This is a genomic window from Achromobacter arsenitoxydans SY8, assembly GCF_000236785.1.
GTDB classification, from domain to species: domain Bacteria; phylum Pseudomonadota; class Gammaproteobacteria; order Burkholderiales; family Burkholderiaceae_B; genus Achromobacter; species Achromobacter arsenitoxydans.
The window spans coordinates 57,325-280,878 of the sequence record NZ_AGUF01000055.1 but is presented as its reverse complement, the minus strand read 5'-3'; the positions used below and the strand labels follow the sequence as shown (position 1 = coordinate 280,878).

Annotated in this window: 210 protein-coding genes, 8 tRNA genes and 2 pseudogenes (2 of these 220 cut by a window edge); 77 read left to right on the top strand and 143 right to left on the bottom strand. The window is 65.6% G+C overall.

All coding sequences use genetic code 11. The annotated features are described in order from the left end of the window. The 4 genes in view from KYC_RS16940 to dnaE are tightly spaced (each overlapping or abutting the next) and all read right to left on the bottom strand, a layout consistent with a single transcriptional unit that may run on beyond the window. On the bottom strand, positions 1-700 hold the 5' portion of the coding sequence (locus KYC_RS16940) for a glycosyltransferase family 2 protein (RefSeq protein WP_008164539.1). It extends 53 nt beyond the left edge of the window; the window shows 700 of its 753 coding nt (coding positions 1-700); its start codon is at positions 698-700; its stop codon lies off the left edge, out of view. Continuing rightward, positions 697-1,545 (bottom strand): polysaccharide deacetylase family protein, encoded by an 849-nt coding sequence (locus tag KYC_RS16935; RefSeq protein ID WP_008164536.1) that lies wholly within the window; start codon positions 1,543-1,545, stop codon positions 697-699. The genes KYC_RS16940 and KYC_RS16935 overlap by 4 nt, the downstream gene beginning before the upstream one ends. Continuing rightward, entirely contained in the window at positions 1,542-2,642 is a 1,101-nt protein-coding gene (locus KYC_RS16930) for a glycosyltransferase family 4 protein (protein ID WP_008164532.1), read from the bottom strand. Before KYC_RS16930 ends, KYC_RS16935 begins: the two co-directional genes overlap by 4 nt. Beyond that, positions 2,642-6,139: a DNA polymerase III subunit alpha gene (gene dnaE / locus KYC_RS16925; RefSeq protein WP_008164529.1), complete on the bottom strand. Its 3,498-nt coding sequence runs from the start codon at positions 6,137-6,139 to the stop codon at positions 2,642-2,644. Before dnaE ends, KYC_RS16930 begins: the two co-directional genes overlap by 1 nt. A 75-nt stretch (positions 6,140-6,214) precedes the next feature. Here dnaE and lpxO point away from each other — a divergent pair, with 75 nt between their 5' ends. After that, the gene (gene lpxO / locus KYC_RS16920; protein WP_008164526.1) at positions 6,215-7,114 is read left to right on the top strand and encodes a lipid A hydroxylase LpxO; all 900 of its coding nucleotides are present in this window, start codon (positions 6,215-6,217) and stop codon (positions 7,112-7,114) included. A gap of 59 nt (positions 7,115-7,173) precedes the next feature. Here the strand turns inward: lpxO and hrpA are convergent, their stop codons facing one another. Continuing rightward, entirely contained in the window at positions 7,174-11,109 is a 3,936-nt protein-coding gene (gene hrpA, locus KYC_RS16915; protein WP_008164525.1) for an ATP-dependent RNA helicase HrpA, read from the bottom strand. A 215-nt stretch (positions 11,110-11,324) separates the two neighbouring features. On the opposite strand from hrpA, the gene argA reads away from it, so the two are divergent. The 3 genes from argA to KYC_RS16900 all read left to right on the top strand — a co-directional run bounded on the left by argA (position 11,325) and on the right by KYC_RS16900 (position 15,120). Further along, positions 11,325-12,683, top strand: coding sequence for an amino-acid N-acetyltransferase (gene argA / locus KYC_RS16910; RefSeq protein ID WP_008164524.1), 1,359 nt, complete (start codon positions 11,325-11,327; stop codon positions 12,681-12,683). 103 nt (positions 12,684-12,786) lie between these two features. After that, positions 12,787-13,059 carry an oxidative damage protection protein gene (locus KYC_RS16905; protein ID WP_008164523.1) on the top strand — a complete coding sequence of 91 codons (273 nt, stop codon included), beginning with the start codon at positions 12,787-12,789 and terminating at the stop codon, positions 13,057-13,059. Positions 13,060-13,167: 108 nt separating this feature from the next. After that, positions 13,168-15,120: a phosphocholine-specific phospholipase C gene (locus KYC_RS16900; RefSeq protein ID WP_008164522.1), complete on the top strand. Its 1,953-nt coding sequence runs from the start codon at positions 13,168-13,170 to the stop codon at positions 15,118-15,120. Between the two features lie 19 nt (positions 15,121-15,139). Here the strand turns inward: KYC_RS16900 and phoU are convergent, their stop codons facing one another. From phoU to KYC_RS29675, 6 genes are all read right to left on the bottom strand, one after another. Then, positions 15,140-15,871 carry a phosphate signaling complex protein PhoU gene (gene phoU, locus KYC_RS16895; protein WP_008164521.1) on the bottom strand — a complete coding sequence of 244 codons (732 nt, stop codon included), beginning with the start codon at positions 15,869-15,871 and terminating at the stop codon, positions 15,140-15,142. 167 nt (positions 15,872-16,038) lie between these two features. Then, positions 16,039-16,719 carry a ribose-5-phosphate isomerase RpiA gene (gene rpiA / locus KYC_RS16890; RefSeq protein WP_008164520.1) on the bottom strand — a complete coding sequence of 227 codons (681 nt, stop codon included), beginning with the start codon at positions 16,717-16,719 and terminating at the stop codon, positions 16,039-16,041. Between the two features lie 39 nt (positions 16,720-16,758). Beyond that, entirely contained in the window at positions 16,759-18,420 is a 1,662-nt protein-coding gene (locus KYC_RS16885) for an isovaleryl-CoA dehydrogenase (protein ID WP_008164512.1), read from the bottom strand. Positions 18,421-18,486: 66 nt separating this feature from the next. Beyond that, positions 18,487-20,016 (bottom strand): amidase, encoded by a 1,530-nt coding sequence (locus KYC_RS16880; RefSeq protein ID WP_008164510.1) that lies wholly within the window; start codon positions 20,014-20,016, stop codon positions 18,487-18,489. 113 nt (positions 20,017-20,129) lie between these two features. Beyond that, the gene (locus tag KYC_RS16875) at positions 20,130-21,524 is read right to left on the bottom strand and encodes a DNA recombination protein RmuC (protein WP_050814905.1); all 1,395 of its coding nucleotides are present in this window, start codon (positions 21,522-21,524) and stop codon (positions 20,130-20,132) included. A 49-nt stretch (positions 21,525-21,573) separates the two neighbouring features. Beyond that, on the bottom strand, positions 21,574-21,711 hold the full coding sequence (locus tag KYC_RS29675; RefSeq protein WP_167310261.1) for a hypothetical protein: 138 nt from the start codon (positions 21,709-21,711) through the stop codon (positions 21,574-21,576). Between KYC_RS29675 and KYC_RS16870 the strand changes: the two genes are divergently transcribed. Beyond that, a complete protein-coding gene (locus KYC_RS16870) occupies positions 21,710-22,357 on the top strand; it encodes a PhoP regulatory network YrbL family protein (RefSeq protein ID WP_008164508.1) in 648 nt (215 codons plus the stop codon). The genes KYC_RS29675 and KYC_RS16870 overlap by 2 nt on opposite strands. Here KYC_RS16870 and KYC_RS16865 read toward each other — a convergent pair. From KYC_RS16865 to KYC_RS16825, 9 genes are all read right to left on the bottom strand, one after another. Beyond that, positions 22,354-23,109, bottom strand: coding sequence for a DNA-3-methyladenine glycosylase (locus KYC_RS16865; RefSeq protein WP_274428590.1), 756 nt, complete (start codon positions 23,107-23,109; stop codon positions 22,354-22,356). The genes KYC_RS16870 and KYC_RS16865 overlap by 4 nt on opposite strands. Further along, a complete protein-coding gene (locus KYC_RS16860) occupies positions 23,069-23,425 on the bottom strand; it encodes a Spx/MgsR family RNA polymerase-binding regulatory protein (protein WP_008164504.1) in 357 nt (118 codons plus the stop codon). The genes KYC_RS16865 and KYC_RS16860 overlap by 41 nt, the downstream gene beginning before the upstream one ends. Further along, complete coding sequence (locus KYC_RS16855) at positions 23,422-24,231, bottom strand: ABC transporter permease subunit (protein ID WP_008164502.1); 810 nt, start codon at positions 24,229-24,231, stop codon at positions 23,422-23,424. Before KYC_RS16855 ends, KYC_RS16860 begins: the two co-directional genes overlap by 4 nt. Continuing rightward, on the bottom strand, positions 24,228-25,148 hold the full coding sequence (locus KYC_RS16850; protein WP_008164500.1) for an ABC transporter permease subunit: 921 nt from the start codon (positions 25,146-25,148) through the stop codon (positions 24,228-24,230). The genes KYC_RS16855 and KYC_RS16850 overlap by 4 nt, the downstream gene beginning before the upstream one ends. Continuing rightward, on the bottom strand, positions 25,145-26,272 hold the full coding sequence (locus KYC_RS16845) for an ABC transporter ATP-binding protein (protein WP_008164498.1): 1,128 nt from the start codon (positions 26,270-26,272) through the stop codon (positions 25,145-25,147). The genes KYC_RS16850 and KYC_RS16845 overlap by 4 nt, the downstream gene beginning before the upstream one ends. 5 nt (positions 26,273-26,277) lie before the next feature. Next, positions 26,278-27,381: a polyamine ABC transporter substrate-binding protein gene (locus KYC_RS16840; protein WP_043518679.1), complete on the bottom strand. Its 1,104-nt coding sequence runs from the start codon at positions 27,379-27,381 to the stop codon at positions 26,278-26,280. Positions 27,382-27,524: 143 nt separating this feature from the next. Then, positions 27,525-28,193: a 3-deoxy-D-manno-octulosonic acid kinase gene (locus tag KYC_RS16835; RefSeq protein ID WP_193353351.1), complete on the bottom strand. Its 669-nt coding sequence runs from the start codon at positions 28,191-28,193 to the stop codon at positions 27,525-27,527. A 55-nt stretch (positions 28,194-28,248) separates the two neighbouring features. Continuing rightward, positions 28,249-28,671, bottom strand: coding sequence for a group II truncated hemoglobin (locus KYC_RS16830; protein ID WP_008164491.1), 423 nt, complete (start codon positions 28,669-28,671; stop codon positions 28,249-28,251). Then, positions 28,671-31,202, bottom strand: coding sequence for an ABC transporter permease (locus KYC_RS16825; RefSeq protein ID WP_043518678.1), 2,532 nt, complete (start codon positions 31,200-31,202; stop codon positions 28,671-28,673). The genes KYC_RS16830 and KYC_RS16825 overlap by 1 nt, the downstream gene beginning before the upstream one ends. Before the next feature lie 102 nt (positions 31,203-31,304). Between KYC_RS16825 and KYC_RS16820 the strand changes: the two genes are divergently transcribed. From KYC_RS16820 to KYC_RS16810, 3 genes are all read left to right on the top strand, one after another. Then, positions 31,305-32,279: a TRAP transporter substrate-binding protein gene (locus tag KYC_RS16820; protein ID WP_008164486.1), complete on the top strand. Its 975-nt coding sequence runs from the start codon at positions 31,305-31,307 to the stop codon at positions 32,277-32,279. 102 nt (positions 32,280-32,381) lie between these two features. After that, a complete protein-coding gene (locus KYC_RS16815) occupies positions 32,382-32,882 on the top strand; it encodes a TRAP transporter small permease (RefSeq protein WP_008164484.1) in 501 nt (166 codons plus the stop codon). A gap of 33 nt (positions 32,883-32,915) precedes the next feature. Continuing rightward, positions 32,916-34,193 (top strand): TRAP transporter large permease, encoded by a 1,278-nt coding sequence (locus KYC_RS16810; protein ID WP_008164482.1) that lies wholly within the window; start codon positions 32,916-32,918, stop codon positions 34,191-34,193. On the opposite strand, the gene KYC_RS16805 is transcribed toward KYC_RS16810, so the two are convergent. Continuing rightward, positions 34,142-34,909 (bottom strand): aspartate/glutamate racemase family protein, encoded by a 768-nt coding sequence (locus KYC_RS16805; RefSeq protein ID WP_008164480.1) that lies wholly within the window; start codon positions 34,907-34,909, stop codon positions 34,142-34,144. The two genes, KYC_RS16810 and KYC_RS16805, sit on opposite strands and share 52 nt — an antisense overlap. Before the next feature lie 217 nt (positions 34,910-35,126). Continuing rightward, positions 35,127-35,417, bottom strand: a complete 291-nt coding sequence (locus tag KYC_RS16800) for a DUF3579 domain-containing protein (RefSeq protein ID WP_013392635.1) — start codon at positions 35,415-35,417, stop codon at positions 35,127-35,129. 179 nt (positions 35,418-35,596) lie between these two features. On the opposite strand from KYC_RS16800, the gene KYC_RS16795 reads away from it, so the two are divergent. Together KYC_RS16795 and argF are read left to right on the top strand one after the other, a co-directional pair. Beyond that, positions 35,597-36,778 carry an aspartate aminotransferase family protein gene (locus KYC_RS16795; protein WP_008164476.1) on the top strand — a complete coding sequence of 394 codons (1,182 nt, stop codon included), beginning with the start codon at positions 35,597-35,599 and terminating at the stop codon, positions 36,776-36,778. A 56-nt stretch (positions 36,779-36,834) separates the two neighbouring features. Then, the gene (gene argF, locus KYC_RS16790) at positions 36,835-37,776 is read left to right on the top strand and encodes an ornithine carbamoyltransferase (RefSeq protein ID WP_008164474.1); all 942 of its coding nucleotides are present in this window, start codon (positions 36,835-36,837) and stop codon (positions 37,774-37,776) included. 76 nt (positions 37,777-37,852) lie between these two features. On the opposite strand, the gene KYC_RS16785 is transcribed toward argF, so the two are convergent. From KYC_RS16785 to KYC_RS16770, 4 genes are all read right to left on the bottom strand, one after another. Beyond that, positions 37,853-38,413, bottom strand: coding sequence for a DUF4286 family protein (locus tag KYC_RS16785; RefSeq protein WP_081478057.1), 561 nt, complete (start codon positions 38,411-38,413; stop codon positions 37,853-37,855). Between the two features lie 12 nt (positions 38,414-38,425). Further along, positions 38,426-38,956, bottom strand: a complete 531-nt coding sequence (locus KYC_RS16780; protein WP_008164469.1) for a carboxymuconolactone decarboxylase family protein — start codon at positions 38,954-38,956, stop codon at positions 38,426-38,428. 2 nt (positions 38,957-38,958) lie between these two features. Further along, complete coding sequence (locus KYC_RS16775; RefSeq protein ID WP_008164466.1) at positions 38,959-39,912, bottom strand: Bug family tripartite tricarboxylate transporter substrate binding protein; 954 nt, start codon at positions 39,910-39,912, stop codon at positions 38,959-38,961. Between the two features lie 73 nt (positions 39,913-39,985). After that, a complete protein-coding gene (locus KYC_RS16770) occupies positions 39,986-40,852 on the bottom strand; it encodes an amidohydrolase family protein (protein ID WP_193353352.1) in 867 nt (288 codons plus the stop codon). 96 nt (positions 40,853-40,948) lie between these two features. Between KYC_RS16770 and KYC_RS16765 the strand changes: the two genes are divergently transcribed. Together KYC_RS16765 and argG are read left to right on the top strand one after the other, a co-directional pair. After that, positions 40,949-41,881: a LysR family transcriptional regulator gene (locus KYC_RS16765; protein WP_008164462.1), complete on the top strand. Its 933-nt coding sequence runs from the start codon at positions 40,949-40,951 to the stop codon at positions 41,879-41,881. Positions 41,882-41,946: 65 nt separating this feature from the next. Continuing rightward, on the top strand, positions 41,947-43,287 hold the full coding sequence (gene argG / locus KYC_RS16760; RefSeq protein WP_008164460.1) for an argininosuccinate synthase: 1,341 nt from the start codon (positions 41,947-41,949) through the stop codon (positions 43,285-43,287). Between the two features lie 127 nt (positions 43,288-43,414). Here the strand turns inward: argG and KYC_RS16755 are convergent, their stop codons facing one another. From KYC_RS16755 to rnr, 12 genes are all read right to left on the bottom strand, one after another. After that, a complete protein-coding gene (locus KYC_RS16755) occupies positions 43,415-45,343 on the bottom strand; it encodes a potassium transporter Kup (protein WP_008164458.1) in 1,929 nt (642 codons plus the stop codon). Beyond that, a complete protein-coding gene (locus KYC_RS16750) occupies positions 45,340-46,410 on the bottom strand; it encodes a sensor histidine kinase (protein WP_420796117.1) in 1,071 nt (356 codons plus the stop codon). The genes KYC_RS16755 and KYC_RS16750 overlap by 4 nt, the downstream gene beginning before the upstream one ends. Before the next feature lie 111 nt (positions 46,411-46,521). Continuing rightward, positions 46,522-47,193, bottom strand: a complete 672-nt coding sequence (locus KYC_RS16745) for a response regulator transcription factor (RefSeq protein ID WP_008164454.1) — start codon at positions 47,191-47,193, stop codon at positions 46,522-46,524. A gap of 63 nt (positions 47,194-47,256) precedes the next feature. Then, positions 47,257-47,739 (bottom strand): ExbD/TolR family protein, encoded by a 483-nt coding sequence (locus KYC_RS16740; RefSeq protein WP_008164452.1) that lies wholly within the window; start codon positions 47,737-47,739, stop codon positions 47,257-47,259. Further along, on the bottom strand, positions 47,739-48,731 hold the full coding sequence (locus tag KYC_RS16735; RefSeq protein WP_008164449.1) for a MotA/TolQ/ExbB proton channel family protein: 993 nt from the start codon (positions 48,729-48,731) through the stop codon (positions 47,739-47,741). The genes KYC_RS16740 and KYC_RS16735 overlap by 1 nt, the downstream gene beginning before the upstream one ends. A gap of 1 nt (position 48,732) precedes the next feature. Further along, positions 48,733-49,551: an energy transducer TonB gene (locus KYC_RS16730; RefSeq protein ID WP_043518673.1), complete on the bottom strand. Its 819-nt coding sequence runs from the start codon at positions 49,549-49,551 to the stop codon at positions 48,733-48,735. 245 nt (positions 49,552-49,796) lie between these two features. Further along, positions 49,797-49,872 (bottom strand) — tRNA-Val (locus tag KYC_RS16725). Positions 49,873-50,016: 144 nt separating this feature from the next. Next, positions 50,017-50,289, bottom strand: coding sequence for an HU family DNA-binding protein (locus tag KYC_RS16720; RefSeq protein ID WP_003812968.1), 273 nt, complete (start codon positions 50,287-50,289; stop codon positions 50,017-50,019). A 355-nt stretch (positions 50,290-50,644) separates the two neighbouring features. Continuing rightward, on the bottom strand, positions 50,645-51,325 hold the full coding sequence (locus KYC_RS16715) for a Fe2+-dependent dioxygenase (RefSeq protein WP_008164427.1): 681 nt from the start codon (positions 51,323-51,325) through the stop codon (positions 50,645-50,647). Positions 51,326-51,384: 59 nt separating this feature from the next. Beyond that, entirely contained in the window at positions 51,385-52,629 is a 1,245-nt protein-coding gene (locus tag KYC_RS16710; RefSeq protein ID WP_008164424.1) for a cystathionine gamma-synthase family protein, read from the bottom strand. 44 nt (positions 52,630-52,673) lie between these two features. Further along, entirely contained in the window at positions 52,674-53,411 is a 738-nt protein-coding gene (gene rlmB / locus KYC_RS16705) for a 23S rRNA (guanosine(2251)-2'-O)-methyltransferase RlmB (RefSeq protein ID WP_008164422.1), read from the bottom strand. A gap of 141 nt (positions 53,412-53,552) precedes the next feature. Continuing rightward, entirely contained in the window at positions 53,553-56,018 is a 2,466-nt protein-coding gene (gene rnr / locus KYC_RS16700) for a ribonuclease R (RefSeq protein WP_043518670.1), read from the bottom strand. A 232-nt stretch (positions 56,019-56,250) separates the two neighbouring features. Here rnr and KYC_RS16695 point away from each other — a divergent pair. Next, positions 56,251-56,335 (top strand) — tRNA-Leu (locus tag KYC_RS16695). 284 nt (positions 56,336-56,619) lie between these two features. Here the strand turns inward: KYC_RS16695 and KYC_RS16690 are convergent. Beyond that, positions 56,620-57,231: a tRNA-uridine aminocarboxypropyltransferase gene (locus KYC_RS16690; protein WP_043518668.1), complete on the bottom strand. Its 612-nt coding sequence runs from the start codon at positions 57,229-57,231 to the stop codon at positions 56,620-56,622. Positions 57,232-57,380: 149 nt separating this feature from the next. Here KYC_RS16690 and KYC_RS16685 point away from each other — a divergent pair. Further along, positions 57,381-57,465 (top strand) — tRNA-Leu (locus KYC_RS16685). 231 nt (positions 57,466-57,696) lie between these two features. On the opposite strand, the gene KYC_RS16680 is transcribed toward KYC_RS16685, so the two are convergent. Next, on the bottom strand, positions 57,697-58,146 hold the full coding sequence (locus KYC_RS16680; protein ID WP_008164415.1) for a GNAT family N-acetyltransferase: 450 nt from the start codon (positions 58,144-58,146) through the stop codon (positions 57,697-57,699). 112 nt (positions 58,147-58,258) lie between these two features. On the opposite strand from KYC_RS16680, the gene KYC_RS16675 reads away from it, so the two are divergent. From KYC_RS16675 to KYC_RS16655, 5 genes are all read left to right on the top strand, one after another. Then, the gene (locus tag KYC_RS16675; protein WP_008164413.1) at positions 58,259-59,152 is read left to right on the top strand and encodes a DMT family transporter; all 894 of its coding nucleotides are present in this window, start codon (positions 58,259-58,261) and stop codon (positions 59,150-59,152) included. 33 nt (positions 59,153-59,185) lie between these two features. Next, a complete protein-coding gene (locus tag KYC_RS16670) occupies positions 59,186-60,130 on the top strand; it encodes an AEC family transporter (RefSeq protein ID WP_008164410.1) in 945 nt (314 codons plus the stop codon). Positions 60,131-60,139: 9 nt separating this feature from the next. Beyond that, positions 60,140-61,420, top strand: coding sequence for an arsenic transporter (locus KYC_RS16665; RefSeq protein WP_008164407.1), 1,281 nt, complete (start codon positions 60,140-60,142; stop codon positions 61,418-61,420). Between the two features lie 155 nt (positions 61,421-61,575). Next, a complete protein-coding gene (locus KYC_RS16660; RefSeq protein ID WP_008164406.1) occupies positions 61,576-62,799 on the top strand; it encodes a YeeE/YedE family protein in 1,224 nt (407 codons plus the stop codon). 201 nt (positions 62,800-63,000) lie between these two features. Next, complete coding sequence (locus KYC_RS16655; RefSeq protein ID WP_043518741.1) at positions 63,001-64,674, top strand: FMN-binding glutamate synthase family protein; 1,674 nt, start codon at positions 63,001-63,003, stop codon at positions 64,672-64,674. Positions 64,675-64,689: 15 nt separating this feature from the next. Here KYC_RS16655 and KYC_RS16650 read toward each other — a convergent pair whose 3' ends face one another. Together KYC_RS16650 and KYC_RS16645 are read right to left on the bottom strand one after the other, a co-directional pair. Then, complete coding sequence (locus tag KYC_RS16650) at positions 64,690-66,162, bottom strand: phospholipase D-like domain-containing protein (RefSeq protein WP_008164402.1); 1,473 nt, start codon at positions 66,160-66,162, stop codon at positions 64,690-64,692. A 9-nt stretch (positions 66,163-66,171) separates the two neighbouring features. Beyond that, positions 66,172-66,507, bottom strand: a complete 336-nt coding sequence (locus KYC_RS16645; RefSeq protein WP_043518666.1) for an ElaB/YgaM/YqjD family protein — start codon at positions 66,505-66,507, stop codon at positions 66,172-66,174. Positions 66,508-66,865: 358 nt separating this feature from the next. On the opposite strand from KYC_RS16645, the gene egtD reads away from it, so the two are divergent. The 3 genes from egtD (at position 66,866) to KYC_RS16630 (ending at position 69,416) form a co-directional block, all read left to right on the top strand. Next, entirely contained in the window at positions 66,866-67,843 is a 978-nt protein-coding gene (gene egtD / locus KYC_RS16640) for an L-histidine N(alpha)-methyltransferase (RefSeq protein WP_008164399.1), read from the top strand. Positions 67,844-67,878: 35 nt separating this feature from the next. Beyond that, complete coding sequence (gene egtB, locus KYC_RS16635) at positions 67,879-69,195, top strand: ergothioneine biosynthesis protein EgtB (protein ID WP_008164397.1); 1,317 nt, start codon at positions 67,879-67,881, stop codon at positions 69,193-69,195. A gap of 144 nt (positions 69,196-69,339) precedes the next feature. After that, positions 69,340-69,416: transfer RNA gene (locus KYC_RS16630), tRNA-Met, on the top strand. Between the two features lie 60 nt (positions 69,417-69,476). Here KYC_RS16630 and KYC_RS16625 read toward each other — a convergent pair. The 3 genes from KYC_RS16625 to KYC_RS16615 all read right to left on the bottom strand — a co-directional run bounded on the left by KYC_RS16625 (position 69,477) and on the right by KYC_RS16615 (position 71,098). After that, positions 69,477-70,388 carry a hypothetical protein gene (locus KYC_RS16625; protein ID WP_050814895.1) on the bottom strand — a complete coding sequence of 304 codons (912 nt, stop codon included), beginning with the start codon at positions 70,386-70,388 and terminating at the stop codon, positions 69,477-69,479. A gap of 138 nt (positions 70,389-70,526) precedes the next feature. Beyond that, a complete protein-coding gene (locus KYC_RS16620; RefSeq protein WP_008164394.1) occupies positions 70,527-70,718 on the bottom strand; it encodes a hypothetical protein in 192 nt (63 codons plus the stop codon). 131 nt (positions 70,719-70,849) lie between these two features. Next, positions 70,850-71,098 carry a hypothetical protein gene (locus KYC_RS16615; protein ID WP_008164392.1) on the bottom strand — a complete coding sequence of 83 codons (249 nt, stop codon included), beginning with the start codon at positions 71,096-71,098 and terminating at the stop codon, positions 70,850-70,852. 258 nt (positions 71,099-71,356) lie between these two features. On the opposite strand from KYC_RS16615, the gene KYC_RS16610 reads away from it, so the two are divergent. Then, positions 71,357-71,548, top strand: coding sequence for a hypothetical protein (locus KYC_RS16610; RefSeq protein WP_008164389.1), 192 nt, complete (start codon positions 71,357-71,359; stop codon positions 71,546-71,548). A 27-nt stretch (positions 71,549-71,575) separates the two neighbouring features. Here KYC_RS16610 and yddG read toward each other — a convergent pair whose 3' ends face one another. Next, complete coding sequence (gene yddG / locus KYC_RS16605; RefSeq protein ID WP_081478055.1) at positions 71,576-72,484, bottom strand: aromatic amino acid DMT transporter YddG; 909 nt, start codon at positions 72,482-72,484, stop codon at positions 71,576-71,578. 95 nt (positions 72,485-72,579) lie between these two features. On the opposite strand from yddG, the gene KYC_RS16600 reads away from it, so the two are divergent. After that, positions 72,580-72,822 (top strand): hypothetical protein, encoded by a 243-nt coding sequence (locus KYC_RS16600; RefSeq protein WP_008164385.1) that lies wholly within the window; start codon positions 72,580-72,582, stop codon positions 72,820-72,822. A gap of 17 nt (positions 72,823-72,839) precedes the next feature. On the opposite strand, the gene KYC_RS16595 is transcribed toward KYC_RS16600, so the two are convergent. The 4 genes from KYC_RS16595 to KYC_RS16580 form a co-directional block, all read right to left on the bottom strand. Then, on the bottom strand, positions 72,840-74,414 hold the full coding sequence (locus KYC_RS16595) for a sensor domain-containing diguanylate cyclase (protein ID WP_008164383.1): 1,575 nt from the start codon (positions 74,412-74,414) through the stop codon (positions 72,840-72,842). 233 nt (positions 74,415-74,647) lie between these two features. Next, positions 74,648-74,869 carry a hypothetical protein gene (locus tag KYC_RS16590; protein WP_008164381.1) on the bottom strand — a complete coding sequence of 74 codons (222 nt, stop codon included), beginning with the start codon at positions 74,867-74,869 and terminating at the stop codon, positions 74,648-74,650. A 117-nt stretch (positions 74,870-74,986) separates the two neighbouring features. Beyond that, positions 74,987-76,078, bottom strand: a complete 1,092-nt coding sequence (locus KYC_RS16585) for an AI-2E family transporter (RefSeq protein WP_008164379.1) — start codon at positions 76,076-76,078, stop codon at positions 74,987-74,989. Between the two features lie 91 nt (positions 76,079-76,169). After that, complete coding sequence (locus tag KYC_RS16580; RefSeq protein ID WP_008164377.1) at positions 76,170-76,883, bottom strand: DUF3053 family protein; 714 nt, start codon at positions 76,881-76,883, stop codon at positions 76,170-76,172. Between the two features lie 328 nt (positions 76,884-77,211). On the opposite strand from KYC_RS16580, the gene KYC_RS16575 reads away from it, so the two are divergent. From KYC_RS16575 to KYC_RS16565, 3 genes are all read left to right on the top strand, one after another. Next, positions 77,212-77,571, top strand: a complete 360-nt coding sequence (locus tag KYC_RS16575; RefSeq protein ID WP_008164375.1) for a hypothetical protein — start codon at positions 77,212-77,214, stop codon at positions 77,569-77,571. A 654-nt stretch (positions 77,572-78,225) separates the two neighbouring features. Further along, positions 78,226-78,507, top strand: coding sequence for a hypothetical protein (locus KYC_RS16570; protein ID WP_008164370.1), 282 nt, complete (start codon positions 78,226-78,228; stop codon positions 78,505-78,507). Positions 78,508-78,593: 86 nt separating this feature from the next. After that, on the top strand, positions 78,594-79,286 hold the full coding sequence (locus KYC_RS16565; protein WP_008164368.1) for a cytochrome b/b6 domain-containing protein: 693 nt from the start codon (positions 78,594-78,596) through the stop codon (positions 79,284-79,286). Between the two features lie 77 nt (positions 79,287-79,363). On the opposite strand, the gene KYC_RS16560 is transcribed toward KYC_RS16565, so the two are convergent. Both KYC_RS16560 and purB read right to left on the bottom strand, forming a co-directional pair. Next, complete coding sequence (locus tag KYC_RS16560; RefSeq protein ID WP_008164366.1) at positions 79,364-79,822, bottom strand: c-type cytochrome; 459 nt, start codon at positions 79,820-79,822, stop codon at positions 79,364-79,366. A 58-nt stretch (positions 79,823-79,880) separates the two neighbouring features. Beyond that, positions 79,881-81,257: an adenylosuccinate lyase gene (gene purB, locus KYC_RS16555; protein ID WP_008164364.1), complete on the bottom strand. Its 1,377-nt coding sequence runs from the start codon at positions 81,255-81,257 to the stop codon at positions 79,881-79,883. A gap of 161 nt (positions 81,258-81,418) precedes the next feature. On the opposite strand from purB, the gene KYC_RS16550 reads away from it, so the two are divergent. Next, positions 81,419-82,030: a glutathione S-transferase gene (locus KYC_RS16550; RefSeq protein ID WP_008164361.1), complete on the top strand. Its 612-nt coding sequence runs from the start codon at positions 81,419-81,421 to the stop codon at positions 82,028-82,030. Positions 82,031-82,111: 81 nt separating this feature from the next. Here the strand turns inward: KYC_RS16550 and KYC_RS16545 are convergent, their stop codons facing one another. The 3 genes from KYC_RS16545 to gcvA form a co-directional block, all read right to left on the bottom strand. Then, the gene (locus KYC_RS16545) at positions 82,112-82,930 is read right to left on the bottom strand and encodes a sulfite exporter TauE/SafE family protein (RefSeq protein WP_008164359.1); all 819 of its coding nucleotides are present in this window, start codon (positions 82,928-82,930) and stop codon (positions 82,112-82,114) included. Between the two features lie 83 nt (positions 82,931-83,013). Next, positions 83,014-84,132, bottom strand: a complete 1,119-nt coding sequence (gene mnmA, locus KYC_RS16540) for a tRNA 2-thiouridine(34) synthase MnmA (RefSeq protein ID WP_008164357.1) — start codon at positions 84,130-84,132, stop codon at positions 83,014-83,016. A gap of 7 nt (positions 84,133-84,139) precedes the next feature. After that, a complete protein-coding gene (gene gcvA / locus KYC_RS16535) occupies positions 84,140-85,066 on the bottom strand; it encodes a transcriptional regulator GcvA (protein ID WP_008164355.1) in 927 nt (308 codons plus the stop codon). Between the two features lie 235 nt (positions 85,067-85,301). Here gcvA and KYC_RS16530 point away from each other — a divergent pair, with 235 nt between their 5' ends. The 5 genes from KYC_RS16530 to KYC_RS16510 all read left to right on the top strand — a co-directional run bounded on the left by KYC_RS16530 (position 85,302) and on the right by KYC_RS16510 (position 90,300). Then, complete coding sequence (locus KYC_RS16530; RefSeq protein WP_008164351.1) at positions 85,302-86,291, top strand: Bug family tripartite tricarboxylate transporter substrate binding protein; 990 nt, start codon at positions 85,302-85,304, stop codon at positions 86,289-86,291. Positions 86,292-86,358: 67 nt separating this feature from the next. Then, entirely contained in the window at positions 86,359-87,234 is an 876-nt protein-coding gene (locus tag KYC_RS16525) for an N-formylglutamate amidohydrolase (RefSeq protein WP_008164350.1), read from the top strand. 191 nt (positions 87,235-87,425) lie between these two features. Next, the gene (locus tag KYC_RS16520) at positions 87,426-88,544 is read left to right on the top strand and encodes a Re/Si-specific NAD(P)(+) transhydrogenase subunit alpha (protein WP_008164348.1); all 1,119 of its coding nucleotides are present in this window, start codon (positions 87,426-87,428) and stop codon (positions 88,542-88,544) included. Between the two features lie 2 nt (positions 88,545-88,546). Further along, positions 88,547-88,864: an NAD(P) transhydrogenase subunit alpha part 2 gene (locus tag KYC_RS16515; protein WP_008164347.1), complete on the top strand. Its 318-nt coding sequence runs from the start codon at positions 88,547-88,549 to the stop codon at positions 88,862-88,864. Next, positions 88,861-90,300 carry an NAD(P)(+) transhydrogenase (Re/Si-specific) subunit beta gene (locus tag KYC_RS16510; RefSeq protein WP_008164346.1) on the top strand — a complete coding sequence of 480 codons (1,440 nt, stop codon included), beginning with the start codon at positions 88,861-88,863 and terminating at the stop codon, positions 90,298-90,300. Before KYC_RS16515 ends, KYC_RS16510 begins: the two co-directional genes overlap by 4 nt. A 102-nt stretch (positions 90,301-90,402) precedes the next feature. On the opposite strand, the gene glcF is transcribed toward KYC_RS16510, so the two are convergent. The 6 genes from glcF to tldD all read right to left on the bottom strand — a co-directional run bounded on the left by glcF (position 90,403) and on the right by tldD (position 98,706). Next, positions 90,403-91,638, bottom strand: a complete 1,236-nt coding sequence (glcF, locus tag KYC_RS16505) for a glycolate oxidase subunit GlcF (protein ID WP_008164344.1) — start codon at positions 91,636-91,638, stop codon at positions 90,403-90,405. Between the two features lie 6 nt (positions 91,639-91,644). Further along, positions 91,645-92,748 carry a glycolate oxidase subunit GlcE gene (gene glcE / locus KYC_RS16500; RefSeq protein ID WP_008164342.1) on the bottom strand — a complete coding sequence of 368 codons (1,104 nt, stop codon included), beginning with the start codon at positions 92,746-92,748 and terminating at the stop codon, positions 91,645-91,647. Between the two features lie 12 nt (positions 92,749-92,760). After that, the gene (locus tag KYC_RS16495) at positions 92,761-94,260 is read right to left on the bottom strand and encodes an FAD-linked oxidase C-terminal domain-containing protein (protein ID WP_008164340.1); all 1,500 of its coding nucleotides are present in this window, start codon (positions 94,258-94,260) and stop codon (positions 92,761-92,763) included. A 155-nt stretch (positions 94,261-94,415) separates the two neighbouring features. Next, positions 94,416-95,825: an FAD-binding oxidoreductase gene (locus KYC_RS16490; RefSeq protein ID WP_008164338.1), complete on the bottom strand. Its 1,410-nt coding sequence runs from the start codon at positions 95,823-95,825 to the stop codon at positions 94,416-94,418. A gap of 100 nt (positions 95,826-95,925) precedes the next feature. Then, positions 95,926-96,999: a 3-deoxy-7-phosphoheptulonate synthase AroG gene (gene aroG, locus KYC_RS16485; protein ID WP_008164336.1), complete on the bottom strand. Its 1,074-nt coding sequence runs from the start codon at positions 96,997-96,999 to the stop codon at positions 95,926-95,928. A gap of 246 nt (positions 97,000-97,245) precedes the next feature. Continuing rightward, entirely contained in the window at positions 97,246-98,706 is a 1,461-nt protein-coding gene (tldD, locus tag KYC_RS16480; RefSeq protein ID WP_008164335.1) for a metalloprotease TldD, read from the bottom strand. Between the two features lie 740 nt (positions 98,707-99,446). Between tldD and KYC_RS16475 the strand changes: the two genes are divergently transcribed. Further along, positions 99,447-99,830, top strand: coding sequence for an H-NS histone family protein (locus tag KYC_RS16475; protein ID WP_008164333.1), 384 nt, complete (start codon positions 99,447-99,449; stop codon positions 99,828-99,830). An 87-nt stretch (positions 99,831-99,917) separates the two neighbouring features. Here KYC_RS16475 and KYC_RS16470 read toward each other — a convergent pair whose 3' ends face one another. Then, positions 99,918-100,559, bottom strand: a complete 642-nt coding sequence (locus KYC_RS16470) for a DUF4136 domain-containing protein (protein WP_050814903.1) — start codon at positions 100,557-100,559, stop codon at positions 99,918-99,920. A gap of 148 nt (positions 100,560-100,707) precedes the next feature. Between KYC_RS16470 and pepN the strand changes: the two genes are divergently transcribed. Together pepN and KYC_RS16460 are read left to right on the top strand one after the other, a co-directional pair. Next, positions 100,708-103,413 carry an aminopeptidase N gene (pepN, locus tag KYC_RS16465; RefSeq protein ID WP_008164329.1) on the top strand — a complete coding sequence of 902 codons (2,706 nt, stop codon included), beginning with the start codon at positions 100,708-100,710 and terminating at the stop codon, positions 103,411-103,413. A gap of 10 nt (positions 103,414-103,423) precedes the next feature. Further along, positions 103,424-104,443, top strand: coding sequence for a class 1 fructose-bisphosphatase (locus KYC_RS16460; RefSeq protein WP_008164327.1), 1,020 nt, complete (start codon positions 103,424-103,426; stop codon positions 104,441-104,443). A 75-nt stretch (positions 104,444-104,518) separates the two neighbouring features. Here the strand turns inward: KYC_RS16460 and KYC_RS16455 are convergent, their stop codons facing one another. The 4 genes from KYC_RS16455 to alaC form a co-directional block, all read right to left on the bottom strand. After that, complete coding sequence (locus KYC_RS16455) at positions 104,519-104,740, bottom strand: YgdI/YgdR family lipoprotein (protein WP_008164325.1); 222 nt, start codon at positions 104,738-104,740, stop codon at positions 104,519-104,521. A 178-nt stretch (positions 104,741-104,918) separates the two neighbouring features. Beyond that, the gene (thrC, locus tag KYC_RS16450) at positions 104,919-106,328 is read right to left on the bottom strand and encodes a threonine synthase (RefSeq protein WP_008164322.1); all 1,410 of its coding nucleotides are present in this window, start codon (positions 106,326-106,328) and stop codon (positions 104,919-104,921) included. 124 nt (positions 106,329-106,452) lie between these two features. Beyond that, positions 106,453-107,757 carry a homoserine dehydrogenase gene (locus KYC_RS16445; protein WP_043518661.1) on the bottom strand — a complete coding sequence of 435 codons (1,305 nt, stop codon included), beginning with the start codon at positions 107,755-107,757 and terminating at the stop codon, positions 106,453-106,455. Between the two features lie 162 nt (positions 107,758-107,919). Beyond that, on the bottom strand, positions 107,920-109,107 hold the full coding sequence (gene alaC, locus KYC_RS16440; RefSeq protein ID WP_008164319.1) for an alanine transaminase: 1,188 nt from the start codon (positions 109,105-109,107) through the stop codon (positions 107,920-107,922). Between the two features lie 233 nt (positions 109,108-109,340). On the opposite strand from alaC, the gene KYC_RS16435 reads away from it, so the two are divergent. From KYC_RS16435 to KYC_RS16425, 3 genes are read left to right on the top strand one after another with little or no spacing between them, the layout of a single operon-like run. After that, a complete protein-coding gene (locus tag KYC_RS16435) occupies positions 109,341-109,802 on the top strand; it encodes an Mth938-like domain-containing protein (RefSeq protein WP_008164317.1) in 462 nt (153 codons plus the stop codon). Beyond that, on the top strand, positions 109,799-110,263 hold the full coding sequence (locus KYC_RS16430) for a peroxiredoxin (RefSeq protein ID WP_008164315.1): 465 nt from the start codon (positions 109,799-109,801) through the stop codon (positions 110,261-110,263). The genes KYC_RS16435 and KYC_RS16430 overlap by 4 nt, the downstream gene beginning before the upstream one ends. Positions 110,264-110,320: 57 nt before the next feature. Beyond that, a complete protein-coding gene (locus tag KYC_RS16425; protein WP_008164313.1) occupies positions 110,321-112,030 on the top strand; it encodes a PhoH family protein in 1,710 nt (569 codons plus the stop codon). Between the two features lie 67 nt (positions 112,031-112,097). Here the strand turns inward: KYC_RS16425 and KYC_RS16420 are convergent, their stop codons facing one another. From KYC_RS16420 to metE, 14 genes are all read right to left on the bottom strand, one after another. Beyond that, positions 112,098-112,229, bottom strand: coding sequence for an entericidin A/B family lipoprotein (locus tag KYC_RS16420; RefSeq protein WP_008164311.1), 132 nt, complete (start codon positions 112,227-112,229; stop codon positions 112,098-112,100). A gap of 34 nt (positions 112,230-112,263) precedes the next feature. Continuing rightward, positions 112,264-112,959 carry a fumarylacetoacetate hydrolase family protein gene (locus KYC_RS16415; protein ID WP_008164308.1) on the bottom strand — a complete coding sequence of 232 codons (696 nt, stop codon included), beginning with the start codon at positions 112,957-112,959 and terminating at the stop codon, positions 112,264-112,266. A 286-nt stretch (positions 112,960-113,245) separates the two neighbouring features. Further along, complete coding sequence (gene ppa / locus KYC_RS16410; protein ID WP_008164306.1) at positions 113,246-113,776, bottom strand: inorganic diphosphatase; 531 nt, start codon at positions 113,774-113,776, stop codon at positions 113,246-113,248. 29 nt (positions 113,777-113,805) lie between these two features. Next, on the bottom strand, positions 113,806-115,425 hold the full coding sequence (locus tag KYC_RS16405; protein WP_008164304.1) for a heme biosynthesis HemY N-terminal domain-containing protein: 1,620 nt from the start codon (positions 115,423-115,425) through the stop codon (positions 113,806-113,808). 5 nt (positions 115,426-115,430) lie between these two features. Beyond that, entirely contained in the window at positions 115,431-116,621 is a 1,191-nt protein-coding gene (locus KYC_RS16400) for a uroporphyrinogen-III C-methyltransferase (RefSeq protein WP_050814902.1), read from the bottom strand. A 37-nt stretch (positions 116,622-116,658) separates the two neighbouring features. Continuing rightward, a complete protein-coding gene (locus KYC_RS16395; protein WP_008164302.1) occupies positions 116,659-117,477 on the bottom strand; it encodes a uroporphyrinogen-III synthase in 819 nt (272 codons plus the stop codon). Beyond that, positions 117,477-118,421 carry a hydroxymethylbilane synthase gene (gene hemC, locus KYC_RS16390; protein ID WP_043518658.1) on the bottom strand — a complete coding sequence of 315 codons (945 nt, stop codon included), beginning with the start codon at positions 118,419-118,421 and terminating at the stop codon, positions 117,477-117,479. Before hemC ends, KYC_RS16395 begins: the two co-directional genes overlap by 1 nt. Before the next feature lie 9 nt (positions 118,422-118,430). After that, the gene (locus tag KYC_RS30065) at positions 118,431-118,553 is read right to left on the bottom strand and encodes a hypothetical protein (RefSeq protein WP_008164300.1); all 123 of its coding nucleotides are present in this window, start codon (positions 118,551-118,553) and stop codon (positions 118,431-118,433) included. Continuing rightward, positions 118,540-119,259 (bottom strand): TerC family protein, encoded by a 720-nt coding sequence (locus KYC_RS16380; protein WP_008164299.1) that lies wholly within the window; start codon positions 119,257-119,259, stop codon positions 118,540-118,542. Before KYC_RS16380 ends, KYC_RS30065 begins: the two co-directional genes overlap by 14 nt. Positions 119,260-119,372: 113 nt before the next feature. Further along, positions 119,373-120,071 (bottom strand): TerC family protein, encoded by a 699-nt coding sequence (locus tag KYC_RS16375; RefSeq protein WP_008164298.1) that lies wholly within the window; start codon positions 120,069-120,071, stop codon positions 119,373-119,375. 265 nt (positions 120,072-120,336) lie between these two features. After that, the gene (gene sucD, locus KYC_RS16370; protein ID WP_008164297.1) at positions 120,337-121,218 is read right to left on the bottom strand and encodes a succinate--CoA ligase subunit alpha; all 882 of its coding nucleotides are present in this window, start codon (positions 121,216-121,218) and stop codon (positions 120,337-120,339) included. A 22-nt stretch (positions 121,219-121,240) separates the two neighbouring features. Beyond that, complete coding sequence (gene sucC, locus KYC_RS16365) at positions 121,241-122,401, bottom strand: ADP-forming succinate--CoA ligase subunit beta (protein WP_008164296.1); 1,161 nt, start codon at positions 122,399-122,401, stop codon at positions 121,241-121,243. A gap of 10 nt (positions 122,402-122,411) precedes the next feature. Then, a complete protein-coding gene (locus tag KYC_RS16360; protein ID WP_043518656.1) occupies positions 122,412-123,014 on the bottom strand; it encodes a DUF2889 domain-containing protein in 603 nt (200 codons plus the stop codon). Between the two features lie 210 nt (positions 123,015-123,224). Then, positions 123,225-125,522 (bottom strand): 5-methyltetrahydropteroyltriglutamate--homocysteine S-methyltransferase, encoded by a 2,298-nt coding sequence (gene metE / locus KYC_RS16355; RefSeq protein ID WP_008164294.1) that lies wholly within the window; start codon positions 125,520-125,522, stop codon positions 123,225-123,227. Between the two features lie 194 nt (positions 125,523-125,716). Here metE and KYC_RS16350 point away from each other — a divergent pair. Further along, a pseudogene (locus KYC_RS16350) lies at positions 125,717-126,633 on the top strand (LysR substrate-binding domain-containing protein). Between the two features lie 62 nt (positions 126,634-126,695). On the opposite strand, the gene recX reads toward KYC_RS16350, so the two are convergent. Together recX and recA are read right to left on the bottom strand one after the other, a co-directional pair. After that, positions 126,696-127,379 carry a recombination regulator RecX gene (recX, locus tag KYC_RS16345; protein ID WP_008164293.1) on the bottom strand — a complete coding sequence of 228 codons (684 nt, stop codon included), beginning with the start codon at positions 127,377-127,379 and terminating at the stop codon, positions 126,696-126,698. Between the two features lie 123 nt (positions 127,380-127,502). Further along, positions 127,503-128,564 (bottom strand): recombinase RecA, encoded by a 1,062-nt coding sequence (gene recA / locus KYC_RS16340; RefSeq protein WP_008164289.1) that lies wholly within the window; start codon positions 128,562-128,564, stop codon positions 127,503-127,505. 372 nt (positions 128,565-128,936) lie between these two features. On the opposite strand from recA, the gene KYC_RS16335 reads away from it, so the two are divergent. The 3 genes from KYC_RS16335 to KYC_RS16325 all read left to right on the top strand — a co-directional run bounded on the left by KYC_RS16335 (position 128,937) and on the right by KYC_RS16325 (position 132,972). Continuing rightward, entirely contained in the window at positions 128,937-129,626 is a 690-nt protein-coding gene (locus tag KYC_RS16335; protein ID WP_008164287.1) for a response regulator transcription factor, read from the top strand. A 112-nt stretch (positions 129,627-129,738) separates the two neighbouring features. Continuing rightward, positions 129,739-131,115 carry a sensor histidine kinase gene (locus KYC_RS16330; protein WP_085945475.1) on the top strand — a complete coding sequence of 459 codons (1,377 nt, stop codon included), beginning with the start codon at positions 129,739-129,741 and terminating at the stop codon, positions 131,113-131,115. Positions 131,116-131,310: 195 nt separating this feature from the next. Next, the gene (locus KYC_RS16325; RefSeq protein ID WP_043518654.1) at positions 131,311-132,972 is read left to right on the top strand and encodes an MFS transporter; all 1,662 of its coding nucleotides are present in this window, start codon (positions 131,311-131,313) and stop codon (positions 132,970-132,972) included. A gap of 369 nt (positions 132,973-133,341) precedes the next feature. Here the strand turns inward: KYC_RS16325 and KYC_RS16320 are convergent, their stop codons facing one another. Then, complete coding sequence (locus KYC_RS16320; RefSeq protein ID WP_008164281.1) at positions 133,342-133,551, bottom strand: hypothetical protein; 210 nt, start codon at positions 133,549-133,551, stop codon at positions 133,342-133,344. Positions 133,552-133,701: 150 nt separating this feature from the next. Between KYC_RS16320 and KYC_RS16315 the strand changes: the two genes are divergently transcribed. After that, entirely contained in the window at positions 133,702-134,601 is a 900-nt protein-coding gene (locus tag KYC_RS16315; RefSeq protein ID WP_008164279.1) for a recombination-associated protein RdgC, read from the top strand. 367 nt (positions 134,602-134,968) lie between these two features. Here the strand turns inward: KYC_RS16315 and KYC_RS16310 are convergent. The 5 genes and pseudogenes from KYC_RS16310 to KYC_RS16290 form a co-directional block, all read right to left on the bottom strand. Continuing rightward, positions 134,969-136,102: pseudogene (locus KYC_RS16310) on the bottom strand (diguanylate cyclase); the annotation flags it as partial. 124 nt (positions 136,103-136,226) lie between these two features. Continuing rightward, positions 136,227-137,519 (bottom strand): aspartate carbamoyltransferase, encoded by a 1,293-nt coding sequence (locus KYC_RS16305; protein WP_008164278.1) that lies wholly within the window; start codon positions 137,517-137,519, stop codon positions 136,227-136,229. Between the two features lie 93 nt (positions 137,520-137,612). After that, entirely contained in the window at positions 137,613-138,026 is a 414-nt protein-coding gene (locus tag KYC_RS16300; protein ID WP_008164276.1) for a hypothetical protein, read from the bottom strand. Between the two features lie 3 nt (positions 138,027-138,029). Beyond that, positions 138,030-138,461 carry a BPTD_2524 family lipoprotein gene (locus tag KYC_RS16295; RefSeq protein WP_043518652.1) on the bottom strand — a complete coding sequence of 144 codons (432 nt, stop codon included), beginning with the start codon at positions 138,459-138,461 and terminating at the stop codon, positions 138,030-138,032. Positions 138,462-138,590: 129 nt separating this feature from the next. Continuing rightward, positions 138,591-138,725, bottom strand: coding sequence for an entericidin A/B family lipoprotein (locus KYC_RS16290; protein WP_008164273.1), 135 nt, complete (start codon positions 138,723-138,725; stop codon positions 138,591-138,593). Between the two features lie 260 nt (positions 138,726-138,985). Here KYC_RS16290 and KYC_RS16285 point away from each other — a divergent pair, with 260 nt between their 5' ends. Continuing rightward, on the top strand, positions 138,986-139,345 hold the full coding sequence (locus KYC_RS16285) for a hypothetical protein (protein ID WP_008164270.1): 360 nt from the start codon (positions 138,986-138,988) through the stop codon (positions 139,343-139,345). A 66-nt stretch (positions 139,346-139,411) separates the two neighbouring features. Then, the gene (locus tag KYC_RS16280; protein ID WP_008164268.1) at positions 139,412-139,816 is read left to right on the top strand and encodes a hypothetical protein; all 405 of its coding nucleotides are present in this window, start codon (positions 139,412-139,414) and stop codon (positions 139,814-139,816) included. 7 nt (positions 139,817-139,823) lie between these two features. On the opposite strand, the gene KYC_RS16275 is transcribed toward KYC_RS16280, so the two are convergent. The 4 genes from KYC_RS16275 to KYC_RS16260 all read right to left on the bottom strand — a co-directional run bounded on the left by KYC_RS16275 (position 139,824) and on the right by KYC_RS16260 (position 142,414). After that, positions 139,824-141,062 (bottom strand): TIGR03862 family flavoprotein, encoded by a 1,239-nt coding sequence (locus KYC_RS16275; RefSeq protein WP_008164264.1) that lies wholly within the window; start codon positions 141,060-141,062, stop codon positions 139,824-139,826. Between the two features lie 281 nt (positions 141,063-141,343). Then, the gene (locus tag KYC_RS16270) at positions 141,344-141,688 is read right to left on the bottom strand and encodes a hypothetical protein (protein WP_043518650.1); all 345 of its coding nucleotides are present in this window, start codon (positions 141,686-141,688) and stop codon (positions 141,344-141,346) included. Positions 141,689-141,915: 227 nt separating this feature from the next. Further along, positions 141,916-141,992, bottom strand: a tRNA-Met gene (locus KYC_RS16265). 20 nt (positions 141,993-142,012) lie between these two features. Beyond that, positions 142,013-142,414 (bottom strand): hypothetical protein, encoded by a 402-nt coding sequence (locus KYC_RS16260; protein WP_238531945.1) that lies wholly within the window; start codon positions 142,412-142,414, stop codon positions 142,013-142,015. A gap of 148 nt (positions 142,415-142,562) precedes the next feature. On the opposite strand from KYC_RS16260, the gene KYC_RS16255 reads away from it, so the two are divergent. Next, entirely contained in the window at positions 142,563-144,002 is a 1,440-nt protein-coding gene (locus KYC_RS16255) for an aminotransferase-like domain-containing protein (protein WP_008164258.1), read from the top strand. Continuing rightward, on the top strand, positions 143,999-144,562 hold the full coding sequence (locus KYC_RS16250; RefSeq protein ID WP_008164255.1) for a DedA family protein: 564 nt from the start codon (positions 143,999-144,001) through the stop codon (positions 144,560-144,562). The genes KYC_RS16255 and KYC_RS16250 overlap by 4 nt, the downstream gene beginning before the upstream one ends. Before the next feature lie 14 nt (positions 144,563-144,576). Here the strand turns inward: KYC_RS16250 and KYC_RS16245 are convergent, their stop codons facing one another. After that, positions 144,577-144,810: a hypothetical protein gene (locus tag KYC_RS16245; RefSeq protein ID WP_008164252.1), complete on the bottom strand. Its 234-nt coding sequence runs from the start codon at positions 144,808-144,810 to the stop codon at positions 144,577-144,579. Positions 144,811-145,033: 223 nt separating this feature from the next. Then, a complete protein-coding gene (locus KYC_RS16240) occupies positions 145,034-145,279 on the bottom strand; it encodes a hypothetical protein (protein WP_008164250.1) in 246 nt (81 codons plus the stop codon). Positions 145,280-145,482: 203 nt separating this feature from the next. Here KYC_RS16240 and KYC_RS16235 point away from each other — a divergent pair, with 203 nt between their 5' ends. The 5 genes from KYC_RS16235 (at position 145,483) to KYC_RS16215 (ending at position 149,174) form a co-directional block, all read left to right on the top strand. Further along, the gene (locus KYC_RS16235; RefSeq protein WP_008164249.1) at positions 145,483-146,088 is read left to right on the top strand and encodes a hypothetical protein; all 606 of its coding nucleotides are present in this window, start codon (positions 145,483-145,485) and stop codon (positions 146,086-146,088) included. A 79-nt stretch (positions 146,089-146,167) separates the two neighbouring features. Then, the gene (locus KYC_RS16230) at positions 146,168-146,626 is read left to right on the top strand and encodes an Lrp/AsnC family transcriptional regulator (RefSeq protein ID WP_008164247.1); all 459 of its coding nucleotides are present in this window, start codon (positions 146,168-146,170) and stop codon (positions 146,624-146,626) included. Between the two features lie 72 nt (positions 146,627-146,698). Continuing rightward, complete coding sequence (locus tag KYC_RS16225; protein ID WP_008164244.1) at positions 146,699-147,007, top strand: hypothetical protein; 309 nt, start codon at positions 146,699-146,701, stop codon at positions 147,005-147,007. A 68-nt stretch (positions 147,008-147,075) separates the two neighbouring features. Continuing rightward, a complete protein-coding gene (gene pdxA / locus KYC_RS16220) occupies positions 147,076-148,056 on the top strand; it encodes a 4-hydroxythreonine-4-phosphate dehydrogenase PdxA (protein WP_008164242.1) in 981 nt (326 codons plus the stop codon). Positions 148,057-148,196: 140 nt separating this feature from the next. Further along, positions 148,197-149,174, top strand: coding sequence for a bile acid:sodium symporter family protein (locus KYC_RS16215; RefSeq protein WP_008164240.1), 978 nt, complete (start codon positions 148,197-148,199; stop codon positions 149,172-149,174). 71 nt (positions 149,175-149,245) lie between these two features. Here KYC_RS16215 and KYC_RS16210 read toward each other — a convergent pair whose 3' ends face one another. The 6 genes from KYC_RS16210 to rpsF form a co-directional block, all read right to left on the bottom strand. Next, entirely contained in the window at positions 149,246-150,628 is a 1,383-nt protein-coding gene (locus tag KYC_RS16210) for a replicative DNA helicase (protein ID WP_008164238.1), read from the bottom strand. Next, positions 150,625-151,464 carry an RIO1 family regulatory kinase/ATPase domain-containing protein gene (locus tag KYC_RS16205; RefSeq protein WP_043518648.1) on the bottom strand — a complete coding sequence of 280 codons (840 nt, stop codon included), beginning with the start codon at positions 151,462-151,464 and terminating at the stop codon, positions 150,625-150,627. The genes KYC_RS16210 and KYC_RS16205 overlap by 4 nt, the downstream gene beginning before the upstream one ends. A gap of 140 nt (positions 151,465-151,604) precedes the next feature. Next, positions 151,605-152,060 (bottom strand): 50S ribosomal protein L9, encoded by a 456-nt coding sequence (gene rplI / locus KYC_RS16200; RefSeq protein WP_008164234.1) that lies wholly within the window; start codon positions 152,058-152,060, stop codon positions 151,605-151,607. Between the two features lie 14 nt (positions 152,061-152,074). After that, positions 152,075-152,347 (bottom strand): 30S ribosomal protein S18, encoded by a 273-nt coding sequence (gene rpsR, locus KYC_RS16195; protein ID WP_006218308.1) that lies wholly within the window; start codon positions 152,345-152,347, stop codon positions 152,075-152,077. Positions 152,348-152,466: 119 nt separating this feature from the next. Continuing rightward, positions 152,467-152,790: a primosomal replication protein N gene (priB, locus tag KYC_RS16190; RefSeq protein ID WP_008164228.1), complete on the bottom strand. Its 324-nt coding sequence runs from the start codon at positions 152,788-152,790 to the stop codon at positions 152,467-152,469. Between the two features lie 51 nt (positions 152,791-152,841). Next, positions 152,842-153,216, bottom strand: a complete 375-nt coding sequence (rpsF, locus tag KYC_RS16185) for a 30S ribosomal protein S6 (protein ID WP_008164226.1) — start codon at positions 153,214-153,216, stop codon at positions 152,842-152,844. Between the two features lie 23 nt (positions 153,217-153,239). On the opposite strand from rpsF, the gene KYC_RS29670 reads away from it, so the two are divergent. Further along, positions 153,240-153,410, top strand: coding sequence for a hypothetical protein (locus tag KYC_RS29670; RefSeq protein WP_167310260.1), 171 nt, complete (start codon positions 153,240-153,242; stop codon positions 153,408-153,410). Here KYC_RS29670 and KYC_RS16180 read toward each other — a convergent pair. From KYC_RS16180 to KYC_RS16155, 6 genes are all read right to left on the bottom strand, one after another. Next, entirely contained in the window at positions 153,400-154,323 is a 924-nt protein-coding gene (locus KYC_RS16180) for a DUF817 domain-containing protein (RefSeq protein ID WP_008164224.1), read from the bottom strand. The genes KYC_RS29670 and KYC_RS16180 overlap by 11 nt on opposite strands. Positions 154,324-154,330: 7 nt before the next feature. Then, a complete protein-coding gene (folE2, locus tag KYC_RS16175; protein ID WP_008164222.1) occupies positions 154,331-155,128 on the bottom strand; it encodes a GTP cyclohydrolase FolE2 in 798 nt (265 codons plus the stop codon). A gap of 187 nt (positions 155,129-155,315) precedes the next feature. Further along, positions 155,316-157,178 (bottom strand): 1-deoxy-D-xylulose-5-phosphate synthase, encoded by a 1,863-nt coding sequence (dxs, locus tag KYC_RS16170; protein ID WP_008164220.1) that lies wholly within the window; start codon positions 157,176-157,178, stop codon positions 155,316-155,318. A gap of 54 nt (positions 157,179-157,232) precedes the next feature. Further along, the gene (locus tag KYC_RS16165) at positions 157,233-158,144 is read right to left on the bottom strand and encodes a polyprenyl synthetase family protein (RefSeq protein ID WP_008164218.1); all 912 of its coding nucleotides are present in this window, start codon (positions 158,142-158,144) and stop codon (positions 157,233-157,235) included. 7 nt (positions 158,145-158,151) lie between these two features. Further along, a complete protein-coding gene (locus KYC_RS16160) occupies positions 158,152-158,418 on the bottom strand; it encodes an exodeoxyribonuclease VII small subunit (RefSeq protein WP_043518647.1) in 267 nt (88 codons plus the stop codon). Positions 158,419-158,500: 82 nt separating this feature from the next. After that, a complete protein-coding gene (locus KYC_RS16155) occupies positions 158,501-159,355 on the bottom strand; it encodes an IclR family transcriptional regulator (protein ID WP_008164215.1) in 855 nt (284 codons plus the stop codon). Between the two features lie 170 nt (positions 159,356-159,525). Between KYC_RS16155 and KYC_RS16150 the strand changes: the two genes are divergently transcribed. From KYC_RS16150 to KYC_RS16140, 3 genes are all read left to right on the top strand, one after another. Beyond that, positions 159,526-160,494, top strand: a complete 969-nt coding sequence (locus KYC_RS16150; RefSeq protein ID WP_008164212.1) for a Bug family tripartite tricarboxylate transporter substrate binding protein — start codon at positions 159,526-159,528, stop codon at positions 160,492-160,494. A gap of 240 nt (positions 160,495-160,734) precedes the next feature. Then, a complete protein-coding gene (locus KYC_RS16145; protein ID WP_008164210.1) occupies positions 160,735-161,745 on the top strand; it encodes an acyltransferase in 1,011 nt (336 codons plus the stop codon). A 302-nt stretch (positions 161,746-162,047) separates the two neighbouring features. After that, complete coding sequence (locus tag KYC_RS16140) at positions 162,048-163,193, top strand: aromatic ring-hydroxylating oxygenase subunit alpha (protein WP_008164207.1); 1,146 nt, start codon at positions 162,048-162,050, stop codon at positions 163,191-163,193. A gap of 76 nt (positions 163,194-163,269) precedes the next feature. On the opposite strand, the gene KYC_RS16135 is transcribed toward KYC_RS16140, so the two are convergent. From KYC_RS16135 to KYC_RS16115, 5 genes are all read right to left on the bottom strand, one after another. Beyond that, complete coding sequence (locus KYC_RS16135) at positions 163,270-164,400, bottom strand: TIGR03364 family FAD-dependent oxidoreductase (RefSeq protein ID WP_008164205.1); 1,131 nt, start codon at positions 164,398-164,400, stop codon at positions 163,270-163,272. A 93-nt stretch (positions 164,401-164,493) separates the two neighbouring features. Beyond that, positions 164,494-165,516 (bottom strand): putative 2-aminoethylphosphonate ABC transporter substrate-binding protein, encoded by a 1,023-nt coding sequence (locus tag KYC_RS16130; protein ID WP_008164204.1) that lies wholly within the window; start codon positions 165,514-165,516, stop codon positions 164,494-164,496. Positions 165,517-165,632: 116 nt separating this feature from the next. Further along, complete coding sequence (gene phnX, locus KYC_RS16125; RefSeq protein ID WP_420796116.1) at positions 165,633-166,463, bottom strand: phosphonoacetaldehyde hydrolase; 831 nt, start codon at positions 166,461-166,463, stop codon at positions 165,633-165,635. Positions 166,464-166,480: 17 nt separating this feature from the next. Continuing rightward, positions 166,481-168,229 carry a putative 2-aminoethylphosphonate ABC transporter permease subunit gene (locus KYC_RS16120; protein ID WP_050814893.1) on the bottom strand — a complete coding sequence of 583 codons (1,749 nt, stop codon included), beginning with the start codon at positions 168,227-168,229 and terminating at the stop codon, positions 166,481-166,483. 25 nt (positions 168,230-168,254) lie between these two features. Continuing rightward, positions 168,255-169,328, bottom strand: a complete 1,074-nt coding sequence (locus tag KYC_RS16115) for a putative 2-aminoethylphosphonate ABC transporter ATP-binding protein (protein ID WP_008164190.1) — start codon at positions 169,326-169,328, stop codon at positions 168,255-168,257. A gap of 147 nt (positions 169,329-169,475) precedes the next feature. Here KYC_RS16115 and KYC_RS16110 point away from each other — a divergent pair, with 147 nt between their 5' ends. Next, positions 169,476-170,339, top strand: coding sequence for a LysR family transcriptional regulator (locus KYC_RS16110; protein ID WP_008164188.1), 864 nt, complete (start codon positions 169,476-169,478; stop codon positions 170,337-170,339). A 52-nt stretch (positions 170,340-170,391) separates the two neighbouring features. Beyond that, the gene (locus KYC_RS16105) at positions 170,392-170,961 is read left to right on the top strand and encodes a phosphonate degradation HD-domain oxygenase (RefSeq protein WP_008164186.1); all 570 of its coding nucleotides are present in this window, start codon (positions 170,392-170,394) and stop codon (positions 170,959-170,961) included. Between the two features lie 55 nt (positions 170,962-171,016). Here the strand turns inward: KYC_RS16105 and KYC_RS16100 are convergent, their stop codons facing one another. Next, the gene (locus tag KYC_RS16100; protein WP_008164184.1) at positions 171,017-171,883 is read right to left on the bottom strand and encodes a sulfurtransferase; all 867 of its coding nucleotides are present in this window, start codon (positions 171,881-171,883) and stop codon (positions 171,017-171,019) included. 35 nt (positions 171,884-171,918) lie between these two features. Further along, positions 171,919-172,773, bottom strand: a complete 855-nt coding sequence (locus KYC_RS16095; RefSeq protein WP_043518645.1) for a DMT family transporter — start codon at positions 172,771-172,773, stop codon at positions 171,919-171,921. A gap of 132 nt (positions 172,774-172,905) precedes the next feature. Between KYC_RS16095 and htpX the strand changes: the two genes are divergently transcribed. Further along, the gene (gene htpX, locus KYC_RS16090) at positions 172,906-173,787 is read left to right on the top strand and encodes a protease HtpX (RefSeq protein WP_008164179.1); all 882 of its coding nucleotides are present in this window, start codon (positions 172,906-172,908) and stop codon (positions 173,785-173,787) included. A gap of 67 nt (positions 173,788-173,854) precedes the next feature. Here the strand turns inward: htpX and KYC_RS16085 are convergent, their stop codons facing one another. Beyond that, positions 173,855-175,246 (bottom strand): L-serine ammonia-lyase, encoded by a 1,392-nt coding sequence (locus tag KYC_RS16085; RefSeq protein WP_008164177.1) that lies wholly within the window; start codon positions 175,244-175,246, stop codon positions 173,855-173,857. A 175-nt stretch (positions 175,247-175,421) separates the two neighbouring features. Between KYC_RS16085 and KYC_RS16080 the strand changes: the two genes are divergently transcribed. Next, positions 175,422-177,083, top strand: a complete 1,662-nt coding sequence (locus tag KYC_RS16080) for a Na/Pi cotransporter family protein (RefSeq protein WP_008164175.1) — start codon at positions 175,422-175,424, stop codon at positions 177,081-177,083. A gap of 251 nt (positions 177,084-177,334) precedes the next feature. Here KYC_RS16080 and KYC_RS16075 read toward each other — a convergent pair whose 3' ends face one another. The 3 genes from KYC_RS16075 to polA form a co-directional block, all read right to left on the bottom strand. Beyond that, a complete protein-coding gene (locus tag KYC_RS16075) occupies positions 177,335-178,123 on the bottom strand; it encodes a dienelactone hydrolase family protein (protein WP_008164173.1) in 789 nt (262 codons plus the stop codon). Between the two features lie 53 nt (positions 178,124-178,176). Further along, positions 178,177-179,016 carry a ZIP family metal transporter gene (locus KYC_RS16070; protein ID WP_008164171.1) on the bottom strand — a complete coding sequence of 280 codons (840 nt, stop codon included), beginning with the start codon at positions 179,014-179,016 and terminating at the stop codon, positions 178,177-178,179. 134 nt (positions 179,017-179,150) lie between these two features. Next, a complete protein-coding gene (polA, locus tag KYC_RS16065; protein WP_008164169.1) occupies positions 179,151-181,868 on the bottom strand; it encodes a DNA polymerase I in 2,718 nt (905 codons plus the stop codon). On the opposite strand from polA, the gene KYC_RS16060 reads away from it, so the two are divergent. Continuing rightward, the gene (locus tag KYC_RS16060) at positions 181,867-182,547 is read left to right on the top strand and encodes a TIGR00730 family Rossman fold protein (RefSeq protein ID WP_476499121.1); all 681 of its coding nucleotides are present in this window, start codon (positions 181,867-181,869) and stop codon (positions 182,545-182,547) included. The genes polA and KYC_RS16060 overlap by 2 nt on opposite strands. A 45-nt stretch (positions 182,548-182,592) precedes the next feature. Here KYC_RS16060 and KYC_RS16055 read toward each other — a convergent pair whose 3' ends face one another. Continuing rightward, on the bottom strand, positions 182,593-183,456 hold the full coding sequence (locus tag KYC_RS16055) for a LysR family transcriptional regulator (RefSeq protein ID WP_008164164.1): 864 nt from the start codon (positions 183,454-183,456) through the stop codon (positions 182,593-182,595). 108 nt (positions 183,457-183,564) lie between these two features. Between KYC_RS16055 and KYC_RS16050 the strand changes: the two genes are divergently transcribed. Beyond that, complete coding sequence (locus tag KYC_RS16050) at positions 183,565-183,963, top strand: tautomerase family protein (protein WP_008164162.1); 399 nt, start codon at positions 183,565-183,567, stop codon at positions 183,961-183,963. Between the two features lie 86 nt (positions 183,964-184,049). Here the strand turns inward: KYC_RS16050 and typA are convergent, their stop codons facing one another. The 8 genes from typA to scpB form a co-directional block, all read right to left on the bottom strand. Beyond that, positions 184,050-185,873: a translational GTPase TypA gene (gene typA / locus KYC_RS16045; RefSeq protein ID WP_008164158.1), complete on the bottom strand. Its 1,824-nt coding sequence runs from the start codon at positions 185,871-185,873 to the stop codon at positions 184,050-184,052. Next, a complete protein-coding gene (gene truB / locus KYC_RS16040) occupies positions 185,870-186,622 on the bottom strand; it encodes a tRNA pseudouridine(55) synthase TruB (protein ID WP_043518644.1) in 753 nt (250 codons plus the stop codon). Before truB ends, typA begins: the two co-directional genes overlap by 4 nt. 39 nt (positions 186,623-186,661) lie before the next feature. Then, on the bottom strand, positions 186,662-187,063 hold the full coding sequence (gene rbfA, locus KYC_RS16035; protein ID WP_008164155.1) for a 30S ribosome-binding factor RbfA: 402 nt from the start codon (positions 187,061-187,063) through the stop codon (positions 186,662-186,664). A 24-nt stretch (positions 187,064-187,087) separates the two neighbouring features. Further along, a complete protein-coding gene (infB, locus tag KYC_RS16030; protein ID WP_008164153.1) occupies positions 187,088-190,144 on the bottom strand; it encodes a translation initiation factor IF-2 in 3,057 nt (1,018 codons plus the stop codon). A 96-nt stretch (positions 190,145-190,240) separates the two neighbouring features. Then, a complete protein-coding gene (gene nusA, locus KYC_RS16025; RefSeq protein ID WP_008164151.1) occupies positions 190,241-191,719 on the bottom strand; it encodes a transcription termination factor NusA in 1,479 nt (492 codons plus the stop codon). Then, positions 191,716-192,216 carry a ribosome maturation factor RimP gene (rimP, locus tag KYC_RS16020; protein WP_008164149.1) on the bottom strand — a complete coding sequence of 167 codons (501 nt, stop codon included), beginning with the start codon at positions 192,214-192,216 and terminating at the stop codon, positions 191,716-191,718. Before rimP ends, nusA begins: the two co-directional genes overlap by 4 nt. Before the next feature lie 467 nt (positions 192,217-192,683). Continuing rightward, positions 192,684-194,507 (bottom strand): 23S rRNA pseudouridine(2605) synthase RluB, encoded by a 1,824-nt coding sequence (gene rluB / locus KYC_RS16015; RefSeq protein ID WP_008164148.1) that lies wholly within the window; start codon positions 194,505-194,507, stop codon positions 192,684-192,686. Between the two features lie 35 nt (positions 194,508-194,542). Beyond that, positions 194,543-195,817: an SMC-Scp complex subunit ScpB gene (gene scpB / locus KYC_RS16010; RefSeq protein WP_238531951.1), complete on the bottom strand. Its 1,275-nt coding sequence runs from the start codon at positions 195,815-195,817 to the stop codon at positions 194,543-194,545. 69 nt (positions 195,818-195,886) lie between these two features. Here scpB and KYC_RS16005 point away from each other — a divergent pair. Then, positions 195,887-195,963: transfer RNA gene (locus KYC_RS16005), tRNA-Met, on the top strand. A 738-nt stretch (positions 195,964-196,701) separates the two neighbouring features. Here the strand turns inward: KYC_RS16005 and KYC_RS16000 are convergent. The 3 genes from KYC_RS16000 to KYC_RS15990 form a co-directional block, all read right to left on the bottom strand. Further along, complete coding sequence (locus KYC_RS16000) at positions 196,702-197,607, bottom strand: LysR family transcriptional regulator (RefSeq protein ID WP_085945470.1); 906 nt, start codon at positions 197,605-197,607, stop codon at positions 196,702-196,704. A gap of 107 nt (positions 197,608-197,714) precedes the next feature. Beyond that, the gene (locus KYC_RS15995) at positions 197,715-198,746 is read right to left on the bottom strand and encodes a CobW family GTP-binding protein (protein ID WP_238531943.1); all 1,032 of its coding nucleotides are present in this window, start codon (positions 198,744-198,746) and stop codon (positions 197,715-197,717) included. A gap of 126 nt (positions 198,747-198,872) precedes the next feature. After that, a tRNA-Asn gene (locus tag KYC_RS15990) sits at positions 198,873-198,948 on the bottom strand. A gap of 213 nt (positions 198,949-199,161) precedes the next feature. Between KYC_RS15990 and KYC_RS15985 the strand changes: the two genes are divergently transcribed. The 4 genes from KYC_RS15985 to KYC_RS15970 all read left to right on the top strand — a co-directional run bounded on the left by KYC_RS15985 (position 199,162) and on the right by KYC_RS15970 (position 202,864). Then, a tRNA-Thr gene (locus KYC_RS15985) sits at positions 199,162-199,237 on the top strand. A 135-nt stretch (positions 199,238-199,372) separates the two neighbouring features. Next, complete coding sequence (locus KYC_RS15980) at positions 199,373-200,032, top strand: response regulator (protein WP_008164139.1); 660 nt, start codon at positions 199,373-199,375, stop codon at positions 200,030-200,032. Continuing rightward, positions 200,029-201,357 (top strand): sensor histidine kinase, encoded by a 1,329-nt coding sequence (locus KYC_RS15975; RefSeq protein WP_008164137.1) that lies wholly within the window; start codon positions 200,029-200,031, stop codon positions 201,355-201,357. Before KYC_RS15980 ends, KYC_RS15975 begins: the two co-directional genes overlap by 4 nt. A 64-nt stretch (positions 201,358-201,421) precedes the next feature. Then, entirely contained in the window at positions 201,422-202,864 is a 1,443-nt protein-coding gene (locus KYC_RS15970; protein ID WP_008164134.1) for a DegQ family serine endoprotease, read from the top strand. Positions 202,865-202,877: 13 nt separating this feature from the next. Here KYC_RS15970 and maiA read toward each other — a convergent pair whose 3' ends face one another. Genes maiA through KYC_RS15955 form a run of 3 tightly spaced genes read right to left on the bottom strand, consistent with a single transcriptional unit; the run spans position 202,878 to position 205,026 of the window. Then, on the bottom strand, positions 202,878-203,522 hold the full coding sequence (maiA, locus tag KYC_RS15965; protein WP_008164133.1) for a maleylacetoacetate isomerase: 645 nt from the start codon (positions 203,520-203,522) through the stop codon (positions 202,878-202,880). A 50-nt stretch (positions 203,523-203,572) separates the two neighbouring features. Next, positions 203,573-204,550: a 4-hydroxy-3-methylbut-2-enyl diphosphate reductase gene (gene ispH, locus KYC_RS15960; RefSeq protein ID WP_008164131.1), complete on the bottom strand. Its 978-nt coding sequence runs from the start codon at positions 204,548-204,550 to the stop codon at positions 203,573-203,575. Beyond that, positions 204,550-205,026, bottom strand: coding sequence for an FKBP-type peptidyl-prolyl cis-trans isomerase (locus tag KYC_RS15955; RefSeq protein ID WP_081478052.1), 477 nt, complete (start codon positions 205,024-205,026; stop codon positions 204,550-204,552). Before KYC_RS15955 ends, ispH begins: the two co-directional genes overlap by 1 nt. Before the next feature lie 49 nt (positions 205,027-205,075). On the opposite strand from KYC_RS15955, the gene radC reads away from it, so the two are divergent. The 6 genes from radC (at position 205,076) to KYC_RS15925 (ending at position 211,242) form a co-directional block, all read left to right on the top strand. Continuing rightward, positions 205,076-205,753, top strand: a complete 678-nt coding sequence (radC, locus tag KYC_RS15950; protein WP_008164126.1) for a RadC family protein — start codon at positions 205,076-205,078, stop codon at positions 205,751-205,753. Positions 205,754-205,844: 91 nt separating this feature from the next. Next, positions 205,845-206,471 carry an arylformamidase gene (kynB, locus tag KYC_RS15945; protein ID WP_008164125.1) on the top strand — a complete coding sequence of 209 codons (627 nt, stop codon included), beginning with the start codon at positions 205,845-205,847 and terminating at the stop codon, positions 206,469-206,471. Positions 206,472-206,617: 146 nt separating this feature from the next. Further along, positions 206,618-207,466, top strand: a complete 849-nt coding sequence (gene kynA / locus KYC_RS15940) for a tryptophan 2,3-dioxygenase (protein WP_008164122.1) — start codon at positions 206,618-206,620, stop codon at positions 207,464-207,466. A 257-nt stretch (positions 207,467-207,723) separates the two neighbouring features. Next, entirely contained in the window at positions 207,724-207,990 is a 267-nt protein-coding gene (locus KYC_RS15935) for a type B 50S ribosomal protein L31 (protein WP_008164119.1), read from the top strand. Positions 207,991-208,114: 124 nt separating this feature from the next. Beyond that, positions 208,115-209,845, top strand: coding sequence for an ArnT family glycosyltransferase (locus KYC_RS15930; RefSeq protein WP_043518642.1), 1,731 nt, complete (start codon positions 208,115-208,117; stop codon positions 209,843-209,845). Next, entirely contained in the window at positions 209,842-211,242 is a 1,401-nt protein-coding gene (locus tag KYC_RS15925) for an MATE family efflux transporter (protein WP_008164116.1), read from the top strand. Before KYC_RS15930 ends, KYC_RS15925 begins: the two co-directional genes overlap by 4 nt. Positions 211,243-211,295: 53 nt before the next feature. Here the strand turns inward: KYC_RS15925 and paaK are convergent, their stop codons facing one another. The 9 genes from paaK to paaA form a co-directional block, all read right to left on the bottom strand. Next, complete coding sequence (gene paaK, locus KYC_RS15920; RefSeq protein ID WP_008164114.1) at positions 211,296-212,609, bottom strand: phenylacetate--CoA ligase PaaK; 1,314 nt, start codon at positions 212,607-212,609, stop codon at positions 211,296-211,298. A gap of 102 nt (positions 212,610-212,711) precedes the next feature. Continuing rightward, a complete protein-coding gene (gene paaI, locus KYC_RS15915; protein WP_008164112.1) occupies positions 212,712-213,182 on the bottom strand; it encodes a hydroxyphenylacetyl-CoA thioesterase PaaI in 471 nt (156 codons plus the stop codon). Beyond that, entirely contained in the window at positions 213,182-213,970 is a 789-nt protein-coding gene (paaG, locus tag KYC_RS15910) for a 2-(1,2-epoxy-1,2-dihydrophenyl)acetyl-CoA isomerase PaaG (RefSeq protein ID WP_008164109.1), read from the bottom strand. Before paaG ends, paaI begins: the two co-directional genes overlap by 1 nt. A 15-nt stretch (positions 213,971-213,985) precedes the next feature. Continuing rightward, on the bottom strand, positions 213,986-215,650 hold the full coding sequence (gene paaN, locus KYC_RS15905; protein WP_008164108.1) for a phenylacetic acid degradation protein PaaN: 1,665 nt from the start codon (positions 215,648-215,650) through the stop codon (positions 213,986-213,988). 47 nt (positions 215,651-215,697) lie between these two features. After that, the gene (paaE, locus tag KYC_RS15900) at positions 215,698-216,786 is read right to left on the bottom strand and encodes a 1,2-phenylacetyl-CoA epoxidase subunit PaaE (RefSeq protein WP_008164106.1); all 1,089 of its coding nucleotides are present in this window, start codon (positions 216,784-216,786) and stop codon (positions 215,698-215,700) included. Between the two features lie 13 nt (positions 216,787-216,799). Beyond that, positions 216,800-217,306 carry a 1,2-phenylacetyl-CoA epoxidase subunit PaaD gene (gene paaD / locus KYC_RS15895; RefSeq protein WP_008164104.1) on the bottom strand — a complete coding sequence of 169 codons (507 nt, stop codon included), beginning with the start codon at positions 217,304-217,306 and terminating at the stop codon, positions 216,800-216,802. Beyond that, positions 217,303-218,067, bottom strand: a complete 765-nt coding sequence (gene paaC, locus KYC_RS15890; RefSeq protein ID WP_008164102.1) for a 1,2-phenylacetyl-CoA epoxidase subunit PaaC — start codon at positions 218,065-218,067, stop codon at positions 217,303-217,305. The genes paaD and paaC overlap by 4 nt, the downstream gene beginning before the upstream one ends. 16 nt (positions 218,068-218,083) lie before the next feature. Further along, positions 218,084-218,368: a 1,2-phenylacetyl-CoA epoxidase subunit PaaB gene (gene paaB / locus KYC_RS15885; RefSeq protein ID WP_008164100.1), complete on the bottom strand. Its 285-nt coding sequence runs from the start codon at positions 218,366-218,368 to the stop codon at positions 218,084-218,086. A gap of 199 nt (positions 218,369-218,567) precedes the next feature. After that, positions 218,568-219,557, bottom strand: coding sequence for a 1,2-phenylacetyl-CoA epoxidase subunit PaaA (gene paaA, locus KYC_RS15880; protein ID WP_008164099.1), 990 nt, complete (start codon positions 219,555-219,557; stop codon positions 218,568-218,570). A 173-nt stretch (positions 219,558-219,730) separates the two neighbouring features. On the opposite strand from paaA, the gene paaX reads away from it, so the two are divergent. Continuing rightward, entirely contained in the window at positions 219,731-220,660 is a 930-nt protein-coding gene (gene paaX / locus KYC_RS15875; protein WP_008164097.1) for a phenylacetic acid degradation operon negative regulatory protein PaaX, read from the top strand. A gap of 63 nt (positions 220,661-220,723) precedes the next feature. Here paaX and KYC_RS15870 read toward each other — a convergent pair whose 3' ends face one another. Both KYC_RS15870 and orn read right to left on the bottom strand, forming a co-directional pair. After that, a complete protein-coding gene (locus KYC_RS15870) occupies positions 220,724-221,359 on the bottom strand; it encodes an NAD(P)H-hydrate epimerase (protein WP_008164096.1) in 636 nt (211 codons plus the stop codon). A gap of 67 nt (positions 221,360-221,426) precedes the next feature. Continuing rightward, the gene (gene orn / locus KYC_RS15865; protein WP_008164094.1) at positions 221,427-221,972 is read right to left on the bottom strand and encodes an oligoribonuclease; all 546 of its coding nucleotides are present in this window, start codon (positions 221,970-221,972) and stop codon (positions 221,427-221,429) included. Positions 221,973-222,033: 61 nt separating this feature from the next. Between orn and KYC_RS15860 the strand changes: the two genes are divergently transcribed. Then, a complete protein-coding gene (locus KYC_RS15860) occupies positions 222,034-223,284 on the top strand; it encodes a M48 family metallopeptidase (RefSeq protein ID WP_008164092.1) in 1,251 nt (416 codons plus the stop codon). Then, on the top strand, positions 223,281-223,554 hold the 5' end (the start) of the coding sequence (gene rsgA / locus KYC_RS15855) for a ribosome small subunit-dependent GTPase A (RefSeq protein WP_008164091.1). Its footprint extends 629 nt past the window's final position; 274 of the gene's 903 nt are visible here — the first part of the coding sequence; the start codon lies at positions 223,281-223,283; its stop codon lies beyond the right edge, outside the window. Before KYC_RS15860 ends, rsgA begins: the two co-directional genes overlap by 4 nt.

Sequence of the window (223,554 nt, the reverse complement as noted above, 5' to 3'; positions counted from 1 at the left end):
CGGTTGCGGCGATCACGGCCAGCACCAGGCCGTGGCGGCCGTCAAGGAAACCGCGCCGTATCAGATAGATGCGCACGAAGGTCCAGAATCCGTGGCCCAGCGCCCCGAAGACCGATGTGCGCCGGCCCTTGGCGTACATCATCGCTGCCGCGTCGGAGGAATAGCGGTTGACCTTGGTGATCAGGGCTTCCAGGTTTTCGTACGGGTAATGATTGAAGTAACCCTGCAACTGCAGCGGCCGCCCGTTGGCGGGCACCACTCGTTCATGCACGGCGGCGTCGGTGAAGCGCGCCGTGCCCCGCTTGAACAGGCGCAGCACGTAGTCGGGCCACCAGCCGCTATGGCGGATGTCGCGCCCGCAGAAATTGGACAGGCGGGCGATTTCGTAGGCGTCGGCCTGCGGCGCCTCAAGCACGTCCTGGATTTCACGGGCGAGTTCAGGCGTGACGCGCTCGTCGGCGTCGATGGACAGCACCCAATCGCCGGTGGCCAGGTCAAGCGCGCGATTTTTCTGAGGCCCGAAGCCGGGCCAGTCGGACGTCACCTCGACCCGGGCGCCCAGGGCCTGCGCCAGCTCTACAGTGCCGTCCGTGCTGCCAGAATCCACCACGATGAATTCGTCGGCGAATACAACGGACTTGAGGCAGGCGGCGATGTTCGCCGCTTCGTTCTTGGTGATGATGATGACTGATAGCTTCATCCGCGATTCCTAAGACGCTTTTTCCAGGCCTTCCAGGCGTGATAGCGCGGGCCCCAGAACGGGTCGCGCGACAGCCAGATACGGCGGTTCAGCCAGGAGCCGCCCTGATTGCGCACCGCGAACCGATAGATGTGTCCGGGGTCCGCGCCAGGCGTGTTCTGGCCGAAAGGGTCGGTAGTGTACAAGTGGCGAAAACCCGCCTGGCGGGCGGCGGCCACGTAATCCGGGTCGAAATAGCCCTGGGGCCAGCAGAGATGGTCGCTGGCCGCGCCCAGCCGCCGGATCAGGGTGTCGCGGGAATCGTGCAGTTCCTGCGCGATGTGCTCGCGCTTGGCGTTCACGTCGGCGCCGCAGACCTTGTCCCAGCGCGTATGCGTGTGCGTGTGCGAATGAAATTCGAAGGTGCCCGCCGCCTGCATGGCCTCGATTTCGCTCCAGCGCAGCATGGCCTCGTCGGCGCGGCCCGCCGCCACCAGCTGCTTGCAGGCGTCATGGTCGGGCGTCGCGGGCAGCGCCTGCCCTTGTCCGGCATGGGGACGGACGGGCCCGTCGCCGATCCAGCCCGTGATGGTGAACAGCAGCGCGCGCATGCCATGGCGCGCCAGGATCGGATGCGCGTGCACCCAATTGTTCAGGTAGCCGTCGTCGAACGTGATCAGCACGGAACGCTCGGGCACGCTTGCGCCGGCCAGATAGCCGGCGAACTGCGCGGCGGTCAGCGACTGGTAACCGGCACGCGCCAGCCGCGCGATCTGGGCTTCGAAGACATCAGGCGTGGCGGCGATCATGCCGCCGGCCGGCGTGACGTGGTGGTACATCAGCACCGGAACGTTGGGCGCGTTCATCCTCGGCGCTCCGCCAGCCATTTGGTGTAAATGGCCTCGGTATTCTCGGCCAGGCGGGCGGGCGAAAACACCCCTTCTTCCCAAACCATGCGGCGGCCCTCGTCGCCCATGCGCCGGCGCAGGACCGGGTCGTCGATCAGGCGCTCAAGCGCCTGGGTCAGCGCGGCGGAATTCTTGGGCGGAACCAGAAAGCCGGTTTCGCCGTGGCGGAACATCTCGGATACGCCGCCCACGTCGGTGCCGACTACGGGCAAGCCGCTGGCCTGCGCCTCGACATAGACGGTGCCGGACGCTTCCTGCTGCGTCGCCAGGGCGAAAAGGTCGAACCCCGCCAGCAGGTTGGGGACATCGCGCCGCGTTCCCATCAGGTGGATGCGGTCCTGCAGCTTGCGTTCGGCCACATAGGCCTGCGTCTGCTCGAAGACCGGCGAACCGGCGCCGACAAACACCAGGTGCAGCTTGGGACGGACCGCCATGAGCGGCGCGATGGCGTCGATCAGGTCCTTGTGACCTTTCGTGGCGCGCATGACGGCCACGCAACCCACGACGATGTCGTCGTCGGCCAGACCCAGTTCGTCGCGCAGGGTGGAACGCTCCACTGGCGCGGGCAGCACGATGGGCGAATACACGGTCGCCACCTTCTCGGCCGCCACACCGCGGCTGATCAGGTATTCGCGCACGTGGTCGCTGACGGTGGTGACCCGGTGCGGAAGGATGGTGTAGGACCACATCGACCCGACCTTGTTGGACAGGTGCCGGGTGCGCACGATCAGCGGTGTCCCCGCCAGCCGGCCGGCCAGGGCCGCGATTACGGTGTCGCGCCGGCTGTGCGTGTTGAGCACGTCGAAGCGCCCCTGCTTCAGGATGGCACGCACGGCCATCACGCCCTTCACGTAATTCGCGGGCCCGTCCATCCTGATGGCATGAACGGTGAATCCGGCTTCGGACAGCCGCCCCGCCAGCAAGCCCTGCGGTTGACAGATTGCCTCGAGATGATGGCCGCGCGCGCGCATCGCCGTCATTTCCTTGAAGATCCGGCCTTCCTGGCCGCCGAAATTGGTGGCGGCCTCGGAATGCACGATACGCAGGCTGGGCATCAGTAGGTAACCTCCACGCCGTCCGGCTTGGTCCAGTCGTTCAGGTTCGCCAGGAGCGTGTCGGCCATGCGGACGCGCCATTCCTCGCCGAGCCTGACCGTGCACAAGAAATTGTTCTTGGTGTAGACGATGTCCACCGGCACGCCGGGAATGCCGTTTTCGGGTTCGGCTCGGAACGGGTTGAGCATCTGGCGCAGGCGGGCCGCGTCGGCACTGCCGTTGAGCTTGACCCGCAGGGATTTGGCGCGGGCCTCGCGCGCCAGTTGCAGGTCATAGAGCTGCTCGGCCACGATGCGCATGCCGCCGGAGTAGTCGTCGTTGCTGACCTTGCCCTGGACGATGACGAGCTGGTCCTCGCGCAGCCGGTTGCGGTGCTTTTCGTAGAGTTCGTTGAAGACCGAGATCTCGACCTGCGCGGTGCCGTCGTCCAGCACCGCGAAGACCATCTTGCCGCGGCGGGTCATCATGACGCGCACGCTGGCCAGCACGCCGCACATCCATTGCAGGTCTCGCTGCGGCTCCACGCGGACGAGCTGCATCGGCACGATGCGGCGCACTTCGTCGCGCCACGCGTCGAAGAGGTGGCCGCTGTAGTAGTAGCCCAGCGCGGACTTTTCTTCCGTGAGCTTCTTGTGCAGGTCCCAGGGCGCCACCTTGGCCAGCTCGCCGGCCACCACGTCGCCGCTGTCGTCGCCGAACAGCGACGCCTGGTTGGCGCTGCGGGCGGCCTGCTCGGCCGCTTCCATGGCGGTGGGCACGGAGGCCAGCATCGCGGCGCGGTTGGGTTCGATGGTGTCGAACGCGCCCGCCTTGATCAGGGCCTCGATGGTGCGGCGGTTGACGGCCTGCTTGCTGACGCGGCGGCAGAAGTCGAACAGGTTGAGGAACGGTCCGCCTTCCTTGCGCGCGCGCAGGATGTCTTCGACGGCGCCCTGGCCAGTGCCTTTGACGGCGCCCAGGCCGTAGCGCATCGTGCGCGGCGGTTTGCCTTTTTCGGTGTGCTTGTCGGCGACCGGCTCGAAGCGGTATCCCGAGAAATTGACGTCGGGCGGCAGGACTTCGACGCCGTTGTCCTGGGCGTCGCGGCAGAAGATCTGGACCTTGTCCGTGTCGTCCATGTCCGAGGACATGGTGGCGGCCAGGAATTCGGTCGGGTGGTAGGCCTTGAGCCAGGCGGTCTGGTACGAGATCAGCGCGTACGCGGCCGAGTGCGACTTGTTGAAGCCGTATCCCGCGAACTTCTCCATCAGGTCGAAGAGCTTGACCGCCAGATCCGGATCATGGCCCTTTTCCTTGGCTCCCTTTTCGAAGAGCTCGCGGTGCTTGGCCATTTCCTCGGGCTTTTTCTTGCCCATGGCGCGGCGCAGCAGGTCGGCGCCGCCCAGCGAGTATCCCCCGATGATCTGGGAGATCAGCATCACCTGTTCCTGGTAGACGATGACGCCGTAGGTGCTCTTGAGCGTGGCCTCCAGGTCGGAGTGGAAATAGTCCACGGCAGCGCGGCCGTGTTTGCGGTTGACGAAGTCGTCCACCATGCCCGATTCAAGCGGCCCCGGACGGTACAGGGCCAGCATGGCGATGATGTCTTCGAACGTGTTGGGACGCAGCTTCTTGAGCAGTTCCTTCATGCCGCGCGATTCCAGCTGGAACACCGCGGTGGTGTTGGCGTCGCAGAGGATCTTGTAGGCCGCCGGATCGTCCAGGGCAAGCGCCATGACGTCGAAGTCGCGCTTGTCTTCGTTGAACTGGCGCACGTAGCGCACGGCCCAGTCCAGGATCGTCAGGTTGCGCAGGCCCAGGAAGTCGAACTTGACCAGGCCCGCGGCTTCGACGTCGTCTTTGTCGAACTGCGAGACCGCGCTGTTTTCCTGTCCAGGCTGGCAATACAGCGGGCAGAAGTCCGTGAGCTTGCCGGGCGCGATGAGCACGCCGCCCGCGTGCATGCCGATGTTGCGGGTCAGGCCTTCCAGGGGCTTGGCCAGGTCGACCAGCGAACGGACCTCTTCTTCCTGCTCGTAGCGGTCCTTGAAGGCCGGTTCGTCCTTCAGGGTGCGTTCCAGCGTCCAGGGATCCATCGGGTTGAACGGGATCAGCTTGGACAGCCCGTCGCAGAACATATAGGGCATGTCCAGCACGCGGCCGGCATCGCGCACCACGGCCTTGGCGCCGAGCGTGCCGAAGGTGGCGATCTGGCTCACGGCCGCGCGGCCGTACTTTTCCTTGACGTAGTCGATGACCCGTTCGCGGTTGTCCTGGCAGAAGTCGATATCGAAGTCGGGCATGGAAACCCGCTCGGGATTCAGGAAGCGCTCGAACAGCAAGTCATAGCGGATGGGATCCAGGTCGGTAATGCCCAGCGCATAGGCCACGAGCGAGCCGGCGCCCGAACCGCGCCCCGGTCCCACGGGCACGCCGTTGCTCTTGCCCCAGTTGATGAAGTCCTGCACGATCAGGAAGTAGCCGGGAAAGCCCATCTGGATGATGGTCTTGCATTCCCAGCGCAGGCGTTCGTAGTACTGCTCGCGCTTGGACTCGCGTTCGGCCGGGTCCGGAAACAGGAACTCCATGCGCTTTTCCAGCCCCTGCTCCGACAGCTGGACCAGGTAATCGTCCAGCGTCACGCCATCGGGCGTCGGGAAGTTGGGCAGGCGCGGCTTGCCCAGCACCAGGCTGAGATTGCAGCGCTTGGCGATTTCCACCGTGTTGGCCAGCGCAGAGGGCACATCGGCAAAGCGCCGCGCCATTTCTTCCGAGCTGAGCAGGTACTGCTCTTTGGAGAACCGGCGGACGCGGCGCGGATTGGCGAGAATTTCGCCTTCGGCGATGCAGACGCGGGCCTCGTGCGCCTGGAATTCGAATTCGTCCAGGAATTGCACCGGGTGCGTGGCCACCACCGGCAAGCCGGCCTCGGCCGCCAGCCGCATGGCGGCCTGGCAATAGCCTTCGTCGCCGTCCATGCCGGCCCGCTGCAGTTCAATGTAATAGCTGCCCGGGAACAGCAGCGCCCATTGGCGCGCCAGCGCAAGCGCCGACACCGCATTGCCGGCGTCCAGCGCCTGTCCCACATCGCCCGCGCGCCCGCCCGACAGGGCGATCAGGCCTTCCTGCCCTTGCAGCCATTCGCGGCGGATTTCGGCGCGGCCCTTGCCCTGGTTCGTCAGGAAGGACTTGGAAAGCAATTCGCACAGATTCAGGTAGCCCTGGTGGTTACGCACCAGCAGCAGCAAGCGGAACGGCTTGGCCGGATCCTCGTCATTGGTGATCCAGACGTCGCAACCCGCGATGGGCTTGACGCCCGCGCCGCGGGCGCCTTTGTAGAATTTGATCAGCCCGAACAGGTTGGACAGGTCGGTCAGCGCGACGGCGGGCTGGCCCAGCTTGGCGACGCGCTTGATGAGATCGGGAATGCGCACGGTGCCGTCCACGACCGAGAACTCGGAGTGAACGCGCAGGTGAACAAATGGGGTCGGATTGGAGGACGTAGCGGCTTCGGACATGGCGGAATTGTACCTAGCGCTTATGGGACAATACACCCGATACCGCACTTCCTCGTGGCAGAACGAGATTTACGTATGAAATGGCTAATTCCCGGAATCTGGCTTGCCGCCATCTTGTTCGCGCACTTTCGCGGACGCGTCAAGCTGCCCCTGGGCCGGCAACTGCTGGACCACTCCGTCCTGCTGGCTCCCATCAACGCCTTCATGGTGCTGACCTCGCGGGTGCCGTCCACCCCCTACCTGACGACGAGCGAAATCGCCGAGCTCAAGGTGCTGGACGACAACTGGGAGACCATCCGCGAGGAAGCCATGCAAATGGCCGAGCTTCGCCGGATCAAGGCAGCCGACACCCATAACGACATCGGCTTCAATTCCTTTTTCAAGTACGGCTGGAAGCGGTTCTACCTGAAGTGGTACGACGCCCGCCACCCGTCGGCGGAAGAACTCTGCCCCAAGACCGTCGCCATCCTGAAGACCCTGCCCAAGGTCAAGGCGGCGATGTTCGCCGAACTGCCCCCCGGCGGCCAGCTGAATCCGCACCGCGATCCGTTCGCGGGATCGCTGCGCTACCACCTGGGCCTGGCGACCCCTAACGACGACGGCTGCCACATCATCGTGGACGGCGAACATTACAGCTGGCGCGATGGCGAAAGCGTGGTGTTCGACGAAACCTACGTGCACGAGGCCTACAACAAAACGGGCGAAAACCGGATCATCCTGTTCTGCGACGTCGAGCGCCCGCTGAAGTGGCGCTGGGCCGAACGCTTCAACCGCTGGTTCGGGCGCGTGGTCATGTCGGCCGCCAGTTCGCCCAATGACGGCAGCGACCAGACCGGCGCCATCAACAAGCTGACCCACGCGCACTGGGTGATCGACCAGAAGCGCAAGGCCTTCAAGGCGTGGAACCGCAACGTCTACAAGGCCACCAAGTATGGCCTGATCATCCTGGTGATCGCCGGGTTCCTGGCGCTGTAGCCAAGCCGGAAAAAACAAGGGCCGCAAGTAATTGCGGCCCTTGTTTCATGCGGCGCCGGCTAGCGCTGCAAGGATTCCCAGCTCTTCATCAGGCGCTTGACCGAAACCGGCATGGGCGTGCGCAGCTCCTGCGCGAACAACGCTACCCGCAACTCTTCCAGCAGCCAGCGGAACTCGTCGAGCCGGGGATCGGGCGCGCCCTTCAGCGCCGATCGCGCACGCTGGTACTGCGTGACCAGCGGCGCCATTTCCGACACCAGCTTCGCATCCCGCGCCGGATCGGCCCGCAGCTTGTCGATGCGCGCCACCGCCGCCTTCAGGTAACGCGGGAAATGCGACAGTTGCGCGTACGGCGTATCGCGGATGAACCACTTGGGCATCAGCGCGCCCAGTTGCTGTTGCAGGTCGGCATAGGCAGCGGCATGCGGCTTGGCTTGGGGCAGCTTGCGCTGCAGCGCTGCGTATTCGGTCAGCACGCCCCCGGCCAGCCTGGCCACTTCCTGGGCCAGCAGGCCCAGCCGGCCCTTGCCTTCCGCGCGCCGGGCCTCGAACTGCTGCTCGTTCACGGGCCAGGGCTCGGCCAGGCAGGCCTGCCCGAGCGCGCAGTCGATGATCTGATCGCGCAGCTCTTCCTGCGTGCCCAGCGTCATGTACAGCATGCTGATCTTGGTGAGATCCGTCAGGTTCTTTTCCAGGAACTTGACCTGTTCGCGCAATCCCAGCCGGAACAGCTTCAGCAGGCCCGCGCGATGGTGCTTGCGCGCTTCGTCGGGATCGTCGAACACGTCCAGGTCGCAATGCGCGCCACGGTCCACCAGCGCCGGATAGCCAATGACGGACTGCCCGCGGCGCTTGATTTCCATGATCTCCGGCAGCGGCCCGAAGGACCAGGAGGTCAGGTTCTCGTGCGCCAGCGCCTGGGCGACCTGCGTGTCGCTGGCGGCCAACTGCTGGAACGTAGCCTGGGCCTGCTTGCCGAACTCGGCGCGCAACTGCGCCAGATTGCGGCCGGCGGCCAGCATGCGGCCGTGCTCGTCGACCACGCGGAAGTTCATGAAAAGGTGGGCCGGCAGGGTCTCGAGCTTAAAGTCGCCCACCGCCGGGCGCACCTGCACCTGATCCCACATGTCGGCAATGATGGCGTCCACCAGGCCCTGCTGCGGATCGGCCAGCCGGTCGAACCAGCGGTCGTAGAAGCCCGCCGCGTAGTCGGGCAGCGGCACGCAATGGCGGCGCAGCTTCTGCGGCAGCGACTTCAGCAGCAGGTGCACCTTTTCCTTCAGCATGCCGGGCACCAGCCATTCGCATCGCGCCGGATCAATCTGGTTCAAGGCGAACAGCGGCACCGCCAAGGTGACGCCGTCGCGCGGGGAACCCGGCTCGAAGTGGTAGTCCAGCGCCATGGACACGCCCTGCCATTCGACCTTCTTGGGGAAGACGTCCGTCGTGACGCCGGCCGCCTCGTGGCGCATCAGCTCGTCGCGGGTCAGCATCAGCTTGGCGGCGGACGCCTTGTCCAGGCCGTTGACCCATTTTTCCAGCGACGCCGTCTGCGAGATGTCGGCGGGCAGCTGACGGTCGTAGAAGGCGTAAATCAGTTCATCGTCCACCAGGATGTCCGGGCGGCGGGTCTGATGCTCCAGCTTTTCGATGCCTGCGATCAGCTTGCGGTTGTGCGCCACGAAAGGCAGGCGAGTATCAATTTCGCCCGGCACCAGCGCCTGGCGGATGAAGAGTTCGCGCGCATGCGTGGGATTCACGCGGCCGTAATGGATGCGCCGGCCCGTGTAGATGGCCAGGCCGTAGAGCGTGGCGCGCTCGTTGGCCACGACCTGCCCGGCCTTCTTTTCCCAGCGCGGATCCGACCAGTTCTTGCGGATGAGGTGCGCGCCCGCCTTTTCGAGCCACACGGGGTCGATGCGCGCCACGCAGCGCGCATATAGGCGCGTGGTCTCGACCAGTTCCGCGGCCATGATCCAGCGGCCGGCCTTCTTCACCAGCCGCGAGCCCGGATGAATGTGGAAGCGGATCTCGCGGGCGCCTTGATAGTTGCCGCCTTCGTCGCTCTTGAAGCCGATGTTGCCCAACAAGCCGGACAGGAGCGCCATGTGCAGCTGCTCGTATGTCGCTTCGGACTGGTTGACGCGCCAGCCCTGCTCGCCCACCAGCGCCGCCAGCTGCGTATGCACGTCGTGCCATTCGCGCAGCCGGATCGGCGACAGGAAGTTCTGCCGCAACAGGCCCACCAGCTTGCGCTGCGAGGCCTTGTGCTGCACCTGTTCACCGTACCAGCGCCACAGTTTCAGGAAGGAAATGAACTCCGACTTGTCATCGGCGAACTTGGCGTGCGCAGCCTCGGCCGCCTCGCGTTCCTGCATGGGCCGGTCGCGCGCATCCTGCACGGACAGCGCCGACGCGATGATCAGCATTTCGGCCAGGCATTGATGTTCGCGCGCGGCCAGGATCATCCGGCCGATACGCGGGTCCACCGGCAGCTTGGCCAGTTCATGACCGGTGCGCGTCAGCACGTAAGCGGCGCCGGTGCGCCCGGCGTCGTTGTCGTCATCGGACGCCGTGGCCAGCTCGATCGCCCCCAGCTCCTGCAGCAGATGGTAGCCGTCGGCCACCGCCCGTCCGGGCGGCGCCTCGACGAACGGGAATTGCTCGATGTCGTCGAGCTTCAGCGACTTCATCCGCAGGATGACCGACGCCAGCGACGAGCGCAGCACTTCCGGATCGGTGAAGGCCGCACGGTTGTTGAAGTCCAGCTCGTCGTAGAGCCGGATGCAAACGCCCGGCCCCACCCGGCCGCAACGGCCGGCGCGCTGGTTCGCCGAGGCGCGGCTGATGGGCTCGATGCGCAGCTGTTCGACCTTGTTGCGCCAGGAATAGCGCTTGATGCGCGCCAGGCCGCTGTCGACCACGAAGCGGATGCCCGGCACCGTCAGCGAAGTTTCCGCCACGTTCGTGGCCAGCACGATGCGCCGCGCATTGCCTCGCGGACGGAAAATCTGTTCCTGCTCGGCCTGCGACAGGCGGGCAAAGAGCGGAAGCACCTCGGTTCCGGCCGGATGCCGTTTGCGCAGCGCCTCGGCGGATTCGCGGATTTCCCGTTCGCCGGGCAGGAACACCAGCACGTCGCCGGGTCCATGCCGCGCACATTCGTCCACGGCGTCCACGATGGCGTCGATCAGGTCGCGTTCCTCGTCGCCCGACATGCGCTCGCGGTCGCGTCCGGCCTTGGCCGCTGGCGCCGCGCCTTCCTCGGCGGCGGCCTCCTCGCGCACCGGGCGGTAGCGGACCTCGACCGGGTAGAGGCGGCCGGACACTTCGATCACGGGCGCGGGCTTGTCCTCGGACGCCGCGAAATGCTTCGCAAAGCGTTCGGCGTCGATGGTGGCCGACGTGATGATCAGTTTCAGGTCCGGGCGCCGCGGCAGCAGCTGCTTCAGGTAGCCCAGCAGGAAATCAATGTTCAGGCTGCGTTCGTGCGCCTCGTCGATGATGATCGTGTCGTAGCGCCGCAGAAGCGGATCGCGCTGCGACTCGGCCAGCAAAATGCCGTCCGTCATCAGCTTGATGGACGCATTGGGCCCGGTGCGGTCGTTGAACCGGACCTGGTAGCCGACCACTTCGCCCATGGGCGTGTTCAGCTCTTCGGCGATGCGCTTGGCCACCGAGGTCGCGGCCAGCCGGCGCGGCTGGGTATGGCCGATCATCTTCTGCCGCCCGCGGCCCAGTTCCAGGCAGATCTTGGGCAGCTGGGTGGTCTTGCCCGACCCGGTTTCGCCGCTGACGATCACGACCTGGTGGCCGGCGATGGCGCGCGCGATCTCCTGCCGCCGCGCGCTGACGGGCAGGTCTTCGGGATAGGTGACGGCGGGAATGGGCCGTTCTGGGCGCGGGCCGCGGGGCGCGCCCTGCGCCGGCCCGGCGGTTGCGGGAGCCGCCGCGGCAGCGGCCCGGGGCGCCCGCGGGCGGGTTGATTCAGGCATGTACGATAGTCCGGTTAGCCCGGCATTATAAATTTCCCTGAGCCCCTGAATGGCTTCCAGGTCGAAAGCCGAGAAATCCGGCACCAAATATGGCCTGATTTCCCCCCTGCGCGCGCTCGCGGCGGTCATATAATTTCGCCACGCCGCCGCATGGCGGCGCAAGGCGCGGCAAGGCGCCGCGCTCCAACTCATCATCAGGAAGCCCTCCAACCATCATGCCCGACCTGGAACCAGACACCGTCTCCGCCCTTGAAGCCCCCGAATTCGCCGCTGCGCAGTTTGTGCGATGGTTCCGAGACGTCGCGCCGTACGTGCACGCGTTCCGAGGCAAGACCTTCGTGGTGGCGTTTGGCGGCGAACTGGTGCAGGCCGGCGCGCTGAACGCGCTGGTCCAGGACCTGTCCCTGCTGTCTTCGCTGGGGATCCGACTGGTGCTGGTGCACGGTTCGCGTCCTCAGGTCAATGAACAGCTGCGCCTGAAAGGTTTCACGCAGCAGTTCGACCGCGGCCTGTCCCCCACCGACGCCGCGGCCCTCGAATGCGCCAAGGAGGCCGCCGGCGAGATCCGCCTGGACATCGAGGCGGCGTTCAGCCAGGGCCTGCCCAACACGCCCATGTCGCACGCGCACATCCGCGTAATCTCGGGCAACTTCGTCACCGCGCGCCCCGCCGGCGTGCTGGACGGCGTGGACTACAAGCACACCGGCCAGGTCCGCAAGATCGACATCGAGGCGCTGAAGTTCGCCATCGAGAAAGGCTCGTCGGTCGTGCTGCTGTCGCCGCTGGGCTTCTCCCCCACGGGAGACGCCTTCAATCTGGCCATGGAAGACCTGGCGACCAGCGTTGCAGTGGGACTGCGCGCCGAAAAGCTGATCTTCCTGTCCAGCTCTCAGGGCGTGCTGAACGAAGACGGCACGCTGGACACCGAACTGGCCCGCGTCGACGCCGACGCGCTGCTCGCCGCCGGCGAACTGGACGAGGAAACGCATTCGTTCCTGCAGTACGCGTCGCTGGCCGTCAAGCGCGGCGTGGCGCGCGCGCACCTGCTGCCCTTCGAACTGGACGGCAGCGTCCTGCTGGAAATCTTCACCCACGACGGTGTGGGCACCATGGTGGTCGAGGACACGCTGGACGATCTGCGTCCCGCCACGATCGACGACGTGGGCGCCATCCTCAGCCTGATCGAACCGCTGGAGGCCGACGGCACGCTGGTGCCGCGCCCCCGCAGCGTGGTCGAGCGCGACGTCGAAAACTTCACCGTGCTGGAGCACGACGGCGTCATCTATGGCTGCGCGGCGCTGCATGCGTTCCCCGACGAGCAGATGGCCGAAATGGCCTGCCTTATCGTGCACCCCGAATGGCAGGGGTCGGGCGAAGGCGAGATCCTGTTGCGCCACATGGAGTCCCGCGCCCGCGCCTCGGGCGCCAAGCGGCTGTTCGTGCTGACCACCCGGACCTCGCACTGGTTCATGAAGCGCGGGTTCGTGCAGGGCGGCATCGCCGATCTGCCCCGCGAAAAGCAGAACAACTACAACCGTTCCCGCAACAGCCTGGTCTTCATCAAGAAGCTCTAGGAAAGGCCCGCGGACCCAATCCGCGGAACCTGAAGGGGCTTGGCGCCCCGTGGACGCCAAGCCCGCTAAAATGTGGCGTTATTCATTTTTCCGGCAGCGAACCATGGCCCGTATCGTCAACTGTGTAAAACTGAAGCGTGAAGCCGAAGGGCTGGACTACCCGCCCTACCCCGGCGAAGTCGGCACGCGAATCTGGCAAAGCATCTCCAAGGAAGCTTGGGAAGACTGGAAGGGCGTGCAGACCCGCCTCGTGAACGAAAACCGCCTGAACCTGGCCGACGCCCGCGCGCGCAAGTACCTGCAGCAACAGATGGAACGCTACTTGTTCGAAGACGGCAGCGTCGAAGCCGACGGCTACGTCCCGCCCTCGGCCTGATCCCGCCGCGTCGCCCCCCGCGGCACGCGCCCCCAAGCCCCTCGCTCGCGAGGGGCTTTGTGTTTGGTGCCTTAAGATTCAAATACCGTTGGCCGTATTAGTGCTGTCATGAAAGAAGAATCGCGCGCGTTCATTCCCGGCACCCCGTCCCCCACCATCAGGCGCGCCCTGCAGATCGAACCCGATCGCAAGACCGGCACGCTGGCAGACGTGCGCCACGTCGTCATCCTGATGCAGGAAAACAGGTCTTTCGACCATTATTTCGGCACGCTGCCCGGCGTGCGCGGTTTTGCAGATCCGCATCCCGCGCCTACCGCCACCGGCACCGTCATGACGCAGGCGGACGGCGAGACGCGCTGCAGCCCCTATTCGCTGCAGGCGGAATACGCCAGCGACATCCCGGTGGGCTACATCACCCCGCATACTTGGGACGATGCGCAACGGGCCTGGAATGATGGCTGCATGGACCAGTGGCTGTCCGCCAAGAGCCGGCTGGGCATGGGCGCCTACCGGAGCGCCGACGTGCCGTTCCAGACCGCGCTGGCGAACGCCTTCACCCTTTGCGACGCCTACCACTGCTCGATGCAGGCGGGCACCAATCCGAACCGGCTGTTCCTCTGGACCGGCACCAACGACCCGCAGGGCCTGGCCGGCGGCCCGGCCCTGGTAAACACGTTCGACCGCCTGGGCCCCGCGGACGAAGGCTATGCCTGGACCACCTACCCCGAACGCCTGCAGGCGGCGGGCGTGGACTGGCGGATCTACCAGGACATGGCGGACAACTACAACGACAATCCGCTGGCCGGCTTCAGGCAATACCGCGAGCAGCAGGCGGACACCGCCACCGGCGCATCCCTGCGCGGCCGGGCGCTGTCCACCCGCACGCTGGACGACCTGGCCCGCGACGTTGCCGACGGCGCGCTGCCCGCCGTGTCGTGGATCATCGCGCCCGCGGCGGACTCCGAGCACCCCGAAGTCTCCTCCCCCGGCCGGGGCGCCGCCTACACCGAACGGGTGCTGGACATCCTGACCCGCCACCCCGAGACCTGGAGCCGGTGCGTGTTCTTCGTCACCTACGACGAGAACGACTGCTTCTTCGACCACATGCCGCCGCCGGCGCCTCCGGCCCGGCGCTCCGACGGCCAGTCGGGCGGCCTGTCCACGGTCGACCTCGACGGCGAATACCATGACGCGCGCCACGGCCCCAGCGCGTCGACCCCGGACGACCCGCCCGGCCTGCACGGGCGCGGCTTCGGCCTGGGACCGCGCGTGCCCATGCTGGTGGTTTCACCCTGGAGCCGCGGCGGCTGGGTCAATTCGCAGGTGTTCGACCACACCTCCGTCATCCGCTTCCTGGAGGCCCGCTTCGGTGTGGCCGAGCCCAACATCAGCCCCTGGCGGCGCGCGGTGGCGGGCGACCTGACCTCGGCGTTCGACTTCGCGGGCGACCGGGGTCCCCATCACCCCGACAGCATCCGCCATGCCTGCCCCCTGCCCTATGCGTTGGAGGCCGTCGGACGGATGACCGCGGACGGCGAGCATTACCGGCTGACGTTGCGCAATTCGGGCAGCGCGGGCGCCGTGCTGCATGTCTACGACCGCCACGCGCTGACGCAGCCGCCGCGGCGCTACACCGTGGGCGCGGGCGCGCGCCTGGACGACGGCTGGCGGTTGGGAAGCGGCGGCGCCTATGACTTGTGGCTACTGGGGCCCGACGGCTTTCACCGGCAGTATCGCGGAGATGCGCAGGACGCCGGCGTGCTGGAAGCGCAGCTGGTGCCCGTGACATCGGGCCTGCGCCTGCGGCTGGTCAACCACGGCGATACGCCGCAGCCGGTCAGGGTGGAATCGAGAATGGCGGACGGCTGGCGCGCCATGGCGCACGTGTCCGCGGGCGGCGCGGTCGAGCTGAAGTACTTGGGCTGTGAAGGGTGGTACGACCTGGAGGTCGTGGCGCCCGCGCTGCCGGCCTTCGGGCGCCGGCTGGCGGGACGCATTGATGGCGGCAAGCCTGGCGTGCCGGATCCCCGGCTATGCCAGGGAGCGGCGCTGCCGCCATAACGGCGGCAGCGTTTTTCGCTTACTTCTGGTCTGCGGAGTCCTCGGACTCTTCTTCGCCGCGCGCCAGGCGTTCGGTGTTCTTCACGCCGGTATGACGCACATCGGCGCCCTTGACCATGTAAATCACGCGTTCGGACATGTTCTTGGCGTGGTCGCCGATGCGTTCCAGCGCGCGGGCGATGAAGATCATGTCGATGGCGCGCGAAATGGTGCGCGGATCTTCGATCATGTAGGTGATCAGGTGGCGCAGCGCGCCCTTCCATTCCTTGTCCACTTCCTTGTCGCTGCGCACGACGGCGGCGGCCAGGATGGGATCAAGGCGGGCAAACGCATCCAGCGCCTGGTGCAGCATGGTGCGCACGTTGGCGGCCATGTGGCGCAGTTCGATCACGGGAATATGGCGCAGTTCGCCCTCGTGGACGCGGCGCGCGACGGTGGCGACCTTTTCGGCCTCGTCGCCCGAACGCTCCATGTCGGTGAGCATCTTGGATACGGCCATCAACATGCGCAGGTCGATCGCGGTGGGCTGGTGACGGGCGAGGATGCGGCTGATGCTTTCGTCGATCTCAACTTCGTGGCGGTTGACTTCCTTTTCCCGCTCACGCACCTTTTCGACCAGCGACAGATCGCCGCTGGCCAGCGCGTCGATGGCCTCCTGGATCATGGCTTCCACCACGCCGCCCATCTGCAAGAATTGCGAACGGACGCTTTCCAGATCGGCGTCGAACTGCTTGTTTGTATGCTCCGTCATCCGGGCTCCCTGCGTGGTTGATCTCATTGCATTGCCCCGAAATTGAGAGAGGTTACGAGATGGGCCTGCACAACCCGCAAGGTTATGACCCAAGTGTGACAGGATTATGAATGGGGGCCCCGCCGCCCGCAAGACGGGCCGGCGGGCGCCGCGGGCGGACCCGGAAATCAGGAACGGCGGTCGAGCCGGCGGATGCCGCTCTGGGTGGCCAGCAGCGCAACGTCGGCGCCGGCAAGGGCGAACAGGCCGCAGGTCACGACGCCGGGCAGGTTGTTGACGCGGGCCTCGAACGCGGGCGCATCGCTGATGGACAGCCCGGACACGTCCAGGATGATGTTGCCGTTGTCGGTGACGAATCCGTCACGCAGCTTGGGCTGGCCGCCCAGCGCGACCAGCGCGCGGGCGACGGACTCGCGCGCCATGGGAATCACTTCCAGCGGCAGCGGGAACTTGCCCAGCGTCTGCACGAGCTTGGATTCGTCGGCGATGCAGATGAAGCGCTCAGCGACCGACGCCACGATCTTCTCGCGCGTCAGCGCGCCGCCGCCGCCCTTGATCATGTGCAGGTTGGCGTCGATCTCGTCGGCGCCGTCCACGTAGATGGGCATGGACGACACGTCGTTCAGGTCCAGCACCTTCAGGCCATGCCCGGCCAGGCGCGCCGCGCTGCGCTCGGAGCTGGCCACGGTTCCGCCGATCCGGCCCTTGAAACGCGCCAGGCCGTCGATGAACAGGTCGGCCGTGGATCCGGTGCCCACGCCGATGATGACGTCCGGGCCGGCGGCCTGTTCGACGAATTCCAGGGCGGCGTCTGCGGCTTGCTGCTTGAGTTCTTGCTGGGAGAGCATGGCGGTAGAAATGCGGAAAAGTTGCTTGAGCCAGGAAATTTAGCACGCGGCGGCGGGCCACGCCCTTGCCAGGATCGCCTGGGTATCGACGCCGGCGGACAGTTCGCCGAACATGTGCCCGCCCGCCTGCAGGCGGCTGCCGACGAACGCCTGCGCCACGGCGTCCGGCGCATGCTGGATCAGCAAGGCCGCCTGCCACAGCCGCGCCAGCCCGCCTGCGACACGGCGCGCGTGGAATTCCGCCTGCGCGCCGTCGGCAAGCAGCTGCTTCCAGCGATCCACTGCCTCGTCGAACGCCCGGTGCTGGCCTGCGGCGCGCGCGAACTCGGCCTCGAGCGCCGGCAGGGCCTCGGATTCGCGCTGCAGGGCGCGCAGCACGTCCAGCGCCATGACGTTGCCCGAGCCTTCCCATACGGAATTGACCGGGGTCTCGCGGTAGAGCCGGGGCATCGGCCCCTCTTCCACGTAGCCGTTGCCGCCCCAGACCTCCATGCACTCGGCCACCGCGGCGACCGCGCGCTTGCAGACCCACAGTTTGGCGGCGGGCGTGCCGACACGCACCAGGGCCCGCGCGCCCGCACCGGCGCGTTCGTCCACGGCGCGCGCCAGCCGCATGCCCAGGGCCATCGCCGCTTCGCTTTCCAGCGCCAGGTCGGCCAGCACGTTGCGCATCAGGGGCTGGTCGATCAGCGCCTTGCCGAAGGCGTGCCGGTGCAGCGCGTGATGCGCCGATTGCGCCAGCGCCTGGCGCAAGAGCGCGGCGCTGCCCAGCACACAGTCCAGGCGCGTGGCGCCGGCCATTTCCAGCAGCACCGCCAGGCCGCGCCCGGGTTCGCCGACCATGACGCCCCAGGCCTCTTCGAATTCGACTTCCGCGCTCGCGTTGCTGCGGTTGCCCAGCTTGTCTTTCAAGCGCCGCACGCGCACGGCGTTGCGCGGACCGTCGGGAATCCAGCGGGGCACGAAGAAGCAGCTGAGGCCCAGGTCCGTCTGCGCCAGCACCAGATGCGCGTCGGCCTGCGGCACCGAGAAGAACCACTTGTGGCCCACCAGCTGGTAGGCGCCGCCGCGCCCCGGCGCACCCAGCGGCGTGGCGCGGGTCGTGACAGCGCGCAGATCGGAGCCGCCCTGCTTTTCGGTCATGCCCATGCCGATCAGGGCGCTGCGCTTGGCAGACAGCGGCGCATCGCTGCCGTCGAATTCGCGGGCGTACAGCGCCGGCAGCCACTGACCGGCAAAGTCCACCGCCCCAGCCGGTTCGCGCTGCAACAGGGGCACGGCGGCGAAGGTCATGGTGGTCGGACACAGGGTCCCCGCCTCGACCTGGCCCTGCATCAGATAGGCCGCGGCGCGCGCCGCGTGGGCGCCCGGAGCCGGCTGCATCCAGGCGCGGCTGTGCAGCCCGCGCGCCATGATGCCGTCCATCAGCAGGTTCCAGGAAGGATGGAATTCGATGCGGTCGACGCGGTGGCCGGCGCGGTCGTAGGACAGCAGGCGCGGCGGGCAGCGGTTTGCCTCGGCGCCGGCCGCCAGCGTCTGCGCCCGGCCCAGCCAGGCGCCGTGCGCATTCAGGTCGCCTGCCCAGGCGTCGGCGCCTTCGCGGCGCACCGCCTCGCGCAGGGCCGGGTCGGTGTCGTACAGGGAATAGTCTTCCAGGGGCGGCACCTGGTTGAGCACGGTATGCGTCGCGAACGCTGACATGGCAACTCCCTGTTTCGATCGGCCGATGCGCCGCCGGCCCGCGCGGCGCGCATCGCTGCGTGGACCTTATCTGGCCATGGGCGCCGTCAGGGCCCAGGGCCGCAAGGCCTCGACCTGCGCCGCCAGTTCAAGCAGCAGCGCCTCGGAACCCAGCGGCCCCATGATCTGGATGCCGATGGGCAGACCGTCAGTGGACATCCCGAAGGGGATGGAAATGGCGGGCATGCCGGTCAGGTTGGCCAGGGGCGCGAAGGGCGAATAGCCGATGACGCCCTTCTTGCCCAGACGGTAGGCCAGGTAGTCGGCGTTGTCCATCGCATAGCGGCCGATGGGCGCGGGCGGCTGCGCCAGCACCGGAGACAGGAACAGGTCATGGCCCTGGGCGCCGTCGCGATGCAGGAAGCGGCCGACGCGCCGGGTGATTTCATGGCAGGTGTCGACACAGGCCACGTATTGCGCGCCGGAGATCGCGCGGGCGTACTCGCGCGCGCCCAGCGTCGTGGGCTGCAGTTCATCGGCGGCCAGGCGCTTGCCGCGCGCGGCCACGAAGCTGTCAATCGCGTTGGCCGCCGCGCTGGCGATCAGCGGCAGCATGGGGGACAGGACTTCCTCGGATCCCACGGGCGGAGCCGCCTCCACCAGTTCGTGCCCCAGCGAGGCAAAGAAGCGCGCGGCCTCGTCGAGCGTCGCGGCGACGTCGGGATGGATGGCGGCGCCCTCGTATGTGGTGTTGATGAAGGCGATGCGGCGGCGCGTGGCCGATCGGGGATCGGCCGCCACGCGCGCCACGACGTCGCGGTAGGAGTCCGCGGGCCCGGCGGGCGCCGCATAAGGCGCGCCCACGTCCGCGCCCGCGCTGATGTCGAGCGACGCCGCGCAATCGCGCACCGACAGCGTCATCATGTGTTCGGTGGCCAAACCGCCCCAGCCTTCGCCCTTGAGCGGGCCCAGCGGCATCAACCCGCGCGAGGGCTTCAGGCCCAGCACGCCGCAGCAGGATGCGGGGATGCGGATCGAGCCGCCGCCGTCGCTGCCATGCGCAATGCGCACCATGCCGCTGGCCAGCGCCGCGCCCGCGCCGCCGCTGGATCCGCCCGCGCTATGGCCGGCTTTCCAGGGATTTTGCGTGGGAGGGCCATAGGCCGGGGACTCGGTGGTGGGGCTCAGGCCCAGTTCAGCGCTGGTGGTGCGGCCAAAGGGGATCAGGCCGGCGCGGCGGTAGCGCTTGACGATTTCGGCGTCGAGATTCCATTCGACATGGCCGTACAGCACCGACCCCATGGCGCTGGGCAGGCCGATGGCGGCCGTGGCCAGGTCTTTGAGCAGCGTGGGCACGCCCAGGAACGGACGGTCGCGCAATTGCGCCAGGCGCTGTTCGGACGACAGGGAAGCCAGTTCGGCGTCCAGCGCCTGGGCCAGGCGCAGGCCGGCCTCCGCCTCCACGCCGCAAGCCGCGTTGATCGCGGGATTGCGGGCCGCCACCCGGTCCACCGCCTGCTGCATGGCGGCTAGCGCCGTCGTGGCCCCCTGGGCGATGTCGGCGCCCAGCGCCGTCGCGTCGAGGGAAGAGGAATCATGGCGTTCGGCGGTGCTCATGCTTGCGATGCTCCTGGGATCGACGGCGAAATGCCGTAAGCATGAGGATATCGGCAGTCAGGGCGGGCAACAAGCCGCCCCCAGGACGCGCCCGCCGTCTTCGCCTTGGCGGATCAGGTCGGGCCCGCGGTCGGCGCGCCCCCGTCCTCGGCGTCGTCGTCCGCATCTGCCGGATCCGCCGCGCCCGTTCCGCCCAGCAGCCTCATGGCATCGGCTTCGGGCAACGCTTCCACGCTTTTCAGGTTTCTGAGCATTGCGCGGGTACGCACTTCGGTTTGACCGATCTTGTTGCTGGCGGTGTCCAGCGTTTTCTTGACGCTTGCCAGCGCTTCGCCAAACTTGCCGAATTCGGTCTTGACGGCCCGCAGCACCTGCCAGACTTCGGAGGATCGCTGCTCGATCGCCAGCGTGCGAAAGCCCATCTGCAGGCTGTTCAACAGCGCCGCCAGATTGCTCGGCCCCGCCACATTGACCCGCAGCTCATGCAGCTTGTCCAGCAGGCCGGGCCGCCGCAGGACCTCGGCATACAGGCTTTCCGTGGGCAGGAACATGATGGCGAAATCGGTGGTGTGCGGCGGCGCGATGTACTTGCCGGCGATCAGGCGCGCCTGCACCTCTACCGCCCGGCCCAGTGCGGCGCCGGCCGTCCTGACGCCTTCGGCGTCCGCGGCTTCCTGGGCGTCCATGAGACGCTCGTACTCTTCCTTGGGAAACTTGGCGTCGATCGGCAGCCAGACCGGGGCGCCGCCGTCGCCGCGGCCCGGCAGGCGGATGGCGAATTCGACCGCCGCGTCGCTGCCCGGCACGGGCTTGACGTTGCTGGCGTACTGGTCTGGCGTCATGTTGTCTTCGATCAGCCGGGCCAGCTGCACTTCGCCCCACGTGCCGCGCGACTTCACGTTGGTCAGCACCCGCTTCAGGTCGCCGACGCCGGCCGCCAAGGCCTGCATTTCGCCCAGCCCCTTGTGCACGGCTTCGAGGCGATCGGACACGAGCCGGAAGGATTCGCCCAGGCGCTGCTCCAGCGTCGCGTGGAGCTTTTCGTCGACCGTGCGGCGCATTTCGTCGAGCTTGGCCCCGTTTTCCGTCTGTAGCGTTTGCAGACGCTGATCCACCGTGGCGCGCACTTCCATCAGGCGCCGTTCGTTGATCTGGATGAGCCCCTGCAATTGCTCGGAAAACCCTGCCGCGAAACGCGCCAGCGACTCGGCGGATTCCGCCCGTGCAGCCTGAGCGTCGCGCGACAGGCCGGCGCGCAGGTCGCCATGCGACTGCGACAGTTCCACCCGGAGCGCGCGCGTGGATTCCGCAAACTCGCTGCGCAACCCTCGCTGGCCCTCGGCGATGTCGGCGCGCAGCGCGCGTTCGGTTCGTTCCAGTCCTTCAAGCAAGGCGTCCAGGCGGGCATCGGACGAGGACGGCCGCAGCCAGGCCAGCACCGCCGCCAAAAAGGCCAACACCGCGCCGCCCGCCGCGACCCAAAGCAGAATGTCGTTCAAGGAAACCATCTCCAAAGCGCGAATTGTAGGGCCCATGCCCTCCCCCTTCCAGCCAGATTCACCACAATGCGCGGCGATCCGGCAGACACGACAGGGCAACCGGATTAAACTGACGGCCACCTACACGGAACCGCACTTCTTCTTTGATCCCCGTCAACCGCTCCCCAAGTAGGCCCACAATTTCGTTCCAGTCCATGTTTGGTCCCCTGGACCTGGATTCCGAAACGCCGCTTGCCACGGGTGGAGACCGCCATGTCTTCCAGCACCCGCACGCGCCATTCCTGCTGGTCAAGGTCATGGACATGCGCGCGCGCGCCATCTTCCTGGAAGAGCGGCCGTTCAAGCGCTGGTACAAGCAGTATCAGCGCGAAAGCGCCTACCGCGTCTATCTGAACGAATTCTCCGAATACGTCACCACCACTACCCGGCCTTCGGGCGTGTGGCAGGTTCCCATGGCGCGCATCCTGGGCGCCGCGCAAACCTCGCTGGGCCTGGGCCTGCTGGTCGAAAAAATCACCGACGAAGCCGGCAATATGGCACCCACCGTGACCGACCTGGCCATGAAAGGCCTGCTCGATGACGCCCTGAAGGCGCAGTTGGACGAATTCTTCGACGACCTGGCCGATGCCCACGTCGTGGTGCACGACATGTCCGCCAGCAATATCGCGGTGGGCCTGAACGCCGACGGCAAGAAAGGCCTCTACCTGATCGACGGATTCGGCGTAATGCCGCTGATTCCGCTGTACGCATGGAGCAAGCGGCTCAATCGTCGCCGCATCCAGCGCAAGTATGCGGAATTGCGGGAATCCCTGGCCAGACGGGTCCGGGAAGCCGGCTTCTAGCCACCCGCCGGCGCTTCGGGCAGCACAATGCCCTGGCGGTCCACCCACACGTAGTCATGCCCCGCGCGCTGCCCGCGCCGCAGGGGATTGCGCGTGCAGAAGGCGGCGTAGGCCGGGTCCACGAAGCGATAGCTCAGGTGTTCGTCCCGGCCCGCCGGAATGCCCAGGCGGGTGGTGCAGATGAGATACGGCGGCGCCTCGCCCACGTCTTCGACGTACAACGCTTCGGGATCGAAGCGGCGGGCATCCCAATCCGGAACTTTCAGGCCGAGCGCCCGGCACAGCAGCGTCTGGCCTGCGCAGAGCGCGCCGGGCGGGCGGGGCCTGCCCTGCGCGTCGGGATTCAGTTCCCGCATGCGCGCCAGCGCCTCCGGGCCGGACAGCGCATCCGTCCATGGGTAGGCGGACTTGATCAGCACGGCGTTGCCCGGGCCGCCCGCGCTGAAATTCAGCGAATCCCCGCCGCGGGCGTAATACATATAGACCGTGCCGCCGTCCATGAATAGCGCGCGGCGCTTGTGCGTGTAGCCGAGCGAAGCGTGGCTGCCCTTCTCTTCCAGGTAGTAGGCCTCGGTCTCGATGATGCGGGCCGACAGCCACAGGCCGCCCACCCGGTGGCGGATCACCTTGCCCGGCAACTCGCGCGCAAGCTGGGCCGCGTCGCGGTCGAAAAAGGCGTCGGGCAGCGCCCGGCCTGCCCGGGCCGGCGGCTCAGGCGAAGCGTTCGCCGTAGCGCTTTTCGCTGAAGCCAACGCTCACCTCGCCATCCGGCGTCACCGTGACCGGACGGCGCACCAGCGCCGGGAACTCGGCGATCAGCTTGGTCCATTGGGCGTCGGTGTGGGCGGTCTTGCGGTCTTCGGGCAGATTGCGCCACGTCATGGAGGCGCGATTGACCAGCTTTTCCCAGCCGCCGACCTGGCCGGCCCAGGATGTCAGCGTGGCGGCGGGGACGGGATTGTCGCGGTAGTCCACGAAGGCGTGATCGACGCCGTGCTCGGTCAGCCAGTCGCGCGCCTTGACGCAGGTGCTGCACTTGGCCAGGCCGTACAGAGTGGTTTGCTTCATTTGGAATCGGCCTCCTTGCGCCATTGCATGCGGTTGGCGAGGATCACGCAGGTGCCAACCGCCAGGATGAACAGGGTGGCGAGCGCGTTGATCTCGGGCTTGAGGCCCAGGCGCACCCGCGAGAAGACTTCCATCGGCAGCGTGCTGGAGCCGGGACCGGACAGGAACGACGCGATCACGACGTCGTCCAGCGACAGCGTGAACGACAGCAGCCATGCCGACGCCAGCGCCGGGGCGATAAGCGGCAGCGTGATCTTGAAGAACACGGTGATGGGCGTGGCGCCCAGGTCCAGCGCGGCTTCCTCCAGCGAACGGTCCAGGTCGCGGATACGGGTCTGGATGACCACCGCCACGAACGCCATGCACAGCGTCACGTGACCGATCCAGATCGTGAACATGCCGTTCTGCGCCGGCCAGCCCAGCGCGCCCCGCAGTTCCACGAACATCAGCAGCAGCGAAATGCCCAGCACGACTTCGGGGATGACCAACGGCGCGCTGAGCATGCCAACATACAGCGCAAAGCCGCGGAACCGGCCCATGCGCGCCAGCACATAGCCAGCCCAGGTGCCGATGATGACCGCCGCGGTGGCCGTCAGCACGGCGATGCGGAACGACAGCCAGGCCGCGCGCAGCAATGCGTCGTCATTGACCAGCGAGTGGTACCAGCGGAACGAGAACCCCGTCCACGAGGTGACGGAGGGCGACTCGTTGAACGAAAACACCATCAGGCTGAGGATGGGCACGTACAGGAAGAAGTAACCCAGCCCCAGCACCAGGGCGCGCAGCGTCTTGTTGGGCCCGTTCATTGGCGGCCTCCGCCAGCCTGGCCCTGCTGCTTGACCTGGCTGTACTGGAAGTAGACCAGCGGCACGAGCAGCAGCAGCACCATCACGCACGTCACGGCCGAGGCCATCGGCCAGTCGGCATTATTGAAGAATTCATTCCACATGACGCGGCCGATCATCAGCGTGTTGGCCCCGCCCAGCATTTCCGGGATCACGTATTCGCCCACCGCCGGAATGAACACCAGCATGGCGCCGGCGATCACGCCCTGGCGCGACATGGGCACGGTGATCTGCCAGAACGCCTGCCAGGGTTTGGCGCCCAGGTCATAGGCCGCTTCCAGCAGGCGCAGGTCCATCTTCACCAGCGTCGCGTACAGCGGCAGGATGAAGAACGGGAGGTAGGCGTAGACCATGCCGATATAGACCGCCAGGTCGGTGCGGTAGATTTCCAGGGGGCTGGAAATCAGCCCCAGGCCCTGCAGCAGGTTGTTCAGCAGGCCGTCGTTGCGCAGGATGCCCACCCAGGCGTACACGCGCAGCAGCAGCGAGGTCCAGAACGGCAGGATCACCGCCAGCAGCAGCAGGTTGCGCACCCGCGCCGACGACCGCGCGATGTAGTACGCGATGGGATAGCCCATCAGCACGCACACCAGCGTGGTGATGCCGGCGATCTTCACCGAGCTCAGGTAGGTCCGGACATACTGGTTTTCCGTGAACAGCAGGATGTAGCCGCGCAGGTGCAGGCTGAACTGGATGGCCTCGTCCTGGAACTGCGCCAGCGACGTGTACGGCGGAATGCCGAATTTCATTTCGGCAAAACTGATCTTCAGCACCAGCAGAAACGGCAGCAGCAGGAACAGCACCAGCCATGCAAACGGCGGCACCACCGCCAGGGTCCGGCCCGACGGGAGCCAGTCGCGGGGCGAAAAACGGATCATGACGCAAGCACCGTCGCGCTGTCGGCGTCCCAGCTCACGAAGATTTCCTCGTCGATGCCCGGGGCGTCCATCTGGGCCAGCAGGCGGCTGGGCACGCTGGCCTCGACCGTCTTGCCGGAGTCAAGGCGGATCTGGTAGAGCGCGTAGCTGCCCATCCAGGCCATGTGGCTGACCATGCCGTGGGCCCAGTTGTATTCGCCGTCGGGCTGCTCGCGCGACACCAGCAGGCGCTCGGGCCGGATGGACACGTGCACTTCCATGCCCAGCGGCTCGCTCACGCCGTGGTTCACGTAGAGCGGGCGGGTCAGCTCGGCGCATTCGATGGCCACGTGATCGGGCTCGTCGACCACGATGGTGCCGGTGAACATGTTGGTCGACCCGATGAAGCTGGCGACGAACCGCGAATTGGGAAAGGCGTAGACGTCCTGCGGCGTGCCGCACTGGACGATCTGGCCTTCGGTCATGACCGCCAGGCGGTGAGCCATGGTCATGGCCTCTTCCTGGTCGTGGGTGACCATGATGCAGGTCACGCCGACCTGCTCGAGGATCTTCACGAGTTCGATCTGCGTCTTCTGGCGAATCTGCTTGTCCAGCGCCGACATGGGCTCGTCCAGCAGCAGCAGCTTGGGACGCTTGACCAGGCTGCGCGCCAGCGCCACGCGCTGCTGCTGCCCGCCCGAAAGCTGGTTGGGCTTGCGGCGCGAATAGCCGGCCATCTGCACGAGGTCCAGGGCCTCGAACACGCGGTCATGGATTTCGGCGCGGTCCACGCCCTCCTGCTTCAGGCCGAACGCCACGTTGGCTTCGACCGTCATGTGCGGGAACAGCGCGTACGACTGGAACATCATGTTCACCGGCCGCCGATAGGGCGGCACGCTGGTGATGTCTTCGCCGTCCAGCAGGATCTGGCCCGAGGTGGCTTCTTCGAAGCCGGCCAGCATGCGCAGCAAGGTGGACTTGCCGCTGCCCGAGCTGCCCAGCAGCGCGAAGATTTCATTGCGCTTGACGGACAGGTTGACCGAACGCACGGCCACCACGTCGCCAAAGATCTTCACCACATCGGAGACCCGCACGAACTCGTCCGGATCCGCCGTGTGCGGCGCCGAGTAACGGCTATCGTTCATGATGACTAATTTCCCAACTTCAGCTCGGACCACAACTTGTTCTGCAGCCGCGCAATGTTCAAGGGCAGCGCCTTGATCACGTACAGGGTCTTGGAGACCTCGGCGGGCGGGTAGATCATGGGGTTGTCCGCCACGTCCTTGTTCACGAACTGCCGCGCCTCTTTGTTGGCGTTGGGATAGAACATGGTGTTGGTGATGGCCGCGTGGACCTTCGGCGTTTCGATGTAATTGATGAAGGCCAGCGCCTCTTCGGGATGCGGAGCGTCCTTGGGGATGACCATCAGGTCGAACCACGCCGGCGCGCCGCCCTTGGGAATGAAGTAATTCACCTCATAGGGCTTCTTGGCGTCCTGCGCGCGCTTGCGGGCGATCATGACGTCGCCGGAGAAGCCGTAGACCATGCACAGGTCGCCCACGGCCAGTTCGTCGATGTAGCCCGACGAGCTGAACTGGCGGATGTACGGGCGGATCTTCTTCAGCACTTCCATTGCGGCCTGGTAGTCGGCGGCATTGGTGCTGTTGGGGTCCTTGCCCAGGTACTTGAGAACGGCCGGGAACACCTGGGCGGCTTCGTCTAGCATGGAGATGCCGCATTCCTTCAGCTTGGCGGCGTTCTCGGGCTTGAAGAGCATGTCCCAGCTGGCCAGGTCGACGTCGTCGCCCATGATCTGCTTGACCTTGGTGACGTTGTAGCCCAGGCCATTGGTGCCGTAGCCCCAGGGAATGGCGTGTTCGTTGCCGGGATCGACCGTGGCGACGAGCGCCATCACTTCGGGGTCCAGGTACTTCCAGTTCGGGATCTTGGACTTGTCGAGCTTCTGGAAGAGGCCCGCTTCGATCTGGCGCGAGGCGTAATGGGTGGACGGGACAACGACGTCGTAACCCGACTTGCCGGCCAGCAGCTTGGCCTGCAGCGCGTCGTTGCTGTCGTAGACGTCGTAGCGGACCTTGATGCCGGTTTCCTTTTCAAAACCCGGGATCGTGTCCGGAGCCGTGTACTCGGCCCAGTTGTAGACGTTGACGACCTTGTTCTGCGCCACCGCCGCCGATGTGGCCGCCGCGACCAGCACCGCTCCGAGCGCCCAGCGCATTCCCGCCTTTAGTTCCATTATTACCAGCCCCCTTGCTCTATGCCGTGTGTGACAGGAGTACCAAAAGGCGAAATGATAAAGCCTTTTAGCGCTGACCTGACCAACTTTGGGGGGTATTTGGCGCAATTGGCACGCCATTTCCGCCCTGCGGCGATACGCCGTCAGGGCTGGATTCCGACACCCCAGGCCGTCCAGTAGCTGTCGCGCAGGCGCAGCCAGAAACGCTCGCCCTCTTCTCCGGCCACTTTGCGCAGCGAGCGGCGCAGCCGCTCCAGGTTGGCCTGGCGTTGCCGTTCGGACAGCGCGCCCTGGGTGCCGCGGTCGAAATCAATGAGCCAGACCCGGCCATCGCTGCCGATCAGGATATTGAAGGCGTTCAGGTCGGCATGCCACACGCCGGCCCGGTGCATGCGGACGATGGCGTCCGCCACCGCCTGCCAGATGGGCTCGGCCAGCGCCTGGGCCAGGGGACGCACGCCGGGTATGCGCTCGACCACGATGGCTGCCCGGTAGATCGGGCCTTGCCGCCAATAGGCGGCGGCCAGCGGCGCCGGGACGGGCAGTCCCTGGGCGCGCATGGCCGCCAGCAAGCGGTATTCCCGGAAACTGCGGGTGCGGGACTCGCCGTTCCAGAGATAGGCGTCGCTGCTGATACGGGCGATCATGCCGCCGCGGCGGTAGCGCCGCAGCACGCCCTGCCAGCCCTGCCCCTCCACGAACCAGGCGGCCTGGCGTCCGCCGGCGTCCACCGGACGCGCCCGGTCGCCGTAATGCGCAGGATTGAAAACTTCCGGCCCCGCATCCGCCAGGCGGCCGGCGTCGCAAAGCATGGCGCCCGCCAGGGGGTTCGGCCAGGATTTGCGCCGCGCGCCGGATTGCGGATCGTCACCCCTCACGGTTACGCATCCAGTCCGCCACGCCGTAGAAGGATTCGAGCAGGCGTTCGATCAGGGCGGGTTCGATGCCTTCGTCTTCCATGGCGCGTCCGATACAGGTCACCCATTGGTCGCGCTCGACTTCGCCGATGGAAAACGGCAGGTGGCGGGCGCGCAGGCGCGGATGGCCGAAGCGTTCAATATAGTGGTCCGGACCGCCGAAATATCCGCACAGAAACCAGAAAAGCTTGTCGCGCGCCTCGTCCAGGCTGGGACCGTGAGCGGCGCGCAGCTCCTTGAGGTCGGGCTCGATGTCCATCAGGTCATAGAAACGGTCGACGAGGGCGCGCACGCCGGCCTCGCCGCCAAGAAGGTCAAACATGGTGCGGGAATTTTCCACGGGTTCTGTAATGGTATGGACGCGGGACGTCATCAGGTTTCTCGAAGGGTGACCAGCGGCGGCGTGCGCAGGACGCCGCGCAAGGCCAGCGCGCCGCCTGCCCAGGCGCCCAGCATACCGGTGCCGATGCCGGCCAGCCACGGCCAGAGGCTGAGGGTAATGGCGAAGTCGAACACCAAGGTTGATAAAGCCCAAGCGATCGCGGTGGCCCCGGCGGCGGCCAGCAGGCCCGCCAGGCCGCCCACGGCCCAGAGTTCGATGCGCTGGGACCGCGCAAGCTGCTGCCGGGTGGCGCCCAACGCGCGCAGCACAGCCGCTTCGCGCATGCGCTCGTCGCGCGTGGCGGTCAGCGCCGCGGACAGCACCAGCACGCCGGCGGCGAGCGTGAACATGAACAGGAGCTGCACTGCGCGGCCGACTTCATTCAGCACGGACTGCAGCTGCTGCAGGATGGCGCCCACGTCGAACACGGTCAGGTTCGGGAATTCCCGCACCAGGGCGGGCAGCACCGCGGCCTTTTCAGGCGGCAGGTAGAAGGAGGTGATCCAGCTCTGGGGCATGTCGGCCAACGCGGCAGGGGTCAGGATGGCGAAAAAATTGACGCGCATCGTATCCCAATCCACCCGGCGGATGCTCGATACCGCCACCTCGACCTGCTGGCCGGCCACGTCGAAAGTCATCTTGTCGCCCAGGCCGATGCCCAGGGACTTGGCCAGCCCCGACTCCAGCGAGACCTCGGCGGACCCCGGCGCCAGCCAGCGGCCCTGCTCGATCCGGTTGGAGGAAGGCATCTCGTCGCCATAGGACAGGTTGAACTCGCGGTCGACCAGGCGCTTGGCGCGCGGCTCCTCGTAGTCGTCCGGACCCACCGGTTTGCCGTTCACGGCGATCAGGCGCCCGCGCACCATGGGCGACAGCGCGATACGGCCCAGACCTTCCCGGGTCAGCGCGTCCGTCACAGCCTGGCGCTGGTCAGGCTGCACATTGATGAGGAAACGGTTCGGCGCATCCGGCGGCATGGTGCGCTGCCAGCCCTGGATCAGGTCGGTGCGGGTCATGGTCAGCAACAGCAGCGCCATCAGGCCGACCGCCAGCGCGCAGACCTGGGTGATCGTGGCCGCGCGCCGGCGCACCACTCCGGCCAGCGCGAAGCGCAGCGCCGGCAGCCCCGCGGCCAGGCCGCGCAGGCGCGCCAGGCCCAGGATGCACAGCCAGGCCACCAGGGCGAACACCCCGAAGGCGCCCAGGAAGCCGCCGGCCACCACGCCGCCCAGCTTGGCGTCGCCCGCGAACCACCAGATCAGCAGCGCAAAGCCCGCCGCGCCCAGAACGTAGCCAAAGGCGCTGCGCGCGCTGAGCGTGTCCGCATCCCGCCGCAGCACCCGGGCGGGCGGCACGTGGCGCAACTGCGCCAGCGCCGGCAAGGCAAAGCCCAGCAGGAGCAGCAGGCCCGTCAGCAGCCCCTGCAGGGCCGGAATCGCCGACGGCGCCGGCAGCGTGGTGTCAATCAGCGATCCCAGCAGCATCACCAGGACCTGATGGACGGCATAGCCCAGCAGGCAGCCCGCGGCGGACGAGAACAGGCCGACCAGCGTGAATTCCAGCGTCAGCATGCGCGCGACCTGGGACTGCACCGCCCCCAGGCAGCGCATGACCGCGATACCGTCGCGGTGGCGCGTCATGTAGCGGCCCGCCGCCAGCGCCACGGCCACCGCCGAGATCAGCACCGCCAGCAGCGCAACCAGCGACAGGAAGCGCTGCGCGCGGTCCAGCGTGCGGCGCACTTCCGGACGGCCCGATTCCAGCGTGGCCACCTTCTGGCCGCGCTTGAGGTTCTGGTTCAGCCAGGCCGAATACCCGGCCACCGCATCGGGCTGGCCGGCGATCAGCATGGCGTAGCCGACGCGGCTGCCCGGCGCGATCAGGCCGGTGACGGGCAGGTCGCTGGCGCGCAGCAGGACGCGCGGGGCGACGTTGACGAACTGCATGCCCTTGTCCGGCTCGTAGGTGATGACGCGGTCGATGCGCAGGTGGGCGTCGCCCACGTTGAGGGTGTCCCCCACCTTCAGGTTGAGCAGCGACAGCAATTGGGCGTCCACCCAGACCGCGCCCTCGGGCGGGACGTCGCGCGTGGGCGCATCGGGCGCGAATGGCGCATCCGCGACCCGCAAGGCGCCGCGCAGGGGATAGCCCGGCTCGACGGCTTTCAGCGCCGCCAGTTGCGCGCCGTCGCCCGCCCCGACCATCGAGGGGAATTGCCACGTACTGGAGACTTCCAGCCCACGCTCCCGCGCCTGGTCCCGGAAGGCGGCGGGCACCGGCTCGTCGGCGTCCAGCACCAGATCGGCGCCCAGCATCTGGCCGGCGTCGCGCTCCAGCGCCCGGCCCACCCGGTCGGCCAGGAAGCCAACGCTGGTCACCGCGGCCACGGCCACGACCAGGGCCAGCACCAGCAGACGCAATTCGCCAGCCCGTGCATCGCGCATCATCATGCGGGCGCCCAGGCGCAGGGTGGACCAGAAACCGGGGCGCTTGGCCTGCGACATATCAGGGAAATCCATCATTCATCTATGTTAACTAAGCGCCTGTGGGGCGTCCGAATCCCGATATCATCCCGGGGCGGACGGCAAAGCTGTCCATAAAGATAACCAATTCCGGAGAAGACAATGCGTAAATCCTGGCTTGCGGCCACGATTCTGGCCGCCTGCGCGGCCGCCACATCCCTGCCCTCGGCGGCGCAGACCACCCTCAAGATGGCCTACGCCCTGTCGACGTCCTCGCATTACGGCGCCGGCGCCGACGCGATGGCCAAGTCCATCGAGGCCTCCACCAACGGCAAGTTCAAAGTCCAGCAGTTCGCCAACAGCGCGCTGGGCGGCGAACGCGAAGTGATCGAAGGCCTGCAGATCGGCACCATTGATTTGGCCATCGTTTCGACAGGGGCTACCCTCAATTTTGTTCCCGAGACCGGCGTTTTCGACATTCCGTTCCTGCTGCGCGACCTGCAGCACGCCCGCGCGGTGCTCGACAGCAAGATCGGCCAGGACATGCTGGCCAAGTTCCCCAGCCGCGGCATCGTGGCCCTGGCCTGGGGCGAACAGGGATTCCGCCACCTGACCAACAACGTGCGCCCCGTGAAGACGCCGGCGGACGCCAAGGGCCTGAAGATCCGCACGACCGAGAACCCCATCCACATCACCGCCTTCCGCCAGATCGGCATCCTGCCCACGCCGATGGCCTGGCCCGAAGTGGCCACCGCCCTGCAGCAGGGCACCATCGACGGCCAGGAAAACCCGCTTTCGGTGATCACCTCGGCCAAGCTGTCGCAGATGCAGAAGTACCTGTCCCTGACCGGCCACGTCTACGGCCCGGCCCTGGTGCTGATGTCCGCCAACGTCTATGAAGGGCTGTCGGCCGCCGACAAGGCCAACTTCGACAAGGCCGGCAAGGAATCCGCCCAGGCCATGCGCGCCTATGTCGACAACATCGAAAAGACCGGCGTCGAGCAGCTCAAGAAGGAAGGCATGCAAGTGACCGAAGTCGATCGCGCCGCCTTTGCCGCCGCCGTCGAGCCCGCTTACCCCGAGTACTACAAGAAGTTCGACAAAAAGCTGATCGACTCGATCCGCGACACCAAGTAAGAAGGCGCGGCCCCCTTGCGGGGCCGTAGCCCTTGGGGCGGGACCGGCGTGCACCGCGCCGCCCGCCCCCGCCTTTCGCGTATATCGCCAACGGGATTCACCATGCGTTTGCTCTGCGCTTTCGACCGCGGCCTGTTCAAACTGGTCTCGGCCCTTGCCCAACTCCTGCTGGTGGCCGCTGCGGCCGCCGCTTTCTATCAAGTCATCGCCCGCTTCGTGCTGCAGTCCCCCGCCGACTGGAGCGAGGTGCTGACCCGCGCCCTGCTGATCTGGACCGTGCTGCTAGGAGTGGCCCTGGCGTTCCGCCACGGCGCCATGATCAGCGTGGAACTGCTGCGCAACCTGCTGGGCGGCACGCGCCGCCGCGTGCTCGAGGCCGTCATCGGCCTGATCTGCGCCGGTTTCCTGGGGTTTCTGGCCTGGATCGGCGGCAACATGACCTACCGCGTGCGTTTCCAGAACGTGCCCAGCCTGGACATCTCGATCTCGTGGATCTACCTGGCGATCCCCGTCGGCGCGACGCTTGCCGCCATCGCCGTGCTGGCCCGCTGGTGCGCCGGCGAAGAAGAAGACGTGCCTGTGCGCAACGACGCGCAAGGCTGAGCCCCCTGTAGATCCTGAGCAGCAGATATCGCCATGTCCCAATTAATGATTGTCTCGATGCTGATTTTCTTCGGGCTGTCGGTACCGGTCGCCGTGTCGATCGGGCTGGCCAGCCTGGCGGGCGTCGGCGCCTCCGGCCTGCCATGGGTGGTCGTCGCGCAGCAGCTATTTGCGGCGCTGGACAAGTACCCGCTCGTCGCCATCCCCTTCTTCATCCTGGCCGGCAACTTGATGGAAGCCGGCGGCATCTCCGAACGGATGGTGGAATTCGCCAAGAGCGTGGTGGGCGGCATCCAGGGCGGCCTGGCCTGCACCTGCGTGCTGACCTGCATGATCTTCGCGGCGGTGGCCGGCTCCAGCGTGGCCACGACCTTCGCCGTGGGCGCGATCCTGATTCCCGCCATGATCCGGCACGGCTATCCCGCCCCCTTCGCGGCGTCATTGCAGGCCAGCGCGGCAGAGCTGGGCGTGATCATCCCGCCCTCGATTCCGATGATTCTGTACGCGGTTTCGACGGATACGTCCACGGGCGAGCTCTTCATCGCGGGCGTGATGCCCGGCATCCTGATCGGCGTCGCGCTGATGTTCTACGTCTGGTTCTACGCCAAGCGCAACAACCTGGGCAAGCGCGACGGCGAAGGCCGCCTGCCGCTGTGGCCGGCATTCAAGAACGCCTGGCTGGCGCTGCTGATGCCCGTCATCATCCTGGGCGGCATCTACGGCGGCATCTTCACGCCCACCGAGGCCTCGGTCGTGGCGGTGATGTACGCCGTATTCGTGGGCAAGGTCATCTACCGGCGGCTCAGCTTCCGGCAATTGTCGGCCACGCTGCACAAGTCGGTGGTGTCCACCGCCGTCATCATGTTCGTGATCGCCAACGCCGGCATCTTCAGCTTCCTGCTCAACCGCGCCGGCATCCCCGATGCGCTGGGCGTGTGGCTGTCGCAGATCTTCGACACCAAGTTCACCTTCCTGATGGGTATGAACGCCGCGCTGTTCGTGATCGGCATGTTTATCGAAACCTCGGCCTCCATTGTGGTGCTTGCGCCCTTGCTGCTGCCGGTCGCCCTGAAGTTCGGCGTCGAGCCTGTTCACTTCGGCATCATCATGGTGGTGAACCTGGCGCTGGGGATGATCACCCCGCCGTTCGGCGTGAACCTCTTTGCGGCCTGCGCGGTGGCGAAACTTCCGCTGGAACGGCTGATCAAGCCGCTGGTACCGTTCGTCGGCGTCGTGATCGTCTGCCTGCTGGTCATCACCTACTGGCCAGGACTGTCGCTTGGACTGCGCGACCTGCTGTACGCAAAGTGATGCGCGCGCTCCAGGGACGCCAGCGCCAGGGCCTGCGCCAAGGCTGCCCGGTATGAGTCGATAACGGGCACTCGCGGCGGGCGGGGCAGGCTGGGCAGGTAGCCCGCCAGCGCCGCCCCCGCCACGATCACCACGTCCGCGCCCAGTTCCGCCGCCTGGTCCAGCGCACCCGAGACTGCCGCGGCCGATTCGCTCGAGCGGGACGCATAGTCCAGCGCATTGCCCGGCAGCGCGAGGATACCCGCGCAGCGGGAATCCACGCCCAATTGACGGATCTGTTCGCGCAGCATGGCGGGCCAGCGCTGGCCGACGGTCACGATGGCATAGCGGTCGCCGCGCTGCATCGCCGTCATGATGGACGCCTCGGCCATGCCGACCACCGGCGCGTTCAGCCGTTCCCGCACCGCTCCGATTCCCGGTTCGCCAAAACACGCCAGCACGCACGCCTCGAAAGGCTGCTCGGCCAGCGCCGCTTCGCGTTCCACGGCCGCCAGCACGGCATGCGCAGAGATGGCCGCTTCGGCGCGGCTGGCGATATAGGGAGGCCCGAACGGGGCGGTGACGGACCGCAGCTGGACGGCGGCCCCGAAAAAAGCGCGCGCCTGGAGCGCCAGGCTGTCAGTCAGCGTGGCAGTGGTGTTGCCGTTGACCACCAGCAGGCGATAGGGCGACGCGCCCTGCCGGTCGGCGGATAAGGTGTCGAGGGTGGCTGGCATTGGACCTCTTCGGACGGGAGCGTGTATACAAATTGTGTCAACAATGCACCCGATCCCGCCCAGCCCTCAAGCTATCGCTAACCCTTGACGCCCCCTGCATTCACTATCGCCGGCAGTTTGCGGCGCCCGGCGGATAGCGCCCGGCCCGCCCGAGGGGCGCGCAAGGAACGCAGAATGAGAAAAGCGCCCGGTCGGGGCGCTTTTTCGTTCTGGTGACCTAGATTTCGCGTTCTTCCGTCTTGAGGTTGTTGTCGCGGGCGAAGTCCACCACGAACTTGTACGCCAGCGGCTCCAGGTCGCGCAGGCGCAGGTCGACCACGATCCCGCGCACGCCGTCGATCACGACGGGAAGCACATAGGGCGAATAAGTGAGGTGGTTACCAGCACAGCCGGCGGGCCGGAACTGTGCCATTACGCCGGCGAGCCGTTCCGCCCAATCGCTGGGGCGGAATCGGCTACCGCTTTCGGTAACGCCATGAATTACGAATTGTCTGACGCGAGTTGCCATGAGTTCTTCACTGCGGTGCGCCTTTCACGAAAGCCGGATCTTCGGCGTGATCAAACATGCGCCCCGCGCCGCGAATTGTATATGATTGATCCTTTGCCCTCTTTCAAAACGCGATTGCCCCCTTGTCCGGGCCTGAACGCGGGGCATGCTTTTGATGCAATCACCCAGGAGGATCCGCGATGAGCTCGCCTCTGGCCAACATCTACACCCGCCTGCCGGTATCGTTCACGCACGGCCAGGGGGTTTGGCTGTGGGACGCCGCGGGCCGCAAGTACCTGGATGCCCTGGCGGGCATCGGCGTGTCGTGCCTGGGTCATGCGCATCCCGGGCTGGTGGCGGCTATCAGCGAACAGGCCGCCCGGGTCATCCATACCTCGAACATCTACGAAGTCCCCCAGCAGACGGCGCTTGCCGCCCGGCTGATTGAACTGTCCGGCATGCAGGAAGTCGCGTTCAACAACAGCGGCTCCGAAGCCAACGAAGCGGCCATCAAGCTGGCCCGCTACTACGCCTTCCAGCGCGGCAACAAGCACGCCCACATCATCACCATGGACTCGTCCTGGCATGGCCGGACGCTGGCCACGCTGGCGGCCACGGGCAGCGAAAAGGCGCGCAAGGGCTTCGAACCCCTGCCCAGCGGCTTCATCCAGGTCCCGTACAACGACCTGGACGCGGTGCGCGCCGCCGGCGACGCCGAGCCCCGCACCACCGCCGTGCTGCTGGAAGTGCTGCAGGGCGAAGGCGGCATCCGTCCGTCGGACATCGCCTACCTCCAGGCGTTGCGCCGCCTGTGCACCGAACGCGGCTGGCTGCTGATGATCGACGAAGTGCAATCCGGCATCGGACGCACCGGCAACTGGTTCGCCCACCAGTGGGCCGACATCCGCCCCGACGTCATGACGCTGGCCAAGGGCCTGGCGGGCGGCGTCCCCATCGGCGCGATGCTGGCGGCCGGCCCCGCCGCCGGCGTTTTCACACCGGGCAGCCACGGCACCACGTTTGGCGGCGGCCCGCTGGTGTGCGCGGCCGGTCTGGCGGTGCTGGACGCCCTGGAATCCGAAAAACTGCTCGACAACGCCCACGCCGTGGGCAACCACTTGAAAGACCGTCTGGCCAGCGCGCTGGCCGGCACGCCCGGCGTCACCGACATCCGCGGCCGCGGCCTGATGCTGGGCATCGAACTGGCCCGCCCCTGCGGCGTCCTCGCCATGCGCGCCATGGAGGCCGGGCTGCTCATCAACGTCACGCGCGACCGCGTCATCCGCATGCTGCCGCCGCTGATCCTGACCCGGGAAGAGGCCGACCAGATCGTCGCCATCCTGGTTCCGCTCATCCAACAGTTCCTGGCCGAAAAACCATAATCAACGTCCCAGCCGGGCCACGAGCCTGGCCGGGCCCAATGACCTGCGACATCACCATGACTCCTCCCACGACTCAAAACGGCCCGCTGCGGCACTTTCTTCAGTTCAAAGACTTCTCGTCCGCCGAGATCGCCTACGTGCTGGACCGCGCGCGCCTGATCAAGGAAAAGTTCAAGCGCTATGAGCCCCACATGCCGCTGCACGACCGCACGCTGGCGATGGTGTTCGAAAAGGCCAGCACGCGCACGCGCGTGTCCTTCGAGGCCGGCATGTACCAGATGGGCGGTTCGGTCATCAACCTAACGTCCAACGATTCGCAGCTCGGCCGCTCCGAGCCCATCGAGGACACCGCGCGCGTCATTTCGCGCATGGTCGACATCGTCATGATCCGCACGTTCGAGCAGACCCGCATCGAGCGCTTCGCCTCGCACTCGCGCGTGCCCGTGATCAACGGCCTGACCAACGAATTCCACCCCTGCCAGATCCTGGCGGACATCTTCACCTACATCGAGCACCGCGGCCCCATCGCCGGCAAGACGGTCGCCTGGGTGGGCGACGCCAACAACATGGCGTACACCTGGCTGCACGCGGCCGAAATGCTGGGCTTCACGCTGCATGTGTCCACGCCCGCCGGCTACGAGCTCGAAGCCGCCCGCATCGGCACGCCATCTGACAAGGTGCTGCGCCAGTTCAAGGATCCCATGGAAGCGTGCAAGGGTGCGCACCTGGTCACCACCGACGTCTGGACCAGCATGGGCTATGAAGCCGAAAACGAAGAGCGCCGCGCCGCCTTCGCCGACTGGTGCGTGGACGCCGAAATGATGGCCGCGGCCGATCCGCGGGCCGTCTTCATGCACTGCCTGCCCGCCCACCGCGGCGAAGAAGTCACCGGTGAAGTCATCGACGGCCCGCAAAGCGTCGTCTGGGACGAAGCCGAGAACCGCCTGCACGTCCAGAAGGCGCTGATGGAATTCCTGCTGCTCGGACAGGTCGACTAAATCTGTCGCGCAATAAGTCAAAAGGGGCCCGGACATCGCCTGATGTCCGGGCCCCTCTTCTTTCCGGCCGGATGCGCTACAGGATCTTCCTGAACATCGTGCGCCGTGTGTTGCGGAACGACGGCCGCACGCGGCTGCTCCAGTCGGTCGCGCGCACGGCCAGCCACGGCGGGCTGCCGAAGGTTTCCTGCGTCTGCAGGTCGTAGCAGGCCAGATAGCGTGGCGACTCGTCGCGGCATTCGTAGCGCTGCGCGCGCACCGTGCCGGGCACCGACGCCAGTCCGGGCAGGTGCTCCTGGTCGTACCAGGCGTTCAGGTCGGCCTCCGCCTCGGGCAGCACGTCGGTTTCGACGATGTAATGCCAGGGCGCGTCCTGCCCCGCCGATGCGCCGGGCAGATCCAGCGTCCGATGCAGGAGCCGCGCGTGGGCGCCCGGCACGAGTTCGGCCAGGCGGGCCTGTATTTCGGACAGCGCGTCGGCGCCCCGCACGTACAGGTAGGTCTCGTCGGCCTCCAGGGCCGCATAACCGCTAAGCTGCGCATCCGCCAGGCCATCCGCCAGGCGTCCGGCCAGGTCCCTGGCGCGCGCCTCGTCGAAGCGCTCGCCCAGCGACACCAGCAAAATCGTTTCCTGCACAGTCATCTCCTTTCAATGCCCGACGCGCAAGGCCACCAGGAAGCGCGACACCATGTTGTAGGCGCCCACCGTGGCGGCCAGTTCCACCAGTTGCGCATCATCGTAGCGCCCGCGCAGCGGCGCGAACACCGCATCCGGCACCTCGATGTCGCGCGTCATCGCATCGGTCAGGGCCAGCACCTCGGCCTCGCCCGGCGCCAGTCCCGGCACCTGGTCCGGCGCGGGGTTGGCGCGCAGGATATCAATCACCGCCTGCGGCATGCCGCCCGCCAGCGCATGCGGCACGTGCGCCTCGAATTCATACGGCGCGTTGTTCAGCGTCGCCACGCGCAGGATGATCAGCTCGCGCAGCCGCGGCGGCAACGAGGTCTTCTGCCGGATGGCGGTCAGCATGGCTTCCCAGCCTTCCACCACGGCGGGACTGTTCAGCAGCACCTGATAAAGCGGAGAGATACGGCCGCGGGCGGCGGCGATGCGCGCCTCCAGCGCGGCCAGTTCCGGGCGGGTGCCCGGCTCGACGGGGGCGACTCGGCTGGCGCTCATGATTACTCCGGACGAATGTTCTTGCGCTGGATCAGCGCGGTCCACTTCTGACGGTCCGACGCGATCAGCGCGCCCAGTTCCTGCGGCGTGCTGGGCGCGGCCTCGGCGCCGAACTTTTCCAGGCGGGCGCGGACAGCCTCGTTGCCCAGCGTGGCGCGCAAGGCCTGGTTCAGCTTGTCCACGGTGGCGGCGGGCGTTGCCGCCGGCGCCACGATGCCGTACCAGTTGTTGGACTCCACGCCGGCGATGCCCTGTTCGGCCAGCGTCTTCACATCCGGCAGCAAGGGATGGCGGGTGGGCGCCGCGATGCCCAGGGGCTTGAGCTTGCCTCCCTGGATATGGCCGATCAGGCCAGGCACGTCGCCGAAAAAGCCCGACACCTGATTGCCCATCACGTCATTGATAACCGGCGCCGCCCCCTTGTAGGGCACGTGCAGCACGTTGGCCTTGCTGGAGTCGGAGAACATTTCCAGCGTCAGGTGCGGAATGCTGCCGATGCCCGACGAGCCGATGGCCACGGATTGCGACGCGGCCTGCGACCGCTTCACGAAGTCCGCCGCGTCGGTGGCGAGATTGGACGGGTTCACCACGAACACCGTGGCGTTGTTCACCACGCGGGACACCGGCGCGAAGTCGCGCGCCGGATCGTACGGCAGGTCCTTGTACAGCGCGGGGCTGATCGCCACGGCGCCGACGCTGGTCAGGAACAGCACCGACCCGTCGGCGGGCGCCTTGGCTACATAGGCGGCCGCGATGTTGCCATTGGCGCCAGCCTTGTTCTCGACGATGACGTTCTGCTTGAGCTCCTTGCCCAGTTGCTCGGCGATCACGCGGCCCACCAGGTCCACCGGGCCGCCCGGCGGAAAAGCGATGATCAGGCGCACGGGGCCGTCTGCTTGGGCGGCGCCCACGGCAGCCAGACTCAGCACGGCGGCCGAGAGAATCTTCTTGAACATGGTGTCTCCTCGTTGTGTGGAATGTTATTTGCGGCTTGGGCATCCAGGGCCCTTCGACCGCGGGCTATACCTGCTACTGAAATCCGTAGAGCCGCGCCGGGTTGTCCACCAGCACGCGCTGCCGCAGCCCGGCGTCCGGGCACGCCTGGAAGAACGTGTCCACCAGCTCGCCGTCATCCGGCATGTCTCCCGCCACGTTGGGATGCGGCCAGTCCGTGCCCCACAGAGTGCGGTCCGGCATGGCCTCGACCAGCGCGCGCACGAACGGAATGCCTTCCGCGAAGGGGCGCTGGCCGGAGGCGATGCGGTCGATGCCGGATACTTTGACCCACGCCTCGCGCACATCGGCCAGGCTGAGCAAGGCGCGCATCGCAGGCGAGTCCAGCCCGTCCGCCGCCTTCAGGCGGCCCATGTGATCCACGACGAACGGCACCGGCAGCTTCAGCAGCCTCGGCAGCAGTTCGGGCAGCATCGCGCCGTCCACGTGCAGGCACAGGTGCCATCCCAGCGGCGCGATCAGCGCGACCACATGGTCGAACACCGCCGGATCGGGCGCGCCGCCAAGGTGCGGCACAAAATTGAACCGAGCAGCCCGCACGCCCCCGTCATGCAAGGCCTTGACGCTGGCCGGCGTGGCGTCCGCGCCCAGCAGGGCCACGCCGCGATAGCGCCCCTGGCTGCGCGCCAGCGCATCCAGCAGCGCCCGGTGGTCCGATCCGTGGCAATTGGCCTGCACCACCACGGCGCGGTCGATGCCCAGGTGGGCATGCAGCGCCGCCATGCTGGCGTATGACGCGTCGGGCGGCGTATAGGACCGGCCCTCGGCATACGGAAACACATCGCCCGGCCCGAACACATGGCAATGCGCGTCGCATGCGCCCGGCGGCAGTGCATGGCGGGGACGGGAAGGCGCGGCAAGCGGAGGACGGCAATCGGGCACGGAAGCTCCCTGCATGGAAAGCGCCATGGTCGAGGATTGCCGGCTGGCGAACAATGCTATACCTTTTATTTCAGATATAGATAAATTGAATATCCCATGGATCTGAAGCAAATCGAGTATTTCGTGCGCGTCGCCGAACGGCGCAGCTTCTCGCGCGCCGCCGAAATGCTCGACGTCGCGCAGCCCACGCTCAGCCGCCAGGTGCGGCTGCTGGAACTGGAGCTGGGGCAACATCTGCTCTACCGCAACGGGCGCGGCGTGGAACCCACCGAAGCGGGCCTGCGCTTTTTGGAACACGCCCGCGCCCTTCTGGCCCTGGCGGAACGCGCCAAGGAAGACCTGCAGACGCTGCGGGAAACGCCCACGGGCAAGGTCATGATCGGACTGCCCCCACGCATCGCGCGCGTGCTCACCCCTCCGCTCGTGCAGGCGTTCCGCCGCCGCTTTCCCGACGCGTCCATCGCCGTCGCCGAGGGCCTGAGCGCACAGGTGCGCGAGTGGCTGCTGGCCGGCCGTGTGGATCTGGCCCTGCTTTACGATCCGGCGCCTTCGCCGCAGCTCGCCTACGAATCGCTGTTCCGCGAAAACCTGGTCCTGGCCGCGGCAGCCGGCCATCAGCCTCCCCTGCCCGCCCGCGTGCCGGTGGCGCGGCTTGGCGACTACCCGCTGGTGCTGCCGAGCCTGCCCAACGCCATCCGAACCCTGGTCGAAAGCGTCTGCCGCGCGCAGGGCGTGCGGCTGAAGGTCGCCGCCGAAGTCGACGCCGTGCAGACCATCGTGGAACTGGCCGCCCAGGGCGACGCCTACGCCATCCTGCCCCGCTCGGCGGCGCGCGGCCCCGCCGCCGAGCATGAACTGTCCCTGTGCGACATTGATTCGCCGACGATCACCAATAACCTGGTGTTGGCCAGCGCCCGGCACCGCCCCGCCACCCGGCTGAGCGCGGCCACCGCCCAGCTCATCCGCGGACTGAGGCTGGCCGAACTGTTCGCCCCGGCCGGCCAGCCCCCCTCAAAAGAGTTAAAATAGCGGGCTACATTTCTTGTTTGGCGGCTCGTTGCTGTCAAAGTCCTGTTGGCGTCTCACCTCAAACAATGACCACTATCCTCCCGAACCTGCCCACCGGCCAGAAAGTCGGCATCGCCTTTTCCGGCGGCCTGGACACCAGCGCGGCGCTCCTGTGGATGCGCAACAACGGCGCCATTCCCTACGCCTACACCGCCAACCTGGGCCAGCCCGACGAGTCCGACTACGACGAGATCCCGCGCAAGGCCATGGCTTATGGCGCCGAGAACGCCCGCCTGATCGACTGCCGCGCGCAGCTGGTCGCCGAAGGCATCGCCGCCCTGCAATCGGGCGCGTTCCACATCTCGACCGCCGGCATCACGTACTTCAACACCACGCCCATCGGCCGCGCCGTTACCGGCACGATGCTGGTGGCCGCCATGAAGGAAGACAACGTCAACATCTGGGGCGACGGCAGCACCTTCAAGGGCAACGACATCGAGCGCTTCTACCGCTACGGTCTGCTCACCAACCCGGAACTCAAGATCTACAAGCCCTGGCTGGACCAGCGCTTCATCGACGAACTGGGCGGCCGTTCGGAAATGTCCGAGTACATGCGTCAAGCCGGCTTCGACTACAAGATGTCGGCTGAAAAGGCCTACTCGACCGATTCGAACCTGCTGGGCGCCACCCACGAAGCCAAGGACCTCGAACACCTGAACTCCGGCATCCGCATCGTCAAGCCCATCATGGGCGTGGCGTTCTGGCGCGACGATGTCGCCGTCAAGGCCGAGGAAGTCACGGTGCGCTTCGAAGAGGGCCAGCCCGTCGCCCTGAATGGCGTGGAATACGCCGACCCGGTCGAACTGCTGCTCGAAGCCAACCGCATCGGCGGCCGCCACGGCCTGGGCATGAGCGACCAGATCGAAAACCGCATCATCGAAGCCAAGAGCCGCGGCATCTACGAAGCCCCGGGCCTGGCCCTGCTCTTCATCGCCTACGAACGCCTGGTCACCGGCATCCACAACGAAGACACCATCGAGCAGTACCGCGAAAACGGCCGCAAGCTGGGCCGCCTGCTGTACCAGGGCCGCTGGTTCGACCCGCAAGCCATCATGCTGCGCGAAACCGCCCAGCGCTGGGTTGCCCGCGCCATCACCGGCGAAGTCACCATCGAACTGCGCCGCGGCAACGACTATTCGCTGCTGAACACCGTGTCGCCCAACCTCACGTACGCGCCCGAGCGCCTGTCCATGGAGAAGGTGGAAAACGCCCCCTTCACGCCGGCCGATCGCATCGGCCAGCTGACCATGCGCAACCTCGACATCGTCGACACCCGCGAAAAGCTGTTCACGTACGTCAAGACCGGCCTGCTCGCCTCCAGCGGCACCTCGCTGCCCCAACTGAAGGACGCAGCCAAGAAGAAGTAATTCTTTCCGGCCAGCAAAAAACCCTCGGATCGCTCCGAGGGTTTTTTTTTTCGTCTTCGCCGGATGATCGAAGGCGGCAGGTGCGGATGGCGCGGGGCAAACCGGGCTGCCAGCGCCCCCCTCGCACCTACAGTTCGACCTGCATCCCCATTTCCACGACGCGGTTCGCCGGAATCTTGAAGAACTTCGTGCTGCGGGTCGAATTGCGCGCCATGAACGAAAACAGCGCCCTGCGCCACCGCCACAGTGCCGGTTTCTTCGCCGCCACCACGGTCTGGCGCGACAGGAAGAACGACGTGCGCATCGGCTCCAGATCCAGTTCCGGGTAGGCCTCGGCCACCAGCCGCAGCGCCTCCGGCACGTCGGGATCTTCCTTGAAGCCGTAGTTGACGGTCGCCGCCCAGCTCGATGCGCTGAGCTTGTCCACCTGGAACCGCTCTTCGGGCGAAACATACGGCACGTCCGCCACCAGGATCGTCAGGAACAGCACGTGGTCGTGCAGCACCTTGTTGTGCTTAAGGTTATGCAGCAGCGCCGGCGGCACATTGCCCGAATTCATCGTCATGAAAATGGCCGTGCCCGGCACGCGCGACGGCGGATATTCCTCGAGCTGCTCCATGAACTCCTTGAGCGGCTGGCGGTCGCGCTGCTGCATGTCCGAAAGCAGGCGACGCCCGCGGCGCCACGTCATCATCAGCGTGAACACCACGATCGCCACCGCCAGGGGCAGCCAGCCGCCTTCATGGATCTTGAACACATTGGCCGAAAACAGCAGCACGTCGAGCAGCAGCAACAGGCCCAGCACCAGGAACCACATCACGCGCTTGATTCCGGTGCTGCCCCGCGGCAGCACCGCAAACGCCAGCACCGACGTCGTGAGCATCGTGCCCGTGACCGCGAAACCATAGGCCGCGGCCAGATTGTCCGAATTGCGGAACCACAGCACCAGCACCAGCACCGCGCACAGCAGCAGCGCGTTGACCTGGGGCAGATAGATCTGGCCCTTTTCGACCGCCGACGTATGCAGGATCTGCATGCGCGGCCAGAAGCCCAGCTGCACCGCCTGGCGCGTGACCGAATAGGCGCCCGAAATCACGGCCTGCGAGGCCACGATCGTCGCGATGGTGGCCAGCGCCACCAACGGCGCCAGGCCCCATTCCGGCGCCATCAGGAAGAACGGATTGCGGATCGCGGTGGGGTCGCGCAGCAACAGGGCGCCCTGGCCGAAATAACACAGGGTCAGGGCCGGCAGCACCATGCTGAACCAGGCCCCACGGATCGCGGGACGGCCAAAATGGCCCATATCGGCATACAGCGCCTCGGCGCCGGTCAGCGCCAGCACCACGGCGCCCAGCAGCACGAAGCTGATCCACGGGAATTCAACAATGAACCGCAGGCCCCACATCGGGTTCAGCGCGGCCAGCACCTCGGGCGTCAGCCAGATCTGCCATGCGCCCAGTGCGGCCAGCGTCGAAAACCACAGCAGCATCACGGGGCCGAACAGCTTGCCCATCGCGCCCGTGCCGTGCGACTGGATCGCAAACAGCGCAATCAGCACCACCAGCGCGATCGGCACCACCCAGGCGTCCAGCGTGTGCGACACGATGCCGATGCCTTCCAGCGCCGACAGCACCGAAATTGCCGGCGTGATCATGCTGTCGCCGTAGAACAGCGCGGCCCCGAAGATGCCCAGCACGATCAGCACCCAGCGCAGCTTGCCCTCGCGCGCGCGCACCGCCAGCTCCAGCAGCGCCAGCGTCCCGCCCTCGCCGCGGTTGTCCGCGCGCAGCACCAGCGTGACGTATTTCAGGGACACCACCACCATCAGCATCCAGAACAGGATGGACAGCACGCCCAGCAGGTGGGCCGGTTCCAGGTCCGTATGCACGCTGAGCCCGGTCAGGCACGCGCGCAGCGTGTACAGGGGGCTGGTGCCGATATCGCCGTACACCACTCCCAGGGCCCCCAGGATCAGGGCAGCCCGCGACGAGGGCGCGTGCATGCCGCCTGCGGGACTTGTGGACGAAGAAGGAACGCTGGCCGTGCCTTGGCTCATGATGCGGGTTCTTGGCGAGTGAGTTGAGCCCCCTTGCGGGGGCCAGGGAACACGACCGACAGCCGCGTCCCGGGGAAATCGGGGCGGCTGGTCAGCTTCCACCAGGCGCCGTGCGCATGCGCGATCTCGCGCACAATGGCCAGCCCCAGGCCGGAGCCGCCCGCCGTCGCGGTGGGCGACCGGTAAAACGCTTCGAAGACCCGGTCGCGCTCTTCGGGCGGGATGCCTGGCCCGTCGTCCTCCACCGTCAGCGACGGGGGGTTGGCGCCCACGATCAGGGTGATGCGCCCCGTGGGATTGCCATAGCGCAGGGCGTTGTCGATCAGGTTGCCCAGCAGTTCCGCCAGCAGCAAGGGATCCGCATCAATCCAGATGGGCGTTTCAGGCGCGACCAGATCCAGTTCGTAGTGGGCTTCCCGGACACGGGGAAACCATTCCGCGCCATGCACACGCACCCATTCGCACAGGTCGATGCGCACGAAGCTGTCTTGAGGCCGGGCATTGGGGTCGGCGCGCGCCAGCACCAGCAACTGCTGTCCCAGCCGGATCATGCGGTCACTGACCGCCTTGATGCGCTCGGCGCGGGCCCGCACATCGTCTGGCAACGGGCGGGCCAGCATCAGCTCGGATTCCAGGCGCAGGCCGGAAAGCGGCGTGCGCAGCTGGTGCGCGGCATGACCGATGAATCGCCGCTGCGCCGCAAGCGAGGCGTCGAGCCGCAGCAACAGATCATTGGTATGGGTAACCAGAGGTTCGATCTCCACCGGCACGCCCGCCACTTCCAACGGCTGCATGTCATCAATGGAGCGCTGCCGGATTTCGTCGGACAGGTGGTTCACCGAGCGCAGGCCGGACCGCACGCCCTGCATCACGACCCACGTGAAGAGCGCGATCAGCGCCACCTGTCCCACCACCATCAGCCAGAAGAAGTCTTCCAGCATCCAGAGCGACATGTCGATCTTGTGGGTGATGACCCAGGTGGCCGCCAGGTCCAGCAGGACGAGCAGTAGGATCGGCGGCATCAGTCGGATGACGAGATGCCGTGCAAGCGAACGGGAGGGAAGCATGGGGCGCGCAGCCGGGGACGGTAGAGGTGAGCGTTCCTGCGTCATGCCGCGTGGCCCTCGAATAGGCGGGTGGATACGCGTGGCCGGCGTGCGCCAGCCACAGGCGGCGCGTCAGGCCGCTTCCACATCCAGCATGTAGCCGAAGCCGCGCACCGTCTGGATGCTGGCGCCCGTGCCTTCCAGGCGCTTGCGCAAGCGGTACACATAGACTTCGACCGCGTTTTCGCTGAAATCCGCATCCCAGGCGGACAGCGAATTCACGATCTGGCGCTTGGTTACGACGCGGCCCACGCGGGCCATCAGCATTTCCAGCACGGAGAGTTCGCGCACCGACAGCGACAGGCGCTGGCCATTGGCGCGGACCTCGCGGCCGACCGTATCGAACACCAGGGGCCCCACTTCAATGAGCGGCTGAGCCTGGCCCGCGCGGCGGCGGCCGAAGGCGCGCACGCGGGCGGCCAATTCGGGAAGCTCAAAGGGCTTGGTGACGTAGTCGTCCGCCCCGGCATCCAGGCCGGCAACCCGGTCTTCGATGCCATCGCGGGCGGTGAGAATCAGCACGGGGACCTGGTTTCCGTCCTGGCGCAACTGGCGCAGCACATCCAGGCCGCTCATGCCGGGCAGGTTGAGGTCGAGCAGCATGAGGTCATACGGCTGGCCTGCCAGGGCGCCCAGGACACGGTCGCCATCGGTCAGCCAGTCGACCGCATAACCCTGGTCGGCCAGGAATTCCTGGAGCGCATGGCCCAGGGTGGTGTCGTCTTCGATTACCAGAACTCGCATGCCGCGATTCTAGCGCGATCCAAAAAAAAAGGGGCGCGAAATGCGCCCCTTCCTTGGAATCGTTCACCCGCCGGACGGTGCCGGTGCCGGGGCCGCTCCGGCAGGCGCGCCGGCTGCGGGAGCGCCGCCCGAAGGGGGCGTCGTGACGAAGCCGATGCGCGTCATGCCCGAACGGCGAGCCGAGGCCATGACCTTGGCCAGCGTTTCGTAGCGGGTGTTCTGATCGGCGCGGATGCGGATCTCGGGTTGCGGCTTGGTGCCCGCGATCGACTTGAAGCGATTGGGCAGGTCGTCGATATTGACCGGCTTCTCGTCCCAGAACAGCGCGCCGCTGGCGTCGATGGCCAGGTCGACCGTCTTGGGCTCTTCCTCGATCTGCTCGGCGGCCACCTGGGGCATGTTGATCTTGATCGAATGCGCCAGCAGCGGCGCCGTGATGATGAAGATCACCAGCAGCACCAGCATGACGTCGATCAGGGGCACCATGTTGATCTCGGAAACCGCATGGCTGCCGGATCCCTTGCCCTCAAAGCTGCCAAAGGCCATTATTCGCTCCCGCGTTGGGCCGCGGCGCCATTCTGGCGGCGCAGCGCGCGCACCTTGCCGTCGGACAGCGCAACTTGCTGGCCGGTGGTCAAGAACGCAAACAGGTCATGCGCAAACGCATCCAGACGCGACAGGAACACGCGGTTGTTGCGCACGAAGGTGTTATACGCCAGCACTGCGGGAATTGCCACCGCAAGGCCCAGGCCCGTCATGATCAGCGCTTCACCCACCGGACCGGCAATGCGGTTGATGGTCACGCCATCGGACAGGCCGATGCCGACCAGCGCGTGGTACACGCCCCACACCGTGCCGAACAGACCCACGAACGGCGCCGTCGAGCCGACCGAAGCCAGCACCGTCAGGCCGTTTTCAAGTTTCGCGGTTTCTTCGTCGATCACCTTGCGCATGGTGCGCGTGACAAAGTCGGAATTGCTGCCGGATTCTTCCAGCTTGGTCGCGCCGAACTTGTTGTGATGCGCCTGAGCGTGCATCGCGTGGCTGGCCAGGTGCGAGAACGGATCGCGCGCGCCATGCGTGTTGATCTCGTGTTCGACCTGCTCCAGCGAGCTGGCGTTCCAGAACTTGTTCAGGAATTCGGCCGAACGCTTGCGCATGCTGACGTTGCTGGCGACCTTGACCAGGATCAGGTACCAGGTCACCAGGGACATCAGAATCAGGATGATGAACAGGCTCTTGCCCACGAAGTCGCTCTGGGCGACGAAGTGCAGGAAGCCCATGTCGGGCACGGCTGCCGGAGCCGGCGCGGCGGGCAGCGCGGCGGCTGCGCTGTGCAGCGCGTCGGCGGACTGCTGAACGGCGCCTGCGGCTTGCTGGGCGACTTCGCCGGCGGTCGTGGCGGCTTGTTGGGCTGCGGGCGCGGCCGCGGCTGCGGCGGGCGCAGCGGCGGCGGGCGCAGCGGCTGCAGCAGCCGGTGCTGCCGGGCTGGTGGTCGCCTGCGCCACCAAGGTGGCGCTATGCAGTGCGTTGGACATCTCAGTTCCTCATTACGAAATCGAACGGAATTTTGGCTTTGGCGGGATAAGCCACGCCATTACGGGTATACGGCTTGAAACGACCTTTGCGGGCGGCTGCCAGCGCCGACTCGTCCAGGCGCGGGAACCCCGACGAAGCATCAATGGTGGCGCGCTCGACCAGTCCCTGGGTGTTGATCTCCACCAGCACCACGACCCGGCCCTCTTCCCGCATGCGGCGCGAGGCCATCGGGTAGTTCGGCATAGGACGCGCGCCCTGGAATTCGATACTGGAGACCAGCACAGGCTGATCCGGCGGCGGCCCTTGCTGCGGCCCTTGCGGCGCCTGAGTGCCTTCCGGCGCGCCGCTGGGCGGCGTCTGCTGGGGAGGCGTCTCCGGCTTCGGCTCAGGCTTGACCTCCTGCTTGGGCTGGGGCTTGGGCTTGGGTTTGGGCTTCGGAGGCGGCGGCTTGGGCGCCGGCATCGGCGGCTTCTCAACCACCGGCTCGGGTTCGGGTTCCGGTTCGGGCTCGGGCTTCAATTCGGGTTCGGGCTCGGGTTCAGGTTCGGGCTCGATCTCGGGTTGCGGCTCGGGCGGCGTCTCGGTCACCGGCTGCGGCACTTCGGGAGTGGGTTCGGCTTTGGCGATCTGGGGGATGGGAGCATCCACCACACTCACCATGATTGCCTCGGGTTCCTCCAGTTCAGGACGATTTTCCGGCGCCATGAAGATAGCGCCAATCACCGCCGCGTGAAGCGCGACGACCGCCAGGCCAGCGCCTGCGCGTACACCAAAAGAAGACCGCGAAGAAGAATTCCAACCGGGTTGAAGACTAGGCATGAATCAGCCAGGGAGCATTGACTTATCCGGCCCGCCAGGGGCGCGGCGCGCGCAATGGGCGGCGCCGGCTGGCCGGTACAAGCCCAATATAGTATCTTAAATGCGAATGATTCGCACGTTGTATTTCGTCTTGGGCGGCGCCGCCCTACTGATCGGGATCAATGCACAGGCGATAAAACACTTACGCAAAACAAAAAACCCGCCACGGCGACGTGTGCGGGTTTTGTGAAAATCGAGCATGCTTTTGGTGGGTGCTACAGGGGTCGAACCTGTGACCTACGCCGTGTAAAGGCGCCGCTCTACCAACTGAGCTAAGCACCCTTTCGGTGCAGTTGCACGACGAAAATTCGTACAAGGCAACTGCCAACTGGGTACTCAAAAGCAATACGCGGGCCGGAGTATACCGGACCGCGTACTTGTGGGCAAATCGCAGAGGGCCGCGCCGTGCGATTCGCGTGCCGTCTATTAGTTGACGGCGTCCTTCAGGGCCTTGCCCGGACGGAACTTCGGCACCTTGGCCTTCTTGATCTTGATGGTTTCGCCGGTGCGCGGGTTACGGCCGGTGCGCGCGGCGCGAGCCGACACGGCAAACGTGCCGAAACCAACCAGCGTGACCGTACCGCCCTTCTTCAGCGTGGTCTTCACGGCACCGATCAGGGCGTCGAGCGAACGGCCGGCAGCAGCCTTGGAGATATCGGCCTTGCTGGCGATATGATCGATGAGTTCGGTTTTGTTCATGCAGGTATACCCCTCACAAGGTGTGGAGTCTGCCGGGAGCGCAGTTCATGGCCGTCATGATTGGATGCCACGAATGGACGCAAGACCAGGCAAACGACGAACAGACTAGTGGATAAACTTTTTTCTTGCGCTGCAAAGCACAACTTTTAAACTGCTGCGCCGCTTAGGATTCGATGGCATATGGCCTACGAACCGTCAGCGACGCAGACATGTATTAGGCCTTGGCGTAGAGCGGCTGTCAAGCGAAAACCTCACCGCAACCCGCGTCAATACTAGCTTTTAGGCGTTTTCGCAATAAACACAAACGCGAATTTAGGGGTTTGCGCGACAGCCCGAAAAATCACTTTAGGCTTCATCAAACATCCGCCCAGCGACGCAGCAGATTGTGATAGATGCCGGTCAGCTGCACGATCGACGCGTGCCCCGCCACGTCCTGGTTCAACCGCTGGATGGCCACGTCCATGTCCAGCAGCAGCGCCCGCTGGCTGTCTTCGCGCACCAGGCTCTGCATCCAGAAGAAGGAACTGACGCGCGCGCCGCGGGTCACCGGATTGACCTTGTGCAGGCTGGTTCCGGGATACAGCACCATATGCCCCGCGGGCAGCTTGACCGCGCGCGGACCGTAGGTGTCGTCGATGACGAGCTCTCCGCCATCGTAGGAATCGGGATCCGAGAAAAACAGCGTGGCGGACAGGTCCGTGCGCACGCGTTCCGCCGTGCCGGCGATGCCGCGCACGGCATTGTCCACGTGATAGCCGAAGGCCTCGCCGCCCTCGTAGCGATTGAACAGCGGCGGGAATATCTTGCGCGGCAAGGCCGCAGACATGAACAGGTTATTGCCCGCGAGGCGCTGCAGGATCAGGGCGCCGATCTCTTGCGCCAGGGGATGATGCTCGGGCAACTGCCGGTTGCGCTTGACCTCGGCCGACTGATAGCCCGCCGTGACCTTGCCGTCGACCCAGTCGGCCGCGTCGAGACGGCTCTGGATGTCGGCCGCCTCTTGCGGCGTGAAGACTTCTGCAATCTGTATAAGCATGGGTTCCTACCCCGGTTGCGACCCCGGCGCGCCCAATGGACGAGCCAGCGCCTGCCGAATTATCCCTTCAGGCAACCGGTGAGCGCCTGATCGAAATCAAACAGCAAATCGGCCTCATCCTCGATGCCCACCGACACCCGGATCAGGCTGTCCGCAATGCCCATCTGCTGACGGCGTTCGGGGCCCATTTCATAGTAGATAGTGTGGGCGGCGGGCAGCGCCAGACTGCGCGTATCGCCAAGGTGGGTAGCCATCAGGACAACGCGCAGGCGGTTCAGGAAGTCGAAGCAATCGACACCCTCGGCCAGCTCCACGCCCAGCAGGCCGCCAAAGCGCGAGCCAAACAGCGCTGCCGAGCGCGCATGCTGCGGATGGCTGGCCAGCCCGGGATAATGCACCTTGGCCACGCCCGGATGCGCTTCCAGGAAGCGCGCCAGGGCCAGCGCGTTCGCGCAGTGCTTGGCCATGCGCAGGGCCAGCGTCTCGGCGCCCACCGCGATGCGGTGCGCAGGCTCGGCGGCCAGCGTGCCTCCCATGTCGCGCAGCCCCTTCTTCTTGATCTGGGTCAGCCCCCAGCCCGTCGACGGGCCCTTGCGGTAGGCTTCATAGATGTTGTCGTTGCCGGCCCAGTCGTACAGCCCGGTGTCGGTCACGGCGCCGCCCAATGCGTTGCCATGTCCGCCGATGTACTTGGACAGCGAGTTCATCACCAGCGAAGCGCCCACCGACGCAGGCCGGAACATCCACGGCGACGTCAGCGTGTTGTCCACGACGTAGACCAGCCCCTTCTCGCGGCAGATCTCGCCAATGACGGCCAGGTCGGCAACCTGAGTGCCGGGGTTGGCGATGGTTTCGGTGAAGACCATGCGCGTGTTGGGCTGGATCGCCGCGCGCACCTGCGCCGAATCGGTCGCGTCCACGAAGGTGATCTCGACGCCCAGTTCCTGCAGCGTGCCAAACAGGCTGTTGGTGTTGCCGAACACGAACTGGCTGGACACCAGGTGATCGCCGCGGCGCAGCAGCGTCGTGAAGATGGCCGCCAGCGCCGCCATGCCGGTCGAGAAGCTGACCGTCCCCTTGCCGCCTTCCATCTGGCTGATCTTGGCTTCAAGCGCAGTCGTCGTGGGCGTGCCCTGGCGCGCGTAGGTAAAGCCCGCCTTGCCCTGGAAAACCGCGGCCAGTTCGCGCGCATCTTCGTACGCAAACTCGGACGACGGATGCATCGGCTTGTGCACCGCTCCGTGCTCGACGGATTGATTGCGGTCGGAATGGAGGATCGTGGTGGTAAAGCCGTTCTGGTGCATGATGGACTGACGCGAAAAGAAGGGAATCTACAAATAAGGACGAATCAAGACTGGCGCTGGCGCACGGTCTCGTACAGGCAGACGGCGCTGGCCACGCTGACGTTCAGGCTTTCCACCGAACCCAGCATGGGAATGTTCACCAGCTGGTCGCAGGTCTCTCGGGTAAGGCGGCGCATGCCCTCGCCTTCGGCGCCCATGACCCAGCCCATGGGCTGGCGCGCGTCGATCTGGTGCATGCTGCCGGTGGCCTGGTCGTCGGTGCCCACCAGCCACACCCCGCGGTCCTTCAGGCTGCGCATGGTGCGGGCCAGGTTGGTCACCATCAGGTAGGGGACGGTGTCCGCCGCCCCGCAGGCCACGCGCTGGACCGTTGCGTTAAGGCCGACGGCCCGGTCCCTGGGCGCGATCACGGCGTGCACGCCGGCGGCATCCGCGGTGCGCAGGCACGCGCCCAGATTGTGGGGATCGGTTACGCCGTCAAGAATCAGCAGCAGCGGCGGGCCCTCGACCACGTCCAGCACTTCATCCACATCGACAGCAAGCTGACGCTCGTCGGCCAGCGCAACGACGCCCTGGTGGCGGGTGCCGCGCGACAGGCCGTCAAGGCGTTCCATCGGAACCGGATGCAGGCGGCAACCCGCCTTTTCAGCCTGCTCGATGAACGTCTGCATGCGCTTGTCGCGGCGCGAGGCCTCGACATAGATTTCCTTGATCGACTCGGGCGCGTGGCGCAGCCGCGCGACAACCGCGTGAAACCCGGCCAGAACTTGGGTCGACGCCATAGAACAATACCTTTAGATAAACGAATACCCGCCCCAGAGCGGGGCGGGCCACCGGACCAAGCCGGCAATAACCGCAATGTTACCCCTTAAGGCCAGGCCGCCAAACGACGGCCTGGGCATAAGGACCCGGTTTCGCGCCGGTCAGTGCCGCTTGCGGACGACCTTCTTGGCGGGTGCGGCGCGCTTGGCGGCCTTGGGCGGCTTGCTGGCCTTCTTGGCCTCGGCGCGCCGTTCCTTGGCGGTCTGGCCCTTCAGGGCGGCGGGTTTGGGCGCCGCCGCCTTCTTCACGCGGCGCGCCGGTTCATCGGAGCCGCGCGCGGCGGCCTTGCGCAATGCGTCGAAGCTGGTGCCCTGCACCAGGCGGAATTCGATGCGGCGCGCTTCCAGGTCCACGCGAGAGACCTGCACCTGCACCTTGTCGGTAAGGCGGTAACGCATGCCCGTGCGCTCGCCACGCAGCTCGTGCAAGGCGTCGTTGAACTGGAAGTACTCGCCGCCCAATTCGGACACGTGCACCAGACCTTCGACGTGCAGCGTATCGAGCGTGACGAAGATGCCGAAACTGGCCACGCCGGTGACGGTGCCGCTGAAGTCTTCGCCGACGCGCTCCTTGACGAACCAGCACTTGAGCCAGGCCTCGACATCGCGCGACGCCTCGTCCGCGCGCCGTTCGCTGGCGGACAGCACCAGGCCCAGCTTTTCCCAGATGGCGTGTTCGTGTTCGCGCTGCGTGCGGCCGATGACCACGGCATGGTCGTCCAGGCTGGGCACGTAGCGTTGGCCCGCCAGCAGCGCCTTGATTACGCGATGCGTGAGCAGGTCGGGGTAGCGGCGGATCGGCGACGTGAAGTGGCTGTAGCCGGGATAGGACAGGCCGAAGTGGCCCATGTTGTCCGGGCTGTAGACGGCCTGCTGCATGGAACGCAGGCACATGGTCTGCAGCAGCTGGTAGTCGGGGCGCCCCCGGACGGAATCGAGGAAGTCGCCATAATCCTTGGCGGTGGGCGTCTCGCCCCCTCCCAGCGACAGGCCCATCGTGCGCAGGAACTCGCGCAGCGATTGCAGGCGTTCCGGCGTCGGGCCTTCGTGGATACGGTACAGGCCGGGATGCTTGCTGCGCGTCATGAAGTCGGCCGCGCAGGTATTGGCGGCCAACATGCACTCTTCGATCAGCTTGTGGGCGTCGTTGCGCACCGACGGCACGATCTGCTCGATGCGCCCGAGCTCATTGCAGACGATCTTGGTTTCGACCGTGTCGAAGTCTATGGCGCCGCGCTTCTTGCGCCCTTGCGACAGCACCTGGAAGAGTTCGTAAAGGTGCTGGACCTGGGGCATCACGCTGCGCATCGCATGCGCGGCCGGACCGCCCGGCTGCTGCAGGGCGGCCCAGATGTTCGTGTAGGTCGTGCGGGCGTGCGAATGCATGACCGCGTTATAGAACTGGTAGGCCGTGACCGTGCCCGCCTTGACGCCCGAGGCCGGAATGACCATGTCGCACACCAGGACCAGGCGGTCGACGTCGGGATTCAGCGAACACAGCCCGTTGGACAGCGACTCGGGCAGCATCGGGATGACCCGGCGCGGGAAGTACACGCTGGTGCCGCGCTCGATTGCGTCGTCGTCCAGCGCGTCGCCCGGACGCACGTAATGGCTGACGTCGGCAATGGCCACCAACAGGCGCCAGCCCGGACGCTTGCGCTGGCCCGCACCCAGTTCCACGGGTTCGCAATACACGGCGTCGTCGAAATCGCGCGCGTCTTCGCCGTCGATGGTGATGAGCGGGACGTCGCGCAGATCCACGCGGTCCTTCAGGTCGGTCTTCCTGACCGAATCCGGCAGGCGAGCCGCCTGCTTGAGCGCGCCTTCCGTGAAATCGACCGGCACGTCGAACTTGCGCACCGCGATCTCGATTTCCATGCCAGGGTCGTCGATTTCGCCGAGCACCTCGGCGACGCGACCCAGCGGCTGCGTGTGGCGCGTGGGTTGCGCCATGATTTCCACCGCGACCACCTGCCCGTGCTGGGCGCCGTTGGTGTCGCTGGGCGGAATCAGGATGTCGTGCTTGATGCGCTGGTCTTCAGGTACGACGATGGACAGGCCGTGCTCGTGCAGGAAGCGCCCCACCAGCTTGTTGGTGCGGCGTTCGATGACTTCGACAATGGTGCCTTCCGGCTTGCCGCGGTATTCGCCCGACGGCTTGACCAGCACGCGGTCGCCATGCAGCACCTTGAGCATTTCGCGCGGCGACAGGAACAGATCGGGGCCGCCGTCATCGCGCAGCAGGAAGCCGAAGCCATCGCGATGGCCCAGGACCTTGCCAGCGACGAAGTCGAGCTTGGTGGCCAGCAGCAACACGCCCTTGCGGTTGGGCATCAGTTGCCCATCGCGCTCCATGGCGCCCAGGCGGCGCTCGAAGCCCACCATCGTCGCCGGGCGCTCGATGCCCATGCGTTCAGCCAGCTCCACCGGAGACAACGGCGAACCGGCGGCGCGCAACGCCGTCAGGATGGCTTCACGGGACGGAACATCAGGGTCGAAGTCCGGCGGCGCTTCGGGCAAGGGTGTTGATCTGTTGTTATTCGACTCGTTATTCGATCGTTTTGCCAAAGCTAAAATTTCCGTATATAATGCGCAGCTTCTGTGGTTCGCCCAAGGCTGAACACTGAAGCAGAAATGGTCAGAAGGTTGATCAGCCAAGCCCAAAGCTGAACTGAAAAACCGATTGTAAAACCAACTGCAAGCTGGCGCATGGTTTAGTTCAACTGTTTAATCAAATATGTTGAACCGGACGATGCAACTGGCGGCAGCGTAGCACATAGTTCTGACAGTATCTTTCAGTGCCCAGGTGGCGGAATTGGTAGACGCGCACGGTTCAGGTCCGTGTGCCGCAAGGTGTGGAGGTTCGAGTCCTCTCCTGGGCACCACGGAATTCAAATCAAGGCAATTTGAATTGACTTGATCAGCGATGAAAAAGCACGACGTAAAGCGTGACTGAAAATCGCGGCTGAAAAGCCCCGGAAATCAAATGATTTTCGGGGCTTTTGCTTTGCGCGTCCGAATTAGGCATTTCGTGCAAAACACGCAGGGCCTAATAGCAGGAGCGAAAGCGAAAAGAGGGATAGCCTGTGCCAGGCACTGATACATAACACCGATTTAGCGCGCTCCCACAGACATAGACGCAAAGCGTCGTCGCCCTCCCCCCTTCCTTTCAGCGCCATGGAACCTTGCGGTTCAAATGATGGCGCGCATAAAGCTCCGCGCCCATTCCGTCGATCTGCCCGTCGATCAGCGCCTCGAATGGCGCAAGCAAGGCATCGAAATTGCGCGGCGCCTCAATGGCGTTCAGCGCGTGCGTCACGGCTTCGATGGTGGACAACGCGCCCGGCACATCGGCATGACGCACGCGATAACGGGTAGACAAGCCGGCAGGCAACATCACGCGAGGCAAGGCTGCAAGCGCAGGATTGATGTGCAGCAGCTTGCGCGCATGCCCCCAGGTTCCGTCCGGAACAATCAGCCGGATGGGCATGCCCAGATCCTGGCCATAGCCCGGCGTCAGCACTTCGGCGTCATTGCCGGGAAACAGCAGGCGCGGCGCATGGCCCGCCTCGGCCCAGTCCTCTTCGCGAAAATACTCGCCGACCACACGGCGCGCGCCGGCCAGGCCCAGCACCGCAAGCCTGGCGGTATTCAGAGCATGGCGCGCTTCGCTTGGATGTTGCAGCACCACCACGCGAGTGCGGCAGGACAGCGAAGGAATCAGGGCGCACAAGCAGTGCGATTCAGGGCGCAGGCAGCGCGTACAGAGTGTGCGGGACATGGCCGACACTATATCGAAAGCGGCCCGAACAAAAAAAAGAGAAAAATATGCAGAACGACTTGCACACTTCTAAAAAAGTATGCATAATCTCATTCCTCTGCTGCTGAACACGAAACAACGCGAAAGCGAAGCGAATGTAAAGCAACAGCGCCCAGGTGGCGGAATTGGTAGACGCGCACGGTTCAGGTCCGTGTGCCGCAAGGTGTGGAGGTTCGAGTCCTCTCCTGGGCACCAATTATTACATCACGAGGTACCTGTCGTGATGCGCCAAGAAAAACCCCGTACGCGAAAGCGTTCGGGTTTTTTCTTTTCCGGTCCACGCGCGGATATACCGGCGCGTTTTGCGGAAAGCACCGCGGCAAAGCACAAAGGAGCCGCGGCTTATCGGCCTTGATGCGCCACGACGCCGATGTCGTGACGCATGCTCATTCTCCTCTACCGCAGCCGCCCTTGCCGCAGTCGCCGCTATTTCAACGTGCGCGTCATGACTACGTGCGGAATGCCAGCTTCGACGAACTCCTCGCCTTCCGTCTTGAAGCCGTGCGCCTCGTAAAAGCCCGCCGCGTGGGTCTGCGCGTGCAGCACCAGCATGCGGTGGCCGTCTCCGTGGCCCTGCCCGATCAGCGCATCCAGCAACTGGCTGCCCACGCCCATGCCGCGCGCCTGCTTGTGCACAGCCATCCGGCCGATATGGCCGTCAGGCAACAACCGCCCGGTTCCCATCGGCGTGCCGTCGGGGCCATAGGCCACGGCATGCACTGACACCGCGTCGTCGTCGTCGAGCTCGACTTCGGGCGGCACTTTCTGCTCGACCACGAATACCTGGTGCCGAACCGAATACGCGTCGTCGCGCAGGCGATCCCAGGTTCCCAGAGCGATACGCACCGTTGCTTGTTTGTTGGCCGACATGTCCATCCCCTACGTTGCAGCAAATGAATAACAGAATCCTACGCCGCATTCTCGCAGGGATGAAAGGGGAGCGAAAAGGGGTACGATCGCGGCTTGCCCACGCCGCCCATGCTCCGCCATGCCGCCTGCCGCTCCTCCCGCCTGGTTGAAGATCGCCCCCGCGCTCTTTCTTGCGCTGTGGTCCAGCGGTTTCGTCGTGCTCAAGGTGGGGCTGGCCTACGCCGATCCACTGACGTTCCTGGCGCTGCGCTACGCCTGCGTGGTGCTTATCCTTGCGCCCTTGCTGCTCGCCCTGCGTCCGCCGCTGCCCACCGGGGTCCAGGCGTGGACGCACCTGGCGATGGTCGGATTGCTGTTGCAGGCAGGCTACTTCTGCTTTACCTATCTTTCACTCAAGCAAGGCATGTCCGCAGGCGGTCTGGCGCTGATCACGTCGCTGCAACCCATCCTGATCGGCCTGCTGGCGCCGGCAATCGCACACGAGCGGGTAGACGCCCGGCGCTGGGCCGGCCTTGCGCTGGGCGTGACGGGCGCCGCGCTCGTGATCGTCGCCAAGGCCTCGATCGACGTGCTGGCGCCCCTGGGCCTGCTGTTCGCGGTGGGCGCCCTGCTCTGCATCACGGGCGGCACCCTGTACGAAAAGCGCTTCGGCGTGCAGGTCCATCCCATCGCCTCCAATCTCGTGCAATACGGCGTCGGGCTCGCCGTGACCGCGCCGCTGGCATTCTGGCTGGAGCCCATGCATATCGAATGGACCGGCGGCCTGCTAGGGTCGCTGGCCTATCTGGTAGTGGGCAATTCCCTGGTCGCGATTACCCTGCTGCTGACCATGATCCGGTATGGCGAGGCCTCGCGGGTTTCCGCCCTCTTCTTTCTGGTGCCTCCCTGCACGGCCGTCATCGCGCTGCTGATCCTGCGCGAACCCATACCGCCATTGGCCTGGCCTGGAATGGCGCTGGCGGCTCTGGGCATCCTGCTCGTGACCCGCAAGCCGGGCGGCGCACCCAAGTAGAATGAGCGCCTTTCCGCCCTTGCAACCTTTCCCATGAACGCCGTCGTCACCGCCGCCCTGCCGGTCTTCGCGCTGATACTGACAGGCTGGCTGGCCGCCCGCTGGCGCATCCTGGGAACCAACGCCACCGACGCGCTGAACCGCTACGTGGTCTACCTGTCCTTGCCCGCGCTGCTGTTCCGCGCCATGACGCAGGTCGACCTGGCGCACATGGCGCATTGGGGATTCGTCGGCGCATTTGCGGGCGGCGTCGCCATCACTTTCCTGGTGTCCTTCGTGCCCCGCAAACGCGGGCCGGACTCGCTGACCGACCGCAGCATCGAAGGCCTGGCGGCCTCCTATGCGAACGCTGGCTACATGGGCATCCCGCTGTGCCTCGCGCTGCTGGGCGCGGACAGCCTGGCGCCCGCCACTTTCACCACGCTGCTGACCGCCAGCGTGCTGTTCGGCTTTGCGATCGCGCTGATCGAATTCGACCGCCAGCAGACGCCCAACCTGCCCTCCACGCTGCTCAAGGTCGGCCGCGCCCTGCTGCGCAATCCGCTGCTGGCCGCGCCGGTGCTGGGCCTGGCCTGGGCCGCCACCGGCCTGACGCTGCCGGAAGGCGTGGACCGCTATGTGGCCTTGCTGGGCGCGTCGGCCAGCCCTTGCGCACTGGTGACCATCGGCCTGTTCCTGGCGCAGACGGAGACATCCAGCTCCGGGCCTGGCGTGCTGCGCCTGGTGACGGGCAAGCTGCTCCTGCAGCCGGCCGCCACGGCTGTGCTGGCGTTCTACGTATTCTCCATGCCCCCGCTATGGGCCTGGACCGCCGTGCTGATGAGCGCGCTGCCCATCGGCACCGGCCCCTTCATGCTGGCCAAGATGTATGGCCGCGACGCCCGCGTGACGTCGCGCGCCATCCTGGTCAGCACCGTGCTTTCGGTGCTGACCGTCAGCCTGCTGGTAGCCTGGATCAGCGCCCACCCGATTTCCTGAACAGTACCTATGCTGCTCGCCGCCGCCATCTTCGTCTTCACCATCACGCTTGTCATCTGGCAGCCTCGGGGCCTGTCCATCGGCTGGAGCGCCGTGATCGGCGCCGGCCTTGCACTGGCGACCGGCGTGGTCCACCTGGCCGACATTGCCGATGTCTGGCGCATCGTCTGGAACGCCACGGCCACCTTCATCGCCATCATCATCACCAGCCTGATCCTGGACGAGGCGGGCTTCTTTGAATGGTCCGCGCTGCACGTGGCCCGTTGGGGCGGCGGACGCGGACGGTTGCTGTTTGTCCTGATCGTCCTGCTGGGCGCGGCCGTCTCCGCGCTGTTCGCCAATGACGGCGCGGCGTTGATCCTTACGCCCATCGTCATGGAAATGCTGCTGGCCCTGGGCTTCGGCCCGGGCGCATCGCTGGCCTTCGTGATGGCCGCCGGCTTCATCGCGGACACCGGCAGCATCGCCCTGATCGTTTCCAACCTGGTGAACATCGTGTCGGCGGATTTCTTCGGCATCGGTTTCGGCGAGTACGCATCGGTGATGCTGCCCGTGAACCTGGTCGCCGTCGGGTCCACGCTGGCGGTGCTGCTGCTGTTCTTCCACCGCAGCATCCCGCCGCGCTACGACGTGAACCAGCTGCCTGCGCCCGCCTCGGCCATCCGCGACCGGATCACCTTCCGCGCCGGCTGGGTAGTGCTGGGCCTGCTGCTGGCGGGTTTCTTCATCCTGGAACCCATGGGCATTCCCGTCAGCGCCATCGCCGCCGCCGGCGCACTGGGCCTCCTGCTGATCGCGGGCCGCCAGCACGTCGTGGGCACCCGCCGCATCATGCGCGAGGCGCCCTGGCACATCGTGATCTTTTCCCTGGGCATGTACCTGGTCGTGTACGGCCTGCGCAACGCCGGCCTGACCGCGCACCTGGCGCAGGTGCTGGACCGGTTTGCGGAACACGGCGTGTGGGGCGCAGCGATGGGAACCGGCCTGGTCACGGCGTTCCTGTCGTCCATCATGAACAATCTTCCGACCGTGCTGATCGGCGCGCTTTCCATCGCGGACACCAGCGCCACCGGGCCGGTGCGAGACGCGATGATCTACGCCAACATCATCGGCAGCGACCTGGGCCCGAAGATCACGCCAATCGGCAGCCTGGCCACGCTGCTCTGGCTGCATGTGCTGGCGCGCAAGGGCCTGCGCATCACCTGGGGCTATTACTTCAAAGTGGGGATCGTCCTGACGTTGCCCGTACTGCTGCTGACCCTGGCCGCGCTGGCCTGGCGGCTGCAGTAGGCCGGCGGCGCACGCCTCCAAATAACTTTTGGTTATTATCGAAGAAAAAAACAGTACTTTGAGAGATTTACCGGCCGTTCTAGACTGGCGGCTATTCCTACGGGTGCGTCCACGCACCCGTTTGCATTTATGCCTTTGATTTTCCGGGACTTCCCATGAGCGCGAACGCCTCCTCCCTGCCCCTGCCCTCGGCCCTGCCGCCCATCCAGGTCAACCGCAAGCCGCTCTGGATTGCCATGCTGCTGGTCCTGGCTGGCGCCCTGTACCTCAACCAGACCGTCAGCTGGCGCCAGGGCGCGCTGTGGGTGGTTGGCGCCCTGCTCGGCGTAACGCTGTACCACGCCTCGTTCGGATTCACCCAGGCATGGCGCGTATTCGTTTCGGACCGCCGCGGCGCGGGCCTGCGCGCGCAGATGCTCATGCTGGCCGTCGGCGTGCTGCTGTTCTTCCCTTTCCTGGCTGCGGGCACGCTATTCGGCCAACCCGTCAATGGCTTCGTTTCGCCTCCGGGCGTGTCCGTCGTGCTGGGCGCATTCCTGTTCGGCATCGGCATGCAACTGGGCGGCGGCTGCGCGTCGGGCACGCTGTTCGCCGTGGGCGGCGGCAATACGCGCATGGTCGTGACGCTGCTGTTTTTCATCGTGGGATCGGTCATCGCCACCGCCAACTTCGGCTGGTGGTCCAACCTGCCCGCGCTGGCGCCCACCTCGCTCATCAAGACCTGGGGCCTGGCGCCCGCGCTGATCGCCAACCTCGCGGTGTTCGCCCTGATCGCCTGGGCCGCCACCGCGCTGGAAAAGCGCCGTCACGGCCACGTGATTTCATTCGCCTCCCGCACCGGGCGGCCCGTCTCCCTGCTGCAGGGCCCCTGGCCGCTCATCTGGGGCGGCGTGGCGCTGGTGGCGCTGAACTTCGCCACGCTGGCCCTGGCCGGACGTCCGTGGGGCATCACATCCGCCTTCGCACTGTGGGGCGCCAAGGCGCTGGACGCGGTAGGCGCAGACGTGGCCACCTGGGCCTATTGGAGCAAACAGCCCTCGCTGGCCGCGCCGCTGCGCCAGGACGTCACCACGGTCATGGATATCGGCCTGATGCTTGGCGCCCTCGCGGCCGCCAGCGCGGCCGGCAAGTTTGCCCCCGTCTGGAAGGTGCCCGCCCGCTCGCTGGCCGGCGCGGTCGTCGGCGGCCTGCTGCTGGGCTACGGCGCTCGCCTGGCCTTCGGCTGCAACATCGGCGCCTACTTCAGCGGCATCCTGTCGGGCAGCCTGCACGCCTGGCTGTGGCTGCCTGCCGCGTTCGCGGGCAGCGCGCTTGGCGTCCGCCTGCGGCCGCTGTTCGGATTGGCAGTCGAAAAGACGCCGCCGGCATCCAGCTGCTGAAAAACTGTGTTCCAGAAATGGCCTCCTGAAAACCAGGGGGCCATTTTTTTGGCTGCCCGCCAGCCCAATAAACACGGGGCTCGCGGGGCGCAAGGCGCCATCGGACCGTCCGTATGCCTGCGCGCGGCGGCCACCCTCCATGCCTCGGCCAGACGGCTGCGCTGGTGTATGGTTGCTCCATCCCGGAATACGGAGATGGACATGAACTGGATTGCCGGCCGATACACGGCCTTTATGCTGACGCTTGCGGGCGCCGCGATCACGGCCTTCCTGGCCGCAACAAATTCGGCCTGGTGGCTGGCGGCCGCCGTGCCGCTGGTCCTGCTGGGCGCGCTGGGCGTCTATGACCTTATCCAGACGCGCCACGCCATCCGGCGCAATTACCCGGTGCTGGGCAACCTGCGCTTCCTGTTTGAATTCATCCGCCCGGAGATCCGCCAGTACTTCCTGGAAGACGACACCCAGGCCGCGCCCTTCTCGCGTGCGCAGCGCTCCATCGTCTATCAGCGCGCCAAGCGCGAGATCGACAAACGTCCCTTCGGCACCCAGGAAGACGTGTACGGCGACCGCTACGAGTGGATCAATCATTCGATGTCGCCCTCGCACGTCGACGACACCGACTTCCGCGTCACGGTGGGCGGGCCCGAGTGCACGCAGCCCTACTCCATGTCGGTGTTCAACGTGTCGGCGATGAGCTTTGGCGCGCTGTCCGCCAACGCCGTCCTGGCGCTGAACGAAGGCGCGCGCCAGGGCGACTTCGCGCACGACACGGGCGAAGGCGGCATCAGCCGCTACCACCGGCAGCCGGGCGGCAGCCTGGTCTGGAACATCGGCTCCGGCTACTTCGGCTGCCGCGACGAGCACGGCGCGTTCTCGGAAGAGGCCTTCGTCAAGAACGCCTGTACGCCGCAGGTCAAGATGATCGAAATCAAGCTGTCGCAAGGCGCCAAGCCCGGCCACGGCGGCATCCTGCCCGCCGGCAAGGTGACGCCGGAGATCGCCGAGGCGCGCGGCGTGGCCGCCTGGCAGGACTGCAATTCTCCGGCCAGCCACTCGGCCTTCGACAGCCCCATCGGCCTGATGAAGTTCGTGGCGCGCCTGCGCGAACTGTCGGGCGGCAAGCCGGTTGGCTTCAAGTTCTGCGTGGGACATCCCTGGGAATGGTTCGCCATCGTCAAGGCCATGCTGGAAACCGGGATCACGCCGGATTTCATCGTGGTCGACGGCGCCGAGGGAGGCACCGGCGCCGCCCCCGTGGAGTTCGTGGACCACGTGGGGACGCCGCTGCGCGAGGCCCTGCGCCTGGTCCACAACACGCTGATCGGGGTGAACCTGCGCGACCGCATCAAGCTGGGCGCTTCAGGCAAGATCATCACCGCCTTCGACATGGCCCGCGTCATGGCCATGGGGGCCGACTGGTGCAATGCAGCGCGCGGCTTCATGTTTGCGATCGGCTGCATCCAGGCCCAGGCCTGTCATACCGGCAAATGCCCCACCGGCGTCACCACGCAGGATCCCTTGCGGCAGCGTGCGCTGGTCGTCCCCGACAAAGCGCAGCGCGTCGCCAACTTCCACGACAACACCCTGCATGCGCTGGCCGAACTGCTGGCGGCGGCTGGGCTGACCCATCCGTGCCAATTGCGCCCCCACCATATCGCGCGCCGCATTTCCCCCAGCGAAATCCGCCTGCTTTCCGCGCTGTTTCCCGAGCTGGCGCCCGGCGAGCTGCTGCGCGGCGAGTTCCGGCACCAGGTGTTCCGCGTGGGCTGGGCGATGGCGCAGGCCGGGTCATTCCAGCCTACGCACGACATCACCACCGCGCTGGCGCAGCAGCACGCCGATACGGCGCCGGCCGCCGCGCCCGCGGGGGCCTGACGCGCGGCGCGGGCCCTACAGCCAGCGCTCGAACATCCGCGAAAAGAACTCCATGAGACGGTCATCCACGCCCCGGTCCTTCCAGGCCTCGGGCGTGATCCGCACGGAATCGGTCACGTCGCGCTGGAACAGCGCCTCCATCTCGGCGGCGAACTCCGGCCCCAGCACCACCGCATTGATCTCGTAGTTCAGCGCAAAGCTGCGCCAATCCATGTTGCTGGAGCCCACCGTGGACCAGACCCCGTCCACCACCGCGGTCTTGGCGTGCAGGAGCGCATCGCGCCGTTCGTAGATCTTGACGCCGGCGCGCAGCAGCCCCGTGTAGTGCGACCGCCCGGCATTGAACACCAGCGAAGAATCGCTGAAGCCGGGCAGCACCAGCACCACGTCCACGCCACGCCGTGCCGCCGCCTCCAGGACTTCGATGAACTCCGGATCCGGCACGAAGTACGCCATCGTGATGTGTATGGACTTCTGAGCGCTTTCAAACGCGGACATCAGCGTGAGATAGACCGTGTAGCCGTCACTGCGGTCGGGCTGGTTGGCCAGGATGCGCACGTTCGTCGTGCCTGCGGGCGCCGCGACGAGGGTATCGCCGCCCTTGATCGGCTCCTTGGCCTGCGACTCCCACCCGGCCTGCAAGACCTGCTCAAGCTGCGCCACCGCCGGCCCCTCGATGCGCAGATGCGTATCCCGCCACGGCGCGGACCGTGCGTCGCCGGCAGCATCGGCGTCGGCCTTACCCGATCCTGCTCCGGATCCGCCGCCGCCCGATAACGACGAGGACTCATACACGCTGCTGACATTGATGCCGCCCAGGTATCCGACCTTGCCATCCACCACCAACACCTTGCGGTGATTGCGTTGATTGGGAGACCAGCCCGCGCGCGCGCGCGCCGGGTTGACCGGATTGAATACCGCGACCTGGATCCCCGCATCGCGCAGGCGCTGGAACAAGGCGTCGGGCGTCTTGATCGTGCCCACCGCATCGACCATCAGGGATACCTCGGCGCCACGATTGCGCGCCGCGATCAGCGCATCGGCGAACCTCGCCCCTTCGGCATCGTCGTCGAAGATGTAGGTTTCCATGTGAACGTACCGGCGCGCCTGCCCGATCGACTGCAGCATGGCCTGGTACGTGGTGGGGCCGTCCGCCAGCAGCCGCACGCGGTTGCCGGGGACCAGCGGCGCGCCGCTGACCGCCCGCTCCACCGCCAGGTGGCGGGCCAGGAAATCGTCTTTGGGTGTTTGCGAGTCCGCCGCGATGCCTTGCCCGCGGCGGTAGCTTTCGCGCGCGGCGTCGGAAGACAGGCCAGCCTGCGCGGCCCGCGCCTGGCGCTCCTGCGCATCCGGTACGCTGGCGCAAGCCGTCAGCAGGGACGCCGCGCAGGCAAGCAGCGCGATGCGCACCCACTGCCGCGCGCCTGCCAGGCTATCCCGCAAGCCGTGGCGCGGCCCGACCCGGCTCAGGGCCGGATACGGACTCATGGCGCGCCTTTAGCGCCGGTTGCCCGCCATCAGAACGCAGCCGAGCACCGCGCCAACCAATGCGGCCACACCGACCGATTTCCAGGCGTGCTCATGGACATACTCATCCGCATAGGCCGTGGCGCGGCGCGCGCGCTCGCGGGCAGCGCCTTCCCAATCGCCCGCGGATTCGCGCGCCTCGGCAAGTTGGCGCTTGAGGCGGCTGCGCGCCGCTTCGATCTCGGAGCCCGTGTAGCTGGCAGTCGACCGCAAGAGGTCTTCCGTGCCGGCGAGCAGTTCGTGAAAACTGTCGTTCACCCGCTCACGATGCAAAGCCATTTCTGCGCGCTGATGCTTTCGGTTCATGGTCGCTCCTTGTTCTATTGAGCCGCCCGACAATGGCATGCGCCGCCTGACGCAACGCAACATTGCGCGGGCCGCGAGGCATCGCCCCGCCTGGCCGAAAACCCATTGTGACCATCATCGACGGATGCCGCCCGAGCTTTGGCAACCAGCCGTAAACCGATATTTCAGCGGATCGAAACTTGCTGACGGCAATGGCCAGCGCGCGCGCCGCCAGTGGCGGGAATCCCCGGGCCGCGCCGCTTCGATTTCGTAAAAGTCCATTGCATTCATAGGCTTGGCGCTTGACACATAAACCCCAACAACCGCCAAAATAGGTCTTTGCAATGCGCTTCAACCGCCTCAAAAAGGAACTGAACGCATGGTTTCCCCTTCCGCACTGCTTGCCTCCGTCGCGCCAGACTTCCTTGCGCAGCAACCCCAGCGGCCCAGCGCCGAACAGATCGAGCTGCACGACGGTCTGTCGGACAGCCCCGCCCATATCGACCCCAAGTTTCTGTACGACGCGCTCGGGTCATCGCTTTTCACTGCCATCACTCAGCTGCCCGAGTACTACCCTACGCGCTGCGAGGACGAAATATTTCAACGCCATGGCGCCGACATCGCGCGCCACATCGGGCCGGTGCAAGCGCTGATCGACCTGGGCGCGGGAGACTGCGTCAAGGCCGAACGCCTGTTCGCCAGCTTGCGTCCAAGCCACTATGTGCCGGTCGACATCTCGGCCGATTACCTGCAAGCCGCAGTGCGGCGGCTGGAGCTCTCCTATCCCGATCTGGCAATCACCGCCGTAGGACAGGACTTCTCGCGCGCCATCGCATTGCCTTCCGACATCCCGGCCGAACGGCGGCTGTTCTTCTACCCGGGTTCAAGCATCGGCAATCTTGGCCCCGACGATGCGTACGCCATGCTGCGGCGGATACGCGATGCCTGTCCAGGCGGCGGCCTGCTGGTCGGGGTAGACCGCGTCAAGCCCAGGCACATCCTGGAACCTGCCTACGACGACGCGCTGCACCTGACCGCGGCCTTCAACCTGAACCTGCTGCGGCACGTGAATGCCGTGCTGGACAGCGACTTCGACGTGGATGACTGGCGGCATGTGGCGGTCTACAACAACGAGTTGTCGCGCATCGAAATGCACCTGGAGGCGCAGCGTGCGTTACGTGTGACCTGGCCTGGCGGCCAGCGCGAGTTCCGCCGCGGCGAACGCATCCACACCGAAAATTCGCACAAGTTCACCCCGCAGGCGTTCAGCAACCTGCTCCTCAGCGCCGGCTTTCGCGACGTTGCGCAGTGGTCCGACGCGCGGGGCTGGTTCTCGGTTTTCAGCGCCCGCGCCTGACGCGGGATCACCCACGACGCCACTGGAGGATCGCCATGGACCCCGCATGCCTGCTGACCCATCCCGCCATCGGCCCTTATGCCACCGGACAGGCCGGGCAGCATGACCGGTACGATGCCGTCCGATCCACCACCACCGCCCTGGCGGCGCCGCTGAGTCCCGAGGACTGCCAGGTGCAGTCCATGCCGGATTGCAGCCCGGTCAAATGGCACCTGGCGCACACCACCTGGTTCTTCGAAACCTTCCTGCTCGCGCGCTTCCAGCCGTCCACCCCGCCCTTTCATCCGCAGTACCGGATGCTGTTCAATTCCTACTACAACACCATCGGCGCCAAGCATCCGCGCCCGCAGCGCGGCCTGCTGTCGCGCCCCCCGCTAGCCGAGGTGCTGCGCTATCGACAGCATGTCGACGACGCCATGCACGCACTGATCTCCCACCTGGGCGGCAACGATGCGGGCTTCGACACGCTGCTTGAACTCGGACTGAACCACGAGCAGCAGCATCAGGAACTGATCCTGACCGACCTCAAGCACATGCTGTCGGCCAATCCTCTCAAGCCCGCCTATGTTGCCGCAGGCCCGCCGGCCTTGCCGCCCGCCACGCCCGCGGGCTGGACGCGCTACGCGGGCGGCGTCGCGCGCATCGGCCATGACGGGCGCGGCTTCGGCTTCGACAACGAAGGCCCGGCCCACGACGTGCTGGTGACGCCCTTCCATCTTGCCGACCGTCTTGTGACCCAGCACGAATACCTGGCCTTTATCCGCGACGGCGGCTACAAGCGCCCCGAACTGTGGCTATCCCTGGGCTGGGATATGGTCTGCGCGCAGGGCTGGCGCGCGCCGCTTTATTGGGAAGGAGACCGCGACCAGTGGCGAGTCTTCACGCTGCATGGCATGCAGGAGCTGGAATTGCAGGCGCCCGTCACCCACATCAGCTACTTCGAAGCCGATGCCTATGCCCGCTGGGCCCGGGTGCGCCTGCCGCGCGAAGCCGAATGGGAACTTGCAGCCCGGCAACTGGCCGACGGAACGTTCTCGGCCCGCGCCAACATGCTGGAAAACGGCCACCTGGATCCGCGGCCAGCGCCCGCGCGCAACGGCCATGGCGGACCGGTGCAATTGTTTGGCGATGCCTGGGAATGGACGTCCAGCGCCTATGACGCCTACCCCGGATTCCAGCCCAGCGCCGGCGCAGTCGGCGAATACAACGGCAAATTCATGTGCAACCAGTACGTGCTGCGCGGCGGATCTTGCGCCACGCCGCGCGACCATATCCGCGCCAGCTACCGGAATTTTTTCCCGCCCGAAGCGCGTTGGCAGTTCTCCGGCATCCGGCTCGCGCGCGACGCGTGAGTGTCGCCTGCAATTTTCCTGTCGCGAACCGCTTGCACATCCAAAAAATTTCGTGCTAGAATTTCGTTCTTCGTTGATCAGCACTTGCAACGCAAGCGGTGATCAGGGTTCGGCAATAGCCGATCCCAAGCAAAACGAAGCGATGGCGCATTAGCTCAGCCGGTTAGAGCGACGGAATCATAATCCGCAGGTCCCCTGTTCGAATCAGGGATGCGCCACCAAAGAATTTAAGAAGGCCTGCACTTTGCGTGCAGGCCTTTTTGTTTTGCGGCCCGCCCACGCTAAACCCGGTGCACCGTATCGCGACGACGGCCGCCCCAGGTTGCCGCCAGGCTTGCCACGAACGCGCCGATCAGCATCGACGCAAAGCCCCACAGCGCAAACGCCGCCGCAGCCTTTCTTGCCGCGTCCGCGGCTTGCTTGGCCTTGACCTTGGCGTCCTCGGCCGCCTTCTTGGCATTCGCGATGGCCTGCTCGACGCGGCGCTGCGCCACGGCGGGCTCCAGGCCGGTCTGGGCCGCGACCACCTTGATCACGTAGTCGCGGTCTTCCGGTGTCATCTCGCCGCGCGTCAGACTCATGGCGACAATGCGGCCAACTTCCCCGCGCGCCGTGTCGGGATCGCCGCTGGCGTCCGGCCGCTCGGATCGCATCAAGGTATCGGTGAAGTAGTCGGTGACCTGGTCCAGGCCGCCGCCGCTTGCGCCTGCCGCCGCAGCCGCTGTCGCGACGGTGCCGGCAGTTCCGGCCATCGCCGCGCCGGCCCTAGCCGCACCCGACGCCACGGATGCAATCGCGGAGCCGAGCAATGCTGCGCTGACCACGGCGCTCAATGCCCACACCAGAAAGCCGTGCGCCGTATCGCGAAAATAGACTTCGTCGGAATGCACGTCCACCCACTTGGTGCGCAACCGCCCTGCGACATAGCCGCCGATGCCATAGGCGACGATCTGCGTGAACAACATCCAACCGATGATGCCGATGCCTACGGCAGGCGCCGACATGCCCTCGTCACCCCACGGCGAAACGGAAAGAAAGCCCAGGCCCGTGCCGCCAGCCAGCAGCGCCAGCGACAGCGCGGCCGCAATCACCGCGCCGGCAAACACGGCCGCCCACGACACCGCCGACAGCGCCGACTCGCGCGGAGGCAGACCGTCGGCATAGGAATGGCTCAATGAAGATGAATTTTCCATGATCGGTCCTTATCCAATGTTCAATGCCAGAACAGGGCCAGCAGGATGATGATCGGAATCGGTACGCCAAGCAGCCACAACAGAATGGAGCGCATGGAAACCTCCTTGGTTGTATAGGCCGGGCGGCGCGAGCCGCGCTCAGGCCAGGTCGATGGTGCCGGGCGCGCGCGGATCGGGCGCGGGCGGGATGGGGTCGACGGTGTCGGGGTTGTCTGCCGGACGCCTCGGGTCGGGACGAGGATCATCCGAACTCTGATCGCCTGGCAGCGCGGGATCGTCGGCGGGGAGGACGTCCGGCGAGCCGGGCTCCCGATGCGGGGTCTGGGACATGATGTTGTCTCCTCAAGCGGCGCGGAGCGCGCCTTGTCCCGCACTCAGCAATCCGCGTGCCCGCAGTGATGGAATGAGCAGATGCAAGGCCCCGGCTCCGGCCTGCGCGGCCGGACACATCGAGCCCGCGATTACCTGGCCTTGCCGGCGCCCGTCATGCCGCGGCCGCCAAGCGTGTCGTCGCCCAGGAACGCCACGACGGCCGACTTGCCTGCGGCCGAAGCTTCGTCAAGGCTGCCGTAGCGCCTTTCCGAATAATTGGTGCTGCGCACATTGCCGGATTCGGGATCGAGCAGCGTGACGATCCAGGCGAATTCTCCGGGCGACAACTGCCGGACTTGCAGCGTGGCGCGCGTGCCGGGACGCAATTCTCGCGACATCTGGCGGCCTCTTCGGTGTTTCGATGCCCCCATCGTAGCGCAATCCGTCGTGCGCAATGGCGCCATTTCGGCCGGCCATAAATGCTGCGAACGCACATGAATTCATGCTGCACACCGCGCGGCAAATACGCCACATAGGGCGCCTTCCGCCAGGAAAACCCTAAGGCGCATCGCTGCAATACAGGCGCACAATCAATACAAACATCTAGACCGCTCAGCGGCGCCGCATCCCTTTAATCAGGCGAGGACGGAGACAACATGACTTACTTAGCAGTCTTTATGAGCTGTTTGATGGTTGTGGGTATCGTCGCGTTGGTGATTCAAACGATACAAGGCGCGGGGCCCGAACCCTGGCTGAAGATATCGGCGGCGATTGTCAGTTCCCTGTTTGCATCCCTGCTCTTGATTCCGCTGGGCTACGCCGTCGCCCAGACCATGCTCATCGAGTAATTCCGCCGACCCGGGCCTGGCCGGGGGCTATCCGCCCCGGGCCGGCTTGCCGCGCGTCGCCGCCCAGCACAACAGCGAACCCGCGGTGACCATGGCCACACCTTGCCAGAATGATATGGACAGCGGGGTCGACAGCCACAGCGCGGCAAAGAAAGTGGAAAACACGGGCGTGAAATAAGAAGCAGTGGCCAGCAAGGTCAGGTTGCCCCGCAGTATTCCCACGTTCCAGAACGCGTAGCCGGCCGCCATCGCGCCGCCAGCCACGCAGAGCTCGACCGTGGCCGGCGTGGTGAACGCAAGCTTTGGCTCCGCGCTGAGGAAAAATTTGGTCCACAAGACCGCCGAGGTCAGCATGAAAAACAGCGCCACGCCGTTCTTGCCGTCGGCATAGCGCTTGGTCACGTTGCAGTACACGGCCCAGATGATGGCGCCGCTGAATGCCAGCCCGTAACTGAGGGGATTGCTCGAAACGTTGGCCGCGGTGCGCTCTACGGAAAGCCCGCCCGGCCCTCCCACCACCCAGACGATGCCGCACAAGGACAACAAGATGCCCGGCGCCACCCACGCGCTCGCCCGCTGGCCGTTGATCAGCATGGCAAGGATCACGGTAAAGCACGGCCACAGGTAATTGACGATGCCAAGCTCGATGGCCTGCCCGCGGTTATGCGCAAACCCCAGCGACAGCGACAGGCAGATCTCGTAAGCGACAAACAGGATGCTGCCCACGATAAGGTACGAGCGCGGAAAGCTCCGCAATCTGGGAAATCCCAGCAACAACACCAGGAAGAACGCTCCGACCGTGTAGATCAACGCGGCGCCACCGATCGGGCCGAAGCTCTCGCTGACGCCGCGTATCAGCCCGACGACCGTGCCCCACAGCAGAATCGCCAGCAAGCCCAGGGAGGTGGCCGCATTCCGGCCTGAATTCAATTGCATCATCGTTTCCGATTGCCTGCCGTTCACGCCCATGACGGGGCGGGCCCAGCGCCAAGGCGGGAAGTTTAGCGAAAATCCAAGGGAGAAAAATCCGCATGGCCATTTCGATACGCAGGTTGAGCGACGTGCTGGCAAGCTCGCACTCGGGTCGGCTCTACCGGATAGAGGTGTTCCTGCAGGCGGAGAATCCGGGCGCCGCCGCGCGCCCCATCGCCGAGGCGCGCCACATACTCAGGACCTCCGATGGAGAACAGGTGATCGCGCTGGACGACAAGCGCTATCGGCTGCGATCAGGCGAGGTCCTGACGGCGCTGGCGCCGCTGCGGAGCGACACCTGAATGCACGCATGCGGCGGTCACTGATCCAACGCGACCCGCCGCTTGCCCTGCCCCTTGGCCTGATACAGCGCCACGTCCGCGCGTTCCAGCAACTGCAGCATCGTGACGCCGGAATGCGGAAAAACGGCGATACCCACGCTTGCCGACACGGCAACACGGACGTTGGGATACGGCAATGACAGGCTTTCGACCAGGGCCTCGGCAACCAGCCGGGCATTGTCCCGGTTGGCTCCCAGCAGCAGCACCGCGAACTCGTCGCCACCCAGCCTCGCCGCCACATCCGACACGCGGATCGCCCCGGCCATGCGGTCGGCCGCCTCTTTCAGCACGGTATCGCCGGCGGCGTGGCCATGCATGTCATTGACAGCCTTGAAGCCATCCAGGTCGATCGCAAGAATGGAAAACTCATCGCCGCTGCGCTGCGCCACCGCCAGCTCCCGCAACACGAGTTCGCCGAACAGCACCCGGTTGCACAGGCCGGTCAAGGGATCGTAATGCGCCAGGTGCTGCGCGCGCGCCAGCATCCGCGAGGCTTGCAGCATGGCGGCGCCCACCTCCTGCGCCTCCTTGATGCGCGTGGCGGGCAATTCGACCGTGCGTCCCTCGCCCAGCGCCAGCGCGGGCGCGACCAGCCCCTGCACCGCCGAGGTCAGGCGGCTTGCAAGCCGTAGCGCCAGCCACAGGCCCAGGCCGAACGCGATCAGCGTGCCCAGGCAGATCCAGGCAATAGACCGATAGAGATCCGCCGTCAGGAGCTGCATGGGCGCGCCCGCGGCGACCGTCCAGCCGGACAGCGCCGAACGGCTGAACGCCGTGTAGACCGGCGTGCCCTCCTTCGTTATGGTTTCCAGCGACCCCTCGCCCTCCTGCTGCACCGCGCGGGCCAGCGCGGGTACCGCCTTCTGTCCGACAAACCGGGACGTGTCGCGGGTGCGGGCGACAATGGTCCCGGAACCGTCCAGCACCGCCGCCACCCAGCCCTCGGGCAGGGCGCGGCGTCCCAGCACGGTGCCGATACGCTCGGGCGACAGGCCGACGTTCAAGCTGTAGACGACCTCGTCGCCCCGCACGACAGGCACGCCCAACGCGATGGTGGGATCCTGGCTGAGTCCGCCGTTGAACAAGCCCGTCAGCACCGGCATGCGCGCCTGGAAGACGCGGGTCAGCTCCTCGGGTACGCCACTCGTCGGCAAGGCGGTGCCGTAGGGGACCTGGGTATTGACGACCTGTCGGCCGTCCTTGCTGGTCAGGACATAACTGTCCACGATCTGGAAGCGCACGGCCTCGCGCGCACGGCGATGAAACCCGGCCAGATCGCCGCCGACGAGGTCGGGCGACGAGGCCAGCATCTGCAGGCCGGCCTCGACGCCGGTCAACTCGCGGTCCAGGATAGCGGTGAGGTTGCGCGCCAGAAAGATCGTGTCGCGAAAAATGCGTTCCTTCTGGATGACGTAGCTTTCGTAGACGGCAACCGAAGCCACGATCAGCGCCGGGGAAATACAGGCGAAGACCAGCGCCAGCAGACCCACGCGCATGGAGTAGAGGCGCGGGCCACGCGGGCGAGCGACGGCAAGCGTTTCGCCGTCAGCCATGGTGCAGCCCGTACTCCAGGTCCCGCGCACCGCGGACATCCCACTGAAACAACACCCCTGGCCTCATGCGCCTCCCGATACGCCCTTCCCGGCTGCCGTGCCGGGCATGGATGAAAGTCAGAAATTATTGCAGAACACCGCAATCGCACAATTCGAGCTCAACAGGGCCCGGCCTGACCGCGCTTCCAGATGTGATGAAAAAGCTCGCGTCCCCAATTTACACCCGCCGCACGCTACTCGTCTTCCAGGTCCGGGGTGCCGACAAACTGGCTCTTGAGCAGGGTCAGCGCCCCTTTTTCCGCCAGGGCCTCGTTCGGAAACACATGCTTGGTGTCTTCAAGAATGGGAAATCCGAAGACCCGCACGCGGGTGTGATACCCCTCGGGGGTCTCGGCGAATTCGATATCGAAGTTGCGCTCTTCGATCCAGCCTGATCTATGCAGTTTCCATTCCATATGCAACACGCTCCTGAGTGGCGAGGTTGACACGAAAGGCCGGCCGATAAACGACCGGCGCTGCTACACCATACACCCGACCCGGCGCGGGCGGGCGTCATGCTGGCGCCGGCGCGGTTAGTCGCCGTCGGCGCGGCGGTCTTCCGACAGCGCGGCAGGTTCGCCTGCCGCGGGAGAAAAGAGATCCCAGCTCGCCATGAACAGGGCCGCGATCAGCGGGCCGATCACGAAGCCATTCAAGCCAAACAGGGCCATCCCGCCCAGCGTGGAGATCAGCACCACGTAATCCGGCATCTTCGTGTCCTTGCCCACCAGGATGGGACGCAGGACGTTGTCCACCATGCCGATGACCAGCACGCCGAATGCGATCAGGACGATGCCCTTGACGGTGGCGCCGGTCAGCAGGAAATAGACCGCCACGGGCGCCCAGATCAGGCCGGCGCCGATCGCGGGCAACAGCGACAGAAACCCCATGATCACGCCCCAAAGCAGCGCGCCCTGGATCGACAGGATGGAGAAAATGATGCCGCCCAGCGCGCCCTGGGCGGCCGCCACTGCGACGTTGCCCTTGACGGTGGCGCGCACCACGGTCGTGAACTTGCGGAACAGGTGCTGCTTGTGCGTATCGCCCAACGGCACCGCGCGCCGCAGGCGCGCCGACAATTGCGGGCCATCGCGCAACAGGAAGAACAGCAGGTACAACATGATGCCGAAACTGATCACGAACTGGAACGTGTCCTGCCCGATGTTCAGGGCCTGCGTGGCCAGGAACTGGCTCGCCTGCATCGCGCCAGCGCTGAGCTTTTCCTGCAAGCTGGGGATGTCCGCGACGTCGAAGCGCGCCAGCATGTCATGCACCGTCGGCGGCAGCGCCGCGATGGCCTGCTGAAAGTAGGCGCCGAAATTGATCTGTCCGGATTTGATGCTCTGGTAAAGGTTCGCGCCCTCGCGCACCAGCGATCCGCTGATCACTACCAACGGCAGGATCACCAGCAGCAGCACCAGCATCAGGGTGATCAGCGCGGCGAGATTGCGCCGCCCTCCAAGGCGCGGCACCAGGCGGCGCTGCAAGGGAGCAAACAGGATGGCAAGGATGGTGCCCCAGAACACCGCTCCGTAGAAGGGCCACAACAACCAGCCGAACGCGATGGTTACCGCTACAAGCAGGAGCAGAAAAGTTCGGTAGTGCACGCTGGAAGATTGGCTCATAGTCCGTCCAAAACACGGCGAACGCCGCGAGAGCCGCATTGTACAAAGCGTCGCCGGGCGGCGCTCGGCGCCGGGCGCGCATCCCGCAAGGCTATGGCGCAGCCGGCGCGCCGCCGACAGCCTGTTGCAGGGTGGCGCGCGCCTGCTCCAGGCCATCGGATTGCGCATTGAGCCCCTGCAGCCGCAGATTCAGCTCCTGCTGCAGCGTCGGCGTCGCCACGCGCGTCTGGCCGTCGACGAACTGGATGTCCGCAGCGTGCGCCGCGACAAAGTCCGCCACGCCCAACGCGTCGCGCGCCACCGCATCCATTTTTGACGCCGCCTCCATCAGCTCCGCGGCGGGCGCCGTCACGGCCTCGTCGTAGACGCCGTCATAGACCGGCGCCAGGTCCGGCGGCAAGGTCAGAGAACCCCGCGCCTTGTCCGCTTTGGCGCGCGCGTCCTGAACCTTCGCCGCGCTATCGGCCAGCGTCTTGCGGGCGGCTTCGAACCCGGCCTTGCGCTCGACGATCTCGCCCACCGAACGGATCGTCTCCACGGACAGCACCTCGCGCAGCGGCAAGGCCGCCTGCGCGAGCGAATCCTGGAACTCGGTAATCACCTCGTAGGCGTCCGCATAATCGCCGATGGCCTCCTTTTCCGGCTTGCTGAGCTTGCCGATGGGCGTCAGAGCAGCGCTGCTCATGCGGGCCTGCAGCAGTTGCACGAACGCGACGCGTTCCTGCGGCTCTTTGTTGACGCAAGCCGTCAGCAACAGCATCGAGACCATCGCCACGCCCGTCACGCACGCGCGTAACCAGACCATGCACATCCTCCTTGCACCCAAATACTCAAATAGGTCCGTCCGGCGAATTATCCGGTAGGGCAGCGGCGCAACTTCCCGAGGGCGGATTTTGTTGCCATCGAAGCGAGTTGACACAGGCCGCTGCGCCACGGCGTGCGTAGGTCGGTCGGGCTACCTGCGCGGCCCGACCTACGCGGCCCGACCTGCGCGGCCCGACCGGCAGTATGCCCCGGATGGGGGGATGGAGGGTCGCCCGGTCCGCCCGCACCCGGGCAGGATGCGCACTTCGCCTTAAAATCGCGGTTTCGGCTGCTGCCAGCCGCCCCGAAACACTGCCCTGGCCCAAGATATGACTCAGAACGCGTCCCCCACCCCGTGGGGCTTCACCCTTCCCGACTGCCGCGGCGCGGCCGCATTACTGTTCTTCATGGACGACCTGGCGCGCGTGGTCAACCAGTATCTGGGCAAGGACCAGTTGTCGGACGAAGCGCTGGCCGACGCCCAGAAGGCCGTAAACGCACTGCTCGAGCGCTATGTCGAGATCCAGGCGGCTCCGGAAGCCTTCGACAATGAACGCATCGAACTCGCTCTGGAAACCGTTCCGCAGCCCGGCGGACAAAGCAGCGCCCAGGTTGCGCTGCGCATGTCGCCCCGCCTTGAAGGACTGATCATCGAGGCCCAGCGCCAGGCCCGGCCCGCCGCGCACTGATTCGCACCGGGCGGCTGCGAAGTCACCCAAAAAATTGCTTGCAAAGCCGACTAAAAAGCTATACTATTAACGGTTGAGGTCTACGCGCATTGCATTCATGTGCACATATGCGCGAAAACAGATCCCTTTGCCCCACCGGCAACCCTCCCTGGCATTTGCGACATACAACGCGAAAAACGCATACCGGGGACCGGATCGGGGAACACAACGCCTGCACCCATCCGCCAGTCCGGCTTGGTCCATAGGCGCCAGCAACCCAATTAATGTGTCGCTGCCCCTGCAACGGTAATCCCGCAGCAGCCACGACCATCGCGGCCAACACGCCGCGAGCGCCCAGAAACAACCCTCTCTGGGCACCCCTGAAGGCCGCAAGCGCGCACGCGCAGGAATCCATCTTGCACAGCCGCCTTGCATGGCCCGAACCGATGCCAGCCAGGACTGAATGCCGGCATCGCGCCGCCCTTGCGCACTAACCCATGAGAATGCGCAAAGTGACGGCAGCCTAAATGCGTTAGCGTCATGAAATGCCTGTCCAATTCAATCCGGCTGGACCAGGCTGAAAGAACGGATGCTCAGGCCTGGAGCCGCGGCGCCGCGCAACGCAACATGACCGAACGCAGCTTTTCCAATAACTAGAACTTAAGAGAACACACCATGAATACTCGTTTCACTACCTCGGACCTGATCCGACGCCCGGCCCACACCCAGCTGGACGACATGCCGATCCACATCGGCGACATTGTTTATCTCAAGCCGGCCAATGGCCCGGAAATCCGCGCCACGGTGATTTTCAACGCGCCGATCAACGGCACGACCACCTACACCACCGAAGTCGTGCCGTGCGGCGCGCCTGCACAGAAGGCTCCCGGCCAGCGCATCCGCTTCCGCCACGAACACGTGCATCGCATCGAACCGGTGCGCCGCGCCGCTCGCTGAGCCATGTCAAATCCGCCGCGCTTCTGCGCGGCGGTTTTCTTTGTGCGTGATAAAGTCCCCGCAACCCCTGCCCTGGCGATATCAACATGCAGAACAATCGTCTCGCGGTCCGCATCTGGGACCTCCCAACCCGCATCTTCCACTGGGCGCTCGTCGTCTGCATCGTCGGCGCGTTCGTCAGCGTGAAGCTAGGCGGGCTGTATATGGACTGGCATGTGCGCTTCGGCTGTACGGCGCTGGGCCTGATCGTGTTTCGTCTGCTCTGGGGCTTCATCGGCCCGCGCTATGCCCGCTTCGCGCACTTCGTGCGCGGCCCTGCGGCCGTCGCCAGATACCTGAAGGGCGCAGCCGCCCCCGCCGGCCACAATCCGCTGGGCGCGTTGTCTGTCATGGCCTTGCTGCTGGTCGTCGGTTTCCAGGCGGTAAGCGGCCTGTTCACCACCGACGACATCATGACGCAGGGGCCGCTGTTCGGCCATGTCGGCGAAGCCACCGCCAGCGCCATGACGTCCTGGCACAAGCTGAATGAGTGGGTCATCATCGGCCTGATCGCCCTGCATCTGCTGGCCGTGGCCTGGTACACGCTGGTGCGCCGCAAGCGCCTGGTGCGCGCCATCATCACCGGCAACGTCGATGCCAAGGACGTGCCCGCCGGCACGCCGCCGGCGCAGGATGGTCTGGCGGTCTGGCTGCGCGCGTTGCTGCTGGGCGCCTGCGTAACCGGCCTGGTGCTGTGGATACGGTCCCTCGAAGTGATGGCGGACATGTCCTTTTCCTGACGCCAGCCAAGAAAAAGCCCCTGATGAAGGGGCTTTTTCTTGGGCAGCGACTAGCCGTCCGAGGACGGCTTCAGCGCTTACTTCTTCTTGCGATAGGCGTCGTGGCAGGCCTTGCAACTTGCGCCCACATCGCCGAATGCCGCGCGCAGTTTGTCCAGATCGCCGGCATCGCCGGCCGCCGACAGCTTGACGATGTTGTCCTGGAACGCCTGCTGCTTCTGCTTGAAGCCGGCGGCGTCGCTCCAGATTTCCGCACGGGCGTCGCCGCCTTCCGTACCCGGACCGAATCCAGCCCAGGGCAACGCCGACAGGGTCTTGAGCACTTCGACGTTGGCCTTGATTTGCGCGGCGTCGTAGGGCGCCTGGCCCTTTACCACCGGCGCCATGCGCCCGAAATGCGAGCCGATCAGCGCCAGCGCCGACTGGCGGTACTTGACCGCATCCTCGGGCTTGGCGAACTGGGCGGAGGCGGACGTCGCCAGCAGCGGACCCACCGTCATACAGGCCAGCGCAGCAAGCGTGGACAACTTCTTCATTGCTTTCTCCCGTAGGTACAACGTGAATGCCGCGCGCCCTGCGCGCGCGGCATGGCGACTATACCGCCCGGGCAAGCTGGGCAGCCAGCCCGATGTAGGAACGCGGCGTCATCGCCAGCAGGCGGGCCTTCGGCTCTTCAGGCAGCGCCAGGCCCTGGATGAATTCTCGCAGAGCTTCCTCGGTGATGCCCTTGCCACGCGTCAAAGCCTTGAGTTGTTCATACGGCTGCGGCAGGCCGTAGCGGCGCATGACGGTCTGCACGGGCTCGGCCAGGACTTCCCAGCACGCATCAATGTCGGCGTCGATGGCGGCGACGTTCACTTCGAGCTTGCCCAGGCCGCGCATGCAGGCATCCCAGGCCACCAGGCAATAGCCCAGGCCCACGCCCAGGTTGCGCAGCACGGTGGAATCGGTCAGGTCGCGCTGCCAGCGGGAGACAGGCAGCTTGTCGGCCAGGTGCCGCAGCACGGCATTGGCCAGGCCCAGGTTGCCTTCGGAGTTTTCGAAGTCGATCGGGTTGACCTTGTGGGGCATGGTCGACGAGCCGACCTCGCCTTCCTTCAGGCGCTGCTTGAAGTAGCCCAGCGCCACATAGCCCCAGATGTCGCGATCCAGGTCCAGCACGATGATGTTCGCGCGCGTGATGGCATCAAACAGGGCCGACATCCAGTCGTGCGGCTCGATCTGGATGGTATGGCGGTTCTGGGTGAGGCCCAGGCCGGCCAGCACGCGCTGGCTGAACGCGGGCCAGTCGATTTCGGGATAGGCCGACAGGTGGGCGTTGTAGTTGCCGGTGGCGCCGTTGAGCTTGGCCAGCGGCTCGACAGCCTCGATCGCCGCGATGGCGCGGTACAGGCGCGCGGCCACGTTGGCGAATTCCTTGCCCAGCGTCGTGGGGCTGGCGGGCTGGCCATGCGTGCGCGACAGCAGGGGCTGGTCGGCCTGAGCGACGGCCATTTCGTTGAGCTTGGCGGCGACCTCACGCAGGCGAGGCACCACGACCTGATCGCGGGCGCGCGACAGCATCAGCGCGTGCGAGGTGTTGTTGATGTCTTCGGAGGTGCAGGCGAAGTGGATGAATTCGGCGGCGCGGGCCAGTTCGGCGTCGTCCGCGACCTTTTCCTTCAGCCAGTATTCGACGGCCTTCACGTCGTGGTTCGTGACGCGTTCGATTTCTTTGATGCGGCCGGCGTCGGCTTCGGAGAAATTCGCCACCAGCTGCACCAGCCGGGCGCGCGCGCCTTCGGAGAAAGTGGGCAGCTCCGGCAGGCCGGCATCGGACAGGGCGACCAGCCAGGCCACCTCGACTTCGACGCGGTGGGCCATGAAGCCGGCCTCGGAAAGCAGACCGCGCAGCGCGTCGCCCCGGGAAGCGTACCGGCCATCCAATGGCGAAAGGGCATTAAGTTGGCTCAACTGATCGGCGATTTGCATGGTCTGGGAGAGAAAAAGCTACGGATGGGAAAACCCGACGATTTTATCATCCGAGGGCGCGCAACATTGTGGCAAACTGACGAAGATTCCGGCCTGCGGACAATTCGACCGTCATGCAGCCTGCTATACTTCGGCCGCTTTCCGACTCCGCTTGTGACTCCATGAAACTGATCGGCTCGCTTACCAGTCCTTACGTGCGCAAAGTGCGTATCGTCATGGCCGAGAAAAAGCTGGACTACCGGCTTGAACTCGAAAACGTCTGGTCCGCCGACACGCAGATCCAAACGTACAACCCGTTGGGCAAGGTGCCCTGCCTGGTCATGGAAGATGGCGGCGCCCTCTTCGATTCGCGCGTCATCGTCGAATACCTGGACACCCTGTCGCCCGTCGCCCGCCTGATTCCTCAGCCGGGGCGCGACCGCGCGGCCGTCAAATGCTGGGAAGCCATCGCCGATGGCCTCCTGGACGCCTGCGTGACCATCGTCAAGGAAAACCAGCGCCCCGAGGCCCAGCGCAGCCCCGAATGGATCGAACGCCAGTACGGCAAGATCCACGCCAGCCTGGACGCCATGAACAAGAGCCTGGGCGACAACGCCCACTGCATGGGCATCAACTACAGCCTGGCCGACATCGCCGTGGGCTGCGCGCTGGGTTACCTGGACCTGCGCTTCGCCACGCTGGACTGGCGCACCGGCCAGCCCAACCTGGCCCGCCTGTACGAAAAGCTGTCCCAGCGGCAATCGTTCATCGACACCATCCCCAAGACCGCCTGACGGTCCTGGCAAAGCGCCCGGCCGTGCCGGACGCCCGCAGCGGCCGCTTTCCGCGGCCGCTCCTCTTTCCCCGCCTTCCGATCAAGCCGTAAAGGTCTGCCAGGCCTTGAACAGCATGTACGCAGCCAGCGCGAACAGCAGGCAGGCGAACACGCGCTTCAAGGTCTGCACCGGCAGGCGATGGGCCATGCGCGCCCCTAACGGCGCCGTAAGGACGCTGGTGCACACCAGCGCGATCAGAGCCGGCCAGTAGATAAAGCCCAGCATGCCGGGGCGCGAGGCGCCTTCGTTCAGCCCCGACACCACGTAGCCGACGCTGTTGGCCAGCGCGATGGGAAAGCCCAGCGCCGCCGAGGTCGAGACCGCGTTATGCAGCGCCACGTTGCACCAGACCATGAAGGGCACGGACAGGAAGCCGCCGCCCGCGCCGACCAGCCCGGACAAAAAGCCGATGCCCGCTCCCGCCGCGCTCGTTCCAACGATGCCCGGCATCTGGCGCGTGGGCTTGGGCTTCTTGTTGCGCAGCATGCTCCAGCCGGAGTAGCCCACGAACAGCGCGAAGAACAGCGACAGCCACACGGTGCTGAGCGCGGCGAAGACCGCTCCGCCCGACACCAGCCCGCCGATGATGATGCCCGGCGCCATCGCCGCCACGATGCCCCATTTGATGGTGCCGCGCTGCTGATGCGCCCGGACGCTGGATACCGACGTGAACAGGATCGACGTCATGGACGTGGCGATCGCCGCATGCACCACCAGTTCGGACGGCATGCCCTGCCAGGCGAACAGCATCGTCAGGAACGGCACCAGCAGCATCCCGCCGCCAATGCCAAGCAGGCCCGCGGCAAATCCCACCACGCCCCCAAGCACCAGCAGGCAAATCACCATCGTCACATCCACAACCCTCTCCTCTCTTTGTTTTCATGAACAAAGCCCCTCGGATGTTGTTCCGGGGGGCCTTGGTTGACACTGCGCGGCATCGACTAAAGGATGATGCCGCCTCCCAGGCAAACTTCGCCATCGTAAAGCACGGCTGATTGGCCGGGCGTCACCGCCCATTGCGGTTCTGTGAATGCCAGCGAGAACGCGCCGTCGGCCGCGCTGCCCAGGCGGCATGCCGCGTCGGCCTGGCGATAGCGCGTCTTGGCGCCATATGCGCCAGCGGCAGGCGGGTGGCCCGCCACCCAGCTGGCGTCCTGCGCCTGCAGGCTGTCCGACAGCAGCCACGGGTGATCATGCCCCTGCACCACGTACAGCACATTGCGCTCCAGGTCCTTGCGCGCCACGTACCAGGCTTCGGCGGTGCCGTCATCGCGCTGGCGCCCCTTCACCCCGCCCACGCCCAGCCCCTTGCGCTGGCCCAGCGTATAGAACGACAGCCCCTCGTGGCGGCCGACCTTCTGCCCTTCGGGCGTCAGGATGGGCCCCGGTTCGGTCGGCAGGTAGCGGTTCAGGAATTCCCGGAACGGCCGCTCCCCAATGAAGCAGATGCCGGTGGAATCTTTCTTGGCGGCATTGTGCAGGCCGATCTCGTGCGCGATGCGCCGCACCTCGGTCTTGTGGATCTCGCCCAGCGGAAACAGGGTGCGCGACAACTGCGCCTGATTCAGCCGATGCAGGAAATAGCTCTGGTCCTTGGAGGCGTCCAGCGCCTTGAGCAGCTGGAACTGGGTGCCGCCGCCATCGGCCGGCACTTCGCGGACGCGCGCGTAGTGGCCGGTTGCGATATGTTCGGCGCCCAGCGCCATGGCGTGGTCCAGGAAGGCCTTGAACTTGATTTCGGCATTGCAGAGCACGTCCGGATTGGGCGTGCGGCCCGCGGAGTATTCGCGCAGGAACTCCGCGAACACCCGGTCTTTGTATTCGGCGGCGAAGTTGACGAATTCGAACTCGACGCCAACCAGGTCGGCCACGCTGGCCGCATCCAGGAGGTCCTGGCGGGTGGAGCAGTATTCGGAATCGTCGTCGTCTTCCCAGTTCTTCATGAACAGGCCGACGACCTCATAGCCCTGCTGCTTGAGCAGCCAGGCGGTGACCGAAGAATCGACCCCGCCGGACATGCCGACGACAACGCGGCCTTTCTTGGTGGATTTTTGACTCATGATGACGCTATTTTAGATCGGACGAGGCGTCTTCCAGCGGCTGCGGCTCCGCGGCCCGCGACACCTCCATCAGCCAGGCCCGGAAGGCCTGCAGGGTGGGAAGGTTGGCCTTCTGCTCCGGGTAGCACAGGTAATAGCCCATGCGTGCCCGGATCGGCAACTGGATGGCGATGGCCAGCTTGCCGTCGCGCAGTTCGTCTTCGATCAGGCAACGGGGAATCAGCGCCACCCCGAATCCCGCCGCGGCGGCCTGCGACAGCAGCGCGTACTGGTCGAAACGCGCGCCTTCCAGACTGCGCCGGGTATCACAGCCGGCCTGTTCGAACCAATCGCGCCAGCCATCCAGGGCGGACGTGTGATGCAGCAGCGGGTAGGCCAGCAGGTCCTCGGGCGACGCGCAGCCGCCCGGGATCAGGCGCGGACTGCAGACTGGCAGGATCTCGCGGCCCACGATGTAGTCCGCGCCGCTGCCGGGCCACAGCCCTTCGCCGAAGCGCACAGCGGCGTCCAGTTCGGGCGTGGAGAAATCGTAGCCCTGCCGGTGCGGCAGGAACTCCACGTGGATATCGGGGCGCAGGCGCATGAAGGCGGTCAGGCGCGGGATGAGCCAGCGGGCGCCGAAGGTCGGCATACAGGTCAGATTGAGCGTACCGCCCTGTCCCTGATGCGCGATCAGCTCGACCGTGGCGGCCTCGATCTGGCCCAGTCCGGCCTGGATCTTGGTAAGGTAGCTGCGGCCGGCTTCGGTCAAAACCAGGCCCTGCCTGATGCGCAGGAATAGTTCGACCCCGACGAACTCCTCTAAATGTTTCACCTGTTTACTGACCGCCCCTTGCGTGACGCACAATTCCTGGGCGGCTCGGGTGAAGCTGCTATGGCGCGCAGCGACCTCGAAGGCCTGCAGATCCGTTAAAGAGGGACAGAAACGCCTCATCTATAGCCCCCACGCTCCGTGGGGCTCCCTGCCCCAATGGGCGTGGCAATGGCGCGGGTGCGCCGGCAATCGTTACATAAAAGTAACGCCCAACCGGCCCGGCCGAAAAAGAGGTATGAAAAAAAGTCATAGCTTACGGAGAATCTTTCGTTTGCGCAAACCGCCCCGCCAGGAAAGAATCATTGCGTTTGCGTCTGCCTTTGCGCATCCGCTTTCCAATTCATTAGGGGAATTCATGCAACGCCGTAACGTAGTACTGGGCCTGTGTGTCGCTGCCGCGACCCTGGCCACGCCGCTGACCTCGGGCATCGCGCACGCTGAAGACGCGTATCCGAGCAAGCCCATCCGCCTGATCGTTCCCTTCCCGCCCGGCGGCACCACCGACATCGTCGGCCGCCTCTTTGCCGACAAGCTGAGCAAGGAACTGGGCCAGACCGTCGTGGTGGAAAACCGCGGCGGCGCCGGCGGCTCGATCGGCAGCGCATTCGTTGCCAGCAGCGCGCCGGACGGCTATACCCTGGGTATCGCCACCGTCAGCACGCACGGCATCAACCCGGCCATCTACCCGAACCTGCCGTTCGATGGCGAGAAGGACTTCACGCCCGTCTCGAACCTGGCGGCCGTGCCGAACATCATGACCATCAACCCGAAGGTTCAGGCCAAGAACATCGCCGACTTCATCAAGCTGGCCAAGAGCGAGCCGGGCAAGCTGACGTACGCGTCGGCCGGCAACGGTTCCGTCTCGCACATGATGGGCGAACTGTTCAAGATGGCCTCGGGCACCGACCTGATGCACGTTCCGTACCGCGGCGTGGGCCCGGCGCTGAACGACGCGCTGGCCGGCCAGGTCGACGTCATGTACGACAACCTGCCCTCCACGCTGCCGCACGTCCAGTCCGGCCGCCTGATCGCCATGGCCGTCGCCGCGCCCAAGCGCGTCGCCTCGCTGCCGGACGTGCCCACGTTCGCCGAAGCCGGCCTGCCTGCCGTGAACGACTCGTCCTGGTTCGGCCTGGTCGCCCCGGCCAAGCTGCCCGCCCCCGTGCTGGCCAAGCTGAACGCCGCCGTCCAGAAGGTCAGCGCCGAAGCCGACGTCAAGACGCGCCTGGAAGCCCTGGGCGCCTCGCCGGCCGCCAACACCTCGGCCGAATTCGGCGCGCAGATCTCGGCTGAAATCGCCAAGAACAAGCGCATCGCCAAAGAAGCCAACGTGAAGATCGACTAAGCGGTCTTCGGCGCCCGCGCGCCCCCGGCGCGCGGGCGCCTCCGATTCACGAACGCAATACCTCCCTATGCGAATTACCCAACCCCTGTCTTACCGGCTTGACCTTCCGCAGCAATATCCGGACTCGGAAATCTCGGCCCCGCTCGTGCTGGACTCCCCGCACAGCGGCACCGCCTACCCCCCCGATTTCGCGGCCGCGGTGGATTTTGGCGCGCTGCGCACTGCCGAGGACACCTGGGTTGACGACCTGTGGGGCGACGCCATCGACATGGGCGTGCCGATGATTGCCGCGGCCTTCCCGCGCGCCTACATCGACGCCAACCGCGCACCCGACGAAATCGACGAACTGCTGCTGGACCAGCCCTGGCCCGACGCCATCAACGCCTCGCCGAAGGTCAAGCTGGGCAAGGGCCTCATCTGGCGCATGCTGGACGACGGCACGCCGCTCTATAACCGCAAGCTGACGGTCGCAGAAGCCCGCCACCGCATCGACGCCTGCTGGAAGCCTTATCACGCCGCGCTCGGCCAGGTCCTGGACAACGCCCACCGCAAGTTCGGCAAGGTCTGGCACATCAATTGCCATTCCATGCCCAGCGTCGCCGGCGCCTTCGCCACCGACCGCCCCGGCCTGGTCCACCCCGATTTCGTGCTGGGCGACCGCGACGGCAGCACCAGCGATCCGGCCTTCCGCGAGTTCATCGCGGCCTGGCTGCGCGAGCGCGGCTACGACGTCACCGTGAACGATCCCTACAAGGGCGTGGAACTGGTGCGCGCCTTCGGCCGCCCCCAAGAGGGCCGCCACAGCCTGCAGATCGAGATCAACCGCAAGCTCTACATGGACGAAGTCACGCTGCGTCCCAGCGAAAATTATGGCCGCCTGAAGGCCGATCTGCGCGACCTTACCGCCGCGCTGATCCTCTGGACTCGCGCGCAGACGGCTTGACGCCGGACGTCTGCGTGCTGGTGCCGGCCGGCGGCGTGGTCTGACTGGCCGGAGCAATCGGGTTGCAAAACCCTGACCCCATGGTTCGCCATGGGGTTTTTTTTGCCCTCGCGCAAGCAGACCAAACGAGGACAGCGTGAGAGCGCACATTCCGTGTATAACTACGGCGAACCTTCTGAGGAGAGGCGTCGATGCACATCGGGATACCAAAGGAAACCCGAGACGGGGAAACCCGTGTCGCAGCAACACCAGAGACCGTCAAGAAGTATGTAGGCGGCAAGCACACCGTCGTCGTGGAGCGTGGAGCCGGCAGCGCCGCCCGCTATCTCGATGAAGCCTATGAGGCGGCAGGCGCCACGCTCGGTTCCGCCCAGGATGCCCTGGGCGCCGAACTGGTCATGAAGGTTCGCGCGCCCTCCTCCCACGAATTGCCCCACATGAAGCCGGGCGCCGCCGTCGTCGGCATGCTCGATCCATTCGATGCCGAAGGCCTGGCGCAGATGGCCGCTGCCGGACTGGTCGGCTTCGCGCTGGAAGCCGCGCCCCGCATCACCCGCGCCCAAAGCCTGGACGTCCTGTCGTCCCAGGCCAACTTGGCCGGGTACAAGGCGGTGTTGCTGGCCGCCCATCACTATGGGCGCCTGATCCCCATGATGATGACCGCGGCCGGCACGCTGAAAGCCGCGCGCGCCGTCGTGCTGGGCACCGGCGTGGCCGGCCTGCAGGCCATCGCCACCGCCAAGCGGCTGGGCGCGGTGGTCGAAGCCTCCGACGTGCGCCCCGCCGCCCGCGAGCAGGTGGAATCCCTGGGCGCCAAGTTCATCGACGTGCCCTTCGAAACCGACGAAGAGCGCGAGATCGCGCAAGGCACGGGCGGCTACGCGCGTCCCATGCCGCCCGCCTGGATGGCGCGCCAGGCCGCGCTGGTTTCCGAGCGCTGCAAGCAGGCGGACATCGTCATCACAACCGCGTTGATTCCCGGCCGGCCTGCCCCCACGCTGGTTTCCGCGGAAACCGTCGCGGCCATGCGGCCCGGATCGGTCCTGGTGGACCTTGCCGTGGAGCGTGGCGGCAACTGCCCGCTGTCCGAGAAAGGTTTCATCGTGGAAAAGCACGGCGTGACCCTCATCGGACTGACCAACCTGCCGGGTCTGGTCGCCACCGATGCGTCGGCGCTGTACGCGCGCAATATCCTGGATTTCCTGAAGCTCATCATCAATGCGGACGGCGCGCTGGCGATTCAGCGCGACGACGAAATCGTGGCGGCCTGCCTGGTGTGCGAAGGCGGCAACGTGACGCGGAGGACCTGACCATGGAAGCGATCAACCCCACCCTGATGAACCTCATCATCTTCGTGCTGGCCATCTATGTCGGCTACCACGTCGTGTGGAATGTCACGCCCGCGCTGCACACGCCACTGATGGCCGTAACCAACGCCATTTCCGCCATCATCATCGTGGGCGCGATGCTGGCTGCGGCACTGACCGAAGGCGGACTCGCGCGCGGCATGGGCGTCTTCGCCGTTGCGCTGGCCGCGGTGAACGTGTTCGGCGGCTTCCTGGTGACGCGACGCATGCTGGAAATGTTCAAGAAGAAGGACCGCAAGCCGGGCAAGGAGGACGCGAAATGATCTCGCTGAACCTCGTCACCCTGCTGTATCTGATCGCTTCGGTCTGCTTCATCCAGGCGCTCAAGGGACTCTCCCATCCCACCACCTCGCGCCTGGGCAACGCCTTCGGCATGGCCGGCATGGCCATCGCGGTGCTGACCACCGCCGCCCTCATCGTCGGCCTTGCCCGCAGCGGCACAGCCACGATCGGCCTGGGCTGGGTGCTGCTGGGGCTGCTGGTGGGCGGCTCCGTCGGCACGCTGATGGCCAAGCGCGTCGAAATGACCAAGATGCCCGAACTGGTCGCCTTCATGCACAGCATGATCGGCCTGGCGGCCGTCGCCATCGCGGTCGCCGTCGTGGCCGAGCCGCATGCCTTCGGCATCGTGCCCGCGGGCATGGCCATACCCACGGGCAACCGCTTCGAGCTCTTCATCGGCACATTCGTGGGCGCCATCACGTTCTCGGGGTCCGTCATCGCCTTTGGCAAACTGTCGGGCAAGTACAAGTTCCGGCTGTTCCAGGGCGCCCCCGTCGTGTTCGCCGGCCAGCACATGCTGAACCTGGCGCTGGCCCTGCTGATGCTGGGCTGCGGCCTCTGGTTCATGCTCACGCAGGAATGGACGCCCTTCATCATCATGACGATCATCGCCTTCATCCTGGGCGTGCTGATCATCATCCCGATCGGCGGGGCGGACATGCCGGTCGTGGTGTCGATGCTGAACAGCTATTCGGGCTGGGCGGCGGCGGGCATCGGCTTTTCGCTGAACAACCCGATGCTGATCATCGCCGGTTCGCTGGTGGGCTCGTCCGGCGCAATCCTGTCCTACATCATGTGCAAGGCGATGAACCGGTCGTTCTTCAACGTGATCCTGGGCGGTTTCGGCGGGCAGGCCGGCGGCGGCGCCGCAGCCGGCGACGCCCAGCAGCGCAGCGTCAAGTCGGGCAGTCCCGACGACGCCGCATTCCTGATGACCAACGCCGAAAGCGTGACCATCGTCCCGGGCTACGGCCTGGCCGTGGCGCGCGCACAGCATGCGCTCAAGGAATTGGCCGAAAAGCTGACCGAGCGTGGCGTGACCGTGAAATACGCGATCCATCCGGTTGCCGGACGCATGCCCGGCCACATGAACGTGCTGCTGGCCGAGGCCGAAGTGCCTTACGACCAGGTCTTCGAAATGGAAGACATCAACAGCGAATTCGGCCAGACCGACGTCGTGCTGGTGCTGGGTGCGAACGACGTGGTCAACCCCGCCGCCAAGAATGATCCCAAGTCGCCGATCGCCGGCATGCCCATTCTTGAGGCCTACAAGGCGCGCACGGTGATCGTGAACAAGCGTTCCATGGCCTCGGGCTACGCCGGGCTGGACAACGAATTGTTCTACATGGACCGCACGATGATGGTCTTCGGCGACGCCAAGAAGGTGCTGGAAGACATGGTGAAGGCGGTAGAGTAGACCAGCCTCCCAACCGGTCTGCCGCGTGGTTTTCCGCCCCCTCGCCGAGGGGGCGTTTTCATTGGCGGAACCTGTAAAGCAAGGCCTGCGCGCGACGCCGGGCTAGGCCGGCAAGGCTTTTTGCAGCTGCTCATCCACCACTTCGACCCAATGCCGCACCGGCGTCTCGGTGCCGCTTTGCAGGTGGCCGATGCAGCCGATGTTGGCCGACAGGATCACATCGGGACCAGCCGCCGCGATGGCGCCCAGCTTGCGGTCGCGCAGCTCCAGCGCGATGTCCGGATTCAGCACCGAGTACGCGCCGGCGGACCCGCAGCACAGATGCTTGTCCGCAAAGGGTTGCAGTTCGAAGCCCAGGTCCGCCAGCAGCTGTTCCGACAAGGGCCGCAGCCCCTGCCAATGCTGCAGGGTGCAAGGCGGATGGAACGCGGCCCGCGTGCCGGCCGGCAGGCGCTCGCGCAGCAGTCCGGCGTGCGGGGCCACGATCTCGGCCACATCCTTGACCAGCGCCACAATGTCCGCGGCCTTTTGCGCATAGGCCGGGTCATGCCGCAAGTGATGGGCGTACTCCTTGACCATGGCGCCGCAGCCCGAGGCGTTCATGACGATGGCCTCGACCTTGCCGTCCTGCACCAGTGGCCACCACGCGTCGATGTTGGCGCGCATCTGCGACACAGCCTCGTCCTGCGCGTCCAGGTGAAAGCTGACCGCGCCGCAGCAGCCAGCGCCCGGCGCGATGCGCGCGCCGATGCCGATGGCGTCGAGCACCCGGATCGTGGCGGCGTCGATGGTCGGCATCATGGCCGGCTGCACGCAGCCAGCCAGCATCAGGACCTGCCGCGCATGCCCGGCGACCTGCGGCAATTTGCCCGCGTCGCGGCGCTCGGGGACCTTGCGCCGAAGCGCTTCCGGCAACAGTCCGCGCACGGCCTGCCCCAGGCGCAATGCGGGCGCGAAGACAGGCGACAGCATCGCTTTGCGCAGCACGGCGCGCTTGGTTTTGTCCGCCCAGGACCGGGTCACGCGCTCGTCCACGATTTTGCGGCCGATGTCCACCAGGTGCCCGTATTCCACGCCTGACGGGCAGGTGGTTTCGCAATTCCGGCAGGTCAGGCAGCGATCCAGGTGCTGCTGCGTGGACTGCGTGGGTTCCTTGCCTTCGAGCACCTGCTTGATCAGGTAGATGCGGCCGCGCGGGCTGTCCAGTTCATCGCCCAGGACCTGATAGGTTGGACAGGTCGCCGTGCAGAATCCGCAATGCACGCAGCGGCGCAGAATGGCGTCGGCTTCATTGCCCAGATCGGTGCCGTTTGCCCAGGATGCCAGATTGGTTTGCATGATGCGCTATAGCTCCAGGACCAGGCGGCCGGGATTGAACAGGCCGGCGGGATCGAGTTCTTGCTTGAGGCGGCGCGTGATCGCGCCCACGCCCGGCGCCAGCGGATGAAAGACGCCATCGGCGGGAGGCTTCGCATGGCCGGTCCGGAACAGCGTCGCATGTCCGCCGAGGCGAGCGGCGACCTCGCGCAGTTCTGCGGCATCGCGCGGTCCGGACAGCCAACGCTGGCCTCCTCCCCACTCAAGCAGGGTCGGCCCCAGGCCCAGGGCAGCCGCCGTCGGCGGCAACGCCAGGCGCCACAGAGGCTGGTTCGGCGCAAAGAATGCATGCGTCTGCTCGCGCAACGAACGCCACCACGCCTCAGCTTCATCGGGAAGCAGAGGGTCTCCGCCGATCACCCGGCGCGCGCTTTCAAGTGCGGGCGGCGCGCCCGACAGCCGAACGCTCGTCATGCCCTCGCCGCCATCGGCGCCGGTCCAGCTGGTGGCCGAGATCGGCAGGGGCTTGCCGCGCCAGAACGCGAAGTTGGCCAGCGCCTGCGCCTCGGTGGCGGGCAGGCACAGCGTCAATTCCTCCATCGGCCGGGGCACGACTTTGAGCGAAACCTCAAGAATGGCGCCGAAGATGCCGTGCGAGCCGGCCAGCAGGCGGGACACGTCGTATCCCGCCACGTTCTTCATGACTTCCCCGCCAAACGACAGGATGCGCCCTTCCGAATCCAGCAGCTGCGCGCCAAGCACGAAGTCCCTAAGAGCGCCGGCGCTCATGCGGCGCGGACCGGACAGGCCCGCGGCCACGCAGCCGCCGACGGTGGCCGAATGCGCGAAATGCGGTGGCTCGAACGCCAGCATCTGACCGTTTTCGGCAAGCGCGGCTTCAAGTTCGGCCAGCGGCGTGCCGGCGCGAGCCGTCACGACCAGCTCCGACGGGTGGTAGCTGACGATGCCGCGATAAGGCGTCATGTCCAGCAGGCAGTGGCCATCCTGCGGCCGCACCGGCCGGTAGTTGCCATAAAACCTTTTGCTGCCGCCGCCCATCACAAACAGGGGTTTGTGCCCGGCACGCGCCGTCATGACCTGGTCGCACAATTCCGACAGGACAAAATCCATAAGGGATACGTCCTAGAAACGGGCGAGATCGGGGAAGCGCAGCTCTCCCGCATGGACATGCATCTTGCCGTATTCGGCGCAGCGAGCCAGCGTGGGGATGACCTTTTCAGGATTGAGCAGGCATGGCGGATCGAAGGCCCGCTTTACCGCCAGGAACGCGTCGAGTTCTTCGCGAGAGAATTGCACGCACATTTGATTTATCTTCTCCATTCCTACACCGTGCTCTCCAGTCACGGTTCCTCCCACCTGCACGCACAGTTCAAGAATGGCGGCGCCGAATTTTTCGGCGCGCTCCACCTCGTCCGGCTTATTCGAATCGAACAGGATCAGCGGATGCAGATTGCCGTCGCCGGCATGAAAGACGTTGGCGCACCGCAGGCCGAACTCGTCTTCCATTTGCTCGATGGCGCCCAGCACGCGCGCCAGATGACGGCGCGGAATCGTGCCGTCCATGCAGTAGTAATCGGGCGACACCCGGCCCGCGGCGGGAAACGCATTCTTGCGGCCCGCCCAGAATTTCAATCGTTCGGCCTCGGATGTGGAAACCTGGCAGCGCGTAGCTCCGGCCGCGCGGAACACGGCCTCCATACGAGCGATTTCGTGCGCCACCTCTTCAGGGGTGCCATCCGATTCGCACAGCAGGATGGCTTGCGCATCCATGTCGTAGCCCGCGCGGACGAAGGGCTCGACCATGTGCGTGGCGCGGCGGTCCATCATCTCGAGACCGGCCGGGATCATGCCCGCGGCGATAACCTGCGTGACGGCGTTGCCCGCCGCTTCGACGCTGGAAAAACTGGCCATCACGACCTGAGCGCAAGCCGGTTTCGGTATCAGCTTGACCGTCACTTCGGTGACGACGCCCAGCATGCCCTCGGACCCGATGAAAACCGACAACAGATCCAGGCCGGGCGCATCGGGCGCTTCCGATCCCAGTTCGACCACATCGCCGTCTATCGTGACCACGCGCACGCGCAGCACGTTGTGCACCGTCAGGCCGTATTTCAGGCAATGCACGCCGCCGGAGTTCTCGGCCACATTCCCGCCGATGGAGCAGGCGATCTGGCTGGACGGATCCGGCGCGTAATACAGCCCGTACGGAGAGACGGCTTCGGAGATCGCCAGGTTGCGCACGCCCGGTTCAACGATGGCAGTGGCGCTGGCCAGGTCGATGTTCTTGATGCGATTGAACTTGGACAGCCCCAGCAGCACGCCCTGGCTGTGCGGCATGGCGCCGCCCGACAACCCCGTGCCGGCCCCGCGCGCGACGACGGGCGCATTCAAGCGCTTGCAGATGCGCATGACGGACTGCACCTGCTCTTCGGTTTCGGGCAAGGTGACGACCGCGGGTAGCGAGCGGTAAAGGGAAAGGCCATCGCACTCGTAAGGGCGGGTGTCTTCTTCGCGATACAGCACACAGTGCGCGGGCAACGCGGCCGACAACGCCTCGATGAGCTGCTGCAACGAATAAGGCGCCTGCACTTGGGCCAGGCCAGTTTCGACCAGTGAATTCATGAGCGCAACAATAGCGCGTGCGACCCCGATAAGCAGGCCGGGATTTACCCGCACCTAACGGGTTTATGCGGGTTTGCGGGCGGTGCAGAAGTAACCAGCCGTAAGCCCTGCAGCCGCCTGTCGTTGAAAAACAGCAAGCGGCTGCCGTCGGCGGATCACCAGGAGACGATCTTGCCCGGATTCAGAATGTTGTTCGGATCAAACGCGTGTTTGAGGCTGCGCATCAGGTCCAGCGCGTCCTCGCCGTGCTCTTCCGCCATGAATTGCATCTTGTGCAGGCCCACGCCGTGCTCGCCCGTGCAGGTGCCGTCGGCCGCGATGGCCCGCCGCACCAGATTGTGGTTGATGGCTTCCGATTCCTGCCATTCCTGGGCGTTATCGGCGTCCAGCAGCATGAGCACGTGGAAGTTGCCGTCGCCCACGTGGCCCACGATGGTGTAGGGAAAGCTCGCCCGGTCCAGTTCCTCGACGGTGTCGCGCACGCAGTCGGCCAGGCGCGAGATCGGCACGCAGACGTCGGTCGTGCTGGCGCGGCAGCCGGGACGCAATTGCAGGCCCGCAAAATACGCGTTGTGGCGCGCGGTCCAGAGGCGGCTGCGGTCTTCGGGGCGTTCAGCCCATTCGAAGTCCATCCCGCCATGTTCGGCGGTGATGGCTTGCACGGTTTCGGCCTGCTCCTGCACGCCAGCCGGGCTGCCATGGAATTCAAACACCAGCAGCGGCGTTTCGCGCAGGCTCAGCTTGCTGTGCAAGTTGACGGCGCGCACGCTGGCCGCATCCATGAACTCGACGCGGGCCACGGGCACGCCCATCTGGATGATCTCGATCACGCTCTGGACGGCGGCGTCCAGCGTGGGGAAATTGCAGACGGCGGCCGACACGGCCTCGGGCTGCGGATACAGCCGCACCGTCACTTCGGTGATGATGCCCAGCGTGCCTTCGCTGCCCACGAAGATGCGCGTCAGGTCGTAGCCGGCCGACGATTTGCGCGCACGGCCGGCGGTACGGATGATACGGCCATCAGCCGTGACCACGGTCAGCGACATGACGTTTTCTCGCATCGTGCCATAGCGTACGGCGTTGGTGCCGGAAGCCCGTGTGGCGGCCATGCCGCCCAGGCTGGCGTCGGCGCCCGGATCAATCGGAAAGAACAGGCCGGTGCTGCGGATTTCTTCGTTGAGCTGCTTGCGCAGCACGCCCGCCTGCACCGTGGCGGTAAGGTCTTCGGCGTTGATGGCCAAGACCTTGTTCATCTGCGACAGGTCGAGGCTGATGCCGCCCTGGATCGCAAGAATGTGGCCTTCGAGCGACGAGCCCGCGCCGTAGGGAATCAGCGGAACGCGATGCTCATTGCAGACCTTGGCGACGTACGCGACGTCTTCGGTCGACTGCGCGAAAACGACGGCGTCGGGCAGCATGGCCGGATAAGGCGATTCGTCGCGGCCGTGGTGTTCGCGCACGGCGGCGGATTCCGACAGGCGGTCGCCAAAGCGCGCGCGCAAGGCATCCAGACAGGCGGCCGGCACCGCGCGGCGCAGGGTTTCGGCGTGCAAGGGAGCGTTCATGATCAGCGTTTTCTCGGGTTCGATAATCCGAATATTCTACGCCGCCACGCATGCTGCACCGCAAACCGCCCCAGAGGGGCGATCCGCGGCGCGCTTCCCCTTATTTGCCCGAGGTCAGCGCCACCCGGCGGCGCTCGCGCACGGCGTGAGCCAGGCGCTCAAGCACGGCCACCGACGCGTCCCAGTCGATGCAGCCGTCGGTGATGCTCTGGCCATAGACCAGCGGTTCGCCGGGCACCATGTCCTGTCGGCCGCCCAGCAGATGGCTTTCGACCATGACGCCGACCAGGCGGGCGTCGCCCGCTTCCATCTGGCGCGCCACATCGTCGATGACCAGGGGCTGGTTCTCGGGCTTCTTGCTGCTGTTGGCGTGGCTGGCGTCAACCATGATGCGCTGCGCCAGTCCGGCCTTGGCGACATCCTGGCAAGCCGCGTCCACGCTGGCCGCGTCGTAGTTCGGCGTCTTTCCGCCGCGCAGGATCACGTGGCAATCCTCGTTGCCGGCGGTCGACACGATGGCGGAATGGCCACCCTTGGTCACCGACAGGAAATGGTGCGGCTGCGACGCGGCCTTGATCGCGTCCACGGCGATCTTCACATTGCCGTCCGTGCCGTTCTTGAACCCCACCGGACACGACAACCCCGAAGCCAGTTCCCGATGCACCTGGCTTTCCGTCGTCCGCGCCCCGATCGCCCCCCAGGAGACCAGATCCGCGATGTACTGCGGCGTAATCATGTCCAGGAACTCGCAACCCGCCGGCAGTCCCAGGCTATTGATGTCCAGCAGCAGTTCGCGGGCCACGCGCACACCCTTGTTAATGTCGAAGCTGCCGTCCAGGTCAGGATCATTGATCAGCCCCTTCCAGCCCACCGTGGTGCGCGGCTTCTCGAAGTACACGCGCATGACGATTTCCAGGTCGGCGCTGAGCCGGTCGCGCACGGGCTTCAGACGCTTCGCGTATTCGATGGCGGCGCGCGTGTCGTGGATGGAACAAGGCCCGATCACGACGATCATGCGGTCGTCCATGCCGTGCAGGATGCGGTGCATGGCCTGCCGGGCGGCGAACACGGTCTCGGACGCCTCCTTGGTGCATGCGAACTCGCGCATCACGTGCGAGGGCGGGTTCAGTTCCTTGATTTCTCGAATGCGAAGGTCATCGGTATTGTGCGACACGGTACTGCTCCTGGGTTGCCCGCCACGGCGGCATAAAAAAAGCCGCCAGTTTTGCTGGCGGCTTTTTTGGGGGGATTCTGTCCAAACTTCAGATTGAGCGCGTCCCTTCCTCCGCCAGCGGCTTCAGAAAACCAAAAAAATAAAAATAAAAGGCGGGGGACGCGAATTTCATGGGGAATGACTCTAGCACAACTTTTTGAGGCCGTCACGCGGCTTTTTTCGTGGACGGCCTCTGGCGGCGCGCGGTCAGGCCGTTCCGCCGACGGTCAGCCCTTCCATGCGGACAGTCGGCATGCCCACCCCGACCGGCACGCTCTGGCCATCCTTGCCGCAGGTGCCCACGCCGGAATCCAGCTGCAGGTCATTGCCGATCATCGTGACGCGGTTCATGGCGTCGGGACCGTTGCCGATCAGGGTGGCGCCCTTGACCGGATAGGTGACCTTGCCGTCTTCGATCATGTAGGCCTCGGAGGCAGAGAACACGAACTTGCCGTTGGTGATGTCGACCTGGCCGCCGCCGAAATTGACTGCGTACAGACCGCGCTTGACCGACGCGACGATTTCCTCGGCGGGCTTGTCGCCTGCCAGCATGTAGGTGTTGGTCATGCGCGGCATGGGCAGATGCGCGAAGGATTCGCGGCGGCCGTTGCCGGTGGCGGCAGTCTTCATCAGGCGGGCGTTCAGGGTGTCCTGCATGTAGCCGCGCAGGATGCCGTCTTCGATCAGCACGTTGCGCTGCGTGGCATTGCCCTCGTCGTCGATGTTGAGCGAACCGCGGCGGTCGGGGATCGTGCCGTCATCGACCACGGTGACGCCCTTGGAGGCGACTCGCTCGCCGATGCGGCCGGAAAACACGCTGGAACCCTTGCGGTTGAAGTCGCCTTCCAGGCCGTGGCCCACGGCTTCATGCAGCAGGATGCCGGGCCAGCCGGAACCCAGCACGACGGTCATTTCACCTGCCGGCGCGGGACGCGCCTCGAGGTTGACCATGGCCTCGTGGACGGCGCGCTCGACATAGCCCTGCAGCATCTCGTCCGTGAAATACGCCAGTCCCAGACGACCGCCGCCGCCCGCATGGCCCATCTCGCGGCGGCCGTTGCGTTCGGCGATGACGGTAAGCGACAGGCGCACCAGCGGACGCACGTCGGCGGCCAGGCGGCCGTCGCTGCCGGCGACCAGGACCACGTCATATTCGGCGCCCAACCCGGCCATGACCTGGATAACGTGCGGATCGCGCGCTCGCGCCATGCGCTCGACGCGTTCGAGCAGCGCCACTTTCTCGGGCGCGCTGAGCGTCGCGACGGGATCAATATCCGCGTACAGGCTGCGGCCGATCTCGGCCTCGACCTGGGCCGCGACCTTGACCTTGCCGGCGCCGCGGCGGGCGATGCCGCGCACCGCGTGCGCGGACGACAGCAGCGCCTCGGGCGACAGCGAATCAGAATAGGCGAAGGCGGTTTTCTCGCCGCTGACCGCACGCACGCCGACGCCCTGGCTGATGGAGAAACTGCCCGTCTTGACGATCCCTTCCTCCAGGCTCCAGCCTTCGCTGCGCGTGTACTGGAAGTACAGGTCGGCGTAGTCGACCTTGTGGGTGAAGATTTCACCCAGCGCCCGCGCCATGTCCGCTTCGGTCAGGCCCCAGGGGTCTAGCAGAAGGGATTTGGCGGTGGCCAGGGATGCAATGGCGGGATCAATGATTTTCATAGGCTCTGTTCAGGGGCGGCGGGGCCGCGCATGCGCGCGATGGCGCTGAAGTACGTATCGTACCGCCGACCGGGTCGCGGCGTCCCGGCTGGCGCCCAAAAGATGTGACGGCCGATGGCTGCCGGAGGCAAGACAAAATACGGCCCGCATTATCTCGGTCAAATAGATGGGGACGGAATATTGGGTATCAAGTTAAGTATTTTCAGCGGCTGCCTGCGGGTCGCCGCAGGATGCCGGACCAGCAGACTGCTCGTCATACAACCTGACATCAAAATGAAATCTCGAGCAACCGCAGCCCGGGGAAGCCGTCCGTATGATTCTCGAAGAGTGAGAACACCAAAATGCATGGGCGGCCATGTCCAGGGCAGGAAAACACCGGCATGCCCAATCAATCATCTTCCGCGCAGCCGCCTTCCGGCTGGACCGGATATATGGTTTGACAACACCGGGCGAACCTGCGGCTGCCCGCTATGCGCGCGGCCCCCAAGGCTCGCGCCCGCCAGCGGAAGCACTTGAACCAAGCAAGCGCTTGTTTCAAGTTGTCCCAAATTTGAGAAAATACTTCCCAATACTTGTACACCGCGGGGAACCGCAAGCCCAAAGGGTTTGAGACTCTTTTGATACAAAGTAATTAGTCCGAAAACGGCGATTCCAAGGCGTAAATTCTGTATTATGCGAAGCACAACAAATAAACATAACTTCGCCGGCGATTAAAGCAGTTCCATAATCAGGAATAAACCATGGCCCGAGAATCATACGCAGCTCTGCAAGCAAAGATCGAAAAGGAAATCAACAAGCTCCAAAAGAAGGCTGAAGTCCTGCAAACGAAGCGTCGCAAACCCGTGATCAATTCGATCATCACGTCGATGCGCGAGTACGACATCACCCCCGAGGAAATCGCCGCAGCCTACGGCGCCGGCAAGCCGGCCCGCGCGGCCACTGGCGTTCGCCGCAAGGCTGGCGCGCCCGCCCGCGCAGCCAACGCCGCCAAGCGCGCCGTGGCTCCCAAGTACCGCCACCCCCAAACCGGGGAAACCTGGAGCGGTCGCGGCAAGGCTCCCCGCTGGCTCGCCGCCGAAGAAGCCGCCGGCGCCACGCGCGAAAGCTTTCTCATCAAAGAATAAGACTTATTCTTCAGCAAGACGCAAAACGGCGCACCATCATGGTGCGCCGTTTTTATTTTAAGAACCTGGCGCCGCAGCGCCGTCCACTTACTGGACAGGGAATTGAATTTCGCGCTCGGCGCCATTATTCCCGGGGAAATTGTCAAATATTGCTCGCACCAGATAGGGCATGGTGCGAATGAAATCATCACGCTCGGACAATATGAACGCGGTGGATCGGTATACCTCCGCCCCACCCTTCTGAGTATCGCGGATGAACACCGACAGCGAGTTGCGCTGCACCACCATCGGTACATCTACCCAATCCGGCCCCCAGTAACCCGCGCCCATGCCCCATGGCCGCGGGCCATAGAATCCGCCGTAGCCGCCATAGAAAAAGGGATCATAGGGACGCCGCACCATTACCTGGGTCTGCGTCGTGCCATAGCGGAACGACACGTCGAAGCGGCCCTTGGCGCCCGATGTGGCCTCGACCAGACCCGTCGCGCCGATGCCCGCACGCACCATGTCCTGGAAGGACTGGTATTCAAGATTATTGATTTGCGACGGGTCCGCCGGGACAAACTGGTAAGTCTGGCCCTCCACCCCGGTCGGCCATTGCTGAAACGACGTCACTCGGGCTGATACCGTGGGCGCTGCGCATCCCGTCAGAGCCAGCGCCCCAAGCACGGCCAATATGCCGGCCCAACGGCCCACACCGCTGAACACAAACGAAGACTTTCCGGACATTTGCGGCTCCTTTCGCGCAACGGCGCCCATCATACGCAGCTTTGACATACGCGCTTGCCAAAAGTTTAAGCCTAGGGCTTAAGCCGCAGGGTGCGCCCTGCGGCCAGCCACTACAATAGGCTTCTCGTTCACACCGGACTGCGATCCCATGCGCACAGAAACGCCCGTTACCGTATACCGCAAGGATTACCAGCCCTACCCTTACGATATTCCTGAAGTCGCCCTCGCCTTCGACCTTGCGCCCGACGCAACCGAAGTGCGTTGCACCATGCATGTGCAGCGCCGGCCTGGCGCCGGCGCCGACGCCGCCCTGATCCTGGACGGAGAAGAGCTGGAACTCGTCTCGGTGGGCGTCAATGGCAAAGCGCTGCCCGCCGGCGGTTATGAACTGTCCGCCCACAGCCTGGTGCTGCATGGCCTGCCCGACGACGCCACGGTCGAGATCGTCAGCCGCTGCAAGCCGTCCGCCAACTCCACGCTGATGGGCCTGTACGTGTCAGGCGGCAACTTTTTCACGCAATGCGAGGCCGAAGGCTTTCGCCGCATCACTTGGTTTGCGGACCGCCCCGACGTCATGTCGCGCTATCGCGTCACCCTGCGCGCCGAACCGCAATATCCTGTGCTGCTGTCCAACGGCAACCTGATCGCCACGCGCCAGTTGCCCGACGGCCGCAACGAGGTCGAATGGGAAGACCCGTTCCCCAAGCCCTGCTATCTGTTCGCGCTGGTGGCGGGCAACCTGACCCACCGCGAAACCACCGTCAAGACCGCGAGCGGCCGCGACGTGCTTCTGCAGGTCTACAGCGACCCCGGCTCCGAAACCAAGACCGAATGGGCGCTAGATTCCCTCGTGCGCGCGCTGCGCTGGGACGAAAGCCGTTTCGGCCTGGAGCTGGATCTGGACCGGTTCATGATCGTTGCCGTCCATGACTTCAATATGGGAGCCATGGAAAACAAGGGCCTGAATATTTTCAATGCAGCGTATGTGCTGGCCGACGCGGATACCGCCACGGACGCCAACTACGAAGGCATCGAATCCGTCATCGGGCACGAGTACTTCCACAACTGGACGGGCAACCGCGTCACCTGCCGCGACTGGTTCCAGTTGAGTCTCAAGGAGGGCCTGACCGTCTTCCGCGACCAGGAATTCAGCGCCGACATGATGGCGCACGGCATGGACGCCGCCGCGGCGGCCAGCGCCCGCGCCGTCAAGCGTATCGACGACGTAGTGGCGCTGCGCGCCGCCCAATTCCCGGAAGACGCCGGCCCCATGGCGCATCCGATCCGCCCGGAAAGCTACCAGGAGATCGGCAATTTCTATACGGCCACCGTGTATGAAAAGGGCGCCGAGGTCATCCGCATGCAGCACACGCTGCTGGGCGAAGACGGATTCCGCGCCGGCATGGACGAATACTTCCGCCGCCACGACGGCCAGGCCGTGACGTGCGACGATTTCGTCGCCGCGATGGAGTCTGTCTATGTACGCCAGCACCCCGGCCGCGATCTGTCCGTGTTCCGCCGCTGGTACCGTCAGGCTGGAACGCCGCGCGTCACCGTCACGCTGGAACATGACGCCGCCGCCCGCCGCTGCACGGTGACCCTGACCCAGGCATGCCCGCCCGTGGGCGTGGAAAAGAAGGCCGGTCCCGACTACGTCAAGGCGCCCTACCACATCCCTTTCGCGATCGGCCTGCTGGACCGCAACGGCCGCGCCCTGCCGCTGCGCCACGAAGGCGCGGTCGTGGACACCGCCCTGCTGGAACTGACGACGCAATCCCAGCAATGGACATTCGATGACATCGCCGAGGCCCCCGTGCCGTCGCTGCTGCGCGATTTCTCGGCCCCGGTGATCGTCGACTACGACTGGTCGGACGAAGAGCTGGCCTTGCTGTCGGCGCACGACGGCAACCCGTTCGCGCGCTGGGAAGCCGGCCAGGAACTGGCCACGCGCCAGATCCTGGCGCTGGCCGACGCCCGCCAGGCCGGGCGCACATTGCAGGCCGACACCGCCTTCATCGAAGCATGGCGCGCGCTGCTCACCGACCCGAAGCTCGACGCCGCCTTCCGCGCCCGCGCGCTGGCCCTGCCTTCGGAAAAGACGCTGGCCGAACGGATGCGCCTCGTCGATCCGCCGGCGCTGGCCGTCGCCCGCGACTTCCTGCGCGCGGAACTGGGCCGCCAGCTGGAGGCCGAATTCCGCCAGGCGTTCGATGACAACCAGACACCCGGCGCCTACAGCCCCGCCCCCGTACCCGCGGGCAGGCGCGCACTGAAGAATCTGGCCCTCAGCCACCTGATGGCGGCCGGCGAACAGGAAGCCCAACGCCTCGCCGAACAGCAGTACGCCACGGCGGGCAACATGACCGACAGCATGGCCGCGCTGTCCTCCCTGATCAACTACGGCCAGGGCGAGTTTCCTCAAGAAGCGCTGACCGCCTTTTATGCCCGCTGGAGCGATAACCCGCTGGTGGTGGACAAGTGGTTCGCCCTGCAGGCCGCCGCCCGTTCGACCACGGTGCAGACCGCGCGCGAACTGATGACGCACCCGGCCTTCACGCTGCGCAACCCCAACCGCGCCCGCGCGCTGATCTTCCAGTTCTGCCTGAACAACGCCCGCGGCATGCACCACCCGGACGGCTCGGGCTACGCCTTCTGGGCCGAACAGGTGCTGGCGCTGGACGCGCTCAACCCCGAAATCGCCGCGCGCCTGGCGCGCGCGCTGGACAACTGGTCGCGCTTCGTGCCCACGCTACGCATCCCCATGCAGGCCGCCCTGCAGCAGGTGCGCCAGCACGAGGGCCTGTCGCGCAACGTACACGAAATCGTATCCAAAGCTTTGGAATTCGCTGCATAGGGAGACCCTTTTGAAACGCAAAACACTCACTCAATACCTGGTGGAGCAACAACGCTCTGCCCAAGCTCTTGCCCCGGAAGTGCGGCTGCTCATCGAAGTGGTCGCGCGCGCCTGCAAGGCCATCAGCCATGCCGTCAGCAAGGGCGCGCTGGGCGGCGTCCTGGGCAGCCTGGAAAGCGAAAACGTCCAGGGCGAAGTCCAGAAGAAGCTGGACGTGCTGTCCAACGAAATCCTGCTGGAAGCCAATGAATGGGGCGGCCACCTCGCGGCCATGGCCTCGGAAGAGATGGAAACCATCCATCTGATCCCGAACCGCTACCCGAAGGGCGAATACCTGCTGCTGTTCGATCCCCTGGACGGCTCCTCCAATATCGACGTGAACGTCTCGATCGGCACCATTTTCTCGGTGCTGCACGCGCCCCACGACGTATCTGGCGCGCCTGTCTGCGAAGAGGACTTCCTGCAGCCGGGCAATAAGCAGGTGGTGGCGGGATACGCCGTGTACGGCCCGCAGACAATGCTGGTGCTGACCATCGGCAATGGCGTGGTGGGTTTCACGCTGGACCGTGAAATGGGCTCTTGGGTGCTCACGCACGAAAACATCCGCGTGCCTGAAGACACGAAGGAATTCGCCATCAACATGTCGAACATGCGCCACTGGGCTCCCCCGGTCAAGCGCTACATCGACGACTGCCTGGCCGGTTCGACCGGCCCGCTGGGCAAGGACTTCAACATGCGCTGGATCGCCTCGATGGTGGCCGACGTGCATCGCATCCTTACCCGCGGCGGCATCTTCATGTACCCCTGGGATGCGCGCGAACCCGGCAAGGCCGGCAAGCTGCGCCTGATGTACGAAGCCAATCCGATGAGCTTCCTGATCGAACAGGCAGGCGGCGCGGCAATCAACGGCGTGCAGCGCATCCTGGACATCCAGCCGGAAAAGCTGCACCAGCGCGTCAGCGTGATCCTGGGCTCGAAGAACGAAGTCGAGCGCGTGGGCCGCTACCACGCCGAAGACGCGGGCAAGTAAGCGCAACCCCGCAATGCAAAAGCCCCGGCGATTCATTCGCCGGGGCTTTTTTATGGACGGTGCAAGCGTTGCTGCTTACTTGACCTCTTCGATCGACTTCACATCGTCCTTGTTGATCTGAACCTTCTTGCCGTCCTTGTCGTATTCGTACATGCCCGACTTCTTGTCGTATTCGGGCGTATCGGGCGTGACGGTGGAGGTTCCGTCGCGCTGCTGAATGACCGTGGGCGACGAGCATCCGGCCAGCATACCGACTCCGGTCACCACCAGGGCCAACGTCATGGTCTTCAGATTCATGGTCGTGTTCTCCGAGTGTGAATAGGTGAATTCACTCTATCGGAATCCGGCCCCGAATACGTGTCGGGTTGTGCAGAAAGTGCATTAGAACGTAATTGGCACTGCCCCCAATAATTAAAAACCCCTCGCGGGACGCGCCTGCGAGGGGTTGCAACCGTACACAAGCGGCAAGTGCGCTTTACACCTTGGCGTGGGCCTCGATGAAACGGCGTACGGACGCTTCGTCGCAATCCATGACTTCGACGCGCTGGGGCAGGGATTCCAGGTCCGCGAGGTTGCCGGGCGGCGTGGCGGGACGGCCAAGCGCTTCCTCGATGGTCTCGGAGAACTTGGCGGGCAAGGCGGTTTCAAGCACCAGCATGGGCACGCCGGGCTCGACGAATTCGCGCGCGACCTTCACGCCGTCGGCGGTGTGGGGGTCGATCAGCACGCCCGTCGCATCGTAGACGGAGCGGATCGTCGCCAGGCGGTCGGCGTGCGTGCTGGCGCCCGACACGAAGCCATAACGCGATTCAAACTGGTCCTTGAGCTCGGACAGGTCGAACGACCCGTCGCGCGCAACCGCCGCCCACAGCGCCTTCACGCGCTCCGCATCGCGGCCCACCAGGTCGAACACGAAGCGTTCGAAGTTGGAAGCGCGCGAAATGTCCATAGAGGGGCTGGAGGTCGCGTAGGTCTGCTCGGCGGGACGCGGACGGTAGACGCCGGTGCGGAAGAATTCTTCCAGCACGTTGTTCTCGTTCGTGGCCAGGACCAGGCGGCGGATGGGCAAGCCCATGCTGCGCGCGATATGGCCGGACAGGATGTTGCCGAAGTTGCCCGAAGGCACGGCGAACGACACCTGCTGGCCAGCACTTTCAGTGGCACGCAGCCAGCCGTGGAAGTAATACACCACCTGGGCGGCAATGCGCGCCCAGTTGATGGAGTTCACGGCGCCAAGGCGATACTTGGTTTTGAAGGCCAGATCGCCGGCCAGCGCTTTGACGATGTCCTGCGCCTCGTCGAACACGCCGCGCACGGCGATATTGTGGATGTTCTCGTCCTGCAGCGAGTACATCTGCGCACGCTGGAAGGCGCTCATGCGGCCGTGCGGCGACAGCATGAAAACCGCCACGCCCTTCTTGCCGCGCAGGGCGTATTCCGCTGCGGAGCCGGTGTCGCCGGAAGTGGCGCCCACGATGTTCAGCGTGGTGCCGCGCTTGGTGAGCACGTACTCGAACACTTGGCCCAGGAACTGCATGGCCATGTCCTTGAAAGCCAGCGTCGGCCCTTCAGACAGCCCCAGCAGCGACAGTCCGTCATCCAGCGGACGCAGCGGGACGATGTCCTCGCTGTTGAAGATCTGCGGCGTATAGGCGGCGCGCGTCAGCCGGCGCAGATCGTCCGCGGGAATGTCGGTGGCGAACAGCGACAGCACTTCGAACGCCAGGTCCGCGTACGGCAGGCCGCGCCAGGATTCGAGCGTTTCCCCGGAAACCTGGGGCAGCGCCTGCGGCACGGCCAGGCCGCCGTCGGGCGCCAGGCCTTCAAGCAGAATGTCGGAAAATTCCTGCGCGGCCATGCCGCCGCGCGTAGAGATGTATTTCATGTCAATTGCTCCGCGATGCGCCAAACTCCCCCAATCCGGGCCGCCGTGGAGCCGGCATTGCCGGTCCGCGCGCGGCGCCCCCTTGAGGGGGAAGCGCCAGGGGCGCTTCGGGGGTGGGCCTTTTTCACGTCAGATTTTCCACGCGCAGACGCGTCACCTTGGAACGCACGAAGGGCAAGGATTCGATGCGCTCGATGGCTTGATTGACGTTGCCCTCCACTGCCTCATGCGTCAGGAAGATAATGTCCGCGCCGCCGATGTGCGAGGGCTGCTGGATCATCGACCCGATGGAAATGGAGCGGTCGGCCAGGATGCGGGCGATGTCCGCCAGCACGCCGGGCTGATCGTCCACGCGCAGGCGCAGATAGTACGACGTGCTGACCTGCTCGATCGGGAGGATCGGCGTGTCCGACATGGCGTCCGGCTGGAAGGCCAGGTGCGGCACGCGATTGCCCGGGTCCGCGGTGTGCAGGCGGGTCACGTCGACCAGATCCGCCACGACCGCCGAGGCGGTCGGCTCTTCGCCCGCGCCCTGCCCGTAATACAGCGTCGGGCCGACGGCGTCGCCCTTGACCAGCACGGCGTTCATCGCGCCTTCGACATTGGCCAGCAGACGCTCGGACGGAACCAGCGACGGATGCACGCGCAGCTCGATACCGTCGGGACGGCGCTTCGTGATGCCCAGCAATTTGATGCGGTAGCCCAGGCGCTCGGCGTGTTCGATATCTTCGGCGGCCAGCTGCGAAATGCCTTCGATGTAGGCACGGTCGAACTGAACCGGCACGCCGAAGGCCAGCGAAGCCAGCAAGGTCAGTTTGTGCGCGGCGTCCACGCCTTCCACGTCGAACGTGGGATCGGCCTCGGCGTAGCCCAGGCGCTGCGCTTCGGCCAGCACGTCGGCGAACGGCAGGCCGCGCGTGCGCATTTCGGACAGGATGAAGTTGGTGGTGCCGTTGATGATGCCGGCCACCCACTGGATGCGGTTGGCGGTCAGGCCTTCGCGGATCGCCTTGATGATGGGAATGCCGCCCGCCACGGCGGCCTCGAAGTTCACCATCACGCCGCGTTCAGACGCGGCGGCGAAGATCTCGTTGCCATGCTTGGCCAGCAGAGCCTTGTTGGCGGTGACCACGTGCTTGCCGTTGGCGATGGCTTCAAGCACCAGTTCGCGTGCCAGCGTATCGCCGCCGATCAGTTCGACGACGATGTCGATTTCCGGATCGCGCACCAGCGCGTGCACATCGGTGTCGACCAGGATGGCGTCGCCCACGCGGGCGCGGGCCTTGGCCACGTCGCGCACGGCGGCGCGGGTGACTTCAATGCGGCGGCCGGCGCGGCGTGCGATTTCCTCGGCGTTGCGGGACAGCACGGTCCACGTGCCGCCGCCAACCACGCCAAGGCCCAGCAGGCCGACCTTCATGGGTTTCATCGCGGCGCCCTCTGCGGGCGGGCGTTGAGGGGAATTCATTTCAGTTCTCCATAATGCTGACGCAAGGCGCAGGCGCCGCCGTATCGGTGGGCCGCGGATCCGGCCCCGCCGGTCCGCAGCACGCCCCCTCGGGGGAAGCGCGCAGCGCTGCGGGGGGGCCCATCACTTCAGCAATCCGTCCTTGCGGAACATATCTTTGATGCCGCGCACCGCCTGGCGGGTGCGCTGCTCGTTTTCGATAAGAGCGAAGCGCACGTATTCGTCGCCATACTCGCCGAAGCCGATCCCGGGGGACACGGCCACTTTCGCATCCGACAGGACACGCTTGGCAAATTCCAAAGAGCCCATCGCCCTGTAGGGTTCGGGGATCTGCGCCCAGATGTACATGGACGCCTTGGGAATCTCCACATTCCAACCTGCTTCGTGCAGGCCGCGCACGAGCACGTCGCGGCGGCTTTGATACTGCGCCACGATTTCGTTCACGCAATCCTGCGGACCGTCCAGGGCGGCGATGGACGCCACCTGGATCGGCGTGAACGTGCCGTAGTCGTGATAGCTCTTGATGCGCGCGAGCGCGTTGACCAGCTCGCGGTTGCCGACCATGTAGCCGATGCGCCAGCCCGCCATGTTGTAGCTCTTGCTCATCGTGAAGAACTCGACAGCGACATCGCGCGCGCCGGGCACCTGCATGATGGACGGGGCCACGTAGCCGTCGAACGTGATGTCGGCGTAGGCCAGGTCATGCACGACGAGGATGTCGTGTTCTTTGGCCAGCGCCACCACGCGTTCGAAGAACGACAGGTCCACGCACTGGGCGGTCGGGTTGCTGGGAAAGCCCAGCACCATCATCTTGGGCTTCGGGATGGATTCGCGCACGGCGCGTTCCAGTTCCTCGAAGAAGTCCACGCCGGGCGTCATGCGCACGGAACGGATGTTGGCGCCGGCGATGACGGCGCCGTAGATATGAATCGGGTAGCTGGGATTGGGCACCAGCACGGTGTCGCCGCGGTCCAGCGTGGCCAGCATCAGGTGAGCCAGGCCTTCCTTCGAGCCGATGGTGACAATGGCCTCGGAGTCCGGATCGAACTCGACCGCGTAGCGGCGCTGGTACCAGTCACAGATCGCCTTGCGCAGGCGCGGGATGCCCTTGGACACCGAGTAGCCGTGCGTGGTGGGACGGGTTGTCGCTTCCACCATTTTGTCGACGATGTGCTTGGGCGTCGCGCCGTCGGGATTGCCCATCGACATGTCGATGATGTCTTCGCCGCGCCTGCGCGCCGCCATCTTGAGCTCGCCGGTAATGTTGAAAACGTACGGGGGCAAACGCTCGATGCGAGAGAACTTCCTCATGATGGGAATCCTTAGGGGCGAAAAGGCAAAAAAACCAGGGCGCGGTCGCGCGAAGGGGAAAGGGGGCAAGAGCCGCGCCGGCACACGATTGCAGCGCAGCAAAACCCTGTAATCTAGCGCAAGGACGCCTAGGCGGCAAATGGGGCGAAAAAAGGCCCTTTTCCGAGTGGACACGTTGCAACATGCGACTTGTCCGATGCGCTATTATCAAGCACGTAAAGCCGGAGTTTTTATTGAAGCTGCATACCGATCCTGCGACGGCCGCTCTGAACACAGTCACCGCTTATGGCGATGGCTACATCGAGGTCAACCAGGTACGTTTTTCCTCCTCGGTCGCTTTTGGCCCCGAAGGCGAAGTTACCCTCTGGCCCGTTGAGTCGCCGGCCGACATCACCTCCTCCCTCTTGCGCCAGGCCGCCGGATTGGCCGAGCCCGTCCGCGATCCGATGGCGTTCCTGGACGAACCGGAATCCACGCCCGCCCGCCCGGCCAACGCGCCCGAAGTGCTGCTGGTTGGCACCGGCGGCCGGCAGCAGTTCCTGCGCCCCGAAATATTGCGTCCCCTTTTAGCAGCGGGCATCGGCGTGGAAATCATGGATACCCACGCCGCCTCGCGCACCTACAACATCCTGATGGCTGAGGGCCGGCGCGTCGTCGTCGCCCTCATTCCTCCCCATGGAGCATCCAGTCAATGACGCCGAGCATAGGCAAGCCCGCCCCGCTGTTCACCGCTGAGAGCACGATAGGCCCGATCAGCCTGGAACAGTGCCAGGGACGGGCGGTGATCCTGTACTTCTATCCCAAGGACAACACGCCCGGCTGCACCACCGAAAGCCAGGATTTCCGCGATCTGCACGCCGAGTTCCTCTCGGCCAGCGCAATCGTGATCGGCATCTCGCGCGATTCACTGAAGTCGCATGAGAACTTCAAGGCCAAGTACGAACTTCCTTTCCCTCTCATCTCCGACGCCGACGAAACCGTCTGCAACCTGTTCGGCGTCATCAAGCAAAAGAATATGTATGGAAAGCAGGTGCGCGGCATCGAACGCAGCACCTTCCTGATTGATGCCTATGGCGTGCTGGTGCAGGAGTGGCGCGGGGTGAAGGTCCCGGGCCACGCCAAGGAAGTCCTGCAAGCCGCAAAAAGCATCGGTTAGCCGCACAGGAAATACCCGTCAGGCGCTATGCCCGGCCCACACAGGAGAGTGACGCATATGCCGCTTCCGAAGTTGCCTACCCGCCCCGCAGCCATCCTGACCTTCCCCTCGGGCGATTCCGCCCGGGCGCAGGCCCGCACCACCAAGACTGCCGCTGCGCGGTCCAACACCCAGGCCGTCCTCGCGGAAGACGTCGAGGACGACATGCTTGTCCAGCCTGAACTCGAAGGCCTGGCGGCTCCGGCGCGCAAGGCGCAGATCCCCGCCCCCGCCCGCCAGGTCCCGCCACCCGCCCCGGCCTCGCCGGCCGTCCGCGCCCCGGCCCGCCAGCAGGCCAAGGCCGCTCCGGCGCCCGCCAAGCGCGGCAAGGCCCGCGCCCAGAACGCCCCACGCAAGCTGTTCGTCCTGGACACGAACGTGCTGCTGCACGATCCCAGCTCCCTCTTCCGCTTCGAAGAGCACGACATCTTCCTGCCGATGATGACGCTGGAAGAACTGGACCACCAGAAAAAGGGCATGTCGGAAGTGGCGCGCAACGCGCGTCAGGTCAGCCGTTCGCTGGATTCCCTGGTGCAGGACGCCACGCACCTCGACGAAGGGCTGGAACTGGCGAAGTTGGGCAACAAGGACGCCACCGGCCGCCTGATGTTCCAGACGACCGCCATCCACAGCACCCTGCCGTCCGACCTGCCCATGGGCAAGGCCGACAACCAGATCCTGGGCGTCGTCCGCGCCTTGCAGGAAAAGTACCCGCAGCGCGAAGTCGTGCTGGTGTCCAAGGACATCAACATGCGCCTGAAGGCGCGCGCGCTGGGCATGGCGGCCGAAGACTATTTCAACGATCACGTCCTGGAAGACTCGGACCTGATGTATTCGGGCGTGATGCAACTGCCCGAAGACTTCTGGAACAAGCACGGCAAGGACGTCGAGTCCTGGCAGCAGGGCGGCACGACGTTCTACCGCATCCACGGCCCGCTGTGCTCGCAGTTCGTAGTCAATCAATTCGTCTACTTTGAAGGCCAGATGCCGCTGTACGCGCAAGTGCGCGAAGTCAGCGGCAAGATGGCGGTGCTGGCGACGCTGCGCGACTACACCCACGGCAAGAACAACGTCTGGGGCATCACGGCGCGCAACCGCGAGCAGAACTTCGCCATGAACCTGCTGATGAACCCGGAATGCGATTTCGTTTCGCTGCTGGGCCAGGCAGGCACGGGCAAGACGCTGCTGGCGCTGGCGGCGGGCATCACGCAGGTGCTGGAAACCAAGCGCTACACCGAAATCATCATGACGCGCGTCACGGTGCCGGTCGGCGAGGACATCGGTTTCCTGCCCGGCACGGAAGAGGAAAAGATGCTGCCATGGATGGGCGCCCTGGAGGACAACCTCGACGTGCTGAACATGGGCGACGGCGAAGGCAACGGGGACTGGGGCCGTGCCGCCACCATGGACCTGATCCGTTCGCGCATCAAGGTCAAGTCCCTGAACTTCATGCGCGGCCGCACCTTCCTGAACAAGTACCTCATCATCGACGAGGCGCAAAACTTGACGCCCAAGCAGATGAAGACGCTGGTAACCCGCGCCGGCCCCGGCACCAAGGTGATCTGCCTGGGCAACATCGCCCAGATCGACACGCCCTACCTGACCGAAGGCAGCTCGGGTCTGACGTTCGTCGTCGACCGCTTCAAGGGCTGGCCGCATTCCGGGCACGTCACGCTGCAGCGCGGCGAGCGCTCCCGCCTGGCCGACTACGCGGGCGACGTGCTGTAAGCCCTTGCCCCGCGCCAACAAAAAGCCCCTTGAGCAATCAAGGGGCTTTTTTTCCAACGCGGGCGGATTATTTATCGGCCGCGTTGGTGATGGCATTGCCTGCCCGCGACATGTCCTTGCCCATGCCGGCAACGGTATTGCAACCGGCCAGCACAAACCCGAACACCACGAATGCAGTCAGCACAATCTTGCCGCGCATGCTAACTCCTGTTGATTGAATGAAAAGCTAAGCCTCAGGCAATCTGCACGCGCAGTTCGCCCAATCCTTCCACGCCGCCGGTGATCACGTCGCCCTGGCGCACCGCACCCACGCCTTCGGGCGTGCCGGTGAAGATGATGTCGCCCGGCTGCAGTTCGAACAGGCCCGACAGGTACGAAATGCTCTCGGGCACGTTCCACAGCATCTGCGAAATGTCGCTGGATTGCTTGCGCTCGCCGTTCACATCCAGCCAGATGGCGCCTTTTTCCAGCGTGCCGACGACGCTGCGGGGGTGGATCGGGCCCAGCGGCGCCGACTGGTCGAACGCCTTGCCGATTTCCCAGGGACGGCCCTGCTTCTTCATTTCGCCTTGCAGATCGCGGCGGGTCATGTCCAGGCCCAGGGCGTAACCCCAGACGCACTCATTGGCCTGATCCACGGGGATATCGCGGCCGCCCTTGCCCAGCACTACGACCAGTTCCATCTCGTAGTGCAGGTTGGAGGTCTTGGACGGGTAAGGCATTTTTCCGGTTTCGCCGTCGGCCACCACCAGCACCGCGTCTGCGGGCTTGCAGAAGAAGAACGGATCCTCACGGCCGGTGAAACCCATTTCCTTGGCGTGTTCGGCGTAGTTGCGGCCTACGCAATAGACGCGACGAACGGGAAACAGCGCGGCGCTGCCGGCAACGGGGACCGCGACGGGCGGCTGGGGAGGTAGAACGTAGTCCATGAGCTATCAACCTATGACAAATACGTGACCGGAAACCGGCGAAATATGTTACCTCGACGCCGCGCGCGCTTCGCCCGCAGTCCCCGCTAGAGGGCGTTTTTATTCTGGGCGGCCCGGCGTTGAAAAAGCATCCGCGAGTTTATCCCTTTCTTCGGCCGAAGCGAGGGATCGTTGGGCTTCTGCGAAGCGCAAAAGCAACGGCGCGGACGCGCGCCGCATGCTGCGGTCGCGGCCGCGCCGCCTCGGGGCGCCGGCCGGCGGCAAAGCCGGACCGGCCGGGATTCGATCAGCCCTGGCTGTAGCGCTCGGCGCTGCGCACGATTTCCTCGTGTGCGGCATCGACGCCCTTCCAGCCCTTGACCTTGACCCACTTGCCCTTTTCCAGGTCCTTGTAGTGCTCGAAGAAGTGCTGGATGCGGGAGACGTCTTCCGCGGGCAGATCTTCGTAGGACTTGATGTTGCGGTACGGGGGGTACAGCTTTTCGATCGGCACGGCCAGCAGCTTGGCGTCGCCGCCCGACTCGTCGTCCATTTCCAGCACGCCGATGGCGCGGCAGCGCACCACGGCGCCGATCTGGATGGGGAACGGAGTCAGCACCAGCACGTCGGCGGGGTCGCCGTCTTCGGACAGGGTTTGCGGGATGTAGCCGTAGTTGCACGGATAGTGCATGGCCGTCAGCATGAAGCGGTCAACGAAAATCGCACCGGAATCCTTGTCGACCTCGTACTTCACCGGGTCGGCGTTCATCGGGATTTCGATGATGACGTTGAAGTCTTCCGGCAGCTTCTTGCCAGGGGAGACGCGATCAAGACTCATGATTCAACCTTGTTTGTCTGAAAGATTATTCAAATCGAGCCGTCGTTCTTGAACGGCGGCTTGGTGGACGGCACGGGCGCGGCGGCGGCGGGCTTGGGCGCCTGGGGCGCCGAGGCCGGCGCCGGCGCGTAGGTGGGCACGGGTTCGTCGAAAGCCGCCGCCGGTATCGGCGCGCTGTCGAAGTACTCGTCGATGTCGGAAGTACCGCCAGCCAGCGGCGCGTCTTCGGGCGCGAGCGCACGATCGCGCTGCTCTTTGCTGGCGCGCGCTTCCGGGTCCAGCACATAGTCGGAGGCCGAGGCCGCGACGGCCGGCGGCAGCGCCGGATAATCGCCGCCGACGTCGGTATCGCTGTCGGTGTCCGACAGACCCACGGCATAGCCGCCTTCGGCGTCCACGCGATAGGGATCGGACCCGGTGTCGGCCGCGGGCAGCGCCGCATCGGCGGCCAGCACCGGCAGCGCCATGCTGGCCGCCGTTGCAAGGCGCCAGTGGCGCACGGCGTCGGCGGGGCGGTCCAGGCGGTCATACAGGCTGCCCAGCAGCGCATGCGTCTGCGCATCGCTGCGGCGGCTCAGGCTGCGCAGCAGATAGCGTTCCGCCTGCCCCCAAAGCTGGCCGTTCAGGCAAAGCATGCCCAGGGCGGTCAGGAGGTCCGGGTCGGTCGGGCGCTGATGCAGCCAGGTTTCGGCCTTGGAAAGGCGGCGGGAGACCTGCTCGGCTTCGCAGCGGGCATACGCCGCCACCAGCGCCGGATTGAATTTGACGGCAACCGCGGATTCCAGCACGCGGGCGGCTTCGGCGGGTTCGCCAGCTGCCTCGAAGGCCGCCGCCCCCGCCAGGGCGATTTCTGGCAGCAGGCGTTCTTCGGCTTTCAGGTCTTTCCAGATGGCGCGCCAGGCGTCGCTGCCGGCAGCGGCGCGCAGACGCGCTGCGCCCGAGGCGTCGATCAGGATGTCGGCTTCGGCCCGCGCCAGCGCATTGCGGCGCACGAGACCGCGCGCCAGCGTAAACACCTGTTCCTGGTGGTTCAACGCGGTATGCGCGCGCAGCAGCAGGCGCATCGTGTGCAGGTGGCGAGCCCCGCCGTCGGCCAGCGGCGCCAGCACCGACAGCGCGCGTTCCGCGTGCCCCTGATCCAGCAGCATGTCTGCCGAAACCGTAGCCGTGGCTTCAACCAGGCCCGGATCGGCGCCTGCCTGTTCCTGCGCAGTGGCCAGCAGGCGATCGCGCCGGTCGAACTCGCCCAGGCCATGCGCCGCACGCCCGGCGGACAGGGCCGCCAGGACCCGGCGCGTCTGCACCTTGGTCTGGTCGAGCAGCTTGGTCAGGTCTTTCTCGGCGTGGGAGTAGCGGCCTTCCAGGAGGCCGATCCAGCCGCGCTCGAGGAGTTCGTGATCGCGCGCCTGCGCGCGCTTGCCGCGCCAGGCCCGCACGCGGTCGGGAATGGCGAGCAGCCACGCCAGCAGGCGCAAGCCCACATACAGAATGATGAAAGTCGCGACGATGAGCAGGACGGCGAGCGTCAGCGACATCTCGATGCGCCACGGCCACACGAGCAACAGCACGTTGCCGGAATGCGAGCGCAACACCACCGCCAGGGCGACGGCAACGACGGCGAGCAGCAGAGTCCAGAACCAGGTACGCATAGGCCTCAGTCCTGATCGCTGGTCTTGAAGCCGGCGGCGCGCAGCGCGGCCACGGCGTTCAGGCTGTCGGCCACCTCCGGCATGCGCACGGCAATGTCGGTCTGCGCGAGTTCGCGCGCCAGAGTCTGGGCGGCGACGGTATCGGGCGAACGGCCGTCGAAGTACTTGGAGAGGGTCGTGCCGACGTTGTCGAGTTCGCTCTTCCAGACCGAAGGCTGGCGCATCAGCATGGCCAGCTGGGCCGTAAGCAGGCGCTGGCGCAGCGTGCCGCGCACCTGGTCGGCCTGTTCGGGCGACAGCAACAGCGCGGCGGGCTCATCGACACGCTGGATGGTGATCAGGCCGCCAAGCTCATGCGCCAGCGCGGAGCCGGCGCGGCCGGGCCACGAAGCCACTTCCGCGCGCCAGCGCTGCCACCAGGGAGCGTCGGCCGGCAGGCCGGCCAGGGGATCCACCACGGGGACAGGCGCCACTGGCTGGGCCTGTCCGACCGGCGCGACACCGGACGCCGCGGCGTCCGGCACCAGCAGCGGCGCGCGGCCGATCAGCGCGACCAGGCGTTCGATGCGGGCGGATTGGGCCGGGATGTCTACGGTGGAGACGGCGCGCAGGCGGTCCAAGTCGCCGTTGATCGACTGCTGCAGGCTGGAGAACCGCGGACGGTCGGCGCGCGCCAGGCGGGATTGAGCGGTCTCCAGGGCCACGATGGCGTTGGACACATTGCCCGCCAGGCGCAATTGCTGGTTGGCGATGGTGAGCAGGCGTTCGACGTCATTGGCCAGCAGTTCGTCGCTGGCGCTGTCATTGAAGTTCTGCCAGGCCAGTTGCAGGGCGTTGTACTGGCTCTGTGTCTCGCGGACGGTGTCCTCGAGTTCGGCCACGCGTCCCGCCTGGGCCTGCGCCAACGCCAGGGCCTCGCGCGTGTCCTTGCGGGCCTGCGCGACATCGGTGCTGAGCGTTTCTATGCGCGTGGCGACTTCGCGGCCGGCAGATACGAATTGCGTGCGCTGCTTCCAGAGGGCGTAACCCAGGCCGACGGCCAACAGGATCACGATTATCAGGGCGGTGACCAGAGGGCCACTGCCGCGCTTGGCCGGACGGGCCTTGACGGGATCGGCCGGGGCCGATGCGGGCGCAGTTGCGTCCGGGGCGGCCGGATGAACGGCCGGATCGGTAGCGGGAGTCTTGTCTGTCATGACGCGATTGTATTCGGTGTCGGTCCGAACCAACGAATCAGGCAGCAACAAAAGCCTGGAATATCGAGTCGTCGTTGGGCAAGCAGATTTTTACCATCGCCTGACAGGTCGCGCCATGGCCCGCCTGGGGCACGCGCCGCGCCAGCGTGGGATGCGTCAGCACGAAGCCGCAGCGCCCCCACCAGTCCGACAGTCCCGCGGCGTCAAGGCCGGCGCGGACCGCATCCGCGCCCTCGCCGCTGGTGATCAGCCAGGTCGCGCCAACGCCGTCATCCGCCCAGCGCCGCAGTTGCGCCACCTGCGAGGCGGTCCAGCCCGCGGGCCGCCTTAGGTAAACCGCGTGGCGTGTCACCGCCGAGCCGTGGGCCTCGAGCGTATCGCCCAGCCAGTCCCTGCCTTGCGTGCCGCGCACCACCAGCACCCTGGCCGGCAGTTGCGGGAGATCCTGGAGGACTTGCCACAGGGCTTCGGAATCGTGGCTCTCGGCGTCGGCGCCAGGATGAAGAACTGTTGTATTCGCGCCAAAACCGTCCAGGCCGCGCAGCGCCTGGGCGCTGGCCGGCCCCACGGTGGCCGCGATTACGCCGGCGGGCCACGCGGCCGGGCCGTCCGCCCGGGACAACTGGTCCAGATAATGCCTGGCCGCGTTGCCGCTGACGAAGACGACCATGTCGTAGGCCGCCGGCCGAGGCAGGTCCGCGGGGACCATGGGCAAGGGATGGATTTCAAGGGCGGGGAGCACGCAAGGCAACCAGCCGGCGCCCTGCAGGCGTCCGGCCAGTGCTTCGTTGCGCCCCGCGGGCCGTGTGAGGACGGCGACGCGCGGCCTTTCGGCGGCTGCGGGCGCCTTGACCATCAGCCTGGCCCGGGCGCCTGCAACAATTCGCGAAGAATGGTCTCGGCGCCGGCATCCAGCAATTCGCTGGCTGCGGCCTCGCCGATGGCTTCGGCCTCGCTGGCGGGACCGCTGCGGGCGGCGTGGACCATGCGCACGCCATCCGGCGAAGCCACCAGCGCGCGCAGCGACAAGGCGCCGTCCGAGATCTGGGCGTAAGCAGCCAGGGGCACCTGGCAGGACCCGCCCAGCTTGCGCGAGACGGCGCGTTCGGCCAGGACGCAGGCGGTCGTGTCGGCGCTGACCAGCGGCGCCAGCCAGGCGCGCATATCACTGCGGTCGTCGCGGATTTCGATGCCCAGGGCTCCCTGCCCCGCCGCCGGCAGGCTGTCGGCGGGATCCAGCAACGCGCGGATGCGCGCGCCCAGGCCCAGGCGCTCAAGACCGGCGGCCGCCAGCACGATGGCGTCGTAGTCGCCCTTGTCGAGCTTGCCCAGGCGCGTATCCAGGTTGCCGCGCAGCGGCTTCACCACGAGCGCCGGATAGCGCGCGCGGATCTGTGATTCGCGGCGCAGGCTGGACGTGCCCACGACCGCGCCCGCGGGCAATTCCGCAAGCGTGGCGTAGTGGTTGGAGACAAAGGCATCGCGCGGATCCGCGCGATCGAGAACGGCGCAAAGCTCGAATGGGGCCTGCAGATCGACCGGCACGTCCTTCAAGGAGTGCACGGCCAGATCGGCGCGCCCGTCGAGCAGGGCGTTTTCGAGTTCCTTGACGAACAGTCCCTTCCCGCCCACCTTTGAAAGCGTACGGTCGAGGATCTGGTCGCCTCGGGTCGTCAGGGTAAGAAGCTCAACCGCGCACGCCGGGTACAGCGTGCGCAGCCGGTCGCGCACATGCTCGGCTTGCCAAAGGGCAAGCCGGCTGGCGCGGGTCGCGATGACCAGGCGTTGTGGCAGAGACACGTGACGCCATCAAACGAAGTTGGAGACGATGATCGTCGCGACTACCCCGAGGATGGCCAGCACGAACAGGCCCTGAAGAAGGCTCAGGCCCGATTCGGTTTGCTGGGGGTCGGTGGATCTACGCAGACTCATGTGCTGATTCCTTGGAAGCGTTCTTGCGGCTTGCCAGCCACCGTCCAAGGACAACAACGAGCAAGGCGCCAATGATTTCAGCGGCGATTTTAACCGTAGCCGGCTGAACGCCAAATTGACGCTCGACAATAACGTCGGTAACCAGCATGCCGCCGGCGATCCAGCCCAGCAGGCCCGCGCCGAAGGTGACGACCAGCGGATAGCGGTCGATGAGCTTGAGCACCAGCGTGCTGCCCCAGATGATGATCGGCACACTGACGACCAAGCCGAAGATCACCAGACCGAGCTGATGGTCGGCATGCGCGTTCTGCGCGGCGCCAGCAATGGCGATCACGTTGTCCAGGCTCATCACGAAGTCAGCGATGATGATGGTCTTGATCGCGGCGACGATGGATGTGCCGCCCTTGATGTCGCCATGCGCATCGTCTTCGGGAACCAGGAGCTTGACGCCGATCCAGACCAGCAGCACGCCGCCCACGACCTTCAGGAACGGGATATTCAGGAGCTGCATCGCGAAGGCGATCAGCACGACACGCAGGATGATTGCCCCCGCGGTGCCCCACAAAATGCCTTGCATCCGTTGCTTGGGCGCCAGGTTGCGACACGCCAGCGCAATCACGACAGCGTTGTCGCCGCCGAGCAGGATGTCGATAAGAATGATTTGAAATACCGCTGCCCAACTCAGCGTCTGGAAAAACTCAAGCACTTTGAACCCCCGAAGGCATTTATATGAAAAGAATGGCCGGTCCCGGTCCGGCCGCCTCGCCGCGCACCGCGCGGCGAGAGAATTCAGGACAACTTATTATTGTAGTTCAGCTTTCAGTCAGCTTTCTGACGCATCTGCAAAACTTTACCAATCGCCAGGACCAGCACTGCGCCGAGCGCGCCAGTCATCAAGGCAAAGCTGTGCTGCGTCACGCCCAGGGCTGCGTCGATGCGCGCCACGGGTTCTTGCAGGGCGGGATCGCCCACCAGCAGTTCGCCGGCGATGAAGCCCAACAAGGCCGCCCCCACCCAGACGATGACCGGGAAGCGTTCGATGACTTTCAAAAGCAGCGTGCTGCCAAAGATGACCAGGGGAATACTGATCGCCAGGCCCACAACCAGCAAGGTCGTGTCGCCCATCGCCGCGGCGGCGACCGCCACCACGTTGTCCAGGCTCATGACCAGGTCGGCAATCATGATAGTGCGAATCGCGGTCAGCAGATTGCCTTGCGTCTTACCCGCGCCATCTTCTTCGCCTTCCGGCAACAGCAGTGTCACGCCGATGTAGACCAAAAGCAACGCGCCGATCAGCTTGAGCCAAGGCAGCAACAGCAGTTTGGCCGCGACGAGCGTCAGCACGATACGCATGATGATCGCGGCGGCGGAACCGACGACGATCGCTTTCTTCTGTTGCGCCGGGGGCAGCGACCGCGCTGCCAGCGCAATAACCACGGCGTTGTCGCCCGATAGCAGAATGTTGACCCAAATGATCTGGAGCAACGCTATCCAGAATGCCGCTGAACTGAGTTCCATGCCTCTCTTTCCTAGGTGTGATCCCCCTAGGAGAAAACCAATTTAATGGATGAATTGAACGCAAAAAACGTACTGACCGTCTTGGTGCGAGCCCGACGGCATTCTTGCTGGTACGCGCAAAATTTCTTTCATTATAGTTTCGTTCAGCTTTCCGTATGATTGGCCCGACCGCATCCTGGACGCGGGATTACCCTAGGAAGCCGCCAAAAACACGGACAAAAAAAAGCCCGCCGAAGCGGGCTTTTTTATCGCGCATTGCTGTGGCTTACAGCACCGACTTGAGCAGCTTGCCCATTTCGGAGGGGTTGCGCGTGGTGCGGATGCCGCAAGCTTCCATGACTTCCAGCTTGGCGTCGGCCGTGTCGGCGCCGCCAGAGATCAGGGCGCCAGCGTGGCCCATGCGCTTTCCGGGAGGAGCGGTGACGCCAGCGATGAAGCCGACGACCGGCTTCTTCATGTTGTCCTTGGCCCACTCGGCAGCGTTGACTTCGTCCGGACCGCCGATTTCGCCGATCATGATGACGGCGTCGGTATCGGGATCGTCATTGAACAGCTTGAGCACGTCGACGTGCTTCAGGCCGTTGATGGGATCGCCGCCGATGCCGACGGCGCTGGATTGGCCCAGGCCCAGCTCGGTGACTTGCGCCACGGCTTCGTACGTCAGGGTGCCCGAACGGCTGACGATGCCGATGCGGCCCTTGCGGTGGATGTGACCCGGCATGATGCCGATCTTGATTTCGTCGGGGGTGATCAGACCCGGGCAGTTCGGGCCCAGCAGCAGCGTCTTGCTGCCCTTGGCCTTCATGCGGTTCTTGACTTCCAGCATGTCGCGGACCGGGATGCCTTCGGTAATGCAGATCACCAGTTCCAGTTCGGCTTCGACAGCTTCCCAGATGGCGGCGGCGGCGCCGGCGGGCGGCACGTAGATGACGGACACGGTGGCGCCCGTGTCGGCCTTGGCGTCCTTGACCGACGCGAAGATCGGCACGCCTTCGAAGTCTTCACCCGCCTTCTTGGGGTTCACGCCGGCCACGAAAGCGGCCTTGCCATTGGCGTACTCACGGCACATGCGGGTGTGGAACTGGCCCGTCTTGCCCGTGATGCCCTGGGTGATGACCTTGGTGTCCTTGTTGATCAGAATCGACATTTGTGAATCCTTGATTTTCTCTTTACTTGACGGCGGCTACGACGCGGGTGGCGGCTTCGGCCATCGTGTCGGCGCTGATGATCGGCAGGCCCGACTCGGCCAGCATCTTCTTGCCGAGTTCTTCGTTGGTGCCCTTCATGCGGACGACCAGCGGCACGTTCAGGTTGACGGCCTTGCAAGCAGCGATCACGCCTTCGGCGATGACGTCGCAGCGCATGATGCCGCCGAAGATGTTGACCAGGATCGCCTTGACGCTCTTGTTGGCCAGCATGATCTTGAACGCTTCGGTGACCTTCTCGGCCGTGGCGCCGCCGCCGACGTCCAGGAAGTTGGCCGGCTCGCCGCCGAACAGCTTGATGGTGTCCATGGTGGCCATGGCCAGACCGGCGCCGTTCACCAGGCAGCCGATGTTGCCGTCGAGCTGGATGTAGGCCAGGTCGAACTTGCTGGCTTCGATTTCAGCGGGATCTTCTTCGTCCAGGTCGCGGTAGGCGACGATTTCCGGATGACGGAACAGGGCGTTGGAGTCGAAGTTGAACTTGGCGTCCAGGGCGATGATGTTGCCCTTGCTGTCGCGGTTCAGCGGGTTGATTTCGACCAGCGACGCGTCGGTGTCCATGTAGCACTTGTAGAGCTTCTGGAACACGTCCACGGCTTGGGCGGTGGAGTCGGCGGGCAGGCCGATCGCGTTGGCGATCTTGGTGGCTTGCTCGGCGGACAGGCCGGTCAGCGGGTCGATGTATTCGGTGATGATCTTCTCGGGGGTGGAGTGAGCCACTTCCTCGATGTCCATGCCGCCTTCGCTGGAGGCGATGAAGGCGACCTTCTGCGTGGCGCGGTCGGTGACCAGCGAAACGTAGTATTCCTTCTGGATGTCGGCGCCGTCTTCGATATACAGGCGACGGACCTTCTGGCCTTCGGGGCCGGTCTGGTGCGTGACCAGCTGCATGCCCAGGATTTCGGAGGCGAGCTTGCGGACGTCGTCCAGCGAGCGCGCCAGCTTGACGCCGCCGCCCTTGCCGCGGCCGCCAGCATGGATTTGTGCCTTGACGACCCAAACCGGTCCACCCAGCTTTTCAGCGGCAGCCACGGCCTCGTCGACGGAAAGAGCGGGGATCCCGCGCGGCACGGGGACGCCAAATTGCTTCAGCAGTTCCTTGCCTTGATACTCGTGGATTTTCATGTGTTACCTGTCAGGACGTATGAGAAAAAGAAGGTGAATCGGAGGTCGAATCGGCCGATGCCTCAGCGCTACCCCCGGTGTACCACTCGGGATAATGCTCAGCCACTACGGGGCCGCCGGTGCTCAGCGCATGGCAGCCGTCCAGTTGGAATGGACGCCGGTTCGGGTTGATTTCCTGCCGCCGGCGGTTGGCCATGGTCTGGACCGCCGCAGTGGGAAGCACCTGCGACAGTTCGGTCATGTGCGTACAGCCTTCCACGTGCCCGAAACGTTCCTTGACCTGGCGGCGGAACCCTTTGAGCAGGTTCATGCCGATCAAGTCAGTGTACGCCGGCTCGATGGCCTTGCAATGTTCCCCATAAGGCGCCGCGTCATAGACGGCCTGAGCCGCCACGATCGAGAAATTCTCGTCGATGGTGATGCGCAGATGCATATGGTGGATGGGTTGCCCGGCCTTGAACATCTCGCCGTCGCGCTTGGGGAAATCGTACGCCTTGACGTCGATAAGCTCGGCTTCCAGATCCCAGTTGCCGTCATCGCGCGCATACGACTGCACGCGTATGGAACGCGTATGCAGCGGTTGGCGAGGATAATCCGGCGGTGGCAAGGGCATGCTTGGGGCCTGCGGGGCGAAGATGGCCCGCGCGTAATAATGGTGCGCGGCAACAAAACCTTCAAAGTATAGCGCAGGCCGCTACGTAGCAACCGTATTCTTGGGCGGGTCCGGCGCAGGGCAAGCCGGAACGGCCGGGCCCGCGGGCATGGCGCCGCAACGGGCCGAAAGGCGGGGACGGGCTTGCCCGCCCCGCCCCGGACAAGCCGGCTACGCGGCTTCGCGCAGCGCGCGCGCGGCCTGCACCATGCCGATCAGCGCAGCTTCCGTTTCCGGCCAGGCGCGGGTCTTCAGGCCGCAATCGGGATTCACCCAGAGACGCTCCCTGGGCAGGCGGGCGGCGGCCTTGTTCATCAGGTCCACCATCCAGTCCACCTCAGGCACGTTCGGCGAATGGATGTCGTACACGCCGGGGCCGATGTCGTTCGGGTAGCGGAAGTCCTCGAACGCCTTGAGCAGCTCCATGTTGGAACGCGAAGTTTCGATCGTGATCACATCCGCATCCATGGCCGCGATCGACTCAATGATGTCATTGAACTCCGAATAGCACATGTGGGTGTGGATCTGCGTTGCTTCGCGCACGCCGGCGGTCGACAGGCGGAAGCAATCCACCGCCCAGTCCAGGTACGCCTGCCAGTCGGCGCGGCGCAGCGGCAAGCCTTCGCGGATGGCGGGCTCGTCGATCTGGATGACATTGATGCCGGCCGCTTCCAGGTCCACGACTTCGTCGCGCAGCGCCAGCGCCAGCTGGCGGCAGGTCTGTTCACGCGGCTGGTCGTCGCGCACGAACGACCACTGCAAAATGGTGACAGGGCCAGTCAGCATGCCCTTGACGGGCTTGTCGGTCAGGGACTGCGCATAAGACGACCAACCTACCGTCATAGGCGCCGGACGGGCCACGTCGCCGAAAATGATCGGCGGCTTGACGCAACGCGAGCCATAACTCTGCACCCAGCCGTTCCGGGTGAAGGCAAAGCCCGCCAGCAGTTCTCCGAAATACTCAACCATGTCGTTGCGCTCGGGCTCGCCATGGACCAGCACATCCAGGCCCACCTTCTCCTGGAAGCGGATGACTTCCTCGATTTCCTTGCGGATCGCAGTCTCGTAGGCCGAATCCGTCAGCGCGCCAGCCTTCCAGTCGCGGCGCAGCGCCCGAATTTCGGCAGTCTGCGGGAAGGAGCCGATGGTCGTGGTCGGATAGGCGGGCAGCCCCAGTTGTTCCTGCTGGCGGGCGATGCGGCTGGCGAACGGCGCGCGGTCGCGCGACACCCCGGCGGCGGCGGCCATGCGCTGAGCCACGGCCGGGTTGTGGATCCGGACCGAAGCGCGGCGCGCGGCGAGCGCGGCGCGTTGCGTGGCCAGGCCTTCCTGCACCGAGGGATCCGTCGCGCTGTCGAGGGCGCGGCCCAGCAGGCTAAGTTCGTCCAGTTTCTGCGTCGCAAACGAGAGCCAGCTCTTCAATTCGGCGTCCAGTTCGGTTTCATTGGCCAGGTCCACCGGAACGTGCAGCAGCGAGCACGACGGGGCCAGCCACAGGCGGTCGCCAAGCTGCTGCTTGACCGGCGCCAGCGCCGCAATGGCCGCATCCAGGTCGGTGCGCCAGATGTTGCGGCCGTTGATGACGCCGGCGGACAGCACCTGCCCGGCGCGCAGGCCGGCAACCACGTCGGCCAGTTGCTCGGGCGCGCGAACCAGGTCTACATGCAGGCCGGCCACCGGCAACGCCAGCGCGGCGGGCAGGTTGTCCTTCAGGCCGTCGAAATAGGTGGCGACCAACAACTTGACCGGGCTGGCCGAAAACCTGGCGTAGACCTGCTGGAAGGCATCACGCCAGGCTTGCGGCAGATCCAGCGCCAGGATGGGTTCGTCGATCTGCACCCACTCCACGCCCAGCCCGGAAAAGCGCGCCAGCACCTCTTCGTAGACCGGCAGCAGCGCGGCCAGCAATTGCAGCTTGCCCGCGTCGGCGGCGCCGTCCGCATAGGCATCGCCCTTGCCCTGGTACAGCCAGGTCAGCGGCCCAGGAATCACCGGCTTGACCGCCAGGCCCAGCGCCTGCGCTTCCTTGACCTGCGCGAAAAGCGATTCGCGGGCAATCCGGAACGTCTGCCCCGGCACCAATTCCGGGACGATGTAGTGGTAATTGGTGTCGAACCATTTGGTCATTTCGCAGGCGGCAGCCGGCTTGCCGGTCGGTGCACGGCCGCGGCCCATGCGGAACAGTGTGTCGAGCGTGACGGGTTCGGTGTCTTTCTGGCCAAAGCGGGCGGGCACGGCGCCCAGCAGCGTCGTCCATTCCAGGATCTGGTCATACCAGGCGAAATCGCCGACGGGCACGAACTTCAGGCCGGCGGCGGCTTGCAGCTTCCAGTGCCGGGCGCGCAGTTCACGGCCGGTTTCTTCCAGCGCTTCGGCGGTCTGCTTGCCCGCCCAATAGCCCTCGACGGCGCGCTTCAGTTCGCGCTGAGCGCCAATGCGGGGAAAACCCAAGTTATGAATAACAGTCATGATAACTCCACGAAAGTATAAATTTGTTCAAGTGACAGCTATTCTGCGGGCAAATTAAAATGAATCAAAATCAATGTCTACATTCATAAGATGAGGAAATCTCATAAAATATTTGCATATTCCGGATCTGCGGGCATGGAACCGGACCTTGCCGCCCGCCCAGGGCCCGTCCTTGCACTGATATTTCCGCTCTGATGCTAGAAATCCGCCACCTTGAAACGCTCACCGCCATTCGTGATGGCGGCAGCCTGCAGGAGGCCGCCGAGCGCCTGCACCTGACGCAGTCGGCCCTGTCGCACCAGTTGCGCGACCTGGAAACGCGCCTGGGCACGCCCCTGCTTAACCGCCGCACCCGACCGGCCCGGCTGACCACCGCCGGCCTGCGCGTGCTGGCGCTGGCCGACGAGGTCCTGCCCCGCATCCGCGCCACAGAGCGCGATCTGCAGCGGCTGGCGGCCGGACGCACCGGACGTCTGCACCTGGCCATTGATTGCCACTCCTGCTTTCAATGGCTGATGCCTGCGCTGGACGCCTTCCGAGTCCAGTGGCCGGATGTGGCGCTGGACCTGTCGGCCGCCTTTTCATTCGCCCCCTGCCCGCCTTGGTGCGCGGAGACCTGGACCTGGTCATCACGTCCGACCCCCAGCCGCTGGACGCCGTGGAATACCTGCCGCTGTTCAAATACGAGTTGGTACTGGCGGTGTCGGAGTCCAATCCGCTGGCCAGCAGCAAATTCGTCATGCCCGAGCAACTGGCAGACCAGACGCTGATCACCTATCCGGTGGACAAGCAGCGCCTGGACGTCTTCACGGCGTTCCTGGATCCCGCGGATGTCGAACCCGCCGCCATCCGCAAGGCGGAACTGACGCCGATCATTGCGCAGCTCGTCGCCAGCAACCGCGGCGTCGCGGCGCTGCCGAACTGGGCGCTTACCGAATACATGAATCAGGGTTGGTTGCGGCTCTGCCGGCTGGGGCCGCAGGGTGTGTGGCGCACTCTGTATGCCACAGTGCGCAGTGAGGACACGGACGCCTCGTATATCGAGGAATTCCTGACCATCACCCGCGACGTCTGCTTCAAGACCTTGGCTGGGATCAAGTCGGCAAAGTAGCGGCAGGCGGGCGTGCGCAAGCAGAAATTGCCTGCCGCCCTGGACGTGGGCCGGGCGAACGCCTAGTCCTCGTCGCCCTCGCCCAGGATGCGACGAATGACGTCGTGCGCGAATCCGCGGCTGGCCAGGAAGCGGGCCTGCTTGGCGTAAGCGCTGCGATCGGCCGGCTTGGCGTCGAATCGTTTTTTCCAGACCTCCAGGGCCCGGTCGTATTCGGTGGCGCGAAGCTGGTCGCGCAGTTCGGCGACCTGATTGTCGTCGACCCCATGCTGGCGCAATTCCTGCACGATGCGCGCCGCACCCTGGCGCGTTGCGCGCCGGTGAACCAGGCTTTGCGCAAAGCGCTCCGTGGACAGCCACCCTTCTTTCTCGAGCGCATCCAGCACGGCCTCGACTTCGGCGGCGTCTTCGGCGTAAGGAGCCAGTTTGCGAGCCAGTTCTGCACGCGCGTGTTCGCGCCGCGACAGATAGCCCACCGCGCGCATCTTCAGGGACGGCCCTTTGCGAGCCTGGCCGGCATCCTCGGCGGCGGCGTCGCCGGCGGTAGCGCGGCGGTTACGCGCCGCGCCGCGCTGTTCGGAACTGCGCTGCCATTGATCGGCCTGGCTGTCCGGTGCGCCGGCATCCCGCTCGCCACGCGCGTCGGACGTGCGGCGCAAGCCTTGCGGCTTGGCCACCGTTTCGAATTCGTCGTCCAGCCTGGCGCGTAGGCGGTCGGCGGACGCGGGAGTCGATTTCCAGCTCATGCGCTTCCTGCTTGCTATGCAAAACGGCAGGCCCGTCAAGGCGCCTGCCGCGATACGCCGGCCACAGGAGGCCGGCGCAAGGTCGCAGAGGACGAATCGCCCGCGACCTGAAAGCCGATTCGATTATTCGGCGGTGTCTTCCGCCGTGGGAACGAATTCGGCCGCGCGGCTGACGATGCCCTGATTTTCGCGGACGCGGTTTTCGATCTCGATGGCCAGCTCCTTGTGCTCTTTCAGGTATTCGCGGACATTGTCCTTGCCCTGGCCGATGCGGTTGCCGTTATAGCTGTACCAGGCGCCGGACTTGTCCACGACGTTGGCGGCCACGCCCAGGTCGATGATTTCGCCTTCGCGCGAGATGCCGGCGCCGTACATGATGTCGAATTCGGCCTGCTTGAACGGCGGCGCGACCTTGTTCTTCACGACCTTCACGCGGGTTTCATTGCCGACGACTTCGTCGCCCTTCTTGATGGAACCGATGCGGCGGATGTCCAGGCGCACGGATGCGTAGAACTTGAGCGCGTTGCCGCCGGTGGTGGTTTCGGGGTTGCCGAACATGACGCCGATCTTCATGCGGATCTGGTTGATGAAGATGACCATGCAGTTGGTCTTCTTGATGGTGGCGGTCAGTTTGCGCAGCGCCTGGCTCATCAGGCGGGCTTGCAGGCCGGGCAGAGAATCGCCCATTTCGCCTTCGATTTCGGCCTTGGGCACCAGCGCGGCCACCGAGTCCACGACGATCAGGTCGACGGAACCGGAGCGCACCAGCGCATCGGTGATTTCCAAGGCCTGTTCGCCCGTGTCCGGCTGCGAGATCAGCAGGTCCGACAGGTTGACGCCCAGCTTCGAGGCGTACTGGACGTCCAGCGCGTGTTCGGCGTCGACGAAGGCGCAGGTGCCGCCCAGCTTTTGCATTTCAGCGACGACCTGCAGCGTCAGCGTGGTCTTGCCCGACGATTCCGGACCGTAGATTTCGACCACGCGGCCGCGCGGCAGGCCGCCGACGCCCAACGCGATGTCCAGGCCGAGCGAACCCGTGGAAACCACCTGGATGTCGTGCGAGACCTCGTTGTCGCCGTAGCGCATGATCGAGCCCTTGCCGAACTGCTTTTCGATCTGCGAAAGCGCGGCGGCAAGCGCCTTGGCCTTTTCCGAAGCGGCGGCCTTGGTGGTTTTGTCGTCCATGTGGAGTCCTGTCTGTAACGTATCTGGATGTCTGGGAAAACTGCGGTCTGACAGCAATGTCTGACGGGTTGGGTCAGGCGTGTCCGGCAAGCCCGTAACGCCGGGCCGGGGGTGTTGCGTCCCCGCGTGGAGTTACGTCTTAAGCTACGCCTTAAGCTACGGATCAGATTATGGCATCGGATTGTACTGTACAAAAAACCAGTGTGCCAGTCTTTTGCACGTATACCCTGAGTGGCAAGCGTTGCGCCGTATGACAGAATTGAAATAGATCCCGGTATTTTGCCCCTTTTCCGCCACCGGGCGCCCCAAGGCGGAAGGCGCCTCCCGCAAGCGGGGGCAGGCGCGCGGCGGGTTCTTTCCTTGCAGCAGCCCATGCGTATCCTGATCGCCGAAGACGACAGCATCCTGGCCGACGGCCTTTCCCGTTCGTTGCGCCACAACGGCTATGCCGTGGATGCGGTGCGCGACGGGCTGGCGGCCGATTCCGCGCTGGCCGCCCAGGCATTCGACCTGCTCATCCTGGACCTCGGCCTGCCGCAACTGGCCGGGCTGGAAGTCCTGCGCCGCCTGCGCGCGCGCAACTCCGCCCTGCCGGTGCTCATCCTCACCGCCGCCGACAGCATCGAGCAGCGCGTCAAGGGCCTGGACCTCGGCGCCGACGACTACATGGCCAAGCCCTTCGCGCTGTCCGAGCTAGAGGCCCGCGTGCGGGCGCTGACCCGGCGCGGCGCCGGCGGCGGCGCCACGATGATCAAGCACGGGCGGCTGCTGTTCGACCAGACGGGCCGCGTGGCCATCGTGGACGACCAGACGCTGGACCTGTCGGCCCGCGAAGTCAGCCTGCTCGAGATCCTCCTGACACGCAGCGGGCGCATGGTCAGCAAGACCCAGCTGGTCGACCACCTCTGCGAATGGGGCGAGGAAGTCAGCACCAACGCCATCGAGGTCTACGTGCACCGCCTGCGCAAGAAGCTAGAGCCGAGCGGCGTGAAGATCGTGACCGTACGCGGCCTGGGCTACTGTCTTGAGCGGGACCAGGGTGCGGCGTACCTCTCGAGCTGAGCCCGCGCCAGAGCCGCTCAACCAGGAAGCCCTGGAAATCACGCAAGCCGGGGCCAAGGGCCCGAGCTTCGCGCCGCCCCAGCGCTCCCTGCTGGGCGAGATCCTGGACTGGATGCTGGCGCCGCTGTTTCTCCTGTGGCCGATGAGCGTCGCCATCACCTATGTGGTGGCGCAGAACATCGCCAACGTGCCCTACGACCGCGCGCTTGCCAACAATCTTCATGTGCTGACGCGGCAGGTCCACGCCCAGGACGGGCGCGCCGTGCTGAAAATGACCGACGCCGCGCGCGACGTGCTGCGCGCCGACGAAACCGACAGCGTGTTCTGGCTGGCCCTGGGCAGCCGCGGCGAATACCTGGGCGGCGACCGCGCGCTGCCCCTGCCCGCCACGGTGGGGCAGCCCCGGCCCGGCGAGGTTCAGTACGAGGACGACACGCTGCGCGGATTCGGGATCCGGCTGGCGTTCACGTGGGTCGACCTGCACATCCCCGACACCCAGCCCGCGCTTTTGATCGTGGCGGAAACCGTCGAAAAACGCACGCAGCTGGCCAACGACATCATCAAGGGCGTGATCATCCCGCAGTTCGTGGTGCTGCCCATCGCCGTACTGCTCGTGTGGTTCGGCCTGTCGCGCGGCGTGGCGCCGCTGAATGCGTTGCAGCAGCGCCTGCGGGCCCGCCGTCCCGACGACCTGTCGCCGATCGACGAGCGCGCCGCGCCATCCGAGATCGCGCCGCTGGTGGCGGCCATGAACGACCTGCTGGACCGCCTGTCCGCCAACGTCCAGGCGCAGCGCCGCTTCGTTGCCGACGCGGCCCACCAGTTGAAGACGCCGCTGGCCGGCCTGCGGACCCAGGCCGAACTGGCGCTGCGCGACGCCAGCCCCGAGGAAATGCAATCCAGCCTGCGCCAGTTGGTGACCGGATCCGAGCGCGCGACCCGGCTGGTCAACCAGTTGCTCTTGCTGGCCCGCGCCGAAAATCCCAGCGCGATCGGCCTGACCCGCACAGACATCAACGCCATCGCCTACGAGCAGACCATGCAGTGGGTGCCGCTGGCGCTGTCGCTCAGCACCGACCTGGGCTTCGAAGGGTCGGACACCCCCGTCGAGATCAACGGCAACCCGCTGCTGCTGGCCGAACTGCTCAACAACCTGGTGGACAACGCGCTGCGCTACACGCCGCGCGGCGGCCATATCACTGTGCGCGTGCTGGAATCGGACGGCCAGGCGGTGCTGGAAGTGGAAGACTCGGGACCGGGCATCCCGCCCGAAGAGCGCGAACGCGTGTTCGACCGCTTCTACCGCGTACTGGGCACCTCGTCCGACGGCAGCGGCCTGGGCCTTGCCATCGTGCGCGAGATCACGCAGAAACATCAGGCGAGCGTGATGATTGGCGACCATCCTTCCCAATATTCCGACCTGCCCGGCACCCGCATCCGCGTCACGTTTCCCTTGTTTGCTCAGGCGCAGGATCAAACAGACGGCTAAGGACTATCCCTAGCCCTCCCCGGCATGCTTACCATTTGTTTCAATTTTAAGATTCAAGTAAGTGTCCCGTCAGAACCTCGTCAGCCTTGACCCCCAATGTGACGATTAGCTCGATGTCGGTCCGGCCGGCGGAGGGTCAAGCACGGCGGAAAACCGCTGGCCAAAAAACGAGGAGACATCATGAGCACAACTACCATGGCAGGCCGCGGTCCATCCGCGGAACCGCGCCCGATGACCAAGGAGGAACGCAAGGTCATCTTCGCGTCTTCGCTAGGAACCGTTTTCGAGTGGTATGACTTTTACCTGTATGGCTCGCTCGCGGCCATCATCGCCCAACACTTCTTTTCCGGCGTAAACCCCACGGCAGGCTTCATCTTCGCGCTGCTGGCCTTTGCCGCCGGCTTCGCGGTGCGGCCGTTCGGCGCACTGGTGTTCGGCCGCCTGGGCGACCTGGTCGGACGCAAATACACCTTCCTGGTCACGATCGTGATCATGGGCCTGTCCACGTTCCTCGTGGGCATCCTGCCCAGCTACGCCAGCATCGGCCTGGCCGCTCCGGCCATCCTGATCATCCTGCGCCTGCTGCAGGGCCTGGCGCTGGGCGGCGAGTACGGCGGCGCGGCGACCTACGTCGCCGAGCATGCCCCGCACGGACGCCGCGGCTTCTACACGTCCTGGATTCAAACCACCGCGACGCTGGGCCTGTTCCTGTCGCTGCTGGTCATCCTGGGCATCCGCACGTTCATGGGCGAAGACGACTTCAAGGCCTGGGGCTGGCGCATTCCGTTCCTGATCTCGGTCGTGCTGCTGGGCATCTCGGTGTGGATCCGGCTGCAATTGAACGAGTCGCCCACCTTCAAGCGCATGAAGGAAGAAGGCAAGGGTTCCAAGGCGCCGATCGCTGAATCGTTCGGTCAATGGAAGAACCTGAAGGTCGTGCTGCTGGCGCTGCTGGGCTTGACCGCCGGCCAGGCCGTCGTCTGGTACACGGGCCAGTTCTACGCCCTGTTCTTCCTGACGCAGACGCTGAAGGTCGACGCCAATACCGCCAACATCCTGATCGCCATCGCGCTCCTGCTTGGCACGCCCTTCTTTGTGGTGTTCGGCGCGCTGTCCGACAAGATCGGCCGCAAGCCCATCATCATGGCGGGCTGCCTGATCGCCGCCGCGACCTACTTCCCGATCTTCCAGGGACTGACGCACTTCGCCAACCCGGCGCTGGAAAAGGCGCAAGCGACCGCCCCGGTCACCGTGATCGCCGACCCCAGCACGTGCTCGTTCCAGTTCAACCCGGTAGGCACGGCGTCGTTCACCAGCTCTTGCGACGTGGTCAAGTCGTTCATGGCCCGCAACTCGGTGAACTACCGCAACGAAGCGGCTCCGGCGGGTTCGGTGGCGCGCGTCAAGATCGGCAACGACGAGTTCGCGTCCTTCGATGGCAAGGCCATGGCGCCGGCCGACTTCAAGGTGAAGGCCGCCGAACTCGACAAGGCCCTGACCGCCGCCATCCGCAGCCACGGCTATCCGGCCAAGGCGGATCCCGCCCAGACCAACAACGTCATGGTCGTGGTCCTGCTGACCATCCTGGTCCTGTACGTGACCATGGTCTACGGCCCGATCGCCGCGATGCTGGTGGAAATGTTCCCGACGCGCATCCGCTACACGTCGATGAGCCTGCCCTACCACATCGGCAACGGCTGGTTCGGCGGCTTCCTGCCTCCCGTCGCGTTCGCGGTGGTGGCGGCCACCGGCAACATCTACGACGGCCTGTGGTACCCGATCATCATCGCGGTCATGACCCTGGTCATCGGCACGCTGTTCGTGCGCGAATCCAAGGACAACGACATCAACGCCTGATAGACCATCCCCCGCCGGGCGGGACTGCTGCGCCTGCCCGGCCTTTCAAAAGCTCCTCTTGGAGCTTTTTTTTTCGCCCCGCGCGTTTTCAGGACCATGTCAGACCTGCGCCGGTAGACTGAGCGCTCAGATTACGGCCTTGCGCCAGATCGGCTGACGATTGATCCCCCTGTCAGACGATTGCAGGGCTGCTGTTCTGACACCAATACCGCGTTCCCCGCGAGCCTTTTATGACGCGGTATTGCGTGCTCCCGTACCGGCCCGACTCTTCATTGAGCCGGGCCGCTTTTTTTGCGGCCGGACAAATGAATGGCGGCCGCAATGCGGCCGCCCACAACATGCGCTGCCGGCCATTCGGGCCGGCCACGATCAACGGCGCATGCCCACGCCGATCGCCACCACACCCGCCACGATAGCGGCAATGCCGGCCCACGTGGGAATCGGGACCGACTTCTCGGTTTCTGCCGTTGCCTTCACGGACCCGATCTGCAGGACCGTCTCTTCGGACTTGTAGCTGAAGCCCTTGTAGGCCAGGGCGGCAACGCCCAGCACTATCAGGATGGCGCCAATGATCTTCATGTTTTTTCTCCAATTCCACATGGGTGCGCCGGACGTTACCGGATCGCCCCGCCCGTGTCAGTGACAGAACGTGTCGCCTGAAACCGCGGCATGGAATCACTTCGGCAAAGGCGCTGCGTCGTATAGAATCAACCCTTTTGGCCGACGCTCATGTGGTTCAAGAATCTCAAGATTTATCGCCTTTCATCGCCCTGGACTCTGACGGGCGACCAGCTTGAAGAAACGCTGGCGCGGCATGCCTACCAAGCCGGCAACAACCTCGAAATGCAAAGCCTGGGCTGGGTTCCGCCGCGTGAAAACGGCGGGCTCGCCCATGTGGTCAATGGCCAGATTCTGCTCAGCCTGCGTGCGGAAAAGAAACTCCTGCCGGGCACCGTCGTGAATCAGGTCGCCAAGGCCCGCGCCCAGGAAATCGAAGAGCAGCAAGGCTACAAGCCCGGCCGCAAGCAGATGAAGGAAATCAAAGAGCGCGTCACTGACGAGCTCCTGCCGCGCGCCTTCAGCGTGTACCGCGACACGCGCGTCTGGATCGACCCGCAGAACCATTGGCTGGTCATCGACGCGGCCGCTTCGGCCAAGGCTGACGAGGTCATCGGTTTGCTCGCCAAGTGCGTCGACCCGTTCCCGCTGGAAAACCTGTACGTGGCTCAATCTCCCGCATCCGCGATGACCGGATGGCTGGCCGAAGACGAGGCGCCCTCCAACTTCAGCATCGACCAGGACACCGAACTGCGGTCCTCCGGAGAAAGCGGCGCGGCAATCCGCTACGTCAAGCACTCCATCGACGCCGACGACGTGCGCCGTCACATCCAGTCGGGCAAGCAGTGCACCCGCCTGGCCATGACGTGGGCCGATCGGGTGTCTTTCGTGCTGACCGAAGGCCTTGACGTCAAGCGCGTCGCGCCGCTGGATGTGCTGAAGGAAGGCAACGAAGGCGTGGCCGCGAACGACGACGAAAAGTTCGATTCCGACATGATGCTGATGACCGGCGAACTGGCCAAGATGATGGCCGAGCTGGTCGAAGCCCTGGGCGGCGAAAAGAAGGTGTAGGCCCTTCAAGCCCTTGCGCCCGCGACGGGCCGGAATGAATAAGGCCGCCCTGTACTGGGCGGCCTTTTTTCATGCCGCAACGCTGCGGTCCCTGCCTTCCTGCTTGGCGCGATACAACGCCTTGTCGGCGCGGTCGATCAGATACGCGTAGTCCGGATGCCCATCGAAGGTCGCCACACCGATGCTGGCCGTGACATGCAGGAAACCCGCCTCGGCAAGCATGAAGCGGTGGCGGCGGATTTCCGCGCCGAGCTTCTCGGCGGCGGCAAGGGCCGCCTCCTGCACCGTATCCACCAGCACCACCAAAAAATTCCTCGCCGCCATAGCGGAAAACGAAATCACTGGACCGGCACGTCTGGTGCACAACCTCGGCAAACTGGCGCAACACCTGGTCGCCGCCGGAGTGCCCATGCGCGTCGTTGATGGCCTTGAAATGGTCGATATCAAGCAACAGCACGGAAAAGCTGGAACGCTGACGCCGGGCGATGGAGATTTCGCGGCCAATCACTGACGGCAGGAAGCGCCGGTTCAGCACGTTAGTCAGCGGATCGCTGCCGCTCTCGATCTCGGCCACCATGTCGAACAGGCCGTTGAGCAGATGCTTGATGCGCGCAACCAGTTCCTGCAGTTCACGCACCTGGCCTGGCATCGCGTTGCCCTGCAACGCCTCCTGCATCATCTGCGGCAGCACCACGTCGTCCAGGCGCGTCACGACCTCGGTGATCTGGCGCAAGGCGGGCGCGCTTTCGAACAGCACGGCGCCCTTGTGCTGCAGCCACAGGCCGAATTCGGACGCGGCGAGGCGCGGCAAGGCCTGCTCGGACGTCCGGTAGTGCAAACCGATCAGCACGGCCTGGCTCCATTCCAGCAAGGCCGCGCGCTGGCGCTCGCGCTCAGTGGAAATGTTCTGGCCCAGCGCGAACAGCCGGTAGGCTTCATCGTTGCGGGCGCCGCGATTGATGTCGCGCATGAAGGCGCGGCTCATCTGTTCGATCGCGAGGTCGAACAGATTACAGACGTACTGCGTCGCCACGGACGCGGCCATGCCGTCCAGGTCGCTCGCGCGCAGGCGCAGGGCGATCTCATTCTTGAGGATGCGGGCGCCGGACATCACCAGATGAATCGGGATATGCACGCGCGCATGCACTTCGCCCACTTTCTTCTGCGTGGCCATCAGATTGGCGATATCGCCTTGGTCGCGCACACAGAGCAGCCCCTTGAGCCAATGCTTCATGCCGTTATGCAGGCGGGTCGAGACGATCTCGTGGGAAAGCCGTGGACCGGCCTCGGCATCGGCGAGCAAGGTGGAATAGAAGGCGTCCACCAGTTGGGTTGCGCTGTCGGCCACCACAGCCGCGACCTGGCCGCGCGTATAGGCGTCGACTGACTGATAGACCGCTTCCCAGGCCTGGGCGTTGGATGCGCTCAGGTAGCAGGCCTGACCGCCGGCCGCATCGGGGTATGGCGAAGGAGGTGGAACATCGGTACTGCTCGAAGACATAAGATCATCCGCCCAAGATCTGCGTGCGTGTCTGGCGGCAGCACGCGCCGCTAGAGCCAGCGCGGATTATGCTTGAATTCTCACCGGGAAGGCCGCAGGCGCGGCCCTCCCGGAGGAAAAGCCCTTATTCCAGGCCGTGGAAGACGGAGTCGTCGGGTCCGATGTGCGTCGGATGCTGCCACGTCACGTCGCGCAGCGAATGCTGCACCAGGCCTTCGACGCCCAGCAGCACCGCGAAGATCGCCATGCGGATGGGAATGCCGTTGTCGGTCTGGCGGAAGATGGCCAGGCGCGGATCATGGTTCAGGTCCACGCTGAGGTCATTCGCGCCCGGACGGCTGTCGCGCGGCAGCGGATGCATCACGATGGTCTCGGGGCTGCAATAGGCATCAATGATGGCGCGGTTGATCTGGAAGTCGGGCGTGTAGCCTTCGTTTTCTTCGTTGGCGAAACGCTCTTTCTGCACACGCGTGGCATAGATCACGTCGGCGCCTGCCAGGCCTTCCGCCAGCGAGGACTTCTGTTCGATGATGTTGCCATTGCGGCTGGCCTGCTCGACGATGTAGGTCGGCATTTCCAGGCCCTTGGGCGACACCAGCGAGAACTTCACGTTCTTGTACAGCGCCATCAGCTTGATGAGCGAATGCACGGTGCGGCCGTACTTCAAGTCGCCGACCATCGCAATATGCGCGCCGTCCAGCAATTTGCCCAGGCGCGAGAACTCGGTCAGGATCGTGTACAGGTCCAGCAAGGCCTGGCTGGGATGTTCGCCGGGGCCGTCGCCGCCGTTGACCACCGGAATGTTGGTGGCGCGCGCGAATTCAGCGACCGACCCCTGGTCGGGGTGGCGGATCACCATTGCGTCCACATAGCCGCTCATGACGCGGCTGGTGTCATAGATGGATTCGCCCTTGGCCATCGACGAAAACGTGAAGCCGGTGGTGTCGCAGACCGAGCCGCCCAGCCGGCAGAATGCCGAGCCGAAGCTGACGCGGGTGCGGGTGCTGGCCTCGAAGAACAGGTTGCCCAAGACCGCGCCTTCCAGCACGCGCGACACCTTCTGGCGGCGCGCGATGGGCTGCATCATGTCGGCCACGCGGAACAGGTCCTCGACCGATTCCCGGGTGAATTGGTCCACGGACAGAAGCTGGTGCTTGCCCTCCACGGCGATGCGATCGCGCAAGGGACCATCTTGTACGCTCTGCGTATATTTTTCCAGCAAGACGCCGTTCTGCACGATTTCGCTGACGAAACGCTGCACCACTTCCGGCATCGCGCGGAATTCCTGCGACCCTTCGGGCAGCAGCCAGGTGTCCAGCGCCCGCCGTTTCACGCCAATACGGGTGGCGAACACGTCGCGGGTGAGGTTGAGGCGGCGCATGGCGTCGCGCAGAAAGGCTTGCTGGGAGATGCTCATGACGGGCCCCAAGAAAGAGGATTTATATACGCTGTGCGCATATTATTCCCAACACCTACACAAGTCCAACTCTTTTGCGCACAGGGGTATACCCTAGGTTTGCCGTGCGTACGCCGCCGGCTGGGTGATATCAGACGCCGCCTGCCCGACAGCCAGCCAGCACGCGGCGCAGAAGGCCAGCGCGCTGGCGAGATAGCAGATCATCGCCAGCATTTGCGCGGGCCAGTGCCCGCGGGTCAGATGTCCGTTGTAGCCCTGGCGCAACAGACTGACCTGCGCCAGATAGGCGAACAGAAGCCCCAGGCACGATGCCAATAGCCCTGCCAGGAACAGCGCCAGCGGAATCTGCAGATCCGGCGCCGCGATGTCTCCGCCCACGATGCCCAATGAAAACCCGGCCAGGATCAGCGCCGCAGCGCCATTGAGCCAGCCGAGGAAACGGAAGGCCCCCGCAAACAGCGAGAACGACAGGCCTGCGGCGCGTATCTGCTGAATGCGGGCTTCCATGCTTCAACCGCCGCTGCTGCTACGGCACACGGGCGTGGCGCTCTGGATCGACTGGCGCGCCGCGGCGATCTCGGCCAGATCCCAGCGCCCTTCTCCGAGCACGGTCACGGTGACCTTGGATTTGGCGGGGCCATCGGCTTCGGCGGATATCAGTTCCAGCACCGTGGCGGGCTCGCCCACCTTGAAGACCTTGATTTCGTCGGGCGCGCCCTTCTCGCCCAGGGTATGACGCCATGCGTAGGAGACGCCATAGGCGTGCTTGACGAGCGTGTGGCACGTCCGCACATATTCGCCCGCCCTGCGGAAGGCCGCCTGGTAGCCCGTATCGACGCTGAAGGTCTCTTTCTTTGCGTCTTCGGCCTCATAGACGCCCGTGCTCGCGCAGCCGGCCAACAGGGCCGCCAACGTTACACCCACCCAAACTGACTTGCGCATGTTTCTTACCGCCATTGGTATTCGAACTTCCGCGATTATGCCAGCGGCAACAAAAAGGCCACGCCTGAAATGCCGCAACATTTCTCGGGTGGCCTTGAGCCGTCACTGCGGCTGCGCAGACGCTACGCCCTACTTCTTTTCCGCGGCGTTTTCGATCTTTTCCCCGCCACGCTGGATGTCCTTTCCAGCCCCTGCCATGGTATTGCAGCCTGCCGACAGCGCAGCAATCGAAAGCAACATGACGAGAAAGACTCTGTTCTTCATAAACATCTCCTGTCTGGGCATTGGAACCAAAATCCAGCATACCTTAAAGCCCCCAATTTGCGCAGCGTCCTCCTGGCCGATGGCATACCCCGACGGGGACAGGTCGCCACACGGCGCGGACGGCGTGCACGGACCGTCATGACAAGGGCAAGACTTGTAACAACGCTGATGAGAATCCGTCACCACCCTTACGGAACCGTGACATTTCACGGCCCTGCGCGCCTGTCGCGTATTTGCCGCCAATGGATTAGGATGCGCACATGACGAAGAAACAAGCATCGCAAGGCACTGGCGCCGGCCCGCAGGGCTGGGGCTGGGAACAGCCGCAATGTCGCGGACAGGCCGCTCTGGCCCTGTTCATCGACGACTTACATCGCATTTTGCAGACCCACGCCGCAGGCAAGCTGGCCGATAGCAGCACGCTCGCAGACGCGCAGGAACACGTAGACGAATTGCTGGCGCGCTACATCGAAATCGGCGCCGCGCCGGATATTTTCCTTGGACAGTCTGTCCAACTCAAAGAGGGCATCGACCGCAGCGGCGTTGCGCATACGGTGCCAATTTTTTCGCCGCGCCTGAAACAATCGCTGGTATCAATGCTGGGCCAGGGGCCCCGCTGACCAGTCGCCGACCGGCTTCCGCATAGCCGGCGATTCGACCAGAACAGCCCTCACAGGAGACCAAGAATGAACACGGACAACGTTGTAGAGTTTCTCCGTATGCTGTCGCTGGACGTATCGCTGGGCGCAGCCGCCCAGCACGCCGCCAGTCAGGCGGATGCCCCCCTGGCGCTGGCTCGCCTGGCCACGGCGCATGGTTTGCCTTGTACGGCCTCGGACTGGTCCTTCTTTGCGCGCAACTGCCTGGATTCCTCGGACCTGGTTGACGGGGACGTCGGCGGCGCGAACACCACCATCTGGCAATTGGTGCAGGATCCCGCGCATGGCACGACCATCCCCGCCAGCGCCATTACCCGCGTCATCGGCATCATTACGCAACCCGAGGGCGGCGCCCCCGTCGTGGGTCACGTCGTCGGAGACCTTGCCCCGCGCGCGCCCACCGGCATGGCCGCCCATCCGTCCAGCTCCTGATTCCGCATCAGGGCTGCGCGCCCAGGAAATCCGCGACGGCGGCGGCGCAGAACGCGCCGCTGGCCATGCAGGCCGTCAACAGGTAGCCGCCGGTAGGCGCCTCCCAATCCAGCATTTCTCCCACGCAGAACACGCCCGGCGCAGCTTTCAGCATGAGCCCGGCGGTCAGCGCATCGAACGAAACACCGCCGGCCGTGCTGATCGCTTCGTCGATCGGGCGCGCCCGCACCAGCGTTACCGGCAGCGCCTTGATCCGCAGCCCCAGGCGGGCCGGATCGCGGAAATCGTCGGCAGAGGCGCATTCACGCAGCAAACCCGCCTTGACGCCGGTAAGCCCGAGCCTGCTCTGCAGGTGACTGGACATGGAGCGCGCGCCGCGCGGATGTGTAACCGCCGCCATGACCTTCTCGGCCGACCAGTCGGGAGCCAGGTCCAGCATCGCCACGGCGCTGCCCCGGGCGTCGATCTGATCCCGCAGCGGGGCGGACAGCGCGTAGACCAGGCTGCCTTCGATGCCGGTCGCCGAAACGACGAATTCGCCCTGCCGAGCCGGGCCGCCGCAATGCATCGACACCGACTTGACGGGGTGGCCGGCGAACCGCTCCCGGAAGTGATCCGACCAGGCGACGTCAAACCCGCAATTGGCGGGACGCAGCGCCGCCACCGGAATACCGTGCGCCAGTAGCCCCGCCGCCCAGGCCCCGTCCGACCCCAGCTTGGCCCAACTGCCGCCGCCCAGAGCGAGCACGACGGCATCAGCCTCCCGGGTCGCCACGCCCTCGGGCGTGGCGAAACGCAACGTATCCGCGCTCGGCGTCGCGCCCGCGGGCCAGCCCAGCCAGCGGTGCCGCATGTGGAAGCGCACCCCGCTGCCGCGCAACCTGGCCAGCCAGGCCCGCAGCAGTGGGGCCGCCTTCATTTCCTGGGGAAAGACGCGGCCGGATGAGCCCACGAATGTCGAAATCCCCAGCCCGTCGGCCCAGGCCCGCAATCCGCCTGCGTCCAGGGTCTGCAGCCACGGCGCCACGTGCTCCGCGCGCGTGCCATAGCGGGCCAGAAAGGGATCCGGCGGCTCGCTGTGCGTCAGGTTCAGCCCGCCTCGGCCCGCCATCAGGAATTTCCGACCGACCGACGGCATGGCGTCGTATACATCGACCTGCAGGCCCCTGGCGCTCAGGCCTTCCGCCGCCATCAAGCCGGCGGGTCCGCCGCCGATGACGGCAACGCGTCGGGCGGACAGGCTCATGGCGCCACCGCCTTGATGAAGGACGGGAGGACGGGCAACAGAGGACGCATTCTGGAAAAGTGTTCGGGAAGGATGGGCGGGTGGCGACAAACCAGGGCCAGGGGATTGTCTCACGCCGGCAAGACGCCAGGCCGCGGGCGCAAAAAAAGGGCCGGCGTCGGCCAATTGTTGACCGCAGGCGCCAAGCCCTTGTTATTACTCAAAAAACCGAAAATACACAGAGGCTATCCCAAGGCTTGTCCACAATCCTTGTGGGTAACTGTCTGCGAACAACGGACGAATCAGGCGTTGTTTGCCGCCTGCATCGGCCCGGACCAGGGTTCCGCATCGAGCTGGAAGCGCAGTTCCTGGTATTCGCCGTCGACAGCGACGGAACGCAGCAACCCGGCACCCAGCGCCTGGCCCAACGCGCGGCGGCACAAGGTTTCGGGATCGTCCGGCAGGGACTGAAACACGCCGTCCGGTATCCGCAACCGCAGCAGCGCCTGGGGGTCGCCTCGTTCGGCCGGGCGGCCGATGTGGATGTGGGCAGGATAACCATGCGGGCACCAGATGCCCACGTGGTACTTGCCTTCAGCCCCCGTGTCGGCAACGTAGCCCGGATGATCGTATTTAGCTGTTCCCATGGACCCTCCTCGTGTGCGGCAAACTAGCGCGCGTGACCCATGGTAGCGCAGGGTTGCGTACGTGTGCGGCCGGGGATACCCGGGACTCGCCAGGCGGGAGCGTAGGGATGACCCAGCGCAATGAAGGGACGAAAAAAAGCCGCGACATGATCGCGGCTTTTTTTTCATGGGACCCTGCGGGGGGGCGACTTGACTGCGCCACCGGCGGATCCGGTACTGCTTGAAACTGGTTGCGGGGGCAGGATTTGAACCTACGACCTTCGGGTTATGAGCCCGACGAGCTGCCAGACTGCTCCACCCCGCGTCTGATGTGTGAATCATACATCATTTTGAAATCTTGTGCAGCGCACCCAGGGAATTGTTTCTGCTTTTCGGGAAAAATCTCTGAAAAAAAGCCGTCACCCATCGCATTGCGGAGCGCGCGAAGCCTTCCGCCTCCAGGCATATCACCTGGGCGCCGCCCAGCGCCGCCAGGCGCACGGCGCCGCCATACGCCAGCCCATGGACCTCGCCGGCGTTCACCCTGACGGAAACCACGCGATGCAGTCCACCTGCGGCTTCCAGGCTGTTTGCCGCCTCTTCGACGCGCACGCTGCCCTCGGTGCAGACAACGGCGGCGCCGGCGCGCATGACCAGCAGCCGGCTGGAACCGGCAGCGAGCTGCAAGCGGGATTGAGAGTCGTTGGGGGCGATATTCGGGGTCATGGTTATCTCCAGTCGGACCATGACAGGCTACGCGCGCCCTGCTCTGCGCAACAGCCACACATATCGCCTTTCTGTACCGATGCAGAAGCTCGATTTTGGCGCTGTTATGGTGTACTTTGAACGGATCTGTGCCTACCCTCACACCTGCCACGGGGAGCAAGATCGGCGCATGGATCCTCAACCGCTGTACCTACGCCTGGCCAATCACTACCGGCGCGCCATCCAGACCGGGGTGCTTGCGCCCGCCCAGCGCATGCCCTCCGTGCGCACGCTGGTGCGCACGCATCACGTCAGCCTGTCGACCGCGCTGCAAGCCTGCCGCCAACTGGAAGACGACGGGCTGATCGAAGCCCGGCCGCGTTCCGGCTATTTTGTGCTGAAGCCCCGGCGCAATAGCATTCCCCCCGTCAACGAGCCCGATATCCGCCAGACCCTGGGCGCGGCCCAGTACGTCGGCATCCATGACCGCGTGTCGGACTTCATCGCAAAGTGCGAAGCCCATCCCGTCAGCGCCAACTTTGCGCTGGCCGCGGCCGTGCCCCAGGCCTACCCCATGGAGGAACTGAAGCAGGCGATGACGCGCGCCCTGCGGCAGTCGCCCGAGGTGCTGGTCAGTCCGGTGCCGCCACAGGGGCATCCGGACCTGCGCACCGTGCTGGCACGCCGGGCGCTGGCCAATGGCATCAACGCCACGCCCGACGACGTCATCGTCACGCACGGCTGCATCGAAGCCCTGAACCTGGCGCTGCGCGCCGTCGCGCGACCGGGCGACACCATCGCCGTGGAGTCTCCAGCCTATTTCGGCCTGCTGCAGATTCTGGAAAGCCTGGGCATGCGCGCGCTGGAGATCCCCACCAGCCCGCAGCATGGGCTTTCGATCGAGGCGCTGGACCTGGCCTTCCAGACGCACGGCAACATCCGCGCGGTGGTCGTCGTGCCCAATTTCCAGAACCCCCTGGGTTGCGTGATGCCGGACGCACAGAAGGCCCGCCTTGTGGCCCTGTGCGAACGCCAGCAGGTACCGCTGATCGAGGACGACACCTATGGCGCCCTGACGGACGACGACACGCCGCTGGCAGCCGCCAAGTCCTGGGACGCGACCGGCAACGTGATCTATTGCTCGTCGATGCACAAGACGCTGGCGCCGGGCATGCGGCTGGGATGGCTGCTGGGCGGCCGCTGGAAGGCGCGCATCGCCATGCTGAAGTTCGCGCAGAGCCGCCCCAACGAACCGCTGGCGCAGATCGCGGTGGCCGAGTTCATGGGATCGCGCGCCTACGACCGCCACCTGTCGCGGCTGCGCCGGGAACTGAAGCGGCAGCGCGACCTGACGGCGGAGGCCATTGCGGCGCACTTCCCTTCTGGCACGCGCCTGAGCGTGCCGCAAGGCGGCATGCTGCTGTGGGTGGAAATGCCCCAGCAGGTGTCCGGCACGGACGTATTCGAGGCCGCCCTGCGGCAGGGAATACGCGTCGCGCCCGGCGCCATGTTCTCCAACGGCGCCCGCTACAACCACTTCCTGCGCATCAGTTGCGGGCAACGCATCACGCCCGACATTTCCCGCGCCCTGCTTACCCTGGCCCGCATCGTGGATGAAAGGACGGGATGAATCCTGAACTGCACCAGTTCATCGCCGACTACGGCCTGTGGGCCGTGCTGGGCGGCACCTTTCTTGAAGGCGAAAGCGTGGTGGTGTTCGCCGGCTTCCTGGCGCACCAGGGGCTGTTTCACCTGCCGCACGTGATGCTCTGCGCATTCGCCGGATCGTTCCTGGCCGACCAATTGCTGTTCTATCTGGGCCGGCGCTACCGCGACCATCGCTATGTGCGGCGCATCCGCGAAAAGCCCGCTTTCGATAGGGCTCTGGCCGCCATCGACCGGTATCCGGACGGGTTCATCCTGGCGTTGCGCTTCCTGTATGGCTTGCGTACGGTCGGGCCGGTGGCCCTGGGCGTATCACGGGTGTCGCCGCTGCGGTATCTGGTGCTGAACGCCATTGCCGCGGCGATCTGGGCGGCATGCTTCAGCTTGCTGGGCTACGTCTTCGGCCGGACGATCGAAGCCCTGCTGGGACGCCTGCACGGCGTCGAAACCAAGCTGGCGGTGGCCGCGGCCATCGGCGTGCTTATCTGGCTGGCCTATCGGCTGAGCGCCCGCCGCCGCAGGTAGCCCGCCCGGCTTGCTTATATCACCAGCTTGCCGCTGGCGCGCTGTACGTGGCGGCGCCGCGCATTGCGGTACAGGCTGCCGATGATCGGCAGCCGCGCAAGGCGTCGCAGGATAGGGTGCCGCTGGTCGAAATCGTGCCAGGCCTTGAAACCATGCCCCATGCGCTCCCAGCTCTCGCGCGCCTCGGGGGAGAGTTTGCCGGGGTCGAAGGCCGCCAGCTTTGCCGCTTCCGAAACTCGAGCCGTCATTGCTCCGCTCCGGTATTCCAATGAATACTGATTCCGCATGGGGCCGCATATTACCCGGCTTGACCGCCCTGTGCCGACGCGGAAAGCGCGCACGGGACAGCGCCTCCGGAGCCGCCTTTGAGCGCTGCCGGCAAGCCATTGTAATTAAAGGATATTACACATCTATGCCCGGGCTATCCCAAGGCTTGTCCACAGAAGTTGTGGGTAACTTGGGCCGCCAGGATCACTTCAAGGCGGCCACGATCATGTCGCGCACGCTTTCAAAGCCGGCCACGTATTGCGGATTCTCGGACCGGGCCAGCAGACTGGAGTAATTCTGCTCCAACTGGGCCTCGATGGCTTCGCGCAATCCGGGCGAACCTTTCACCAGGTGCAGCATCGACACCAGCGTGGAATTGAGCGCGTCGATGCGGCCGCCCTGATGCGAAATGGTGTGCACGATTACGGCGATTTGTTCCTGGGTGTCCATGATGAATGCCTCCTGGCAGTGAATTTCGGCGCAAATCCTAGCATGGCGCGGCCGGCGCACCGGCGGCGGGCGGTCGGCACAAGACACGCCCCAACGCTAGGCAAGCGCCGGGCGCCGCGCTAGCATGAAGCGTAGCCGCAAGGGCAGCGCGGCGCACGCCGCCGGCACCGGCTCCGGGCTCGCGGCACAACCGGAGCGCGTTCATGAAGACGATCCAGAACTATGCCCCCCCAGACGCGCAGTCCATGCAACGACTGCAGGACAGGCTGGGATACAGCGACGCCAAAATGGCCGAACTGGCGGGACTGGACGCGGCGACGCCGTGGTCCAGCTATGTGGGCGGCTCCGAGCCCCGATCGCTGGGCCGGCAACGGCTGTTCTACATGATGGCCCGCCTGACGCTCGACGAACACGAATGGCAGCGCGTGCTGGCGGCCATGCGCGAAGTCGGCGCGCACTTTGACTGCAAGGATCCCCAGGCGGGCGGCGCCCCGGCCCCGCCGGAACCCATGGCGGACGAAGAACGCAAGTTCGGCATGCTGCTGGTCAGCCGCAACGGCTCTTTCCATGAAATGGAGCAACTGCGCGAATTCGCGCACTTTGCCCATGAGGCGGACGTCAGCCGCTTCGTGCACAGCGCGTTCTACGACAGCGACATCGACCTGTGCCGCTTCAGCTTCGCGGACCACGACGGCCTGGACGACGCCAGCCGCGACCGCATTTTCGATGCCGCCCACAAAACCATCACGCGCTTCGAATTCGACGGGCGTATCTATCACGGCGGCATCCCACCCGAATCCGACGGCTAGCGGCGCCGCATTGACGCCGGCGGGCCGGCGCCTGTACCGTCGGCACTTCGCCTTCCGGCCCTACGCCATAGCCCTCCGCATGAACGAACGACTCGACGCCATCGACCGGCAACTGCTCAGCCTGCTGCAGGCCAATGCGCGCGAACCGGCGGCCATCCTGGCCCGCAAGCTCGGGCTGGCCCGCACCACCGTGGTGGCCCGCATCGCCCGGCTGGAACGCGAGCACATCGTGGCTGGCTACGGGGTGCGCCTGGGACGCCTGCTGGAAGAGGCTGCGGTGCGCGCCTATTGCTTCATCAGCGTGCTGCCCAAGACGCCGGCGGCGGTGATCCGCGAGCTGGAGAAAATGCCCGAGGTCGAGGAGGTTTCGTCGGTCAGTGGTCCCTATGACTACCTGATCTTCCTGCGCTGCGAAACCCACGAGCAGCTCGACGAACTGCTGGACCGCATTGGCCTGATCGACGGCGTCAAGCAGACGCAGACGTCCATTGTGCTCAGCCGCAAGGTCGACCGCCGCAGCGCCGTCGGCGCGCCCTGAAACCCGGCCCCGCCTTTCCCGTCCTCGCAACAAGATGGTGTAATGGGGCCTGTCGCGAATCCTGGACCTTTCATGCTTGCACGCCTTGCCCCCGCCGCCGCCTTGCTCACCCTGCTGACCGCCTGTTCCAGCATGAGCGAAGTCACGTCCGTCGACAAGGACATGTATACGGTCACGTACAGTTCCGGCGCCCAACTGCTCAGCTGGGTTGAAATCAAGAACCAGGCCCTGCAGCGCGCCGACCAATACTGCCAGTCCATTGGCCGCAAACTGCAAAAGCCCAACATCACGTCCAACCACGCGACCGGCCTGGGCTCCAAGCGCGCCACGGTCACCTTCGAATGCGGCGTCATCGAGCCGCCCAAGAATTCCACCAAGTAAGGCCGGCGCGAGCTGCGCCCGGGATCGGGTGTAGCATTGACTGCAAACCCCTCCCCATTGCACGCATCGTGAACACTACTCTGCCCGTGGGTATCACCATGGGCGATGCCGCCGGCATCGGCCCCGAGATCGTCGTCAAGGCTTACGCGCAGGGCCTGAGCGTGCCCTGTGTGGTGTATGGCGATGCCGGCGCGCTGCACCGCGCCGCCGCGCAGTTGGGCGCCCGGCTGGAGATCGCCGAGATTGCGCATATCGGCCAGGCCCGGCCCGACGCGGGGCGGATCCAGGTCATCGCCTGCAGTCCCGCCCTGCCGGCTGACCTGCCCCTGGGGCAGGTCAGCGCCCTTGCCGGCCGCGGCGCCTACGATTACGTCTGCGCCGCGATCGACGACGCGCTGGCCGGCCGCATCCGCGCCATCGTGACCGCCCCGCTGAACAAGAAGTCCATGCACGAGGCCGGCATCGACTTTCCGGGCCACACCGAAATCCTGGCCGAACGCTCACAGACACGCAACTTCGCGATGATGCTGGCCAACGACGAACTGCGCGTGCTGCTGGTGACCATCCACGTTGCGCTGGCTGACGTCATCGCCCTGGTCACCCCCGAATCCGAGCTCGCCGCAATCCGCCTGGCGGACCGCGCCTGCCGCCAGATGGGCATCGCTTCTCCGCGCGTTGCGGTCGCCGGCCTGAACCCGCACGCGGGCGAAGGCGGCAAGTTCGGCCGTGAGGACATCGACATCATCGAACCCGCCATCGCCGCCGCCCGCGCCGAAGGCATTGATGCCAGCGGCCCGTGGCCCGGCGACACGATATTCATGCGGGCCAGGCGCGGAGAGTTCGACATCGTGGTGGCCCAATACCACGACCAGGGTCTGATTCCCGTGAAATACCTGGGTATCGACCATGGCGTCAATGTCACCGTCGGCCTGCCCTTCGTGCGCACCAGCGTCGATCACGGCACCGCATTCGACATCGCCGGCAAGGGGCTGGCCGACCACGCGTCCCTGGTGGCGGCCTTCGACCTGGCCCTTGCAATGACTCCCTGAGCACAACAGGCCCGCCGTCCGCCTCAGCGCGCGGACACTGGCGCCCGCGCGGCAACGGACCGCCGCGCCCCGGGTCTACAATACGCCCCGTTTCCGGCGCGCATGGCGCGCCGCCGCTTTCCGTCCTCCCTCCCGTCCTCATGTCCCGCCTTGTCCGCCTTCTGCCCGACCGCTTCACCCTTTATCTGATCTGCACCGTCATCATCGCCAGCATCGTGCCCGCGCACGGGCAAGGCGTGGTCGTATTCGGCTGGATCACCAACATCGCCGTGGGCCTGCTGTTTTTCCTGCATGGGGCGCGCCTGTCCCGCGAGGCAATCATTGCCGGCCTGACGCACTGGAAGCTGCACCTGACGATCTTCTCCGCCACGTTCCTGATGTTCCCGCTGCTGGGCCTTGCGCTCAAGCCCGTGCTGGAGCCGCTGGTCACCCCCGAACTCTACCTGGGCATTCTGTTCCTGTGCTGCCTGCCGGCCACCGTGCAGTCAGCGATCGCCTTCACGTCCATGGCCCGCGGCAACGTCCCCGCAGCCGTGTGCAGCGCGTCCGCCTCCAGCCTGCTCGGCATCTTCCTGACGCCGCTGCTGGTCGGCACCGTCGTGGCCAATGCCGGCAGCGCGCCGATCTCGTTCGACGCCGTCGGCAAGATCATGCTGCAACTGCTACTGCCCTTCGTGCTGGGCCAGTTCGCGCGGCGCTGGATCGGCGCCTGGGTCCACAAGCGCAAGGCCATGCTGAAGTTCGTGGACCAGGGTTCCATTCTGCTGGTGGTCTACACGGCATTCTCCGAAGCCATTAACGAAGGCCTGTGGAGCAGCACGCCGATTCCCGCGCTGGTTGGACTGGTGGTGAGCTGCGCCGTGATCCTGGCGCTGGCGCTGGGCCTGTCCGCGCTGGCCGGCAAGGTGTTCGGCTTCAATATCGAAGACCGCATCACCCTGCTCTTTTGCGGTTCGAAGAAAAGCCTGGCTAGCGGCATCCCGATGGCCCAGGTGCTGTTTGCCGGCCATGCCGTCGGCGCCGTGGTGCTGCCGCTGATGCTGTTCCACCAGATCCAGCTGATGGTCTGCGGCGTCCTCGCCGCGCGCTACGGCAAGCGGCCCGAAACCGCCCACTGATGCATTGCACGTAAAAAAACCGCGCTCAGATTGAAGCGCGGTTTTTTTTCAGGAAGGCCGACTCGGCGGAATCAGTACATGTCCCGCGGCTGCGCGCCCGAGAAGTTCAGGAAGCGCGTGCTGGACCCCTGGAAGGTCAGACGCACGCTTCCGATCGGGCCGTTACGCTGCTTGCCGATGATGATTTCGGCGGTGCCCTTGTCCGGCGAATCCGGGTTGTAGACCTCGTCGCGATAGATGAACAGGATCACGTCGGCGTCCTGTTCGATAGCGCCCGATTCGCGCAGGTCGCTCATCACGGGACGCTTGTTGGGGCGCTGTTCCAGGCTGCGGTTGAGCTGCGACAGCGCGATCAGCGGGCAGTTCAGTTCCTTGGCCAGACCCTTGAGCGAGCGGCTGATTTCCGACACTTCGGTGGCCCGGTTTTCACCCGAGCCGTTGCCCGACATGAGCTGCAGGTAGTCGATGATGATCAGGCCCAGCTGGCCGCACTGGCGCGCCAGCCGGCGCGCGCGGGCGCGCACTTCCATGGGGCTGAGCGCGGGCGATTCGTCGATGTAGACCTGGGCGTCCTGCATGAGCTGAACCGCATGCGTCACGCGCGGCCAGTCCTCGGCGATGAGCTTGCCGGTACGCATGCGGTGCTGGTCCAGCAGGCCGACCGAACCCAGCATACGCATGGCCAGCTGCACCGCGCCCATTTCCATGGAGAACACCGCCACTGGCAGCCCTTCCTCGATGGCCACGTGCTCGCCGATGTTCATGGAGAACGACGTCTTGCCCATGGACGGGCGGCCCGCCACGATGATCAGGTCGCCGCCCTGCATGCCGGACGTCATCTTGTCCAGGTCTGTGAAGCCCGTGGGCACGCCCGTGACGTCGGACGTGCTTTCGCGGTGGTAGAGCTCGTCGATGCGCTCGACCACCTGCGTCAGCAGCGGTTGGATCTCTTGGAAGCCGGCAGCGCCGCGCGCGCCCTCCTGGGCGATCTGGAACACCTTGGACTCGGCTTCGTCCAGCAGCTGGCGCGCTTCCTTGCCCTGCGGGTTCATGGCCGCCGAGGAAATTTCGTCGGCGATGGACACCAGCTTGCGCAGCATGGCGCGCTCGCGCACGATTTCGCCATAGCGCCGGATGTTCGCCGCCGACGGCGTGTTGTGCGCCAGCGCGTTCAGATAGGCCAGCCCGCCGGAGTCCTCGGCCTTGCCGGCGCTGACGAGCGATTCATGGACGGTGATGACATCGGCCGGGCGCGCCAGCCCGATCAGGCGTGCAATGTGGTGCCAGATCAAGCGGTGGTCGTGGCGATAGAAGTCTTCTTCGATCAGCACGTCCGCGATGCGGTCCCACGCGGTATTGTCCAGCAGCAGGCCGCCCAGAACCGATTGCTCCGCCTCGATGGAATGGGGAGGAACGCGCAGGTATTCGAGCTGGGAATCGGCGGGAGTATTCATGACTTCGATATTAACGGCTGCAGGATATCCGCGACGCGGAAAAACCCTTGGACATCGCGCGAGGGGAAGCGCCTGAGCAAGGGGCGCAGGGGCATGGCAATGGCGCAAAGCACGCGCGCAAGGCGCATCAGGCAGGCCTTGACCTCGGGGTCGGGATTGCTTTCCAAGTAGACCTCGAGCGCCAGCTTACCCAGCGTCCGGGCATCGCCGTCGTCCAGTTTACGCAGCGATACGAGCGAGGCAAGCATCTGGAAAAGGTCGTACGCCTGGGCCAGCGGCCTGGAGAGCGTCGCGCCGATGTTCTCTTCGAAGTCGATCCGCCATATTTCGCCATCCTGCAGCGTCAGGTTGCGAATCTGCGCCCCGCCGTGCCACAGGCCACGCGCATGGAAGGCCGCCATGTCCGCAGCCGCGGCGCGCGTCAGCCACAGGCGCGATGTGGAGTCCTCTTTGCGGATCAGGTGAGCCAGGTCGGGGCCCACATATTCCAGGACGAGCAGGTTCTGCTCCTGCCACCAAACCTCGGGCACCCGGCAGCCCGCCTGCAACAATTGCGCCAGCCGCTCCGCCTCATGGGCAAGACCGTTGCGCAGAAGGACGCCTGGCCGCGGGAACTCGCCCAAAAAGATCTTGCATCCCACTCCCAGGAACAACGCGCGCACGTAGCGCAGCGCATAGCCGGCGCCTTGCAGGATGCCGGGCCTGCGCCGCTTGATGATGCTGCGCACTCCGTCTATCCGCACATCCCGCACCGTGGGCTCGCGCGCGGCATCCACGCTGTCGAGCCAGGCTCGCAGGCTGGGCGGCGCGTTCTGATGGACAGGCGGATGAGTCAAGAGGTCCTCTGGGATATTGGCGTGGAGCGAGGACGCGCGGCGGGCAAATAGGCCCGCGCAACGTCGGTAAATGGCAACCAAGGGCGCAAAGAAAAAAAAGCCGGCACTTGGGCCGGCTTCTTTTTATCGCGAGTGCCGGATTAGGACAGTTCGCCTTCGACCAGGACCGTGATGTCGACCACGACGTCAGCGTGCAGGGCGACTTGGACCGGGAATTCACCGACGGCCTTCAGTTGGCCGTTGGGCAGACGCACCTGGGCCTTTTCGACGGCTTCGAAGGAAGCCTTCTTCAGACCTTCAGCGATGTCGGCGTTGGTGACCGAACCGAACAGGCGGCCGTCGACGCCAGCCTTCTGGACGATCTTCAGCTGGTAGCCGTTCATGCGGTCGCCCAGGGCTTGGGCAGCGGCCAGCTTCTCGGCTTGGGCCTTTTCCAGTTCGGCGCGGCGGGCTTCGAATTCCTTCAGGGCGGCGTCGGTAGCGCGACGGGCCTTCTTCTGGGGAATCAGGAAGTTGCGGGCGTAGCCATCACGCACGCGCACGACTTCACCCAGGTTGCCCAGGTTGACGACTTTTTCGAGCAGAATAACTTGCATTTCAGTGCCCCGGATTAGTTGTGGTTGTCGGTGTAAGGCAACAGGGCCAGGAAGCGCGCGCGCTTGATGGCGGTGTCCAGCTGGCGCTGGTAGATTGCCTTGGTGCCGGTCAGGCGAGCCGGGATGATCTTGCCGTTTTCTTGCACGAAGTCGCGCAGGGTGTCCAGATCCTTGTAGTCGATCTCTTCGACGCCGGCTGCGGTGAAGCGGCAGAACTTACGACGCTTGAAGAGCGGGTTCTGCTGCGTGAATTTGCGTTTTTCTTTGCGTTTTCCGAAGAAAGCCATGATATGTGCCTCTATGTTTGAGGGGGCTGGTCCTACCCGGGTTTTTTCAATTGCCGGGTCCAACTCCCCATAACCTATCCGTTTTCAGAAGGCGCTCTCGCACCTTTTACTCATTCCCTTCAAGCCACCTGCGGATCGCTTCCAGCGCTTCCGCCAATCTTGCGCACCTGCTGCAGATGCAGCTTGATCTTCACCGAGTCCTTGCGGGCTGGAGCCAAAAACCCCTGCACCTGCAATTCGGACCCTAAAGCGGTGTTTCTCAACAGCAGCGCCAGATCTCCCAGTGCCACGGCGGCGATCGTCAATTCGACGCGGCGCGGGTGGCCGGCTTCGATGACTTCCGATTCGTGCGCCAGCAGCATTTCCAGGGCTGGCAGTCCGGCGGGAGTGTGGCGCAAAGGCTCGCATTCGAGAACGCGGGCGCTGAGTTCCAGCTTGTTCATCCTGCCAGGCACCGAGGGGACTTCATGGGATGAGCTCTGCGTGAGCCCGTCTTACTCGGGCTGAGCCGCGACAGCTTCCGCCGAAGCCTTGCGGGCTTCTTCGCGCTCGACCGACTTCATCATGATCGACGGAGTGGTCTGGGCCTTCTTGGTCTTGATGACCAGGTGGCGCAGGACGGCGTCGTTGTAGCGGAACGAGTGTTCCAGCTCATCCAGCGTGGCTTGGCCGCACTCGATGTTCAGGCAGACGTAGTGAGCCTTGACGAGCTTCTGGATCGGGTAGGCCAGTTGACGGCGACCCCAGTCTTCCAGGCGGTGGATCGAGCCGCCCTGGCCCGTAACCAGCGCTTGGTAACGCTCGACCATGGCGGGCACTTGCTCGCTTTGGTCGGGGTGAACGATAAACACTACTTCGTAGTGACGCATGGGTAAAACTCCTTGAGGATGTCTTGCTGGCCGACCGTCTTGCACCCGCGCTTTCCATCAGGGGTGATTACGACATTGACGATACGCCGCAAGGGGCAGCCCGCTACCCAAAAACCATGGGTGGTCGAGCAAGAAAGCTCTCGATTATCGCCGATTGGGCAAACTCGCGCAAGCCCGGGCGGATCATGAAATAAGGGACGTGTTGCTGGCCGGTCTTGCGCCATCCGCAGCGGGGAGATCGGCCGCCTCGATGGGCCGCGGGCGGTTGACCACGCTGACCATCACGTAGCTGATGATCATCAGGAGGAACCAGGAACCCAGCTTGGCGATGGACACAAGCTGCCAGGCCTGCGCCTGATTCGGGTAGCGCCAAGCATTGGCGAAGGTGCCAATGTTCTCCGCAAACCAGATGAACAGCGCCACCAGCACGAATCCCAGCAGCAGCGGCATGCGCCGGTAGTCGCGCCAGATGCGGAAATATACCCACGTGCGCGCGAACAGCACACCAGTAAGCGCAAACAGCGCCCACCGGAAATCCATGACGAAATGGTGCGCGAAGAAGTTCACGTAGATCAGCACCGACAGCGCCGCGGTCGCGGCAAGCGGCGGATGCGCGCGGAACCGGAAGTCGAACAGGCGCCAGACCCGCGCCAGGTAGCTGCCCACCGCGGCGTACATGAAGCCGGTGAATAGCGGCACCCCGCCGATCCGCAGCACGCTGGGCTCGGGATAGACCCAGGAACCCGCCGCCGTCTTGAAGATCTCCATGCAGGTGCCCACCACATGGAACATCAGGATCACGCGCGCCTCGTCCCAGGTTTCCATGCGCAGCGCCAGCAGCACGGCCTGGATGGCGAACGCCGCCAGCGTCAGGAAGTCATAGCGGGCCAGGACGGCATCGCTGGGATACCACCAATGCGTGGCCAGCAGGAGCGCGCACATCAGGCCGCCGAACAGGCAGGCCCAGGCCTGTTTCACGCCGAAGCGGAAGAATTCGTACAGCGCGACGCCAAAACGGCCGCGGCCGGCCAGATTTCCGGCCAGCCGCGATTCCCAGTGCTGCAGCCGCGCGATGAGCGGCCAGTCATTGGCCGCCGGATGGCGCACGAATTGCTCAGCCTTCCACGACGGCGTAGGCCGAGTGGTTATGGATGGATTCGAAGTTCTCGGCTTCCACGCGGTAGCGCGCAATGCCGGGGTGCGCATTCAGGCGAGCCGCCACGTCGCGCACCAGGTCTTCGACGAACTTGGGATTGTCGTAGGCGCGTTCGGTGACGTACTTTTCGTCGGGCCGCTTGAGCAGGCCCCACAGTTCGCAGGAACCCTCTTCTTCGATGAGGCGAATGACGCCGTCCATGCCGATGTCGTCGGAAAGGATGGCCGAGACCGTCACGTGCGAACGCTGGTTGTGCGCGCCGTATTCGGAAATGGCCTTGGAACACGGGCACAGGCTGGTGACGGGCACCTGCACGACCAGTTCAAATTCAACGCTGTCGGCCTGGGCGCGGGCGATCCACTGGACTTCGTAGTCAAGCAGGCTCTGCACGCCGGAGATCGGGGCAGACTTGTTGATGAAGTACGGGAACGCCGCGGTGATGTCGCCGCGCTCGGCATGCAGCAAGGGCAGCATGTCGGCTGCCATGGCGCGGAACAGCGTCGGCGTCATGGGCGTGCTGCGGTACTTTTCCAGCAGGGCCACGAAGCGCGACATGTGAGTGCCCTTTTCCTCGGGCGGCAGGGCGACGGTCAGCGTCCAGTTGGCCACGGTGCCCTGGGGCGAGCCATCGCCGCTTTCGATCAGCATGGGGTGGCGCACGCCACGGATGCCGACGCGCTGAATCGGGATGTGCCGCGTGTCCGCCGAACTCTGGACGTCGGGCATCACGATGGCGGGGTCGATCGGAGAATTCATTTCGGCTTACCTGTCTAGGCGGTGGATCGCGACAACGCGCAGGCCTAGTAATCTTGAGAGGGCCCCATTATCGCCCATACGCCGGCAATCGCCAGGGGAAACCCTTCAATTCGTATGTTGGCGGGGCCGGAACAGACTGTTTCATCCATGTGGACGAAGGTCTTGCGCCCTCGCCCACATGCGGGATTCAGCCCAGCAGGCCGGCGTATCGGGCGCGGATGGACTGCTCGATCCCGGCCGCGTCCAGGCCCAGGCCGGCGAGCAGTGCCGATTGCTCGCCGTGGTCGATGAACTCGTCCGGCAGACCCAGCTGCAGCACCGGAATCTGCACGCCGGCCGCGCTAAGCGTTTCAAGCACCGCGCTGCCCGCGCCACCCATGATGCAAGCGTCTTCCACGGTAACGATCGCGTCGTGCCGGCCTGCCAGGTCCAGGATCAGTTCCCGGTCGATCGGCTTGACGAAACGCATGTCGGCCACGGTGGCGTCCAGCTTCCCGGCGGCGGCCAGCGCGGCCTGCACCAGCGTGCCGAAGCCCAGGATGGCGATCTTCTTGCCCTCGCGGCGGATAACGCCCTTGCCCAGTTCGACGACGTCCAGGCCGTCGGACTCCGGCGCGCCGCAGCCCGCGCCGCGGGGATAGCGCACCGATGCGGGGCCGGGGTATTGATAACAGGTCGACAGCAGCAGGCGCGTTTCGTTTTCGTCGGACGGGGTGGCGACCACCATGTTCGGCACGCAACGCAGGAACGCGATGTCGTAATTGCCCGCGTGCGTGGCGCCGTCGGCGCCCACGATGCCGGCGCGGTCCAGCGCGAACGTGACATCCAGGTTCTGCAGGGCGACGTCATGGATGAACTGGTCGTAGCCACGCTGCATGAACGTCGAATAGATGGCGACGACCGGCTTTTGGCCTTCGCAGGCGACGCCGGCGGCAAACGTGACGGCGTGCTGCTCGGCGATGCCGACGTCGAAATAGCGCTGCGGAAAGCGCTGTTCAAACTCCACCAGCCCGCTGCCTTCGCGCATGGCGGGCGTAACGGCGACCAGGCGCTTGTCCTGCTGCGCCGTGTCGCAGAGCCACTTGCCGAACACCTGCGTGAACGTGCGCTTGCCCGGCGCCTTGGACTGCTGGATGCCGACGGCGGGATCGAACTTGCCCGGGCCGTGGTACAGCACGGGATCGGCCTCGGCCAGCTTGTAGCCCTGTCCCTTCCGGGTGACTACGTGCAGGAACTGCAAGCCTTCCAGCGCCTTCAGGTTCTGCAGGGTGGGAACCAGCGCGTCCAGGTCGTGGCCGTCGATGGGGCCGACGTAGTTGAAGCCGAACTCTTCGAACAGGGTGGCCGGCGTGACCATGCCCTTGGCGTGTTCTTCGAAGCGTCGCGCCAGTTCGAGCACCGGCGGCACGTGCTGCAGCACCGCGCGCCCCACGTTCTTGGCGGCTGCGTAGAACCGGCCCGACATCAGGCGGGCCAGGTAGCGGTTCAGGGCCCCCACCGGCGGCGAGATCGACATGTCGTTGTCGTTCAGGATCACCAGCAGGTTGATGTTGGGCGTGACCCCCGCGTTGTTCATGGCCTCGAAGGCCATGCCCGCGGACATTGCGCCGTCGCCGATCACGGCGATGTGCTGGCGCTGCACGCCGGCATTGCGCGAGGCGACCGCCATGCCCAGCGCCGCCGAGATCGAGGTGGACGAATGCGCCGTGCCGAATGCGTCGTACTCGGACTCGCTGCGCTTGGGGAAGCCGGAAATGCCGCCCTGCTGGCGCAGCTTGGCCATGCCGGCCCGGCGCCCCGTCAGGATCTTGTGCGGATAGGACTGGTGGCCCACATCCCAGACGATGCGATCGTGGGGCGTGTCGAACACCTGGTGCAGCGCCAGCGTGAGCTCGACGGTGCCCAGATTGGACGACAGGTGCCCGCCCGTTCGGGATACGGACTCCAGCACGAAGCCGCGCAGTTCGTCGGCAAGCTTTTTCAGTTCGCGACGATCCAGGCGCTTGAGGTCTGCCGGCGATTGAATGCGGTCCAGTAAATCTGTCGTCATGCTTTTATGTGGTTCGTTGGCCCGCCCCCGTGGTGAGGCCAGGCTAGTCACGGATCAGCGGTCTCGAAGAACGATGAAGTCGGCCAATTGGGCCAGGCGCGCGCCCGCATCGCCCAGCGGCGCCAGGGCGTCCAAGGCGGCTTCGCGAAGTTCGCCGGCAAAGGCCCGGGCCTCAGAGAGACCCAGCAGGGATACGTACGTGGGCTTGTTTTCGGCGGCGTCCTTGCCCGGCGTCTTGCCCAGGCTGGCGCTGTCGGCGGTGACGTCGAGGATATCGTCGACGACCTGGAACGCCAGTCCGACGGCCTGCGCATAGGCATCCAGCGCCTGGCGCGACGCCGAGCTGGCGCCGGCCACGATGCCGCCCAGCGCAACGCTGCACGCCAGCATGGCGCCCGTTTTCATGCCGTGCATCATCTGCAGTTCGTCGCGCGAGAGCGAACGGCCGACGCTGAACAAGTCGATGGCCTGCCCGCCCGCCATGCCCTGGCTGCCGGCGGCGCGCGCCAGCGACTGGGTGGCCTGGACGATCAGCGCGGGGGCGATCGGCATGGAGGCCAGCAGCTCAAACGCCAGGGGCTGCAGCGCATCGCCGGCCAGCATGGCGGTGGCTTCGTCGAACTGGACATGCGTGGTGGGCCGGCCGCGGCGCAGCGTGTCGTCGTCCATGCAGGGCAGGTCGTCATGGACCAGCGAATAGGCATGAATCAGTTCCACGGCGGCGGCAGCCCGGTCGAGCGAAGCCTCGATGGCCAGCACGCTGCCGCTCACCGGGCAGGCCTGACCGGCCGCATAGACCAGGGCCGCGCGCACGCGCTTCCCGCCCCCGAGCACGGCGTACCGCATGGCTTCGTGCAAACGGGAAGGCAGCGCGTCCGCCGGAGGAAGGAGGTCATCGAGCACATCTTCGATGTGTCGCGCACGGCCTTGCAACCACTCGGGAAAAGCGAGTTGAATTTGCTTCATCGGGTTCTTATTCGTCATCCAGCGCCGCCGGGTCCAGCGGCCGGAGCAGGTCGCCCTCGAGGACCTTGACCTGCTGTTCGGCCTGCGCCAGGCGGTCCTGGCAGACCCGCGTGAGCGCCACGCCACGCCGATAGGCGGCCAGCGACTGCTCAAGCGGCAGCGAACCGTCTTCCATGGCCGCAACCAGCGATTCCAGTTCGGCGAGAGCCGTCTCGAAATCCTGGGGCAAAGGACGATCGTCTTGCTGCGGATCAGCTTGTATGGGTTTGGCCAAACGGGCCTCCGGGGGCGCTAGGGGTGGATCAATCCGTGAATTGTACGAGATACCCAAGCCCGCCCCGGATGCGCCCCGCGCCTCAGGCCGGCGTGCCGGCCAGGCCCGCCACCGCCGCCAGCAGCGCCGGGGCCACGCGGGCGCGCAGGTCCGCCTCTTCCAGCAGGCTGGCGGGCCCCCCGCAGCTCATGACGAAAACGCCCTCGCCTGTGATGGACGTGAAGGGCACGGCAACGGCGTTGATGCCAGACTGCCATTCGCCGATCGCAAAGCAGCACCCCGCCTGGGCCAGTTCCGTCCGGGCGCGCGCGATCGCCTCGGCCGCCGGAGCCCCCTGGCCGAGGCGCGCCAGGATGCCGTCGCACTCCGGCTCGGGCAGCGAGGCCAGGTAGGCCCGGCCCATCGCGCTGTCCAGGCTGGCGCGGTAGCCGACGGGCAGCCGCAGGTACAGGGCGGACGAGCCATGGATGGCTTCGACGTACGTCATGGCGTCGCCGTCGAACGCGCCCAGCGCGACCGCGCCGCCGGTATCGCGCGCCAGGTCGGTCATCGAGGCCTTGGCCAATTCGCGCACCTCGAGCCCGGCCAGCAGGCCGAAGCCCAGCGCCAGGACGCCATAACCGGGCGAGTACTTGCCGGTGTCCGGGTGATAGCGCAGGTAGCCCAGTTCGGTCAGCGTGTAGGTGATGCGGCTGATGGTGGGCTTGGGCAGCCCCGTCAGGCGCGCCAGGTCCAGGTTGCCCAACGCGGCGACGCCATGACGGAAACACCGCAGCACATCCAGCCCGCGCGCCAGCGCAGTGATGAAGTCCGGCGAATTGGCCCCGTCGCCCCCGCCGGCGGCCCGCTTGCGGCGCGCGGGCTGGCTCAATTCGAGTTTCTCGTCGGGCTTGGAAGGGGGGCGTGGCATGCGCTTGGCATCAGAAAAAGATTGCATTTCTATTCGCTTCGTTTTTATAGTTTATTTCGAATGACAAAACTAAATTCCATATACCGGAATTTATAACATCCAAGGAGACCTGGCAAGCCGCCGCGGCGACACACCCGCGCCCCGGCCAAGCCAGGCCCGGCGATCCACTCTCGACCATGCGATTTCAAGGGGAAAACATGATTCGCACCAGCTTCAAACTGCTCGCCACCATGATGCTCAGCGCCGCCGCGCTGAGCGCGCAGGCGGACACCTATCCCGCCCGCCCCATCAAGGTGATCTCGCCCTTCCCGGCGGGAGGCGCCACCGACGTGCTGACGCGCGTTCTGGCCGAGCGGATGGCCAAGACCCTGGGCCAACCCATGATCGTCGAGAACAAGGCCGGCGCGGGCACGTCCATCGGCGCCGCGTTCGTTTCGCGCGAAGCGCCTGACGGCTACACGATCCTGATGGCCACCAACTCGACACTGGTCACCAACCGCTACCTGTATAAGGAACTGCCCTACGATCCGGACGGTTTCGCGCGCATCGGCATGGTGGGCGTCGGCCCGCTGGTCCTCCTGTCCAGCCCCAAGCGGCCGTTCAACAGCACCCAGGACGTCGTGGCCTACGCCAAACAGAATCCGGGCAAGCTGACTTTCGCCACGTTCGGCCCGGGCACGTCGTCGCATCTGGCCGGCGAACTGTTCAAGGCACGCGCCGGCATCGACATCCTGCACGTGCCGTTCAAGGGCGCCACGCAGGCCCTGCCCGCCCTGATCAGCGGCGACGTGGACCTGTTCTTCGACATGGTCGCCACCGGTATGCCGCAAGCCGACGCAGGCAAGGTCAAGGTGTTCGCCATCACCAGCCCGACGCGCCTGGCGACGCAGCCCAATCTGGGCACGCTGGCCGAACAGGGCTACCCCGCGTTCGACATGACCGCCTGGTTCAGCTTCGTGGCGCCCAAGGGCACGCCGGCTCCCGTGCTGGAAAAGCTGCAATCGGCCCTGACCGAAACGCTGAAGGACGAAGCGGTGAAAAAACGCATGCTGGACATGGGCATTGATCCGCGTTCGGGCACGGCGGCCGAACTGGACAAGCAGATCACGACCGAGCAGCCGATCGTGTCGCAGCTCATCAAGCAGGCCAACATCGTTCTGCAGTAAATGCGCCCGCGCCCATCGGTTTCGTGACAAATCGTTCGCGGACTGCCGGCCCGCGATCGGCTGGGCCACGAGTCGCCGGACCGCAGTTCCTTCGCGGCCCGGCCTGCCGGGGCCCGGCCTTTTCCACCGACAGCGCCTGACCGGCCCTGTCGGTTTTTTACTTTCGGTCTAACGCCTGGATACAGAAATCGGCGCCGCCTCGCTGCTAAGGTGAAAAAGTAACCACCCAGCGGGAGCCCGATGCCTTACACCGAAGACCGATACGCCAGCCTGGACTCCGCCCGCTGGCTGGCGGCGGTGGCCGTGGTGCTGCTGCACAGCGCGGCGCTCATCGTCAGCGACCCTGCCGCCTATGGCGGCGGCGCCTGGCTCGCCGCCAACCTGTATGACTCCGCGGCCCGGTGGTGCGTGCCCGTCTTCGTCATGGTCAGCGGCGCACTGCTGCTGGACCCTGACAAACCGCAGGACGCCCGGCGCTTCTATAGCCGGCGCATGGCCAGGATATGCGCGCCCCTGCTGTTCTGGACCCTCTTCTACCTGGCGTGGCGGACCGGCCTGGACTGGTGGGACGACGGCCGCGTCGACTTTTCTTTCTGGCCGCGCAAAGTGGCGCAGGGCGAGCCCTACTACCACCTGTGGTACCTGTACATGATCGTGGGCCTGTACCTGTTCGCCCCGCTGGTCCGCCTGCTGTATGCGCGCAGCACGCCCCGGGCGCGCTCGCTGTGGGTGGTCGGCATCCTGGGGGTGGCGATCCTGGACGCCCTGTACCGCCGCGCTCTCGGCGCGCCGCATGGTTTCTTCCTGACGTGGTTCCTCCCCTATCTGGGCTACTTCGTTGCGGGCCGCCTGATCTTCGACGGCGAAATGCGCATCCCGCGCCCCGGCCTGGTCCTGGCGGCCAGCGTGGGCGCCACCGCACTGGGCGTGGGCATGATGTCCAATGGACACGCGCTCGATACCTACTTCTACGACTACTTCAGCCTGACGGTGCCGTTCATGTCGCTGGCCGCGTTCCAGTGGATCGTCTCGTCGCCTCGCCTGCCCCGGCTGGCGTCGCTGGCGCCGCTGACGTTCGGCGTCTATCTCATCCACCCCGTGTTCCTGGACGTGGCGCGCCGCGCTGGCGCGTTTTCCGGCGGACAGCGCGATGCCTGGGCCGTGCCCCTGCTGACAGCCGCGGTGTTCGTCCTGTCGGCCGCCAGCAGCTGGCTGCTGAGGCGGCATCCGGCCACGCGCCGGCTCGTCTGAAAGACCTACGCCGCGAAGGGTTAATCGGCGTTTGCGCACCGTCAATCCCACCCCGGCATAAGTTGTAGAGGCCCGCCTGATCCGACCGGGCGTCGCACATGCCCTTGGGGTACAATTCACGGCTTATTTGATCGGCCAGACACCGATTTTTCTTCGCGCCAGAACGGATTTAGCCAGGCTCGATTTCATGTGCAGGCCCTGTACGGAACCCTGAAGGGAACCCCGACCGGAACCTGGACTTGAACAAAAGCGCATGGCAAAGCTCAAACCGTCCTGGCTTTTTTATCCGAGCGGAGGGAATCATGACCGACATCGGTCGGATGGCACATGTCGTGCCAGCTCGCACCCAGCTACCCGTCAGCGCATATTTTGACGAAGCCCTCTTTGCCCGCGAGCAAGAACTCATTTTCAAGCAATCCTCGCTCTACGTCGGCCACCAGAAACTGGTGCCCGAAATCGGGGATTGGCGTACGTTGGCCCAGGAAAACGGAGGGCGCACGCTGGTTCGCAACCAGCAAGGCGTCGAACTCATCTCAAATGTCTGCCGTCACCGGCAGGCATTGATGCTTGGCGGCGAAGCCGGCAACGTGGCCGGCAACTGCAATACGCATGGCAATCTGAAGGCCACGGGCGGCAATATCGTCTGCCCGCTGCACCGCTGGACGTACAACAACCAGGGCGAGTTGTTGGGCGCGCCCCAGTTCGAGACCACGCCCTGCATGAACCTGCAGAAGTTCCGCCTGCGCGATTGCCACGGCCTGCTGTTCGAAGGCCCGCGCGATCCGGCCTCCGACATGGCGCCGCTGTTCGCGCGTCCGGAATTCGACTTCGGCGACTACGTGCTGGACCACGTCGAAGTGCATCAGTGCAACTACAACTGGAAGACCTTCATCGAGGTCTACCTCGAGGACTACCACGTCGGCCCGTTCCATCCCGGACTGGGGCGCTTCGTCACGTGCGACGACCTGACCTGGGAATTCAACGACTGGTACAGCCTGCAGAAGGTCGGCGTCCACAATGCGCTGGCGCAGCCGGGCTCCGACGTCTACAAGCAATGGCATGATCGCCTGCTGTCGTTCCGCGACGGCGACGCGCCGGATTTCGGCGCGGTCTGGGTCACGTATTTCCCGACCCACATGATCGAGCTCTATCCCCACGTGCTCGTCCTGTCCACGCTGTATCCGAAGAGCCCGCAGGAAACGGTGAACGTCGTCGAGTTCTACTACCCCGAGGAAATCGCCGCCTTCGAGCGCGAATTTGTCGAGGCGCAGCGCGCGGCCTACATGGAAACGGCCATCGAGGACGATGAGATCGCCGAACGCATGGACGCGGGCCGCAAGGCCCTGATGCTGCGGGGCGTAAACGAGACCGGTCCGTACCAGTCGCCGATGGAAGACGGCATGCAGCACTTCCACGAGTGGTACCGCCGCATCATGCAAGACGTGTAGACCCGTCTTCCCAGCCATGCATGACGAAGGGCCTCGCGATCGCGAGGCCCTTTTTTCTTGAAGCCCGCCGCGCGGGTCAGCGTCCGGTCACGCCAGCGACGGTGCGCTCGCCGATGGCCAGCCCCACCGTCATGCCGACGCCGGAATGCATGACCGCCACCGTGGTCGCGGCATCCACCGGCATCACCGAGAACGGCGCCGGCCCATGCGCGCCGTACACGCCCTGCCAGCGCTCCAGCACCCTCAGCCTTGCGCCCAGCGCCTGCGACGCCAGGTCCAGCATGGCGTTATCGACGGCCTCGTCGTTGAACGGCAGCGCATCCTGCCCATAGCGGTGCGAGTCGCCGATGATCAGTTCGCCGTGCGGCGTGGGGCTGATCAGCAGATGGATGCCGTTCTCCAGCAGCATGGGCGTGCGCGCCTGGATCACGCTGCGCAGCGCCTGCGCCGACGGCAGATCGGAGAAGGCCCCGTAGTGCACGCAAGACAGTCCGGTCAGCAGAGGACGGTCCAGCGCGATGGGGTTCGTCTCGAAGGCCGCGCGCAGCATCTGCAGACGCGTCACCTCAAGGTTCATGGGCGCGAAGCGTTCCGGCAGCAGCGTCAGGTAGTCGTGGCCCGGGCAGACGAACACATGCGATGCCTGGAAGTCGCCCGCCGTGGTGGCGACTTCGCCGTTTTCCACGGCGCGCGCCAGCGTTCCCGTAATGAAGGCGACACCCAGCGACGATTGCAGGTAATGGGTGATGGCGGGCAGCGCCTCGCGCGAATAGATCTGAAGATCGTCATGGCCGCGCAATGCCACGCAATGGTGGGCAAGCTGGCCGCCGTACAAGCCGGCCACCTCGCGGCTCGACAACAATTCGGCGCGATACCCTTCCTGCCGCATGCGCGTGTCCGCGAATTCCCGCAGCACGTCGGCCTCGTCAACGTTGCGCGCCAGCACCAGCGCGCCGTTGGCGCGCACATGGAAACCGGCCTGGTCCGCCAGGTCCAGCCACAGTTCACGCGCCTGCTGGGCGTGCGACAGCATCATGCCGGGCGCCTGGCCGGTCACGATGACCTGGCCGAAGTTTCGGATCGTTGCGCCGTGCGCCTGGCGGCTGCGCTCGATCACGGCCACGGACAAGCCGCGCTTGGCGGCTGCCCACGCGTGCGCGATGCCCAGCATGCCCGCGCCCACCACGATTACGTCGAATTTTTTCATCTTCGGAAAACTGCAAGAGGGATTGCGGGGAAGCGTCCGCGGGACGGCTTCCCGATGTGCGGCGGCGCCCTGCGCCGCCGCATGGGTCAAGGCTTACTTCTTCTTGGGCTCGGACTTGCCGTCGTAGCGCTTGGTCCATTCGGCGATGATGCGCTCGCGGTTCGTGGCGGCCCACGTGAAGTCGTTCTTGATCATGCGCGAGGTCAGGTCGGCCGGCAGGTTCGGGTTGACCGTGGCGATCGACGGAATCGCCAGCACCGCGAAGTTGGCCTTGTACAGCTCATTGGCTTCGCGGCTGGCCGAGAAGTCGGCCAGCTTGCGCGCGGCCTCCAGGTTCTTCGTGCCCTTCATGATGGCGGTGGCTTCGACTTCCCAGCCCAGCCCTTCCGACGGGAACACGGCTTCGACCGGCGCGCCGTCGGCCTTGAGCTTGGCGGCGCGGTAGTCGAACGACACGCCGATGGGGAATTCGCCGGCGGCGGCCATGTTGCACGGCTTGGAGCCCGAGTGCGTGTACGAGCCGATGTTCTTGTGCAGCGCGTCCATGTAGGCCCAGCCCTTCTCTTCACCGAAGATCTGCAGCCAGGCGCTCACGTCCAGGAAACCCGTGCCGGACGATGCCGGGTTCGGCATCACGATCTTGCCGGCGTAGACGGGTTTGGTCAGGTCCTGCCACGACGTGGGCTTGGGCAGCTTCTGCTTTTCGGCTTCGATGGTGTTAAAGCAAATGGCGGCGGCGTAGCCGTCCATGCCGACCCACGAAGGTTCGGCCTTGGCGTCGCGCATGTTGGCGGCGATCTGGTCCAGCCCCTTCGGGGCGTAGGGCTGCAGCATGCCTTCCTTGTCCATCAAGCCCAGCGCCGTGCCGGCCAGGCCCCAGATCACATCCGCCTTGGGGTTGCTCTTTTCGGCCAGCAGCTTGGCCGCGATGATGCCGGTGGAGTCGCGTACCCACTGGATCTTGATGTCGGGGTTGGCCTTCTCGAACGCGGCCTGGTAGGCCTTGATCTGGTCGGCTTCCAGGGCGGTGTAGACGGTCAGGGTGGTCTCGGCCGAGGCGGCGCCCATCGTGCCCGTCAGGGCGGCGGCCAGTGCAAGCAGCTTGTAGCGATTCATGAAGAACTCCGTGGGTAAGCGGAAAAAAGGGTGTAGCGGGTCCCCGCGGCCGGCATGCCGGCCGCGGATTGCGGGGATAAGGGGGTGGGCCCGGGGCGCCGGGCGGCGTGTCTAGATCAAGGGCGTTCGCCTCGCGCCAGGCGAGCCTCGATGTCCGCGACCACGGCCGGCAGGTCGGCCACCGTGTCGATCAGGTAATGCGGCGAAACGGACGCCAGCTCCGCGCTGGCGGCGGCGCGCGCCTGCTCGCGGCCGGACTCGTCCAGGCTCAGGTACTGGTCCAGCGTCAGGCCGGCGGCATTGCCCGACAGCAGCAGGCCCACCGTCCACATGCCGGCGCGGCGGCCTTCCTCGATGCCGGGCGCGGTGTCATCGACCTTGATGCAGCCTGCCACATCGGACAGGCCCAGCTCGACCACGTTCTTCAACGCCATCGCCGGGGCTGGACGCGCACGCGGCACGTCGTCGCTGGCGACGATGCAGTCGGGCTCCAGGCCCTCGGCGGCGGCGCGCTCGACGACGCGGCGCATGACGCTGCCGGGGTAGCCCGAGCACGAACCGATCTTCAGGCCGCGCTGGCGCAGCGCGCGCAGCAGTTCGGCGGCGCCGGGGATGGCCGCGGAATACTGCGCGACCTTTTCCAGCTGCATCGGCAGGAAGCGTTCGTAGATAGCGGTCACGTCGTCATCGCTGGGGGCGCGGCCGAACCTGGCCTGGTACTGGCTTGCAATGGCGGGCTGGTCGCACAGCGCGCGGATGTGGTCCCACTTGCCCATCCCCATCGGGCCGCGCGCCTCTTTCAGGGACACGTCCATGCCGAACTGCGAGAACGCATCGACGAATACTTTGGTGGGGGCAAACGAGCCGAAGTCGACCAGCGTGCCGGCCCAGTCGAATATCACCGCTTCAAGGCGGACAGGCAGAGGTTGAGCAGTCATGGGAGTCATCCTGGAAAAATGGTCGGTCAACGGGCCGCCGGGCGGCGCCAGGCCTGGCTGCGCGCCACCAGGGCGCGGCTGGCCAAGTGCAGCGCCAGCGCAGCAACGGCGGAGCTGGCCATGATCACGGTGCACATGGCGGCTGCCGGTCCGATGAAGCCGGCGTCGTCCATGTTAAGCACGGCGACGGCCGCCAGCACCGTGGATGGGCTGTAAAGGAACACCACGGCCGACACCGTCGTCATGGCCGAGACAAACAGGTAGCGGGCCACGTCCAGCGCCGCGGGCAGGCACATCGGCAGCGTGACGCGCAGGAACGTCGTAACGCGCGGCACCTTCAGGGATGCGGAAGCCGCTTCGAATTCAGGATCCAGCGCGTTAAGCGCGGTGGACGCCGTAAGGTGCGCGCTGGTGTAGAAGTGGACGACCGTGCAAAGAACCAGCAGCGTCATCGTGCCGTACAGCCCGTTCAGCGGGTTCAAGAGGCTGTTGAAGAAGAAGATGTAGCCCAGGCCCAGCACCAGGCCGGGAACCGCCATGGGCATCAGCGCCAGCATGCCCACCATGCCGCGCAGGCCGCGCGCCACCGCGCCGCGGGCCGGCACCTTCTCCATCATCCAGGCGCCGGCGAAAACCACCACCGTGCCGACCAGAGCCGTGCAGAACGCCAGTTGCAGACTGTTGCGCCAGGCCAGCCAGCCGCCGCCGTCCATGTTGTCGAAGTCGTACGAGCGCAGCGACATCGACAGGTTGTAGGGCCACATCTTCACGAACGACGCCCAGACCGCCACGCCGATGATCAGCAGCAGGAAGGCCGCCAGCACGCCGGCCAGGCCGAGAAAGGCCAGGTCGCGCCGGCCGTTGACGCCGGCCGCGTAGGGTTGCGCCCGGCCGCTCATCTGGGCGCCCTGGCGGGCGCGCAGGCGGCGGTCCAGCACGAAGGTCAGCAGCGCGGGCAACAGCAGCAGGATGCCGATCGCCGCCCCCTTGGGGAAATTCTGCTGGCCAACCACCGCCTTGTAGGCTTCCATGGCCAGCACGTTGTAGTCGCCCCCCACCACCTTGGGCACGCCGAAATCCGTGACGGTCAGCGTGAACACCACGCAGCAGGCAGAGAACACCGCATAGCGCGTGCCGGGCAAGGTCACCGTCAGGAAGGTGCGCAGCGGTCCCGCGCCCATCGCCCGGGCGGCGTCGTAGAGCCGCCCGTCCGCCAGCGTCAGGCCGGTCAGAAGAATCATGAGCGCATGCGGAAACGTGTAGAAGGCCTCGCCCACGACGATGCCCCAGAATCCGTAAATGGTTGCGCCGCCGGTCAGGCCCTTCAGCAGGCCCTGGTTGCCCAGCAGGTAGACCAGCGCGATGCCGGGGAGCAGCGACGGCGCCAGCAGCGGCAGCAAGGCGACCGTCCGCAGGATGCCCTTGCCCGGCAGGCGCGTGCGTGTCAGTCCGTAGGCAAAGCCGTAGGCGCAGGGCACGACCAGCAGGGTCGTCACGACGCCCACCGCCAGGCTGCGCCCGACCATGCCCAGGAAGCCGTCGGCGCCAATGATGCCGGCCATGACCGACAGGCCCGCCCAGCCGCCGTCGCTGTCGGTGACGGACTTGACCAGGATCGCCGCCAGGGGAAGCGCCAGGAACACGAGCAGCACCAGTGCGAGCCCGCCCTGCCCTGCGGTCAGGCCCAGCGAGCCGACCCAGCCCGGCAGCGGACGGCGGCCCAGCGCGGGGATGGGCGCCAGAGCCGGCGCGGGGATCGAAGCCGGTTCGGCCATGGTGGAACGGGGGCTCACAGCCGGATCAAGCGTAGGCGCGAATCGCATGGCGCGGCAGCTCCACCCAGCAGCGGCTGGCGGCGTGAGGACCCAGCAGGGCGTCTCCGGTTTCAGGGGATACGATGGAATGCACCGTGGCGCCGGGCACGCCTTCCAGCCGCAGGGCCAGGCGGTAGCCGCGGCCAAGGAACACGCCGTCGAGCACGTCGGCCAGCATGGAATTGGGTTCCTCCGGCCTGGCGACGCTGACCCGCACGGCCTCGGGCCGCACGAACAGCTTGCCCGCGCTGGCGTCCAGCGCCGCGTCCACCGCCAGTTCCTGGCGGCCGACACGGGCACGGTGCGCGTCGATGCGCTCGAACGGCAGCCAATTGGCCTCGCCCACGAAGTCGGCGATGAAGGCGGAGCCGGGCTGGCGATAGAGCTCGCGCGGCGTGCCGAATTGTTCAATGACACCGCCGTTCATGACGGCGATGCGGTCGGCCATCACCATGGCCTCTTCCTGGTCATGCGTCACCATCAGCGTAGTAATGGACAGCCGCTTCTGCAGGGCGCGCAGTTCGATCCGCAGGTGTTCTCGCACCCGGGCGTCGAGCGCCGACATGGGCTCGTCCAGCAGCAGCAGAGACGGCGACGGCGCCAGCGCGCGCGCCAGAGCCACGCGCTGCTGTTGGCCGCCGGAAATCTGTCCCGGATATTTCTGCGCCGCGCCGGCCAGGCCGACCAGGGTCAGCATTTCCTCGACACGGCTGGCGACATGGCTGCGATGGGCCCGTTTGCCGCTCAGGCCGTAGGCCACGTTCTGCGCCACGGTCAGGTTCGGAAACAGCGCGTACGACTGAAACAGGATGCCGTAGTCGCGCTCTTGCGGCTCGGCGCGCGAGATGTCGCGGCCCGACAGCACGATCGTCCCGCTGTCCTGCTGCTCCAGCCCGGCGATGGCGCGCAGCAGGGTCGTCTTGCCGCAACCCGAAGGACCCAGCAGGCAAACCAGCTCTCCGGCGCGGATATCCAGCGAAACGTCGGCCAGCGCCGTGTGGCTGCCGAATCGCTTCACAAGATTCTGCACTGATAGAAAGGCGGTATCGCGTTGGGGCATGGGGCCTCCGGTCTGGGAACGAAGGCAGTATGGAAGCCGCGTATTGAGCGTTTATGACACTTCGCGCAAATGCAGTAATAAAAACATCAAATTATTTTGGTGTACTGGCGGTCTTGCGCATTGCGTCCACCTTCCGCCCTCACCATCGTGCTCGTCGCCGAACTCAAATCCTTCTACGCCGTGGCTCGCTGCGGCACCGTCACCAAGGCCGCGGCCCAGCTGGGCGTCAGCCAGCCCACGGTGACGGGACAACTGCGCCAGCTGGAGTCGCGCTACGGCATCGAACTGTTCCACCGGCAGGGGCGCGGCATGCGGCTGTCGGACGCGGGACAGAGTCTGATGCCCATGGTCGAGAAGCTGGTGCAGCAGGAAACGGAGATCGACTTCCGCCTGCGCGACGCCAGCGACCTGCGCGAGGGCAACCTGCGCATCGGCGCCACGGGCCCCTACTACATCATGGACACGGTGCGCCGCTACAACCAGCGCTATCCCGGCATCGACCTGACCGTCACGATCGGCAATTCGCAGACCATGCTGCAGGCGCTGCAGGACTACCGCATCGAGATTGCCACGTCGTCCTTTCTGATGGATGACAAGCACCTGTACAGGCGCAAGATCGCCGCAGACCCGATCCGCGTCGTGGCCCATCGCAACCATCCGCTCGCCCGTCTGGGCCAGGTCCGCCTGGCCGATCTGGCCCAGCACGCGCTGCTGCTGCGCGAGCCCGGTTCGATGACGCGGCAATTGACCGAGGACGCCCTGCAGGCGGCCGGCGTCACCGTGCGCCGCACGCTGGAGATTGGCAGCCGCGAGTCGATCCGGCAGGCGATCCTGTGCGAACTGGGCATCAGCCTGATTCCTTCGCGCGAAATCCCGTCCCATCCCGACCTGGCGGCCCTGGACATCCAGGACGCCGGCATCGTGATGAATGAATACCTGTACTGCCTGCGCGAGCGCCAACCGGTGCAGCTTATCGCGCGCTTTCTGGAGATGGCGCCGGCAGCCGGCTGATACCGGCCGCGACTGCACGCCTCTTCCCCTTGCGGCCACTCAGGAGACAACCATGGCCTTGACCCTGCAGGATATCGAACAGCTTTTCCTGGAACGCGGGCACCGTTCCTACCACGGCGAATCCGTCAGCCATCTGCGGCATGCGCTGCAGACGGCGGCGCTTGCCGAACGTCACGGCGCCAATGCCCATCTCATTACGGCAAGCCTGCTGCACGACCTGGGCCACCTGATCGCGGACCGGCCCGGCACGCCCACGCTGCGGGGCATCGACGACAAGCACCAGTATTTTGTCCTGCCCTTCCTGCGCGGACTGTTCAGCGCCGCGGTGCTGGACCCGATCCGCCTGCACGTGGAAGCCAAGCGCTACCTCTGCTACGTCGAGCCGCAATATGAGGCGTCGCTGTCAGAAGACTCCCGGCGCAGCCTGGCGCTGCAGGGCGGCAGCTTCGACGCGGGCCAGGCGGTGGACTTCGCGAGCATGCCGGGCGCGCCGGATGCGATACGCCTGCGGCGCTGGGACGACATGGCCAAGGTGCCGGGGCTGGCCACGCCGTCCCTTGATCACTTCCTGGAAATCGCCGAAAGCGTCTCCGGACGCGTCAAGCTGGCCGCCGTCTGGTAACGGGTTCGGACCCTGCATGAAAAAAGCCAGGGACGAATCCCTGGCTTTTTTTGCTTCAGGCGCCCTTGGCGACCGGACGGGACGGATCGCTGCACCATTCGCTCCAGGATCCCGGGTACAGGCGCGAACCGGACAGGCCGGCGATTTCCATGGACAGCAGGTTATGGCAGGCGGTAATGCCCGAACCGCACTGGTGGACGATGGAGGCCGGGTCGCGGCCGGCCAGCAGGCCGGAGAATTCGGCGCGCAGCTGTTCGGGCGTCTTGAAACGGCCGTCCGGCTGGAGGTTTTCGCCATTGGGCCGGTTCAACGCGCCCGGAATATGGCCGGCCACGGGATCCATGGGCTCGGTTTCGCCACGATAGCGATTGGCGGCGCGGGCGTCGATCACGGTGAAGGACGGCTGGGCGATGTTGTCCAGCACGGCCTGGGCGTCTACGGAGCCGGCCAGCGACGCGCCGGGCTCCACCGGCTTGCCCGGCTGCACGGAAGGCGCCGCTTCCTGGGACACCGGCAGGCCGGCTGCCGTCCAGGCCTGCCAGCCGCCGTCCAGCACCGCGACCTGCTCATGGCCCAGCCAGCGCAGCATCCACCAAAGGTGCGCGGCGTACATGCCGCCGCTGGCGTCATAGGCCACGACCAGGGTGCGAGGCGTCACGCCATGGGCAGCCATCAGCGCGCCGAAATCGGCGCGGGCCGGCAGCGGGTGGCGCCCGTTCTTGCCGGTACGGGCCGCGGCCAGCTCGGTTTCGTGGTCCAGGTAGCGCGCGCCCGGGATGTGGCCCGCGTCATAGGCCTGGCGTCCCGCCGCGTGGTTGGTCAGGTCGTGGCGCACGTCGAACACGCGCACATCGGGCGAGTCCAGGCGCGCGGCCGTCAGGCGCGCGGCCAGGTCGGCGGCGGAAATCAGGGTCATCGTCATGCGTTGGGCTCCTGTACGGAATGGCGGCCGCGGGCTCAGGTCGGCTTGGGGTCGCGCATGGTGCGCCACACCGACAGCAGGCCCGCGGAGATGATCAGGCCCATGCCGGCCCAGGCCAGGGCGTCCAGATGGTCGCCCCAGAAGCCCATACCCAGCAAGGCCGCGAAAATGATGGTGCTGTACTGCAGCGCCGCGGTCAGCAGCGCCGACCCCATGCCGAACGCGCGGGTCATGGCCAGTTGGCCGAACAGTCCCGCCACGCCCACGCCCAGCAAGGACAGGTAGCCCGTCCAGTCGGCCGTGCCCCAGCCTTCGAACGCCAGCCCGGCCGCGCTGGACGCACAGACGGCGACCGAGAAGAACAGCACGGTGCGCCATTCGGGTTCTCCGATGCGGCCAAGCTGCCGGATCTGCATCATGGCGATCGCCGACATCGCGCCGGCGCCCATGCCCAGCAAGGCGGCCAGCCATTGGTCTTCGTTGATGCTGGGCCGCAGCACGGCGATCACGCCCAGGAATCCCAGCGCGACCGCCAGAATGCGCACCGGATCGCGCTGCGCCCCGCCCCATCCCAGCATCCAGCACGCGATGAACAGCGGCGCGGTGTAGTTCAGGCTGGTGGCGGTGGCCAGGGGAAGATGGGCAATGGCGAAAAATCCCAGCCACATCGACGTGACGCCCGACAGGTTGCGCCACACGTGCAGCTTCCAGCTGGTCGGGATGATGGACTGGCGGCCCGCGCGGGCCCAGATCAGCAGCAGCACCACCGAAGGCAGGCCGCGGAAGAGCACAATCTGCGGCAGCGACGCGCCGTGCTCGGTGCCGAGCTTCACGAACGACCCCATGATGGCGAACATGGCGGACGCCAGCAACATCCAAAGTGCCTGCATGCGGGTCTACGAATAAGGGAAAGCGATACTATACTCTCCGTCACCGGGAGCGGCGCCGGCGAGTCGGGGAACTGGCGGGCCGCCGCCATGTCGAAACCCGGGTATTTCCCGCTCGCAGAGGAACAAAAAAACATGAAACGCATTGTCCTGTTCGTCGTCACCAACCTGGCCGTCATGCTCGTGCTGTCGGCCACGCTGCGCATCCTGGGCGTAGACCGCATCATCACGGCCAACGGGCTGAACTTCAACGCGCTGCTGATCTTCTCGGTGGTCGTGGGCTTTACCGGCGCCATCATCTCGCTGCTCATGAGCAAGCCGATGGCCAAGTGGAGTACCGGCGCGCAGGTGCTGGATCCCAACGCGCCCCGCAACCAGCGCGAAGCCTGGCTGGTGGACACGGTCCACCAACTGGCCGACCGCGCCGGCATCGGCCGTCCTGAAGTCGCCATCTACGAAGGCGCCCCCAATGCATTCGCCACCGGCGCGTTCAAGAACGACTCGCTGGTCGCGGTGTCCACCGGCCTGCTGGAAAGCATGAGCGAAGAAGAAGTCGCCGCCGTGCTGGCCCACGAAGTCGCGCACATCGCCAACGGCGACATGGTCACGCTGACCCTGATCCAGGGCGTGGTCAACACCTTCGTCGTGTTCCTGGCGCGCGTGGTGGGCTACTTCATCGACCGCGTCGTGTTCAAGAACGAACGCGGCATCGGCCCGGGCTACTTCATCACCGTGCTGGTCTGTGAAATCATCTTCGGCGTGCTGGCCTCGATCATCGTGGCCTGGTTCTCGCGCCAGCGCGAATACCGCGCCGACGCCGGCTCGGCCCACCTGATGGGCGCCCGCGAACCCATGATCCGCGCCCTTGCCCGCCTTGGCGGCCTGGAACCCGGCGAACTGCCCAAGTCCTTCGAAGCGTCCGGCATCACCGGCAAGGGCGGCCTGGCGGCCATGTTCGCCTCGCACCCGCCCATCCCGGCCCGCATCGCCGCGCTGCAGAACGCCCGCGTGATCTGAACCGGCCCAGGTAGCAAAAAAGCCCCTTCAAGGGGCTTTTTTGTTGGCCGCGACCGGGATGGGTCGGTCAGCACTCGACGATGTTCACCGCCAGCCCGCCGCGGGCCGTTTCCTTGTATTTGGTCTTCATGTCGGCGCCGGTTTCGCGCATCGTCTTGATGACCGAATCCAGCGACACGTAGTGCTGGCCGTCGCCGCGCAGCGCCATGCGGGCGGCGTTCACCGCCTTGACCGACGCCATGGCGTTGCGCTCGATACAGGGAATCTGCACCAGCCCGCCGACGGGGTCGCAGGTCAGGCCGAGGTTGTGCTCCATGCCGATCTCGGCTGCGTTCTCGACCTGTTCGACCGAACCGCCCAGCGCGGCGGCCAGGCCGCCGGCCGCCATGGAACAGGCCACGCCGACCTCTCCCTGGCAGCCGACTTCGGCGCCGGACAGCGACGCGTTGTACTTGTACAGCAGGCCGACGGCAGCGGCCGTCAGCAGGAAGTCCCGCACGCCCTCGCGGTTGGCGCCGGGCACAAAGCGATCGTAGTAGTGCAGGACGGCCGGAATGATGCCCGCCGCGCCGTTGGTCGGCGCGGTGACCACGCGGCCGCCGGCGGCGTTCTCTTCGTTGACCGCCATGGCGTACAGGTTTACCCAGTCCATGACCGACAGCGGATCCGACAGGGTGCGTTCGGCGCGCTGCGTCAGGTGGCGGTAGAGCTCCGGCGCCCGGCGGCGCACGCGCAACGGGCCGGGCAGTTCGCCGTCGGCTTCCGGATAATTGATGCCGCAGCCGCGCGACACGCAATCCTGCATGACCTGCCAGATGCGGTCGAGGCCGGCGTTCACTTCCGAGGCGTCGCGCCAGGTCAGCTCGTTCTTCATCATGAGCTGGGCCACGGTAAGGCCGCTGTCCCGGCACATGGTCAGCAGTTCGCGCCCCATGCGGAACGGATACGGCAATTGATCGTGCGCGGCGATGACCTGGCTGTTCGACGCGCCGGCCGTCACCACGAAACCGCCGCCCACCGACAGGTAGCGCGCCTCGCGCAGCGATTCGCCGCTGGCGTCGAAGGCGTGGAATTTCATGCCATTAGGGTGTTCCGCCATGGCTTCGCGGCGGTAGAACATCAAGTGTTCCTTTTCCACGAAAGGCAGCGGGTACTTGCCCAGTAGCGGCAACTGCCGGCTGGCGCGCACCGAAGCGATCATGCCGGCGATGGCGGCGGGATCGACGGTATCGGGGGCCTCGCCCATCAGGCCCAGCAGCACGCCCTTGTCGGTGCCGTGCCCCTTGCCGGTCGCGCCCAGCGATCCGTAGAGCTCGGCGCGGACGCTGGCGACTTGCGGAATGAGGCCATCGCGCTCCAGGCCCTGCGCGAACAGCAGCGCGGCCCGCATCGGACCCACCGTGTGGGAGCTCGACGGGCCTATGCCTATCTTGAACAGATCGAAAACGGAAACGGCCACGCAAAACTCCAGTACATCCACGAATGATCAGGCAATGATACGCGTAGCCCATGGCGCACGCAGCAAAGCCCCGCCGGGCGTATCCTGTATTGGCCGGCCGGGTTCCCCCGCCCGCCCGGTCATGCGATCATTACAGAATTATTACTTGTCATAAAAAGAACGGAAACACGCCTGGATGTCTGGACTCATTACCCTGCTTGACTTCGCCGGCTACGTTGCGCTGCTCCTCTGGGGCGTGCATATGGTCCAGACCGGAGTGCAGCGCGCCTTCGGCGCCGCCCTGGGCGCGGCGCTGGGACGGGCGTTGGGCACGCGGCTGCGGGCCTTCGCGGCCGGGCTGGGCATCACCGCCGCGCTGCAGAGCAGCACCGCCACCGGATTGATGATCACGGGTTTCGCGGCCGGCGGCGTCGTCGGCCTGGTGCCGGCGCTGGCGGCCATGCTGGGCGCAAACGTGGGCACCACGCTCATCGTCCAGTTGCTCTCCTTTGACCTGACCGAGCTTGCACCCATCCTGATCCTGGCGGGCGTCTGGATGTTCCGGCGCTATCCGCCGGGACGCACGCGCGACCTGGGCCGGGTATTTATCGGACTGGGCCTGTTGCTGCTGTCGCTGCACCAGCTGGTCGAACTGTTCGCGCCATTCCAGACCGCCCCGATGCTGGGCATGGTCCTGGACGCCCTGGCCACGCAGCCCGTGGCGGCAGTGCTGCTGTCCGCCGCATTCACCTGGGCGGCCCACTCCAGCGTGGCCGTGGTGGTGCTGGTCATGTCCCTGGCCAGCCACCACATGGTCGCGCCGCACGTGGCCTTCGCGCTGGTGCTGGGCGCCAACCTGGGCACCGCCATCAACCCGATGATCGAAGGCGTGACCGGCGACGACCCCGCCGCCCGCCGGCTGCCGCTCGGCAACCTGGCGACCCGGGTGCTGGGGGTGCTGGCCGGCCTGATTCTGCTGCCCTTCCTGCAGCCGTGGATGAGCGACCTTGCCAAAGACCCGGCGCGCGCCGTGGCCAACTTCCACACGCTGTTCAACGTGGTCATCGCGCTGTTCTTCCTGCCGCTGCTGACCCCGTACGCCGCCCTGCTCACCCGCTGGCTGCCCAAGCGCGCCGACCCCAACGATCCGTCCCGTCCCCAGTACCTGGACGAATGGGCGCACGACGTGCCGGCCGTGGCGCTGGGCAACGCCGCCCGCGAGGGCCTGCGCATGGCCGACATGCTGCAAACGCTGCTGCTCTATGCGCGCGCGGGCTTCAAGCGCGACAACCGCCACCGCATGGTGCAGGCGCGCCAGCTCGACAACGCCCTGGACAAGCTGGAAAACGCCATCACCACCTACCTGGCCACGCTGGACCAGGAAAACATGACGCGCGAGGACATCCAGCGGCTGGACGATATTCTGGCGTTCATCAGCAACATCGGCCACGCCGGCGACATTGCCCACCATGGCCTGCTCAGCCACGTCGCCAGGCTGCGCAAGCAGGGCTGGACGCTGTCGCCCGAACAGCGCGCCAGCCTTGACGACACGCTGGGCCAGCTCATCGCCAATCAGCGCACGGCCGCCGCCCTGTTCGTGAATGACGACCTGCGCCAGGCCCGGTTGCTGGCCGGCGAAAAGGCGCGCTTTCGCACCATCGAAACCCAGGCCGCCGACACGCACCTGCAGAAGATCAAGTCCGGCCAGGTCGACGCCGCCGAGGTCGGCGCCCTTTACCTGGACATCCTGCGGGACATGAAGGGCATCAACTCCCACCTGGTCGGCGCTGCGGCCTACCCCCTGCTCGCCCGCCACGGCGAACTCCTCCCCAGCCGGCTGCGGGAATCGGGGAATTAAGGGCCCCCACGCCGCGCACGCTACGCGTGCTTGCTGCCCCCCGAGGGGGCTGCCCCGCCTTCGGGCGGCCGGGCGGCGGGGCGGCCCCCACGCCGCACTCGCTTCGCTCGCTTGCTGCCCCCCGAGGGGGCTGCCCCGCCTTCGGGCGGCCGGGCGGCGGGGCGGCCCCCACGCCGCACTCGCTTCTCGTGCTGATCGTGCGAGCGCAGCGCAAAAAAAACCGACCCGAGGGTCGGTTTTTTTCATCGCGGTCACAGATACCGCTTGAACCACTCCAACATCCTCCGCCAGCCATCCTTGGCGGCCTCGGGGTGGTAGCTGGCGCGGTAGTCGGCCAGGAAGGCGTGGTCGGCTTCGGGGTACACCACGAATTCGGATTGCTTCGCGGCGGCGTTGCCGGCGGACAGTTTCGTCTTCATGGTTTCGACATCCGCCAGCGGAATGCTCGCGTCGCGCCCGCCGTAGAGGCCCAGGACCGGGCCATGCAGCTCGTTCGTCACATCCAGGGCCACGCGCTTGATCAGCGGGCCATGACCGACGCTGAGCTTGCCGTACCAGGCCACGCCGGCCTTCACGTCGGGATTTTGCGCCGCGTACATCCAGGTCAGCCGGCCGCCCCAGCAAAAGCCCGTCACCGCCACGCGGCGGGCGTCGCCGCCGTTGGCTGCCGCCCAGGCCACGCTGGCGTCCAGGTCCGCAAACACCTGTTCGTCAGGCACCTTGCTGACCAGTTCGGAAATGAGCTTCGGAATGTCGGTGTACGCCGACGCGTCGCCCTGGCGCTGGTAGAGATTGGCGGCGACCGCCAGGTAACCGGCCTTGGCGATCCGGCGGCAGATGTCCTTGATGTGCTCATGCACACCGAAGATTTCCTGGATGACGAGCACGATGGGCAGATCGCGCTGGCCCTGGGGCGCGGCGTAATAGGCGTCGATCGGTCCGTTGGCCACGGGAAGCTGGAATTCCCCGTGGACGAGTCCCTGCGTGTCGGTGTGGATCACGGTGGGAGCGACATTGCCGGCGGCGGCGGAAAAACTCATGGAGAACTCCTGTGTTGGGGGTCGACAAAGCCGGCCATCCCCCGCCGCCCGCGCTAGTGCCGGTGGCCGTGCTCCGCGTGCGGCGCGCCATGGCCCGCGCCGGCGCCATGATCATGCCCGTGGTGCATCACGGACGTAACGCCGTAGATCAGCGCCACGCCCACGCCGACCAGCAGCAGCTGCGGGATGGCGTCGGAAAGGGATACCCGTTCGTGCATTTGCGGCATCAGGTCGGCCACCGAGATGTACAGGAAGCTGCTGGCGGCGACCACCAGCACGTACGGCACCCACTCCTGCGCCTGCTGCAGCACGAAGTACCCTATTATGCCGCCCACGGCTGAACACAAGCTGGTAAAGAGGATCAGCGCAAACGCGCGGCGGCGGCGCAGCCCCGCGTTGAGCAGCACGACGAAATCGCCCAGCTTGTGCGGCACTTCGTGGACGATGATCGAGGCGGCCGTCAGGACGCCCAGCAGCGGGTCCGTCAGGAATGCCGCGGCCACCAGCACGCCGTCGCACAGATTGTGCAGCGAGCTGCCGATCAGGATCAGCATCCCGCCGCGCCCCGCCTCGTGGCGGTCGTGGCCCTTGTGATGGTGGTGGCCGTCGCCTTCATGGTGATGGCTGTGGCGCAGCAGCGCGATCTTCTCCAGCACGAAGAACCCGATCAGCGACGCAAGCATCAGGCCGAAGAGCACGTGGGCGTCTCCCACGCCGGTCTCGAAGGCCTCGGGCAACAGGTGCAACAGCGCCACCGACAGCAGCACGCCCACGGACAGGCTCACCATGTGATGCAGGTATTGGGCGAAGACCTTGTACGCCAGCCAGCTGGCGACGAGGACGGCAATCAGTCCACCCGTGACGGTGGCAAGCAGGACCCAGAGCAGCAACATGAGGGAGGGAAGGAAGTAGGCGGTGAAAGCGCAACATTATATTGTTGCAATCCCAAAAGCGGAAATGGGCCGCCAAATGGCGGCCCACAGGGTTCCGCGGCCCGGGACCCGCCCGGCCGCGGAAGGAACAGCCCTTAGTGGGCCTGCTCCCAGTTCTTGCCCACACCGACCTCAGCCACCAGCGGAACCCGCAGGGTCGCCACGTTGCACATCAGGCGCGGCAGCGCTTCCTTGACCAATTCGAGCTCGGCGTCCGGCGCTTCCAGCACCAGTTCGTCGTGCACCTGCATGATCATGCGCGTCTGCAGCTTTTCGGCGTCGAGCCAGTCCTGCACGGCCACCATGGCCATCTTGATCAGGTCGGCCGCCGTGCCCTGCATGGGCGCATTGATGGCCGCCCGTTCGGCGCCCTGCCGGCGCGGCCCCGAGGCGCCGCGGATCTCCGGCAACTGCAGCCGGCGTCCGAAGACGGTTTCGACGTAGCCCTGCTCGCGGGCCAGGCGCCGGGTGCTGTCCATGTACATCGCCACGCCGGGATAGCGGGCGAAGTAGCGGTCGATATACGCCTGGGCAGCATCGCGGGTGATGCCCAGGTTGGATGCCAGGCCAAACACGCCCATGCCGTAGATCAGGCCAAAGTTGATGGCCTTGGCCGCACGCCGCTGTTCGGTGTTCACGCCATCCAGCGGCACGCCAAACACCTCGGAGGCCGTCGCCCGGTGGATGTCCTCGCCCGCTGCGAAGGCGCGCTGCAGGTTGGCGTCGTCCGACACGTGCGCCATGATGCGCAGTTCGATCTGCGAGTAGTCCGCCGACAGCAACATGCCCTGCTCGGCGATGAACGCCTCGCGCACGCGCCGGCCGGCTTCCGTGCGCACCGGGATGTTCTGCAGGTTGGGATCCGACGACGCCAGCCGCCCCGTGATCACCGCAGCCTGGGAGTAATGGGTGTGCACCCGCCCCGTGGACGGATTGATCATGCGCGGCAGCTTGTCCGTGTAGGTCGACTTCAGCTTGGACAGGCCGCGATACTCCAGCAGCACCTGCGGCAGCGGGTAGTCCTGCGCCAGCTTGCTAAGCACTTCTTCGTCGGTGGACGGTGCGCCGCTCGCCGTCTTGCGCACCACGGGCAGCTGCATGCGCCCGAAGAGGATTTCGCCCAGCTGCTTGGGTGAATTCAGGTTGAACGGCTGCCCCGCCAGTTCGTACGCCTTCTGTTCGAGCTGCAGCATTTCCTGCCCCAGCTTGTTGCTCTGCCGGCCCAGTTCGGCAGCGTCCACCTTCACGCCATTGCGCTCGATGATGGTCAGCACGGCCGACACCTGCAGCTCAAGGCGGTAGATGCGTTCCAGCCCTTCATCCGCGGCCACCATGGGTCGCAGCACCTGGTGCAGCTGCAGCGTGAAATCGGCGTCCTCGGCTGCGTAGTGCCCTGCCTTGGCCACTTCCACTTCGTCAAAGCCGATCTGCTTGGCGCCCTTGCCGCAAAGGTCCTCGTATGACACCCCGCTGCGGCCCAGGTAGCGCTGCGCCAGGTCGTTCAGGCCCACGCCGCGGTGGGACTCCAGCACATAGGCCTGCAGCATGGTGTCTTCGGCCACGCCGCCCAGGCGGATGCCTTCGTTGGCGAACACGTGCGTATCGTATTTGGCGTGGTGCAGCAGCTTGGCGCGCGAGGCGTCTTCCAGCCAGGGCTTCAGCCGTGCCAGCACCTCGTCCTTGGGCAGCTGGGTCGCGCCATCCGGCCCGCGATGCGCGACCGGGATGTAGCAGGCCACGCCCGGCGCAACCGACATCGACAGGCCGACCAGCCTGGCCTGCAGCTCGTCCAGCGAGGTCGTCTCGGTATCCAGCGCCACGAGCGGAGCGTCCTGCGCCAACGCCATCCAGGCGTCAAACGCGGCCCAGTCGGAGATGATGCGGTAGTCGATGGTGACCGGCGCGGCCGGCGCTTCGTGGGCGACGCGCGCATCGCCCGCGGGCACGCGCTCGGCATCGCCGGTGAGGTCCCGCAGCCAGGTGCGGAACCCGTAGCGCTCATACAGTTCGGTCAGCGTCGCGTCGTCGCGCGGACGCGGCGTCAGGTCTTCGACGCCATCCACATGGCCGGTCAGGTCGCAATCGCACTTGACGGTCAGAAGCTGGCGGGTCAAGGGGAAGTTGGGAATGGCTTCGCGCAGGTTGTTGCCCGCCACGCCCTTGATGCCGTCGGCGCCTTCGATCAGCTTGTCAATCGAGCCAAATTCCGTAATCCATTTGGCGGCCGTCTTCGGGCCGACCTTGGTCACGCCGGGCACGTTGTCCACGGTGTCGCCCACCAGCATCAGGTAATCCACGATGCGGTCCGGCGGCACGCCGAACTTGTTGACGACGCCGGGCTCGTCCAGCACTTCGCCGCTCATGGTATTAACCAGCGTGACGTGGCTGTTCACCAGCTGCGCCAGGTCCTTGTCGCCCGTGGAGACAATGGTGTGCACGTCGTGCTGGGCGGCGCGCTGGGCCAGCGTGCCGATCACATCGTCGGCCTCGACGCCTTCGATCGCCAGCACGGGCCAGCCCAGCGCACGCACCGCCCGATGGATGGGCTCGATCTGGGCGGCCAGGTCCTCCGGCATAGGCGGGCGGTGCGACTTGTACTCCGGATACAAGTCGTCCCGGAAGGTCTTGCCGCGGGCATCGAAAATACATGCGGCATACTCTGCCTTATGGTCAGATACAAGCTTGCGCAGCATATTCACCACGCCGTAGAGCGCACCCGTGGGTTCGCCTTGCGCGTTGCGCAAATCAGGCATAGCGTGGAAAGCGCGGTACAAGTAACTTGAACCGTCGACCAGTAATAAGGTTTTTTTCATGGTTACAAAGGCAGATATGGATACACCCGCCGGCAAACAAATTCCGCTGATTATGTCAGAGATACGGACGGCGGCAGACAAGCTCGCACACATCGGGCCCGCGGTCAGCGTCTTCGGCAGCGCACGAGTCAGCCGCAATTCTCCCTACTATGAAACCACTATCGCCATTTCGGCCGCTTTGGCCGAGGCAGGTTTCGCCGTTATCGCAGGCGGCGGCCCCGGCATCATGGAGGCCGCCAACAAGGGCGCATTCGAAGCAGGAGGCACAAGCGTCGGCTTGAACATCAGCCTGCCCCACGAAGCGCACAACAACGAATACCAAACCATCAGCTTGTCGTTCGAGTATTTCTTTCCTCGCAAGGCGGCGTTCTTCATGCACAGCTTCGCCTATGTGGCGATGCCGGGCGGGTTTGGCACCCTGGACGAACTCTTCGAAGCGTTGACGCTCATCCAGACAGGCAAGGTCCCGCCGGCCCCGATCGTGCTGGTGGGCAGCGAATACTGGTCCGGACTGGCCGAATGGCTGGGCGACCAGGTGCTCGGAAACGGCATGATCGGCGCGCACGACCTCGACCTCTTCATCATCGAGGACGACCCGGTCAAGGTGGTGCGCAAGGTCGTGGAGTTCCACGAACAGATCAACTCGGGCGCGCAGTACGAACCGTCCCTGCCGGCCTGAACGAACGGCGGCCTCCCCCAGGGGGGCCGCCCCAGATCCTGGCTGCTACGACATCGCCTTGATGATGGCCTCGCGCGCCAGCCCGATGAAATCGCTTTCGCCCGGCCGGGCGGCCAGCAGGCGAAATTCCACGGCCGGCAGCGCCGGCAGGCCAGGCGCGGTCAGCCGCGCGATGCCCGGCGCCAAGGCGGATTCATTCAGGCAGGCCACGCCCAGCCCTGCGGCAATCGCCAACTGCAGCCCCGCCACGCCCGAGGCCACGTGCGCGACGGAATACGGCTGATCGCGCCGCGACAGCAACCGTTCCACATACTGGCGCAACGCGCAGGTCTCCGGCAGCACCAGCAATGGCAAGGAGCCGTCCGGCTGCACGGTTACGCCTTCCGCCGCCATCCACAACAGGGGCTCGCGGCGCAGCAGCGCGCCCTGGGCGCGTCCGCGCCTGGCGCCCCGCTCCTGGATGACCATCGAGATGCCCACGTCGATCTCGCCCCGCTCATAGGCGGCTTCGATCGCCCCGCTTTTCATGATGGTGACGTGCATCCGCACTTGCGGATATTGCTCGTTCAGCCGGCGCAGCATGCGGGCCACGTCCCCAGGACGGAAATAGTCGGTGATGCACAGCCGCAGTTCGCCACGCAGCGCAACCCCCCGCAGGTCCCGGTAGGCCTCGTCGCTGAGCGCCAGGATGGCGCGGGCATGCGCCAGCAGGCGCTCGCCCGCCGGCGTGGCGGCAACGCCCGACTTGCCGCGCACCAGCAGCGGCTGGCCGGCCCGCTCTTCCAGCTTGCGCATCTGCTCGCTGACCGACGATTGCGACAGGAAAACCCGCGGCGCCGCCGCCGTCAGACTGCCCGCATCCAGCACCGCCACCAGGGTGCGCAACTGATCCAGATCGAACCCAGACATGTTTCCATCCAACGGCTTAGTCGATGGATGAAATCGTAAATTCCCGCTTTTCCGATGTCAACGCGCTTCCTACACTGCAGCGGTACCGTTCACAACAGGAGTTGCGCCATGCCTCACATCGTCGTCCACCTTTCCGGCCCTTCCGATCCCGCCATCAATCGCCGCGTCGTCGAATCGGTGGCCGGGCTGACCCAGTCGGTGTTGGGCAAGAAGCTGCCCGTGATTGCGATCACGCTGCAGCACATCCCCCATGACCAGTGGTTCATCGGCGGGCGTCCCTTGTCTGAAATCGGCAAGAACGCCTTCCATCTGGACATCAGCGTCACCGACGAAACCAACACCAAAGGCGAGAAGGCGCGCTACATCCGGGAGATCTACGGCGCATTCCGCGAGATCCTCGGGGACCTGCACGAATGCTCGTACGTGCACGTGATCGACGCGCGCGCGGCGGCCTACGGCTACGGCGGTGAAACGCAGGAATACCGGCACCAGAAGAGCGGCGTCTGACCCGCGCAAAAAAAAGCCGCGCACCTGATGAGGTGCGCGGCCTTTCATTGCCGTAACGAGGGAGGCTGCGCCTCCCGCAATCAAGCTCAGACGGCGGCTTCGCGCGCGGCGCGCTTGCGCTCGTTTTCCAGCAGGTGGCGCTTGCGCAGGCGGATCGACTTCGGGGTGATTTCCACCAGTTCGTCGTCGTCGATGAATTCCACGGCGTATTCCAGCGACATCTGGATAGGCGGAACCAGGCGCACGGCCTCGTCGGTGCCCGAGGCGCGCACGTTCGTCAGTTGCTTGCCCTTGATGGGGTTCACGACCAGGTCGTTGTCGCGGCTGTGGATGCCGATGATCATGCCTTCGTACAGCGCATCGCCCGGGTTGACGAACATGCGGCCACGGTCCTGCAGCTTCCAGAGCGCGTAGGCCACGGCGTCGCCGTTGTCCTGGCTGATCAGCACGCCGTTGCGGCGCTCGCCGATCGAGCCTTCCTTGATGGGCGCGTACTCGTGGAAAATGTGGCTCATCAGGCCCGTGCCGCGCGTCAGCGTCAGGAACTCGTTCTGGAAGCCGATCAGGCCGCGGGCCGGGATCAAGTATTCCAGACGCGTGCGGCCACGGCCGTCCGGCTGCATGTCCTGCAGGTCGCCCTTGCGGCGGCCCAGCTCTTCCATGACGCCGCCCTGGTGCGCGTCTTCGACGTCGACGGTCAGCGATTCGAACGGCTCGCACTTCACGCCGTCGATCTCCTTGAACACCACGCGCGGACGCGACACGGCCAGCTCGTAGCCTTCGCGGCGCATCGTTTCCAGCAGAATGGTCAGGTGCAGTTCGCCACGGCCGGACACTTCGAACACGGTGTCGTCGCCCGTATCGCGCACACGCAGCGCCACGTTGGACTTCAGTTCGCGGTCCAGGCGGTCGCGCACTTGACGGCTGGTCACGAACTTGCCTTCGCGGCCGGCCAGCGGCGACGTGTTCACCATGAAGTTCATGGTCAGGGTCGGTTCGTCGATGCGCAGCATCGGCAGCGGATCCTGGTTGACCGGATCGGTGACGGTGCAGCCGATGCCCAGTTCTTCGATGCCGTTGATCAGCACGATGTCGCCGGCTTCGGCTTCGTTCACGACGATGCGCTCCAGGCCGTGGAACTTCAGGACCTGGTTGATGCGGCCGCGGCCGCCCTGGCCGTCGGGACCGAACTTGTAGGCCACTTCCATGCCGGGGCGCATGCGGCCACGGTTGATGCGGCCCACGCCGATCTTGCCGACGTAGCTGTTGTAGTCCAGCGAGATGATCTGCATCTGCAGCGGACCGTTGGGGTCGTCATCGCGCTGCGGCACGTGCTGGAGGATGGCTTCGAACAACGGGCGCATGTCGCCTTCGCGCACGTCCGGGGTCAGGCCGGCATAGCCCGACAGGCCCGAGGCGTACACCACCGGGAAGTCCAGCTGCTCGTCGGTCGCGCCCAGCTTGTCGAACAGGTCGAACGTGGCGTTGATGACGAAGTCGGGACGGGCGCCCGGGCGGTCGACCTTGTTGACCACGACGATCGGCTTCAGGCCCAGGGCCAGCGCCTTGCGGGTCACGAAGATGGTTTGGGGCATGGGACCTTCAACCGCATCAACCAGCAGCAGCACGCCGTCGACCATGGACAGCACGCGCTCGACTTCGCCGCCGAAGTCCGCGTGTCCCGGGGTGTCGACGATGTTGATGTGGGTGCCTTCGTATTCGACGGCGCAGTTCTTGGCCAGAATGGTGATGCCGCGTTCCTTTTCCAGGTCGTTCGAGTCCATGACCCGTTCGGTCAGCGCCTGGTTTTCGCGGAAGGTGCCGGATTGGCGCAGCAGCTGGTCGACCAGGGTGGTTTTACCGTGGTCCACGTGGGCGATGATGGCGACGTTGCGCAAGGCGCGAGTCATAGCGAGTCCTTTAAGGTCAGGTTGGAGGGCAGCAAGCCCTCCGGCAATTCGTTCAATGCAAGCAATGCCTGCTTCGGGTCTGGCATGGCCTGCAAGGCTTCCAGTTCAACGGCGCGTTCCAGAGAAAAAGGCCCGACATGCGTGCGCCGCAGCGCCGTCAGGTGGGCGTAACAGCCCAGCACGCGCCCGATGTCCTGGGCCAGTGTTCGGATGTATGTGCCTTTACTGCAAGCCACATCGACCTCTGCCTGCGTCCCGTTCAGGGACAACAGCTCGATGCGGTATATCGTGATCTGGCGCGGCGGCCGTTCCAATTCGATGCCGGCGCGCGCGTACTCGTACAAGGGCTTGCCGTCGCGCTTGAGCGCGGAATACATCGGCGGAATCTGCTCGATGGTGCCCGAGAAACGTGACAGCGCATCGCGCAGCGCCTGTTCCTCGACGGCAAATCCCGGTTCGGCGGTGGCCGTGACGTTGCCCGTCAGGTCGCCGGAATCGGTTTCCGATCCAAATTGCAGCGTAGCGCGATATGCCTTGTCGGCGTCAAGCATCGCGCCGGAAATTTTGGTCGCTCGGCCCATACAGCACACCAGCAGCCCGGTGGCAAAGGGGTCCAGTGTGCCGGTATGGCCGGCTTTTGCCGCGTCCATGGCGCGTTTGGCGCGCTGCAAGGCGTGATTACTCGACAAACCCACGGGTTTGTCGAGCAACAGCACACCGTCGAGCGCAAGCCCGCGTCGTTTAGCCATCGTCGAAATCCGGAAAGTAAAGCAGTGACGACAGCCCGGTCAGGACTGGTCTTCTGGCTCGTCGGGAACGCCCGAATGCGGGCCGGGGCGGTTTGCGCGGTCGATGAGGATCGACATTTCGATGCCACGGGCGATCTGCTCGTCGTGGAAGAAGCGCAAAGTGGGGACGGTGTGAATGTGCAGCAGCTTGTAGAGCTGGGAATGCAGCCAGCCGGCCTTCTCGTTCAGCAAGGCGGTCGCGGCTTCGGGCTCGGCGCCCAAAACCGTGAACCACACCTTGGCATGCGCGTAGTCGGTCGACAGTTCCACACCGGAAAGCGTGATCAGTCCGGCGCGAGTCGTGTCGATCTCGCGCTGGATGATCCCGGCCAGATCCTTCTGGATCTGGTCGGCCAGCCGCAGATTGCGGCCGGGAATGGCTTTGGACTTGTGACGGCTCATTAGAAACAATGCCTCGCGGTCGCTTTACAGCGTACGCGCGATTTCCTTGATTTCAAAGACTTCCAGCTGGTCGCCCACCTGGATGTCATTGTTGCCGCGCAGCGTAAGACCGCAATCGAAGCCCGACTTGACTTCCTTGACGTCGTCCTTGAAGCGGCGCAGGGAATCGAGATGCCCCGTCCAGTGGACGACGTTGTTGCGCAGCAGGCGGACCTGGGAATCGCGGCGCACGATGCCATCGAGCACCATACAACCCGCGATATTGCCGAGGCGGGAGATGCTGTACACCTCGCGGATCTCGACCAGGCCGATGATTTCTTCCTTCTTCTCGGGCGCCAGCATGCCCGACATGGCAGCCTTAACTTCATCCACGGCGTCGTAGATGATGTTGTAGTAGCGCACGTCGATGCCGTTGTTCTCGGCAAGCTTCTTGGCGCTGGCTTCGGCGCGCACATTGAAGCCGATGACGACGGCGTTCGAGGCGATGGCCAGGTTGATGTCGGTTTCCGAGATGCCGCCGACGGCGGCGTGCACCACTTGCACGCGGACTTCGTCGGTCGACAGCTTGACCAGCGACTGGACCAGCGCTTCCTGCGAACCCTGCACGTCCGTCTTGACGATGAGCGTGAGCGTCTGGGTGCCTTCGCCGAGGTTGTCGAACATCGACTCCAGCTTGGCGGCCTGTTGGCGGGCCAGCTTGACGTCGCGGAACTTGCCCTGGCGGAACAGCGCGATTTCGCGCGCCTTGCGTTCGTCGGACAGCGCCATCAGTTCGTCGCCGGCGGCCGGCACTTCGGTCAGGCCCTGGATTTCCACGGGGATGGACGGACCGGCCGATTGGATCGGCTTGCCGTTTTCGTCCAGCATGGCGCGCACGCGGCCAAAGCTTGCGCCGGCCAGCACGACGTCGCCGCGCTTGAGCGTGCCGCTCTGCACCAGGATCGTCGCGACCGGGCCGCGGCCCTTGTCCAGGCGGGCTTCGATGACCAGGCCCTTGGCGGGCGCCTCTTCCGGCGCCTTCAGTTCCAGCACTTCGGCTTGCAGCAGCACGTTTTCGAGCAGATCGTCGATGCCTTCGCCGGTCTTGGCGGACACGCCCACGAAGGGCACATCGCCACCGTACTCTTCCGGCACAACCTGTTCGGCAACCAGTTCCTGCTTGACGCGTTCCGGGTTGGCGGAAGGCTTGTCGATCTTGGTCACGGCCACGACCATGGGCACGCCCGCGGCCTTGGCATGGTGGATGGCTTCACGCGTCTGCGGCATCACGCCGTCGTCGGCGGCAACCACCAGGATCACGATGTCGGTCGCCTTGGCGCCGCGGGCACGCATGGCGGTGAACGCCTCGTGGCCCGGGGTGTCAAGGAAGGTCACCATGCCGCGTTCGGTGCGGACGTGATAGGCGCCGATGTGCTGCGTAATGCCGCCGGCTTCGCCCGCGGCGACCTTGGCGCGGCGGATGTAGTCCAGCAGCGAGGTCTTGCCGTGGTCGACGTGGCCCATGACCGTGACGACCGGCGCGCGCGGCAGCTGTTCGGCTTCCGATTGCGTCGCGGTTTCGTCCAGGAAGGCTTCCGGATCGTCCAGCTTGGCGGCGATCGCGATGTGGCCCAGTTCCTCGACCACGATCATGGCCGTTTCCTGGTCCAGCACCTGGTTGATGGTGACCATCTGGCCCAGCTTCATCAGATGCTTGATGACCTCGGCGGCCTTGACGGACATCTTGTGCGCCAGGTCGGCGACGCTGATGGTTTCCGGCACGTGGACTTCACGCGCGATGAACTCCTGCGGTGCCGGCTCGTTGCGGCGGTCGTTCTGCTGGTTGCGGCCGCCACGGCCGCCCGACTTGCCACCGCCCTTGCCGCCCGCGCGCCAGCCGTCGCGGCTGGCCGGAGCTGCCGGCTTGTCCGCAGGCTTCTTGCGCGAGGCGTCGTCGGACCAGGTCGACGCGACTTCGGCCGTCTTGATGGTCTTCTTGGCGCCGGGCGCGGCGGGCTTGGCGTCCTTCTTGGCGCCAGGCGCGGTCGAGCCGGGCTTGCCGGCCGGCTTGTGCAGCGTGCCGGAAATGGGCGCAGCGGCGGGAGCCTCCGGCTCGGGTGCGCGCAGCACCTTGCGAGGACGGTTCAGCATTTCGCGCAGCGCGGCGGCTTCGGCTTCGGCAGCGCGGCGGGCCTCATCGCGGGCGGCCGACGTAGCGGACGCGGCGAGCGGCGGGCCGGCGCGGCGGTTGTCGGCGCGGTTGCCGACCTTGGCGGCGGACACGGGCGCGGCAGCCTCGGGCTTGGCAGCGGATTTGACGGGTTCGGACTTCGCGGCAGGCTTGGCCTGGGCGACAGGCGCGGCGGCCTGGGAGGAAGATGTTTCGGACTTATTGGCTAGCACAGCGGGTTCCGGCTTGGCTTCTTCAGCCTGGGGCTCGGTGGTTTCAGTCTTGATTTCGGGCTTGGCCTCTTCGGCCACGGGCTCGGCAGGAGCAGGCGCCGGCGTCGGTTCGGGTTCAGGCTGAGCCTGGACTTCAGGCGCTTGCGCCTCGACGGGGGCGGGCACTTCGGCCGCGACGGATTCAACAGGCGCGGGCGCGTCGACCGGCGCGGGCGCTTCTACTGCAACGGGCTCCTGTGCTTGGACAGGGGCCGGGGTCTCGGCCTGCACGGGCGCGGTTTCGCGGGGCTCGGGGGCTGCCGGCGCCTCGGGCGCGGTCGGTGCGGAAACCTGCTGCGCCTCTTCGGCTACGGTTTCTTCCTCGGCGCGAGCTGCGGCAGCCTGTTCCAGGGCGATTTCGGAGGGATCGCGCTTGACGAAGACGCGCTTTTTGCGCACTTCCACCTGAATCGTGCGCGAGCGGCCGGTGGCGTCAGCCTGCCGGATCTCGGACGTCTGGCGCCGCGTCAGCGTGATCTTCTTGCCTTCGGTCGCGCCGTGGGCGCGGCGCAGCGATTCGAGCAATTTCGCCTTGTCGCTGTCGGTGACGGAATCGTCGACCGATTTGAGGTCAACGCCAGCCGAACGCAGCTGATCCAGCAGCACGTTGGCAGGCATTTTCAGCTCGGTAGCGAACTGGGCGACGGTATTACTCGACATTAGGCTCTCTCTTCCCTATAGGCAGCTATTACAAACAACGTGAACTTGCGGTGGATGAAACGCAGCCTCCTCCACCGCAGACCCGTGTCCTTTTGGTTATTCTTCGTCGAACCAATGGGCGCGGGCACGCATGATGAGATCGCTGGCTTCCTGTTCGGTCAAGCCGGCGATTTCCGCCAGTTCGTCCGTGGCCAGTTCGGCCAGATCATCACGCGTATGCACTTGACGCTCGGCCAGCTTGGCAGCCAGTTCTTGCGTCATGCCTTCGAGTTCAAGCAAATCCTGTGCGGTCTCAAGGCGCTCTTCCTGGGCGATTGCCTCGGTCAGCAGCGCATTGCGGGCACGGGCGCGCAACTCATTGATGGTGTCTTCGTCAAAGGCCTCGATTTCCAGCAGTTCCTGCATGGGCACGTAGGCGATTTCCTCGATACCGGTAAAACCTTCGTCGATAAGGATGTCAGCGACTTCCTCGTCGACGTCCAGCTTGCTCATGAACGTGGCGCGCAGGCCCGAACGCTCGACTTCCTGGCGGTTCAGGCTTTCTTCCGGCGTCATGATGTTGATCTGCCAGCCGGTAAGCTCGGATGCCAGGCGCACGTTCTGACCCTTGGCGCCAATGGCCTTGGGCAGGTTTTCTTCGTCCACCACGACGTCCATCGCGTGCTTGTCTTCATCGACGACGATGGATTCGACGTTGGCCGGCGCCAGCGCGCCGATGACGAACTGCGCGGGGTCTTCCGACCACAGAACGATGTCGACCTGTTCTCCGCCGAGCTCGTTGCGCACGGCGGTGACGCGCGAACCGCGCATGCCCACGCAAGTGCCGATGGGATCAATACGCTTATCGTATGCCACCACGGCGATCTTCGCACGCACACCGGCGTCGCGGGCCGCGGCCTTGATTTCCAGCAGCCCCTGTTCGATCTCGGGGACTTCGTTCTCGAACAGCTGGCGGATGAACTCGGGCGAGGTGCGCGACAGGATCACCTGCTGGCCGCGCGCGGCGTGGTCGACACGCAACACGAAGGCGCGCACACGGTCGGCCACCCGGAGGTTTTCCTTCGGGATCATTTCGGAGCGCGGCAGGCGCGCTTCGATTTTGCCGGTTTCGATGATGGCGTCGCCCTTGTCCATGCGCTTGATCGTGCCGGACACGATGGTCTCGCCACGGTCCAGGAAGTCGTTCAGCACCTGTTCGCGCTCGGCGTCGCGGATCTTTTGCAGGATGGCCTGCTTGGCGGCCTGGGCGCCGATACGGCCGAACTCGATGGGTTCGAGAGGCTCTTCGATGTATTCGCCTTCCTTGATGCCGGGGACGATTTCAACCGCGTCCGACAGCATTTCCTGCTTGTCGGGTTCTTGCAGGCCGGCCTCGTCGGGCACGACCAGCCAACGGCGGAAGCCTTCGTGGTCACCGGTTTCCCGATCAATGGAAACCCGGATGTCCGCATCATCCTTGAAGCGCTTTTTCATGGCCGAGGCCAGCGCACTTTCGAGTGCGCCGAACACGACGTCACGCGTGACGTTCTTTTCACGCGCCAAGGCATCGACCAACAGAAGAATTTCGCGACTCATCGCTTTTTGCCCTTGAAATCCAGAACGGGATCCAGTTTTGCACGTTCGATGTCGTCGACCGTGAAATTCAACACCTGGACTTCGTTCTTTTTTGCCTCAAATTCGAGACCGAATACGGTCTTGTGCATTCCAGCAGCTGCGTCGGATGCGGGCTCGTCTTCCGGCACGGTCAACGTGCCCGAGAAGACCTTGCGGCCGTCCAATGCCTCACGCAGCTTGATTTCGATGCGCTCGCCCGCGAACCGGCGGAATTCGGCCTCGTTGCGCAGCGGGCGGTCCACGCCCGGCGAACCGACTTCCAACCGCTTGTAGTCGATGTTCTCGACTTCAAACACCCGCGACAACTGGCGGGACACCTGCTCGCAGTCTTCGATGCGCACACCGCCGACCCGATCGATCGTGACGCGCAAAAGGCCCAGGGCGGCACGCTCGACGTCTACGAGTTCGACGTCCATGCCGGCCAGAGCCTCTTCGGTCAATGCGAATAAATCAGCCATATACTCAAAAAAAATGGGCTGCACGCCCAGCCCACCGATATTGCACAGAGCCCAGCCGCTTCCCTACTGCTAGTAAGGAGCAATGCTGGGCTGCGCCCTATATTGCGACCTAAATTTTGGCTTGCGCCGCCTTGTCCGCCCCGCCCTGCTCGACTAGAGCCAGGCACATCGGCGCTTACGCGCCAACCGCAGATAGCGGCAAGCACCAAGAAGACTGCTACAAACAGCGCCTGGCAACACGCCGGCACAGTAACCGTGCGCCCGACCAGCGAAACGCCGCCGGCGTACTTTTTACTGCAAGCCGCACTGCTGCAAAGCGGTGCGCGCGGCAAAAAGCAATGACGCGAAGCCATGAAAACCATTGATTTTACCAGATAAACCGGAAAAATGCCTGATTCGTCACGGGCTTACGTTTATGTGGGACGCATCCGATGCGGCGACGCGGTTCGCGCGCCGCCATCAACAGGTCAACGCCCCTGCCGGCCCCGCCCGCCGCCCATCACGCCCAGGCGGGATTCGTGCGCCGATGCGCTGCGGGGCTGCCAATCGTCGCCGCGGGAGGACCCTTCGCCACGCGAGGATCCACCCCGGGGCGTGCGCGGCTTGCCGCCAGCGCCCGGGCCCTTGTTGCCGCCGGCCGTGCGCGAACCTTCGGCCTTGCCGCCGCGCCCACCCGCGGCCGGCTTGCCGCCGCGTCCGGGATTTGCGCCGCGCGCGCCCGAAGGCTTGCCGCCTGCCGGTTTGCCACCAGCAGGCTTGCCCCCGGACGACTTGCCGCCGGCAGACCTGCGGCCCGCGCCTGCGGGCGCTTCCGAGATTGCACCAGGGGCCGTATTGTCCAATGCCACGTTTCCGGCTGGACCGTTCGCGGCGCCGCGCGGACCGCGCGGCTTGGCGCCGGAACGGCCGCCGGCGGCCTTGCCGCCCGGCTTGCCCCGCGAACCCGCCGGCTTGCCGCCCTTGCGATTGCCCAGCCCCCCTTCCCCGCCCCCGCCCAGCGGATGGCCGTTGGCGTAGCCGCCGGCAATCATCAGGCCAGTACCAAAGGGATCCGACGGACACGCGGCTGCCTGCCCGGCGCTGCCCATGCCGCCGCCCTGCAGCTTGCCACGGCGACCGATGCGGGCGCCGTTCATGCCATTGCGATCCATCGTGCCAAACCCCGGCGGCAGCGCGCTGTCGTGCGATTGCGGCTGTTTGGAGCGGCGCCGGTTGCCAGAAGAATCGTCGTCTTCGCGCAACAGACCCAACTGGACCATCAGCGCGGAGACCAGCGAGGCGTCCAGCTCATCCCAACGGCCGCGGCGCAGCGTGCGCGGCAGGACCACGTCGCCGAAACGCGTGCGGATCAGGCGGCTGACGGTGACGCCTACTGCTTCGAACATGCGGCGCACTTCGCGATTGCGGCCTTCCTGCAGCGTGACGCGGTACCAGCGGTTGCTGCCGTCGCCGCCCAGGTAATCCAGCGAGCCGAACGCGGCCATGCCGTCTTCGAGCTCGATGCCGTCGACCAGCGACTGGCGCTGCGCCTCGTCCATTTCCCCCAGGACCCGGACCGCGTACTCGCGTTCCGTGCCGTAGCGGGGGTGCATGATGCGATTGGCCATGTCGCCGGACGTCGTGAAGATCAGCAGCCCCTCGGTGTTCAGGTCAAGGCGGCCCACCGACAGCCACTTGCCGGTGCGCAGCTTGGGCAGGCGCGCGAATACGCTGGCGCGGCCGCCCGGATCGTCGTGGCTGACGATTTCGCCGGCCGGCTTGTGATACAGGATCACGCGCGGGGGCTTCTTGGTGTTCGCCCGCATGATGGGCTTGCCATTGACACGCACCTGGTCATTGGCCCCCACGCGCTGCCCGATGTGGGCAGGCTCGCCATTGACCGACACCCGGCCCGCGACGATCAGTTCTTCCATCTCGCGGCGCGAACCGATCCCGGCGTCGGCCAGCACCTTGTGCAGCTTGGGCATGATGGCTTCGCTGTTCAGGTACTTGCCCAGCCGCTGCTCCATGCGGTCCGCCGTATCCAGGTAAGCCAGCGCCTGCTCGGCCTCCTGCTCGCCGCCGCGGGATTCCGCAGGTTCGGCAGGCGCAGCCGCCTCGGCAGGCTGCCCTTCCGCCGCCGGCGCCTGCTCGGCCGCGGCATCGCCGCGGCGACGGCGAAACGGCGTCCTCAGCTTGCGGCCCCGGCCACGGGCGCCGGCGTCGCCTTCGGCTGCCGGTTCGCGAGAGGCGGAGGATTCCGGCTGGCCGCCATTGGCGGCATCATCCGAGCGGGGGGTGTCGTCCTGCATTGCTGTATTCGTTGTCACTGGGACAGCTCCGAATTTCAAACTTGGGTAGGCCTGCCGGGAGCAGGCGCGTCATCATCATCTGGGAAACCCGAATCCCGTCCAGGCCCGGACCGCTCGCGGTCCGCCGCTACCGAATCCTCGGAATCGGGGTCGGACGGCACAGCCTGACCAAGACCATGAGCGGGCTCATGCCCGGCAGCGCCTGGCGCCACGGTATCGGTCTTGTCTATCGGGTCGGTCGGTTCCGCGTGTTTTGCGTTCTCGACGCTTTCCTTTGCAGCACCGGCCTCGGAGGCATCGGCGGCCATATCGGAAATGTCGTTGCCAGCCCTGTCATCGGGAAAACCGGACGAGGACGGCGTATCGGACAAGCCTTCGGCTTGCTCCCGGACGGTGGATTCGTCTGCGGGATCCGCGCCTTCTTCTGAGCGCGAAAGCAGCGATTCTACGCTATCGGCCGCAGCTATGGGGGCATCGTGTTCCGAAACAGACAATTCCGCAACCGGAATATTCGCCTCTGCGTCGGCGTCCGCATCCGGATTCTGTGTATTTTCGGCATCGTACCCAGCCTGTCGCGCGGCGGCGACATCTTCTTGCGGGCCGCCCTGATCGTCGGCAGCCGGCGCTTCCTGCGCAGTCTCGACCTCGGCGGCGACTACCCCATCCGCAGCGACGCCCCCACCGGCGGCAGCTTCACCTTCGGCGCCGGCTTCGCCTTCCGCGGGCCCCGTGGCCTCGCCAAGAACCTGCTGCACTTCGCCCAAATCCAGCCCCGCCAGCGCGGCGGCGGCATGCGCGGATTCCAGCGGCGGCAATTCGTCGAGCGCCCGCAGCCCCAGGTCATCCAGGAATTGGCGCGTCGTGCCGAACAGCGCGGGACGGCCCGGCGCGTCGCGATGCCCGATCACCTCGATCCAGCCGCGATCCTCGAGCGCCTTCACGATCTGCGACGACACCGTCACGCCCCGGATATCTTCGATGTCGCCGCGCGTTACGGGCTGCCGCCACGCCACAATCGCCAGCGTTTCCATGACGGCGCGCGAATACTTGGGCGGTTTTTCCGGGCTCAGGCGCTCCAGATAGCGCTGCATGCTCGGGCGGCTCTGAAAACGCCAGCCGGACGCCAATTGCACAAGCTCAAGACCGCCATCGGCCCAATTGCTCTGCAGGGTTTCCAGCAGGCCGCGCACGGCGCTGTTGTCGAATTGTTCATCATCTCCGAAAAGCTTGCGCATATCGGAAATCTGCATCGGCTGCACCGCGCACAGCAGCGCGGTTTCCAGCACGAGTATTGCCTCGCTATCGTTCATCGACATTCAAATTCTAAAAGGGGCTAACTTGCGCTAGGTTGAAAATAGGGTTAATATTCTTTTCTCAGACGCGGGGTGGAGCAGTCTGGCAGCTCGTCGGGCTCATAACCCGAAGGTCGTAGGTTCAAATCCTGCCCCCGCAACCAAATTGATCAAGGCCTGGCGAATGCGCCGGGCCTTTTTCATTTGCGCCGCGCATTTTGCGGCGGCGCGGGTTTGATGAATGGCGCGCTTCGCGCCAGCAGCGCTCGCAGCCAGGTGCTCACGGGCAACCACATTCAAATCCAAACACAGACCCGGACGCGCACCCAGACCCGCGCGGACCGCCTGATGAGCAGTCACGCAACAGAGAATGTTGGCTTGCGTAGTTATCACTCGTTTCCTGTTTTACCGCTGCGCCTGCCCACGACACGGCCACGCGCACAAGGCGGATGAGCTGCCGCAACATCCGTCTGGACGGATGCCCTGAGCAAACACTGGAAAAGCCGGCGCCAATCGTGCTGGCGCGAATCGCCAATAATGGCTGCGGAATGCGCGAAAACCTTCAGCGCCTAACCTTCCGCGGAAATTGATAGCAAAGACCAGATCGACAGGCATCGGCCACTTCGGAATGGCGAATAGAGCGCCACACCACGACCAATATGCCTCCCCTTGCGCGCACGGAAAGCAATTGCCGCGTACGCCGCCCAGCCGCTCGGCCGGTTCTTACGATTGTTAGGTATTTTCTAAGGCCTGATGCTAACGGACATTGGCGCGCCGGAAAATACCTGCCGGGGAATTCCCCCTGAGACTAGCAGCGCCAGATACGCCGGAACAGCTGCCAAATTATACCGCCATACGCCCCGCCCTCAAGCCGTAAGACGCCCCAGCGGCGCACAACGGCCTCAGACGGAACCGCCGTCCCACGGCGCCGAACCCAGGCGCTCCACCAGGAAGTCCAGCATCGACCGCAAGATCAGCGGCATCTGGCGACGCGAAGCGTACACGCCATAAATCCCCAATTCCTGCGGTTTGCATTGCGGCAAGACGGCCTGCAGCCTGCCCGAGGCAATATAGTCCGCCGCGTAATACGTGGGCAGCATGGCGATACCGGCGCCCTGCACCGCCGCACTCGCCAGCACCGACACCTCGTTGGCGCTGATGCTTCCGCTGACCGGCACATCGACCGGCTGGCCATCGCGCTCGAAGCGCCACAAGCTTTTGCCAAAGTATGAATGCGTAAGGCAGTTGCGCAGGGACAGATCTTCTATCCGCGCCGGCACACCCTCGCGCGCCAGGTACTCGGGCGAGGCGCAAACCACCGAGCGGCACACCGCCAGCTTGCGTGCAATCAGATTGGGATCGAGGTCGTTCGTGATGCGCACCGCCAGATCAACCCGCTCCTCGACCAGATTGACCGCACGCTCGACCAGCATCAGGTCCACGGACGTGCCCGGATGCAGCTTCACGTAATCGGTGACGGCGCCCGCCAGGTGTCTGGCGCCGAACGACATGCTGGTGGTGATGCGCAACAGGCCGCGCGGCGCATCCTCCGGCGTGGACACCGCATTGTGCAGGTCGCCCACCATATCCAGCATCTGCCGGCAGCGAGGCAAGGTCTCTGCACCCGCCGGCGTCAGGCTTAAACGCCTTGTTGTGCGATGCAACAGACGCACGCCAACCCACTGCTCCATCTCGGCCAGATAGCGCGACACCATCGCGCGCGACATGTCCAGATGAACCGCGGCCGCCGACAAGCTGCCTCGGTCGGCAACCTCGACAAACACCTGCATGGCTTTAAGACGGTCCATGATTGTCTCGATTCGTGCATCAGACCGTACCGGTTATACCGTATTTCCGTGCAACATCAGCAACGGAATATCGGTCAATGAAACCGTGTCCTTCCACGCCTGCGAAATCAGGCGGGAGATAGCCCCAGCGCATCAAGCACGGCGCCGCGAACCTGCTCCGCATCCACCCCTCGCACGATGTACACCAGGCGCGACTCGCGGCTGTCATCAGGCCATTGGACCAAGGGCCGCACGGGATAGAGTTCGCCGTGCACCCCATGCACCTCGCAGGGCAAGGCCTCGCCGCCGAAGCAGACCAACCCCTTCATTCTCAGCACGGCAGCCCCGAAGCGCTCATGGATGCGCGCCACGCCCGCCAGGAAGGCCGCCCGGGTGGGCGGCGGCGACAGCGTGACGGAAAAACTCGTCACGCCCGCATGCTGCGCCGCAGACCGCATGGAAAACGCTTGCAGCCAGTTGGCCGAAGCCAACCCATCGCGCCGCGCGAACGGAACCGCCCCCTCTTTCAGCACTTCGGCCAGCGGCTGGTCCGGCCGCTGCACGCAGCGGCGCGCCCCCGGATTGACGGCAGCCACAGCCAGTTCGGCGAGCCGCAACTGCGACGCATCGGCCAGATCGGATTTACTGAGCACCACCGTATCCGCTAGCGCGAGCTGACGGGCAGCTTCGGGTTGCGTATCCAATTGTCCGGCGCCATGCGTGGCCGCAACCACGACAATCGCCCCGCGATAGGCGTACCGCTCGGCCAGGAACTTGTCATGTTTCAACGTAAACAGAATGGGGGCGGGATCCGCCAGGCCGCTGGTTTCGATCAACACATGCCGGAAGGGCTTGATCTTGCGGCCGACCGCCAGCATGAACAGCTCGCGCAATGCGTTTACCACCGACCCGCTGACCACGCAGCAAAGACAGCCGCCCTCGACCAGCACCACACTGTCCGGCGCCAGCCGCACCAGGTGGTGATCCACGCCGGTATCGCCATACTCATTGACGATGACGACAGCATCGGCATAGGCGGACTCGCGCAACAAGCGGTTGAGCAGCGACGTTTTGCCGCTTCCCAGGAATCCGGAAATCACCGTGACGCCAATGCGCCTGTCTTCTTCCAGCCTGCCGCCTTCCATATCAATGGACCTCATCACCGCGCCCGCGGACACACGCACCACCAAGACGCTACGCCACACGCGACTCTAGCGGCGCGCCGCCGCAAAATTGGCGAAAAACCAAAAGGGCCACTCACTTGCGTGAGTGGCCCTGAAATTCTTTGGCTCCCCGAGCTGGGCTCGAACCAGCGACCTGCGGATTAACAGTCCGTCGCTCTACCGACTGAGCTATCGGGGAACTGCCAAGACCGAAATTATGAACGAAAAATCAGGCCAATGCAAATCGAGTTTTTTTAAAAGAAATTTGGGTTCCCCATTCCACTTTGCCGAAAAACTCTGATATGATCTCGGTCTTTCCAGATCGGGCCCTAAAAAGGCGGCGAACTGGAAAAACAAAGATGTTTTGCTTGCAACTTTCCGGCCTGGTCCAGAAACAAAAGCAAATGGTCTTGCCGGCATAGCTCAGTTGGTAGAGCAGCGCATTCGTAATGCGAAGGTCGTAGGTTCGACTCCTATTGCCGGCACCAATTCCAAAAAGCAGCCTTCGGGCTGCTTTTTTCATTTTGGCCACGCTTGTGACCAAGCCCCCCCTTGCTCTTGCAAGGGAACTCGGACCGGCCGCCGCGCATCCAACCCGCTGGACCACCCTAGCGGAAACTAGCATGCGCATCCTCCTCGTCGAAGACGACGCCATGATCGGCGAAAGCGTGTTGGACTGCCTGCGCGCGGAGCACTATGCCGTCGACTGGGTCAAGGACGGCAGCGCGGCGGACCTTGCGCTGCGCACCGATCCCTACGACCTTGTCCTGCTGGATCTCGGCCTGCCCAAGCGCGATGGCCTTACCCTGCTGCGCGACCTGCGCGCGCGCAAGGACCGCACGCCGGTGCTGGTCGCCACGGCGCGGGACGCTGTCAGCGACCGCATCGCCGGGCTGGACGCTGGCGCGGACGACTACATCGTCAAGCCCTACGACATGGACGAACTGCTGGCGCGCATGCGCGCGCTGATCCGCCGCAGCGCGGGCCGCGCCGAACCCGTTTTCGAGCATGAAGGCATCACCATCGACCCGCAATCCCATGCCGCCATGGTTGATGGCGCCCCCGTGGCCCTGACCGCGCGCGAATGGGCCGTGCTGGAACCCTTGATCGCGCGGCCCGGCATGATTTTTTCGCGCGCCCAGCTCGAGGAAAAGCTCTACAGCTGGAAGGACAGCATCAGCAGCAACGCGGTTGAGGTATATATTCATGGCCTGCGCAAGAAATTGGGTCAGAACCTGATCCAGAACGTCAGAGGCGTCGGCTATGTCATCCCCAAAACATGAGCATTCCGCTTAGCTATTCGCTGAGAGCCAGACTGCTTTTTTTCCTGCTGGCCGCCATCGCGGTCGGCGCGCTGGTGCAAGGCGCAATCGCCTACCGCAGCACCCTGGCGCAAGCCGACGACATCTTCGACTCCCTGCTTCAGCGCACCGCCCTGTCGCTGGGCACCGGCGACGGCCTGCTCAGCACGGGCCCGACCCACGCGCGCGGCGCCGGCTCGCCGGTCGCCGACGACCTGATCATCCAGATCTGGACGCCCGACGGCGTGCGGGTCTTCAATTCCCGTTCGCGCCTTCCCCTGCCCAGCCAGATCGTGCTTGGCTTTTCCGACGCCAGGCTGGAAGGCGTCACGTACCGCGTCTACTCGCTGGCCACGCCCTTTCAGGTGATTCAGGTAGCCCAGGACATGGGCGTGCGCAAGAACATGGCGCGAGCGTTGGCGCTGCGCACCGTGGCGCCCATCGCGGCTGCGGCGCCGCTGCTGATGCTGATCATCTGGTGCGTCGTCAGCTGGTCCCTGCGGCCCGTCAAGCGCGCACGCGCCCAGGTGGCCGCGCGCCAGCCCGAGGACCTTTCGCCCGTCAGCGTGCGGGGGCTGCCCGACGAGATCCGCCCCCTGGTTCAGGAACTGAACCTGCTGCTCGAGCGCATGCGCGGCGCGTTTGCCCAGCAAAAGCAGTTCGTGGGCGATGCGGCTCACGAACTGCGCTCGCCGCTGGCGGCGCTGCGGCTGCAGATGCAGGCGCTGCAACGCGCGGACGACGCCGACGCGCGCCGCCTGGCCGAACAGCGGCTGGCCGCGGGCATCGACCGCGCAACGCGCCTGGTCGAGCAGTTGCTGTCCATGGCCCGGCACGAAAGCGCCGAGGAGCTGGCGCCGCCCGCGCCGGTCGACCTCGCCGACGTGCTGCGCCAGGCGCTTTCCGAAACCCTGGCGCAGGCCAATGCCAAATCGCTCGACATCGGACTGGACGGCGAGCCCGGCGCCACCGTGCAGGGCAATCGCGATTCGCTGGTCCAGATGGTTCGCAACCTGCTTGAGAACGCCATCAAGCATTCGCCCGCCAACGGTCGCATCGGCATGCGCCTTGAACGCGCCGGCCAACGGATCTCGCTGCTGATCGACGACGAAGGTCCGGGCATCGCCCCGGACGAACGCGAGCGAGTCTTTGACCGGTTCTACCGCGTCCCCGGCAATACGCAGCTTGGAAGCGGGCTGGGCCTGGCGATCGCACGCGCCATCGCCGGCCGCCACGGCGCGGCCATCACGCTGCAGGACACGCCCACGGGGCACGGCCTGCGGGCCCGGGTGGATTTCCCCGCTTAAGATTCGCCTAAGTGTCAGCCCCGAAGATAGCGCCATGTCCCTAAACATGTACGCAGGAGCCGACATGAAGACCAAGCAAATGAAACCCTCGCGCCTCGTCCTGGCGCTGCTGGCCGCCGGCGCCATTGGCGGCGCGGGCGCAACCGCATTGACCGGCAGCGTTTCGATGGCAGCCGACGCCCCGACCAGCGCGTCCACGCCGGCGATCAGCACCGCCACGCCGCCCAATTTCGCGCAGATCACGCGCGACTTCGGCCCGGCCGTCGTCAACATCAGCGTAAGCGGCACCCGCAAGGTTTCGGCCGCCGACAGCGACGATCCCTTCGCGCAATTCTTCGGCCAGATTCCCGGCTCGCGCGGCCGCGCGCCGGAACGCGAGGTGCCGATGCGCGGCGAAGGCTCCGGCTTTATCGTCAGCCAGGACGGCATCATCCTGACCAATGCGCACGTGGTCCAGGACGCCAAGGAAGTGACCGTCAAGATGACCGACCGCCGCGAATACAAGGCCAAGGTGCTGGGCGCCGATCCGCAGACCGACGTCGCCGTCATCAAGATCGAGGCGAAGAACCTGCCGGTGGTGAAGGTGGGCGACGTCAACCGGCTGCAGGTCGGCGAATGGGTTCTGGCCATCGGCTCGCCCTACGGCCTGGAGAACACCGCCACCGCAGGCATCGTCAGCGCCAAGGGCCGTTCACTGCCGGACGACACGTCGGTTCCCTTCATCCAGACCGACGTCGCGGTCAACCCCGGCAACTCCGGCGGGCCGCTGTTCAACGACCGCGGCGAGGTCGTGGGCATCAACTCCCAGATCTACAGCCGCACTGGCGGATTCCAGGGCCTGTCGTTCTCGATCCCCATCGACCTGGCCTACAAGATCAAGGACCAGATCGTCGAGCACGGCAAGGTGCAGCATGCAAGGCTGGGCGTGACGGTGCAGGAAGTGAACCAGGACCTGGCCAACTCCTTCAAGCTGGACTCGCCGTCCGGCGCGCTGGTGTCGAGCGTCGAGAAGGGCAGCGCGGCCGAAAAGGCCGGCCTGCAGCCCGGCGACGTGGTGCGCAAGATCGACGGCAGGACCATCGTGTCTTCCGGCGACCTGGCTTCGACCATCACGATGGCCGCCCCCGGCGAGAAGATCAAGCTGGACGTGTGGCGCAGCGGCGCGCAAAAGGAACTGGTGGCCACTCTTGGCGGCGCGCCCAAGGACAAGACGCAGGCGTCAGCGGACGGCCAGGAAGTGCAGCGCGGCCAGCTCGGCCTGGCGCTGCGCCCCCTGAGTCCGCAGGAACAGCAGGCATCGGGTTCCGAAGGCCTGCTGATCGAGCGGTCGATCGGCCCGTCCGCTAAGGCCGGCATTCAGCCGGGAGATGTGCTGCTGTCGCTCAATGGCGTGCCCGTGCACGACGTCGGGCAGGTCAAGGCCGAACTGGCCAAGGCCGGCAAGACCGTGGCCCTGCTGGTGCAGCGCGGAGAAGACAAGATCTTCGTGCCAGTGCAGGTCGGCTAAGCCGCTTCCCGCGTCACTCTGCGTCGGGCTGGTTGCCCGGCGCGGCCGCTTCAAACGCCGGCAGCGCCCGGCAGGCGGCGTCGATGCGCACCACGTTGGGCATCGACGAGAGGTCACATTCGAAACGCTGCGCGTTGGCCACCTGCGGCACCAGGCACAGGTCGGCGATCGTGGGCGTGTCGCCGTGGCAGAAGCGGCCCGTGGCGCTGGAATGCGCCAACTGCGATTCCAGCGCTTCCAGCCCCTGATGCACCCAATGCTTGTACCAAGCGGTCTTGGCGGCCTCGTCCACGCCCAAAGTGTGCTTCAGATACTTCAGCACGCGCAGGTTGTTCAGCGGATGGGTATCGCAGGCGATGCCCAGCGCCAGATCGCGCACACGAGCCCGGCCGATGGCGTCGGCAGGCAGCAGCGGCGTCTGCGGATGCGTTTCTTCCAGGTACTCGATGATGGCCAGCGACTGGCCGATGACCGCATCGCCGTCCACCAGCGTAGGCACCAGCGCGGTCGGGTTCACCTTGCGATAGTCGGCGGACAGCTGCTGCCCTCCGTCCTTCAGCAAATGCACCGCCAGATATTCGTAGGGCAGGCCCTTCAGGTTGAGGGCGATGCGCACGCGATACGCGGCCGAGCTGCGGAAGTAGCTGTACAGCTGCATGAAGTCTCCTTGGTGTTCTTATTGCGCCGCCCCATCCGGGCGGCGCATGTTCATTCCAGCGATTCGGTCTTGGCCGCCTTGCGGGACAGGCCCTTGGGCAACGGGAACGCCACATTCTCTTCCAGGCCCGGCATCTTGCGTACCGAGACGGCGCCCAGCTCCTTGACGCGCGCGATGACCTGCTGCACCAGGATCTCGGGCGCCGAGGCGCCCGCCGTCACGCCGATGCGCTTACGGCCGACCAGCCACGCGGGGTCAATGGAATGCGCGCCGTCGATCAGGTGCGACGCCACGCCCTTGCGTTCCGCGACCTCGCGCAAGCGATTGGAGTTGGAGCTATTTGGGCTGCCGACGACCAGCACCAGGTCGCATTCCGGCGCCATCACCTTGACCGCGTCCTGGCGGTTCTGGGTGGCGTAGCAGATGTCGCTCTTCTTGGGCTCGGCGATGCTGGGAAAGCGCGCCTTGAGCGCCTGCGACACTGCCGCCGCGTCATCCACGGACAGCGTCGTCTGCGTGACGTAGGCAAGGTTTGCGGGATCAGAGACCTCGAGGCTGGCCACGTCTTCTACTGTCTCGACGAGATACATGCCGCCCTGCGCCTGGCCCAGCGTTCCTTCGACCTCGGGATGGCCCTTGTGGCCGATCATGATGATCTCGCGGCCCGCGGCGCGCATGCGCGCGACCTCGATGTGGACCTTGGTGACCAGGGGGCAGGTGGCGTCGAAGACCTGCAGGCCGCGCGCCTCCGCTTCGGCCCGCACCGCCTTGGACACGCCGTGCGCCGAGAAGACCACGATGGAGCCTGCGGGAGCGTCGTCGAGTTCGTCGATGAAGATCGCACCCTTTGCGCGCAGATCTTCCACGACGTAGCGGTTGTGAACGATTTCGTGGCGCACATAGATGGGCGCGCCGTGCAGCTCGATCGCGCGCTCGACGATATCAATGGCGCGATCCACGCCTGCACAGAAGCCGCGCGGCTGCGCCAGCAGGACTTCGGCGTCGGAGGCGGTGACAGCCTGGCTCATCAAAGCACTCCCAGCAGCGCCACGTCGACCTGCAGGCTGATGCCCGCCAGGGGGTGGTTGAAATCGAACAGGGCGGACTCGTCGTTGATTTCCTTCAGGACGCCCGAATACCGCCCGCCGTTGGGCGCGGTGAATTCCACCAGGTCGCCCGGCTCGAATGTGGCGTCCGCGCCGGCGTGCTCGGCGAGCATCGCGCGCGTCACGCGCTGGATCAGTTCGGGGTTGCGGTCGCCGTAAGCATCGGCCGGCGCCACCGTGACGCTGAACTTGTCGCCCTCGGCGCGGCCGACCAAGGCCGCCTCCAGGCCAGGCGCCCATTGGCCGCTGCCCATTTGCAGCGTGCCGGGCCGGCCATCGAAGGTGTTGGCGAACACCGAACCCGCGCCCGGGCCGGAAGCCAGCGTAATCCGGTAATGCAGCGTCAGGTAGGAATCCGGACGGACCAAAACGTTCACTTCGTTAGAGGCGATGCTCAAGATCTGCCACCGTATGGGAATTAGGAAAACCCTTATTTTAGAGCCTCTTATGAAATTGTCCGATCGGCTGTCCAGACAAGAGCGTCCCCGAGAACGCCTGATGCGCCACGGGGCAGCCTCTATCCAGGATGCGGAACTGCTCGCCATTGCCCTGCGCACGGGCATTCCGGGCCTGAATGTGGTGGACCTGTGCCGCACCCTGCTGGACCGCTTTGGCGGCTTGCGCGGCCTGCTTGGCGCCCCGCCCGAGGAACTCATGACCGTGGCCGGACTGGGTTCAGCCAAGGCCTGCACATTGGCCGCCCTGCTGGAGCTGGCCCGGCGGGCCCTCGAGGAAGACCTGGCCCGCGACAGCCCGATGAATCATCCGGCCCGGGTCAAGCAATATTGCAGGGCGGCGCTGGCCCATCGCCAGGTGGAGCATTGCATCGCCCTCTACCTGGACAACCAGCTGCGCCTGATCGCCACCGGGGAACTGGCCCGCGGGACCCTTTCGCAGGCCGCCGTCTACCCCAGGGAAGTCGTACGCGAGGCCCTGCGCCACCACGCGGCCGCCCTGATCGTCGCCCACAACCACCCTTCCGGCCTGGCGGCGCCCAGCGCCGCCGACCACGGCTTCACCAGGCACCTCAAGGAAGCCCTGGCGCTGGTGGACATCAAGCTGGTGGACCACCTGATCGTCGCTGGCGGCGCCGCGGTGTCCCTGGCCGAACTGGGCTGCCTGTGACCCCCATCCCCACCGGAATTCGTTAGACTACCGCCCGATATTGCTTTAGGCTTCACCTAATCCCGGCCTCCGCGACCCTTTTGCGCCCGACATGAAACGCCTGTGGGATATTTCCCCGCCCGTCTCGACGTCTTCGCCCGTTTTTCCTGGCGATACGCCCTACCGCCAGCAATGGAAGTGGTCGCTCGCGCCCGGCTGTCCCGTCAATGTCAGCGAAATCACGCTTTCCCCGCACATCGGTGCGCACGCGGACGCCCCCCTGCACTACCAGAACGGGGCAGCCGCCATCGGAGCGGTTTCCCTGGAGCCGTTTCTTGGCCCCTGTCGCGTCATCCACGCGATTGATTGCGGCCCGCTGATCACCCCCGAACATCTGGCCCATGCATCCCTGAATATGCCGCCGCGCGTGCTGGTGCGCACTGCCAAGCATGCGGCGCAAGACTGGTGGACCGACGACTTCTCCGCCTACGCCCCCCAGACGATCGAATGGCTGGCGGAGCGCGGCGTCATGCTGATCGGACTGGATACCGCCAGCATCGACCCCGCGTCCAGCAAGACCCTGGACAGCCACCACACGATCTTGCGGCACGACATGCGCGTACTGGAAAACCTGGTGCTCGACGACGTGCCGGAAGGCGATTACGAACTGATCGCACTGCCGTTGGCGCTGGTCCAGGCTGATGCCAGCCCGGTTCGCGCCGTATTGCGCGAGCTATAGGCTGATTCGCCGGCCCAGGAGCGGTTGACCGGACTCAACCGCTCCGATTTGTGAACCAAGACCATGAAAACCCCTTTCGCGCCCGATTGGCGCGCCCTGCCCGCATCCGCCCGCCGCGCCGCCCCTCCCTGCCAAGGAGACCGCGCATGAGCCAGAACGAACGCCCCGAAGACATCGTCCGCCAGGAAAAGGCGCAGCTGGATTTCGCGCGCGACATGACCTACGGCGACTACCTGCACTTGGACGAGGTGCTGGGCGCCCAGCATCCGATGTCGCCCGAGCACAATGAAATGCTCTTCATCATCCAGCACCAGACCAGCGAACTCTGGATGAAGCTGATGCTCCACGAACTGCGGGCGGCCATCGCCAACGTGGCGGCCGACCGCCTGCAGCCCGCCTTCAAGATGCTGGCGCGCGTCAGCAAGATCATGGAACAACTGGTCCACGCCTGGGACGTGCTGGCGACCATGACGCCGCCCGAATATTCCGCGCTGCGCCCGTACCTGGCGCGCTCCAGCGGATTCCAGAGCTACCAGTACCGCCAGATCGAATTCCTGCTGGGCAACAAGAACGCCGCCATGCTCAAGCCGCATGCGCACCGCGCAGACCTCCTGGCCCAGGTCCAGAGCGCCTACGAGGCCCCATCGCTGTATGACGAGGCCTTGCGGCTGCTGGCCCGCAACGGCCTGGACGTGCCGGCCGATTACCTGGAGCGCGACTGGACGCAGCCTTACCAATCGTCGGCCGCCGTCGAGGCCGCTTGGCTTACGGTCTACCGCGATACCGACCGGTATTGGGCCCTGTACCAGTTGGGCGAAAAGCTGACGGACCTGGAAGACGCGTTTCGCTTGTGGCGGTTTCGCCACGTTACCACGGTCGAGCGGGTCATCGGCTTCAAACGCGGCACGGGCGGCACGTCGGGGGTGGATTACCTGCGGCGGATGCTCGAAGTCGTGCTTTTTCCGGAAATCTGGAAGCTGCGCACAGACCTGTAAGCGCACGGCCAAACCCGTCCCCGTTAACGCCCCCAGGCTCCGGCTCGGCGGGGTCGACGATTCCGGCTGGTCCGCGGAAATTTCCCATGCTAGAATTTGGGGTTACTTTTTGGATACGTGGCTAGAGCCGCCGCCGCGTGTGTTCACCTCTTTTGTAGTGAGCGCCGGGCGCGGGAGCTTTAGGCTCCGATTTTCGGCAACTCCAGCTGGCGACCCTAACAACCTGAGAAAGGCTCGAAAGAGCCTAGGAAAGCACCATGAAAGAAGGCATTCACCCCGAATACCGCGAAGTCGTCTTCGCCGACCTGCAAACGGGCAACAAGTTCATCACCCGCTCGACCGTGCAAACGCGCGAAACCGTCGAACTCGACGGCAAGACGTACCCGCTCTTCAAGTGCGACGTGACCTCCGAATCGCACCCGTTCTACACTGGCGCGCAGACCCGCATCGTCGAAACCGGCCGCGTGGAAAAGTTCCGCGCCCGCTTTGCCCGCACCGCTGGCACGGTCAAGTCCGCTTCCTGATCCTGTCGCTCCTGCGGGAGTCACAGCAAAAAGGCAGCCTTCGGGCTGCTTTTTTTTCCCCCTTGGCGGCTGAATCCGCGGCCCGGGGCTGGCGCAATCAGATCCGTCGGTTACATTAACGCCCGTGTCCCCACTTTCGATTTCCACTCCGGCCCGACTGACGTCGATGGCCACCGCAAAACTGCCCCGCCTCATCCTGCTGGGCCTGGCTCTGGCCTATATCGTGGCGGGGCTGTTCATGCGCGACCCGTGGAAAACCGACGACGCCGTCGGTTTGGCGACCATGATCACCGCCATCCGCGAAGGAGGCCTGACGTGGCTGCTGCCGCAGGTGGGGCACCTGGCCCATGCGGAAGAAGGCCCACTGATCACGTGGGTAGGCGCAATCAGCATCTGGCTGTTCGGCCCCTTCATCGGCGACATCACCGCTGGCCGCCTGCCCAACCTATTGTGGTTCGGCATCACGGCATCCAGCGTCTGGTACGGCACCTACCTGCTTGGCCGCCGCGCCGAGGCCCAGCCGCTGGCGCTGCCGTTCGGCGGCGAACCCGAACCACGCGACTACGGCCGCATGCTGGCCGACGCCGCGCTGCTATTACTGTTGGCTACTGTAGGCATCCTGCAGCGCACCCATGAAACCACGGTCGTGCCCGCCATCATGGCGTGCCAGGCGCTGGCGTTCTACTCGCTGGCCCGCACCGTGGATCGTCCCGTCACAGGCTCCACCACGCTGGGCATTGCGCTGGCCGCCAGCTTCCTGACGCGCGGCTGGGTCGGCGCCCTGCCCATCATGATCGGCGCCGCCCTGGCCTTCTACCCGCGCGGCCCGCTCTGGAAATGCAGGCGCTGGCTGCTCTGGGCCGCGGCCCTTGCCGCCGCGCTGATCCTGGCATGGTGGATTCCCGCCACCCAGAGCAGCGAGTACTGGATCCGGAACTGGAAGACCTGGAACCTGTCTTCCTTCGCCATGCCCAGCCTGCACGATGCGGGACGCACGCTGCGCGACCTTCCCTGGTATCTGTGGCCAACGTGGCCGCTGGCGCTGCTGGCCATCTGGCGCTGGCGCGCATGGATCTACGCGCCGCATATCTGGCTGCCCTTGATGCTGCTGGCGTGCTCGGCGCTGATCCTGTTCTTCCTGGACCAGGCCACCGATTCCGAATTCGTGCTGCTGGCGGTCCCTTGCGCGGTGCTGGGCGCGTTCTCGCTGCCAACCCTACGCCGCGGCGTGGTGAATACGCTGGATTGGTTCGCCGTCATGTGTTTTTCACTGACCGCGGCCACGGCCTGGCTTGGATGGGTGGCCCTGCACTTCCATTGGCCCGCACAGATTTCCCGCAACATCGCCCGCCAGACCACCGGCTACGAACCCGTCATCTCCTGGGTGGCCTTTGTGCTGGCGGTTATCTTCACACTGGCGTGGATCGGTCTGGTGGTGTGGCGGTTGCGGGTTCGCCCGCAAGCGCTGTGGCGCGGCACCGTGCTGTCGGCCGGCGGGCTGACCGTCACCTGGATCCTGCTGGTGCTGCTATGGCAACCCGCCGTCGACTATGCCCGCAGCTATCGCACGGTGTCGGGCCAACTGGCCCAGGCGCTCGAGCAGCACACCCGGCCCGGCGAATGTGTCCGCGGGCTGAGCCTTGGAAGCGGCCAGCGCGCATCGTTCCTGATCTTCAATAACCTGTCGTTCACGTTCGACACCCGCTGCACACTGGTCCTGCAGCAGACCAACAATCAGAGCCTGCGCGACGGCACCGCCGCGTACAGCGAAGGGGCCGAAGTCCTCTGGCAAGGCGGCCGGCGCGCCGACCGCTCCGAAGTCTTCCGCCTGCTGCGGACCGGCCCCAGGCAATGACGCCCGCACCCGCGGCGCCGATGACATTCGGCGCCACCCTGCGCGGCATCGCCAAGCAGGCCTGGCCTGTGCTGATCAGCCAATGGGCCGGCATTTCTTTCGGCGTGCTGGACACCGCCATGACGGGCCACTCCAGCCCCGACGACCTGGCGGCGATGGCCCTGTCCGCGTCGATATACATCACCGTCTTCGTGGGCCTGATGGGCGTCGTGCACGCGCTGATCCCCATCCTGGCCCAGCAGTTCGGCGCCGGCAACAACCGTGAAGTGGGCCGGAGCTGGGGCCAGGGCGTGTGGCTGGCGCTGGGCCTGTCGGTGGTCGGCGCAGCGCTCATGCTGTTTCCGGACCTGTGGCTGTCGATGTCGGGCGAAGTCGCGCCCGGCGTGCGCGACCGCATCGCGACCTACCTGCAGGCCTTGGTGCTCGCCCTGCCCGCGGCGTTGGTCTTCCGCACCATCTACGCGCTCGGCACCGCCGTGTCGCGGCCGAAGCTGGTCATGGCGATCAACCTGTCGATCATCGGCTTCAAGGCGCTGTTCAACTGGCTGTTCATCTACGGCAAGCTGGGCCTGCCGGCCATGGGTGCGGCCGGCGCCGGACTGGCGACGGCCGTGGTGTCCTGGATGAGCCTGGGGTTGGGCCTGTGGGTGATTACCCACGACCGCTACTACCGCCGGTTCCAGCTTCGGGTCGGCAGGCCCGACTGGAAGGCGCTGAAGGAACTGCTGCGCCTGGGCCTGCCCATGGGCGGGTCCTACCTGGTGGAAGTGTCCGCGTTCACATTCATGGCGCTGCTGGTCGCACGCGAAGGCACCTTCGTCACCGGAGGCCACCAGATCATGTCCAACCTTGCCGCCCTCTGCTACATGATGCCGATGGCGCTGGGCGTCGCCACCGCCGCGCTGACGGCGCAGGCTATCGGCGCGGGCAACCTCGCCCACGCCCATCGCACAGGCATGGCGGGACTGGTGCTGGGCCTGATGGGCGCGCTGCTGACGTCGGCGGTGCTGCTGGCGGGCCGGCCGCTGATTCTGGCGGCGTACACGGATGACGCCGCGGTGGCGGCCGTCGCGACAACGCTGCTGGCCGTCCTGCCGCTGTTCCACCTGTTCGACTCGATGCAATGCATCAACTCTTACCTGCTGCGCGCCTACAAGGTGGCGGTGGTGCCGCTGATCCTGCAAACGGTCGCGCTGGCCGGCGTGGGCCTGGTCGGCGGCTGGTGGTTCGGCTTCGGCCCGGGCCGAGGCGGGCTGGACGGCCTGCGCAACCTGCTGGTGCCCGGCTCGCCCGAGGGCGCCGGCAGCATGTGGCTGATGGCCATGTTCGGCCTGGCCCTGTCCGCCGCCCTGCTGCACTTGTGGTATCGGCGCATTGTGCGAACCCTGGGACGATAGGCAGTGCGCGAAAAAAAAAGGCAGCCCCTGGCTGCCTTTCTTACGCGCAAAACCTACTTCGGACGCCTGTCGATTACGCGCCGCGCCTTGCCGGTCAGGGTGCGTTCGACGTGGCCGGCGTCCGACACCTGGATGCGGGCGCTCACGCCAATGTGGGTCTTGACCGCGTGCTGCAGCTGCTTGCCCAGGTTCGCGCGTTCCGCGTCCGACAGGCCCGAGAACTCGGCGCGGACCTCGGTCAGGATTTCCAGTTCGTCCATATTGCCCGAACGGGACAGCACCAGCTGGTAGTGCGGCGCCAGCTGCGCAATTTTCAGGACCAGTTCCTCGACCTGCGTGGGGAACATGTTCACCCCGCGCACGATCAGCATGTCGTCGCTGCGGCCGGTGATCTTGCCGATGCGCCGCATGCTGCGCGAGGTCGGCGGCAAGAGGCGGGTCAGGTCGCGCGTGCGGTAACGGATGATGGGCATCGCTTCCTTTGTCAGCGACGTGAACACCAGCTCGCCGGGCTCGCCATCCGCGACCGGCTCGCCCGTGTCCGGATTGATGATCTCGGCGTAGAAGTGGTCTTCCCACACCACCGGGCCATCCTTGGTCTCGACGCATTCGCTGGCCACGCCCGGCCCCATGACTTCGGAAAGACCGTAGATGTCCACCGCATCAATGCCGGCTTCGGTTTCGATGTCGGCCCGCATCTGGCCCGTCCACGGCTCGGCGCCGAAGATGCCGATGCGCAGCGAGCTCTGACGCGGATCTATGCCCTGGCGGCGCTGCTCTTCCAGGATATTGCAGAAGTAGGACGGCGTGACCATGATGATGTCCGGACGGAAATCGCTGATCAGTTGCACCTGCTTTTCCGTCTGCCCGCCCGACATCGGAATGACCGTGCAGCCCAGGCGTTCCGCGCCGTAATGCGCACCCAGGCCGCCGGTGAACAAGCCGTAGCCGTAGGCCACGTGAACCGTATCGCCCGACTTGCCGCCCGCCGCGCGGATCGAACGCGCCACCAGGTTGGCCCAGTTGTCCAGGTCGCCCTTGGTGTAGCCCACCACCGTCGGCTTGCCGGTCGTGCCGCTGGACGCGTGAATGCGCGACACCTGCTCGCGCGGCACGGCGAACATGCCGAAGGGATAGTTTTCGCGCAGTTCCTTCTTGGTGGTGAACGGGAACTTCGAAATATCGGACAACTGCTTCAGGTCGTCCGGATGCACGCCCATTTCGTCGAACGCCTTCTTGTAGTGCGGGACGTTTTCGTAGGCGTGCTTGAGCGACCACTTCAGGCGCTCGAGCTGCAGGGCCCGCAGTTCGTCCTGGCTGGCATGCTCGATGGGATCCAGTCCCGGCTTGCTCATGGTGTTCGGCATGATGATGTCTCTCCTGAAATTCTCTACGCCCCGGCTCGGACGGCGCCGCGATGTTCCGCGCGCGGCCCGGCCGGCGGCCTTCTCTTTGGTTGGGCTATGCGGTCAAGCGTCCGCTGGCGCGCCGACTATCTGGCCCTTGATGCGATAGGAACGCCCCCTGAACAAGGCCACGTTACGGCCGTCCTGGTTGGTGACGGTGACGTCGTACACGCCGGTGCGGCCCGCAAGCGAACGCTCCTGCGCCACGGCAGTCAGCATGTCGCCTTCGAAGCCGGGAGCCAGGTAGTCGATGGTGCAGCCGGACGCCACGGTGCTGACATTGCGGGAATTGCAGGAAAACGCGAAAGCGCTGTCGGCCAGGGCAAAGATGAAACCGCCGTGGCAGGTCTTGTGGCCGTTCAGCATGTCGGGGCGCACCCGCATGGTCAGCCGGGCATAGCCAGGCGCCATTTCCTCGACCTTCATGTCCAGGCCCTGCGAGGCCGCATCGCCGGCATACATAACCGAGCCCACGGCCTGCGCCAGTTCCTGAGGATCGGTCGGCGCTTCAACGGGAGGAACGTGCACGCTCATCATTGCCCCTTGAATTGCGGTTCACGCTTGCCCAGGAAGGCGGCGACGCCTTCGGCGTAATCCGCGCTGCGGCCCAGTTCGCGCATCATGTCGCGCTCCAGGTCGAGCTGCGTGGACAGGTCATTGCCCAGGCTGGCCTGCAAGGCCCGCTTGGTGAAGGCCAGGCCCTTGGTGGGCGCCGCCGCGAAATGCGCGGCCAGACGCTCCAGCGCGGCATCGAATTCTTCGTCGGCCACGCATTGCCAGATGAGGCCCCATTCCTCGGCCTGCTTGGCGCTGAGCTTGTCGCCCAGCAGGGCCAGGCCCATGGCGCGGGCGCGGCCCACCAAACGCGGCAGCGCGAAGGTGCCGCCGGTGTCGGGAATCAGCCCCAGGCGGCAGAACGACTGGATGAAATTGGCCGACGCCTTGGCGATGACGATATCGCCCGCGAACGCCAGATTGGCGCCCGCCCCCGCGGCCACGCCGTTCACCCCCACCACGACGGGCATGGGCAAGGCGTTCAGGCGGCGCACCAGCGGCGCGTAGAACTTGTCGACGGTCTCGCCCAGGTCGGGCGGCGTGCCGTCCGCGGCGGGCTTGCGCTCGCTCAGGTCCTGGCCGGCGCAAAAGCCGCGCCCCGCCCCGGTCAGCACCAGCACGCGCGCGCCTTCGGTTTCGATGCGCGTCAGCGCATCGGCCACTTCCGCGTGCATATTGGCCGTGAAGCTGTTCAGCTTGTCCGGGCGGTTCAGCGTCAGGCGCGCAATGCCGCCAGACAGGTCGAATTCAATATCCTGATAGCTCATTTACGATCGCCCGGCTTAGATGTGACGGCGGGTTTGCACCACGCGGAAGCGGTTCGAGACAAACGCCGTGTCGGACAGCGCCGAATTGGCGGCCGGGTTGGCGCCGGTGCCGTGGAAATCGCTGAACGCGGCCGTCTGGTTGACGAACACCGCGCCAGTCAGGTTGAGCGAAAGCGACACGCCCGAGACTTCAGCGGCGTCCTGCACCTGCTCGGCCACGCGGTCGTCCGTCGTGTAAGCCGACAGGGACAATGCGCCATGCTTGACCACGCTGTCGCGCGCGAGCTGGATGCTGTGCGTGGTGGAATCGGTGGCCACGACGAAGGCGATGGGGCCGAACCACTCCTGGCTCAGGGCGGCATTACCGGCCTCGGTACGCAGCAGCAGCGGCGTGCGGACGCGCGCGTTCTCGAACTGGGGATGGGTCAGCGCCTTGCTGTCGGCCACCACCGGCAGGCCCAGGGCCCGCGCTTTTTCGATACGCTCGACGATGCCCTCGTTCTGGATGGCGCCGGTCAGCTCGACCGCCTTGGCGGCATCCGCGCCGACTTTTTCCAGCGCCACGCCCAGCGCGGCGGCGACGTCGTCGAAGCTGACGCGGCCCTCAGGAGTATTGATGCCGTCGCGCGGCACGTAGATATTCTGCGGGGCGGTGCACATCTGGCCCGAATACAGGGCCAGCGAGAACGCCAGGTTGCGCGCCACGCCCTTCAGGTCCGACGTCGAGTCGATGATGACCTGGTTCACGCCGGCCTTCTCGGTGTAGACCTGGGCCTGGCGGGCATTGTTTTCAAGCCAATCGCCGTTGGCGGTGCTGCCCGTGAAGTCGACGATCTTGACCGCCGGGTCCAGCGCCAGCTTCTGCGCGGTGTCGTCGCCCGCCTCGTGCGCAGCCAGCTGCACCACGTCGGGGTCGAACCCCGCTTCCTGCAGCACTTCGCGTGCCACCTTCACCGTGATGGCCAGCGGCAGGATCGCGCCCGGATGCGGCTTGACGATGACGGTGTTGCCGGTGGCAAGGCTGGCGAACAGGCCGGGGTAGCCGTTCCAGGTCGGGAAGGTCGAGCAGCCGATCACCAGCGCCACGCCGCGCGGCACGACCGTGAACTGCTTTTCCATGCGGATGGGATCATTCTTGCCCTGGGGCTTTTCCCAGACCGCCACGCCGGGAATGCGCGACATTTCCTGCCAGGCGTAGGTCACGGCCTCGAAACCGCGGTCCTGCGCGTGCGGGCCGCCAGCCTGGAAGGCCATCATGAAGCCCTGGCCGGTGGTGTGCTGGACCGCGTAGGCGATCTCGAAGCTGAGCTTGTTCAGGCGGGCCAGGATTTCCAGCGACACGCCCACCCAGGCGCGGGGGCCGGCGCGGCGCCAGTCTTCCAGCGCGCGCTTGGCGGCCGAAATCAACTTGTCGGCCGGCACACGCGGATAGGTAATGCCCAGATCGAAGCCGTAGGGCGATTTCTCGCCGCCCACGACGCCGTCGGCGTCGTGCAGGTTCAACGGGAAGGGCTTGCCCTTGAGCGCCTCGAAAGCGGCGCGGCCGTCGTCATTGGCGGTTTCACCGTAGTTGCGCGGGCTGGGCGACTCGGCAAACGGGCTCCAGTAGCCGCGCAGCGCGGCGGCAGCCAGGGATTGTTCCAGCAGGGGCTGGTGGCGTTCGAAGAATTTCTGGGACACGCTCGTCTCTCCAATTAGATTTGAATTCTTGCCTGGCGCGGGCCGGCTCAGGTTTCCTGGTCGAAGTCGATGACCAGCCGGTCGCTGACCGGGAAGCTCTGGCAGCTCAGGATGAAACCGCGCGCGACTTCATAGTCCTCCAGGGCGAAGTTGGCGTCCATATCCACCTCGCCTTCGATGACCTTGCAACGGCAGGTGGAACACACCCCGCCTTTGCACGAATACGGCAGTTCGATGCCTTGCGCCAGCGCCGAGTCCAGCACACTGTCTTTGTTCTTGTCGATGACGAACATGCGGCTATGTCCGTCCTGCACCACGGTAACCTCGCACTGGCCCTTGCCCGGCGCCTGGCGGGCGTCGTGGCCGGTGCGCAATGCGCGTGGCCCCTTCGGCGCGCCGAAGAGTTCGAACTTGATGTTCGCCTTCGGGATGCCGCGAGCCTGCAGCCGTTCAACCACGCTTTCCGTCATGGTCTGCGGGCCACAGACAAAAGCGTAGTCGATATCCTCGGGGCTCATCCAGGCCGACATGAGCTGGTCGACCTTGTCCCCGTCCAGGCGTCCGTTAAAGAGTTCGATGTCCTGGGTTTCGCGGCTCATGACGTAGACCAGCGAAAAACGGTCCATGTAGAGGTTCTTCAGGTCTTCGATTTCTTCGCGGAACAGCACTGCCGACGATGCGCGGTTGCCGAAGAACAGGGTGAACTTGCTGCGCGGCTCTGTCGACAGCGCGGTCTTGACCAGGGAAAACACCGGAGTGATCCCGCTGCCCACGGCGAACGCCACATAGTGGCGCTGGTTTTCCGGGGAAAAATCCACGGTGAAGTTGCCCGCCGGCGCCATGACTTCCAGGGTCTGGCCCGGCTGCAGTTCGTGGTTGGCCCAGCTGGAGAACGCACCCTCGTCCACCTTCTTGATGGCCACGCGCAGCAGCTTGTCGTGGGGCGCGGAACAGATGGAATACGAACGGCGCAGCTCTTCCCCATTGAGCTGGGTGCGCAGCGTCAGGTACTGGCCGGGCAGGAAGGCGAACGCTTCCGTCAGCGCCTCGGGCAAGTCGAAGGTCACGACCACGGCATCGCGCGTATTGCGCGCCACGGAGGCCACCTTCAAGGAATGAAATTGGTTCTGGCTCATCTCAAACCACGCATTAGTGAGTCTTGAAATAATCGAAGGGCTCGCGGCAGGAGACGCAGCGGTACAGCGCCTTGCACGAGGTGGACCCGAAATTGCTGACCAGGCGCGTCTCGTGCGAACCGCAACGCGGGCACGCGATGGCGGGGCCCGGCGTGCGGCGGCTGATGCCCGAAATATCAATGGCGCGTTCGGCAGGCGCGGCGATGCCGTAGCCCTTGAGCGCCTCGCGCCCCTTTTCGCTCATCCAGTCGGTCGTCCAGGCGGGCGCCAGGCGAGTCTCGACGCGGACATCGTCCACGCCATGCCGCTGCAGCGTCTGCTGGATATCCTGGGTGATCTCGCGCATGGCCGGGCAGCCGGAGTAGGTCGGCGTGATGACGACGACGCAGGCGTCGCCGTCCCAAGACACCTCCCGCACCACGCCCAGATCCACCACGGACAGCACGGGGATCTCCGGATCGGGAACCTCCTGCAGCCAGGCGTAGACCTGGTCGGCGGAAACGGGCGCCAGCGCGTTCACCACGTCGCTCCCGGATAGGCGCGCGGCAGGTATTGCATTTCAGCCAGCACGTAGCCCAGCTGCTCGGTGTGCCTGCCCTGGCGGCCGCCGCGGTGCGCCAGGTGATTCGCCGCAGCCTCGTCGGGCACGGTCAGCGTGGCCTCTTCCAGCACTTCGCGCACATGCGCCAGCCAGGGCTGGCGCAGCGCAGACAACTCACAGCCGATGCCGCGCGAGGCCAGGTCCAGGTCGATGGCGTCGTCGGCGAACAGTTCGCCGGTGAAGCGCCAGGCGTCGTCGATGGCGGCCTGCATCTTGGCGTGGCTTTCGGCCGTGCCGTCGCCCAGGCGCACCACCATGTCCGACGAGCGCCGCACGTGGTAAGTCACTTCCTTGATCGCCTTGGCCGCGATGGCCGCGACGCGTTCGTCGGCCGACTTTTCCAGGCGCTGCAGCAGGAAGTAGTGCCAGACGTCGAACAGGAACTGGCGCGCCATGGTGTCGGCATAGTTGCCGTTGTCGCGTTCCACCAGCAGCACATTGCGGAACTCGTGCGTGTCGCGCAGGTAGGCCAGCGCGTCTTCATCGCGGCCGGCGCCTTCGACTTCGCCGGCCAGCGTCAGCCACATGCGGGCCTGTCCCAGCAGGTCCAGCGCGGTGTTGGTCAGCGCCAGATCCTCTTCCAGGATGGGGCCGTGGCCGGTCCACTCGCCCAGCCGCTGCGAGAGAATGAGCGACGAATCGCCCAGGCGCAGCAGATACTCAAAAAAAGGCTTGTCCATGTCTCCCCCGCCTGCCTTACATGTGCTTGATTTCTTCGGGCATCGGGAAGAAGGTCGGATGCCGGTAGACCTTGCTGTTGGACGGCTCGAACAGGGGATCCTTGTCGCCCGGGCTGCTGGCCGAAATATCGGACGCGCGCACCACCCAGATGCTCAGGCCCTCGTTGCGGCGGGTATAGACGTCGCGGGCGTGATTGATCGCCATTTCGGCGTCCGGAGCGTGCAAGCTGCCCACGTGCTTATGCGCCAGGCCATGCTGGCTGCGGATGAACACTTCCCACAGAGGCCAGTCTTTGCTCATGATGGATTTCCTCTAAAGCCGGACGCGCCACGGCGCCACCCGGTCTGCAATAAATAAAGAAAAAGAGTTGCCTGAAGAACCTTCACTGCCGAAGCGCGGACGCCGCTAGCGCCGCCGCGCGGATCCGGCTCCGCCGGTCCGCTGCGGCGCCCCCCTGTGAGGGGGAAGCGCGCAGCGCTTCGGGGGTGGGAGTCTCCCCTCAGGCGGCCTTGCGCTCCGCCTGCTTGTCGGCGTAGGCGACCAGCGCGTCGCGCACCCAGGCGCCGTCCTCGTGCGCCTTGACGCGCGCCGCCAGGCGTTCACGGTTGCAGGGGCCGTTGCCCTTGAGCACGGCGTAGAACTCGGTCCAGTCGATTTCGCCGAAGTCGTAATGACCACGCTCGGCGTTCCACTTCAGGTCGGGATCGGGGACGGTCAGGCCCAGGAATTCGGCTTGCGGCACGGTCTGGTCCACCATCTTCTGGCGCAGTTCGTCGTTGGAGAAGAGCTTGATTTTCCAGGCCATGGACTGCGCGCTGTTGGGCGAATCGGCATCCGAGGGGCCGAACATCATCAAGGCGGGCCACCACCAGCGGTTGAGCGAGTCCTGGACCATGGCCTTTTGCTCGGGCGTGCCGTGCAGGCACATCTGCATGAGCAGGTCATAGCCCTGGCGCTGGTGGAAGGACTCTTCCTTACAGACACGCACCATGGCCCGCGCATAGGGACCATAGGAGCAGCGGCACAGCGGGATCTGGTTGATGATGGCGGAGCCGTCGACCAGCCAGCCGATCATGCCGATGTCGGCCCAGCTGAGCGTGGGGTAGTTAAAGATGCTGGAGTACTTGGCGCGGCCGGAGTGCAGGTCGTCGATCAGGTCGTCGCGCGACACGCCCAGGGTTTCCGCGGCGCTGTACAGGTAGAGCCCGTGGCCCGCTTCGTCCTGCACTTTGGCCAGCAGGATCGCCTTGCGCTTGAGCGACGGCGCGCGGGTGATCCAGTTGCCTTCAGGCAGCATGCCGACGATTTCGGAATGCGCGTGCTGCGAGATCTGGCGCACGAGCGTCTTGCGGTAGGCCTCGGGCATCCAGTCCTTGGCCTCGATGCGGACGCCGTCGTCGATGCGCCGCTGGAACGTCTGTTCCAGGCCTTCAAGCTGGTCCGCGGTCTTGACCTGCTTGACGCCGGTTTCGACGAGTTGAGCGTACATGTTTGTCTCCTTGAAGACGGTTTGCGAAAACGCAAAGCAAACGCTGCGCAGTGCCGTCATGTCATAGGAAGATTATTTAATACAAAAAATTCATTGTCAAACTCAAATCTGTATCACATTGGATTTATGTATCATATCCAGGATCCCGATATCGGCCGCCCGCGGCCCCCCTTATGGCAAACCCTCAGTCGCCCCTGGAACGCTTTCTGTCCCGCTTATTGAAAAGCGATCCGCCCCGCGCAAAGTCGCTGTGCGTCAGCTTGCTGGGCGATGCGCTGGCCCCGCACGGCGGCGCCATCTGGCTGGGCAGCCTGATCGAGCTCCTGGCTCCGCTGGGCATCAATGAACGCCTGCTGCGCACCAGCGTCTTCCGCCTGGTGGCGCAGAACTGGCTGCAATCGGAACGCCATGGCCGGCGGAGCCTCTACCTGATCTCCGACCAGGGCGTGCGCCACACCCTGCACGCCTCGCAGCGCATCTACGAGGGCCCATCAAAGGAATGGAACGGGGAATGGACGCTGGTGGCGCTGCCGCGCACGGGCAACGGGCTGGCCGAACGCGGCGAGCTGCGCCGTGAACTGGTCTGGGAAGGGTTTGGCATGATCGCGCCCGGCCTGTTCGCCCATCCGCACACCGAGGCGCGGGCTGCGCACGACATCCTGGACAAACTGGGCATCCCGGACCGGGCGCTGGTCCTGTCGGCCCGCGACCTGGCCGGCGCGGGCGGCCTGCCCATCGCCAGCCTGGCCTCGCAATGCTGGAACCTGGACGATGTAGCCGAGCAATACCGGCTGTTTTCAAGAAACTTCGGGCCGCTGGAAAAGCTGCTGGAAGATGCGCCAGCGCCCGCCGAAGCCTTCATGATCCGAGTCATGCTGCTGCACAACTGGCGCCGGATCGTCCTGCACGACCCGCAACTGCCCGGCCCGATGCTGCCCGACAACTGGCCCGGCCACGCCGCCCGCGAACTCTGCGGGCGCATCTACTGGCGGGTATTCGACGCCTCCGAAACGCATCTGGACGCCTTGGCCGGACAGGACAACGAGCGCTACGCGCCCCTGTCGGAAGAAGTGAATTCGCGCTTTGGCGGCCGGCCGGCCTGACGGCCTGCGCTTGCGATAGCGCCACGCCAGCCTGAACGCCAAGCGCGCTCAGCGCCGCGCAAGCTAGCGACCCGCGTCGTCCGCATCCGGCATGACGACGCCCAGCGTATCCACATGGCATTCGCCAGCAGCATCGCGCCCGGGCCCGGCGCGGCACAGTCCGCGGCTGGCCGCGATGAAACACAGCGTCCATCGCGCCCGGATCGGGCGGCCCAGCGCGGCGCCCGTGTCGGCATCTATACCGCTGGGCACGTCAAGCGCCAGCACGGGAACATTCCAGGCGTTCACCGCATCCGCCAGGGATTGCCAAGCCTGGCCCAACGGGCGGTTCAGGCCGATGCCGAACAGGCCGTCAAGAACCAGGTCCGGCTGCCGGCCGTGGGGCAACGCGGCATGGCTGCGCCCACCCGCGGCCTGCCAGCCGGCCCAGGCGCGGGCCGCATCGGCAGGCAGCCTTTCGGGGCCGAAAGGCAACACCACCTGCACTTCAAACCCGTGCGCCAAAAGGCGCGCGGCCGCTTCCAGCGCGTCGCCGCCGTTGTTGCCGGGGCCGGCCAGCGCCAGGATGGAAGTCTTGGAGGGAAAGCGCGCCTGGACGAAATCGGCCGCGGCGGCGCCGGCCAGCGGCATCAGCACCCGGCCCGATGCCAGGGCGCGCTGTTCGGCAAGGCGGATCTGGGCGACGGAATATGACGGCATGGCGGACCTGTTGGCGGGACGTCCGGCCTGTAAGCGGGCCGGTCCCCAGTGTAAGCCGCCCGCGCGCTCAGACTTTCAGGAAATGCTCGCGGTAGTACTTGAGCTCGTCGATGGATTCGTAGATGTCGGCCAGCGCTTCGTGGCGGCTCTTTTTCTCGAAACCCTTGTACACGGCCGGCGCCCAGCGGCGCGCCAACTCTTTCAGCGTGCTCACGTCCAGGTTGCGGTAGTGGAAGAACTGCTCCAGGCGCGGCATGTACGCGAACATGAAGCGGCGGTCCTGGCTGATCGTATTGCCGCACATCGGGGACTTGCCGGCCGGCACATGCTGCGCCAGGAACGCCAACAGCGTATCCTCTGCCTGCGCCTCGGAAATCGTGGACGCCTTGACCTTGTCGATCAGGCCGCTTTTGCCGTGGGTGGACTTGTTCCAGTTGTCCATGGCGTCCAGCAGGCTGTCGGGCTGGTGCACGACGATGACCGGCCCCTCGGCGACCACCGTCAGGTCGGGCTCCGTCACCACCACGGCGACTTCGATGATGCGTTCTTTTTCAGGGTCCAGCCCGGTCATTTCCATGTCCAGCCAGATCAGGCGGTTTTCGTTCGCAGCCATATAATTTGCCTTTAAAACACGCGATTTTCGCACATACCTTCCTGAGCCAACCGTATTGCCCATGTTCACATTGCTGTTCGTTGCCTTCCTGCTGACCGATATCGCCGTGCGCATGTGGCTGGCTTCGCGCCAGATCCGGCATGTCGCGCGCAATCGCGACCAGGTGCCCGCGGAATTCTCGCCTCGCATCGGTCTGGCGAGCCACCAGCGCGCGGCCGACTACACCGTGGCGCGGGTCAGGCTGGGCATGCTCGAACGCACCTATGACGCCATCCTGCTGGTGTGCCTGACGCTCATGGGCGGCCTGCAATTCATCGACCTGATGGTAAGCCAGCTTACCAGCAACGATTTCATACGCCAGATGCTGTTGCTGGTGGTGGTTGCGCTGGTGCTGGGCCTGATCGGCTTGCCTTTTACCCTGTGGCGGCAGTTCAAGCTGGAGGCGCGCTTCGGATTCAACCGCATGACGCCCCGGCTTTTCGTCGTGGACGCCATCAAGGGCTTGCTGGTCGCGGCGGTGCTGGGACTGCCGCTGGCAGCCGCCGTACTGTGGCTGATGGGCAGCGCCGGCGACTACTGGTGGATATGGGCCTGGGCCCTCTGGACGGTGTTCAACCTGGCGCTGCTGATCATCTACCCGATGTTCATCGCTCCCCTGTTCAACAAGTTCACGCCGCTCTCCGACCCCGAACTGGCCGGACGCATCCAGCGCCTGGCGCAGCGCTGCGGCTTTGCGCTGAACGGCCTGTTCGTGATGGACGGATCGCGCCGCTCGGCCCATGGCAATGCCTACTTCACCGGATTCGGACGGTCGCGCCGCATCGTATTCTTCGACACTCTGCTGGCCCGCCTGAACGCGGACGAAATCGAAGCCGTGCTGGCGCACGAGCTCGGCCATTTCGCCAAGCGCCACATCATCAAGCGCATCGTCTTCAGCTTTGTCGCGGCGCTGGTGTTCTTTGCCATCCTGGGGTGGATCGCCCAGCAGCCGTGGTTCTACGTGGGACTTGGCGTCCTGCCGCAATTGGGCGGACGCAACGACGCCATGGCGCTGCTGCTGTTCTTCCTGGTGATTCCTGTATTCACCTTCATGCTCACCCCCCTGGCAAGCTGGTACTCGCGCCGCGACGAATTCGAAGCCGACCGCTATGCCGCCGAGCAAAGCTCGCCGGAACGGCTGGTGTCCGCGCTGGTCAAACTCTACGACGATAACGCCGCAACCTTGACCCCCGACCCCGTGCACTCCGCCTTTTACGACAGCCATCCTCCCGCAGCCGTGCGCATCCGCCACCTGATGGCGGGCGCCGCATGAGCGCGCCACTGGAAGGCCGCATCATCGCCGCGCACGGCCGTCACTACACCGTGGAACTCGCGGACGGCGCCCTGCGCAAGTGCTTCCCCCGCGGCAAGAAAGCCGGCGCCGCCGTGGGCGACCGCGTCCGGATCACCCCGCAGGGCAAAGACGAAGGCGCCATCGACGCCATCCTGCCGCGCACCAATTTGCTGTTCCGGTCGGACGAGATGCGGTCCAAGCAGTTCGCCTCCAACGTGGACCAGCTGCTGATCGTCGTGGCCGTCCGTC

What these genes read in the sequence shown, in the direction of transcription:
- KYC_RS16600 (WP_008164385.1), top strand. Translation starts at nt 72,580, where the DNA reads ATGGCCATTTCGATACGCAGGTTGAGCGACGTGCTGGCAAGCTCGCAC.
- KYC_RS16315 (WP_008164279.1), top strand. Translation starts at nt 133,702, where the DNA reads ATGTGGTTCAAGAATCTCAAGATTTATCGCCTTTCATCGCCCTGGACT.
- pepN (WP_008164329.1), top strand. Translation starts at nt 100,708, where the DNA reads ATGCGCACAGAAACGCCCGTTACCGTATACCGCAAGGATTACCAGCCC.
- dxs (WP_008164220.1), bottom strand. Translation starts at nt 157,178, where the DNA reads ATGACGACAGATTTACTGGACCGCATTCAATCGCCGGCAGACCTCAAG.
- KYC_RS16860 (WP_008164504.1), bottom strand. Translation starts at nt 23,425, where the DNA reads ATGAAGCAAACCACTCTGTACGGCCTGGCCAAGTGCAGCACCTGCGTC.
- sucD (WP_008164297.1), bottom strand. Translation starts at nt 121,218, where the DNA reads ATGTCGATTCTGATCAACAAGGACACCAAGGTCATCACCCAGGGCATC.
- sucC (WP_008164296.1), bottom strand. Translation starts at nt 122,401, where the DNA reads ATGAAAATCCACGAGTATCAAGGCAAGGAACTGCTGAAGCAATTTGGC.
- KYC_RS16425 (WP_008164313.1), top strand. Translation starts at nt 110,321, where the DNA reads ATGCCGCTTCCGAAGTTGCCTACCCGCCCCGCAGCCATCCTGACCTTC.
- KYC_RS16115 (WP_008164190.1), bottom strand. Translation starts at nt 169,328, where the DNA reads ATGCCCCAACGCGATACCGCCTTTCTATCAGTGCAGAATCTTGTGAAG.
- KYC_RS16875 (WP_050814905.1), bottom strand. Translation starts at nt 21,524, where the DNA reads ATGGTTTCCTTGAACGACATTCTGCTTTGGGTCGCGGCGGGCGGCGCG.
- KYC_RS16800 (WP_013392635.1), bottom strand. Translation starts at nt 35,417, where the DNA reads ATGGCAACTCGCGTCAGACAATTCGTAATTCATGGCGTTACCGAAAGC.
- paaB (WP_008164100.1), bottom strand. Translation starts at nt 218,368, where the DNA reads ATGAGCAAAGACTGGCCTCTGTGGGAAGTGTTCATCCGCAGCCAGCAT.
- KYC_RS16245 (WP_008164252.1), bottom strand. Translation starts at nt 144,810, where the DNA reads ATGACGGCTCGAGTTTCGGAAGCGGCAAAGCTGGCGGCCTTCGACCCC.
- KYC_RS16405 (WP_008164304.1), bottom strand. Translation starts at nt 115,425, where the DNA reads ATGCGTACCTGGTTCTGGACTCTGCTGCTCGCCGTCGTTGCCGTCGCC.
- KYC_RS16595 (WP_008164383.1), bottom strand. Translation starts at nt 74,414, where the DNA reads ATGGCTGACGGCGAAACGCTTGCCGTCGCTCGCCCGCGTGGCCCGCGC.
- KYC_RS16690 (WP_043518668.1), bottom strand. Translation starts at nt 57,231, where the DNA reads ATGTCCCGCACACTCTGTACGCGCTGCCTGCGCCCTGAATCGCACTGC.
- KYC_RS16235 (WP_008164249.1), top strand. Translation starts at nt 145,483, where the DNA reads ATGAAGACGATCCAGAACTATGCCCCCCCAGACGCGCAGTCCATGCAA.
- orn (WP_008164094.1), bottom strand. Translation starts at nt 221,972, where the DNA reads ATGGCTGCGAACGAAAACCGCCTGATCTGGCTGGACATGGAAATGACC.
- KYC_RS15980 (WP_008164139.1), top strand. Translation starts at nt 199,373, where the DNA reads ATGCGCATCCTCCTCGTCGAAGACGACGCCATGATCGGCGAAAGCGTG.
- KYC_RS15870 (WP_008164096.1), bottom strand. Translation starts at nt 221,359, where the DNA reads ATGCCGTCATATTCCGTCGCCCAGATCCGCCTTGCCGAACAGCGCGCC.
- KYC_RS16420 (WP_008164311.1), bottom strand. Translation starts at nt 112,229, where the DNA reads ATGCGCGGCAAGATTGTGCTGACTGCATTCGTGGTGTTCGGGTTTGTG.
- KYC_RS16900 (WP_008164522.1), top strand. Translation starts at nt 13,168, where the DNA reads ATGAAAGAAGAATCGCGCGCGTTCATTCCCGGCACCCCGTCCCCCACC.
- paaI (WP_008164112.1), bottom strand. Translation starts at nt 213,182, where the DNA reads ATGAGCGTGCACGTTCCTCCCGTTGAAGCGCCGACCGATCCTCAGGAA.
- KYC_RS16415 (WP_008164308.1), bottom strand. Translation starts at nt 112,959, where the DNA reads ATGGACTACGTTCTACCTCCCCAGCCGCCCGTCGCGGTCCCCGTTGCC.
- KYC_RS16225 (WP_008164244.1), top strand. Translation starts at nt 146,699, where the DNA reads ATGCTTGCACGCCTTGCCCCCGCCGCCGCCTTGCTCACCCTGCTGACC.
- KYC_RS16335 (WP_008164287.1), top strand. Translation starts at nt 128,937, where the DNA reads ATGCGTATCCTGATCGCCGAAGACGACAGCATCCTGGCCGACGGCCTT.
- kynB (WP_008164125.1), top strand. Translation starts at nt 205,845, where the DNA reads ATGAAACGCCTGTGGGATATTTCCCCGCCCGTCTCGACGTCTTCGCCC.
- dnaE (WP_008164529.1), bottom strand. Translation starts at nt 6,139, where the DNA reads ATGTCCGAAGCCGCTACGTCCTCCAATCCGACCCCATTTGTTCACCTG.
- polA (WP_008164169.1), bottom strand. Translation starts at nt 181,868, where the DNA reads ATGAAAAAAACCTTATTACTGGTCGACGGTTCAAGTTACTTGTACCGC.
- KYC_RS16570 (WP_008164370.1), top strand. Translation starts at nt 78,226, where the DNA reads ATGAATACTCGTTTCACTACCTCGGACCTGATCCGACGCCCGGCCCAC.
- KYC_RS16230 (WP_008164247.1), top strand. Translation starts at nt 146,168, where the DNA reads ATGAACGAACGACTCGACGCCATCGACCGGCAACTGCTCAGCCTGCTG.
- KYC_RS16280 (WP_008164268.1), top strand. Translation starts at nt 139,412, where the DNA reads ATGAACACGGACAACGTTGTAGAGTTTCTCCGTATGCTGTCGCTGGAC.
- KYC_RS16855 (WP_008164502.1), bottom strand. Translation starts at nt 24,231, where the DNA reads ATGAACGGGCCCAACAAGACGCTGCGCGCCCTGGTGCTGGGGCTGGGT.
- thrC (WP_008164322.1), bottom strand. Translation starts at nt 106,328, where the DNA reads ATGAAATACATCTCTACGCGCGGCGGCATGGCCGCGCAGGAATTTTCC.
- KYC_RS16880 (WP_008164510.1), bottom strand. Translation starts at nt 20,016, where the DNA reads ATGAGCACCGCCGAACGCCATGATTCCTCTTCCCTCGACGCGACGGCG.
- KYC_RS16805 (WP_008164480.1), bottom strand. Translation starts at nt 34,909, where the DNA reads ATGCCAGCCACCCTCGACACCTTATCCGCCGACCGGCAGGGCGCGTCG.
- KYC_RS16645 (WP_043518666.1), bottom strand. Translation starts at nt 66,507, where the DNA reads ATGAACCGAAAGCATCAGCGCGCAGAAATGGCTTTGCATCGTGAGCGG.
- argF (WP_008164474.1), top strand. Translation starts at nt 36,835, where the DNA reads ATGACTCCTCCCACGACTCAAAACGGCCCGCTGCGGCACTTTCTTCAG.
- KYC_RS16150 (WP_008164212.1), top strand. Translation starts at nt 159,526, where the DNA reads ATGATTCGCACCAGCTTCAAACTGCTCGCCACCATGATGCTCAGCGCC.
- KYC_RS15970 (WP_008164134.1), top strand. Translation starts at nt 201,422, where the DNA reads ATGAAGACCAAGCAAATGAAACCCTCGCGCCTCGTCCTGGCGCTGCTG.
- recA (WP_008164289.1), bottom strand. Translation starts at nt 128,564, where the DNA reads ATGGACGACAAAACCACCAAGGCCGCCGCTTCGGAAAAGGCCAAGGCG.
- KYC_RS16615 (WP_008164392.1), bottom strand. Translation starts at nt 71,098, where the DNA reads ATGTCGCGAGAATTGCGTCCCGGCACGCGCGCCACGCTGCAAGTCCGG.
- KYC_RS16470 (WP_050814903.1), bottom strand. Translation starts at nt 100,559, where the DNA reads ATGTCCGGAAAGTCTTCGTTTGTGTTCAGCGGTGTGGGCCGTTGGGCC.
- KYC_RS16095 (WP_043518645.1), bottom strand. Translation starts at nt 172,773, where the DNA reads ATGCAGGCACTTTGGATGTTGCTGGCGTCCGCCATGTTCGCCATCATG.
- glcE (WP_008164342.1), bottom strand. Translation starts at nt 92,748, where the DNA reads ATGGATTTTGTCCTGTCGGAATTGTGCGACCAGGTCATGACGGCGCGT.
- KYC_RS16120 (WP_050814893.1), bottom strand. Translation starts at nt 168,229, where the DNA reads ATGGCCGAACCGGCTTCGATCCCCGCGCCGGCTCTGGCGCCCATCCCC.
- KYC_RS16835 (WP_193353351.1), bottom strand. Translation starts at nt 28,193, where the DNA reads ATGCTTTGCGACGCCGGCCGCCTGGCGGATGCGGGGCCGGAAGTTTTC.
- ispH (WP_008164131.1), bottom strand. Translation starts at nt 204,550, where the DNA reads ATGAGCCAGGCTGTCACCGCCTCCGACGCCGAAGTCCTGCTGGCGCAG.
- folE2 (WP_008164222.1), bottom strand. Translation starts at nt 155,128, where the DNA reads ATGAATTCTCCGATCGACCCCGCCATCGTGATGCCCGACGTCCAGAGT.
- KYC_RS16870 (WP_008164508.1), top strand. Translation starts at nt 21,710, where the DNA reads ATGTTTGGTCCCCTGGACCTGGATTCCGAAACGCCGCTTGCCACGGGT.
- kynA (WP_008164122.1), top strand. Translation starts at nt 206,618, where the DNA reads ATGAGCCAGAACGAACGCCCCGAAGACATCGTCCGCCAGGAAAAGGCG.
- KYC_RS16930 (WP_008164532.1), bottom strand. Translation starts at nt 2,642, where the DNA reads ATGCCCAGCCTGCGTATCGTGCATTCCGAGGCCGCCACCAATTTCGGC.
- KYC_RS16750 (WP_420796117.1), bottom strand. Translation starts at nt 46,410, where the DNA reads ATGCTTCCCTCCCGTTCGCTTGCACGGCATCTCGTCATCCGACTGATG.
- KYC_RS16140 (WP_008164207.1), top strand. Translation starts at nt 162,048, where the DNA reads ATGACCGACATCGGTCGGATGGCACATGTCGTGCCAGCTCGCACCCAG.
- KYC_RS16795 (WP_008164476.1), top strand. Translation starts at nt 35,597, where the DNA reads ATGAGCTCGCCTCTGGCCAACATCTACACCCGCCTGCCGGTATCGTTC.
- KYC_RS16810 (WP_008164482.1), top strand. Translation starts at nt 32,916, where the DNA reads ATGTCCCAATTAATGATTGTCTCGATGCTGATTTTCTTCGGGCTGTCG.
- KYC_RS16530 (WP_008164351.1), top strand. Translation starts at nt 85,302, where the DNA reads ATGCAACGCCGTAACGTAGTACTGGGCCTGTGTGTCGCTGCCGCGACC.
- KYC_RS16625 (WP_050814895.1), bottom strand. Translation starts at nt 70,388, where the DNA reads ATGGAAAATTCATCTTCATTGAGCCATTCCTATGCCGACGGTCTGCCT.
- purB (WP_008164364.1), bottom strand. Translation starts at nt 81,257, where the DNA reads ATGCAAATCGCCGATCAGTTGAGCCAACTTAATGCCCTTTCGCCATTG.
- KYC_RS16515 (WP_008164347.1), top strand. Translation starts at nt 88,547, where the DNA reads ATGGAAGCGATCAACCCCACCCTGATGAACCTCATCATCTTCGTGCTG.
- KYC_RS16775 (WP_008164466.1), bottom strand. Translation starts at nt 39,912, where the DNA reads ATGTTCAAGAAGATTCTCTCGGCCGCCGTGCTGAGTCTGGCTGCCGTG.
- KYC_RS16055 (WP_008164164.1), bottom strand. Translation starts at nt 183,456, where the DNA reads ATGTCTGGGTTCGATCTGGATCAGTTGCGCACCCTGGTGGCGGTGCTG.
- KYC_RS16655 (WP_043518741.1), top strand. Translation starts at nt 63,001, where the DNA reads ATGAACTGGATTGCCGGCCGATACACGGCCTTTATGCTGACGCTTGCG.
- argA (WP_008164524.1), top strand. Translation starts at nt 11,325, where the DNA reads ATGCCCGACCTGGAACCAGACACCGTCTCCGCCCTTGAAGCCCCCGAA.
- rpsF (WP_008164226.1), bottom strand. Translation starts at nt 153,216, where the DNA reads ATGCGTCACTACGAAGTAGTGTTTATCGTTCACCCCGACCAAAGCGAG.
- KYC_RS16525 (WP_008164350.1), top strand. Translation starts at nt 86,359, where the DNA reads ATGCGAATTACCCAACCCCTGTCTTACCGGCTTGACCTTCCGCAGCAA.
- KYC_RS16475 (WP_008164333.1), top strand. Translation starts at nt 99,447, where the DNA reads ATGGCCCGAGAATCATACGCAGCTCTGCAAGCAAAGATCGAAAAGGAA.
- KYC_RS16660 (WP_008164406.1), top strand. Translation starts at nt 61,576, where the DNA reads ATGAGCGCGAACGCCTCCTCCCTGCCCCTGCCCTCGGCCCTGCCGCCC.
- argG (WP_008164460.1), top strand. Translation starts at nt 41,947, where the DNA reads ATGACCACTATCCTCCCGAACCTGCCCACCGGCCAGAAAGTCGGCATC.
- KYC_RS16905 (WP_008164523.1), top strand. Translation starts at nt 12,787, where the DNA reads ATGGCCCGTATCGTCAACTGTGTAAAACTGAAGCGTGAAGCCGAAGGG.
- truB (WP_043518644.1), bottom strand. Translation starts at nt 186,622, where the DNA reads ATGGCTAAACGACGCGGGCTTGCGCTCGACGGTGTGCTGTTGCTCGAC.
- KYC_RS16455 (WP_008164325.1), bottom strand. Translation starts at nt 104,740, where the DNA reads ATGAATCTGAAGACCATGACGTTGGCCCTGGTGGTGACCGGAGTCGGT.
- paaE (WP_008164106.1), bottom strand. Translation starts at nt 216,786, where the DNA reads ATGAGCCAGAACCAATTTCATTCCTTGAAGGTGGCCTCCGTGGCGCGC.
- tldD (WP_008164335.1), bottom strand. Translation starts at nt 98,706, where the DNA reads ATGAAAATCATTGATCCCGCCATTGCATCCCTGGCCACCGCCAAATCC.
- KYC_RS15860 (WP_008164092.1), top strand. Translation starts at nt 222,034, where the DNA reads ATGTTCACATTGCTGTTCGTTGCCTTCCTGCTGACCGATATCGCCGTG.
- KYC_RS16105 (WP_008164186.1), top strand. Translation starts at nt 170,392, where the DNA reads ATGGCCTTGACCCTGCAGGATATCGAACAGCTTTTCCTGGAACGCGGG.
- gcvA (WP_008164355.1), bottom strand. Translation starts at nt 85,066, where the DNA reads ATGAGGCGTTTCTGTCCCTCTTTAACGGATCTGCAGGCCTTCGAGGTC.
- KYC_RS16000 (WP_085945470.1), bottom strand. Translation starts at nt 197,607, where the DNA reads ATGGACCGTCTTAAAGCCATGCAGGTGTTTGTCGAGGTTGCCGACCGA.
- KYC_RS16510 (WP_008164346.1), top strand. Translation starts at nt 88,861, where the DNA reads ATGATCTCGCTGAACCTCGTCACCCTGCTGTATCTGATCGCTTCGGTC.
- recX (WP_008164293.1), bottom strand. Translation starts at nt 127,379, where the DNA reads ATGAGCTGGAAATCGACTCCCGCGTCCGCCGACCGCCTACGCGCCAGG.
- KYC_RS16210 (WP_008164238.1), bottom strand. Translation starts at nt 150,628, where the DNA reads ATGAATACTCCCGCCGATTCCCAGCTCGAATACCTGCGCGTTCCTCCC.
- KYC_RS16130 (WP_008164204.1), bottom strand. Translation starts at nt 165,516, where the DNA reads ATGAATCGCTACAAGCTGCTTGCACTGGCCGCCGCCCTGACGGGCACG.
- rpiA (WP_008164520.1), bottom strand. Translation starts at nt 16,719, where the DNA reads ATGCTCTCCCAGCAAGAACTCAAGCAGCAAGCCGCAGACGCCGCCCTG.
- paaG (WP_008164109.1), bottom strand. Translation starts at nt 213,970, where the DNA reads ATGAGCTATCAGGATATTGAATTCGACCTGTCTGGCGGCATTGCGCGC.
- paaA (WP_008164099.1), bottom strand. Translation starts at nt 219,557, where the DNA reads ATGTACGCTCAACTCGTCGAAACCGGCGTCAAGCAGGTCAAGACCGCG.
- KYC_RS16215 (WP_008164240.1), top strand. Translation starts at nt 148,197, where the DNA reads ATGTCCCGCCTTGTCCGCCTTCTGCCCGACCGCTTCACCCTTTATCTG.
- KYC_RS16765 (WP_008164462.1), top strand. Translation starts at nt 40,949, where the DNA reads ATGGATCTGAAGCAAATCGAGTATTTCGTGCGCGTCGCCGAACGGCGC.
- KYC_RS16330 (WP_085945475.1), top strand. Translation starts at nt 129,739, where the DNA reads ATGCTGGCGCCGCTGTTTCTCCTGTGGCCGATGAGCGTCGCCATCACC.
- rpsR (WP_006218308.1), bottom strand. Translation starts at nt 152,347, where the DNA reads ATGGCTTTCTTCGGAAAACGCAAAGAAAAACGCAAATTCACGCAGCAG.
- KYC_RS16445 (WP_043518661.1), bottom strand. Translation starts at nt 107,757, where the DNA reads ATGAAACCCATGAAGGTCGGCCTGCTGGGCCTTGGCGTGGTTGGCGGC.
- rplI (WP_008164234.1), bottom strand. Translation starts at nt 152,060, where the DNA reads ATGCAAGTTATTCTGCTCGAAAAAGTCGTCAACCTGGGCAACCTGGGT.
- KYC_RS16080 (WP_008164175.1), top strand. Translation starts at nt 175,422, where the DNA reads ATGTCTGGACTCATTACCCTGCTTGACTTCGCCGGCTACGTTGCGCTG.
- KYC_RS16495 (WP_008164340.1), bottom strand. Translation starts at nt 94,260, where the DNA reads ATGAATTCACTGGTCGAAACTGGCCTGGCCCAAGTGCAGGCGCCTTAT.
- KYC_RS16740 (WP_008164452.1), bottom strand. Translation starts at nt 47,739, where the DNA reads ATGGCCTTTGGCAGCTTTGAGGGCAAGGGATCCGGCAGCCATGCGGTT.
- KYC_RS16050 (WP_008164162.1), top strand. Translation starts at nt 183,565, where the DNA reads ATGCCTCACATCGTCGTCCACCTTTCCGGCCCTTCCGATCCCGCCATC.
- KYC_RS29675 (WP_167310261.1), bottom strand. Translation starts at nt 21,711, where the DNA reads ATGGACTGGAACGAAATTGTGGGCCTACTTGGGGAGCGGTTGACGGGG.
- KYC_RS16755 (WP_008164458.1), bottom strand. Translation starts at nt 45,343, where the DNA reads ATGAGCCAAGGCACGGCCAGCGTTCCTTCTTCGTCCACAAGTCCCGCA.
- KYC_RS15935 (WP_008164119.1), top strand. Translation starts at nt 207,724, where the DNA reads ATGAAAGAAGGCATTCACCCCGAATACCGCGAAGTCGTCTTCGCCGAC.
- KYC_RS16670 (WP_008164410.1), top strand. Translation starts at nt 59,186, where the DNA reads ATGAACGCCGTCGTCACCGCCGCCCTGCCGGTCTTCGCGCTGATACTG.
- KYC_RS16240 (WP_008164250.1), bottom strand. Translation starts at nt 145,279, where the DNA reads ATGGACACCCAGGAACAAATCGCCGTAATCGTGCACACCATTTCGCAT.
- KYC_RS16840 (WP_043518679.1), bottom strand. Translation starts at nt 27,381, where the DNA reads ATGGAACTAAAGGCGGGAATGCGCTGGGCGCTCGGAGCGGTGCTGGTC.
- rluB (WP_008164148.1), bottom strand. Translation starts at nt 194,507, where the DNA reads ATGCAGGACGACACCCCCCGCTCGGATGATGCCGCCAATGGCGGCCAG.
- KYC_RS16935 (WP_008164536.1), bottom strand. Translation starts at nt 1,545, where the DNA reads ATGAACGCGCCCAACGTTCCGGTGCTGATGTACCACCACGTCACGCCG.
- KYC_RS16135 (WP_008164205.1), bottom strand. Translation starts at nt 164,400, where the DNA reads ATGAAAAAATTCGACGTAATCGTGGTGGGCGCGGGCATGCTGGGCATC.
- KYC_RS16325 (WP_043518654.1), top strand. Translation starts at nt 131,311, where the DNA reads ATGGCAGGCCGCGGTCCATCCGCGGAACCGCGCCCGATGACCAAGGAG.
- KYC_RS16825 (WP_043518678.1), bottom strand. Translation starts at nt 31,202, where the DNA reads ATGATGGATTTCCCTGATATGTCGCAGGCCAAGCGCCCCGGTTTCTGG.
- KYC_RS16255 (WP_008164258.1), top strand. Translation starts at nt 142,563, where the DNA reads ATGGATCCTCAACCGCTGTACCTACGCCTGGCCAATCACTACCGGCGC.
- KYC_RS16585 (WP_008164379.1), bottom strand. Translation starts at nt 76,078, where the DNA reads ATGAGCCAATCTTCCAGCGTGCACTACCGAACTTTTCTGCTCCTGCTT.
- KYC_RS16610 (WP_008164389.1), top strand. Translation starts at nt 71,357, where the DNA reads ATGACTTACTTAGCAGTCTTTATGAGCTGTTTGATGGTTGTGGGTATC.
- KYC_RS16070 (WP_008164171.1), bottom strand. Translation starts at nt 179,016, where the DNA reads ATGTTGCTGCTCTGGGTCCTGCTTGCCACCGTCACGGGTGGACTGATT.
- KYC_RS16575 (WP_008164375.1), top strand. Translation starts at nt 77,212, where the DNA reads ATGACTCAGAACGCGTCCCCCACCCCGTGGGGCTTCACCCTTCCCGAC.
- KYC_RS16320 (WP_008164281.1), bottom strand. Translation starts at nt 133,551, where the DNA reads ATGAAGATCATTGGCGCCATCCTGATAGTGCTGGGCGTTGCCGCCCTG.
- typA (WP_008164158.1), bottom strand. Translation starts at nt 185,873, where the DNA reads ATGACTCGCGCCTTGCGCAACGTCGCCATCATCGCCCACGTGGACCAC.
- rlmB (WP_008164422.1), bottom strand. Translation starts at nt 53,411, where the DNA reads ATGGCGTCGACCCAAGTTCTGGCCGGGTTTCACGCGGTTGTCGCGCGG.
- KYC_RS16300 (WP_008164276.1), bottom strand. Translation starts at nt 138,026, where the DNA reads ATGGAAGCCCGCATTCAGCAGATACGCGCCGCAGGCCTGTCGTTCTCG.
- KYC_RS16590 (WP_008164381.1), bottom strand. Translation starts at nt 74,869, where the DNA reads ATGGAATGGAAACTGCATAGATCAGGCTGGATCGAAGAGCGCAACTTC.
- KYC_RS16275 (WP_008164264.1), bottom strand. Translation starts at nt 141,062, where the DNA reads ATGAGCCTGTCCGCCCGACGCGTTGCCGTCATCGGCGGCGGACCCGCC.
- KYC_RS16845 (WP_008164498.1), bottom strand. Translation starts at nt 26,272, where the DNA reads ATGAACGATAGCCGTTACTCGGCGCCGCACACGGCGGATCCGGACGAG.
- KYC_RS16745 (WP_008164454.1), bottom strand. Translation starts at nt 47,193, where the DNA reads ATGCGAGTTCTGGTAATCGAAGACGACACCACCCTGGGCCATGCGCTC.
- phoU (WP_008164521.1), bottom strand. Translation starts at nt 15,871, where the DNA reads ATGACGGAGCATACAAACAAGCAGTTCGACGCCGATCTGGAAAGCGTC.
- rimP (WP_008164149.1), bottom strand. Translation starts at nt 192,216, where the DNA reads ATGGCTGATTTATTCGCATTGACCGAAGAGGCTCTGGCCGGCATGGAC.
- glcF (WP_008164344.1), bottom strand. Translation starts at nt 91,638, where the DNA reads ATGCAAACCAATCTGGCATCCTGGGCAAACGGCACCGATCTGGGCAAT.
- KYC_RS16560 (WP_008164366.1), bottom strand. Translation starts at nt 79,822, where the DNA reads ATGAAGAAGTTGTCCACGCTTGCTGCGCTGGCCTGTATGACGGTGGGT.
- KYC_RS16780 (WP_008164469.1), bottom strand. Translation starts at nt 38,956, where the DNA reads ATGAGCGCCAGCCGAGTCGCCCCCGTCGAGCCGGGCACCCGCCCGGAA.
- KYC_RS16730 (WP_043518673.1), bottom strand. Translation starts at nt 49,551, where the DNA reads ATGCCTAGTCTTCAACCCGGTTGGAATTCTTCTTCGCGGTCTTCTTTT.
- KYC_RS16260 (WP_238531945.1), bottom strand. Translation starts at nt 142,414, where the DNA reads ATGGTCCGACTGGAGATAACCATGACCCCGAATATCGCCCCCAACGAC.
- radC (WP_008164126.1), top strand. Translation starts at nt 205,076, where the DNA reads ATGAAATTGTCCGATCGGCTGTCCAGACAAGAGCGTCCCCGAGAACGC.
- KYC_RS16100 (WP_008164184.1), bottom strand. Translation starts at nt 171,883, where the DNA reads ATGACGATGACCCTGATTTCCGCCGCCGACCTGGCCGCGCGCCTGACG.
- KYC_RS16145 (WP_008164210.1), top strand. Translation starts at nt 160,735, where the DNA reads ATGCCTTACACCGAAGACCGATACGCCAGCCTGGACTCCGCCCGCTGG.
- htpX (WP_008164179.1), top strand. Translation starts at nt 172,906, where the DNA reads ATGAAACGCATTGTCCTGTTCGTCGTCACCAACCTGGCCGTCATGCTC.
- egtB (WP_008164397.1), top strand. Translation starts at nt 67,879, where the DNA reads ATGGACCCCGCATGCCTGCTGACCCATCCCGCCATCGGCCCTTATGCC.
- KYC_RS16430 (WP_008164315.1), top strand. Translation starts at nt 109,799, where the DNA reads ATGACGCCGAGCATAGGCAAGCCCGCCCCGCTGTTCACCGCTGAGAGC.
- maiA (WP_008164133.1), bottom strand. Translation starts at nt 203,522, where the DNA reads ATGCAGCTGTACAGCTACTTCCGCAGCTCGGCCGCGTATCGCGTGCGC.
- KYC_RS16830 (WP_008164491.1), bottom strand. Translation starts at nt 28,671, where the DNA reads ATGACGTCCCGCGTCCATACCATTACAGAACCCGTGGAAAATTCCCGC.
- phnX (WP_420796116.1), bottom strand. Translation starts at nt 166,463, where the DNA reads ATGACTCCCATGACTGCTCAACCTCTGCCTGTCCGCCTTGAAGCGGTG.
- KYC_RS16580 (WP_008164377.1), bottom strand. Translation starts at nt 76,883, where the DNA reads ATGGTCTGGTTACGCGCGTGCGTGACGGGCGTGGCGATGGTCTCGATG.
- KYC_RS16850 (WP_008164500.1), bottom strand. Translation starts at nt 25,148, where the DNA reads ATGATCCGTTTTTCGCCCCGCGACTGGCTCCCGTCGGGCCGGACCCTG.
- KYC_RS16885 (WP_008164512.1), bottom strand. Translation starts at nt 18,420, where the DNA reads ATGTCAGCGTTCGCGACGCATACCGTGCTCAACCAGGTGCCGCCCCTG.
- KYC_RS16295 (WP_043518652.1), bottom strand. Translation starts at nt 138,461, where the DNA reads ATGCGCAAGTCAGTTTGGGTGGGTGTAACGTTGGCGGCCCTGTTGGCC.
- KYC_RS16820 (WP_008164486.1), top strand. Translation starts at nt 31,305, where the DNA reads ATGCGTAAATCCTGGCTTGCGGCCACGATTCTGGCCGCCTGCGCGGCC.
- egtD (WP_008164399.1), top strand. Translation starts at nt 66,866, where the DNA reads ATGGTTTCCCCTTCCGCACTGCTTGCCTCCGTCGCGCCAGACTTCCTT.
- KYC_RS16650 (WP_008164402.1), bottom strand. Translation starts at nt 66,162, where the DNA reads ATGAGTCCGTATCCGGCCCTGAGCCGGGTCGGGCCGCGCCACGGCTTG.
- paaK (WP_008164114.1), bottom strand. Translation starts at nt 212,609, where the DNA reads ATGCCGAACACCATGAGCAAGCCGGGACTGGATCCCATCGAGCATGCC.
- KYC_RS15995 (WP_238531943.1), bottom strand. Translation starts at nt 198,746, where the DNA reads ATGAGGTCCATTGATATGGAAGGCGGCAGGCTGGAAGAAGACAGGCGC.
- KYC_RS16270 (WP_043518650.1), bottom strand. Translation starts at nt 141,688, where the DNA reads ATGGGAACAGCTAAATACGATCATCCGGGCTACGTTGCCGACACGGGG.
- KYC_RS16520 (WP_008164348.1), top strand. Translation starts at nt 87,426, where the DNA reads ATGCACATCGGGATACCAAAGGAAACCCGAGACGGGGAAACCCGTGTC.
- KYC_RS16060 (WP_476499121.1), top strand. Translation starts at nt 181,867, where the DNA reads ATGGTTACAAAGGCAGATATGGATACACCCGCCGGCAAACAAATTCCG.
- KYC_RS16075 (WP_008164173.1), bottom strand. Translation starts at nt 178,123, where the DNA reads ATGAGTTTTTCCGCCGCCGCCGGCAATGTCGCTCCCACCGTGATCCAC.
- KYC_RS16290 (WP_008164273.1), bottom strand. Translation starts at nt 138,725, where the DNA reads ATGAAGAACAGAGTCTTTCTCGTCATGTTGCTTTCGATTGCTGCGCTG.
- KYC_RS16360 (WP_043518656.1), bottom strand. Translation starts at nt 123,014, where the DNA reads ATGCCCTTGCCACCGCCGGATTATCCTCGCCAACCGCTGCATACGCGT.
- KYC_RS16680 (WP_008164415.1), bottom strand. Translation starts at nt 58,146, where the DNA reads ATGGACATGTCGGCCAACAAACAAGCAACGGTGCGTATCGCTCTGGGA.
- scpB (WP_238531951.1), bottom strand. Translation starts at nt 195,817, where the DNA reads ATGAACGATAGCGAGGCAATACTCGTGCTGGAAACCGCGCTGCTGTGC.
- ppa (WP_008164306.1), bottom strand. Translation starts at nt 113,776, where the DNA reads ATGAGTCTTGATCGCGTCTCCCCTGGCAAGAAGCTGCCGGAAGACTTC.
- rbfA (WP_008164155.1), bottom strand. Translation starts at nt 187,063, where the DNA reads ATGAGCCGTCACAAGTCCAAAGCCATTCCCGGCCGCAATCTGCGGCTG.
- KYC_RS16675 (WP_008164413.1), top strand. Translation starts at nt 58,259, where the DNA reads ATGCCGCCTGCCGCTCCTCCCGCCTGGTTGAAGATCGCCCCCGCGCTC.
- nusA (WP_008164151.1), bottom strand. Translation starts at nt 191,719, where the DNA reads ATGAGTCGCGAAATTCTTCTGTTGGTCGATGCCTTGGCGCGTGAAAAG.
- KYC_RS16165 (WP_008164218.1), bottom strand. Translation starts at nt 158,144, where the DNA reads ATGAAGCAAATTCAACTCGCTTTTCCCGAGTGGTTGCAAGGCCGTGCG.
- lpxO (WP_008164526.1), top strand. Translation starts at nt 6,215, where the DNA reads ATGAAATGGCTAATTCCCGGAATCTGGCTTGCCGCCATCTTGTTCGCG.
- paaX (WP_008164097.1), top strand. Translation starts at nt 219,731, where the DNA reads ATGGCAAACCCTCAGTCGCCCCTGGAACGCTTTCTGTCCCGCTTATTG.
- KYC_RS16285 (WP_008164270.1), top strand. Translation starts at nt 138,986, where the DNA reads ATGACGAAGAAACAAGCATCGCAAGGCACTGGCGCCGGCCCGCAGGGC.
- KYC_RS16375 (WP_008164298.1), bottom strand. Translation starts at nt 120,071, where the DNA reads ATGGAACTCAGTTCAGCGGCATTCTGGATAGCGTTGCTCCAGATCATT.
- yddG (WP_081478055.1), bottom strand. Translation starts at nt 72,484, where the DNA reads ATGCAATTGAATTCAGGCCGGAATGCGGCCACCTCCCTGGGCTTGCTG.
- KYC_RS16815 (WP_008164484.1), top strand. Translation starts at nt 32,382, where the DNA reads ATGCGTTTGCTCTGCGCTTTCGACCGCGGCCTGTTCAAACTGGTCTCG.
- KYC_RS16710 (WP_008164424.1), bottom strand. Translation starts at nt 52,629, where the DNA reads ATGCACCAGAACGGCTTTACCACCACGATCCTCCATTCCGACCGCAAT.
- KYC_RS15975 (WP_008164137.1), top strand. Translation starts at nt 200,029, where the DNA reads ATGAGCATTCCGCTTAGCTATTCGCTGAGAGCCAGACTGCTTTTTTTC.
- KYC_RS16155 (WP_008164215.1), bottom strand. Translation starts at nt 159,355, where the DNA reads ATGCAATCTTTTTCTGATGCCAAGCGCATGCCACGCCCCCCTTCCAAG.
- KYC_RS30065 (WP_008164300.1), bottom strand. Translation starts at nt 118,553, where the DNA reads ATGAGTCTGCGTAGATCCACCGACCCCCAGCAAACCGAATCGGGCCTG.
- priB (WP_008164228.1), bottom strand. Translation starts at nt 152,790, where the DNA reads ATGAACAAGCTGGAACTCAGCGCCCGCGTTCTCGAATGCGAGCCTTTG.
- hrpA (WP_008164525.1), bottom strand. Translation starts at nt 11,109, where the DNA reads ATGCCTGAATCAACCCGCCCGCGGGCGCCCCGGGCCGCTGCCGCGGCG.
- KYC_RS15925 (WP_008164116.1), top strand. Translation starts at nt 209,842, where the DNA reads ATGACGCCCGCACCCGCGGCGCCGATGACATTCGGCGCCACCCTGCGC.
- paaC (WP_008164102.1), bottom strand. Translation starts at nt 218,067, where the DNA reads ATGGACAAGCCTTTTTTTGAGTATCTGCTGCGCCTGGGCGATTCGTCG.
- KYC_RS16395 (WP_008164302.1), bottom strand. Translation starts at nt 117,477, where the DNA reads ATGGTCAAGGCGCCCGCAGCCGCCGAAAGGCCGCGCGTCGCCGTCCTC.
- KYC_RS16565 (WP_008164368.1), top strand. Translation starts at nt 78,594, where the DNA reads ATGCAGAACAATCGTCTCGCGGTCCGCATCTGGGACCTCCCAACCCGC.
- KYC_RS16550 (WP_008164361.1), top strand. Translation starts at nt 81,419, where the DNA reads ATGAAACTGATCGGCTCGCTTACCAGTCCTTACGTGCGCAAAGTGCGT.
- alaC (WP_008164319.1), bottom strand. Translation starts at nt 109,107, where the DNA reads ATGAGGAAGTTCTCTCGCATCGAGCGTTTGCCCCCGTACGTTTTCAAC.
- KYC_RS16305 (WP_008164278.1), bottom strand. Translation starts at nt 137,519, where the DNA reads ATGAGCATCTCCCAGCAAGCCTTTCTGCGCGACGCCATGCGCCGCCTC.
- KYC_RS16620 (WP_008164394.1), bottom strand. Translation starts at nt 70,718, where the DNA reads ATGTCCCAGACCCCGCATCGGGAGCCCGGCTCGCCGGACGTCCTCCCC.
- KYC_RS16720 (WP_003812968.1), bottom strand. Translation starts at nt 50,289, where the DNA reads ATGAACAAAACCGAACTCATCGATCATATCGCCAGCAAGGCCGATATC.
- KYC_RS16490 (WP_008164338.1), bottom strand. Translation starts at nt 95,825, where the DNA reads ATGAACGCTCCCTTGCACGCCGAAACCCTGCGCCGCGCGGTGCCGGCC.
- KYC_RS16715 (WP_008164427.1), bottom strand. Translation starts at nt 51,325, where the DNA reads ATGCTTATACAGATTGCAGAAGTCTTCACGCCGCAAGAGGCGGCCGAC.
- KYC_RS16400 (WP_050814902.1), bottom strand. Translation starts at nt 116,621, where the DNA reads ATGACAGACAAGACTCCCGCTACCGATCCGGCCGTTCATCCGGCCGCC.
- metE (WP_008164294.1), bottom strand. Translation starts at nt 125,522, where the DNA reads ATGACTGTTATTCATAACTTGGGTTTTCCCCGCATTGGCGCTCAGCGC.
- KYC_RS16735 (WP_008164449.1), bottom strand. Translation starts at nt 48,731, where the DNA reads ATGTCCAACGCACTGCATAGCGCCACCTTGGTGGCGCAGGCGACCACC.
- KYC_RS16250 (WP_008164255.1), top strand. Translation starts at nt 143,999, where the DNA reads ATGAATCCTGAACTGCACCAGTTCATCGCCGACTACGGCCTGTGGGCC.
- mnmA (WP_008164357.1), bottom strand. Translation starts at nt 84,132, where the DNA reads ATGAGTCAAAAATCCACCAAGAAAGGCCGCGTTGTCGTCGGCATGTCC.
- KYC_RS16665 (WP_008164407.1), top strand. Translation starts at nt 60,140, where the DNA reads ATGCTGCTCGCCGCCGCCATCTTCGTCTTCACCATCACGCTTGTCATC.
- infB (WP_008164153.1), bottom strand. Translation starts at nt 190,144, where the DNA reads ATGTCGAGTAATACCGTCGCCCAGTTCGCTACCGAGCTGAAAATGCCT.